Source organism: Mycobacterium sp. PDNC021 (assembly GCF_048282635.1).
Lineage (GTDB): Bacteria > Actinomycetota > Actinomycetes > Mycobacteriales > Mycobacteriaceae > Mycobacterium > Mycobacterium llatzerense.
The window spans coordinates 4,167,171-4,395,508 of the sequence record NZ_CP182502.1 but is presented as its reverse complement, the minus strand read 5'-3'; the positions used below and the strand labels follow the sequence as shown (position 1 = coordinate 4,395,508).

Genomic DNA, 228,338 nt, shown 5'->3' with positions numbered 1-228,338 from the left:
GGCCACTCGATGGCACAGCTGTTCCACAACATCGCGGCATGGCTGATGCAGCGGGAGAACGTGCCGCTGTCGCCGGACCCCGGTCCGCCGCTGGTCCTGCAGGCCACCTGACGGGCCGGGTGCCCGTCGCCGGCCCGGTACTGTGTCATGGCCATGTCTTCGCCTACCTTGCGCCCCGCTGATCCCGCCGGAGCCGCGCTGGGCTCGTTGGCCGACCACGTTGGCGCAGCGCTGCCGGCCGGTGCCCAGGCCGGGGAGCTGCGGGTCACCGGCGTCACGCTGAGCAGCCGGGACGTCGTCGCCGGTGATCTGTTCGCGGCGCTGCCGGGTTCGGCCGCACACGGCGCACGGTTCGCCGCCGACGCCGTCGCTGCCGGGGCTGCCGCGGTGCTGACCGACCCGGACGGCCTGGGGCTGCTCGGTACCAATGTTCCTGCGGTCGGTGTGCCCGTTCTCGTCCACGCCGACCCGCGGGCGGTGTTGGGTGAGATCGCCGCCGAAATCTACGGCCGGCCATCCGAGCGGCTGCGTGTCATCGGCATCACCGGGACCTCCGGCAAGACCACGACCACCTATCTGGTGGAGGCGGGGTTGCGCGCCGCGGGGCGGGTGGCCGGACTGATCGGCACCGTCGGTATCCGGATCGACGGCCGCGACCTGCCGAGTTCCCTGACCACCCCCGAGGCGCCGGCGCTGCAGGCGCTGCTGGCCGCGATGGTCGAACGCGGCGTGGACACCGTCGTCATGGAGGTGTCCAGCCACGCGTTGTCGCTGGGCCGGGTGGACGCCCTGCGCTTCGCCGCCGGCGGTTTCACCAACCTGTCGCGGGACCACCTGGACTTCCACCCGACCATGGACGACTACCTGGACGCCAAAGCCCGGCTGTTCCAACCGGATTCGCCCAACCATGCGGCAGTGTCGGTCGTCTGCGTGGACGACGACTGGGGCCGTCGGATGGCCGCCCGCGCCGCCGACCCGGTGACCGTCAGCACCACCGGTGACGCCAACTGGACCGTCGCCGCTATCGAAGCGGACCGCGAGGGCCAGCGGTTCACCGCCGTCGGGCCCGACGGCGCCCGGCACGAGCTGCGGATCGGCCTGCCCGGCGGCTACAACGTCGCCAACGCGCTACTGGCCGTGGCGCTGCTCGACGCCGTCGGCGTCACCCCGGAGCAGGCTGCACCGGGACTGGCCACCGCCAGCGTGCCCGGCCGCCTGCAGCCCATCGACCGCGGACAGGACTTCCTGGCCCTCGTCGACTACGCGCACAAGCCGGGCGCTCTGGAGGCGGTGCTGCAGACGCTGCGCCCGCAGACCCAGGGCCGGTTGGCGGTGGTGTTCGGGGCCGGCGGCAACCGGGACGCCGGGAAGCGCGAACCGATGGGACGCATCGCCGCCGCACTGGCGGATCTGGTGGTGATCACCGATGACAATCCGCGCGACGAAGACCCCGACCTCATCCGGGCGACCATCGCGGCGGGCGCCGCGGACGGATCGGCCGAGGTGGTGGTGATCGGTGACCGGCGGGCGGCCATCGACCATGTCGTCAGCTGGGCCCGTGCGGGGGACACGGTCCTGATCGCGGGCAAGGGACACGAGTCGGGCCAGACCCGAGCCGGTCAGACCCGGCCGTTCGATGATCGTGATGAGTTGGCTGCCTCTCTGGATGCTGTAGCCGGGAAAACTGGAGAGTCACCCGCATGATCGACCTGACCCTGGCGGAGATCGCCGACATCGTCGGCGGCGAGCTGTCCGACGTCACACCTGAGGCTGCCGCCGCGACGCACGTGACCGGGACCGTCGAGTTCGATTCGCGGGCCGTCACGGCGGGCGGTTTGTTCCTGGCGCTGCCGGGTGCCCGGTCGGATGGGCATGACTTCGCCGCGGGCGCGGTGGCGGCGGGCGCCGTCGCGGTGCTGGCGGCCCGGCCGGTCGGGGTGCCGGCCATCGTGGTGAAGCCGGTTGCCGGACAGGTCGATTCGTCCTCGGGTGCGCTGGAGTACGACACCGACGGCTCGGGTGCCGCGGTGCTGGCGGCATTGGGCAAACTTGCCCGCGCGGTCGCCGACCGGTTGGCCGCCGGGGGACTGCGGATCATCGGCGTCACCGGCTCGTCGGGCAAGACGTCGACCAAGGATCTGCTGGCCGCGGTGCTGGCGCCGCTGGGTGAAGTGATCGCGCCGCCGGGATCGTTCAACAACGAGCTCGGCCATCCGTGGACGGTGCTGCGGGCCACCCCGGAGACCGACTTCCTGGTGCTGGAGATGTCGGCGCGGCACCCCGGCAACATCGCCGCCCTCGCCGCGATCGCACCGCCGTCGATCGGCGTGGTGCTCAACGTCGGCACCGCGCACCTCGGTGAGTTCGGCTCGCGCGACGTCATCGCGGCGACAAAATCGGAACTGCCACAAGCTGTCCCGGCGACCGGTGTCGTCATCCTCAACGCCGACGACCCAGCGGTGGCCGCCATGGCGGAGCGCACCGAAGCCCGCGTGGTGCGGGTATCCCGGTCTCCCGGAGCCGATGTCTGGGCCGGTGACGTGACGCTCGACGAGCTGGCCCGCCCGCGCTTCACCCTGCATTGTCGAAGTCAGCAGGACGAGCAGCACGTGGAGGTCGCTCTCGCCGTGCACGGCGATCATCAGGTGTCCAACGCGCTCAGTGCCGCCGCGGTCGCGCTGGAATGCGGCGCGAGCCTGCAGCAGGTGGCCGACGCGCTCGCCGGTGCCGGCCCCGTCTCCAAGCACCGTATGCAGGTCAGTGCCCGCGCCGACGGTGTGGTCGTGGTGAACGACGCCTACAACGCCAACCCCGACTCGATGCGGGCGGGCCTCAAGGCGCTGGCCTGGATGGCCAAGTCGGCGCGTGCCGAGTCCGGCGCGCAGGTGCGTAGCTGGGCGGTGCTCGGCGAGATGGCCGAACTGGGTGACGACGCCATTGCCGAGCATGACAGCATCGGTCGACTGGCCGTGCGTTTAGATGTGTCACGACTGGTTGTCGTCGGAACCGGGAGGGCTATGGGCGCCATGCAACACGGCGCGGTGATGGAAGGTTCGTGGGGCAGCGAGGTATCGCCGGTCCCCGATGCCGCTGCCGCACTCGATTTGCTGCGTGCCGAGCTGGAGCCCGGCGATGTCGTGCTGGTCAAGGCCTCGAACTCGGCGGGGCTCGGCGCGCTGGCTGAGGAACTCGCGCGGGAGGGGCAAGCGTGATTCAGATCCTGTTCGCCGTCGGCATCGCGCTCGCGGTGTCGATCGTGCTGACGCCGGTGCTGATCCGGCTGTTCACCCGCCGGGGTTTCGGCCACGAGATCCGCGAAGACGGTCCGGCCAGCCACCAGAAGAAGCGCGGCACGCCGTCGATGGGTGGCGTCGCGATCGTGACCGGCATCTGGTGCGGCTATCTCGGCACCCACGTCGTCGGGCTGTTGGTCGACGGCGAAGGGCCGTCGGCCTCGGGCCTGCTGGTGCTCGGGCTGGCCACCTCACTGGGTGCCGTCGGCTTCCTCGACGATCTGATCAAGCTTCGTCGGGCCCGCAACCTGGGTTTGAACAAGACCGCCAAGACGGTCGGTCAGCTGGTGTCGGCCGTCCTGTTCGGTGTGCTGGTGCTGCAGTTCCGCAACGCCAACGGTCTGACGCCGGCGAGTGCCGGCCTGTCCTATGTGCGCGAGATCGCGACCGTCACCCTCGGGCCGCTGCTGTTCGTGTTGTTCATCGTGGTGCTGGTCAGTGCCTGGTCCAACGCGGTCAACTTCACCGACGGCCTGGACGGCCTGGCGGCTGGTGCCATGGCGATGGTCAGCGCGGCGTACGTGCTGATCACGTTCTGGCAGTACCGCAACGCGTGCGCCACCAGCCCGGGGCCGGGCTGCTACAACGTCCGCGATCCGCTGGACCTGGCGCTGGTCGCGGCCGCGACGGCGGGCGCCTGCATCGGATTCCTCTGGTGGAACGCCGCGCCGGCCAAGATCTTCATGGGCGACACCGGCTCGCTGGCGCTCGGCGGCATCATCGCCGGTCTGTCGGTGACCAGCCGGACCGAGACGCTGGCCATCGTGCTCGGCGCCCTGTTCGTCGCCGAGGTCACCTCGGTGGTGGTCCAGATCCTGGCGTTCCGGACCACCGGTCGGCGGGTGTTCCGAATGGCGCCGTTCCATCATCACTTCGAGCTGGCCGGCTGGGCCGAGACCACGGTGATCATCAGGTTCTGGCTGCTCACCGCGATCGCCTGCGGGCTCGGCGTGGCGCTGTTCTACAGCGAGTGGCTGTCCGCGGGCGGCCGCTAGACCCGCGGCTCCCAGCCAACATCCAGTATGTGCGCGGTGGCACCGGAACCCGCTGTTAGGGTTCGCGCCATGAATGTCGAGAAATACCTGGTCGGGCCCGTTGTCGTGCTGTCGGGTGCGGTGTTGATCGCCGGCTGCGGCGGTTCGGACGGCAAGTCCGGCACCAGCCAGGCCGCGGCGAAGTACGACATCTCGAAGGTCGGTGGCGTCAAGAGCAGCCTGCCGGCGGGCTATGACCCCATGGATCTGGAGCAGGACACCGTCACCCAGGAGAAGCTGGACGCTCCCGGTGTCGGCGCGCTCACCACCACGCCGCCGTCGGTCGTCACACCCGCCGAGTGCGCGTCGCTGCTCAAGCCGCTCGCGCCGGCCGGCGTCGGTGCCAAGGCCGAGGGATTCGTCGGCAGCAACCAGGAGGGCCACACCATCATCGTGGTGGCGGCGGAGGCGGCCAAGAACGCCGGCGAACTCGGCCACGCCGGCTGCGATCACATCACCGTCGACACGACCGACAGTGTCACCGCGACGGTCGACCGCGTCCCCGGCCCCGACATCGCGGGGGCGAAGACCATGGGCGTGCAGGCGCACATCACCGCCAACGGGAAGTCCATCGAGGAAGCCACCTACACCGCGGTCATGGGCGACAAGACCGTGGCCGTCGTCCAGGCCGACGTCGACCCGCAGGTGGCGAAGGACCTGCTCGTCAAAGTGGTCGCCGCGCTCAAGAGCTGACCACGCGCGCGGCGCCGCGAGCGTGCCCACAGCCCACGGATCCGGCCAGGATGACGCACTGGCCGCACATTCGTGACCTTGTGATGTGTGAGGTTCCTGGCAAATCACCCCATTCCGGCGACACGCGCCGGATGTGCCGCCCCCGACGGCGGTGACAGGGGAGGATTTTGGGATGCAAGGGACAGTTGTGGTTTTTGTGACCAATGTGAATGACGAGGTCGGGTAGTCACATGCCGGACATCCTTGCAAAGCTTCGCCGGAGCAAAGCCGGCCCGGAAGATCCGAAGGCTCCGGACGAGACGAACGAGGGCGCGTCGTCTGACTCCGGCAAAGACGCGGGCAAAACCGCGGCCGCCAAGCCCGCCAAGCCCGCCGAGCCCCAGCGGCAGGGTCCCCGGGCTCGGTTCGGGGCCTGGTTGAGCCGACCGATGACGTCGTTCCACCTGGTCATCGCGTGCGCGGCACTGCTGATCACGCTGGGGCTGACCATGGTGCTCTCGGCGTCGGGCGTGCACTCGTACGACGAGGACGGCTCGCCCTGGACGATCTTCGCCAAGCAGGTGCTGTGGACGATCATCGGCCTCGTCGCGTTCTATATCGCGCTCCGGCTGCCCATCGCGTTCATGCGCCGGATGGCGCTGCCGGCGTTCATCGTCAGCCTCGTGCTGATCGCCCTGGTGCTGATCCCGGGCGTCGGCCACCTGTCCAACGGTGCCCGCGGCTGGTTCGTCGTCGCCGGCTTCTCCATGCAGCCGTCCGAGCTGACCAAGATCGCCTTCGCGATCTGGGGTTCCCACCTGCTCGCGACCCGCCGCATGGAGCACGCCGGGCTCAAGGAGCTGCTGTTCCCGCTGCTGCCCGCGGCGGTGCTGGCACTCGCGCTGATCGTCGCCGAGCCCGACCTGGGCCAGACGGTGTCGGTGAGCATCGTCCTGCTCGGCCTGCTCTGGTATGCCGGTCTGTCACTGAAGCTGTTCCTCACCTCGCTGGTCGCCGCGGTCGGCGCGGCCGCGGTGCTAGCCGTCTCGGCCGGCTACCGCTCCGACCGCGTGCGGGCCTGGCTGGACCCCGACTCCGACCTGCAGGGCATCGGTTACCAGTCGCGGCAGGCCAAGTACGCGCTGGCAAACGGCGGCATGTTCGGCGACGGGCTGGGGCAGGGCACCGCCAAGTTCAACTACCTGCCCAACGCGCACAACGACTTCATCTTCGCGATCATCGGCGAGGAGCTGGGTTTCATCGGTGCGGCGGGCCTGCTCGCGCTGTTCGGCCTCTTCGCCTACACCGGTATGCGGATCGCCCGCCGGTCGGTCGACCCGTTCCTGCGGCTGCTGACCGCCACCACGACGCTGTGGGTGGTCGGTCAGGTGTTCATCAACGTCGGCTATGTGCTCGGCCTGCTGCCGGTCACCGGCATCCAGCTGCCGCTCATCTCCGCAGGTGGAACAGCAACGGCCACAACACTTCTGCTGATAGGCCTGATCGCGAATGCGGCGCGCCACGAACCCGAGGCGGTGGCCGCCCTGCGGGCCGGCCGCGACGATCGGATGAACCGGATCCTGCGACTGCCGCCGCCGGTGCCATACTCGCCGACCACCTTGGACTCGGCCCGGGACCGGATGCGTGGCCGCGGCGACAAGCCCGCCCGCAAGCCGGCCGCCCGGCAGTCCCAACCCACCAAGCCGGCCAGGCCCACGAAGTCGGCACGCCCCACCCGGCAGGCCGTCAGGCAGGAACCGCCGGCCCGGCAGCGCCGCGCCGACGCACCGAGGCGGGCACGACGCACCGAAGAACCCGACCGGCGATCGGGCCACAGCCGCCGAAACCCCGTACCGGCCGACGGCGCCGGACGGCGGACAAGGCAAAATGATGACCCGAAGGGTCACGGGCGACGTGATCCGCGCCGGTCGGACCCGAGAGTCCGCACATTGGAAGGTCAGCGGTACGGGTGAGTCAGGAGTTGGTGTGAGTTCGGGTCGAGGCGAGCGCAGCGACGGGGGAACTCACGGCATCTCGGTGGTTCTGGCCGGCGGCGGCACCGCAGGTCACATCGAACCCGCGATGGCGGTCGCCGACGCACTGGTGGCGCTGCGGCCTGACGTCCGGATCACGGCTCTCGGCACGGCCCGCGGGCTGGAAACCCGGCTGGTGCCCGAACGCGGCTACGACCTGCAGCTGATCACCCCGGTTCCGTTGCCGCGCAAGCCTTCTGCCGACCTGGCCCGGCTGCCGCTGCGGATTCGTGCCGCTGTCCGTGAGACACGTGAGGTCCTCGACTCGGTCCAGGCTGACGTCGTCGTGGGCTTCGGCGGCTATGTCTCGCTGCCCGCCTACCTGGCCGCCCGCGGTGGCGGGCTGCGCCGGCGTCGCCGCATTCCGGTCGTGGTGCACGAGGCCAACGCCAGCGCGGGCTGGGCCAACCGGGTCGGCGCCCGCTCCGCGCGCCGGGTGCTGGCCGCCGTGCCGGATTCCGGTCTCAAGGGCAGCGAGGTCGTCGGCATCCCGGTGCGGGAATCGATCACCTCGCTCGATCGGGCGGCGCTGCGTGCGCAGGCCCGGGAATTCTTCGGTTTCGCCGACGACGCCCGCGTGCTCCTGGTGTTCGGCGGTTCCCAGGGTGCGCAATCGCTGAACCGTGCCGTCTCCGGCGCGGCCGAAAACCTCGCCGCGCAAGGCGTTTCGGTCCTGCACGCCTACGGGCGCAAGAACACCCTCGAGCTGCCGGAGCCGGTACCGGGGGCCGCGCCGTATGTCGGCGTGCCGTACCTCGATCGCATGGATTTGGCTTATGCGGCAGCGGATCTGGCCATCTGCCGGTCCGGGGCCATGACCGTGGCCGAGGTCAGCGCGGTCGGTCTGCCCGCGGTCTATGTCCCGCTGCCGATCGGCAACGGCGAACAACGACTCAACGCACTCCCGGTGGTCGATGCCGGCGGCGGCCTATTGGTCGAGGACGCCGAGCTGACCCCGGACTTCGTCACCGAACGGATCGGAACTTTGATGGGCGACACCGCCGCACTGGATCAGATGACGACGGCGGCTTCGCTGGCCGGCCACCGCGACGCGGCGCGGCGGGTGGCGCAGATCGCGCTGGACGTGGCAGCGGGTATCCGGTGACGGCGCGCGAGCTGCCGCCCGAGCTGGCTCGGGTGCACATGGTCGGTATCGGCGGTGCCGGCATGTCCGGTATCGCCAGGATCCTGCTGGACCGCGGTGGCCTGGTGTCCGGCTCGGACGCCAAGGAATCTCGGGGTGTGGCGGCGCTGCGGGCGCGCGGCGCCGAAATCCGGATCGGGCACGACGCGTCGTCGCTGGACATGCTGCCCGGCGGCCCGACCGTCGTGGTCAGCACGCACGCCGCGATCCCCAAGGACAACCCGGAGCTGGTGGAGGCCCAGCGGCGCGGCATCCCGGTGATCATGCGTCCGGTCGTGCTCGCCAAGCTGATGAACGGCTACCGCTCGGTGCTGGTGACCGGCACCCACGGCAAGACCACGACCACCTCGATGGTCATTGTGGCGTTGCAGCACAGTGGTTTTGACCCGTCGTTCGCCGTTGGCGGCGACCTGGGTGAGGCCGGTACCAACGCGCACCACGGCAGCGGTGACTGCTTCGTCGCCGAGGCCGACGAGAGCGACGGCTCGCTGCTCGAATACACCCCCGACGTGGCGGTGGTGACCAACATCGAGGCCGATCACCTGGATCACTTCGGCAGCGTCGAGGCCTACACCGCGGTGTTCGACGACTTCGTGGCTCGGCTGCGTCCCGGCGGTGCGCTCGTGGTGTGCGCCGACGATCCGGGTGCCGAAGCCCTGGCCCAGCGGTCGGCGGAACGTGGTGTCCGGGTGCTGCGGTACGGCATGGGCAATGGGCAGCGCACGGATCTGGAAGCGACGCTGCTGACCTGGCAGCAGCAGGGCACCGGTGGGGTAGCGGCCGTTCAGCTGGCGGGCGAGCCACACCGGCGCGGCATGCGGCTGTCGGTGCCGGGCAAGCACATGGCGCTCAACGCCCTGGCCGCGCTGCTGGCGGCACGGGAAGCCGGCGCCGATCCGGAGGCCGTGCTCGACGGCCTGACCGGTTTCGAAGGCGTGCGGCGGCGCTTCGAGTCGGTCGGAACCGCTTACGGCGTCCGGGTTTTCGACGACTACGCGCACCATCCCACCGAGGTCCGGGCGACGCTCGATGCGTTGCGGGCAGTGGCAGGCACATCGCGGTCCATCGTGGTCTTCCAGCCCCACTTGTATTCGCGGACAAAGACTTTCGCGAAGGAATTCGGCCAGGCGCTGGATCGTGCCGACGAGGTGTTCGTCCTCGACGTGTACGCCGCGCGGGAAGCCCCGATGGCCGGCGTCAGCGGCGCGAGCATCGTCGAACACGTCTCCGCCCCGGTGCATTACGTGCCGGACTTCTCCGCGGTCGCCGAGCAGGTGGCGGCCAAGGCCGGGCCCGGTGATGTCATCGTCACCATGGGCGCCGGCGACGTCACCCTGCTGGGTCGCGAGATCCTGACCGCACTGGAGGCCAAGGCCGACCGCGCAGCTCCGGGACGGCCCACGCCGTGACGGTGGAGGACGGCTCGGGGGAGCCGGTTCCGGAACCTGTTGCGGCGCAGGACGACCTGGTGCAAGAAAATGCGGCGGAGGACGTCGCAGCTGAGGCCGCCGAGCCGGACACCGCGGTTGACGAGCCCGCGGCCGAGGACGCCGACGCCGCGTCGGTCGATCCGGCGTCACCCGACTATGAGGGTCCCCGCCGCCGCGCCCGGCGCGAGCGGGAGGAACGCCGGATCGCGCTGGACCGGGCCAGGGCACTGGAACAGGCGCGCCAGGAGGCCCGGCGCCGGGCAGCCGGCCTCTCGGAGCAGCCCAAGGCGCCCACCCGGGGCGTCATCCGCGGGCTGAAGCTGCTGCTGTGGTCGGCGGTGACGGCCGTCGTCGCGGTCACGTTGGGCCTGGTGCTGTACTTCACGCCGATCATGGCGGTCCGCCACACGGTGGTCACCGGCGTGGCGACGCTGACCGAGGATGAGGTGACGCTGGCGGCCGCGGTCAAACCGGACACGCCTCTGCTGCAGGTCAACACCGACGCGGTGGCCGAACGTGTGGCCACCATCCGGCGGGTGGCCAGTGCCCGGGTCCAGCGGGAGTACCCGTCCACCCTGCGAATCACGGTGGTGGAGCGGGTTCCGGTGGCGGCCAAGGAGTATCCGGACGGTCCGCACCTGTTCGACCGGGACGGCGTGGATTTCGCGACCGAGCCGCCGCCGCAGGGGCTGCCGTTCCTGGACGCCGACAACCCCGGACCGAAGGATCCCGCGACCCTCGCCGCCCTCGAGGTGCTGTTGTCACTGCGTCCCGAGGTGTTCGGCCAGGTCGCCCGCGTCGGGGCGCCGTCGGTCGCCGGCGTCACCCTGACCCTGAACGACGGTCGCGAGGTCATCTGGGGGACCACCGACCGCACCGAGGAGAAGGCCCTCAAGCTCGGGGCGCTGCTGACTCAGCCGGGACACACCTATGACGTGTCCAGTCCTGACCTGCCGACTGTGAAGTAGCTCATCCGTTTTGAGTCGTTTCGCTCGACTGGGGCCATTTCCCGTCGCTTCGCTTGCCCTGGGCACGAGAAAAAACGCGTGAACTCTCGGCGCGCCTGCGCGGCAGCGGCGCGGCGGCACCCTACCGTTCTGTTTGCGCGGAACAACTTGACATAACTCTAACCCTATGGTTGAGGTTTAGGGTTTTAATTCGAGAAGTTTTGCTCCGGACAAACCGAGCCAGGGAGGAAGACGACACATGACACCCCCGCATAACTACCTCGCCGTCATCAAGGTGATTGGTGTCGGCGGCGGCGGCGTCAACGCCGTCAACCGCATGATCGAACAGGGCCTTCGCGGCGTCGAGTTCATTGCGATCAACACCGACGCACAGGCGCTGCTGCTCAGTGAGGCGGACGTCAAGCTCGACGTCGGTCGCGACTCGACGCGTGGCCTGGGTGCCGGTGCCGACCCCGAGGTGGGGCGCAAGGCTGCCGAGGACGCCAAGGACGAGATCGAGGAGCTGCTGCGCGGCGCCGACATGGTGTTCGTCACCGCTGGTGAGGGCGGTGGCACCGGCACCGGTGGCGCTCCCGTCGTCGCCGGCATCGCCCGCAAGCTCGGCGCGCTGACCGTCGGTGTGGTGACCCGTCCGTTCTCCTTCGAGGGCAAGCGCCGCTCGAACCAGGCCGAAACGGGTATCCAGGCGCTGCGCGAGAGCTGCGACACCCTGATCGTCATCCCGAACGACCGCCTGCTGCAGATGGGCGACGCCGCCGTCTCGCTGATGGATGCGTTCCGCAGCGCCGACGAGGTGCTGCTCAACGGTGTTCAGGGCATCACCGACCTGATCACCACGCCCGGTCTGATCAACGTCGACTTCGCCGACGTCAAGGGCGTCATGAGCAGCGCCGGTACCGCGTTGATGGGCATCGGCTCGGCCCGCGGCGACGGTCGTGCCCTCAAGGCCGCCGAGATCGCCATCAACTCGCCGCTGCTGGAAGCCTCGATGGACGGCGCCCAGGGCGTGCTGATGTCGGTGGCCGGTGGCAGCGACCTGGGCCTGTTCGAGATCAACGAGGCCGCGTCGCTGGTGCAGGACGCCGCACACCCCGAGGCCAACATCATCTTCGGAACCGTCATCGACGATTCGCTGGGCGACGAGGTCCGGGTCACGGTCATCGCGGCCGGTTTCGACACCGCCGGTCAGAGCCGCAAGCCGGTCACCTCGGCGGTGCCCGGTGCCGCGGCCGCCGCGTCGGCCGCCGGTGGCGCCCATCGGGCCCAGACGTTCTCGGCCGCCAGCGCGGGCAAGCTCGGTGCCTTCGGGACCGATCCGGGCAGCGTGCCGGCAGCGACCAACGGTGTGACGGTGAGTGTTGGTGGTCGCGGCGACGACGATGATGACGTCGATGTGCCGCCCTTCATGAAGCACTGATTGTGACTGCGCGACGCGGATACTTGGAATCGTGACGTTCCGTATCCGCAGAGTGACTACGACGCGTGCGGGCGGGGTCTCCAAGGCCCCGTTCGACACGTTCAACCTGGGTGACCACGTCGGCGATGATCCAAAGGCCGTGTCGGCCAACAGGACTCGGCTGGCCGATGCCATCGGGCACGGCCCGCTGGTGTGGATGAACCAGGTGCACGGTGACCATGTCGAAGTTGTCGAGGGCCCTGGAACTGGAGCCGGGGGAGCCTACGACAACACCGACGCTCTGGTCACCGCGACACCACGGCTGCCGCTCGCGGTGATCACGGCCGATTGCGTGCCGGTGCTGTTGGGTGATGCGCGCGCGGGTGTGGTGGCCGCCGTGCACGCCGGACGCGTCGGTGCGGCGGGTGGCGTGGTGCTGCGGGCAGTCGAGACCATGCAGAAGCTCGGCGCGCAGCTCGAGGACATCACTGTCCTGCTCGGCCCTGCGGTCAGCGGACGCAACTACGAGGTGCCCTACGAGATGGCCGACGACGTGGAGGCCGTGCTGCCCGGCAGCATCACCACCACCACCCGCGGCACCGTGGGTCTCGATCTGCGGGCCGGCATCGCCAAGCAGCTGGCGGGGTTGGGTATCAAGGCCATCGACATCGACCCGCGCTGCACGGTCGACGATCCGAATCTGTTCAGTCACCGACGTGGCGCGCCGACCGGGCGGCTGGCGTCGGTGGTGTGGATGGAATGAGCAGCGTGCCGCGCGAGGCCGAACTGGCCGCGTCGCTGGCCCGGATTCAGGCGCGGATCGACGCTGCGGCGGCGGCTGCCGGCCGGGATCGGGCCGACATCGAATTTCTTCCGGTGACCAAATTCTTTCCGGCGACTGATGTTGTCGCGCTGTTCGGATTGGGATGCCGGGCATTCGGCGAATCGCGGGAGCAGGAAGCCGCGAGCAAAGTCGCTGAGGTGTCGAACGCTCTATCGAACAGGAAATTGATCACAGCGTCCGGGGAATTGTTGGATGCGTCATCGAACATAGAGTCGAATTCGCCAATTCGGTGGCACATGATCGGCCGAATTCAACGCAACAAAGCACGGGCTGTCGCCGGCTGGGCGTCGGCGGCTCATTCGGTGGACACCGCGCCTTTGGTCGCGGCACTGTCCCGTGGCGCGGTCGAGGCGCTGGACCAAGGCCGCAGGTCCGAGCCGTTGCAGGTCTACATCCAGGTCAGCCTCGACGGCGATCCGGCCCGCGGCGGCGTGCGGGTGGACCGGCCCGACCTGGTCGACGAATTGTGTGCCGCCGCGCACGCCGCCCCGGGCCTGGGTTTGGCGGGCCTGATGGCGATCCCGCCGCTGGCCAGTGCGGCCGACGAGGAGTTTGCGCGGCTGGAGGCTGAATTGCTCAGAGTCCAAACGCAATACCCGCAGCGGTTGGGGTTGTCCGCGGGCATGTCGAACGACCTGGAAATCGCGGTGCGACACGGGTCAACGTGTGTGCGTGTCGGTACCGCGCTAATGGGACCGCGTCCTCTAACGTCACCATGAGTAGTCACTCCAGTCACACTTACATCACAGTCACCAGACACCACATTCTTAGCTAGGGGCATCCGATGAGCACACTGCACAAGGTAAAGGCCTACTTCGGTATGGCGCCGATGGACGACTATGACGACGAGTACTACGACGACGAAGACCGTCCCGCGCGCGCCTACGCGCCCCCGCGTCGCCCGCGCGAGGAGCGCTTCGAGGACGACGACTACGGCCGCGGCGAGCCGCGCGGCTACGACGACCGCATGGGCCGCGAATACGAAAGCGCCCCAATGGGTTACCGCGGTGGCTACGAAGAGATGCCGGCTCGCGGGCCGCGTGAGTTCGAGCGCCCGCGCTTCAACACCCTGCGTGGCGCCACTCGTGGCGCCGTCGCCATGGAGCCCCGCCGCATGGCCGAGCTGTTCGAGGCCGGCAGCGCCCTGGCCAAGATCACCACGCTGCGGCCGAAGGACTACAGCGAGGCCCGCACCATCGGCGAGCGTTTCCGCGACGGTACCCCGGTGATCATGGACCTGGTGTCGATGGACAACGCCGACGCCAAGCGCCTGGTCGACTTCGCCGCCGGCCTGGCCTTCGCGCTGCGCGGGTCGTTCGACAAGGTCGCCACCAAGGTGTTCCTGCTGTCGCCGGCCGACGTCGACGTCAGCGCCGAAGAGCGTCGCCGGATCGCCGAGGCGGGCTTCTACAGCTACCAGTAGTCCCTACGCAGCTCTACGCAAGACCCCTTCGGCCCCCGGCCGGAGGGGTCTGCGTTAGGTAGGCTCGTGCTCAAGCGCCGACACCGGTCGGCGCTTTTCCCGCGCTAGTGAGGTCTGTTGCATTGACCCTGTTCTTCGACATTCTGGGTTTTGCGCTGTTCGTCTTCTGGCTCCTGTTGATCGCCCGTGTGGTGGTGGAGTTCATTCGCGGATTCAGCCGGGACTGGCAGCCGAGAGGGCTGACGGTGGTGATCCTCGAAGCGATCATGACGATGACCGATCCTCCGGTGAAGCTGTTGCGGCGCTTGATCCCTCCGCTGACCATCGGGCCGGTCCGGGTCGATCTATCCATCGTGGTGCTGCTCATGGTGGTGTTCATCGGTATGCGGCTGTCTTTCGATCAGGTCGGTGCCTGAGCGCGACGTTCCCCTGACCTGCGAAAGCGCATTAATTACATTTATGTAATTAATGCGCTTTCTCTGTTTAGGTCTATTGGCGCCGAGCGTCGGGTGGCGCCCGCGAATTCCAATGAAACATTGAAATTCGTTCTTAATTCCGGCCCTCGCCTGCAACCGACGGGTCTGCTGTGACAGGATGGACGCCAGTTACTCCACGATCGCTCTACACTTTGATCGCTCTACACTTTGACACCGATTGACGGTCCAGACTGCAAGGGGGCAGAAGATGCCGCTAACTCCGGCTGACGTCCACAACGTCGCATTCAGCAAGCCGCCGATTGGCAAGCGCGGTTATAACGAGGACGAGGTCGATGCATTCCTCGATCTCGTCGAAACCGAGCTGACCCGGCTGATCGAAGAGAACAGCGATCTGCGGCAGCGGGTCGCCGAGCTCGACGCCGAGCTCCAGTCCGCCCGGACCGGACAGCCGGTCGCGGCACCTGTGTTCACCAAGCCCGAGCCCAAGCCGGAGCCCGAGCCCGTCGCAGCGCCCGTCCCGGTCGCCGCGCCCGTGGCCGCGCCGGTCGGCGAGGACCACCACGTCCGCGCGGCCAAGGTGCTGAGCCTGGCCCAGGACACCGCCGACCGCCTCACCGGTTCGGCCAAGGCCGAGGCCGACAAGACCCTCGCCGACGCCCGCGCCCAGGCCGATGCTCTGGTCAGCGATGCCAAGCACACCGCCGAGACCACGGTCGCCGACGCCAAGGCCCGCGCCGAGGCCATGCTGGCCGACGCGCAGACCCGTTCGGACACCCAGCTGCGTCAGGCCCAGGACAAGGCCGACGCCCTGCAGGCCGACGCCGAGCGCAAGCACACCGAGATCATGGGCAACATCAACCAGCAGCGCACGGTGCTGGAAGGCCGCCTCGAGCAGCTGCGCACGTTCGAGCGCGAGTACCGCACCCGCCTCAAGACCTACCTCGAGTCCCAGCTCGAAGAGCTCGGCCAGCGCGGTTCTGCCGCACCGGCTGACTCGGCGGCCGGCGGCGAGGGTGCTGGCTTCGGCCAGTTCAACCGGGGCAACAGCTGACGGCTGACCGATGCTGATCATTGCCCTGGTCCTTGCCCTCATCGGCCTGACAGCGCTGGTGACCGCAATCGTCACCAGCAATGAGCTGATCGCCTGGGTGTGCATCGGCGCCAGCGTCATCGGAGTGTTGCTGCTCATCGTCGACGCGCTGCGGGAACGCTCGCGCGGCGGTGAGGCGGCGGCCGAATCCGATGCTGCCGGTGACGATGCCGCCGCTGATACCGCTGTGGTGGCCACCGAGGACTACCCCGAGGATGAGCCCGAGGCCGAACCGGAAACGGTTGTCGCCGAAGCGGTTTCGGAAGACGACGTCGACGCGGCTGAAGCTGGCGAAGCAGAGGCCGAAGAGTCTGACGAGGCCGACGGCGATGAGCCCGAGGCCGAAGCCGAAGAGGCCGTCGACGAGGCCCCGGAAGAGTCCGTGGAACCCGAGGCTGCCGAAGAGTCCGAGGACGCCGCGGCTGAAGACGCCGACGAAACCGACGAGTCTGAAGCCGAAGCTACCGAAGACGCCACAGCGGACGAGGACGAAGCCAAGAAGGCCTGAGCCCTGGCGCTCCCAGTCTCAACCGATGTCACCGTCACGACGGGATTCCCACTGCTGGTTGTGGTGGCCGTCGTGGCGGTGCATTTTTCTTTCATCGCCTTCATGGTGTTCGGCGGTTTCCTGACCTGGCACTGGCCGTGGGTCATCTGGTTGCACGTACCCGCGGTGCTGTGGGGCATCGGCAGCACCGCCTGGGGCGTCGACTGTCCACTGACCGACGTTGAACGGTGGGCCCGCCCGCCCGCCGGCATGGCGCAGTTGCCGCCAGACGGATTCATCGCCCACTACATCACCGGCGTGCTCTATCCGGCCTCGGCGACGAATGTGGTGCGCGTGCTCGCCGTCGTCGTGGTGCTCGTCGCCTGGGTGGGCTGGTTTCGGCGTCGAGGGGTCGACAGAACTCAGTAGTGCTGGTCACCGCGATTTGCCTGCATCAACGCAGAGTCAACGGGTCGGGCGGCCCCGCTCGCCCGGAGCGACGAGCTCGGCCAGAGATACGTGACTGCAATCTCGAGCCGTCGACACCACCGTGATTGAGCTCAGGCATCTATTCGGGCCGCCAGACGTCCCTGAGTGCAGTAACCAGCGGCAGACCGTCAGGACATTGCACTCATGTACTTTCCACGGGGCGTTGAGTGTGAACCGAGGGTTCAAAAGGTCAAGTCAGTAGGTGCGTGGGTTCGCAGTCGATGCGCGCACTCGCGCCCCACATTTCACGCTTGTTGCGTCGATGCGACGGCCGTGAATCCAACGGGTCACCCGAACCTGTGTGCTTGAAGTGAGTCCGTATTGACTTTGCTGACATCGGAGGGCAACAGCTGCGGCATCGGCGGCCCGTACACATATCTCAACTGTTCATCAGCTGGGAGGCACTGTGAGTGTGTTAAAACGCAACCGCGACATCGACGACTGGGATGCAGAGGACGTTGCTGCGTGGGATGCCGGCAATAAGGACATCGCCAAGCGGAACCTGATCTGGTCGATCTTCGCCGAGCATGTCGGCTTCTCGGTGTGGTCCATCTGGTCGGTGATGGTGCTGTTCATGCCGCAGGCTGTTTACGGCATCGACGCGCTGGGCAAGTTCGTCCTGGGCGCCGTCCCGATCGCGGTGGGCGCATTCATGCGCATCCCCTACACCATCGGACCGGCGAAGTTCGGTGGCCGCAACTTCACCATCTTCAGCGCGTTGATGCTGGCCGTCCCGTGCGCGCTGACCATGTATTTCATGATGCATCCGGGCACGTCGTACACGACGTTCCTGATCGTCGCGGCGGTCGCCGGTTTCGGTGGCGGTAACTTCGCGTCGTCGATGACCAACATCAACGCCTTCTACCCGCAGCGGCTGAAGGGCTGGGCGCTCGGCCTGAACGCCGGCGGCGGCAACATCGGTGTCCCGGCCCTCCAGATCATCGGCCTGGTTGTCATCGCCACACTCGGCAATCGTCGTCCGGAGGTCGTCTGCGCCATCTACCTGGTACTGCTGGCCGCCGCGGCCCTCGGTGCTGCGCTGTTCATGGACAACATCCAGGGGCAGAAGTCGAACCTCTCGGCGATGGTCGAGGCCATGAAGTTCCGGAACTCGTGGGTGATGTGTTTCCTCTACATCGGCACGTTCGGCTCGTTCATCGGGTTCAGTTTCGCGTTCACGCAGATTCTGAACATCAACTTCACCGCGCAGGACGTCGCGCCGCTGCTGGAGAAGTACCACGTCGCATCGGTCGCCAAGCTGCCCAAGGAAGCGGCCAAGGAGCTGGCCAAGGCCAACTTCGACGCGTCCATCCACACCGCGTGGATCGCCTTCCTTGGCCCGCTCCTCGGCTCCATCTCGCGTCCGTTCGGCGGCAAGCTGGCCGACAAGATCGGCGGTGGCAAGATCACGCTGTACACGTTCGCTGCGATGACGGTCGTCACCGGCGCCCTGGTTGTGGGTGGCATGTGGGACGACGCCACCAAGGGCCCGGCGACCGGTAGCCAGATGGTTGTCTACATCGTCGCGTTCATGGTGCTGTTCATCCTGACCGGCATCGGCAACGGCTCGACCTACAAGATGATCCCGTCGATCTTCGAGGCCAAGGCGCAGAGCAAGGATGAGTTGGGTGCCGCGGAGAAGACGCTGTGGTCGCGCAGCATGTCCGGTGCCCTGATCGGCTTCGCCGGCGCGGTCGGCGCGTTCGGTGGTGTGCTCGTCAACATCGTGCTCCGGACGTCCTACGCCGGACCGTCGCACTCGGCGACCACCGCGTTCTGGGTGTTCCTCGCCTTCTACGTGGTGTGCGGCGTCGTCACCTGGTTCGTGTTCCTGCGGCAGCCGCACCTGCGTGCGGCGACGGGGGAGCACGTCGGCCGGGATTTCGTGCCGGCAACGTAGCCGGAAGTACGGCCGGAATGCCCCGCGGGAGTTTCCCGCGGGGCATTTCTGTGTTTGGGACCTAGCCGTGTTTGTGACCCACCTAACTGGTCCAACCAGTTGACCAGTTGGCGCGTAGCCCTGATCATCGATGCATGGACATCGCACCCGTCTCCCGCGCGGCGGTCAGTGACACGGTGTTCGCGCACCTCGTCGACGAGATCCTGTGCGGCCGCGTCGCGGTCGATGAGGCATTGCCGTCCGAGCGCGAGCTGGCCCTGGCCTTCGCGGTGAACCGGCACGCCATCAGGGAAGCGCTCAAACGGCTGCAGCAGGCCCGGTTGGTACGGATCAGCCACGGCGGCAAGACACGGGTCCAGGATTGGCGCCTGGCGGCCGGTCTGGACGTGCTCAGCACCCTCGCCGCCACCGGCGCGGTGCCGGCCGTGCAGATCGCCCGCGACATCATGGTGATGCGCCGGTCCGTGGCCGCCGACGCGGCCCGGCTGTGCGCCCGGAATGCCACCGACGACCAGCTGGCGACGATCGCCGGCGCGGCCGTGGCATATCCGGCCGAACGCACCGACGAGTCTTTCGCCGCGGACCTGACGTTCTGGACCGCGATCATCGACGGCAGCGGCAACCTGGCCTACCGGCTGGCGCTGAACACGCTGGTCGCGGCATTCGCCGACATCGGCTTCGGTTCGATAGCCGACCTCGGAATGGCGGCCGAACTGGCCGACCGCGACGCCCACCTCACGCTGGCCGAGCACCTCGTTGCGCGCGATGCCGACGCCGCCCACCGTGTGGCCGACGACCTGCTGGGCCGGGTCGTCGACACCCTTTCCACTCAGCAGTAGGAGTCGTTCCCCATGTTCGATCTGATCCTGCATGCCGTGCCGGTGTTCGTGATCTGCCTGGTGCTGGAGGCGCTGTCCTTCCGATTCCTGCCGGACGACGACGAAGTCGGTTACGAATTCCGCGACTCCCGAACCAGTCTCACCATGGGGATCGGCAACGTCATCATCAACGTCGGCTGGAAGTTGGTGGTGCTGGCGGCCTACAGCGCGGCGTACCTGGTGGCGCCGGTGCATCTACCGGCCGACAATCCGCTGACCTGGATCGCGCTGTTCGTCGCCGACGACTTCCTCTACTACTGGTATCACCGCACCCACCACACGATCCGGGTGTTCTGGGCCAGCCACGTCGTGCACCACTCCAGCGAGCACTACAACCTGTCGACCGCATTGCGGCAGACGTGGACGCCATTCACCGCGTTGCCGTTCTGGTTGCCGTTGGCATTCCTCGGGTTCTCGCCGTGGATGATCCTGCTGCAGCAGTCGGTGAGCCTGCTGTACCAATTCTTCATCCACACCGAGCGCGTCGGAAAGCTCTGGCGGCCAATCGAGTTCGTGATGAACACACCGTCGCACCACCGGGTGCACCACGGCTCCAACGACCAGTACCTGGACACGAACTACGGCGGCATCCTGATCATCTGGGACCGGCTGTTCGGCAGTTTCGAACCCGAGGGCGAGCGCGTGGTCTACGGTTTGACCAAGAACATCAAGACGTTCAACCCGGTGCGGGTTGCCACGCACGAGTACACCGCCATCTGGCAGGATGTGCGCGCGGCAAAGACCTGGAAGCACCGCTTCGGACACGCGTTGCGCGGACCGGGCTGGTCGCCCGACAGCGCGTAACCCAGGTCACAGATTTCCGGCACATTTCCATCATGATTCCGGCATGAAACATGTTGCGCACCACGGCCTGACGGGCATGTGAGCTTGGGTTGACGCGCAGTACATGGTCGCGCAACGGTTGCGGAATTGACGGCCCGTAGAACTGAAGCATGACCACCGCAGGACCGCACAGCACGCGCACCGCGTGCTCCTACTGCGGTGTCGGTTGCGGAATTTCGGTCGAGACCCGCACCGACGCGGGCACCGGGCTGCCCGTCATCGCGCGCGTATCCGGGGACCGGCTGCACCCCACCAACTTCGGTCGGCTGTGCACCAAGGGCGCCACCCACGCGGAAATGATGGGTGCCGACGACGGCCGGCTCACCACGGCACTGGTCCGGCACGGCCGGGGCGCCGAAGCGGTCAGCGTCGCGGTCGACGATGCCACCGCCGAAGCCGGCCGCCGACTGCGGGCCATCATCGACGAACACGGCCCCGACGCTGTGGCGCTCTATGTTTCGGGCCAGCTGACCATCGAGGCCCAGTACCTCGCCAACAAGCTGGCCAAGGGCTTCATCCGCACCGTTCACATCGAATCGAATTCCCGGCTGTGCATGGCCAGCGCGGGCACCGGCTTCAAGCAGTCGCTGGGCGCCGACGGCCCGCCCGGGTCCTACACCGATTTCGATTCCGCCGACCTGTTTTTCGTCAGCGGCGCGAATATGGCCGACTGCCATCCGATCCTGTTCCTGCGCATGGCCGACCGGATGGCCAAGGGCGCCAAGCTGATCGTCGTCGACCCGCGCCGCAACGCGACCGCCGAGAAGGCCGATCTGTTCCTGCAGATCAAACCGGGCACCGACCTGGCGCTGCTCAACGGCCTGCTGCACCTGCTGGTCGAAAGCGGTGCGATAGACAGCGAATTCATCGCCGCGCACACCGAGGGCTGGGAGACCATGCCCGCGTTCCTGGCCGACTATCCGCCGGCGAAGGTCGCCGCGATCACCGGAATTCCCGAAGCCGACATCCGCCGCGCCGCCGAGATGATCGCGGAGGCAGGGGAGTGGATGTCGTGCTGGACCATGGGGCTGAACCAGAGCACCCACGGCACCTGGAACACCAACGCCATCTGCAACCTGCACCTGGCCACCGGCGCCATCTGCCGGACGGGCAGTGGCCCGATGTCGCTGACCGGCCAGCCCAACGCCATGGGCGGCCGCGAAATGGGTTACATGGGACCGGGTCTCCCTGGGCAACGGGCCGTGACGTCGGCCGAGGACCGAGCCTTCGTCGAAGAACAGTGGGAACTGGAACCGGGCACCATCCGCACCGACGTCGGCCCCGGCACCATCGAGATGTTCCGCCGGCTGGGCACCGGCGATATCAAGGCCGTGTGGATCATCTGCACCAATCCTGTTGCCACCGTGGCCAATCGGCAGACCGTCATCGACGGCCTGCAGGCCGCCGAACTGGTGATCACCCAGGACACCTACCAGGACACCGCGACCAACGCCTACGCCGACATCGTGCTGCCCGCCACCCTGTGGGCCGAAGCGGACGGCGTCATGGTCAACTCCGAACGCAACCTGACCCTGTTGCAGCAGAGCATCCCCGCGGCCGGCGATGCGCGGCCCGACTGGGAACTGATCTGCAATGTGGCCCGGCACATGGGCTTTGGTGATGAGTTCGACTTCAAGTCCAGCGAGCACGTGTTCGCCGAGACCCGCCAGTTCGCCAATCGCCGTACCGGCTACGACCTGGGCGGCGTGACCTACGAGCGGCTGCGGGAGACGCCGTTGCAGTGGCCCTGCCCGCCCGAGGGCGGGCCCGGTGGCGGCAGTGACCGGAACCCGATCCGCTATCTCAACGACGGGATCAGTCAGGACCTGTTCGTCGACGCCGACGGAAACCGGCCGCGGCTGGCGTTCCCGACGCCGTCGCGGCGCGCGGTGTTCCACGCCAGGCCGCACCTGGACGCGGCGGAATTGCCCGACGACGATTTCCCGGTGGTACTCAATACCGGTCGGCTGCAACACCAATGGCACACCATGACCAAGACGGGGAAGGTCGCCAAGCTCAACAAGCTCAACGGGTCGCCGTTCGTGGAGATTCATCCGATCGACGCGGCAGACCTCGGTATCACCGAGGGTGGGTCCGTCGAGATCTCGTCGCGGCGCGGCACCGCGGTCCTGCCCGCGGTGCTGACCGACCGGGTACGTCCGGGCAACTGCTTTGCGCCGTTCCACTGGAACGATGCGCAGGGTGAGCGACTGACCATCAATGCGGTGACCAACGACGCGGTGGATCCGGATTCGTTGCAGCCTGAATTCAAGGTGTGCGCCGTGCGGTTGGCGCCGGTCGCGATCGAGCCCTCGGCGGGGACACCGGCCGCGCCTGTCGCGGCACCCACGGTGGCCGGCACCCATCCGCTGGCCGCGGCACTGGGCCTGGGCGGCCCGCCCGCGCTCGATGAGGCCGAAAAGGTCTACCTGGCCGGCTTTTTCACCGGTATCCAGCAGGCTACCGGGGTGCCCGTGTTGCCGGAGTCGGCTCCGGTCAGCGGCATCGTCCGGCTGTGGGTCAACGGGGCGCTGGCCGGCGCGCACAGTTCGACGGCGCCTGCCGCGGTGATCGACGCGGCGCCCGCGTCGGCACCGCTGGAGTCCCCGAAGCCGGGTCCGTTGGTGCTGTGGGCATCGCAGACCGGTACCGCCGAAGAATTCGCCGCGGGACTTGCCGCGAGGATCGTCGGAGCACGGTTGCAGGTACTGGACGACACCGCGCTGGACGAGATCGCCCAAGCGGGCGAAGTGCTGGTTGTGACAAGCACTTTCGGTGACGGCGGACCACCTGACAACGGCGCGGACTTCTGGGCTCGCTTGAGCGCTGCCGATGCGCCCGACCTGAGCGGGGTGCGGTACTCCGTGCTCGGCATCGGTGACCGCGCGTACGAGAACTTTTGCGGCTACGCCAAATCCCTGGACGGCCGGTTCGCCGAACTCGGAGCCACCGCGCTGCTGGACCGCGCGGACTGCGAGGCCTACGACGACGAACCACTCGCCCAATGGGCTGCTGCCGCAGCCGACTTGGTCGTCGTCGCTGCTGCTGAAACGCCCGTCACCACACCCGCGGCGCCGGCCACACCCGCCAAGCCGGCACCCACGCCCGCCAAGCCCTTCACCCGCAACAACCCGCTGCCGGTCTCGTTGTGCCGCAACACTCTGCTGACCACCGGCGGCGCGAAGGAAGTACGCCAGATCGGCTTCGACCTGTCCGGCCACGACGTGAGCTACGGCGTCGGCGATGCGCTCGGCGTGGTGGTGGCCAATTCCCCAGAGGCCGTATCGACGTGGCTGGCGGCCACCGGGCTCTCCGGCGACGAGGTCATCGAAATGGATGGCGGCGAAGCCCCGTTGCGTGCTGCGCTCACCACGGCGTACGACATCTGCAAGGTGTCGCCGACCCTGCTCAACTTCCTGGCCGAACGCAGCAGCGCCAAGATTCTCCGGGCGCCCCGCGAAGAGCGCGACCGCTGGCTCGACGGCCGCACCGGCCTCGACCTCGTCGAGGAGTTCCAGATTCGGGCGACACCCGAGGAATGGCGAGACGCCCTGGTGCGCCTGGCGCCGCGCTCGTACTCGATCTCGTCGAGCCCCCTGGTGACCCCCGACGAGGTGCAACTGACGGTGTCAGTCGTGCGGTATGAAGGTGCCCGCGGCGGTATCCGGCACGGCGTCGCGTCCACCTATCTGGCCGACCGGGCCGAGACGGTGCCGGTGTTCTTGCAGTCGGCGCCGCATTTCCGGCCGCCCGAGGATGCGCTGACCCCGATGATCATGGTCGGCCCCGGCACGGGTGTCGCACCGTTCCGCGGCTTCCTGCACGAACGTCGGGCACTGGGCCACACCGGGCGGAACTGGCTGTTCTTCGGTGACCAGCACCGGGCCGAAAACTATTACTACCAAGAGGAATTGGAGGCCTTCGCCGCCGACGGCCTGCTGACCCGGCTGGACACCGCGTTCTCCCGAGACCAGGCGCGGCGGGTGTACGTGCAGCACCGGATGCGTGAGCACGGCGAGATTCTGTGGCGCTGGTTCGAAGACGGGGCGCACTTCTATGTGTGCGGCGACGCTGCCCGGATGGCCAAGGACGTCGACGTGGCGCTCACCAACATCTTCAAGACGCACGGCGGCATGTCCGAATCGGCGGCGCATGACTACAAGCGCGAGCTGATCGCCGACAAGCGCTACGTTCGCGACGTCTACTGAGCCGTACCGCTGCACGTCCGGCAATTTCAGGGTTGACTGGAGCTTGCCGGGAAGGAGCGCTGCCGATGGTCTTGGGTTCTGACGCTGCATCCGGCCCCGCCGCGTCCGCGGTCCCGCCGCGCGGCTCGGGCCGCCACATCAGGTTGACGTCTCACAGCGGCGCCGCCGATGCCCTGCCGATCCGCTGGGGCGCGGCGACCGCCGCCGAGCGCGGCCCGGTGCTCGGGACCACGACCACGCGAGCGCACCGCAATGTGATCGGCACGCACAGCGGCTCCTACAGCGTCTACCGGGCATTGGCGGTCGCGGCCGGGGCGCTCTCGCCCGCGCACCGCGCGGACCTGACCAACACCGCACCCACCGACGTGATCGGCCCGTACCCGCAGTGGGCCGAACCCGGGGCGATCGTGAGTTTGGACCCGTGGGGTGCCATGGTCGCGGATGCGTTCAGTGCCGAATTGGCGGCCGGCCACGACATCCGGCCGACCATCGCCATCACCAAAGCCCATGTGATCCTGCCGGAGGTCGCCGAGGCAATCGTCAAAGGCCGGCTCCGCCCCGACGGTCGCGTGCTGCTGGACAACGGCGCCGCCCTGGTGACCAAGGCGGCCATCGAGCCGGTCTGGTTCCTTCCCGGGGTCGCGGCGCGATTCGGTTGCAGCGAAACGGAACTGCGCCGCGTGCTGTTCGAGGAGACCGGCGGCATGTACCCCGAACTCGTCACGCGCGGTGATCTCGAGGTCTTTCTGCCACCGATCGGCGGGCAGACCGTCTACATCTTCGGCCAGCCCCGCGATCTTGCCGACCCCGACGTGGAGTTGACCGCACGGGTGCACGACGAATGCAACGGATCCGATGTGTTCGGCTCCGACATCTGTACCTGCCGGCCGTATCTCACCCATGCCATCGAGGAGTGCATCCAGGGTGCGCAGCGCGGCGGGGTCGGGCTGGTGGCCTACTCCCGCAAGGAGGGCCGCGCGCTGGGCGAGGTCACCAAATTCCTCGTGTACAACGCGCGTAAGCGTCAGGTTGGTGGCGACACCGCCGACCAGTACTTCGCTCGCACGGAATGCGTTGCCGGAGTGCAGGATATGCGGTTCCAGGAACTCATGCCCGACGTGTTGCACTGGCTGGGTGTCCGCAAGATTCACCGTCTGGTGTCGATGAGCAACATGAAGTACGACGCCATCACCGGCTCGGGTATCGAGGTCGTCGAACGCGTGAACATCCCCGACGATCTGATCCCCGCCGACGCCCGCGTCGAGATCGACGCCAAGACAGCCGCCGGTTACTTCACCCCCGGGCCGGTGCCCGACGCCGACGAACTCAAGGTCGCCAAGGGTCGCGGACTCACGCCATGACAACCAGCGCCGGCCCCGACACGGATGCCGACAGTGCCGTCGCGGTCGGCATCCTGCGCCGTACCGACGCGATCCGCGAACGTGCCGAATTCCTGCTGCGCCGGGCACGTGCGGGGGAGTCCCGCTGGTTCGTGGTCGACGACGACTTGATGCCGCAGGCCGCTGACCTCGTCGCCGCCGTCACTCGGACGCGCTACCCGGACCTGGCGATCCCGTATCACAGCCGGTGGCGCCATTTCGAGGCCGGCGGCGTCGACCGCAACGCCGACCTGCGTGCCCGGCTGGCCGCGCTGGACACGCGCTCGCAGGCACGCGCGATGATCGACCTGGCAGTGGTCAGTGTGCTGCTCGATGCCGGTGCCGGGCCGGACTGGGGCTACGTGGAACCCGTTACCGGACAACGCTTTACCCGGTCTGAGGGTCTGGGCGTGGCCAGCTGGCACGCCTTTGTCGACGGAGTGTTCTCCAGCGATCCGACGCAGCCGTGGCAGGTCGACGCCGCAGGACTACGCGGCGTCGACGACGCCATCCTCGGCCGGGCATTTCAGGTGCGGCCGGACAATCCGGTGGTGGGGCTCACCGGTCGGGTGCAACTGCTGCGCCGCCTCGGTGCCGCCCTGGCCGCCCAACCCGAGGTCTTCGGGCCCCACGGGCGTCCCGGCGGCTTGTTCGACGTGCTGACCGGCCCGACCGTCGCGGCCCACGACATCCTGGCGCAGCTGCTGGACACGTTGTCCGGGGTCTGGTTGGCCGACAACGATATTGGTGGTATCCCGCTCGGCGACTGCTGGCCCCACCCGGCGGTGCCGGGGGTGGGGTTGTCGCACGGGTGGATGCCGTTCCACAAGCTGTCGCAGTGGCTGACCTATTCGTTGCTGGAGCCGTTCGAGTGGTCCGGTGTTGCGGTCACCGGCTTGGACGCCCTGACCGGCCTGCCCGAGTATCGCAACGGTGGTCTGCTGCTCGATACCGGGGTCCTGCGCTTGCGCGATCCGTCGGCCGCGGCCCGAACCTGTTCGGTGGCCGACGAATTGGTGGTCGAATGGCGAGCCTTGACCGTCGCGCTGCTCGACGCGCTCGCGCCGCTGGTGCGTACCCGGCTCGGGCTCGACGCTGCGGCCCTGCCGCTGGCGTGTGTACTCGAGGGCGGCACCTGGGCCGCCGGGCGCACCCTGGCGCAGCAGTTGCGGGCCGGCAGCCCGCCGCTGTCCATCAGCAGTGACGGCACGGTTTTCTAGGAGGCGCCATGGGTAACCTGCATCTGGTGGACCATCCGCTGGTTCAGCACAAGCTCACGCTGATGCGGCAGAAGGACGTATCCACCAAGGGTTTTCGTCAGCTGCTCAACGAGATTTCCATGCTGATGACCTACGAGGTGCTGCGCGACATCCCCGTGCACGAGATCGAGATCGACACTCCGCTGGAATCCACCACCGGCATGGTCATCGACGGCAAGAAGCTCGTCTTCGCGTCCGTCCTGCGCGCGGGCAGCGGCATTCTGGACGGCATGCTCAGCGTTGTTCCCGGTGCGCGCATCGGCCACATCGGTCTGTACCGCGACCCGAAAACCCATGTCGCCGTGGAGTATTACTTCAAGATGCCCAGCGAGTTGCACGAGCGCGACGTGGTGGTGTGCGATCCGCTGCTCGCCACCGGCAACTCGGCGGTGGCTGCGATCGACCGCCTCAAGGAGTACCGGCCGCGCTCCATCAAGTTCGTCTGTCTGCTGACCTGTCCGGAAGGAGTCGCCGCGATGCAGGCGGCCCACCCCGAGGTACCGATCTACGCCGCGGCGCTGGACCGCCAGCTCGACGAGCACGGCTACATCGTGCCCGGCCTGGGTGACGCCGGCGACCGCATCTTCGGAACCAAGTAGTCGTGCACGAGCTGAACAGAAGGGCCGCATTCGGAATCTTCCTCGGAGCATCGGCCCTGCCACTTGCTGGGGCAGGCGTCGCCGCCGCCTCACCAGAACCCAGTCCGGAGGACCTCATCCACCTCCGGCGGACCTTCGCGCTGGCGGAACAAGCGCGCCAAGCCGGTGGCGCGCCGTACGGCGCCCTGGTCGCCGATGCCGCGGGCAACGTGGTGGCCGAGCACGGCAACACCTCGTCGGTCGACGGCGGCGACCCGACCGATCACGCCGAGATGGTCACCGTCCGCAGCGCCTGGCGGGCACTCGGCGAAGGAGATGAACAGGCCGGCATGAAGTCGGCGACGCTGTACGCCAGCACTGAACCGTGCACGATGTGCGCCGGCGGCGCCTTCTGGAGCGGCATCGGCCGGGTTGTGTACGGCATGTCCAATCGCCGGCTGTTCCAATTCACCGGAGACGACCCGGCGCACGCGGCCTACGCGCTGCCGTGCCGCGACATCCTGTTGCACGGATACCGCCCGGTCACCGTCATCGGACCGCTACTGGAAGACGAAGCGGCGCAAGCGCATCAGGGCTACTGGCACTGACGTCCGCTCACGACGACAGCGCGTCGAACAGCGCGGACATCTGCGCGGGCGAGACCGACATGCCACCGCACTGACCGCGCAGGGTCGTCAGGGGCCGCGCGATGTTCTTCAGGTCGAAGAACTCGCCGGGGTGCGCGGTGAAGTATGCACGGACGGCGCCTTCCGCGTCGCCCGACGAGCCCGCGTTGGTCAGGGCGTCGTTGGCACCCGGGTGCGCATCGAGGTAGGCGCCGGCCTGGGCCAGGACTGTCCCCGCGGTGCTGGCCAGTCCGCTCGCGGAACACGGTGCAGCCGTGGCGTTCGGGATGGCGATCGTGAGCGAGGCGAACCCGGCGAGCGCGAGCATGGCAGTCAGTTTCATACCGGTGATCCTGCTGGAAACCTGCCAATCTCGTGCGCATTGGGTGGAATTGGTGCCCGTGTCGGTGACAGGACTGGTCAGCGCAGCACGACCGTCGGCCCGTTCGCATCCAGCGGCGTACAGCTGTCCTGGCCGACGGTCGTCGAGCACTGTGCCGCGGAGAGCACGGGCCGGTATCCCGGCGGCGTCCCGCCGTCGCGGGTGATCTGCGTGAAGGTCTGGACGGCGTCGGTCGGCACCCGACGCAATGCCGGATCACCCAATGCGTCAACCGAATACAGCCCGAAGCGGGGCCGGTAGCTGCCCCACTCGTAGTTGTCGACCAGGGACCAGTAGTTGTAGCCGATGATCGGGATGCCGTCAGCCTTGGCTCGCTGCAGCCAGAAGACGGTGTCGCTGAGGTACTGCGACCGCGTCACGCCGTCGGTCCGCGGTTTGGCGTTGTCGGTCACCATCCCGTTCTCGACGACGTAGATGGGCAAGCCGGGATACCGCTGGGCGTAGTGGCGTGCCACGTAGTAGATGTCCTCGGCCTGCAGTTTGGTGTTCCACCGGGCGGCCATGCTCTGCGCCGAAGCCGGATTGTCCTGCGCCGTACCCGTGTAGTAGTCGAACCCGAGGTAGTCGAGGCTGTCCCTGACCCGGTCGAAGAACGAGCCCTCGATTCCCTCGACGCCGAATCCGGCGAACTGCGCCAACACTTCTGGTGGAATGTAGGCCTCGTTCGTGGTGACCTTGGCCTTGGGATCGGCGTCATGCGCGGCGCGATACACCGCGCGGTGGGCGTCGGCGACCCGGTCGAGGAACGTGCCGAACTGGTCGGGCTTGATGGCACCGGTACGCATTTCCATTGCGCCGAAGGCCAGTGGCTCGTTGACGCTCACCCACAGCACGCCCTGTCCGGCGTAGCGTTTGGTGATCGCCTTGGCGAAGTCTTCGAACGCGGCGACATTGTCGAGGAACCCGCCGCGGTCGCCGATCCAGCCGGGGTAGACCCAGTGCATCAGCGTGATCATCGGCGTCATGCCGTTGGCGAGCAGGGTCGCGACCACGTCGTCGTAGTAGGCCAGCTCCTTGTCGTCCCACTTGCCGGGCTGCGGCATCACTCGCGCCCATTCGAGACCGAAGCGAAAAGTGTTGACGCCCATGGCATGCGCGTTGGCGATGTCTTCCTTGTAACGGTGCCGGAAGTCATCGGCCTGTTTGTAGGGCTCCACCGGACTCGCCTCCAGCAGGCCGGCTTCGGGTGATACAGGCTTGCCTGCCGTCCGGTCGACATATCGGCGCCAATTGCTGTCGGGGGCGTCGCCTTCCACCTGGTATCCCGCCGTCGCGGTACCCCAGTAGAAGTTGCGGCTCCAGGACGAGCTGGTGTCCGTCCGCTCCTGCTTCGCGCCGCACGCGGAGAGTCCGAAGGCGAGGGCCACGGCTGCTGCCAGGAAAACCCGGTTCCATTTCATACCCAAAACCATACAGTGCACTGTTTTGGTCAGGCGAGGATGCGGTGCCACACGGCGCGCACGTGCGCGCCCATGTCGATCGACCGATCGGACATCCATTGGATCTGAATTCCGTCGGCCGCGGCGATCAGCGCGGTGGCGGCGAACTCGGCGTCGACGTGTGCGGGGAGCGCACCGGCCGCCTGTTGGCGGCCGACATAGTCGGCGATGGTCGCGCGCATTCTCTCGTATCGCCGGCGCAGGTATTCCGCGGCCGGATGCGACGGATCGACCGCGGCGGCAGCTGCCAGCGACAGATAGACGGTGCCCGATCCCGGCTTTGCGGCCTTGTCCACCATCGCCTGCGCCATGACCTCGCCCGGATCGATGTCGACTTCCGAATTGCGGTACCACTCTTCGAATTTCGCATCGGCGTCGCGATGCAACTCGGTCAGCAGGACGTCGCGCGTGGGGAAGTAGTGCATCAGGCCCGCGAGGCTGATTCCGGCCTCATTGGCGATCACCCGCATCGACGCGCCGGCCTCGCCGTCGCGTTCCAGGACCGCGAGCGCGACGTCCTTGATCTGCGCGCGCTTGGCCTCACCTTTGGCGTACCGCCCCACAGTTGGCATGACGTGAGGCTAGCGACAACCCGGGCCGGGAGTCGTCGATAACTACAGCTGCGACTTTCTAGCTCCGGCCGGCTCTGATCATGTCGGTCCGGGGCACCACCTTGACCCGCTCTCGGCCCTGCTGCGCGCCGAGGGCCATCTCATGGGCGTCGAGGCGTTCCCATTCCTCCCATGTGGTGTAGTCGATGCCGCTGCCGGACAGGTGCTCCAGGATGGCGTCAGGGCCGGCTATCTCGGGTGCGCGAAGTCCGGGTAGGTCGGCCAGCAGGCTGGTGATCGTCTCGGACGCATCCGATTTGGTGTGCCCGATGAGACCGATCGGCCCGCGCTTGATCCAGCCGGTGACGTAGGTGCCTTCGATCAGCTCGCCGTCGAGGTCCAGTACCCGGCCGGCGTCGTGCGGGACCACGCCGGCGTGGTGGTCGAACGGCAGATCCGCCAGGTGCGAGGACAGGTAACCGATGGCGCGGTAGACGGCCTGTACCGGCCAATCGGTGAATTCGCCGGTGCCCCGGGCGGTTCCGTTCCCGATCAGTTCGGTGCGTTCGGTCCGCAGTCCTTCGACCCGTTCCGCGCCGAGCACCGCGACCGGTGATTGGCACAGATGGAGGTGGATGCGGTGCGGGGCACCGGTGGGCTCGACGTCGAGGTACCGCATCATGGTGTTGACGACGAGCTTGGTGGATTTGCTGGAGTTGATGGCCTGCTGGCTCGCCTCGTCGATCTCGAACCCGTCCGGGTGCACGATCACGTCGACGCTGGGGGAGTGGGACAACTCGCGGAATTCCATCGGCGAGAACTTGATCTGCGCGGGGCCCCGCCGGGCGAACACATGCACGTCGGTGGCCTGATTCAGCGAAAGACCTTGGTAGACATTGCCGGCGATCTCGGTGCTCAGTTGCTCATCAGCAGGCTTGGCCAGCATCCTGGCGACGTCGAGGGCCACATTGCCCGCACCCAGGACCGCAACACTCTTGGCCTCCAGCGGCCAGGTTCGTGGCACGTCGGGGTGGCCGTCATACCAGGACACGAAGTCGGCGGCACCGTAGCTGCCGGGCAGATCGATGCCGGGGATGTCCAGCGGGCGGTCGGCGCGCGCACCGGTCGAGAAGATGACGGCGTCGTAGTAGCGCCGCAGATCGGACAGTTTCAGGTCGGTGCCGTAGTGCACGTTGCCGATGAAGCGGATCTCATCGCGGGACAGCACGCGGCGTAGCGCCTTGATGATCTCCTTGATCCGCGGGTGATCGGGTGCCACCCCGTACCGGACCAGCCCGTAGGGGGCCGGCAGTCGATCGAACAGATCAACTCTGGCCTGCGGGTATTCCTCGGTCAGGATGTCGGACGCATAGATTCCGGCCGGCCCTGCCCCGATCACCGCCACACGGATGTCGCGCATTCAACACCTCCACTAGATTAGGTAAGGCAAGCCTAAATTGGTACGCAGGTACCGCAAGGCCTACGTCCGAGATGGAGATGCTGATCACAGCGCCAGTTCGACAGGCTCCCGTATTCACGCAGTGCGCCCCGTTTTACTCACGTTGACCTGCGTCGCAAGAAACTGCCAAGGCTCCTACCGAAGCCTTGCGGGTGTCCGGCCACGACGGCCGTCAACGAGCGGCACCCACCGTGAAGCACCATTTCGAGAAGAGGCAGTCCACGAAGATGATGAAGCTGGCGCTGATCGCGACGACGGCGGTCGCGGCAACGATTGGCCTGGCCGCAACCGCGCACGCCGATGACACCTACGCCTTTCGGTCCCCATCGGGGAACGTCGGCTGCAAGATGGGCGCGGGCGGTGCCATGTGCGAGATCAAGGACTACACCTGGTTCATCCCGCGCCCGGCGGAGTACACCATGGGCGGGAAAGGCAACAGATTCCTGCTCGGCCAGGGCGGTGCACCCATCGGGGGTGACTGGCACTCGGATCACGAATTTCCCGACGGCGCACCGACTCTCGCCTACGGACAAACGCGGACGGTGGGCTCCATCACCTGCGACAGCGAGCTCTCGGGCATGACGTGCACCGACTCCAGCACCGGACACTTCTTCCGGGTGTCACGCGATTCCTACGAGTTGGGCTGACCGCAATGAAGCAAATGAAAACGAAGAAGGTCGCCACACGAATTGCAGCGGCCATCACGACCGCTGTCGCCCTGGCCGCCTGCTCGACAAGCGGCGCGCCCTCGGCATCGGCCGACCCGGAGCCGACGCTCGGTGGTGCCTGGAACCCGAGTGTGCGGGGTTACGGAACGGTGCAGCCGACGCGAGTGTTCAACGGTGGCGACCCGACGGGCGACATCTGGGACATCACCTGGTCCTCCTGGGGTGGACAGCAGGCCATCGGGAGGGGCCTTTCCTACGCGATACCGCCGGGCGCCGTCAGCGTTGCGCAGTCGATCAAGGAACCGGCGACGATCGTGGCCTACAACCTCGGCACCTGCAACGGCCAGCTGATGTACCAAGCGGCGAAGTGGTATTTCCCCGGCAACGGAGAGACGTTCAACCCGGCCGGGCACTACAACATCTGCACGGGCGATTACGTCAACGGCATCTGACAAGAGCGCTGTATGGCCCTGAGCGGCAACAGGTTCCGCTACTTCGCTCAACCATCTCAAGCGATTCAAGCTGATCAGATGGATTGCGGTATCAGGGCGGTGACGATTGTGTCGAAGGCATGAAGAGTTTTCTTGCCGGCGACGCATTCGCGGATCGGACCGTCGTCCTCATCGGCGGCGGGTCCGGAATCGGTTTCGCGGTCGCCAAATTGGTGGTGTCCGGTGGGGGTGCGGTGGTACTGGGCGGGCGCCGCGCCGGTGCGCTCGAAAAGGCCGCCGCCGAGCTGGGCCCGTCGGCGACATGGCAGGTTGTCGATACCGCGGACGAGCGCGCCGTCGAGGCCGTGTTCGCCCGGCTCGACTCGGTCGATGCCGTCTTCACCACGGCGGCCACCTACATCACCGGATCAATGCGCGAACTCTCGATCAGCGACGCGGCGTCGCCGTTCGACTCGAAGTTCTGGGGTCAGTACCGCGTGGTCAAGGCCGCGTTGCCGGTACTGACCGCTGATGCGTCAGTCGTACTGATGGCCGGGGCGGCCAGCGTCCGGCCGGCCGGTGCCGCGCCCGCGTACGTCGCTGCCAATGCCGCGATCGAGGGTCTGGCACGCGGGTTGGCTGTTGAACTCGCGCCGGTACGGGTGAACGCGATCTCGCCCGGCACCGTCGACGGCAACCTTTGGAATCAACGGCCCCAAGCCGTCCGGCAGGCGGCATTCGACCACTTTGTCGAAGCCTCGACCCGCGGGAGACTGGTGCGGGAGGACGAAATCGCGGCCGCCGTCATTCATCTGTTCCTCAACGGCGCGACCACGGGTTCCACGCTCTATCCCGACGGCGGGTACAGCTTGCGTTGACGCGCGTTGATCCGAATGTCCGCGGAGAACTGTTAGCAAACAATGACTTTCGTCGCGGGCCTGCTCACGTGATGCGAATCACCGGGGTTGGGTGGTTTATCGGACGCAGATTGGGTAGACAAGCTAAGAGGCGGCGGTGGGAATCGTCGCTGCGAGTTTCTACCGAGTTGGGGCGGATCCAGATGAACCGAAATGATCGATGGTTGGGTGCTGCTGCTGCCGCGGTGTTCGTTACGGCGGCGGGCGTCGCCGCCGCCGGGCACGCCGCAGCGGAGGCGTGCCCAGATGTGCAGTTGGTGTTCGCTCGAGGCACCTTTGAGCCCGCAGGCGTCGGCGGCGTCGGGCAGGCGTTCGCGGACTCGCTCCGCGCCAAGACACCGGGACGGTCGGTGGACGTCTACGCCGTCAATTACCCTGCGTCCCTTGATTTCGCGACCGCGGCCGACGGCGTGATCGACGCGCGGAACAAGGTGATGGCCACAGTGAACTCCTGCCCGAACACCAAGGTGGTGCTCGGCGGCTACTCGCAGGGGGCGGCAGTGGCCGCGTACATCACCGAGGACCATGTGCCGCAGGGCTTCGCTCTGCCGCCAGGGCTGACGGGCCCGATGCCGACGTCGGCGGCCGATCACGTGGCCGCGGTCGTACTGTTCGGAAAACCGTCCAGCGGATTCCTGCAGATGATCTTCACTGGAGCGCCACCGATCACCGTCGGCCCGCGCTACGTCGGCAAGACCGATGATGTGTGCATCGCCGAGGACCCGGTGTGCTCGCCGACCGGCAACGATCAGGGTGCGCACGGCGCGTACCCGGCGCGCGGGCTGACCGACCAGGCCGCCGACTATGTGGTCAATCGGCTGGGCGGTACAGCCGCGCGGACCTGAACCGTCCGAACAAAAAACCCCGGCCATCGGCCGGGGTTTTTTCTGTGTCCGAGGGGGGACTTGAACCCCCACGCCCGTTAATAGGGCACTAGCACCTCAAGCTAGCGCGTCTGCCATTCCGCCACTCGGACATGCCCAGCTGACTGGCTGGGCAGCTTAGGCTAACGGATCAGGACGCCGAGTCCCAAACCGGCTTGTGATCAGGGGTGGCGCAAGCACCGGAGTCCCGTCGGTGCTACGAATGGGACTGTGACTGCGCCCGAAGACGAAGTCGTCGACCTCGTCAGCTCCCTCATCCGGTTCGACACATCCAACACCGGGGAGTTGGAGACCACCAAGGGCGAGGAGGACTGCGCCCGCTGGGTCGCCGAGAAACTGCGCGAGGTGGGCTACACCACCGAGTACGTCGAAGCAGGCGCCCCTGGCCGCGGGAACGTCTTCTGCAGGCTCAAAGGCGCCGACCCCAGCCGGGGCGCCCTGCTGATCCACGGCCATCTCGACGTCGTGCCGGCCGAGCCCGCCGACTGGAGTGTCCACCCGTTCTCCGGCGCGGTGAAGGACGGCTACGTGTGGGGCCGCGGCGCGGTCGACATGAAGGACATGTGCGGCATGATGATCGCCGTCGCGCGACATCTGAAGCGCAGCAACATCGTCCCGCCGCGAGACCTGGTGTTCGCCTTCGTTTCTGACGAGGAGCACGGCGGCACCTACGGCTGCCAGTGGCTCGTCGACAACCGGCCCGACCTGTTCGACGGCATCACCGAGGCCATCGGCGAGGTCGGTGGTTTCTCGCTGACGGTTCCCACCAAGGACGGCGGCGAACGTCGCCTGTACCTCATCGAGACCGCCGAGAAGGGCCTGTCCTGGATGCGGCTGACGGCGCGCGGCCGGGCCGGGCACGGCTCGATGGTGCACGACGACAACGCCGTCACCGAGATCGCCGAAGCGGTCGCCAAATTGGGCCGGCACCAGTTCCCCCTGGTGCTCAGCGAGTCGGTCGAGCAGTTCCTCACCGCGGTCTCGGAAGAGACCGGCTATGACCTCGACCCGAACTCGCCGGACCTGGAAGGCTCCATCGCCAAGCTGGGCGGCATCGCGCGCATCGTCGGCGCCACCCTGCGCGACACCGCGAACCCCACCATGCTCAAGGCCGGCTACAAGGCCAACGTCATCCCGGCCACGGCCGAGGCCATGGTCGACTGCCGCATCCTGCCGGGCCGCAAGGAGGCCTTCGAACGCGAGCTCGACGCGCTGCTCGGCCCCGACATCACCCGCACCTGGGAGCGTGACCTGCCCAGCGTGGAAACCACCTTCGACGGCGACCTGGTCGACGCGATGAACGCCGCGATCCTGGCCGTCGACCCCGACGCCCGCACGGTGCCCTACATGATGTCGGGCGGCACCGACGCGAAAGCGTTTGTCCGCCTGGGCATCCGGTGTTTCGGGTTCGCGCCGCTGCGGCTGCCGCCCGAGCTCGACTTCGCCGCTCTGTTCCACGGGGTCGACGAGCGCGTGCCAGTGGACGCACTACAGTTCGGGGCGAAGGTCCTCGAGCACTTCCTCACCCACTGCTGAATGAAACGGATAATGCCATGAGCACCCCAGCACCCGGACCCTATGACGCCCTGCCGCAGCTGCCGACTTTCACCCTGACCTCGACGTCGCTGTCCGACGGTGGCGCGCTGGCCAATGATCAGGTCAGCGGCATCTTCGGCGCCGGGGGAGAGGACGTCTCGCCGCAGCTGAGCTGGTCGGGCTTCCCGACCGAGACCCGCAGCTTCGCCGTCACCGTCTACGACCCCGATGCCCCGACCGCGTCGGGCTTCTGGCACTGGGCCGTGGCCAACCTGCCCGCCGACGTCACCGAGCTGGCCGCCGACGCCGGCAACGGCGACGCGCTGCCCGGCGGCGCCATCACCCTGGCGAACGACGCCAGCCTCAAGCGCTACCTGGGCGCCGCCCCGCCGGCCGGTCACGGGCCGCACCGGTACTACATCGCGGTGCACGCTCTGCCTGTGGAGAAGCTGGACATTCCCGAGGACGCCACCCCGGCGTTCCTGGGGTTCAACTTGTTCATGCAGGCCATCGCCCGGGCCGTCATTCACGGGACGTACGAGCAGAAGTAGCCGGTTCCTGTGGGGTCGCGGTGGCCAACCGCCCGACCTACTATCGGACCGAGGCCGGCGGCAGCGACGCTCGCCGCGCCCGGAGCGAGGGGACCATCCGCTTTGTCCACATCTACGCCGGTGAGCAAGCGTTCGACACCGACGGATCAGGACCGGCTCGACTACATCGACCAGGCCACGTTCCTGTCGTACCGGGCCAATGGCCGGGTCCAGGTCGGCATGGCGTTGTGGTTCTACGAGGGTCCGGTGGATCTCGACGGGCTGCGCCGGTTCAACGAGAACTTCGGCAAGGGGCTGGTGGCTCGGTACATCGAGCGCTCGCCGGTGCCGTTCGGCCGGCATCGTTGGGTGGCCGCCACGGGCGCCCCACGCCCGATTGACATCGCCGAAACAGCTTGTCCGCGTTCAGAACTGAGTGACTGGCTGGAGGAGCGTTCGCGGATACCGATCGATCCGGAGCATGGCCCGGGTTGGCATCTGGGGGTCCAGCCCTTCACTGATGGCTCGACGGCGGTCGCCATGGTGCTGTCGCACTGTCTGATCGACGGCACCGGATCGGTTGTCGCGTTCATGGACGCGGTCCTGGGCAACGAGCGCGATCTCGGTTATGGGCAGCCCCGGTCCCGTACCCGTTGGCAGGCGATCCGTGCCGATCTGCGCCAGACGCTGCGGGACCTGCCCGAGGTCCGGCGCACGATTGCCGTTGCGGCCAAGCTGGCCTACCAGCGGCGCGGCGAGATGACGGCCGCACCGTCGACCGCAGATGCGAAGGGCGGTGACGAAATCGTGCACGTGCCCTTCGCCTCCGCCAACGTCGACATCGGCCACCTCGATGCTCGTGCCGCCGAACTCGGCGGCAACAGCTATTCCCTGGTCTCGGCGTTCGCCACGCGCCTCGGGGTCCGGATGGGCAGGCAGCGGGCGCGGGACGGCGCCATCTCGTTGATGGTCGCGATCAACGACCGGACGTCCTTCGACGACACCCGGGCCAACGCGATGACCTTCACCACCTTCACCGTCGATCCCGACTCGGCCACGACGGACCTCACCGAGCTCCGGGGGGCGATCCGGACCGCGCTGCGCAATGCCAGGGAACAGCCGGACGAATCCTTCCAGCTGTTGCCGTTGACGCCGTTCATCCCGCGGCGCGCGGTCCGGCATACCGCGGCCATGGTGCTCGGCGAGCTGCCGGTCACCTGCTCCAACGTCGGCGATGTGCCGGACCTGGTCGGCCTCATCGACGGGACGCACCAGGCCGATTTCGTGAACTGCTGGGGTGTCGAGCAGAACGTGAAGAAGGCGGACATCGAGCAGCCCGGCGGGCTGCTGGTGGTGACGGCCCTGCGCCACAACGGCAAGGTCACCTTGGGCGTGGTGGGTTACCAGGTCGGTGCGGAGAACACCAAGGCCGTCTTGCGCGACCACGTGCAGCAGACCTTGGACGAACTCGGCGTCACGCCGCTGGTGGTCTACTAGCTGTCAGGCCCCCGAGCCCACCGCGTCCGCCAGCGACGCGAAGCCGCCGGCCTTCAGTCGCGCGGCCACGCCATCGTGAATGTGCTTGGCCCACAAGCCGCCGCCGTAGATGAAGCCGGTGTAGCCCTGCACCAATGAGGCGCCGGCGGTGATGCGTTCCCAGGCGTCGTCGGCGGTCTCGATGCCGCCGACGCTGATCAGCACCAGCTGGCCGCCGACGCGCTTGTGCAGGTGCCGCAGCACCTCCAGCGACCGCGCGGCCACCGGCGGGCCGGACACGCCACCTGCGCCCAACTCGGCAACGCCGGGGGTCAGCAGCCCTTCGCGGGAAATGGTGGTGTTGGTCGCGACGATGCCCGCCAGCCCCAATTCGACGGCCAGGTCGGCGATCTCGTCGACGTCGTCGTCGGACAGGTCGGGTGCGATCTTCACCAGCACGGGCTTGGTGGTCTCGGCGCGCACGGCGGCCAGGATCGGCCGCAGCGACGCCACGGCCTGCAGGTCACGCAGCCCGGGCGTGTTCGGCGAGCTGACGTTGACCACCACGAAGTCGGCCAGCGGCCCGCACAGGCGGGCGCTCTCGGCGTAGTCGTCAACGGCATGCTCGGGCGGGGTGACCTTGGTCTTGCCGATGTTCACCCCGATCGGCACGGTGGACTGGCTGCGGGTCAGCCGGATGGCGAGCTCGCCGGCCCCGTGGTTGTTGAAGCCCATCCGGTTCAGCAGCGCGCGGTCCTCCGCGAGCCGGAACAGCCGCGGCGCCGGGTTGCCGGGCTGCGCCTGTGCGGTGACGGTGCCGACCTCGGCGTAGCCGAAACCCAGTGGGCCCCAGGCGTTGATGCCGCTGCCGTTCTTGTCGAAGCCGGCCGCCAGGCCCACCGGGCCCGGGAAGGTCACGCCGAACACCGTGGTCTCCAACACCGGATCCGACGGCGTGAGCCAGCGGCCCAGCAGCCGGCGGCTGACGGCGAGCCCGGTCGCCACGCGCAGCAGCGCGAACACCCAGGTATGAATCCGTTCCGGGGGCACCCGGAAGAACACCCAGCGCAGGGCGCGATACATCAACAGCTCCTCACATTGCCGGCTGATCGGGCGGCGCCAACCTATCGGGCGCATGTCCCGTCGCTTCGCTCGCCCTGATCTTGCGGCGGCGCAGCAGCACCCGGCGCGAACCGTCGGTGTACAGGCGCACCCGGGTCAACTCCCACCCACGGTATTCGGCCTCGATCGACAGCCGGATGGACGCTGACAGTCTGGTCACTTCCGGGGGCAGCCGGAGCGGAATCCATTCGTAGTCGTCGGACAGGTCCTCCGCCCACGCTGCCGGCATCCGCCCCCGGTGCATTTAGCGCCCGCCCGCCTGTGGCCCCGCGGCGGCGTTCGCGATCACCTGCACCCCGGCGCCCGATCCCGACACCACGAACAAGGTGCCGGTGCGTTCGTCGAAGGCGAGGACGTCGGGCTGCTGCACGGTGCGATATCGGACTTTCTCCACGGGGATGCCAGTCGAAAGATCGTAACCAACCACGCCGTTTGTCGCGGTCTGTGAAACCCAGGCGAGTTTCGACGTGCCGACCAGGCCGAACGGCGCGCCCCGGACCGGCGCCTGCTGGCGCAGCATCAGCGGCGTCGTGCCGAACACCAGCAGGCCGTCGCCGCGGGTGTCGGCCACCAGCACCCGCCCGGCGGGGTCGGCGGCGAGCGTGGTGGCACCCTCGCCGGCGCGCAGCGCCTGCGCGACGTCGGTGCCGTCCGCGTTCACCTCGGTCACCGAGGTCTGGCCGCGGTCCAGGACGACGACGGTATTGCCTTGCGCGGCAAGACCGTCCACGCGGACGAAGGCCTTCATCCGGGACTTCACCGCAGTGCCGTCGACGATCAGCACCGCCCCGTCCGCGGTGCCCAGCGCCAGTTTCCCGTCGGCCCGCCGGGCGATCGAGGTGAAGTCGGTGCCCGACTGGCCGTCGACCGCGATCGGCTGCACGGTGCGCTTGCCGATGTCGAAGCGCAGGTAGCCGCCGCGGGTGGACAGGAACGCCGTGCCGGCGCCGTCGCCCGTCACGCCCGTCGCGGCCGTCGGCAGCACCACCGGCGGGGTACCGGGGACAGTCGCCACCGGGCGTCCCGTGCCGTCGGTGCCCAGCACCACCAGCGACGACGTCGCCGCGTCGAAGGCCGCGCCGGTGCCGGGACCGGGGAGCGCGTGGACCACGCCGTCAGGCACGCCGCTGACCGCGGGGGACACCGCGGCGCGCGCGGGCGTGATGGTGGGCGGCGGGGTATCGGCCGGATGCGACGAGCAGGCCGCCAGCGCGCCGATGGTCAGAGCGGCCGCGACGAACCTCGTTGCAGAGCCCCAATATTCACGTCGCCGACAATTACTGGGACGGTGATCCATTGGCACGGCCTGTCTTTCGGTCGGCGGACGGCGGGGACGGGGCAAATTTCCAGTCTAGGCAAATATATTGGCGTCAATTATCTGCGTCCGGCGGGTACGTCACGTACCGGAGGGGTATGGTCGCAGCCATGAGCATTGCCACCGACGGCGATCTTGCCAACGGTAATTTTGCTATCGAAGACCTTTCGACTGGTCTGCGGGCCAGCGGGTTTGGCCAAGTCGGCGATGGCCGGAGTTTTTCGTTTCGCCTTGATGACAAGCGCACGCTGATCATCGAGATCTACCGGCCGCGTTTGTCGGGTCCGGTGCCCCAGGAAGAGGACATCGTCGCGGTGTCCTCGCGAAGCCTGGCTCACGTCGACGTGCACGACGAGCGCAGCCTGGCCGCCGCCGTCCGGGACGCCGTCGCCGACGCACAACCGGTGCAGCGCAACCACTAAAGCCCGCGTCCGCCGCTCACGGTACGGTCGTCGGCGTGACTGACGTGGCAGCTATGAGCTGGTGGCAGACGATCGTGCTGGCCGTTCTCCAGGGGCTGACCGAGTTTCTGCCGGTGTCGTCGTCGGGCCATCTGGCCATCGCCTCCCGGGTGTTCTTCTCCGGTGATGCGGGGGCGTCGTTCACCGCCGTCACCCAGCTGGGGACCGAGGCCGCGGTGCTGATCTATTTCGCCAAGGACATCTGGCGCATCCTCACCGCCTGGTTCAGCGGCCTGACCGACGCCGCCCGCCGCACCGCCGACTACTGGCTGGGCTGGTGGGTGATCATCGGCACCATCCCGATCTGCGTCCTGGGCCTGCTGTTCAAAGACCAGATCCGTTCTGGCGCCCGCAATCTGTGGGTCATCGCCACCGCCATGATCGTGTTCTCCGTGGTGATCGCGCTCGCCGAGTACGTCGGTAAGCAGACCCGCGACGTCGAGCAGCTGACCTGGAAGGACAGCGTCATCGTCGGCCTCGCGCAGTGCCTGGCACTGGTGCCCGGCGTGTCCCGGTCCGGCGCGACGATCAGCGCCGGCCTGTTCCTCGGCATGAACCGTGAGCTCGCGGCGCGCTTCGGCTTCCTGCTCGCCATCCCGGCGGTGCTGGCCTCCGGACTGTTCTCGCTGCCCGACGCCTTCAAGCCCGTCACCGAGGGCATGAGCGCCACCGGCGCCCAGCTGGCCGTGGCCATCGCGATCGCGTTCGTGGTCGGCTACGCCGCGGTGTCCTGGTTCCTGAAATTCCTGGTGCGGCACAGCATGTACTGGTTCGTCGGCTACCGCATCGTCCTGGGTGTGACGGTGCTGGCGCTGCTCGGCACCGGAGTGGTGGCCGCGCAGTGACATTCCAGCCCAACCGCCCGGCGACCCGGAAGGGAACCAGATGACCGTCATCCTCCTGCGGCACGGGCGGTCCACGTCCAACACCGCCCACACGCTGGCCGGCCGGTCCGAGGGTGTGGACCTCGACGACAAGGGGCGCGCACAGGCCCAGGGTGTCGTCGACAGAATCGGCGAGCTGCCGGTCAAGGCGATCGTCCGGTCGCCGCTGCTGCGCTGCCAGAACACCGTCGCCCCGCTGGCCGCCGCGCTCGGCGTGGAACCGCGCGTCGATGACCGGCTGACCGAGGTCGACTACGGCAGCTGGACCGGCAGCAAGATCGCTGATCTGGTCAAGGAGCCGCTGTGGCCCGTCATCCAGCAGCAGCCCAGCGCTGCGGTGTTCCCGGACGGAGAAGGGCTGGCGCAGGTGCAGTCGCGCGCCGTCGCGGCGGTCCGTGAGATCGATCGGGCGCTGGCCGAAGAGCACGACGGCGACACCCTGTGGATCGCCTGTACCCACGGCGACGTCATCAAGGCGGTACTGGCCGATGCCCTCGGCGTGCACCTCGACGGCTTCCAGCGGATCGTCGCCGACCCCGCTTCGATGAGCGTCATTCGCTACACGCCGCACCGGCCGTTCGTCCTGCACGTCAACCACACTGGTGCGGATCTCAGCTCGTCGCTGCGGCCCAAACCCGACCAGCCGGGCAAGCCCGACGATGCCGCGCCGACACACGACGCGACCGTCGGCGGCTCGACCGATTAAACCGGTGAACCGGTATTTTGAAAGGTGCCATGGCCCGCGCAATCCACGTCTTCCGCTCTCCCGACCGCTTCGTGGCCGGGACCGTTGGGCAGCCTGGTAACCGGACGTTCTACCTGCAAGCCGTGCACGATCAGCGGGTCGTCTCGGTCATGCTCGAGAAGCAACAAGTCGCTGTCCTGGCCGAACGTATCTCCGCGCTGCTGGTCGAGATCAACCGCCGGTTCGGCACCCCGATCCCGCCCGACACCGGCGAGGTGACCGACCTGAACCCACTCGTCATGCCGGTGGACGCCGAGTTCCGGGTGGGCACCATGGGCCTCGGCTGGGATTCCGAAGCGCAGACCGTGGTGGTGGAGCTGCTGGCGGTCACCGACTCGGAATTCGATGCCTCGGTGGTGCTCGACGACGCCGAGGACGGTCCGGACGCCGTGCGGGTGTTCCTGAGTCCGCAGTCGGCCCGAGACTTCGCGAACCGCTCGAATCGGGTGATCTCCGCCGGCCGGCCGCCGTGCCCGCTGTGCGAAGAGCCGCTCGATCCCGAAGGGCATATCTGCGTGCGCACCAACGGGTATCGACGCGGCGTGCTGGGTGCCGGCGATGAACCCGAAGAATGATCTACGTCAGGTCCTGCAGCAGGGCCAGCTGACCGCACTCGGGCGCATCAGGTCCGCCAGCAACGCCACGTTCCTGTGTGAGGCGGAGCTGGACGGCGTAGAGCTGCACTGCGTGTACAAGCCGATCTCGGGGGAGGCCCCACTGTGGGATTTCCCCGACGGCACACTGGCCGGCCGGGAGCTGGCGGCCTACCTGGTTTCCGCTGCCCTGGGCTGGAACCTGGTGCCGCACACCATCATTCGTGACGGTCCGGCAGGGCCGGGCATGGTGCAGCGCTGGGTCGACCAACCCGGTGACGCGCTCAGCGAGACCGAACCCGCGCCCGGCCCGGACCTCGTCGACCTGGTTCCGGCCGGCCATGTGCCGGCCGGGTACCTGCCGATCCTGCGTGCCTACGACCACAAAGGCGACGAGGTGGTGCTGGTGCACGCCGACGACGCCCGGTTGCACCGGCTGGCGGTGTTCGACGTGCTGATCAACAACGCCGACCGCAAGGGCGGTCACGTGCTGGCCGGCGCCGACGGTCACGTATACGGCGTCGACCACGGCGTCAGCCTGCACGCCGAGGACAAGCTCCGGACAGTGCTGTGGGGCTGGGCCGGAAAACCGATCGACGACGAGGTGCTCGCTGCCGTCGCCGCGTTGCGGGACGCCTTGCACGACGGCCTCGCCGCTGAGCTGGGCCCGCACCTGACCCGCCACGAGATCGCCGCGTTGCAAGCGAGAGTTGTTGAGCTGCTTGGTAATCCGATCATGCCCACACCCGATCGGCATCGCCCGATCCCATGGCCGGCCTTTTGATCGCAGTTTGCACACAGGTAGCGATTTGCGTAGCGATTTCGGCAGCCCTACCGCTCGGTAGTGCTCTAGGCTCGTCGCCATGACCGACCACGACCGGGCCGCAGCCCGCCGCGAAATCACCGATGCCCTGCAGAAGGCCCTCGACCGTCGGCACGAGGTGCTCGACGTCATCGTCGAAGCCGATAACAAGGCCGCTGCCGTTGATGCCATCGCCAAACTGCTGGAAACCTCGCATGTTGGCGGCGAGCAGGTCATGGCGATGTCTTTTGATCTGTTGACCAAAGACGCCCGCAAGCGGATTGCCGACGAACTCGAAGACCTGAACTCGCAGCTGTCGTTCGCAGTGAAGGACCGCCCGGCCAGCTTCGGGGACGATCTGATCCTGCGCCAGTTCTCGGCGGCCCAGGACCGCGACATCTTCGCGACGCGGACCACCGACGTCGGTGCGGCCGGCGACGGTTCGGGCCGCGCGGCCGGCGATCTGGACGAGGAGATCAAGGCCGCCGTCTCCCGAGTCTCCGCCGAGGAAGCCGTGTGGCTCGTCGCCGAAGACAACGGTGACAAGGTCGCCATGGTGTTCGGTGAGCTGCTCAACGGAGAGGTGAACGTCCGCATCTGGGTGCACCCCGTGTACCGCCACCGTGGCTACGGCACTGCGGCACTGCGCCGCTCACGGTCGGAGATGGCGTCGTACTTCCCGGCCGTGCCCATGGTGGTCCGTGCGCCAGGCGCGACCCCGAAGTAGGCGCGCAACAACGCATTACGCGAAACGTATTACGAGAAAAGGGCTCCGGGAATCTCCCGGAGCCCTTTTCTCGCCTGTCGTCAGGTCAGCCGGAGTACGGCTTGGCCTTCACCGGCGGGGAAGCGACAGTGACAGGCTCGACGCTGCTCGGCGTCGTCGGGGTGGCGGTGGCACCGAAGTTCATGTCGCCGACGGTCGGCTGGGCGTACTCACCCGAACTCGAGCCATGGCCCGACGAGGCGACGGGAGCGTTGTCCGGCGCGGGAGCGTTGGCCACGCCGAGTACGCCCATCGTCACTGCTGCGGCGACCCCGACGAATCCGAACGTCTTTGCCACGTTCATGGCGTCCTCCTTAATGGCTAGCGCGTAAATAGTTGTCCAGATGTTATGAGGCGTATTTCGGCAGGGCCTGCCAGCAGCCTGCAACATGCCTGTGAATAGGCGATTTCAGCTGTGACGTCGGCCTCGGTGATACTCATGGGCATGGAGGACAGTGGCAGGGCGCGCTCCGATGTCGCGCTGGCCGCCGAGGTCGCGCAGGAGGCAGGTGAGTTCCTGCTGTCGGTGCGCGACCGACTCGGCTCCCACGATCCGTACACCCTCGGCGCGGCCGGCGACCGGCACGCCAACACTCTGATCCTCGATCGGCTGCGCACGGCCCGCCCCGACGACGCCATCCTGTCGGAGGAGGCCGCCGACGACCTGATCCGGCTGCGCTCGGACCGGGTGTGGATCGTCGATCCGGTCGACGGCACCCGCGAATTCGGCCGGGGCCGGCCGGACTGGGCCGTTCACATCGCGCTGTGGCAGCGCGATGGCAGCCCGCACGGGTCCATCACCGACGCGGCCGTCGCGCTGCCCGCACACGGTGAGGTGCACCGCACCGACACCGTGATCGGCCCGCCGCCGCGTCGTCCCGGCCCCATCCGCGTCGCCACCAGTACCTACCGGCCCCCGGCGGTGGTGTGGTGGCTGCGCGATGTGCTCGACATGGAGCTCGTCGGCATCGGCTCGGCCGGTGCCAAAGCGATGGCAGTGGTGCGCGGCGACGTCGACGCCTACGTGCACGCCGGCGGGCAATGGGAATGGGACTCGGCCGCTCCGGCCGGCGTGGTGCAGGCGGCGGGGCTGTTCGCGTCGCGCCTGGACGGCTCGCCGCTGCGATACAACCGGCCCGATCCGTACCTGCCGGACTTCGTCATGTGCCGCCCCGAGTTCGCCGACCTGCTGCTGGACGCGGTGCGCCAAGTGTCTGGTGGACCGAGTTGACGCGGTCGATGCGTTGCGGCCCGTCGGGTATGAGGGCAAGAACACGATCGGAGAGGACCGAGACCAGGCTCATGACGGCGGCGTGACTGTCGAAGGCGCCGGGGGAGACGTTCGGGCATTCGAGCCACCACGTGGCACGACCGGCGATCGAACGAAGTTGGTCGTCGGCGAAGAGCGCCAACGGAATTCCGGACTCGGCAGCCCATCCGACGAGTTCACCGGCCCACCGGCCGTGGCGTCGGAACGACATCGCGATGAGCAGGTCGTGCTCGTCGAAGTCCGCGACGTCTTCGGCGACGGACTGACCCGAACTGGGGGCCAGCCAGGTATCAGGCCGCATCTGCGCGAGGTTCAGCCTGAGCACCGTTGCCGCGGCCAGGCTGCTCCGATAGCCGCAGACGGCGATGCGACGTGCGGCAGCGATCTTCTCCGCAACGGCCTCGACCACTGCCTCATCCAGCTGGGCGTGCATGGCGTGCAGGTTCGCGATGTCCTGCGAGATGATCGCGCTGACGTCGGGCGTGCCCTCGGCCGTTACGGGCACGCCCGATCGCCGCAGCGCGCGCAGGTGTTCTCGCATGGCGTCGAAGCTGCTGAACTCCAGGGTGCGCACCAGCCGGGAGAACGTCGCCTTCGACACGTCGGCCATGGTGGCGAGTTCGCTTGCGTGATAGGTACAGGCATCGCCGGCGTGCTCGAGCAGCACGTCGGCGGCGCGGCGTTCCTGCGGGCTCATCGACGCGTAACGGCTAGTGATTCTCGCCTCCAGCGAGTCCGGCGGGTCCTGGCGCATCAGCTGCCTCGGTAGGTGGTGTACGCGAACGGGCTCAGCAGGAGTGCGACGTGCGTGTGTCCCTCGCCGATCGTGACGTGCAATTCGACGCTGGGGTAGAACGACTCCCGACCGGTACCGGCGAACCACGCGCCGGTCGCGAAATGCAGCCGGTAGTCGCCGGGATCGAGCACGACGGCAAAACGAATCCGGCCGTCGCTGTCGGTGTGTGCGGCCGCTACCTGCGCGTTGCTTCGGCTCACGACGACGGCGAGATCCGCGGCAGGTTCTCCCCGAGCCGCGTCGAGCACATGGGTGGACAGTGACGTCATGGCGTCACCCGTTCCGACAGTCGCAGGAGCGCGATCTCACGAAGTTGGCCGACGGCGATGACGGCTTCCTCATCGCGGCTCAGTGACAGCCGGTGTCGCAGGGCGGCGTAGATGTCGGCTGGGCTGCGGCCCTTCGCACGGATCAAGAAGATGCGCCCGAACTTCGCCTCATAGTCCGCGTTGGCTTTGGTCAGCGTCGCCGCAAGCCCGTCCGGTATGGCCGGCTGTTCGCCGCGGGACAGGTCGGACTCGACCGACGTTCCGCAGGCCCGTTCTCCGATGCGGGGGTGCTGGGCCAGCGCCTGATCCAGGCTTTCGGCGTTCCAGTCGGCAGCGGCGCGTGCGGCGGTCGTTTCGAGTTCGCCGACACTGGCAAATGGTCGCGCCGCGACAACCGCGCTTAGCCAGGGCGGGATATCGGCGCAGGGGCGCAGCACCTCTACGGCTTCCTCAGGCGACGCAGAGTTGAACGTCTGAAGATCCATGGCCTGAATCTAGCGTTGCAGCAGAGCTTCTTCCTGATGAAATTGTTACAACCTACTAACGCCCAGGTCGGCGCCGCGGCGGACTTACCGAATCTGATGCTTCGTCACACGGTTGAAACGAATTGGTGATGCCACTACAAAATCTGAAACGTACGTTGCAGGGGTTGAGCCATTTATCGCGTGTCAGGGGGAAATAGTGGCTGTGGGTGACATCGTCCTCGGATCGAATCAGTACGGCAAGGCGGAGAACCGCCTCGTCCGTATCGTGCGGGATACCCCCGTCCATCGCATCATCGATCTGAACGTCACTTCCCAGTTGCGGGGCGACTTCACCGCCTGCCATTACGAAGGCGACAACTCGCACGTGGTCGCGACCGACACGCAGAAGAACACGGTGTACGCCTACGCCAAAGAAGTGGGCGTGAAGTCACCCGAGGATTTCCTGATTGCGTTGGGCAGGCACTTCGTCGGTGATTTCGAATGGGTGACCGGAGGCCGCTGGGAGGCGCAGGAGTACGCGTGGGAACGGATCGTCGTCGACGGCAAGGCGCACGACCACTCGTTTGTCCGAGCCGGCAAGTTTGTCCGAACGACCGTCGTCCAGATGGCCGGAGACACGACGTGGGTGGTGTCGGGCATCAAGGACTGCGTCGTGCTCAAGTCCACCGGCTCGGAGTTCCACGGCTTCCCCCGGGACAAATACACCACGCTCGTCGAGACCGACGACCGCATCATGGCCACATCCATCACCGCATGGTGGCGCTACCTGAGCACTGACCTCGACTTCAACGCCTTGCACGACGCCATCACCGACGTCGTGCTCACCACCTTCGCCAGTGTCCATTCGCTCGCATTGCAGCAGACGCTGTTCGAGATCGGTAAGGCGATCCTCGAAACGTTCGATGTGGTCGCGGAAGTCAAGTTGTCGTGTCCCAACAAACACCACTTCGTGGTCGACCTCAGCCCGTTCGGGCTGGAGAACCCGAACGAGGTCTTCTACGCCGCCGACCGGCCGTATGGCTTGATCCAAGCCACCATCACCCGCGAGGGCGCGGACGAGGCGCCGCAGGCGTGGACCACGATTCCGGACTTCTGCTGAGCGACACTGCACGCCGCGCGACCGCAGGAGGGGAGCCCAATGGACCTGAACACCGTCAACCGATACCGATTCGCGCGATCGCAAGCCGATCTGCACCTTGCGGATGGCGAATCCTTCGTCGCCGGCGGGACGTGGCTGTTCTCTGAACCGCAGGTCGAACTCACCGGCGTCGTCGACCTCATGACAATGGGCTGGCACCCCATCGAGCCCACCGACGGCGGACTGCGCATCGCGGCGACGTGCACCATCGCTGAACTCGTGAGCTACCCCCGCCGACCAGACTGGCCCGCTCAGCACCTCTTCCGCGAGTGCGCCAACGCCTTGCTCGCATCGTTCAAGATCTGGAACGTCGCCACCGTCGGCGGCAATATCTGCCGGTCGTTCGCGGCCGCGTCGATGGTGTCGCTCGCCGTTGCCCTCGACGGGGTGGCCGAGATCTGGACTCCCGACGGCCAGACCCGATGGGAACCGGTCGCCGATCTGGTCACGGGGAACGGCACCAATTCGCTGGGCCGCGGCGAGGTGATGCGTGCGTTGCATCTGCCCGAAAGGGCATTGCGTGCCACCGCCGCACTTCGCACCATCGCGCTGGCCGAGCACGGGCGCTCCGGTGCCGTCGTCAGCGGCCGCCGCGACGACGACGGATCGGCAGTCTTCACCGTCACGGCCGCGACGCTCGCGCCCACGGTCTTTCGCTATCCGGAGATGCCAGGCGCTGAAGCTCTCCGATCCGACGTTCTGGCTGCATCCGGCTACTACACAGACCCACTCGGATCTGCGGACTGGCGCCAGAGCGTCAGCGGCGTGCTGGCCACGGAGGTTCGCGCAGAAATTCGTTCTCACCTGGAGGTGCGCAATGCCGACTGAGACCGCCACGCCTGAGATCGCCCGCAAGAAGGTGCATCCGGTCGACGAGGTGCTGCCGATTCCCAAGCTCGCGGTGTACGGGATGCAGCACGTGCTGGCGTTCTATGCCGGCGCGGTGCTGGTTCCCATCATCGTCGCCGGAGCCCTGAAGCTCTCGCCCGAGCAGACGATCCACCTCATCAATGCCGACCTGTTCACCTGCGGCATCGCCACGATCATCCAGTCCGTCGGGTTCTGGAAAGTGGGCGTCAAACTCCCGCTGATCCAGGGAGTGACCTTCGCGGCCGTTAGCCCGATGATCGCGATCGGCACAGCCGGCGGCTTGTCGGGGGTTCCCGGCCTGCTGTCGGTGTACGGGTCGGTGATCGTCGCCGGACTCTTCACCTTTTTCATGGCGCCGTACTTCTCGAAGCTGCTGCGATTCTTCCCGCCGGTCGTCACCGGATCGGTCATCACGATCATCGGAATCGCGCTCTTGCCCGTCGCGGCCAATGACATCGTCGGCGGCACGACGACCGAGGCGATGAAGAAGGATGTGGCGCTCAAGGACCTCGCGTATGCCGCGGGCACCCTGCTGATCATCGTCGTCATGCAGCGCCTCTTCCGCGGGTTCCTCGCCACGATCGCCGTGCTGGCCGGGCTGGTCATCGGCACTGCGGTCGCCGCGTCGCTCGGGGATGTCGATTTCAGTGCGGTAGGTACGTCCCACTGGCTCGGCGTGACCACGCCGTTCTACTTCGGCTGGCCCACATTCAGCGCCACCGCGATCATCTCGATGATCGTCGTCATGATCATCACCGCGGTGGAAACCACAGGTGACGTGTTCGCGACGGCCGAGATCGTGGGCAAGCGGGTCGGTGCCGGCGACATCGCCAGAGCATTGCGCGCCGACGGTTTGGCGACCACGATCGGCGGCGTCCTCAACTCGTTCCCCTACACGTGCTTCGCGGAGAACGTCGGGCTCGTTCGCTTGACGCAGGTCAAGAGCCGCTGGGTGGTCGCGGCCGCCGGTGTCATCATGATCGTGCTGGGCTATCTCCCCAAGGCCGCGGCTGTCGTGGCCGCGATCCCGCACTCAGTGCTCGGCGGGGCGTCGCTGGCGCTGTTCGCCACGGTGGCCGTGGTGGGCATCCAGACCCTGTCGAAGGTTGACTTCAACGACCATCGCAACGCGGTAATAGTCGGCGCCGCACTCGGTCTGGGCATGCTCGTCACCGCCCAGCCGCTGTTGAAATTCAGCTTTCCCACGTGGGCCCAGATCATCTGTGGCTCAGGGATCACGCTGGGCGCCCTCGCCGCGATCGTCCTGAATATCGTTTTCTTCCACATCGGGCCGAACCGCGGCCCGATGGTTGCCGGCACGCCCCGGACCGGCGAGGTCGGACTCGATGCCGTCAACAAGATGACGGAGGACGAGTTCGTCAAGACCTTCTCCTGTCTGTACCAAGGCCTCGCTTGGCCGGTCGAACGCGCCTTCGCGCAACGTCCGTTCGCCGACACCCTCGCCCTGCGGGCCGCCGTCCAGACCGCTCTGCTCGCGGCCAGTCCCGACGAGCAGATGCAGTTGATGCAGGCGTATCCGGGACTGGCCGAGACCCAGGAACACAACGTGTCGAAAGTCGATCTGGCCTACCTGGGACTCGATGGCCTCACTGAGGAGGAGGCTGAGGAATTCAGCGAGTTGTCGGCTGCCTACGAAGCCAAATTCGGCTTCCCCCTCATCATCTGCTTGCGCGATCTGGAAAGTCGCGAACACATTCTGACTCTCGGCTGGCGGCGGCTCGAGAACTCCCCGCAGGTCGAGCACATGGCGGCGCTCAGTGAGATTTCGCGCATCGCGGCGTGGCGATTCGACGATCTGGTTGCCGACGCGAATCCCATTGCCTCCGCCCGACGCCTGCGGATCGCGCGATGACCATAGGCCAGTTGCGACGCGCAATGGCGTGCGTATGAGATTTGATGTCAACGGCAAGGACGTCGAGGCCGACGCTCGGCCGGGGCAGTGCTTGCGCACCCTGCTCCGGGAAACCGGGCACCTCGACGTCAAGAGGGGATGCGACGCCGGCGACTGCGGGGCGTGTGCGGTCATCCTCGACGGCGTACCGGTGCATTCCTGTATCTACCCCGCCGCCCGGGTGGGCGGCCGCTCGGTCACGACAGTTGCCGGGCTCGGTGACGGGGCTGAACTCCATCCGATGCAGCGTGCGTTCTGCGACAACTTCGCCTTTCAATGCGGCTTCTGTACCGCCGGAATGATCGTCACCGCCGCCACCCTCAAGCCGGACGACCTCGGTGATCTCGACCGTCGGATGAAGGGCAACCTGTGTCGTTGCACCGGCTACCGTCCGATTCGCGAGGCGATCCATGCGGCCATCACGGGCAGCGGAGACGGCGTGGCCGTTGCGGGTCCGACAATCGGACAGTCATTGCGGCCACCCGCCGGCCGACGAATCGTCACCGGGTGTGAGCCCTTCACATTCGACATCGATGTGCCCGGTCTGCTGCATCTCGCGGTGCTGCGGTCACCCCATGCGCACGCCCGAATTCTGGCGATCGATACCGCGGCCGCCGAGCAGGTGCCCGGGGTCGAACTGATCCTCACGCACCTTGACGTCGCAACGCCGCGCTTTTCCACTGCGCGCCACGAGATCCGGACCGACGACCCCGATGACACACTCGTGTTCGACCCGGTCGTCCGTTTCATCGGACAACGGGTCGCGGCCGTGGTCGCCGACACGCTCGCGGCCGCGCAAGACGCGGCAAGTCGCATCGTGATCGAGTACGAGTTGCTGCCCGCGGTGTTCGATCCGGAGGCTGCGAGGACGGCGGGCGCGCCGCTGCTGCATCCGGACCGGACGCTCGAAGACGGTGTCGCCGACGCGTCGCGCAACGTGATCGCGGCGATGCATGAAGGCTTCGGCGGCGACGTCGATGAGGCCCTGGCGGACGCCGATGTCACCGTCGGCGGTACCTGGCGGACCGCGCGGGTGACGCACGCGCAGCTGGAAACCCACGGCACCATCGGCTGGTTGGACGACGACGGCCGGCTCACCCTGCGCACCAGCTCACAGGTTCCGTTCCTGGTTCGCAAGGAACTCTGCCTCCTGCTCGACCTGCCCGAGGACCGGATTCGCGTGTACACCGCGCGGGTCGGTGGCGGTTTCGGCGGCAAGCAGGAGATGTTCACCGAAGACCTCGTCGCGGTCGCCGTGTTGCGCACCGGGCGGCCGGTCGCGTACGAGATGTCGCGGACCGACGAGCTCACCGCAACTGCATATCGCCATCCCATGCGGGTCGACGTCACGCTCGGCGCCCGCTCCGATGGCACGTTGACCGCGATGAAGATCGCCGTGCTCAGCGACGGCGGCGCCTACGGAAACCATTCGCCGGGCGTCATGTTCCACGCTTGCGCGGAGTCGGTGTCCGTCTATCGATGCCCCGTCAAGCGCGTTGATGCCGAGGCCGTCTACACCAACAATCCGCCGTCGGGCGCGTTCCGCGGGTATGGGCTCGGCCAGGTGATCTTCGCGATCGAGAGCGCGCTCGATGAGCTGGCACTGCAGCTGGGCATCGACCCGTTCACCATTCGTCGCACGAACATGGTGCGCGACGGCGACGACCTGTTGATCGCCCATCCCGAACCCGAACCGGACCTGATCTACGGCAGTTACGGGCTCGACCAATGCCTCGACCTCGTCGAACAATCCCTGTCTCGCGCCGACGGCGATGAGGTTCCGCCGGGGCCGCAGTGGCGCACAGGGGAGGGCATCGCGTTGTCGGCGATCGCCACGCTGGCGCCGCGCGGCCACTACTCCGCGGTCAAGGTTCAGCTCACCCCGAGCGGGGGCTACGAGGTGGGGATCGGGACCGTGGAATTCGGCAACGGAACCACGACGGTCCACACTCAGATCGCCGCCACCGCACTGGCCACCACGCCGGACCGGATCACGCTGTGCAACGGCGATACCGACGCCGCCGACTACGACACGGGAGCCTTCGCCTCAGCGGGGACCACGGTCGCTGGTAAGGCGTTGTACGCCGCGGCGTCGAACATGCACGAACTGATCCTGGACACGGTCTTCCGGCTGACCGGCGAAGTCGGCGCGCTGGGTGAACACGGGGTGCAGACTTCGACCGGGTTGGTGCGTTTCGGCGACGTCATCGCGTCCGCGCCGGCGCAGTATCGGGTGGGCGACGGCATCGAGACGACCGGCGCCGAAACGGGTGAACTGCGTTCGATCGCGTTCAACGTGCAGGGATTCCGGGTCGCGGTCAATACTGAGACCGGGACGGTCAAGATTCTGCAGTCGGTGCACGCCGCCGACGCGGGCGTCGTCGTCAATCCGGCCCAGTGCCGGGGGCAGGTTGAAGGCGGCGTCGCCCAGGGCATCGGATCGGCGCTCTACGAAGAGATCATGATCGACGAATCCGGCCGGGTGTCGACGCCCACATTCCGCACGTATCGGGTGCCCCAGATGGCCGACATTCCGGCGACGACAGTGCTGTTCGCCGAGACCGCCGACGACCTCGGGCCCTACGGCGCGAAATCGATGAGCGAATCCCCGTACAACCCCGTGGCGCCCGCTCTGTCCAACGCGATTCGTCGCGCCCTCGGCGTGCGTCCCTACGAACTCCCCATGTCGAGGGATCGAGTCTGGCGGCTGGCGCAGGAAGGAACACCGCAATGAACGCATCCACGGGTACCGATCCGAAGTGGCTCGGCGTCGCAATCGACCTGGCGACAGCCAATATCGAAGCCGGCGGCGGGCCGTTCGGTGCAGTGGTCGTCGGTGCCGGTGAGTTGGTCTCCACCGGGCAGAACCGGGTTACGCAGAACCTTGATCCGACCGCGCACGCCGAGGTCATGGCGATCCGGGCCGCCTGCGAGCGGGTCGGGAACTTCAGTCTTGCGGGGCACACGCTCTACTCGTCGTGCGAACCCTGCCCGCTGTGCCTGTCCGCGGCTTTGTGGGCCAGGGTCGATCGGATCGTGTTCGCGGCGGACCGCCATGACGCGGCCGTCGGCGGATTCGACGACCGGGCCTTCTACGAATTGTTCGACAAGCCTCGGGAGCACTGGGAAGTCCCCGTCCAGCAGCACCGCCTGGATCGGTCATTCCTGCCGTTCGCGACGTGGATCGGCAACATCAACCGGATTCAGTACTGACCGTGGACGTCATCGACGATTTGTTGGCCCGAACCCGACTCGGTGAGTCGGTGGCGCTGTGCGCGGTGGTCGCTGCCAGTGGATCGACGCCTCGCGGGCCCGGTACGTCGATGCTCGTGACCGGCGACGGCTGCGTCGTCGGCTCCATCAGCGGCGGTTGCGTAGAGAGCGAGGTGTACGAGCTGGCGCTGGAGGTGCTGTCCTCGGGCGAGCCGCGGCTCGTCAGCTACGGCGCCGGTGATGAGTCGGTGTTCTCTGTCGGTCTGCTGTGCGGCGGCACAATCGATGTCTTCGTCGAGCGCTTCGGCCCGTCGAACGTCGCGGAACTCGAGTTCGCGGTAAAAGTCGCCGACCGGGGTCAGACCGCTGTCCTGGCCACGCTCGTCAGCGCCGGCGAGCCGGCCCCGTCGGGTAGTGGGCCCGGTGGCCACCTGGTGATCGCCGACCGGTCGGTGAAGGGCAGCCTTGGCGACGGCTCGCTGGACGACGCTGTGGTGCGCGCCGCGGACTCGTTGACCACCAGCCGTACGCTCACCGGCCCAGACGGCGCCCTCGTCTTCGCTCGCGTACTGGCACCCCGACCTCGGATGATCGTCTTCGGCGCGACCGACTTCGTCGCCGCTGTCGCGCACGCGGCAGCATTCGTCGGCTACCGCGTGACGGTATGCGATGCGCGACCGGTATTCGCGACGAAAGACCGGTTCCCCATGGCCGACGAGGTCGTCGTGGACTGGCCCGATCGGTATCTCAGGCAGCAGGCCGCTACCGGGCTGGTCGATGCGCGCACCGCGATCTGCGTTCTGACGCACGACGACCGCTTCGACGTGCCGCTACTCGAGGTGGCTCTGGCGTTGCCCGAGATCGGTTTCGTCGGCGCGATGGGCTCGCGCAGAACCCATGACGAACGGGTGGCCCGGCTGCGCGAGCGGGGGATCGACGACAGGCAACTGGCCCGGCTGTCCTCTCCGATCGGACTGGATCTGGGCGGTCGAACTCCCGAGGAGATCGCGATCGCGATCATGGCGGAAATCATCAGCCTGCGTGAAGGTGGAACAGGTCTTCCTCTGCGTGACCGCGACGGCGATGTTCATCAGCGGGCCGGTATGTCGGTGTCTGTTCCCGTCGCCAGATCCTCGCAGGGAACATGAAGCACGCCAACGCTGTTCAGGTATTCCTGCGCGCCGTGGTCTCCGCGGGCGCCGGCACTGACCCGGTTCCAGTGGCGGCGGCCGATCACGACGGGATGCCCGGGCGTGCCGGAGTAGGTCGCCCTGGCGAGCCGGTCCCGATTCGCCAGGGCACACAAACGCGAGACGACGCCCGGGCCGACATCGGCCAGATCGATGAGATGAATCAGCGCGGCCTCACCGTCGATCGCCGCCAGTCCCGCACGCAGCGATGCCGCGATGCCTTCCTCCCACCCCGCCACCTCGATGGTCGCCGCCGTGTCGGGCACAAGCGCCGCGGCGCGCTCATATTCGGCGCCGAGAGCGACGGCAACAGAGGCGCAGCCACCCGAGAACAACACTTCGACGGCGTGCTCAATTGCCCCAGGCACCAAGGCTTTCGGCATGCCGAATCGACGGCCCGCGCCCGCGGCCAGCAACAGCCCGGCAACCCGGGGATGATCAGGCGGCCTCACCGTGCGGACGATACCGGCCCCGGCGTAACCAATCGCTCCGAAGGAACCACCGATGAGGAGTACTCACATGGAGCTCGTCCCGCGACTGCTCGACGTGATCGAGTCCGACATCCTTCCGCTGACCGTGCAGGGCGTCGCTGCGGGTAACAAGGTCTTCGGGGCCGCGCTGCTGCGTAAAACGGATCTGTCGTTGGTGCTGGCGGGGACCAACGCGGAAACGCGCAACCCCCTTTTCCACGGCGAGGTCAACACACTCAACCAGTTCTACGAGATCGCGGACCGCCCGGCGACGCGTGACCTGCTGTTCCTCAGCACCCACGAGCCCTGCACGCTGTGCATGTCGGCGATCACCTGGGCCGGTTTCGACAACTACTACTACCTGTTCAGCCACGAGGATTCGCGCGACAGCTTCGCGATTCCGCATGATCTGCGAATCCTGAAAGAGCTGTTCGGTCTGGATCCGGGCGGCTATCGACGAACCAATGCGTTCTGGGCCGCTCACGGGATCAGCGATCTTGCCGATGCCGAGCCGGAACCGCGCCGCGGCGACCTGCACGATCGCATCGCGCGGATTGCGCGGCGGTATCAAGAACTCTCGGAGCAGTATCAGGCGTCGAAACCGGGCAGCGACATTCCGCTGGCCTGATCGAACTAGTGGATGATCGAATCGTTGGGCGGAAATGGCGACGGTTAGAGTCGATGTCATGCGATCGTGGCTGGCGCCCAGCGTCCCGAACCTGCCGGGCCGCGGCCCTGAACTCCGGCTCTATGACACCGCCGACCGTCAGGTCCGGCCGGTCTCTGCTGGCCCGAAGGCCACCATGTACGTCTGTGGGATCACCCCGTACGACGCCACGCACCTCGGTCACGCCGCCACCTATCTGACCTTCGACCTGGTGCACCGGTACTGGCTCGACGCCGGTCACGACGTGCAGTACGTGCAGAACGTCACCGACGTCGACGACCCGCTGTTCGAGCGGGCCGAGCGCGACGGCATCGACTGGCGTGCCCTCGGCGACCGCGAGACCGAGCTGTTCCGGCAGGACATGACGGCGCTGCGGGTGCTGCCGCCACATGACTACGTCGGCGCCATCGAGTCGATCTCCGAGGTCGTCGAGCTCGTCGAGAAGCTGCTGGCCTCCGGCGCGGCGTACGTTGTCGACGACCCCAACGAGCCTGGGTACCCCGACATTTATTACCGGGCCGACGCCACCACGCAGTTCGGCTATGAGTCCGGCTATGACCGCGACACCATGCTGGCGCTGTTCGGCGAACGCGGCGGCGACCCCGACCGCACCGGCAAGGCCAGTCAGCTGGACGCCCTGCTGTGGCGGGTGCAGCGACCGGGCGAGCCGAGTTGGCCGTCGCCCTTCGGCGCGGGCCGGCCGGGCTGGCACATCGAGTGCGCCGCGATCGCGCTGAACCGCGTCGGCCCCGGCCTGGACATCCAGGGCGGCGGCAGCGACCTGACCTTCCCGCACCACGAGTTCTCCGCCGCACACGCCGAATCGGTAACGGGGGAGCGGCGTTTCGCCCGGCACTACGTGCACGGCGGGATGATCGGCTGGGACGGCCACAAGATGAGCAAGAGCCGCGGCAACCTGGTGCTGGTGTCGCGACTGCGGGCCGACGGTGTCGACCCGGGTGCCATCCGGCTGGGTCTGATGGCCGGGCACTACCGCGACGACCGCTTCTGGAGCCCCGAGGTGCTCAGCACCGCCCAGGAGCGGCTGCAGCGCTGGCGGGCGGCCACCGCGTTGCCCGCCGGGCCCGATGCCACCGATCTGCTCGCCCGGGTGCGCCGGTACCTCGCCGACGATCTGGATACCCCGAAAGTCCTTGCCGCCCTTGACGGGTGGTCGACGGACGCGCTCGAGTACGGCGGGCACGACCCGGCCTCGCCGCGGTTGGTGGCCGACGCCGTCGACGCGCTGCTCGGGGTGACCCTCTAGTCACTTCCCTGTGCGGGTACGTTTTGCCACCATGGGTTCTGTGTACGGAAAAGTCGTCTTCATCACCGGTGGTGCTGCGGGGGTCGGGGCCGAGGTGGCCCGCCGGTTGCACCGGAAGGGCGCCAAGCTGGTACTTACCGACGTCGACGCGGCAGCGCTGGACGCCACCGCCGCCACGCTCGGTGACGATGTCCTGACCGTGGTCGCCGACGTGCGCGACCTGTCGTCCATGCAGGCGGCGGCCGACGCGGCCGTCGAGCGGTTCGGCGGTATCGACGTGGTGATGGCGAACGCCGGCATCGCCACCTACGGCTCGGTGCTGCAGGTCGACCCCGAGGCCTTCAAGCGGCTGCTCGACATCAACGTGCTCGGGGTGTTCCACACCGTGCGCGCCACGCTGCCGTCGGTCATCGAGCGTCGCGGCTACGTGCTGATCGTGTCGTCGCTGGCGGCGTACACCGCGGCCCCGGGTCTGGCGCCGTACAACGCCTCCAAGGCGGCCGTCGAGCACTTCGCCAACGCGCTGCGTCTCGAGGTCGGCTACCGCGGCGTCGACGTCGGATCGGCGCACATGTCCTGGATCGACACCGCCATGGTTCGCGATTCCAAGTCCGACCTGTCGACGTTCGCCGAGATGTTGACGAAGCTGCCGTGGCCCATCAGCAAGACGACGTCGGTCGACAAGTGCGGCGAGGCCTTCGTCGCCGGTATCGAGGGACGCAAGACCCGGGTGAACTGCCCCGGCTGGGTCGGCGGGCTGCGCTGGCTGCGGCCGCTGCTGGCGACGCGCATCGGTGAGGTGCCGGTGGCCAAGTTCGTGCCCGATCTGCTGCCCCGGATGGACGCCGAGGTCGCCGCCCTGGGCCGCTCGTCCAGCGCTCACGCCGAGCAACTCGACAAGGGATGACCGTGCGGGTCGGCGTCGTATACCTCTGCCTGGCCGCCATGTTGCTGTCGGCCACCGGCTGCTCCGGCCGCGAGTCGCCGGGACCCTCGGCGCCGCAGCCCCCGACGCCCGAGCAGGTGCGGGCCATCGCGAAATCCGCTTACACGTACGGGTTTCCGATGGTCGACACCTATCGGGTGCAGTACTCGTACTTCGCCGACAAGGCCGGGCCGGAGTACAAGGGTGCCTGGAACCAGATCCACAACACCGCGCGGGTCTACACGCCGGAGGACAAGGCGATCCAGACGCCCAACTCGGACACCCCGTACTCCTTCCTGGGTGCCGATCTGCGCGCCGAGCCGCTGGTGCTGAGCGTCCCGGCGGTCGACGCGGGCCGCTACTACTCGCTGCAGTTCATCGACGGCTACACCTACAACATCGCCTACGTGGGCAGCCGCGCCACCGGCAACGGCGCCGGCAATTATCTGCTCGCCGGACCGAACTGGCATGGTGCGACGCCGCCGGGCATCGAGCGGGTGATCCGCAGCTCCACCGAGCTGGCGTTCGTGCTGTACCGCACCCAGCTGTTCGGGCCGGCCGACATCGAGAACGTCAAGAAGATTCAGGCCGGCTACCAGGTGACGCCGCTGTCGGGCTTCCTGAAGCAGCCGCCGCCACCGCCCGCACCGCCCATCGACTTCGTCGCGCCGCTGTCGGCGCAAGATGAGCGCACGTCACCGAAATTCTTCGAAATCCTCAACTTCGCAATGAAGTTCGCGCCGGCGCAGCCCGCCGAGGAGGTCATGCGGCAGCGCTTCGCCACCATCGGCATCGGACCCGACGGCACCTTCCGCGCCGACAAGCTGACGCCCGAGAACCGCAAGGCCGTCGAGGCCGGGATGGCCGACGCCTGGGCCGCGTTCGAGACGTTCAAAAAGGACAAGCTCGACACCGGTGAGGTGACGTCGGCCCAATTGTTCGGTACTGCAAGCGATCTCAAGGGCAACTACCTGTACCGGATGGCCGCGGCGGTGCTCGGCATCTACGGCAACACCGCGGCCGAGGCCATCTATCCGATGTTCTCGAACGACAGCACCGGCGCGCCGCTGACCGGTGCCAACAACTACACGCTGCGGTTCGCCCCCGGGCAGCTGCCGCCGGTCAACGCCTTCTGGTCGGCGACGGTCTACGAGATGCCACAGAGTCTGCTGGTGTCCAACCCCATCAACCGGTACCTGATCAACTCGGCCATGCTGCCCACCCTGATCAAGGACCCCGACGGCGCCATCACACTGAACCTGCAGAACAAGTCACCGGGACCCGCACGCGAAGCCAACTGGCTGCCCACCCCGGCCGGGCCGTTCTCGGTCGCGATGCGGCTGTACTGGCCCAAACCCGAAGCGCTCGACGGTACCTGGAAGGCCCCCAAGCCAATTCGGGCTTAGAACCTCGCCGAGTGGCCATCTATTGCACGCATTTGCCCGATTTGCGTGTTATGAATGGCCGCTCGGCGGGCTAACGACCTCTGCGCTTGAGGTACCGCTCGAACTCCGCGGCCAACGCGTCGCCGTCGATCTTGCCGAGCGCCTCGTTCATGTCGACCTCGGCGTCGCCGCGTTCCTCGAGCGACTGCACGTATTCGGCGATCTCCTCGTCGTCGGCCGTCATCTCGGTGACCGACAGCTCCCACTCCTCGGCCTGCGCCGGCAGGTCGCCGAGTGGCACCTCGACGTCGAGGGCGTCCTCGACGCGACGCAGCAGCGCGACGGTGGCCTTGGGGCACGGGGGCGCTGACACGTAGTGCGGCACCGCCGCCCAGAACGTGACGGCCGGGATGCCGGCCTGCACGCACGCGTCCTGGAAAACCCCGGCGATGCCGGTCGGTCCCTCGTAGCGGGTCTCCTCGAGCCCGAAGAACTTGGCCGAATCGGCTGAGTACGCCGCACCGGACACCGGCACCGGGCGGGTGTGCGGGGTGTCGGCGAGCAGCGCACCCAGGATGACGACGGTGTGCACGTTGAGCTTGTCCAGGATCGCCAGCAGCTCGGCGCAGAAGGTGCGCCACCGCATGTTCGGCTCGACGCCGTGCATCAGCACCACGTCTCGATCCGAACCCGGCGGGCGGCAGTGCGAGATGCTCATCGACGGCCACACCAGCTCGCGCGTGACGCCGTCCACCTGGCGGATCACTGGACGATTCACCTGGTAGTCGTAGTAGCTCTCATCGTCGATCTCGACGAGGGTCCGGGCCTCCCACATGGCATCGAGGTGCTCGAGGGCGTCACTGGCGGCGTCCCCCGCGTCATTCCACCCCTCGAACGCCGCGACGACGACGGCATCGTGCAGTTCGGGCAGGTCAAGTCCCTGGAGGAGGGGCCGGTCGGCGGGGCTCACAACGCCAGCGTAAGCCCTTATCGGCGCCTGCGAGCGCTACCCCGGGGCGGGTCGGGCCGGCAAACCGGTTTGGTAGTCCGGCCTAGCATGTTGATGTGACTGCACTGGACAAACAACTGTCCAACGTGGGCGTCCGAACGTCTGTCAGCTGACGACGTAGACTCTTTGGCGTCGAGAGGCGTTGCAACGGAATCCGGTCGGCCCGGTATCCGCCACGCTCGGCAGAGTTAAGGACGCCTTCCGCAATGGAAGGAACGCATGTGACTGCCGCCCCGGTGAAGACTTTCGTGCCGAACATCCGCCCCGACTGCACCGACGAACTCACGGCTGCGCTGGGGCAGCGGATCATGGTCATCGACGGCGCCATGGGCACGGCGATCCAGCGGGACCGGCCCGACGAGGCCGGCTACCGCGGCGAGCGCTTCAAGGACTGGCCGAGTGACCTCATCGGCAACAACGACCTGCTCACCTTGACGCAGCCGCAGATCATCGAAGGCATCCACCGCGAGTACCTCGAAGCCGGCGCGGACATCCTGGAGACCAATACGTTCAACGCGAACGCGGTCTCGCTCGCCGACTACGGCATGGAGGCGTTCGCCTACGAGCTGAACTACGCCGGCGCTGCCCTCGCTCGTGAAGCTGCCGACGAATTCAGTACCCCGGAGAAGCCGCGCTACGTCGCCGGCGCGCTGGGCCCGACGACGCGCACCGCGTCGATCTCGCCCGACGTCAACGATCCGGGTGCGCGCAACGTCTCGTACGACCAGCTGGTCACCGCCTACCTGGAGGCTGCCAACGGCCTGGTCGACGGCGGCTCCGACATTCTCATCATCGAGACGATCTTCGACTCGCTGAACGCCAAGGCCGCGGTGTTCGCCGTCGAGACGCTCTTCGAGCAGCGCGGTCGCCGCTGGCCGTTGATCATCTCGGGCACCATCACCGACGCATCCGGACGAACTTTGTCCGGTCAGGTCACCGAGGCGTTCTGGAATGCGATCCGGCACGCCAGGCCCCTCGCCGTCGGCCTCAACTGCGCCCTGGGCGCGCCCGAGATGAGGCCGTACATCGCCGAGGTGGCGCGGATCGCGGACACGTTCGTCTCCTGCTACCCGAATGCGGGTCTGCCCAACGCCTTTGGCGAGTACGACGAGTCGCCGGAGCGTCAGGCAGGCTACATCGAGGAGTTCGCCGAGGCAGGCCTGGTCAACCTGGTGGGCGGTTGCTGCGGCACGGCGCCGCCGCACATCGCCGAGATCGCCAGGGTCGTGGAGGGCAAGGCGCCCCGCGAGCTGCCGGAGATTCCCGTGGCCACGCGGCTGTCGGGCCTGGAGCCGCTCAACATCACCGAAGACTCGCTGTTCGTGAACATCGGTGAGCGCACCAACATCACCGGCTCCGCGCGGTTCCGCAACCTCATCAAGGCCGAGGACTACGACACCGCCCTGTCGGTCGCCTTGCAGCAGGTCGAGGTCGGTGCGCAGGTCATCGACATCAATATGGACGAGGGCATGATCGACGGCATCGCCGCGATGGACCGGTTCACCAAGCTGATCGCGGCCGAACCGGACATCAGCCGTGTTCCCGTGATGATCGACTCCTCCAAGTGGGAGGTCATCGAGGCGGGCCTGAAGAACGTGCAGGGCAAGCCGATCGTCAACTCGATCTCCATGAAGGAGGGCGAGGAGAAATTCATCCGCGAGGCCCGGCTGTGCCGCAAGTACGGCGCCGCTGTCGTCGTGATGGCCTTCGACGAGCAGGGCCAGGCCGACAATCTGGAGCGCCGCAAGGAGATCTGCGGGCGCGCGTACCGGATCCTGACCGAAGAGGTCGGCTTCCCGGCCGAGGACATCATCTTCGACCCGAACTGCTTCGCGTTGGCGACGGGTATCGAGGAGCACGCGACCTACGGCATCGACTTCATCGAGGCGTGCGCCTGGATCAAGGAGAACCTGCCCGGCGTGCACATCTCCGGCGGCATCTCGAACGTGTCGTTCTCGTTCCGCGGCAACAACCCCGTCCGCGAAGCCATTCACGCGGTGTTCCTGTTTCACGCCATCAAGGCCGGCTTGGACATGGGCATCGTCAACGCCGGTGCGCTGGTGCCGTATGACTCGATCGACCCCGAGCTGCGGGACCGCATCGAGGACGTCGTCCTCAACCGTCGCGAGGACGCCGCCGAGCGGCTGCTGGAGATCGCCGAACGGTTCAACAAGTCGGAGAAGACCGAGGACCCCAAGGCGGCGGAGTGGCGCAGCCTGCCGGTCCGCGAGCGGATCACGCACGCGCTGGTCAAGGGCATCGACGCGGACGTCGACGCCGACACCGAGGAACTGCGCGCCGAAATCTCCGCCGCGGGAGGTCGCCCGATCGAGGTGATCGAGGGCCCGCTCATGGACGGCATGAACGTCGTCGGCGATCTGTTCGGCGCGGGCAAGATGTTCCTGCCGCAGGTCGTGAAGTCGGCCCGCGTGATGAAGAAGGCCGTCGCCTACCTGCTGCCGTACATCGAGGCGGAGAAGCAGCCGGGTGACGCCGAGACGACCAACGGCACCATCGTGATGGCGACCGTGAAGGGCGACGTCCACGACATCGGCAAGAACATCGTCGGGGTCGTCCTGCAGTGCAACAACTACACCGTGGTCGACCTCGGTGTGATGGTGCCTGCCCAGAAGATCCTGGACGCCGCCAAGGAGCACAAGGCCGACATCATCGGGCTGTCCGGCCTGATCACCCCGTCCCTCGACGAGATGGTCAACTTCGCCGTCGAGATGGAACGCGAAGGTCTGGAGATCCCGCTGCTGATCGGTGGCGCCACCACGTCGCGTGCCCATACGGCCGTGAAGATTTCACCGCGCCGCAGCGGCCCGGTGGTCTGGGTCAAGGACGCGTCCCGCTCGGTGCCGGTGGCAGCCGCACTGCTCGACGACAAGCAGCGTCCCGCTCTGATGGAGGCCACCGAGAAGGACTACGCGGCCCTGCGCGAACGGCACGCCCAGAAGCACGAGCGGCCGATGCTCACGCTGGAGAAAGCCCGCGCCAACCGGACGCCGATCGAGTGGGACGGCTACACGCCGCCGGTGCCCGCCCAGGGCGTCGGCGTTCGGGAGTTTCTCGACTACGACCTGGCCGAACTGCGCGAGTACATCGACTGGCAGCCGTTCTTCAACGCCTGGGAGATGAAGGGCAAGTTCCCCGACATCCTCAACAACCCGGCGTCGGGCGAGGCCGCGCGCAAGTTGTACGACGATGCCCAGGAGATGCTCGACACCCTGATCAAGGAGAAGTGGCTGCGCGCCAACGGCGTGATCGGTTTCTTCCCGGCGAACGCGGTCGGCGACGACATCCAGGTCTACACCGACGAGTCGCGGTCCGAGGTGCTCACCACGCTGCACAACCTGCGTCAGCAGGGCGAGCACCGTGCCGGCATCCCGAACAAGTCGTTGGGTGACTTCGTCGCCCCCCGGGAAACCGGGCACCGGGACTACGTCGGTGCCTTCGCGGTCACCGCCGGGCTCGGCAGCCAGGACAAGATCATGGAGTTCAAGGCCGCCATCGACGACTACAGCGCCATCCTGCTGGAGTCCATCGCCGACCGGTTGGCCGAGGCATTCGCCGAACGGATGCACCAGCGGGTCCGCGAGGAGTTCTGGGGATACCAGCCCGACGAGCAACTGGACAACGAGGCGCTCATCGGGGAGAAGTACGTCGGCATCCGGCCGGCGCCCGGCTATCCGGCCTGCCCCGAGCACACGGAGAAGGCGACGCTCTGGGAGCTGATGGACGTCCAGGAACGGACCGGCATCGAGCTGACCGAGTCGATGGCGATGTGGCCCGGCGCGGCCGTCAGCGGGTGGTACTTCTCGCACCCGCAGTCGCAGTACTTCGTGGTCGGCAGGCTGGCCCAGGACCAGGTCGCCGACTACGCACGACGTAAAGGTTGGACGCTGAAAGAAGCCGAGCGCTGGCTGGCACCCAACCTCGGCTACAACCCGGAGGACTGATACCCATCTCCCGCCCCAGCTTCGCCCGCCTAACGCTCAAAGCTGTGCTCTTCGATATGGACGGCACGCTCGTCGACTCCGAAAAGCTGTGGGACGTCGCGATGCACGCCTTCTACGCCCAAAAGGGCGGGGTGCTGACCGACGCGGTGCGGGAGACGACGGTCGGTGGCTCGGCGGAGAACGTCATGCGCATCGTGTACGACGACCTCGGCCTGGACCCGACCCCGGAATCCATGGCCGAGTCCGCGGACTGGCTGCATGACTACACCGGTGAGCTGTTCGAGCAGGGGCTGCCCTGGCGGCCCGGTGCGCAGGAGTTGTTGGAAACGTTGGCGGCCAGTGAGATTCCGCTGGCGCTCGTGACCAACACCCGGCGCACGCTGACCGAGCAGGCGCTGAAAACCATTGGTAGTCACTACTTTACGGTCACCGTCTGCGGTGACGAGGTGCCCGACGGTAAGCCGCATCCGGCTCCGTACCAGCGCGCTGCCGAACTGCTGGGGGTCGCGCCGCGGGACTGCCTGGCGATCGAGGATTCGGTGACCGGTGCGCAGTCGGCGGATGCCGCGGGCTGCGTCGTGCTGGTGGTGCCCAACGACGTCGCAGTGCCCGACGGGCCACGCCGCCGGCACATCGAAACGCTGGCCGGGCTCGGGGTCGCCGACCTTCGTGACATCTATACCGAAATGTGTTCGTAGCCGCTAGTTCTGGTCCGGTAGTGGGGTCTGCTGTGCGATCGTTGACGCACACCACGCAGCGCTGCGAAAGGACGTCCGATGTCCCATGGTCCGATCGGTGACGACACATCGGCGATCTTCGATGACGAGGAGTTCGACTCCGGCCGCAGTGCCGTGCGCATCGCGTCGGTAGCGGCGCTGGGCGGTTTGCTCTTCGGCTACGACAGTGCCGTCATCAACGGTGCGGTGAAGTCGATTCAGCAGTACTTCGACATCGGCGACCAGGCCTTGGGCATTGCGGTCGCCTCGGCGCTGCTCGGTGCGGCAGTGGGCGCCATGACGGCCGGGCGGCTGGCGGACCGCGTCGGTCGACTTACCGTGATGAAGCTGGCCGCGCTGCTGTTCTTTGTCAGCGCAATCGGAGCCGGTGTGGCGACCAGCATCGAGATACTGGTCGCGTTCCGCATTGTCGGTGGCCTTGGCGTGGGCATCGCGTCGGTGATCGCGCCGGCCTACATCGCCGAAACATCGCCGACGAGCATCCGTGGTCGGCTGGGGTCCCTGCAGCAACTGGCCATCGTCAGCGGCATCTTCCTGTCGCTGGCGGTCGACGCGCTGCTGGCGCACTTGGCCGGCGGCGCGAGCAGCGTGCTCTGGCTGGGTCTCGAGGCTTGGCGCTGGATGTTCATCCTGATGGCCATCCCCGCCGTGGTGTACGGCCTGCTGGCCTTCACGATTCCCGAATCGCCGCGTTATCTCGTTGCCACACATCGGATTCCGGAAGCCCGCAAGGTGCTCACCATGTTGCTGGGGGAGAAGAATCTGGAGATCACCATCGATCGCATCCAGCAGACGCTCGAGTCCGAGTCGAAGCCCAGCTGGCGCGACATGTGCAAGCCCGGCGGCGGACCCTTGAGTCTTTACGGCATCGTCTGGGTCGGTCTGGCGCTGTCGGTGTTCCAGCAGTTCGTGGGCATCAACGTGATCTTCTACTACTCGAACGTGCTGTGGGAGGCCGTAGGTTTCGACGAGAGCTCGTCGTTCGTCATCACCGTCATCACGTCGGTGGTGAACATCTTGACGACGGTCGTCGCGATCATGCTGATCGACAAGGTCGGTCGCAAACCACTGCTGCTCATCGGCTCGGCCGGGATGACGCTGACGCTGGCCACCATGGCGGTCATCTTCGGCACCGCCCCGCAGGTGAACGGGGTGCCGCAGTTGGGTGGCGTCGAAGGGCCCGTCGCCCTGATCGCCGCCAACCTGTTCGTGGTGGCGTTCGGTATGTCGTGGGGGCCGGTGGTGTGGGTGCTGCTGGGGGAGATGTTCCCCAACCGCATCCGTGCCGCGGCGCTGGGTCTGGCAGCGGCCGGCCAGTGGGTCGCCAACTGGGCGATCACTGTCAGCTTCCCTGAACTGCGCAGCACGCTCGGCGTCGCCTACGGCTTCTACGCGCTGTGTGCTCTGCTGTCGCTGGTCTTCGTCGCCAAGTGGGTTCGCGAGACCAAAGGCGTTGCGCTGGAAGATATGCACGCCGAGTTGCTGGCAAAGTGAAGTCGCCGCGTGGCTTGCGCGCTGAAATGACTGACTGAGCCCGGTCTCGAGTCCGGTGAATATCCGTCAGATGGCTGATGCCATCAGTATTGACGTAAGAGACAATTATCGGCGGTGAGCGTTGGTGCTGCCGTGGTCCTGACGCTCCTTCACGGAAGGAGTGCGCAATGGTCAACGCCCGGTCGCGCTGTGCCGCTCGTCTCAACGTCGCTGGTGCGGTTGGCAGCGCCGGCGTCGTGGTGCTCAGTTTTGTCGGCGTGTCTCCTCCGGGGCATGGGGCCGCGGTGGACGTCAGCGCCGTGCGGCTTGCGGCGGCGAGTGCGCCGCTGTCGGCGCAATGGGCCGCGCTGGACCAATTCATCACCACGGCTGCGCAATTGGGAGCCCGTGTGGCAGTGGTACCGGCCAGTGGGCCGTCCGTCGGCGGACAGCCTGGCAAACCGATGCCGCTCGCCGCGACGTCCACCGCGCCGATCGGACCCGCACCGCTTGCGGCCGCGCCGACGCCGTTGGCGGGGATCCCGATCATCTCCGATATCGGCTCGGCGATCTCGTCGGCCTTCTGGTCGTTCGTCGGGCCGCTCGTCAACAACGCCGTCGTGGGTCCGTTCGTCCTGTTCGGCGCGATCTTCTTCGGCATCTTCGTGGTGGCGCCGATCATGTACGTCGTCCAGACGGTGCAGCAGTTCTTCGCGCCCTTGCTCGGCCTGCTGCCTGTCGCGGCGGGTCCGGCCGCCGCGAAAACCGATGCGCCCACTGCGGCCGTGCCAGGCCCCACCGCAATTGCGGCAGACGCGGCGCCCGCCGGTCCCGACGTGGTGAACGCCCCCATCAAGGCGCCCCGGGGGTTCACGCCGAAGAACCAGAAACCGGCGGCCTCGACGTTCACCGTCGCCGCAGCCGTTGACGGGGCAGCCGTCGATGGCGCGGGCGTTGACGGGGCGGGCGTCGGCGGGACGGACATCGGCAAGGCGAAGGGGCGTCCGGCCCCGAATCAGCTGAACGCTCCCGACGTCCAGGTTGGTGGCGGCGGCAAGACCGGCACTGGCAAGTCCGACCCTGGAAAGTCTGCCCCTGGAAAGTCGTTGTCGCACAGCAAGAAGTCTTCGCATGATGGCTCGTCGGGCAACAGCGGCCGGCCGGGCAAGGGAAACAAGGGCGGCTCCTAGCCACTGGTCGCCGTTGCCACGCATGCGACATCGGCGACTCGCCTCACCTCACGTCGCGTCACCAGCGGGTGATTCGCCTCGGCTCGTGCGGCACTGCCCTCGCGGCGTGGGGTGGCGTGGCGTGGGGTGCCGATTAGCGTCCGGGACTGTCACTTTCACCGTCGCCATCCCCTTCCTGCTCGTCTGGATACAAGGTCGGGTGGTGATATTCGTTGGTCCTTGGCTGGCCGACGTCGAGTAGTGGTGGTGGGGTCCAGTGGGTGCGGCCGTCGGGGCCCGTGGTGGTGGTCCAGCCGCCGGTGTCGGCGGCGCGGTTGTCGGGGCCGCAGGCCAGGGTGAGGTTGGTGATGTCGGTGGCTCCGCCGTGTTTCCACGGGGTCAGGTGGTGGGCTTGGCTGCGGGATGCGGGGGCGGTGCAGTTGGGGCGGGTGCATCCCAGGTGGGCGGCGAACAACGCGAGGCGTTGTCCGGGCGTGGCGGTGCGGCGGGCCCGGGCCAGATACAGCGGAATACTGCTGTGCTGGTCGAACACCGTCAGATAGTGGTGCGCACCTTGACCGGCCATGCGGATCAGGTCCCGGATCGGCAGCTTCGTCCCGGTATGGGTGATGGCGACTCCGGCACCCCGTTGCAGGTCGGCCACCGTCGCGGTCGCCACCACGGTGACGGGTAGGCCGTTGTGTTCGCCGAGCATGCCGGTCGTCAGGATCATGCGGCCGACCATTTTGTAGGCATCGTGCCGGCGCTGCGCAGCGGTCCTGGTGTCGCTGGCGATCTGTTCCTGGGTGGGTGTGCCCGACAGGCAGGGCTGCGGGTCGGCGGGGTTGCACATGCCGGGTGCGGCCCATTTTTCGTTGATCGCGTCCCAGTAGGCGCGGGTTTCGGCGTCGATGGTGCCGTTCACCTCGCTGGTGCCGTCGGCGCGTTGCTTGCCCTGGTTGATGCCGCGCTTCGGGTCGGGTTCGTCATCGTCGGGTTCTGGCCCGTCCGGATCGAGTGCGTCCATCAGCTTTTTTGCCGCAACGCGTAGTTCTTCGGGGGTTTGGTGCCGTGCCCCGGTCACCAACGATTGTTCGCACTGGGTGGTGGTGGTCAAGTCGACCCACATCGGCAGGTTGGCCAGCAGGTTGGCGATGACCTCGATGTGCTCGGGGTTGAGGTCACCGGCAGTCTGGGCCGCGGCGACGTCCTCCCACCGTGGTGGCAAAGCCTCCCCGGTCAGTCCGGTGCGGGGGCCCAGGTGTTCGCCGTGGCGGACCCGGGAGCTTGTCAAGATTTTTGTGTATGAGTGGCGGTCATTTAGTAGATGTAGGGCTCTAGTCGGTCTGGGTAGTTAAGGACGAGGGCGGCCAGTGCGTGTTTCCAGCCGACGACGATGGCGCCTTCGACGAGGCGGTCTGTCCGTTTGTTGTCGCGAGGTGCCAGTCGCTCGCGCTGACGGACGCGTTCTCGGGCCCGTTTGTCCTCGATGTTGCAGATCGCCAGCCACAAAAGCTTCACTGCCGCTTGATCGTTGGGGAAATGCCCACGGTTCTTGATGATCTTGCGGAGTTGGTAGTTCAGCGATTCGATCGCGTTGGTGGTGTAGATGATTTTGCGGACCGCGGGTGGGAACGCCAGAAACGGGGTGAACCGTTCCCAGGCCGATTCCCAGGCCCGAACTGCGGTGGGATACTTCTGCCCCCACGCTGAGCCGGCGAACTCGTGCAAAGCGGTTTCAGCAGCATCGATGGTGGGTGCGGTGTAAATGCCACGCAGTGCGGCGGCCACTGGTTTGCGATCGCCGTAGGCGACAAAACGCATCGAGGCCCGGATCAGATGCACGGTGCACGTTTGAACAATGGTCTGCGGCCACGTCGCGGCGATCGCGTCACCGAAACCGGTCAACCCGTCCACACAGGCGATGAGCACATCCTTGACGCCACGATTGGCCAGTTCAGCGCATACACCGGCCCAAAACTTCGCCCCCTCGGTGGGCTGAACCCAAATCCCCAGGACATGGCGGATACCGTCGATATCGATGCCAACGGCGATGTGAGCAGCTTTATTGCGGACCTGGTTGCCGTCGCGGATTTTGATCACCAAGGCGTCCAGATAGACGATCGGATACATCGGGTCTAGCGGTCGGTGTTGCCATTCGAGGACCTCCTCGAGCACCGAATCGGTGATCTTGCTGATCGTTTCCCGCGAGATCTCGGTCCCGATCGTGGTGGCTAGGTGATGTTCGATATCGCGGATGGTCATGCCGCCGGCGTAGAGACTGATGATCATCGAATCCAGTCCGCCCACGCGCCGCGACCCTTTGGGGACCAGCATCGGGATGAAGCTGCCGTCGCGATCACGCGGGATCGCCAGCGTCACATCACCAACCTCACTGGCCACTGTCTTGGCGCTAAAACCGTTGCGGGAGTTGGGTAACACCCGACCGACGGGATCTCCCTTGTCATAGCCCAGATGGCTGGACAGCTCGGTCTGCAGGCCTCGCTCGAGGACCGCTTTGACCATCTCCTGCAGAAAGCCACCCTCGCCGGTCAACTGCAGCTCACCGGCGTCGATCTTGGCCAGTACCTCATCGAAACCGCCCGCGGCCTTCAACTCCTCGAACGCCTGCCGGCCCGAAACCAACCGGTCCGCATCATCATCGTCTTCGCCGTCAGCGGCCTGACTGTCCTGCCGAACAACCATGGACATCATCGTGCTCCATCTGGCTCATGCAGCTCCTACACAAACCATCTGACAGGTCCGGACCCGGCGGCGGGCATCGTTGCTGGAGATATGCAGCCGGATCCGCAGCACGTCGGCCCAGTTTTTCCCGCCAATGTTGTTCGGGGTGGTTTGGGCTCGCAGACCGGCCAGCAGGGCATGGTCGGCGACCGGGAACCGGCGCATCAACTTCTCGCGGCGGGAGAGCAGTTCGAGTTGGTCGGCGACTGACAGGCTGCTGTAGTCGAAGGTGTTGAGCTCGGTGATCACATCCTCGGCCGCGTCGTAGGCGGCGAAGATGGTGGCCCGATCACTTCCCATGTGTCGAACATTAGTTCGATGCGCCGACAAGTCGCTGTGACGAATGTGGCCTCAGTTGCCTATCGTGACCAGCGCAAACAAAGTGACCAAAGTTTTTTCGAGACTGGGTGTGCAGCCACTGGAGCGCCCCAGGTAGCCACATGCACAGCCGACGTCCGCAGCGTGAAACAATTGCAGCCCGTGAAGACCTTCGATGCGCTATTCGCCGAGCTCAGTGAGCGAGCGCAGACCCGGCCGGCCGGCAGCGGCACCGTCGCAGCGTTGGACGCCGGGGTGCATCACCTGGGCAAGAAGATCATCGAAGAGGCCGGCGAAGTGTGGATCGCCGCCGAATACGAGAGCGACGACGAGCTGGCCGGCGAGATCAGCCAGCTCCTGTACTGGACGCAGGTGCTGATGATCAAGCGCGGCCTTACCCTCGACGACGTGTACGGCAAGCTGTGAACACCGCGACGAATGAGACCAACGGCATGCTCCGCGTCGCCGTCCCGAACAAGGGCGCGCTCAGCGAGTCGGCCGCCCACATCCTGTCCGAGGCCGGATACCGCCGCCGCACCGATCCCAAGGACCTGACGGTCGTCGACCCGGTCAACAAGGTCGAGTTCTTCTTCCTGCGGCCCAAGGACATTGCGATCTATGTGGGGTCCGGGCAGCTGGACTTCGGCATCACCGGCCGCGACCTGGCCGCTGAGTCGATGGCGCCCGTCAGTGAGCGGCTGGCGCTGGGCTTCGGCTCGTCGACGTTCCGGTACGCCGCGCCTGCCGGGCGGGACTGGTCGGTGGCCGACCTCGCCGGCAAGCGCGTCGCCAGTGCCTACCCGAACCTGGTGCGGAAAGACCTGGCCGACAAGGGGATTGAGGCCACGGTGATCCGCCTCGACGGCGCCGTGGAGATCTCGATCCAGCTCGGCGTGGCCGACGCGATCGCCGACGTCGTCGGCTCCGGTCGGACCTTGGCGCTGCACAATCTGGTGGCCTTCGGCGAATCGCTGTGCGATTCGGAGGGCGTGCTGATCGAGCGTGCCGATGCGGCGCCCGATCAAGCCCGCGACCAGCTCGCGGCTCGGATCCAGGGTGTGGTCTTCGGGCAGCAGTACCTGATGCTCGACTACGACTGCCCCCGCACCGTTTTGGAGCAGGCGACGGCAATCACGCCGGGTCTCGAATCACCGACCATCGCGCCGTTGGCGGATGCCGACTGGGTGGCCGTGCGCGCCCTGGTGCCGCGCCGGGAGGTCAACGCGATCATGGACGAGCTGACGGCCATTGGTGCCAAGGCAATCCTCGCTTCCGATATTCGGTTCTGTCGCTTCTGACCCGTGCCGGTGTTAGCGTCCCCGTAGGTTCGACAACCTGCACTTCCGACTGGAGGGTCACGTGACGCAAGCGCTGGTTCTGTTGTTCGCCTTACTCATCGGTGTGGTTGCGGGCCTGCGGGCCCTCACTCCGCCTGCGGTGGTGGCCTGGGGCGCCAAGCTCGGCTGGTTACCGCTGGCAGGTACCTGGGCCGAATGGGTCGGCCACCCGATCACCGTGACGGTGCTGACCATCCTGCTGGTGGTCGAGTTGATCACCGATCAGCTGCCCAAGACTCCGGCGCGGACAGTGCCGGCGCAGTTCGGGGCCCGGTTGCTCACCGGTGCGTTCGCCGGCGCGGTTATCGGTGCCGGTTGGCACCACACGTTCATCGGCATGGGCGGCGGAATGATCGGCGCGGTGATCGGTACCTTGGCGGGCTTCCACGCTCGTCGAATCCTGGTGGCGCGCAACGGCGGAAAGGACCTGCCGGTGGCGCTCGCCGAGGACGTGCTCGCGGTCGGAGGCGGTTTCGCGGTAGCCGCCTTCGCTCTGAGCGCGATCGGTCCCTATGTCGTCTGAGGCCACCGCGTTCGACGCCATCATCGTCGGCGCGGGACAGGCCGGACCGCCGCTGGCCGGCAGGCTGGTCGACGCCGGCCGGACCGTTGCCGTCGTGGAGCGCAAGCTCGTCGGCGGCACCTGCGTGAACTACGGCTGTATCCCGACCAAGACATTGGTCGCCAGTGCCTACGCCGCACACCTGGCCCGCCGCGGTGCCGAATACGGCATCGGCACCGGCGAAGTCACCGTCGATATGGCAAAAGTCAAGGGCCGCAAGGACGGCATCGTCACCGCGGACCGCGACGGCGTCGAAAGCTGGCTCGAAGGCATGGACGGCTGCACGCTGCTGCGCGGACACGCCCGGTTCATCGACCCCCACACGCTCCAGGTCGGTGACCAACGGATCACGGGCAAGCAGATCTTCCTCAACACCGGTGGCCGCGCGACGGCCCCGGACATCCCCGGTCTGGCCGGCGTCGACTACCTCACCAACGTCGGCATCCTCGAACTCGACACCGTGCCAGAGCATCTGGTGATCATCGGCGGCAGCTACATCGGCCTCGAGTTCGCGCAGATGTTCCGCCGGTTCGGCGCCGAGGTCACCGTCGTCGAACGCGGGCCACGGCTGGCTTCCCGCGAAGACGACGATGTCTGCGTCGCCATCAAGGACATCCTGGAGCGCGAGGGCATCACCATCCATTTGGGCGCCGGCGATATTCGCGTTGCCAAAGACGGTGACGGGGTGTCGGTCAGCACCGGCAGCGCTGTCGTATCGGGCTCACACCTGCTGGTCGCTGTCGGCCGGGTGCCCAACACCGACGATCTGGGGCTCGAAAAGGCCGGGGTGGCAACCGACTCCAGGGGATACATCACCGTCGACGACCAGCTGCGCACCACCGTCGACCACATCTGGGCCATGGGTGACTGCAACGGGAAGGGCGCATTCACCCACACGTCGTACAACGACTTCGAGATCGTCGCGGCCAACCTGCTGGACAACGAACCGCGCCGGGTCAGTGACCGCATCCCCACCTACGCGCTGTACATCGACCCGCCGCTGGGGCGGGCCGGCATGACCGAGGCCCAGGTTCGGGCGTCTGGGCGAAAAGCGTTGGTGGGTAAGCGTCCGATGACCCGCGTCGGCCGGGCGGTCGAAAAAGGGGAGACCCAGGGTTTCATGAAGGTCGTGGTCGACGCCGAGACCAACCAGATTCTCGGCGCGGCCATCCTCGGCGTCGGCGGCGACGAGGTGGTGCACTGCATCCTCGATCTGATGTCCGCCAAGGCGCCGTACACCACCATGACGCACACCGTGCACATCCACCCGACCGTTGCCGAGTTGGTGCCCACGATGCTCGAAGGGCTCAGGCCCCTGCAGTAACGGGCTCCGTATCAGCCTGTGCGACAGCGCGTCCGGCGACCAGTTGGCGGGTGACCTCGGCGACCCGCCGGCCAAGGTGCTCGCAGGTCGCGACGTCAGAGGGGTGCACCTCGTCGGGATTCGCATCGACGTCGGTCGCCGCGGCGGCTCCCAGCCAGAAGCCCAATCGGTTCAGTTCGCCCTCGCTCGCGCTGGAATGATTCCAGCCCGGACCCAGACCCAGATTGACCCAGTGCATGTGATGCTGGGCGGCGAAAACCGACAGCGAGACAAGCGCATTGAGCTTGTCGCCGCTCTTGGAGCCCGAATTGGTGAAGCCCGCCGCCACCTTGTCGCGCCAGGTGCCTTGCTGGCACCGGCGGCCCGTCTGCTCGGCGAACGTCTGAAACGCCGCCGACACGTTGCCCATGTAGGTGGCGGTGCCGAAGATGATCGCGTCGGCCGCGTCGAGGGTTTGCCATTCGTCTTCGCTGACATCACCCAACCGGATCGGGGTGACGGCCGCGCCCGCGGACCGAGCTCCGGCGGCCACTGCCTCGGCGAGGAACGCGGTGTGGCCGAACCCCGACTGGTAGGCGACGACTACCGACGGGGCGTCGTGAAAGGTGTTGTCCGACATCAATTTCTCCTAGACGGGTGGAATGGTGGGTGGGGCGTCGAGTGGGCTGTGGCCGGCGATCTCGGCGTATCGCTCCAGCCAGCCGGGTAGAGGAGTGCCGTCGAGCAGCGCCTGCAGGCGGTCGAGGAAAGCCTGTGTGCCGGGCCGGAATCCGTTGGCGTTGGGCACTCCCAGGCCGCGATGGGTCATCCGGAGTAGGGTGCCGGTGCCGTCAGCGGTGAGTTCGTAGCGGACCACGCCGGGTTCGACGATCTGCTGGTGCCATTCGTGCTCGAACACGTGCGGCGGATCCCAGACCAGGATGCGCCCGGTCATGCGCTTCAGGTCTGGTGGCACCGGTGGACCGGAGGCGACCGTTTCGATCGATCCGCCCTCGCGGCCGTCGATGGCGGTCTTGCCCATCCAGATGTCGCGATGCGCGGGCTCGGTGATTGCCGCCCATACCCGTTCGACGGGGTGCCGCAGTCGACGCTCGAATGTCAGCGTTGCGCGGTCGCCGTCGATCGTGACGACGCCCTCGAGTTCATCGGTTGCCATGTTCCTCCTCGAATGTCGAATCCAGATGACGCTCAAGGGCGTCCAGATGGTTGGTCCAGTAGCGGCGGTAGCGGTCGATCCACTGGTCCATCTCGACCAGGCCGTCGGCGCGCAGCGCGTAGATGCGTCGTTGGGCATCGGGCCGGACCTCGACCAGCCCCACCTCGCGCAACACTCGGAGGTGACGGGAGACCGTGGGCTGGGTCAGGCCCGGGAGGGTGGCGACCAGTTCACCGGCCGTGCACTCGCCCTCGGCGAGTACGTCGAGCAGAGCACGCCGGTTCGGTTCGGCGACCGCTTCGAAGACGTCCATGAAGCCAGTATGCCTAGGTGTCTATATAGATGCAAGTAAATATAAATGGGCCGGCGGGATTTCTGCCTGCGTCTCGCTATCTACGGTCCGATGCGGATGGGGCCGTGGCTCCACAGCCCACTGCGGGTAGCGGTGCCGAGGTCGAGATGCGCTTCGGGTGCATCAGCGATGGGTGTGAATCGGCGCAGCGATCCCCAGTCTCGGCCCCAGTCGCGCGAGAGGTACGTGGGCATCACGTGGGCGCGCAACAGCAGGTCTGTGATTCCCAATGGGCCGCCGTTTTCGCCGGATTGCCAGGTGTCGGGCATTTCGATCTTGGCAGGGTAGTCCGGGGAGATGCGGTAGGTGGGGACCTGTGTGACGCCGTTGGCGTGCAGCATGGGCTGCTGGCAGGGAAACACCAAGCCTACGGCCCAGTCCAGCAAGATCGGCTGCGTCGAGCCCAAATACTCTTGGAGCGAACGCAATTCGGGCGCGCGGGGCGGGGTGACGGCCACCCAGTCGCCGACGTCCAGTGAGTCGTCTTCGGCAATCACTCGGACGTATTGGGCGTCGGAGGGAATCTGGGTTCGGGGGAAACGTAGGTTGCGCCACGCTGGTTGTGGGCCGATGTCGTAGGGCGTGAGTCGGCCTTGGGCGGTGGGTGTGCCGTCGGGGCCGGGGGTGCCGTATTCCAGCGCGACAGTTTGGGCTGCAGTGTGGCCGGACAGGACGCTGTTGCCGGTGATGGTGCCGGCGGCGGTGATGACCACCAGCGGGTGGGCGACATCGACGGCGGGGAGTCGATACCACGCGGAGGCGAGCCTGCTGACGCGTTGAGCACCGTCGGTGAAACTGCCGGCGATCGGCACTCGGGCGGGGTCCAGACCGTAGGGCAAAACGACGCTGGAGCCGTTCGCTCCGGGTGCGTCCAGGGCGGTGGGAGCATCCCAGTCGTAGTCGGTTCCTGATTTGGGGTGGGCCTGCCAAATCGACTCTGCGAGTGTGTGTTCGGGTACACCATTCGGATCGAAGCCGATCGGATCGGCTCCGCCCAACGGGCCCAAAGGCCCGTAGCGCCCGGCTTCAGGCGTGAGGAATCCGGCGTTGGCGTCAGGTTCGACGAGGACGTCGTCGGCCAGGCCGCAGCCGCCGGCGAGCTCGCGCACGTTGGCCCAGCCATTGGAGTAGCTCGGGTATTCCTTGATCGCTCCGGTCAGCATCGACCCGACGCACACCAGCACCATGGCCCCGGCCGCAATCGGTACCGGTGCGCCGGTCAGCAGCTGGGTGATGGGGGATTCGTGGCGGGCGGGCGGGGTCAGGTGGAGCCACCCCGCGTAGCCGGCGGCCAGCAGGCACAGCGCAAACAGGACAGCGCTGACGGTGACGGGTCCCCAGTGGGGGCTGCTGTCGTTGAACGGCACGCCGTAGCTGGAGACGTACCAAAACCCGTTGGTGGAGGCGAAACACAGAGCCAGGACGAAGAGCACGACCGACAGGAACGCCATCCGGTTGCGCGGGGAACGCAGCACCGTCGGGCCGAGCAGCACGGTGGCCACCGCCGCCATCGCGGCACCGACGGCGGCGAACAGGCCGAAGTGGTGAATCCATTTCGTCGGGGCGAAAGTCAGCAGGAACAAGGTCGCGAAGATGACACCGATCAGCCGCCACACGGGGCCGGTGGCAACCCCGGGAATTCGTTTGCGGCGCAACAGCAACAGCATCGAGGGAAAGACGCACGCCATGGTCATCAAGATTCCGAAGCGGCGCGACAGGGCGGCGTCGGTGGTCGGCAAGATGAGGTAGAAATACCGGAGGTTCTCGGTGTACCAGGGCTGGGCGGGTCCGATGGCGGTCCGCACCGCGGTTGCCTCGCCCACCGCAGCCAGGGTCTGGTCCGCGAAAACGACTGTCAGCACGACGAAACCGGCTGCGGCCAGCGGCAACAACACCGGCGCGAACCCGACCGTTCGTGCGCGGCCGACGATGATGCGCACGATGGGACGTCCGCCGGCCAGCAAGACTGCGGCCGCGATGATCCCGGTGGGCTGGATGCCCAAGGTGAAAGCAGCCACCACGATCGCCAGTCCGACCGGCGTGAGGCGGCGGGTGATGATCGCCCGTTCCACCAGAACGTAGGTGATCAGGGCGCCGGTGGCGATCTGTCCTTCGGGACGCAATCCGTTGTTGAAGGGCATCCACGCCGCGATGAACACCAAGGCCGCGGCCCACGCGGCCGCAGGGCTTGTGGCCACGGCGGGACCGAGTCGGGGGAGCACCTCTCGGGACAGCAGCAGCCAGCACACCAGCGCACAGATCAAGTCCGGCAGACGTAGCCACAAGCTGGCGTGACTGATGTGCGTCATTGCGGCGATCAGGTCGTAGTACCAGCCGAACGGGTCCTCGGGGCTGCCGAACCAGCGGAAGTAGTTGGCCATGTACCCGGCGTGGCTGGCCGTGTTGGACATGCCGAATTGGTAGCCGTCGTCGGAGGATCCCGCGCCGGCGACGTACCAGAACACGGACACCGCGATCACCGTGGCGTCCACGGCGGTGAAGGCTCGCCACCGGGTGGGTATGAGACGCCGGGTGCGACGTCCATCGAGGCGATCGAGGCGCCACAACGCCAGTAGCGCAACGATTGTGCCCGTAACGCCGGCCGCCATCGCCGCCGCCTTCAACGGCGAGGGAGAGCTGGTGAATCGGGTGTCGATCGTTGCCGAGGAGGTGAGCCCGGGTGGGGCGGGGCCGGTCAGGTCGGTGAACACTCCAACGATCTGGGGCCGCAGGTTCGGATCAGCGAAGCCGCTGCGTAGTTGTGTGCCGGTGTCGGGGTCGGTCAGGCCGCTGATCGAGGCGAAGGTGCCTGCCGTCGACGACGAGAGCTGCAGTTGCTGACATTGCGGGGCGCTCAAGCGACTGCGCGGCACACTGAGAATGACGATGTTACGCGCGACCACATCGACGCGCTGTGCGGTAGCGGTGACGAAGAGCCCATTGAGCATCGCTTGCTTACCTGCCGCGGGCGCCGTCCCCAGAACCAGTCCGCCTGAGGCTGGCATATCGCGAATCAGACTGCACGGCACCGATGCTGTCAGCGACATCGGCGTCAACGAGACCAGCGGCGCGGTGACATTGCCCAGCTGCCCAGCTTGCGGCCAGTTCAGCGTCGCGGTGGTTTGGACAACCGGCAACACCGGGATCAGAACGCTCGCAACGACTCCCACCAGGCCGGCGAGGATCGCGACCCATCTGGTGGTACGCACCGGCCGACCGGCACCGGCCGTTGACGTATCAGCCTGGGCGTCGGTCGCTGAATCGGCTTCATCGCGAACCAAGCTCACCGAGCGCCCCCCGCCCTCGTGTTCAACCGCACCTCACCATCAGTATCCGAAGCAACTGTTACAGTCAAGCGTGCCGCGTCCGTTCGACCATGCGAAACGCGAAGAGCTATTGGCCTGCGCCGGTGCCATTTTGGCGCGCACCGGTGTGGTCGATACCTCCATGCGCGAGCTCGCCGCCGAGATGGGAACGAGCGCCCGCATGCTGGTGTACTACTTCGGCACCAAGGAAAAGCTCATGCTCGAGGTCTTGCACCGTCAGCAGCGCGCGGCGATACCGGAAACCGACGAGCTCGACTTGCCGGATTCCATCACTGCACATCGGCAATGGTGTTTCGAGGACTGGTACGAGTGCACGCGCGGAGAACGCCGCGACAGCCTCCGGGTCGTGCTGCAAATCTTCGGCGCGGCATGCGGGCTCGACAGCCCATACCGCGAATACACCTGGGACACCTTGTCTTTGCTGACCCGCAACTCCAAAGCGCGCCTCCTCTCGCTCGGAATGCCCGATCACGTCGCAGAAACCCGCTCACGCATCGCGCTGGCCACCTTCCAGGGCTTGATCATCGAGTTCTTCACCGCCCCCGACCCCGCCTTCGTCGACGACACCTTCGCCAGATTCGTCGACGAATTCCTGCTTGCACCGTTCAGCACTGATCCACGGAAGTCGGAGTGATCCGGTTGCGGGCCACCCGTCAAAGGTGTTGTGCACCAGTTCATTCAGCTAGAAGGTGAACCGGTAGGAAGTGTGCGTGCGGATGGCTTTTCCGGCGCTCTCGGCGGCAGGCTGAACGTGGGCTCGGTGTTACGGTGTCGTGGTGCGCCACGCAATCTTCATGCCGCCGTTCGGTGAGTTGGCCGACCCTCAAGCCATCGTCGACATCGCGATCGCGGCCGAAGATGTGCGTGCGCTGCCCGACTCGGCGCAGCAGGTGCGCATCCCGTTGTGGTTCGGCACCGCACGTCACAGCGGCAAGCCCATCGAACGTGCCGCCCGCCATGACGGCATATTTCCGCTCACCGGCGACGCATCGACGGTTGCCCAGATCGCCAACACCATTGACGAATTGCGCGGCAGCCGTGAAGGTTTCGATATCGCCGTCAAGACTCGCCCGGGCACCGATGCGGCTGAGTTCGCCCGCGCCGGCGCGACCTGGGCAATGCACGCCTTTTGGCCTGGCGACGCCGCCGATCAGGTACTGCGAGTGATAACGGCCGGCCGCCCGAGCGGACGAGTTGCTACGTCTTCGTCATCCGAGGTGCTCGTGATGATCGGCGGCTGAAACCGTCGGCCGGGCAGCGCAATGACACCGGCCGCAGCCGCGGCGTAGCACAGCGCGGCGACAATCGCGCAGGCCGTGGTGATGCCGCTGAGAAACGAATGTTGCACGGCTGTAAGGAGTTCGGGGTTCGGACTCGCGATACCGAACGCGGTCGGCACAGAGTCGCCGGCTTCACCGGCTTTCCCGGTGGCCGCGAATGCGCTGCCCGCGAGGCGAGCGCTGAAGACCGAGGAGAACAGCGAACCGACGATGGCTACGCCGAGCGTCGACCCGAGTTCGCGCGTGGCGTCGTTGACCGCTGAGCCGACACCAGCCCGGGCCGCTGGCAGTACCAGCATGATGGATTCGGTTGCGGGAGTGGAGATCAGCCCAATGCCCAGGCCCATGAGCAGCATCTGAGCAACGATCGTGGTCCAGTAGGGCGTGTCGGTGTCGATGCTGCCGGCGATCCACCCCATCGCGCTGCCAAAGGAGGTCAGTCCGCTGACCACCACGGCGCGGGTGCCGATGCGTGGTGCGAGCAGGCCGCCGAGGATGGAGCCGGCCGCGATGGATCCTGCGACGGGCAAGATGCGAGTACCGGTCGAAAGCGGGCTGAATCCGCGGAGCACCTGGAAGTACTGGGTGATGAGGAAGATGAAGCCAGAGAGCGAGAAGAACGCCACGGCAACAGATGCGCTGGCCGCGCTGAATCTCCGGTCGGTGAACAGCCTGACGTCGAGCATCGGGTGCTCAGCCGCTTGCTCGATGGTTACGAATGCCAGGGCCAGGGCTGCGGCGGCCACGAAGCCGAACAGCGTCGCGGAGCTGTGCCAGCCTCGGGTGGGGGCTTCGATGATGGTGTAGACGAGGACGCCGAGGAGCGCGGTCGAGGTGATCAGTCCGCGGATGTCGAGTGAGGGCACGCCCGGGTCGCGTGATTCCGGCACCAGGATGACTGCGAGAGCTGCTGCCAGCAGCGCCAACGGGATGAGTGCCCAGAAGACGCTGCTCCATGAAAAGTGTTCGAGCAGAAGGCCTCCGGTCACGGGTCCAGCGGCGACGCCGACGCCGACGATCGCACCCCAACCGCCGAGAGCGGCGGCGCGTTGCCGGCGATCGGAGAAGGCGTTGGTGATGATCGACAGGGTGGTGGGGAAGATCAGCGCAGCAAATATTCCCATGCCGAATCTCGCCGCGATCAGTGCTCCGGTGGTGGTGGCGAGCGCGCCGATTCCGCTGGTGGCAGCGAAGCCGAGCAGCCCGACCAGCAGGGCAGGTCTGCGCCCGTAGCGGTCCGACAGGCTGCCTGCTGCCAAGACGAGGGCCGCGAAGGTCAGGGTGTAGCCGTCGACAACCCATTGCAGGCCACGGGTATCGGCGTGGAGTTGGGTCGCGATGCTGGGGAGTGCGACATTGACGATCGTCACGTCGAGGTTGATGGCAAGCGCGGCGACATAGACGGCGGCCAGAATGCCCGCCTTGCGGCGCGGATCCTTCTGGCGGACAGGCGGGTCCGCGACCATCACGACCTCGGCGACGTGTGCCAATCGCGGATCGCTGCCGCGAATTGCTCGGGTGCGTCGGAGGGGACGTAGTGGCCGGCGCCTTCGACGACCACGGTCCGAGGGTCGGCGAAGGTCTGCTGCCATCGCCGCAGTTCCTTGTCGCCGAACGCGAAGTCGGCATCACCCCAGATGATCAATGTCGGCAGTGCCGCGATGTCTGGAAGACCGGCTGCAACCTCCGCGAGAAACTTTCTGCTTGAGGTGATTTCGCGGGGAAAGACCGCGGAACCTTCCCGTCGTGCAGGGTTGTCGAGGGCGTGCTTGTAGTGGGCCATCTGCGCTGCGGTCGGCTTGGTCAACCGGTGCCCGACGGGAATCATGAGGTTGACGAAGAGGTTGAGCTGCCGAATCACCAGGCGTCCAAGTGGGCTGCCCATCACCAGCGACATGACCTGAATCATTGGGTCGCTGACCGGCCAGGCCCAGGTGTTGGTCAGCACCAACCGATTGAAGACTTCGGGGCGCTTCTGTACCGCCGCCAAGCCGATTGGGCCGCCCCAGTCGTGGGCCACCAGTGTGACCTCGCTCAGCTCGAGTGCGTCCACGAATCTACTGACCACCAGGGCGTGTTCAGCGGGCAGATATCGGTAGCCCGGTGCCGAATGCGACAGCCCGAATCCTGGGTAGTCCACTGCGACACAACGAAATTCGTTCCGCAGGGATGAGATGACCTGGCTGTAGTCGAACGACCAGGTCGGGTTGCCGTGCAGAAACAGCAGCGTGGGGCCCGAACCTTCATCGATGTGGTGGATGTGGTGTCCGTCGATGTCGATGAATCGGCTCTCGAACGGATACAACTCGTCGTCGACCCAAACCGGCCTGTCCGCGACTGTCATAGCCACCCTCCGTTCGATGGTTGATATAATCAGTTGCACTTTAAATTAGCAAGTAGGTGATGATGAGTCGAGACTACGGCCAGTACTGCGGACTCGCCCGGGCACTGGATGTGGTGGGTGACCGGTGGAATTTGCTGATCGTCCGCCAGCTCTTGATCGGCCCGGCGCGCTTCGGCGAGCTGCGAGAGGGGCTGGTAGGGATCGCGACGAATCTGCTGACCGACCGGCTTCGGGACCTCGAAGCCGCGGGTGTCGTTGCGCGGCGCCTGTCCGACGAGGCCAACGCAATCACATACACCCTCACTGACTGGGGTGCACAGCTGCGCGAGCCGATCAATGCCCTGATCCGCTGGTCGACGCCGCTGATGATCCGCGGTCCCGAAGGGGATGTCTTCCGCGCTGACGGGCTCCTCGTGGCTCTTCCCGCCCTGTTTGTGGGCCGGGTGCCGGGTGATCAGACGACCGCAGTGGGAATCGTCGTCGACGGTGTCACCATCCAGCTGTGCGCCACGAAGTCCGGCATCGACGTGGGCTGGCCCGACGGGTGCAAGCTCGAGGCCGTGCTGACGGCCGAGGCTCAGATCATTCTCGGGCTCGCGGCGGGCTTGTTGTCGCTTGACGACATCGCCCCGCTCGTCGACATCAGTGGTGACCTTGCGGCATTGCGAGTTTTCTTCGACGCGCCCGTGTCCTCTATCGACGTCGCGAAGTGACCCTCGTTCGTCAGCGCCGCTGCACCAACAGCGTCTGCGCTGACGTCCCGATGAAGCCCTGTTCGTCGAACAGCTCGGCTGTCGTCGACCCGAGGCCGTCCGGCCCGATCGAGCCGCGGGCGCGCAGGCAGAACTCCGAGCCGATGGGGGCGCGGTGCAGGTGCACCGTGGTGTCGGTGTTCATGAACATGGACTCGTCCGGATCCAGTGTCGCGCCAACGCCATTGGCGGAATCGACGACCATCGCGAGTCGCTGCAGGTCGGTCAGTTCCTCGTCGTCGACCAACGAAATCAGGGGCTGCATCCAGACCACCGAGGCGTTGGCATCGTCGGGTTGCGGCACCCAGGTGACGGTCTCCAGATAGCCGGGCCGGCCCTGCCAGGAATGCCGGTGTCCGGTATCGGGCACGCGCGGCATCGGTGGGTACCGATCGATGACGGCGTCGCGGGTGTCACTGGTGGCCAACAGCCATGCCGACATCCGCGCCACCGCGCGTTCGGAACCGTCTCGTTGGGTGGCCGTCATCTCCGCGGTCATCATGCAGATGCGCGAACCGGGCCGCGACACCCACGCCCGAACCGCAACGGGCGCAACGGGAATCGCGCCCAGAATGTCGAGGGTCAGCCGGCCCACCTGCATCCCGTTGCCGGCGGCGAGCTCTTCGATGGCTTTGGTCAACAGTGCCAGCGGCGGCGAACCGTGTTGAATGCTCGAATCCCAGTTACTGCCGGTGCCCTCGGTCGATTCGAAGCGTTGCAAATCACCGTCGGCGTCGAGCCGACGGTAGTAGCAGTCGATCATGCGGCCCCGAAATCCTCTGGCCAGCCCGGATAGGGCGGGGGAGTGCCGCCGAATGCGGGGCACAGGTCTTGGTGCGTACACCAGGAACATAGCTTGGACGGGTTGGGCCGGAAGTCACCGGTCTGACCCGACTTCTGGATGGCATGCCAGATGGCCATCAGTGTCTTCTCGAACCTCTCCAGCTCAGCCAGATCGGGGCTGTAGTCCAGCACCTGGCTGTCCGCCAGATACAGCAGCCGCAGCCGCGCCGGCACCACGCCCCGGATGCGGAGCAGGGCGACCGCGTAGAACTTCATCTGGAACATGGCCTTGAATTCGGCCAGTGCCCGCGCTTCCGGCGGAGCCTTGCCGGTCTTGTAGTCGACGACCCGCAGCTCGCCGGTCGGCGCCACGTCGATCCGGTCGACGAATCCGCGCAGCAGCGTGCCGTCGGACAACTCGACCTCGACGCGTTGTTCGCAGCTCTGCGGGTCGAACCGCGTCGGGTCCTCCAGTCGGTAATACCCGGCGAGCAGGGCCCGTGCTTCCTTGAGCAACGTCTCCCGCAACTCGGGCGCGATCTCCTCGGCCAGCTCGGGCTTCTCCGCCACCACGGCATCCCAGGCCGGTATGACCAGGGACAGCGCGGTCTCCGGTACGCGGTCGGTGGCGGGCAGCGCGTACAGCTGCTCCAGCGCGGCGTGCACCACCGAACCCCGCAACTGGGCGGTCGACGACGGCTCCGGCAGCCGGTCGATGGCCCGGAACCGGTAGAGCAGGGGGCACTGTTTGAAGTCGCCGGCCCGCGACGGCGACAGCGCCGGCCGTCGGACAGGGGCGGCGGCGGTCATGCGCGATCCGCCTTCGGCTCCTCGCTGGCGGTACTCATGTCAGCAGCTTAGGTGGGGGCGACGACAAAGTTGCCGAACCCCGGCCGTCTGCCGGGACGGGTCGGCTGGCAGGCTGGCCCGGTGAGAATCACCGGGCCCTTCACCGTCGGCGACCGCGTCCAACTGACCGACGCCAAAGGCCGGCACTACACGATGGTGCTGGCCACGGGTGGGGAGTTCCACACCCATCGCGGCATCGTCGCCCACGATTCGGTGATCGACCAGCCCGAGGGCAGCGTAGTGAAATCCACCAACGGCGACCCCTTCCTGGTGCTGCGTCCGCTGCTGATCGACTACGTCCTCTCGATGCCGCGCGGCGCGCAGGTGATCTACCCGAAGGACGCCGCGCAGATCGTGCACGAGGGCGACATCTTCCCGGGCGCAAGGGTTTTGGAAGCCGGCGCCGGCTCCGGCGCGCTGACGTGTTCGCTGCTGCGGGCCGTCGGCCCGGGCGGTTCCGTGACCTCCTACGAGGTCCGCGACGACCACGCTGTACATGCGGTACGCAACGTCGAGACCTTCTTCGGCGAGCGGCCCGAGAACTGGAACCTGGTCATCGCCGACCTCAACGACTACGACGGCGGCGAAGTCGACCGGGTGGTGCTCGACATGCTCGCGCCGTGGGACGTGCTGGAGACGGTCTCGAAGGCGCTGGTCCCGGGTGGTGTGCTGATCGTCTACGTCGCGACCGTCACGCAGTTGTCGAAGACGGTCGAGGCACTGCGCGAGCAGCAGTGCTGGACCGAGCCGCGGTCGTGGGAGTCGCTGCAGCGCGGCTGGGACGTCGTCGGCCTCGCGGTGCGTCCGCAGCATTCGATGCGTGGCCACACCGCGTTCCTGATCAGTGCCCGCCGGCTGGCGCCGGGCGCCGTGACGCCGCAGCCGCTGCGCCGCAAGCGCAACATCTAGTCCTCGCTGCTGACCAGACCCCGCCGCACGGACAACAACTCGATCTCCGGGCGGGCCGCCACCTGGCGTTCGGCGGCGTCGAGCACGTCGACGACGTGATGGCGGTCAGCCGCGACGACCGACACCCCGATAGCCGCCCGCCGGTGCAGATCCTGATTGCCGCTCTCGGCCGCGGACACGAAGAACTTGCGCTGCAGTTCGGCGATGATCGGCCGGACCACCGAGCGCTTCTCTTTCAGCGAGTGCACATCGCCCAGCAGCAGGTCGAACTCCAACCACCCGACCCACATCGACAGCTCAGCGACCCGGGGTCGTCGAGGCGCCCGGTCCGCCCGGCTGGCCCAATTTCAGCAGCAGATTCGCGGTTTGCCGATTCAGCTGCCAGGCATCGCGGATGGGACTGAATTCCATGGGGAACGTGAATTTGTTGTCCGGTGCGGCGACGGAGGTGATCGTGATGGTGGCGATGATGTCGCCTGGCTGGCCGGCTGACCACAGCAGCTCGGTGGCGGTCACGTTCATCGGATTGAAGCCGTTGTCGCGTAGCGCTTTGGTGAAGTTGTCCAGCCCGGCCTGATCCTCGGCGGTGCCGTATTGGATCAGCCCGATCTTTTGTGCCGAGGGAACCGCGGGGTCCGCGATCTTGTACAGCACCCCGGTGAGCGCATCGGGCGGTGGCAGCGGCGCGGCCGCCGGCGTCTTGGCGTCGGTGGTCAGCAACGAACGGGGCATCGGGTCGGCCGGCGGCTCGACGTGTTCACTGCATCCGGCCAACCCGATCGCCGCCACGATGACGGCGATCAGGGTCCCTCGGGTTGGCTTCACCGGATGTTCCTGGCGCCTACTTCACCGACGACAGCAGGGCCATGGCAGACCCCTTGGACAGTTGCCAGCCGGTCGGGCTGGGGCCGGCGACGAAGGTCAGCGGCTGGGCTGCGGTGGCACCGGTGGCGGCGGTGGCTGTGACGTTGGCCGTCGCGGTGCCGTCGCCGAGGTCATCGATGTCGGCAACAGCGAAGCTCATGGGGAACACGCCCTGCTTCACGGCGTTGCTGTACGCCCGGTCGGCGGTGATGGCCTCGAGTCGGCCGACGCCGCCCTGGATGTAGCTGCCCTTGGACCCGGCGAAGCTCCCGGCGGCCGTCAGCCCACTGAGCGTGGACACCAGCGACGCCTGCAGGCCCGGCGCGGGGGCCTGGGGCAGCGGCACCTGGCGGACGACCGGCGCGACGGCCGGTGACGTGCCAGCGGTCAGGCCGGCCGGCTGAGACGCCACAGTCGTACCGACGGCTGCTGCACCTACGAGGGCGGCGGCTGCGATGCCGGTGACGAGGGATTTGACGATCACTGCGGTCCTTTCGATGAGCCCGACTTGCGTATGAGGTTAACAGCGCGGTCAGAGCAACACCCGTGTGTCGCGATTCCTTGAACGCCCATGAATGACGGATGGCCGGTAGCGTTGAGGTATCCGCCGCACCAACTTCCGGTGCGGGAAAGGAGCGCAAGATGTCTGAAATGGATCGCCCGGACGCCTTCGGCAACCCGGGCATACCTCGTCAGAACCCCATGTCCAGCACCGATGCCGCCGAGTTGGCGCGGCTTCGCAGCGAAACGGCGGCACTGCGCGAGCAGCTCACGAACGCGGCCGCGGCACACCGCGGACCGCGCGATGTGCAGCAGCTCGAAGCCCGCATCGATTCGCTGACGACTCGCAACGGCAAGCTGATGGACACCCTCAAAGAGGCGCGACAGCAGTTGCTGGCGCTCCGCGAGGAGGTCGATCGACTGGGGCAGCCGCCCAGCGGCTACGGCGTCTTGCTGCTCGCTCACGACGACGACACCGTCGATGTCTTCACCTCCGGGCGCAAGATGCGGCTGTCGGTGTCGCCGAACATCGAGGTGTCCGAACTCAAGCAGGGCCAGACCGTCCGCCTCAACGAGGCGCTGACGGTGGTCGAGGCCGGCTCGTTCGAGGCCGTCGGTGAGATCAGCACATTGCGCGAAATCCTGAACGACGGGAAACGCGCCCTGGTGGTCGGCCATGCCGACGAAGAGCGCATCGTCTGGCTCGCCGAGCCGTTGGTCGCGCTGGAGTTCCTCGACCCCGAGGTTGCCGAGGTGCTCGAGGGCGTCGACGACCTGGCCGACGAGCGGGCGCGCAAGCTGCGGCCGGGTGACTCGCTGCTGGTCGACAGCAAGGCCGGGTACGCCTTCGAGCGGATTCCCAAGGCCGAGGTCGAGGACCTGGTTCTCGAAGAGGTGCCCGACGTGAGCTACGAGGACATCGGCGGCCTGACGCGACAGATCGAGCTGATCCGCGACGCGGTGGAGCTGCCGTTCCTGCACAAGGATCTGTACAAGGAGTACTCGCTGCGGCCGCCGAAGGGCGTCCTGCTCTACGGCCCTCCTGGTTGCGGCAAGACGCTGATCGCCAAGGCCGTCGCCAACTCGCTGGCCAAGAAGATGGCCGAAATCCGCGGCGACGACGCCCGCGAGGCCAAGAGCTACTTCCTGAACATCAAGGGCCCCGAGTTGCTCAACAAGTTCGTCGGCGAGACCGAGCGGCACATCCGGCTGATCTTCCAGCGCGCCCGTGAGAAGGCGTCCGAAGGCACCCCGGTGATCGTGTTCTTCGACGAGATGGACTCGATCTTCCGCACCCGTGGCACGGGCGTCAGCTCCGACGTGGAGACGACGGTTGTGCCGCAGCTGCTTTCGGAGATCGACGGTGTCGAGGGCCTGGAGAACGTCATCGTCATCGGCGCCTCCAACCGCGAGGACATGATCGACCCGGCCATCCTGCGGCCCGGCCGCCTGGACGTGAAGATCAAGATCGAGCGGCCGGACGCCGAAGCGGCACAGGACATCTTCAGCAAGTACCTCACTGAGAACCTGCCGGTGCACGCCGACGACCTGGGCGAGTTCAACGGCGATCGGGCGCACACCATCAAGGCGATGATCGAGAAGATCGTGGACCGGATGTACGCCGAGATCGACGACAACCGCTTCCTGGAAGTGACCTACGCCAACGGCGACAAGGAGGTCATGTACTTCAAGGACTTCAACTCGGGCGCCATGATCCAGAACGTCGTGGACCGGGCCAAGAAGTACGCCATCAAGTCGGTGTTGGAAACAGGTTCGCGCGGCCTGCGGGTGCAGCATCTGCTGGACTCGATCGTCGACGAGTTCGCCGAGAACGAAGACCTGCCCAACACCACCAATCCCGATGACTGGGCGCGGATCTCGGGCAAGAAGGGCGAGCGGATCGTCTACATCCGCACGCTGGTCACCGGCAAGAGCTCGTCTGCGAGCCGTGCCATCGATACCGAGAGCAACCTGGGTCAGTACCTGTAGTCGCGACGAGTGTGAGGGCTGTGCACGCAAGACTTCGGAATTGCCTGCACAGCCCTCACACTCGTTTGCGGTCGGCGAGATACCGGTCGCGGGCATCCAGTCGGCGACGCAGGCTGTCGACCTGAGGGTCGACGAACTCGGCCCGGTATGAGGCGTCGGTCGTCGTACGCGCCGTGATGTACATGAACGTCAGCGCGCCCAGGAACAACGTCGTCTGGATCAGCGACTCCGGTATCGGCAGTGTCATGCCGAAGATGGTGCCGTCGAGAGAGCCGTTGTTGCGGGTCCATTCGGCGAGCAGTTTCGGGTCGATCAGGATCAGCCCGAGCACCAGGAAGATGAACGCGGTCACCAGGGCGACGATCAGCAACTGCAGCACCTGAGACATCGCCAGGACGAACACCACGTTGACCCGCTCGATGCGGGACAAGGGAACTCGCTGGCTGACGGCGGCCATGTCAGCGAATGGGGTGTCCGCCAGGACCTCGAGCTGGGCCTCCGGTGTGTCGGGCGTCGCGGCGGTCAGGATCGGGCGGACGCGGTCCACCGTCGACGCGATGACGAACGCCACCGCGATGAGCGCCAGGAAGCCCAGCGCGCCCCACAACCGGGCCCGGCTGACGATCGCGGCCATCAGCCAGACGTAGGTGTTGAAGAACACCAGCACGGTGAGCAGCATGACCGGCAGCGCCCGCACGAAGAGGGTGCCCATCAGCGAAAGACTGTGCGCTGTCACGTCGAGCGCCCAGCCGAGGATCGATCCGATACCGGTCGCGGTGCAGGCCAGGATGACGACGATGATCAGCCCGACATAGACCAGATTGCCGCCGACCCGCGGGCCGGGGCCGCCGAACACCGCGCCGGCCAGGCACACCGCCACCGAGACCGCGGCGGCTGCGGCCCGGTTGCGCCACGACGCGATGCGCGACACCCGCCACCCCACCAACATCGCGACCGGTGCCACCAACAGCACCAGCGCCAGGATGAACCAGTCGGTTCGCGTGGGCTGCCCGTCGATGTTGATGGTGTGTTGGCCGGTGACCGCCACCACGATGATCGAGTTGATCATGAACACCGCGAACCCGGCCAATGCCGGCGCGGAGCGTTGCCACAGCCGTCGCACCAGGACACCCGGACGCAGCACTGCCGGCAGACCCCGGCGCAGAAACCAGGTCTCGGCGGCGACCCGGTCGGCTCGCGATGGCTTGTCCCGTCGCTTCGCTTGCCCAGATGTGGTCATGGGGCCAATCGTTGCGTATCGAGGCCGTCTAGTCTTGGCGCCATGCAACGGATCATCGGAACAGAGGTCGAATACGGCATTTCCTCGCCGTCTGATCCGACCGCGAACCCGATCCTCACGTCCACGCAGGCGGTGCTCGCGTACGCGGCGGCCAGCGGCATCCAGCGGGCCAAGCGCACCCGGTGGGACTACGAGGTCGAGTCTCCACTGCGCGACGCCCGCGGCTTCGACCTGAGCCGCACCACCGGGCCGGCACCGATCGTCGACGCCGACGAGATCGGCGCCGCCAACATGATCCTCACCAACGGCGCCCGGTTGTACGTCGACCACGCCCACCCGGAGTACTCCGCCCCCGAGGTCACCGATCCGATGGACGCGGTCATCTGGGACAAGGCCGGCGAGCGGGTGATGGAGGCCGCTGCTCGGTATGTGGCCAGCGTGCCCGGCGCGGCCAGGCTGCAGCTGTACAAGAACAACGTCGACGGCAAGGGCGCGTCGTACGGCACGCACGAGAACTACCTGATGAGCCGGCAGACGCCGTTCAACTCGGTGATCGCCGGACTGACGCCGTTCTTCGTGTCCCGCCAGGTTGTCACCGGCTCGGGCCGGGTCGGTATCGGGCAGTCCGGGGACGAGCCGGGCTTCCAGCTGACGCAGCGCGCCGACTACATCGAGGTCGAGGTCGGGCTCGAGACCACGCTCAAGCGCGGCATCATCAACACCCGCGACGAGCCGCACGCCGACGCCGACAAGTACCGCCGGCTGCACGTCATCATCGGTGACGCCAACCTGGCCGAGACGTCGACGTATCTCAAGGTTGGCACCACGTCACTGGTCCTCGATCTGATCGAGTTCGGGCAGGCCGAGGGCATCGAGCTGTCCGATCTGGCGTTGGCCCGGCCGGTGCACGCGGTGCACGTCATCAGCCGGGACCCGTCGTTGCGCGCGACCGTGGCCCTGGCCGACGGCCGTGAGCTGACGGCCCTTGCGCTGCAACGCATCTACCTGGAGCGGGTGGCCAAGCTGCAGGAGCGCCGCGACCCCGACCCGCGCGCCGACCACGTCCTCGAGACCTGGGCGCACATCCTGGATCTGCTGGAGCGCGATCCGATGGAATGCGCGGAGCTGCTGGACTGGCCGGCCAAGCTGCGCCTGCTGGAGGGTTTCCGGCAGCGCGAGAACCTGAGCTGGAACGCGCCGCGCCTGCACCTGGTGGACCTGCAGTACTCCGACGTGCGGTTGGACAAGGGTCTGTACAACCGGCTGGTGGCGCGCGGCTCGATGAAGCGGCTGGTCACCGAGCAGCAGGTGCTCGACGCGGTGGAGAACCCGCCCACCGACACCCGCGCCTACTTCCGTGGCGAGTGCCTGCGCCGGTTCGGTGCCGACATCGCCGCGGCCAGTTGGGACTCGGTGATCTTCGACCTCGGCGGCGAGTCGCTGGTGCGGATCCCGACGCTGGAACCGCTGCGGGGAAGCAAGGCCCACGTCGGTGCGTTGCTCGATTCGGTGGACAGTGCGGTCGAGTTGGTGGAACAGCTGACCACGTAACTGCTTGTGTTCCCGGGGAACCCGGGTGCGGACCGGTAGGGTGAAGTTAGATATCGAGCAATCAGGAGGCGTCGATGGCTCAGGAACAGACCAAGCGTGGCGGTGGCGGCGGCGAGGACGACGACCTCTCCGGCCCGTCTGGCGCAGGTCAGGAACGTCGCGAGAAGCTCGCTGAGGAAACTGACGACCTGCTCGATGAGATCGATGACGTGCTGGAAGAGAACGCTGAGGACTTCGTGCGCGCGTACGTCCAAAAGGGCGGCCAGTGACCCCAGCGTTCGGGCCTTTCTCTGATCGACTGGATGTCACCTCACCCCACCTGAACCTGTCCTCGTTTTCGGACTTTCTCAGCCGGCAGGCACCGCACCTGCTGCCGGTGGGTGACGTTCCATCCGGTGGCGCTGATCTTCCCCACGGCACGACGATCGTCGCGATCAAGTTCCCCGGCGGTGTGTTGATCGCGGGGGACCGGCGGGCCACTCAGGGCAACATGATCGCCAGCCGCGACGTGCAGAAGGTGCACATCGCCGACGACTACACCGCGACCGGCATCGCCGGCACCGCGGCCATCGCGGTGGAGTTCGCACGGCTGTACGCGGTCGAGTTGGAGCACTACGAAAAGCTCGAAGGCGTGCCGCTGACGTTCCGCGGCAAGGTCAACCGGCTGGCCATCATGGTGCGAGGCAACCTCGCCGCTGCGATGCAGGGTTTCGTCGCGCTGCCGCTGCTGGTCGGCTACGACCTGGACGACTCCGATCCGGGCAATGCCGGTCGCATCGTCTCGTTCGATGCCGCCGGCGGCTGGAACATCGAAGACGAGGGCTACCAGTCGGTGGGCTCGGGCTCGTTGTTCGCCAAGTCGTCGATCAAGAAACTGTATTCGCATGTGACCGATGCCGATTCGGCGCTGAAGGTCGCCATCGAGTCGCTGTACGACGCTGCCGATGACGATTCGGCGACCGGCGGACCCGATCTGACGCGCGGTATCTACCCGACAGCGGTGTTGATCGGTGCCGACGGCGCCGAAGAGGTCACCGAGGAGCGGATCGCCGCGCTGGCCCGGGAAGTCATCGCGAACCGGACGCGCGCGAGAGGTAATGGCTGATGAGCTTTCCGTATTTCATCTCGCCCGAACAGGCGATGCGGGAACGTTCCGAGCTTGCGCGCAAGGGCATTTCGCGGGGGCGTAGCGTCGTCGTGCTGGCGTACGACGGTGGCGTGCTGTTCGTCGCCGAGAACCCGTCGCGGTCGTTGCAGAAGGTCAGCGAACTGTACGACCGGGTCGGCTTCGCCGCGGTCGGCCGGTTCAACGAGTTCGACAACCTGCGCCGCGGCGGCATCCAGTTCGCCGATACGCGGGGTTACGCCTACGACCGGCGCGACGTCACCGGCCGCCAGCTGGCCAACGTCTACGCGCAGACCCTCGGCACGATCTTCACCGAGCAGGCCAAGCCCTACGAGGTCGAGCTGTGTGTGGCCGAGGTCGCGCACCACGGTGAGACGAAAGCTCCTGAGCTGTACCGGATAACCTATGACGGGTCCATCGCGGACGAGCCGCATTTCGTCGTGATGGGTGGTACGACCGAGCCGATCATCGCCGCGCTCAACGACTCCTACGAGGAGAACGCGAGCCTGGCCGACGCGGCGAAGATCGCCATCGATGCGCTGCACGCCGGTGCCGGCGACCGGGTGTTGGGTGCAGCCACGCTCGAGGTGGCCATTCTCGACGCCAAGAGGCCGCGTCGCGCGTTCCGCCGGATCACCGGTGCCGCGCTGGATGCGGTCCTGCCAAAGGTCGAGGCGGAAGCTGAGTCCAAGGATGAGGCCAAAGCCGAGCCTGAAGGCGACGCCGCCGAGTAATTAGGACGGGACCCCCGCCAGTCCGCGCAGCAGTACCGCGATGCCGAATTCGAAGGCGTCGTCGGCGCGTTCGGGTTTGGAGCTGCCGGTGGCGAGTGCCGCGGCGAACTCCGGACCGACGTCAGCGCCGGCCTGCCAGGGTTCGTCAGGTGCGGCGACGTCGAGTGCCGAGCCCAGGACGAACGAATCGATCAGCGTGATGGCGCGCAGGGTGTCCGCGGGGTCGAATCCGGCGCGGCCGAACGCGACGGCCAGGACGTTGTACATGGTGAGGGCGTGGTCGCTGTTCACCGCGTGCGAGGTCAGCAGGGGGATGAGCCGCGGATAGCGGGCGTAGCTCTGGCGGTAGGACCGCATGATGTCGGCGACGACGTCGGTCCATGGGCGGTGCGGGTCGTCGGCGGGCAGTGCGACCTCGGACATCGCCCGTTCGCGCAGCAGCTCGACGATCTGTTCGCGGCCTGCGACGTGGTTGTAGAGCGATGACGGACTGACCTTCAGCGCCCGGGCCAGTTCGGGGACGGTGAACCCGCCGGTCTTGTTGACCAAATCCATTGCTGCACCGGTGATGCGATCCGTGGATAGCAGCGGTTTGGAGGGGCGGCCCATGGAATCTTTCTACTACCTCTTTACAAGCACGGGTACCTGGGGCCACAATTAAACGAATCAAATTCGTTTTAGGAGTCCAGCTGATGATCACCCTGACCGCCACCGCGCCCGAATCGCTGTCCCGCAGCACGGAGTCGACGCGACCGCCGGTGCGCGTCGGTCTGGTGCAGCACCGGTGGCGCCCCGACGCCGACGAGCTCGCCAAGGTGCTGCGCGACGGCATCGACCGGGCGGCCGGTGAGGGTGCCGCGTTGGTCTGTCTGCCGGAGATCACGCTGCTGCGGTACCCCGCCGACACCCCGGCCGGCCCGAACCCGGGTGACACCGCCGAAGACCTCCTCGAAGGGCCGACGTTCGCACTGGCCGCCGAGGCGGCCCGGGCCAACGGCATCTTCGTGCACGCATCGCTGTATGAAAAGGCGCCGGCCGCAGACGGTTTGGGCTTCAACACGGCCATCCTGGTGGCCCCGTCGGGCGAGTTGGCCGGCCGGACCCGCAAGATGCACATCCCGATCTCGGCGGGCTACTACGAGGACACCTACTTCCGCGCCGGCCTCGCCGAGGGCAACCCGTACCCGGTCTACGAGCCGGCGGGGCTCGGCGCCAAGCTGGGCATGCCGACCTGCTGGGACGAATGGTTCCCCGAGGTGGCCCGCAACTACTCGCTGGGCGGCGCCGAGATCGTCGTCTACCCGACGGCCATCGGCTCCGAGCCGGTCTTTCCCGCCTTCGACACCCAGCCGCTGTGGCAACAGGTCATCGTCGCCAACGGCATCAACAGCGGCCTGTTCATGGTGGTGCCCAACCGAATTGGTGACGAGGGCGCCGTGACCTTCTACGGTTCGTCGTTCATCTCCGACCCCTACGGCCGGGTGCTGGTGCAGGCGCCGCGCGACGAGGAGGCCGTGCTGGTGGCCGATCTGGACCTCGATCAGCGTCGCGACTGGCTGGAGCTGTTCCCGTTCCTGCTGACCCGGCGGCCGGAGAGCTACAGCACGCTGACCGCGCCTGTCGACGTGCAGCGTCCGTACGGTGCCGGTCACGAGGCCACCGCGGTGGTGAAATGACGAACTATGTGATGCCGGCGGAGAGTGCGCCGCAGGACCGGGTGTGGATGGCGTTCCCTTCGGAAGGTTATTCGTTGGGGGACAACGAAACCGAACATCACGAAGCCCGCTCGACGTGGGCGGCCGTGGCACACGCGGTGCTGGAGTTCGAACCGGTGACCGTGGTGGTGGACCCCGCCGAAATGGTGGCGGCGCGCCGCTACCTGTCCGCCGCGGTCGAGATCGTCGAGGCGCCGCTGAACGACGCCTGGATGCGCGACATCGGCCCGACGTTCGTGCATGCCGACGACGGTTCGGTGGCCGCGGTCGACTGGGTGTTCAACGGCTGGGGTGCCCAGGACTGGGCGCACTGGGATCGGGACGCGAAAATCGGTGCCGCGGTTGCCGGTTGGGCCGGCGTCCCGGTGGTGAGTTCGGAGCTGGTCAACGAAGGCGGCGGTATCCAGGTCGACGGGCAGGGCACGGTGCTGGTCACCGAGACCGTCCAGCTGGACCCCGGCCGCAATCCCGGCGCCACCAAGGCAGACATCGAGGCCGAGCTGGCCCGCACCATCGGCGCCACCCATGCCGTGTGGTTGCCGCGCGGCCTGACGCGCGACTCGGAGCGGTTCGGCACCCGCGGACACGTCGACATCGTCGCCGCCATCACCTCGCCGGGGCGCCTGTTGCTGCACGCGCAGCACTCGGACGCGCATCCTGATCACTTGGTGTGCAAGGAGATTCGCGAAGCGCTTGCCGATACCCGCGACGCCGCGGGCTGCCCCTGGGAGATCGTCGAACTTCCCGCCCCGGATCTGCTGACCGATGCCGAGGGCTACGTCGACTACAGCTACATCAACCACCTGGTGGTCAACGGCGGCGTCATCGCGTGCGCATTCGGCGACCCGCGCGACGCCGACGCCGCGGCGATCCTGGCTGAGCAGTACCCCGGCCGCCGGGTGGTCAGTGTCGATGCCCGGCCGCTGTTCGAGCGGGGCGGCGGCATCCACTGCATCACGCAGCACCAGCCGTCGGCGCGCTGATCTCAGCCATTTGGCTGATGCCCGGCTGCCCGAGTGGTGCTTTATTGAAGTCATCGCCCCAGGGACGCCGCTGACTGTTCCGGCAGTCGGCGGCGGCTCCTCGGCCGCGACCTGCGTCAAATGTTCGACAAATGACTTCAGAAGGCGGCTTCATCATGAAATACCTGGTGCAATGGCATATCTCGGATCCGTCGCGGATGCGGGCGACGGCTGAACGCTTCCTGCAGACGGGGGCGAAACCGCCCGCGGGGGCTGACCTACTCGGGCGGTGGTTCGGCCTCAACGGCAGCGGCTGTTCGTTGGTCGAGGCCGCTGACCCCAAGCCGGTCTTCGAGCTCATCTCCGAATGGCAGGAGTATCTCGAGATCGAAGCCACCCCGGTCCTGGAAGACGACGAGTTCGGCGCGATAGTCGCCAAGCTCTACGGGTAGCGGCGATCCGCTGGACCGGGTTTGAGCAGGGCCCCGCTGGGTAGCATCCACGGCATGGCCATCAAACTCGAGAACGTCGGCATCGCCGTGCGCGATCTTGACGCGACGATCGCATTTTTCACCGACCTCGGCCTCACGGTCGTCGGCCGCGCCACCGTCAGCGGCGAATGGACCGACACCGCCGTCGGCCTCGATGGCAATCACGCCAACATCGCGATGCTCGAGACGCCGGACGGCCATGGCCGTATCGAGCTCTTCGAGTACATCCATCCCGAGGCCATCGAGTCGGAGCCCATTCGCCCCAACGTCATTGGGATGCATCGCGTTGCGTTCTCGGTCGATGACATCGACGCGGCCCTCGAGATCGCCGCACGGCACGGATGCCACCCACTGCGTGGGGTGGCGACCTACGAGGACATCTACAAGCTCACCTACGTCCGTGGCCCCAGCGGCATCATCGTGATGCTCGCCGAGGAGCTCAAGAAGAGCTGACCGCCATCAACCGGCTGACGGCCGCGCTCACCCGGTCGCGGTTGCCCGCGCCGTTGCGCACCACCCACGACGTCAGGTGCTCGAGCAGTTCCCGGATCTCCAACAGCGCCTGAATGCGCCCGCTCTCATCGGTTTTGCCGGTCAGCACCTCGGACCACAGGGCGTCGAGATCGAGGATGTCGCGCACCGTCGCGTAGGCCATGGCCACATCGGATGTGCTCACCGACAGGCGTTCCTGCATACGGTAGATGGTGCCCGGGCCGACGCGGTTGATCAGCTCACCGGCCACCGAGGTCGCGACGATCTCGCGGCGCAGCGGGTGGTTCGCGATCTCTGTCTGTGCCTGCGCGGCAATGGTGGCCGGGAAGTACTGCTCCAGGCGGCCGACGAACATCTCGTGATCCGGGACGTCGGACGCCAACAGCTCCTGCGACACCAGATTCTTGGATTGCGCCAGCAGCACGGCGATTTCGGGCCGGGTGAGCCCGAGTCCGACGAGGCGGCGGCGATCCAGTTCCTGCTTCGACGGCAGCCCTTCGACGTCGGGATCGACGCCGGCCTCGGCTTTCAGGTTGCTGATGAGCCTGACGTGCCGGTCCAGCAGTGAGCCGGCCTCGGCGGCAGCCATGCTGATCGCCAGGATCTGGTCGGCGTTGTCGGCCAGCACCCGCGCGGCCACGTCGTCGGTGGCACCGGCGAGCAGCGTATTGCGTTCTGCGGTGGCGATGTTGCCGGAGTCCAGCGCGATCTTGAGGTTGACCTCGAGGTCCGAGGTGGCGACGCCGGCGGCGTTGTCGATGAAGTCGGCATTGACCCGGCCGCCGTTCAGCGCGAACGCGATACGCGCCTGCTGGGTCAGGCCGAGGTTGCCGCCCTCACCGATCACCTTGCAGCGCAACTGCGATGCGGTGACCCGCACCCGGTCGTTGGCCTTGTCCTGGGCGTCGGCATCGGTCTCGTCGTCCGCGCGGACGTAGGTGCCGACGCCACCGTTCCACAGCAGGTCGACCGGCGCGCGCAGGACCGCGTTGATCAGTTCGTCGGGTGTGCATTCGGCGGCCTTGATGCCGAGGCTCGCCCTGGCCTGCTCCGACAGCGGAATCGACTTGGCGGTACGGGGCCACACCCCACCACCGGCCGAGATCAGCGCCGGATCGTAGTCCTGCCAGCTGGATCGGGGGAGGCCGAACAAGCGCTCGCGCTCGACGAACGAGGTCTCGGGGTCGGGGTTTGGGTCGAGGAAGATGTGCCGGTGATCGAACGCGGCCACCAGCTTGATGTTGCGGGACAACAGCATTCCGTTGCCGAATACATCACCCGACATGTCGCCGATGCCGGCGACGGTGAACGGGTCGACGTCGATGTCGTGACCGGCTTCGGCGAAGTGCCGGCGCACCGACAGCCAGGCGCCCCGGGCGGTGATGCCCATGGCCTTGTGGTCGTATCCGGCTGATCCGCCCGAGGCGAAGGCGTCGCCCAGCCAGAAGCCGTATTCAGCGGCAACGGAATTGGCCAGATCGGAGAAAGTCGCGGTGCCCTTGTCGGCGGCCACGACGAGGTAGGCGTCGTCGCCGTCGGGGCACATGGTGCGGTCCGGGTGACGGACCGTGCCGTCGACGATGTTGTCCGTGACATCGAGCAGGCCACGGATGAAGGTGCGGTAGCCCTCGGCGGGATCGACAGTGGCAGAACGCAAGACGAAGGCGCCCTTGGCGCCGGTCGGCACGATCGGGGCGTTCTTCACGGCCTGCGTCTTCATCAAGCCGAGCACCTCGGTGCGGAAATCCTCGGCGCGATTCGACCAGCGCAGCCCGCCGCGGGCGATGGCGCCACTGCGTAGGTGCACGCCCTCGACGGTGTCGGAGTGCACGAAGATTTCGCGATAGGGGACAACGGGTCCGGTGATGGACAGCCGCGACGAGTCGATCTTGAACGACACGTAATCCTTGGGGGCACCGTCGGGGCCCATCTGGAACCAGTTGGTGCGCAACGTCGCCGCGACGAACGCGTGCAGAGCCCGCTGGATCCGGTCGTCATCCAGTGAGGTCGCGGCATCCACCAGGCGTGCCACCTCGCGATCAGCCTGCTCGACATCTGCGGTGGTGTCCGGGTTGAACCGGGCGTCGAACAGTGCCAGCAGCGCGTTGACGAAATCCGGTGCTGCAACGAGGGATTCGATGATGTAGTCCTCGGAGAATCCCAGCCCCGTCTGCCGGACGAACCGGCACGCCGCACGGATCAGCACCGCGCGGCGCCAGTCGATGCCGGCCGCAGCGATGAGCATCGCGTACCGGTCGACGTTCCAGCGCCCCGCGATGGACGCCTCGAAGGCGTCCGCGATGAGGGCGAGGGTCGAATCAGGCAGCGACAGATCACCGAACTCGTAGTAGTGCGCGGCATCTTCGGCGTGGTGGTAGGAGGCGACGCGCAGGCCGAACCGTTCGAACGTCGCGCAGACGTCGGCCAGCAGCGGCGGGTGCCCGGGCCACTGGATTTGGGCGTGGTTGATGAGCCCGTCGGCGTCGAAAGACACCCGGGCAGAGGAATTCTGCATGGGAGGACTACTCCGGTCTATTTACTTGGAGGAGGGAGAGACGGAAAGTTATTGCAGCGCGATGTACTTGGTCTCGAGGTATTCCTCGATGCCCTCACTGCCGGCCTCGCGGCCGATGCCAGATTCCTTGATGCCGCCGAACGGCGCGGCGACGTCGGAGATGACGCCGCGGTTGACGCCCACCATGCCGGCCTCGACCGCGTCGGCGACCCGCAGGGCACGATCCAGGCCCTGGGTGTAGACGTAGGCGGCCAGGCCGTACTCGGTGTCGTTGGCGGCGTCGATGCCGGCCTGCTCGCCGTCGAATCCGATGATCGCGGCGACCGGTCCGAAGATCTCCTCGCGCAGCAGGCGGGCGTCGGCGGACACATCGGCGAGCACGGTCGGCGGGTAGAAGAAGCCTTCGCCTTCAACAGGTTTGCCGCCCGTGGCCACCGTCGCGCCCTTGCTGACAGCGTCCTGCACCAGTTCGTCGACCGTCGCCCGCTGCTTGGCGGTGATCAGCGGACCGACCTGGCTGCCGGCCTGGTCGCCCGGGCCGGTGGCGAGCGCCGCCATGCGGGCGGCGAGCTTTTCGGTGAACTCGGCGCGCACCGCGTTGTCGACGTGGATGCGGTTGGCGGCGGTGCAGGCCTCACCCATGTTGCGCATCTTGGCGGCCATGGCGCCGTCGACCGCGGCGTCGAGATCGGCGTCGTCGAACACCACGAACGGGGCGTTGCCGCCGAGTTCCATCGAGGTGCGCAGCACCCGATCGGCGGACTGCGCCAACAGCTTTCGGCCGACACCGGTCGAACCGGTGAAGGTCAGCTTGCGCAGGCGCGGGTCCGTCAGCAGCGGGCCCGTCAGGCCGGCGGCATCGGTGGTCGGCAGGATCGACAGGACACCGGCGGGCAGACCGGCGTCGGCGAACACCTGGCCCAGCAGCAGCATGGTCAGCGGGGTCTCGGCCGCGGGCTTGACGATCATGGTGCAACCGGCTGCCAGTGCGGGCCCGATCTTGCGGGTGCCCATGGCCAGCGGGAAGTTCCACGGTGTGATCGCCAGGGTGGGGCCGACGGGCTGCTTGGTCACGAGGATGCGGCCGTTGCCGGTGGGGGACTGGGTGTAGCGGCCGTTGATCCGGACCGCCTCTTCGGCGAACCAGCGCAGGAACTCGCCACCGTAGTTCACCTCACCCTGGCTCTCCGCCAAGGGCTTTCCCATCTCGAGGGTCATGGTCAGCGCGAAGTCGTCGCGGCGCTCCATGACCAGTTCCCAAGCGCGCCGCAGGATTTCGGCACGTTCACGGGCCGGGGTCGCGGCCCACGACGCTTGCGCGGCAACCGCTTCGTCGAGGGCGCGGGCGCCGTCGGCGGGCGAGGCGTCGGCGACCTCGATGAGGACGGCGTCCGTGGCCGGGTCGTGCACGGTGAAGCGTGCGCCCGTGGACGCGGGCACCTGCAGGCCGCCGAGCCACAGCTCGGTGGGCATGGACTCGAGAAGCGCGGTGCGGTCGATCATCGGGCCGCCGCCATTTCGCGCACGATGCTGCCCAGTTCGGCGATGCCCTCGTCGAGCAGTTCGTCGCTGATCACCAGCGGCGGGAGCAGGCGGATGATGTTGCCGTACGAGCCGCAGCTCAGGATGATGACGCCGCGCTTGAACGCCTCTGCCGCAATGGCTTTCGTGAGCACCGGATCCGGATCATTGGTTCCCGGTTTGACGATCTCGATGGCCAGCATGCCGCCGCGGCCACGGACGTCGCCGATGACTCCGGTGTCCTTGAGGGCCTCCAGCTTCGGCAGTACCGAGGCTTCGATGGCGCGGGCCCGGGCGGGCAGGTCCATCTCGGCCATGGCATCGAGCGTGGCGAGTGCCGCGGCGCAGGCGACGGGGTTGCCGCCGTAGGTGCCGCCCAGGCCGCCGGGGTGAACGGCGTCGAGCAGGTCGGCGCGGCCGGTGATCGCGGCCAGCGGCATGCCGCCGGCGATGCCCTTGGCCATGGTGATGATGTCGGGGACGATGCCGTCGTGCTCGGAGGCGAACCATGCTCCGGTGCGGGCGAAGCCCGTCTGCACCTCGTCGGCGATGAACACGACGCCGTTGGCTTTGCACCAATCGACAAGGGTGGCAAGGAATCCCGGTGCGGGCACGATGAAGCCACCCTCGCCCTGCACGGGCTCGATGATCACGGCGGCCAGCGAGGCGGCGCCGATCTGGGTCTCGATGCGGCTGATGGCGGCCTTGGCGGCGGCTTCGCCGGTCAGCCCGTCGCGGTACGGGTAGGACGCAGGCATCCGGTAGATCTCGGGTGCGAACGGACCGAACTGCGTCTTGTAGGGCATGGCCTTGGCGGTCAGCGCCATCGTCATGTTGGTGCGGCCGTGGTAGGCGTGGTCGAAGGCGACGACGGCCTGCCGACCGGTGGCGAGCCGTGCCACCTTGACGGCGTTCTCCACGGCTTCGGAGCCCGAGTTGAAGAACGCGGTGCGCTTCTCGTGATCGCCGGGGGTCATGGCGTTGAGCCGCTCGGCGAGTTCCACGTAGCCCTCGTACGGGGTGATCATGAAACAGGTGTGGGTGAAGCGGGCGGCCTGCTGGGCCACCGCTGCCGCGACACCGGGATGCGATGCGCCGACGCTGGTGACGGCGATGCCCGAGCCCAGGTCGATTAACGAGTTTCCGTCGATATCGACGATGACGCCGCCGTCGGCATCCGCGGCGTACACCGGTGCCGACGAGCTGACGCCGGCCGCGACGGCGGCCTGTCGCCGCGTCGACATCTCGGCCGATCGCGGACCGGGCAGAGCGGTCACGATATTGCGCTTCTGCGCCAGGCGATAGGTGATGTCGGTCATCGGTTGCTCCTGGTGATCGAACGGCTTGTGTACTGCCGATTCTGTTCCGTTCGAGCGCGAATGACTATGTCCATGATGTCGATTTGGAGATCGACTCACGCGCCATTTTGGCGTGTGTGCGGCGGCGCCGCCGAAACCACACTGTGAACACCGCCAACAACACAACCAGGGGTGAACCGTGACCGAACCAACTCGCCGCACCACAGCCCGCGGCAGCCGTGCCGCGAAGGCCACAACATCGGCGAAGGCGCCGGTCACAACCCCGATGAAGGCTCCCGCCAAGTCGCCCGTCAAGACCCCGGCCAAGGCGCCGGCGAAGCGGGCGGCCACCCGGTCCGCCAAGCCGGCTCCTGTCGTGCCGACACCGGCGCCCGAGGTCAGCGTCGGGACGGACGCCGCGTTCGCGTCGTCGCCGTCGATCGCCGCGCAGCCGCACCGCTCGCGGCACCTGCGGAACATGTCGGAGGTCCGGCACTTCTTCCGCACCAACGACGTGCCCATCTACTTCGTCGGCGCCACCCCGTTCAACCTGCTGGGCCTGGACCGGTGGGTGCGCCGATTCTCGTTCGTCACCTACTACGACGGCTGGGACGGTTCCCACCCGCATGTGTTCACCCCCCAGCACAAGCCGTACCGCGAGTTCGAGAGCGGCGAGGCGATCAACAACTGGCTGCTGCGCAATCCCGAGGTACGGGCCCACATGCAGCGTGGCCTGGCGCCGGGGGTACGGCCCAAGGTGGCCATGGTGTTCTTCGACGCCGAGACCGAGGCCATCTGTGCCGAACTCGGCTACGACCTGATCCTGCCGCCGGCCGCCCTGCGCGAGCATCTGGACTCCAAGCTCGTCACCACCCGGCTGGGCAACGAGGCCGGCGCGCCGAGCGTCCCCAACGTGCTGACCAACGTCGACGACTACGAGCAGCTCACCGCGGCGGCCGAAAAGGCCGCACTGGGCAATGAACTCGTCGTCCAGACACCCTACGGTGACTCCGGCAAGACGACGTTCTTCATCTCGTCGGAAGCCGACTGGCGCAAGCACGCCCAGCACATCGTGGGCGAGGACATCAAGGTGATGCGCCGCATCAACAACCGGCCTGTCGCCGTCGAGGCGGTGCTGACGCGGTGCGGCACCGTCGTCGGCCCGTTCATGAGCGAGCTCACCGGCTACGCCGAGCTGACCCCGTACCGCGGCGGTTGGTGTGGCAACGAGATGTACTCCGACGTGTTGACGCCCGAACGTCGCGCCACGGCAACCCAATTGGTGCGCCGGCTCGGCGACCGCCTGGCCGCCGAGGGCTACCGCGGCTACTTCGAGGTCGACGTCCTGGTCGACACCGATGACGGCGAGGTGTATCTGGGTGAGCTCAATCCGCGGATCAGCGGCGCGACGTCGATCACCAACGTGACGGCCGGCGCCTACGCCGACGTGCCGCTGTTCCTGTTCCACCTGTTGGAGTACATGGACGTCGAATTCGACCTCGACGTCGACGAGATCAACGAGCGCTGGGAGCAATTGGCGTCGGCCGACGTCTGGAGCCAGATGGTGATCAAAGAGACCAGCGATACGGTCGAGCAGCTGGTCGGTACGCCGGCGACCGGGCACTACGCGCTTGATGCCAACGGCGCGTTGGTGTTCCGCCGGGCTGCCCTGGACTGGCATCAGTTGCAGGACGAGTCCGAGGCCTTCTTCCTGCGGATCTACCCGGCCGGCGACTACCGGTGGAAGGGTGCCGACCTGGGCGTGCTGGTGACCAAGGGCAGGTTGCAGTGGGATGCCGCGCAGGGCGGCACCGCGCTGACGATCCGGGCTCGCCACCTGATCGACTCGATCCGGGCGCTGTACCGCGGGGTTCCGTTGGCGCAGTCCGCGTCGCCGGCTGTCGTGGGCGGGAGCGTGAAGTCACTATGATGAGGCCATCGCGCCGGCTCACTCGGCGTCGTCCGACAGGAGCGGCCGTGCTTGGTGCAGACCCGGGCCGCACGCCGTCCGCGATTTCACTGGCGAACTGGCAGTCCGCCCCGCACCTGCACTGGTCGTTTCAGCACGTCGCTGAATTACTGCCCACCGCAACCATTTCCCGTGGTGCGGGACCGGTCGCAACGCTGCCGCCGGCTCATTCCGATGTCGCTGCTGTTGCGGTCACGCTGCCCGACGGCACGCCATCGACGGTCGGGCAGGTCATGGCGTCGACCGCCACCGACGGCTGGATCGTCACCCGTCGCGGCCGCGTGCTGGCCGAGCAGTACTACGGCGGCATGCAGCCCGACACGGCGCACCTGCTGATGTCGGTGAGCAAGACGCTGATCGCCGCGGTGGCCGGTGCGCTGGTCGGTTCCGGAGCGCTCAACGTCGACGCCCTCGCGTCCGATTACGTTCCGGCGCTGGCCAACTCCGGCTACTACGGGGCGACGGTCCGGCACCTGCTGGACATGCGCTCGGGCATCGCATTCTCCGAGGACTACCTGGACCCGGCCGCTGAGGTGCGGGTGCTGGAACAGGCGATCGGCTGGTCACCGCGGACGTATCCGGACGTCCCGGCCACCATGTACGACTTCCTGCTCACGCTGCGGCAGAAGGTGCCGCACGGCGGTCCGTTCGACTACCGTTCCTGCGAAACCGATGTGCTGGGCTGGGTGTGCGAGGCCGCATCCGGTGCCCGGATGCCGGAGCTCATGTCGCAGTTGGTGTGGAGCCGCCTCGGCGCCGCTCACGACGCGAACATCGGCATCGATTCCATGGGCAGTGGCATGTTCGACGGCGGCATCAGCGCCAGCCTGACCGACCTGGTCCGCTTCGGCTCGCTTTATCTGGGCGACGGGGTGTCGCTGCTGGGCGAGCAGGTGCTACCCGCCGCCTGGGTCGCCGATACCCTTGTGGGAGGGCCGGATTCGCGCGAGGCGTTCGCCTACAGTCCGGGCGACAACCGGATGCCCGGCGGCATGTACCGCAACCAGGTCTGGTTCCCGTATCCCGGCAACGACGTGCTGCTGTGCCTGGGTATCCACGGTCAGATGATCTACGTCAATCGCCCGGCCGGGGTGGTGGCCGCCAAGCTGTCGAGCTGGCCGCTGCCGCAGCACGCGCACATGCTGTTCTCCACGCTACGTGCGTTCGATGCGGTGTCCGCCGAGCTGCTGTGACGCGGGTATGACGCCGAGCTACGACCGCGGTCTGCGGAAGTAGCTCGGCGCGGTGCCTTCCCAGCGCTTGAAAGCGTGGGTGAAGTTGGCTGTTTCGGCGTATCCCAGGCGTCGGGAAATCTCCTCCACCGACAGATCCTGCTGGAGCAGCTCGACGGCCAGGTGCCAGCGGACCTCGTCGAGCAACGCGCGATAGGACGTGCCTTCTGCGGCGAGCCGACGGCGCAAGGTGCGTGGATCGACGTGCAATTCGTCGGCGACGGTCTGCATCGCCGGCAGTTCGCCGGGGTTGTGCAGCAGCCGGCTGCGGACCTGACCTGCGACCCCGACGCGAGACAGCCTGCGTTCGAGCAATTCCCGACATTGCTGCTCGATCTTGCGTGCCGTATTCGCATCGGCGAGCGGCGACGGCATGTCCAGCACCTCATGGCGGACGGCGAGTCGGTTCGTGGACTGACCGGAACGTACGTCGGACACGGGAAGCTGCCACAGCTCGGCGAGCTTTGCGGCGCGATCGGCGTCGAGCGTCGTCTCCGCCCGCGTGGGGGTCAGTGCCAGATGGGCACCCTGCGTCGCGGCGACGAATCCGGCCAGGTCCCGTTCGACGATGAATGACCGCACGTCTGTGGGCAATTCGCTGTCATCGCCCACGAGGTAGCCGTACTCGTCGTCGGTCTCGACCGAGAATCGCAGGTGGGTGGGGGACAGCGCCAGGTAGGGCAGGATCAGCTCCACGCCCTTCCGCAGGGTGGGGCTGGCCAGGATCAGGAAGCCGAGCAAACCGGCCCGCCCCAGTGTGGAGTGCAGTCCCACCTCGATGCCGACACCGGGCCTATCACCAAGTCCCGCAATGAGATTGCGGATGACGTCGAATTCCTGGTGGGCCCAGATTTCGGCGTTCTCATCGTCCAGATCGGTCTCGGACAACCCGCTGCCCGCCAGGCACCCAGCCGCGGTCATGCCATGAGCAATAGCGCCCTGCACCATGATGCGGACGCCTTCGGTGCCCCGCGGCACCGCCCAGACCGGGGTCATTCCCACTGTCCGAAAATACCAAATCGTCGTCCCGTTGGAACATTCAATCGCGAAGGCCGCCTCCGTAGCGTTCTTCTCCAGACGCAACCGACGTTGGTTGCCGGAAAAGACGGAGTGTCGAATGTCGCCAGTCGAAGTGGTTGATCGGGCGGACAGCCAAGCCGGTGCGCGTCAGGCGTTGCCGGATCCGGGCGAGCAGGTGCCCAAGTTGGCCTGGCCTACAGTGGCGCTGTTTCTCGCGGGAGCAGTCGCCTTCGTGGCGTCGACCGTCGGCTACATTTCCGGCGCGGTCCCGACGTGGGTTCCGATCGTGGTCAACGCGGTGGTGACGTTCACGATGTTCACCGTCGTTCACGACGCGGTGCACTACGCCATCAGTTCTACGCGCTGGGTCAACGGGCTGATCGGACGGTTGGCGGTGCCGTTCGTCCAGCCGTTGATCTCTTTTCCGTCGTTCGGCTTCATTCACATTGAGCACCACCGGCATTCGAACGATGACGAGAACGATCCGGATACCTTCGCCTCCCATGGGCCGGCGTGGCAGCTGCCGTTCCGGTGGGCGGTGCTCGACATTTGGTACGGCAACTACCTGATCGGCAAGATCCGTAGCCGCCCCAAGGCCGAGATCGCCGAAACCCTGGCGTGCGTGACCATTTCGGTGACCGGGCTGATCGTCGCGATCATGTCGGGCCACTTCTGGACGCTGGCCGTCGTCTTCATCATCCCGCAGCGGATCGCGGTGGTGGTCTTGGCGTGGTGGTTCGACTGGATGCCGCACCACGGTCTGGAGGACACCCAGCGCAGTGACCGCTACCGGGCGACCCGAACCCGCGTCGGCATGGAGTGGCTCTACACCCCGCTGATGCTGTCGCAGAACTACCACCTGGTGCACCATCTGCATCCGTCGGTGCCGTTCTACCGGTACACCAAGACCTGGCGCCGCAACGAGGAGGCGTACCTGGACCGGGGCGCCGCGATTTCCACGGTGTTCGGGCAGGAGCTCAACTCCGACGAGTTCCGGCAGTGGAAGCAACTGAACGGCAACCTCGGACGAGCGTTGCCGGTGCGGATGCCGGATCGCTCCAGCGCTCCGCACGCGGTGTTCCACCGGATTCCGGTGGCCGCGGTCGACCCGATCACCGCCGACAGCACTCTGGTGACCTTCGCCGTTCCCGAGGCGCTGCAGGATCAGTTCCGCTTCGAGCCGGGACAGCACGTCTCGGTACGTACCGACCTGGGTGGTGAAGGGGTGCGTCGTAGCTACTCGATCTGCGCGCCGGCCACCCGGGCACAGCTGCGGATCGCGGTGAAACACATTCCGGGAGGAACGTTCTCGGGCTTTGTCGCCAATCAGCTCAAGGCCGGCGACGTCCTCGAAGTGATGACCCCGGCCGGCAGCTTCAGTTCGGCGCTGCATCCGTTGCACCGCAAGCATTACGTGGGCGTGGTCGCCGGTAGCGGCATCACGCCGGTGCTGTCGATCCTGGCGACCGTCATGGAGCTCGAAACCGAGAGCCGGTTCACCCTCATCTACGGCAACCGCACCAACGAGTCGACGATGTTCCGAGCCGAACTCGACCGCCTCGAATCCCGTTATGCCGACCGTCTCGAAATCCGCCACGTGCTGTCGAGCGAGCCGCTGCACATCCCCGAGCTGTCCGGTCGCATCGATGCGGAACGCCTGACCCGCTGGCTCACCACGGACCTGCACCCCGAGACCGTGGACGAGTGGTTCCTGTGTGGCCCTGCCGCGATGTCCACCGGTGCGCGCGAGACGCTTATCGAGCGTGGCGTGGACCCCGAGCAGATCCATCTGGAGTTGTTCACCGGCTTCGATCGTGCCGACGCGCCGGCTCGTGACTACCAGGCGGCAACCGTCACCTTCCGGCTGTCCGGCAAGCAACAGACCGTCGACGTCGACGGCGGCGACACGATCCTGGAAGGCGCACTGCAGACCGGAAGTAGCGCGCCATACTCATGCATGGGCGGCGCGTGCGGTACCTGCCGGGCCAAATTGCTCAGTGGCACAGTCGAAATGGATCAGAACTTCGCCCTCGGGCGCAATGACCTCGACGCCGGCTACATCCTCACCTGCCAGTCGCACCCGACCAGCCCGACGGTGTCGGTCGACTACGACGCCTGACGTCCCTGAGTTCAATCACGGCGGCCATCCCCGGTGGTTATTGAAGTCAGGGACGTGTAGCCGACGAAAAAGGTACCTGGCTTCAATCACGATGGCCGACAAGGCTTTGTGATTGAAGCCAGGTACTTGTTTGGCTGGTTCGCTCTGGCCGAGCGTTGACCCTGCGCTCACGTACACGCTTACCCGACGTTTCGTGCCCAGGATGCAGGGTCAACGGGCAGAAGCCAATTGGCAGTCGCAACGAGACACGCCCCGCCATGCCGAAGCACGACGGGGCGCGTCGAACTCGCCTCAGGGCAGCGGGGGAGTGTCCATCGTCAGGGTTTCGCCGCGGAAGTACGCCGGCTGGGTGGCGCGCATGGCGAGCATCAGCACGGCTCCGAAGATCAGGATGCCGAAGCCCAGATAGAACACCAGGCCGATGCCGCCGATCTCCGCACCGCTGCCGCTGGCCGTCGGATCCATGCTGACCAGAACCGATTTGACGAAAACAGACAACAGCATGACGCCACCGAGTAGCGGGAACACCAGCTTGTAGATGACGTTGTGCGCGTTGAGGAACAGTTCCTTGCGGAAGAACCAGACGCACGCGAATGCCGTGATGCCGTAATACCAGCAGATCATGATGCCAAGGGCGGCAATGGTATCCAGCAACGTGCGCTCGGACAGCAGCGTCACGACGGTGTAGAAGGCAGCGGTGACCACGCCGGCGACGACGGTGCTGTACACCGGCGACAGCGTCCGCGGGCTGACGCTGGCGAACCGCTTGGGGAAGGCGCCGTAGGTGCCCATCGCCAGCATGGTGCGGGCGGCAGGCAGCACGGTGGTCTGCAGGCTGGCGATCGACGAGGCGAATACCGCCAGCAGGAGCAGTGGTCCGCCCCACTCACCCAGCACCGGGTAGGCCAGCGCGCCGAAGACGTTCGCCGCGTTGTCCTTGTTGCCCAGGCCCAGGCCGGTGTCGCCGATACCGGCGTACATCATCACGGCGACTGCCACCAGGAGGTACGTCAGCAGAATCGACAGGACGCAGAGCAATCCGGCGCGACCGGGCACCTTGGTGGGGTCCTTGCATTCCTCACCCAGGGTCAGGCAGGTATCCCAGCCCCAGAACGCGAAGATGGAGCCGATCAGGCCGATCACGAAGGCGCTCATCGTGAGTCCGGTGAACGGGTCGAACCAATCGATGTCGAAGCTCAGGTGTCCTTCGGTCCCACTCGACCGCACAATCGCGACGATCGAGAACGTGACCAGCACGATCATCTGGAAGCCGACCAGCACATACTGCACCTTCTCGCTGGTGGTGATGCCGCGGCAGGAGATGTAGGTGGCGATGGCCAGCAGCGCGACGGTGGACCCGATGTTGATCCAGACGTTATCGGCTGACAGTGTGGCGAGCTTTTCGTTGTGGAGCACCTTGCCCAGGAACTCGTAGCCGAACTGGACGCCGATCGAGGCGAGGTTGGACAGCACGATGATGGTTGCGATCACCATGCCCCAGCCACACATCCAGCCGACATACGGGCCAAAAGCCTTGGTGGACCAGGTGAACGAGGCGCCGCAGTCAGGTGCCCGCGAGTTCAGCTCGCGGTAGGCATAGGCGGTGAGGAACATCGGGATGAAACCGGCGATGAGGATGGCCGGCATCTTCAGGCCGACCGCCGCGACGATCAGTCCGATGCTGGCTGTGAGGGTATAGCCGGGCGCCACGGTGGAGATACCGAGAATGGCTCCGGTGATGGTGCCGATCCTGCCTTCAGCGAGGCCCTTGGCGACCAGACCTTCCTCCCGCTCGACGCGGGCCAGGTCGGTGTCGGCCAGTCTTTCAGTCATTATCAGCCCCTTCATCTTTCGGTACCACGATCATCGGGACCTGCAGGACGCGCAGCATTTTTGCCGCGGTGGATCCCAGGAAGAGCCGGCGGGGCTGCGCGAGCCGACTGGACCCGACCATGATGACGTCGCCGTCGTGCCAGCCGAGTTTGTTGACAGCGTCCTCGACGCCCGCGCCGGTGGCCACGCGAGAGCTGACCGGAATGCCTTCCGGCAGGAAGGCTTTCGCTTGGTCGAGGGCGTTCTGTGCGTGCTGCTGTGCCAGTTCCAGATCGTCGGCGTCGTCGACGGCGACCAGCGACACCAGACGCAGCGGTGTCTCGGTGTCCCGGCAGAGTCGCAGGGCGGCATCCAAGAGCAGCTTGGCTCCCGGGCGGGTGCCGACGGCACAGGTGACTTCGCGAATCCGATCGTTGCGCTTCAGGCGGGCGCCGCGGGGTGCGATGACCACCGGAATCGGCGACGCGTGGACCAGATCGTTGACCACCGAGCCCAGGGACAGCGATCCGGCGATCCCGCCGCCGGCGCCGCCGACCACCAGGGCCTCGGCGCCCACGGCCTCCGCCGCCGCGATCAGGCCCGCGGTGCTGGATTCGTCGAAGCTCAGATGAGTGGTCACCGTGAGGTCGTTCTGGACTCCGGCCGCGGCTGCGGCGAGCCAGCTTTCGGCTTCGCGCTGCAGGATGCCCCCGGGCGTGGTGGCCAGTGGCGAACGGTCGCTGGGCAGCACCATGCACAGATCGAGCTGTGCGCCGAGGGTGCGGGCGATCTGCTCGCCGACGGCGACGGCGTCGTCACCGCCCGGCGTGGCGAGATACGCGACGGCGATTCGTGGATTGCTCACAGACCTAACCTTCTTCGCAGTCGGAGGACATGTGGCAGGCCTTGGGCGGCGTCGGTGCCACATCGATCGAGGGGTTGCGGTCGAAGAAGCCGACCGGCTTGAGCCAGAAGTTGACGGTGTCCACCGGCATGATCGGCCAGTCCTCCGGCCGCGTGATGTGGTGGATGCCGAACACGTACCACAGCACGACGTCGGTGTTCTCGATCGAGCGGTTCGCCTCGGTCCACATCGGCAGGCCGGTGTCTTCCTTGCTCTGCGTGACGAATTCGCCTGCGGGCCAACGCTCATCGGGAGAGTTGGGAGTCACCCATACGGTGTGCTCGATGGCCCGGCAACGCGCCAGGATCGGTGAGTTCGGATCGAACATGGCCGGGAACGCGCCGCCGGGCACGAGCTTGTAGGCCGGCGCGGTGCCGATGCCGTTGCGGACGTTGTCGTTGACGACCTTCCACGCCCGCTGGGTCTGGAAGTTCATGTCCTGCTTGCCCTCGGCCTCGGTGCGCAGCGGGGTGTTGCGCTGCCGCAGCGACAGCCCGTACGGGTTGTCCGGCCCCATCGGTTCGATCTCGGTCTCGCTGGCGTACACCGTATTCTCGGTGCCGTCGACGTCGAGGTCGAGTCGGGCGACCAGGAAGTGCTGGTGGTAGGGCGCGTAGGTGCGGTTGTCGACCAGCGTGCCGTGCGGGTGGGCCTGGCCCTCCGGGAAGTTGCTCACCACCATGATTCCCGTTGCGCGGACCTCACATTCGATGTTGCCGTCCTGGTAGAAGCGCCAGTAGGTGAGGTACTCGTAGTTGGCGACGGTGACGTGGAACGACACCGTGAGCCGGCGCATGCGGCGCACTTCGGCACCGCCGTGGTGGTCGACGTGCTTCCACAGCACGGCGTTGTCTTCTTCGTGGATACAGATGGCGTTCTTGATCGTGTACGGCTCGCCCTTGCTGTTGTGCAGCACGGCGTCCAGGTAGCGGATCTCGCCGAGACAGTCACAACCCAGCTCCAGCGAGGTGGTCATGAAGCCGATGCCCCACTCGCCGATGTCGAAAGCCGTTCGGCGGTAATGGTCGACGCAGTGATCGCGGTAGGGAACCATCATCTCGGCGAACGACATCCGGTTGGCCACCGACCGCACGTCACCGTTGTCGTTGTAGCTCACCGCGTGCAGCGTCATGCCCTCGCGGTAGTTGAATCCGACGCGCAGCGACCAGTTCTGCCACTTCAGCAGATTGCCCTCCAGGGTGAACGAAACACCCTCGGGCTGAGTGATGTTCAGGGGCTGCAACGGTTCCCGGGTGCTCGCCTTGCGGATGCGCTCGGGAATGTGCTGCGGCACATACTCACCCATCATCTCCGGCCGATCGACGGTGAAGGTGTCCTCGATCTCCAGCAGTTCCATGGTGTTCATGTCGATGACACAGTGGAATCCATTGACCGGGCCGGCGTAGGGGTTGGCGCCGTCGGCGGCACGCACCCAGGTGTCGGTCCAGCCCAGGCGGCGGTCCTTGTACTTGTCCGGCATCACCACCTCGCCGTAGGTCCAGGTGTCCATGAACACCAGTTCCATGTCCGTGATGCCGCGCTTGGCCAGGGCCGCAATGACTTCCGGGTGCTTGCGCAGCACCTCGTCGGCCTCTTCCCACTCGTCGACGGTGAAGTTGGGCTGCACGCCGGGGATGTGGTCCCACGACAGCACCGACCCGGCGGTCAACGACACCACGCTCTTGTAGGTGTGGTTGTTCGAGGTGTCGAGCACCGTCGCCAGCGCGCGACGGTCCGGGGCTGCGCCGGTGGCGTCGAATGCGGCCACCTCAGCCTTGGCGGGTTCGATCATCTCGATGGAGGTGTACCGCCAGCCGTCCCCGACGCCGTGCGCGGCCGCGAGAATTTCGGCGACCTTGGCGAATTCGGCTGCGGTCAGCGGGTCGAGGGGGTGGAAGGTGTCGGGCATCGGTGCGGCTCCTGTCGGCAGGGTGGGGTTCGAGTCGGCGGGCGAACGAAAGAGGTGGACGGATCAGTCGTGGGCACTCATGACGTGCTTGATCCGGGTGTAGTCCTCGACACCGTAGATCGACAGGTCCTTGCCGTAGCCGGACTGCTTGAAACCGCCGTGCGGCATCTCGGCGGTCAGCATGATGTGGCAGTTGATCCACACACACCCGAAATCGAGTGCGCGGGTGAACTTCTCGGCGGTGGCGTGATCCTTGGTCCACACGCTGGACGCCAACGCGAAACGCACGCCGTTGGCGAGTTCGATGGCCTCTTCGTCGGTCGAGAACGGCTGGACGGTGAGGACGGGGGCGAAGGTTTCTTCCTGGACGATCGCGTCGTCCTGGTGGACGCCGCTGATGATCGTCGGCTCGATGTAGAAACCCTTGTCGCCCCACTGCTTTCCGCCGGTGACGACGGTGGCGTGCGGCGGCAGGCTCTCGAGCTTCTTGATCACGGTGTTGAAGTGGTTGATGTTGTTCATGGGCCCGTAGAACGCGTCAGGGTCGTCGGGCAGGCCGGGACGCAGGTTCTGCGCGGCCGCCGCGAGCGCGGCGACGAACTCGTCGTGGATGGACTCGTGCACGATCACGCGGGTCGCCGCGGTGCAGTCCTGACCGGCGTTGAAACAGCCGCCCTCGGCGATGCCGGCCGCAGCCTTGGCGATGTCGACGTCGGGGAAGACCACCACCGGTGCCTTGCCGCCCAGTTCCAGGTGGCTGCGCTTGAGCTGCTTGGCCGCCGACTCCGCGACGGCAATGCCCGCCCGCACCGAGCCGGTGATCGAAACCAGGCCGGGCACAGGGTGTTCGACCAGTGCCGCGCCGGTCTCACCGGTGCCCAGGATGACGTTCAATACGCCGTCGGGCAGGATGCCCTGGCTCAGCCGCGCCAGCACCAGGGTGCTCTCCGGGGTGGTGTCGCTGGGCTTGAGGACGACGGTGTTGCCCGTCGCCAGCGCGGGGCCGATCTTCCAGATGGCCATCAGGAAGGGGAAGTTCCAGGGCGCCACCTGGCCGACGACACCGATCGGTTCGCGGCGGACGTACGAGGTGTAGCCCTCCAGGTACTCGCCGGCGGACAGGCCGTGCACCATGCGGGCGGCGCCTGCGAAGAAACGGAGCTGGTTCGCGCCGGCGATGGCTTCTTCGGCGCGCACGATGGCCTTGGGCTGGCCGGTGTTGCGGCACTGGGCCTCGACGATCTCGTCGGCGTGCGCCTCGATGGCGTCGGCGAGCTTGAGCAGTGCGGCCTGGCGGTCGCCGGGGGTGCTGCGTCCCCAGGTCTGGAAGGCGCGTTCGGCGGCTGTGACCGCTGCATCTACGTCGGCACGGTTGGAGACCGGCGAACGTCCCACCACGGATTCGTCGACCGGGCTGATCAGGTCGATTGTTTCCGACGATGACGACGCCACAAATTGCCCGTCAATGTAGTTCTGCAGTGTTTCGATCGACATCGCGCCGTCCTCGTGTGAAGTTGGTCAGACAACTGGCTGCCCAAGTGTGCGCCAGGACACACCCCTCAGCATCGGACAATCAGGGGATTTTCGGCGGAGTTTTTCGACATTCTGTACATTCATGCCGGTGACGGTTCCGGTGCGATGGGTGCTGGACCAAGCTGATCTGCGGATCCGGCTGCGCGGGGGCGCCGGCGGTGTCGGCAGCGAGATCAGCTTGGTGCTGACCACCGAATTGGCTGACCCGGCCAAGTGGCTGTCCGGTGGCGAGCTGGTGCTGACCACCGGCATCGGTCTGCCGCCCGCCTCTGCCGACCGGCGGCGCTATCTCCAACTCCTGCACGAAAGTGGCGTTGCCGGCGTCGGATTCGGTATCGGGCTGACCTTCAACGAGGTGCCCGACGAGCTGGTGTCCGCCGCCGAGGAGCTGGGTCTGCCGCTGCTGGAGATTCCGTTGCGGACACCTTTCGCGGCCGTCGTACAGCGGGTCAGTTCGCGGATCGCGGCGCTGCAGTACGACGCGGTGCTGCGGGCGTCGCGGGCACAGCCGCGGATCACGCGAGCGGTCGTGAGCGGCGGCCCGCAAGAGGTCGCCGCCGAACTGGGCCGCGCGCTGCGGGCCAGTGTCGTGGTGCTGGACCCGGCCGGCACGGTGATCGCGTCCCACCCGCGCAATCTCAACGTCACCACTGTCAACCTGGTGCGCGATGCCATCGAGCCCGGTGCCGCGTCGGCCGTCGCGGTGCTCGCCGAAGGCGTCACCGTCGCCCAGCAATCCATCCGTGTCGGTGGCCGCTCACACGGCGTGCTCGGCGTGGTCAGCGAAACGGCGTTGAGCCCGGTCGACCAGGTGCTGTTGGGCCACGCAAACTCCTTGCTCGCACTGGATTTCGAGAAACCGGTGCGACTGAAGGAGGCGCAGCAGCGACTCAATGAGCAGGCGCTGGGCCTGATCCTCACCGGTGAATTCAACCTGGAGCCGGCCTGGGCGCAACTGGCTCAGGCCGCCGACCACCGGGGCCGGATCAGGGTGCTGGCCGTCCAGGCCGATGCCGACTCCAGCGCCGAGGCCGACACCGCGAACCTGCTGAAGAAGGTGAGTGCGGCGATCCTGGATCGCCTGGACCAGGCAGGTCAGTCGGCATTCGTGCATTGCGCCGACAAGTGGCTGGCGGTGCTGTTGCCGGGAGCGGAGGCGGACGAGATTGCCGCGGCACTGCTGGCGGGCATCAATCCAGCGCTGCGCCGGACCATCCGGATGGGGCTCAGCGGGATTCAGCCGCTGGCCAAACTGGCCGAGGCCGTCGACAACGCCCGGCTGGCGGCATCCGTCGCGGAATGTGGTCGGCCTCCGCTCGAATTCTCCGCGCTGGCCGGCAGTGCGTTGCTGGCTTTCGGGGAGAGCCGGGAGGTGTTGGTTGCGCTCGGGGCGGCCGTGCTGACCCCCGTCCTCGACCACGACGCCGAGTTCGGCACGGGGTTGCTCACGTCGCTGCGCGCATACCTGGAAGCCAACGGGCACTGGGAATCCGCGGCCGCGGCGGTCGGGGTGCACCGGCACACGATGCGCAAGCGCATCGAAACCGCCGAGGCGCTGCTCGGTTGCGATCTGGCGGTCGCCCGGGTCCGCGCCGAGCTGCTGCTCGCGATCTTGGCGCGGACGCCGGGCGACTGATCAACCCACCGGCGCGGGGGAGTGCTGCTCGGTTGACGCCACCGTCCTGTGCTGGGGCCGCAGCGGCCACCAGAACCACCGGCCCAGCAGCGCCGCGATGGACGGCGTCATCAACGACCGAACGATCAATGTGTCGAACAACAATCCGAGTCCGATGGTGGTGCCGGCCTGACCGATCGAGCTCAGATCGCTGGCTGCCATGGACATCATGGTGAAGGCGAACACCAAGCCGGCTGTCGTCACGACACTCCCGGTCTCACCCATCGAGCGGATGATGCCGGTTTTCAGTCCCGCGCCGATTTCCTCCTGGAACCGGGACACCAGCAGCAGGTTGTAGTCGGAGCCGACCGCCAGCAGGATGATCAGCCCGAAAACGGGAGCGATCCAGTTCAATTCGAGACCCAACAGGTCCTGCCATACCAGTACCGACAGCCCGAACGCGGCGCCCAGTGACAGCAGCACGGTGCCGACGATCACCAGCGACGCGACCAGTGCCCGGGTGATCAGCAGCATGACGACGAAGATCAGGGTCAGCGCGGCGGTCCCGACGATCAACAGGTCGTACTGCGAGCCCGACTGGATGTCGCGATAGATCGCGGCGGTACCGGCGAGGTAGAACTTGGCGTCGGTGAGCGACGATCCCTTCACCGATTGATGTGCCGCGTCGAGCGTGGGCAGGACCGCATCGATGCCGTCCGGGGTCGCCGGGTCGGCGGCATGGGTGATGATGAAGCGTGCGGCCGTGCCGTCCGGCGAGAGGAAGAGCTTCAGTCCCCGCTGAAAGTCCGGATTGTCGAACGCTTCTGGCGGCAGGTAGAAGTAGTCGCCGCTGCGCGACGCATCGAATGCCTGGCCCATGGCACTGGCGGTGTCGGTCATCGCGGACATCTGGCTGATCAGGCCGGAGAAGCTGCTGTGCAGCGTGAGCAGGGTGCCGCGCATGGACTCCACCGTCGTGATCATCGGCGGGAATTGCGCCTTCATCGTGGGCAGCAGCGCCACGGTGCTGTCCATGTCGTTGCCCAGTGTGGCCATGTCCGAACTGAACGTGTCCACGTTGTCGATCGCGTCGAAGACCGATCTGGTTGCCGCGCAGACCGGGATGTCGGTGCAGTGCTGCTCCCAGTAGAAGTAATTGCGCAGCGGCCGCGCGAAATCATCGAAATCCGCCAGATGGTCACGGAGTTCGTTCAGCGTCGTGTGCATCTGGTGCACGTCTGTCGCCAGGTGCGCGGTGGTGCCACTCATCTGCTCCACCAGCGCCTGCAGTCGCTTCATCGGTCCGATCAGACCACCGAGATCGTCACTCATCTTCAGGATGTCGCCCATGCGGTCCTTCATGATCTGCAGGTTCTGCTGGATCGGAATCGATTGGGCACTGACCTGGAAGGGAATGGACGTGTGCTCGGTCGGGCCGCCGAATGGCCGGGTGATGCTCTGCACCATGGCAATTCCCGGCAGCTTGAAGATGTCCTTGGCCAGCTTGTCCAGGATGATCATGTCGGCGCTGTTGCGCATGTCGTGATCGGTCTCGACCATCAGGATGTCGGGATTCATTGTGGCAGCGCTGAAATGGCGTTCGGCGGCCTGGTATCCGACATTCGACGGCAGGTCACCGGGGATGTAGAAGCGATCGTTGAAGCTCAGTTTCATGGTCGGCATGAACATGATTCCGACGAGGGCGACCAGGAGAGACGCCACGAAGATCGGCGCCGGCCACCGCACCGTGGCGGTGCCGATACGCCGCCAGCCCTTCGTCTTGGCCTTCCGCTTCGGTTCGAGCAGGCCGCGGCGGGTGGCGACCGCCAGCACGGCCGGCGCGGCGGTCATCGCGCCCGCGACGACGACGAGCAGCCCGAGCGCGGACGGAATGCCCAATGCCTTGAAGTACGACAGCCGCGCCAGGTGCAGGCACAGCGTGGCTCCGGCGATGGTCAGTCCCGAGCCCAGGATGATGTGGGCCGTGCCGCGAAACATGGTGTAGTAGGCCGCTTCCGGGTCCTGCCCGGCCTGGCGTGCCTCGTGGTAGCGACCCACCAGGAATATGGCGTAGTCGGTTCCCGCTGCGATGGCCAGCGAAGACAGCATGGCCACCACGAACGTCGAGAAGTCCAGCAGGTTGTGGTTTCCGAGCAGCGCGATCAGGCCCCTGGCGGTGCCCATCTCGAAGCCGACCATGACCAGCACGAGCACCACGGTGGCGGCGGAGCGATAGGCCAGGGCCAGCATGATGATGATGACGACGCCCGTCACCCCCATCATCACGAGCATGCTCTTGTCGGCAGCTTCGTTCATGTCGGTGGTCAGCGGCGCCGGCCCGGTGACGTAGACCCTCAGGCCCGGGGGAGGCGCCTGGTGGTCGACGATTTCCCGGACGCGATCGACCGACGCGTTACCCAGGGTGCTGCCCTGGTCGCCGGCGAGGTTGAGTTGGACGTAGGCGGCCTTGCCGTCGCGGCTCTGCACACCTGCCGCGGTGAGCGGGTCGCCCCACACGTCCTGGACGTGCTGGACGTGCTGGGGGTCCGCCTGCAGCGCCTGCACCAGGCCGTCGTAATAACGGTGGGCGTCGGCGCCGAGTTTCTCGGCGCCCTCCAGGACGATCATCGCGATGCTGTCAGAATCCGATTCGTGGTACGTCGCGCCGATCTTCTTGGCGGCGATCAACGCCGGTGCATCCTGCGGCGACATCGTCACCGCATGGTCTCGGGCGACCGATTCGATCTGCGGCACAAGCACATTCAGGCCGACCGTGAGCAGCAGCCAGCCGATGATGATCGGCCAGGCGAACCTGCGGATGAACCGCATGTACGCCGGCGGGGTGCTGTTGTTGTGGCCGCTCATGCGTTCTTCACCAGACATGAGGTTTGGGCGTGGCGTCCGGTCGAGGACTGCTCCTGGTGGGTCTCGCCGTCGACGGTGATGCGGCACCCGAGTCGGTTGCCGTCACCTTGCGCCACCACGCTCGCGATCGTGGCCGGCGCCGTCGTGCTGATCGTGACGGTCCACGGCAGGCTCGTGAAGCTCGCCTGCACCGGCTGGGCGTTCTGATCGAGGAAGTTGACGCTGCCCGCGGTGTCGCTGGGGCCGAAAACCTCATAGACCACCTGCTTGACGTGCGTGGGCTCGAGTGGTTCGGCGCCACTGCCGGTCGTGGTGAAGACCGGCTCGGAGCCGAAGGCGCCACGCAGTTGGGTGACCGCCACCGCGCCGAGCGCGACGGCCACCACGGCCACGGTGGGCACCCAGATTCTCGCCAGGACGGTTGGCATCGTTGTTTCCCTTCACCGGTGTGCTGGTTATCGCGTGAATGGGGCAGCGTGTAGACCGCATCACGATCAGCACACCCATACCCCATGGGGTATACCCAACGCGGCCAACGTACCATACCCCCTAGGGTATTAAAATGGTGCCGTGATGCGCGGCACAACTCCATTGGCTGATACCCCTAGGGGTATGCTATAAACGAAGGGAACGGCCCGGGGCGGCGCGCCCGATCGGATCGAATGACCAAGGAGTGCAACGTGGCCAGTGAACAAGACGGCGAACCGACAGCGGTGACCATGTGGCTGGACCCGGTCTGCCCGTTCACCTGGAACACGGCCCGCTGGTTGCAGGCCGCGGCTGAGGCCGGCGTGGCTGCGATCGATTGGCGGCTACTGAATCTCGCTGTGCTCAACGAGGGGCGGGAACTGCCTGCCCCGCAGCAGGCCCGGATGGCCGACTCGCGTCGGGTCGGCCGGCTGATGGCCGCCATCCGCCGGGACGTGGGCGTCGAAGCGTTGGTGACCGCCTACTTCACTTTCGGCGAGGCCTATTTCGATCACTCGGCGCCGGTCGACCAGGCGCTGGCAGCCAAGGTCCTGGCCGCCGTCGGGGCTGCGGAGATCACGCCGGCCGTGCTCGACGATGACTCGCTGGACGAGCTCATCGCCCAGTCGCATCAGGCCGCACAGGACGCCTACGGCGCCACCGGGGGCAGCCCGCTGCTGACCATCAACAGTCACACCTTCTTCGGGCCGGTCTTCACCGAGTTGCCGGCGCTCGAATCTGTGGCATCCGATTTCGCGGCGGTGGTCACCCTGACCGCCATGCCGCAGTTCACCCAGATCGAGCGTCCGCGCGTCCACTGAAAGGCTCGAAGATGTGTCACCCCAAGCGTTGTTCGGTGTGCGGCAAGACCACCTGGTCGGGCTGCGGGATGCACGTGGATGCGGTCAAGGCCGCGGTGCCCCCCGACCAGTGGTGCGAAGGGCACCCCAAATCCGATCGACCATCCCGCATGAAGTTCTGGAGGTAGCAGCATGAAAAACAGCAAGTTGGTCATCCTCGGCGCCGGTATCGGTGGCCTGTCCGTCGTCAAGGAACTCGCCGAATCCGGTGTGGCCCTTGATGATCTCGACGTCACCATCGTCGACGAAGATTTCTCGCACTTCCTCGGTTTCACCCTGCCGTGGGTGCTGCGCGGTTGGCGCGAGGAAGGCACCGTGCCCATCGAACCCACGGTTTCCGCCCTGCGCGGCGTCAACACCGTCACCGGAACCGTTGCCGACGTGGATCATTCGGCCCGCATGGTCAAGTTGGCCGACGGCACCGACATCGCCTTCGATGCATTGATCATCGCCACCGGTGCCCGCAATGTCATCGACAAGGTTCCGGGTCTGCGGGACGCCGTCGACGCCGGATCGGCCGTGCACTACTACAGCGCTGACGCCGCGGCTGCCGCGCACACCGCGCTGGAGCAATTCTCCGGTGGCAGGCTCGTCTTCCTGGTCACGTCGTTGCCGTACCGCTGTCCCGTCGCGCCCTACGAGGGTGCGCTGCTGGCCGCAGACCTGTTGCGTGACAACGGCCATCGTGAGTCGACCGACATCACGGTGTACACCCCGGAAAAGCAGCCCATGCCGTCGGCGGGGCCGTACGCCGGGCTGGAACTGGTGGAGATGTTGGGCGCCAACAACATTGCTTTCCATGGCGAGCATGCGGTCGAACGCATCGACGCCGAGCAGAAGGTGATCCACTTCGCCGACGGCGCCAGTGCCGAGTTCGACCTGCTGGTGTTCGTCCCGCCGCACGAGCCGGCCGTGACGCTCGACGGCGTGGGCTGGATCGCCGTCGACACCGATATGGCCACCGGGTACCCGGGCATCTTCGCCATCGGTGACACCGCCGCGGTGAACGCGGAGTCCGGTCGGACGGTGCCCAAGGCGGCGATCTTCGCCAAGAACGGGGCAAAGGCCGCTGCCCGCAATGCCCTGCACTACCTCGGCCGGGTCGACGACGGCGCCGCGCTATCGGGCGAGGGCTACTGCTACATCGACGTCGGTGGGCACGTCTCGGCGCAGGGCAAGGGCAACTTCTTTGCGATGCCGCATCCGGCGATCCATCTGACCGAGCCGTCCGAATTGCTGCACCACGACAAGCAGGCCGAAGAAGACGAATGGCGGGCGCTGTGGGAGCGCGCCGCCGTGCCGGCCGGCCGCTGATACCCTGTGGGGTATCAGCGGATTGGGCCGGAAAACTAACGAAAGGTAGGTGCGACATGGTCGGTGATGAAGAGGCCATGGCCGCCGTCCTGGCCCGGTTGCGTCGGGCGCAGGGGCAGTTGGCCGGGGTCATCTCGATGATCGAGCAGGGCCGCGAGTGCAAGGACATCGTCACGCAACTGGCGGCGGTGTCGAAGGCGCTGGACCGCGCCGGGTTCAAGATCGTCGCCACCGGCCTGCGCGAATGCCTGGCCGGGAACGCCGAGGATGGTCGTGCGCCGATGACCGAGGCCGAGCTGGAGAAGCTGTTCCTGTCGTTGGCCTAGCTGCGCTGTCCAGCGGATCAGGCGCTCGGTCGCTTGATGATGGTGAGCAACTGATCGATCTGCGTGAACTTGGTGAAAGTGTCTGCGGCACACCCATTGGGGTCTTCCTGCTAGCTGCAATACGGAATGGGTGCCTGCCGTAGCGACTTTTGCCTGCTCAGAGCCGACGATTGAGTCAGTCCGAAAACGGACGAGCACTCTGACAGAAGGCGCCGATCATGAAGAACCCGATCAAGTTCATCGCTCCCGGACTGGCCGCGGCCGGCATTGCCGGCGCGCTCCTGCTGGCGCCGATCGCCAGTGCCGACACCAACCCGCTGGTGCCCAACGGGACCGATCCGCATTCGTCGTACGTGCTGGGCGAGCACTTCTCCAACCACGACGAGGCCAACCAGACCGCGGGCAGCTTGGACACCCCGTTCTGATCGTGCCGAGTTGGCCTGGCTCCGTCCGCCACCCACCGTGGGTGGCGGACGGAGCCATTTCTGGCTGTCTGGCGTGGATGGCTTGCGGGCCACGGTGGTGGCAAATCGTGGGGGCTCGGATATGAAACTTGGTCCGTGGGGCGTGTCTGCCCTATCTCGGGGGGCTACCCGGCCTGTTGCTCACCCATACCCAACGCCAACCCGTAAGCTCGATTATGTGCAGCGACGGATCATGGGAATCGAGACCGAGTTTGGCGTGACCTGCACGTTTCATGGTCACCGCCGGCTCAGCCCGGACGAGGTAGCGCGGTATCTGTTCCGGCGAGTGGTGTCCTGGGGCCGCAGTTCCAACGTCTTTCTCCGGAACGGCGCGCGCCTGTACCTGGATGTGGGTAGCCACCCCGAGTACGCGACGGCCGAATGCGACAACCTGGCGCAGCTGGTCACCCACGACCGCGCCGGTGAGCGCGTGCTGGAAGACCTGCTGGTCGACGCCGAGCAGCGGCTGGCCGACGAGGGCATCGGCGGCGACATCTACCTGTTCAAGAACAACACCGATTCGGCCGGCAACTCCTACGGTTGCCACGAGAACTACCTGATCGTGCGGGCCGGCGAGTTCTCCCGGATCTCCGACGTACTGCTGCCGTTCCTGGTCACGCGCCAGCTGATCTGCGGCGCCGGCAAGGTGCTGCAGACCCCGAAGGCCGCGACCTTCTGTCTGAGTCAGCGGGCCGAGCACATCTGGGAGGGCGTCTCCAGCGCCACGACGCGCTCGCGGCCGATCATCAACACCCGCGACGAGCCGCACGCCGACGCCGAGAAGTACCGCCGGCTGCACGTCATCGTCGGCGACTCCAACATGTGCGAGGCCACCACCATGCTCAAGGTGGGCAGCGCCTCGTTGGTGCTGGAAATGATCGAGGCAGGCGTCCCGTTCCGGGACTTCTCACTGGACAACCCGATTCGGGCCATCCGCGAGGTCAGCCACGACCTGACCGGGCGCCGCGCCGTGCGGCTGGCGGGCGGACGGCAGGCCTCGGCGCTGGACATTCAGCGCGAATACCACTCGCGCGCCATCGATTACCTGCAGACCCGCGAGCCCAACGTGCAGCTCGAGCAGGTCGTCGACCTGTGGGGCCGGCAGCTCGACGCTGTCGAGAGCCAGGACTTCGCCAAGGTCGACACCGAGATCGACTGGGTGATCAAGCGGAAGCTGTTCCAGCGCTACCAGGATCGCTACAGCATGGAACTGTCCGATCCCAAGATCGCCCAGCTGGATCTGGCGTATCACGACATCAAGCGTGGTCGCGGCGTGTTCGACCTGTTGCAGCGCAAGGGATTGGCCGCCCGGATCACCACCGACGAGGAGATCGACGCGGCGGTCAACACGCCGCCGCAGACCACCCGGGCCAAGCTGCGCGGCGAATTCATCACGGCGGCACAGGAAGCCGGGCGCGACTTCACCGTCGACTGGGTGCACCTCAAGCTCAACGACCAGGCACAGCGCACCGTGCTGTGCAAAGACCCATTCCGGTCGGTCGACGAGCGGGTGAACCGGCTGATCGCCAGCATGTGACGGTCGCGTCCGTCGCGGCGGGCGCGCCGATAACAGGGCAGCCCACAGCAACCACTTAGTCTGTTGGACGTGGCGACGTCCAAGGTAGAGCGGTTGATGAACCTCGTCATTGCGCTCCTGTCCACCCGTAGTTACCTGTCCGCGGAGCAGATCCGGGCCAACGTCACCGGCTACCAGGACCCGCCGACCGACGAAGCGTTCTCCCGCATGTTCGAACGGGACAAGAACGAGCTGCGCGATCTCGGCATCCCGCTGGAGACCGGGCGCGCCTCGATGATGGATGTCAACGACGGCTACCGCATCAATCGCACCGCGTACGAGTTGCCGCCTGTCGAGCTGACCGGCGACGAAGCGGCCGTCGTCGCCATTGCCACGCAGCTCTGGGAGTCGCAGGAGATGGTGACGGCCACGCAGAGCGCGCTGCTCAAGTTGCGGGCCGCGGGGGTGGACGTCGACGCATCCGACGCCGGCGTCGCGATCACCACCGGGGCTGCCCCGGGGCTGCGCGGCTCGGAGGAGGCGCTGGGAATTCTGTTGTCCGCCATCGACTCCGGACGCGCCGTGCAGTTCGCGCATCGCCCGAACCGGAGCGCGCCGTACATCGACCGCACTCTGGAGCCGTGGGGCGTGGTCACCTATCGCGGCCGGTGGTACGTCGTCGGGCACGATCGGGACCGCAACGCCGCGCGCACCTTCCGGGTATCGCGCATCGGCGATGGCGTGCGTGCGGTGGGACCCGACCGCGCCGTCACCCGGCCGGACGGGGTCAACCTGCGCGACATCGTGCACCGGGCGGTCGCCGAATGGCCGGCCGGTGAGCTGGCCCGGATCTGGGTAGCCGACGGCCGGGGGACTGCCCTGCGCCGGCAGGCCGTCAGCACCACACCCCGCGCGCGCAATGGGCGCAGCGGCGACGAGGTCGTCGTCGACATCGGCATGGTCGACCGGCTGGCCCGCGAGGTCGCCGGTTACGGCGCCGACGCCGTGGTGCTGGAGCCGGAATCATTGCGGGACAATGTGATCGGCCGGCTGCGGGCGCAGGCGGGGGAGGGCGCATGAGTAACGTGTCGAACCGCTTGGTGCGGCTCTTGAACATGGTTCCGTATTTCCAGGCGAACCCGCAGATCAGCCACGACGAGGCGGCCGCCGAGCTGGGCGTGACCCGCAAGCAACTGCTGGCCGATCTCAACCAGCTGTGGATGTGCGGCCTGCCCGGCGGGCTCCCCGGCGACCTGATCGACCTGGACTTCGAGGGCGACACCATCGAGGTGATCTTCTCGGCCGGGATGGACCGGGCGCTGCGTCTCACCTCACCGGAGGCCACCGGTGTGCTCATGGCGCTGCGGGCGCTCGTCGACGTGCCCGGCGTCGTCGACCCCGACGTGGCGCGCAGCGTGATCGCCAAGATCGAGGCCGCCGCCGGCACTGCCGGAGCGATCGCGGCGTCGGTACCGGCCCCCGATATCACCGGCGACGCCGAGAACAAGGCCACCGCGGTGGTGCGGGCCGCGGTCCGGGACAAACGGGCGTTGTCCCTCGAGTACCACTCCGCTTCGCATGACACCGTCTCGCAGCGCACCGTCGACCCGATCCGGGTGGCCCTCATCGGCGACCACAGCTACCTGGAGGCATGGTGCCGCACCGCAGAGGGCGTGCGGCTGTTCCGCTTCGACCGCATCGTCGACGCCACCGCCCTGGACGAACCGGCCGCACCGCCGGCGCCCGCCGTGCAGGCCGGGCCCGACACGTCACTGTTCTCCGCCGACACAGCGGACCCGACGCTTCCGGTGGCGACCCTGCTGATCGACGTGTCCGCGTCGTGGATGTTCGACTACTACCCGCTGGCAGTGCAGCGGGAGATTCCCGACGGCAGCTGGGAAGCCACCATGACCTACGCGTCGGACGAGTGGATGGCCCGTTTCGTCCTCGGTTTCGGTTCGGCGGTCCGGGTCCTGGACCCGCCCGCGCTCGCCGACCGCGTGCGCGAGTCCGCGGTGGCGGCGCTGGCGGCGTATGAACCCGGCCCTGGCGAGTAGACTCGGCCTCAACTTCTGGAGGTGACCCAAATTGGGCGGTTTGCAACCGTGGCACTGGTTGATCGTCATCGCGGTGTTCGTGCTGCTCTTCGGCGCGAAGAAGCTGCCGGACGCCGCGCGTTCGCTTGGTAAGTCGATGCGCATCTTCAAGTCCGAGTTGAAGGAAATGCAGTCGGACAGCACGCCGGAGCAGTCTGCGGCTCCGCGTCCCATCACTGCTGAACGTGTCGAGAACCCGGCGCCTGCACCGCAGGCGGCGCCGGATGCCGCGGACAAGCACCCGGCCTGACCTTTTGCCGTGATCCCGCCACAGGCCAGCGCCCGCGGCGGTCGGCTCCTCTCATACTCACGTGCCAGCATCTGGAATCTTCAGCAAGCTTGACCCGCGCCGTCGACGGTCGCGGGTCAATCCCGACGGCACCATGTCGCTCGTCGATCACCTCGAAGAGCTGCGGACGCGGTTGCTGATCGCGGTCATCGCGGTCCTGTTGACGACCATCGTCGGCTTCCTCTGGTACAGCCACGGCGTCTTCGGATTCCCCAGCCTCGGTGACTGGCTGCGCGGCCCGTACTGCTCGCTGCCCGCGTCGTCGCGCGCGTCGATCGCCCCGGACGGGGAGTGCCGGCTGCTGGCCACCGCGCCGTTCGATCAGTTCATGCTGCGGCTCAAGGTCGGCATGGCGGCGGGCATCATCCTGGCCTGCCCCGTCTGGCTGTACCAGATCTGGGCGTTCATCACCCCTGGCCTGTACAAGAAGGAACGGCGCTTCGCGTCGCTGTTCGTGGGCGTCGGTGCGGTGCTGTTCGTGTCTGGCTCGGTCCTGGCGTACGTGGTGCTGTCGACCGCGTTGTCGTTTCTGCTGACCGTCGGCAGCGATGTGCAGATCACCGCACTGTCCGGTGACCAGTACTTCGGCTTCCTGATCAACCTGCTGGTCGTGTTCGGCATCAGCTTCGAGTTCCCGCTGCTGATCATCATGCTGAACATGGTCGGGGTGCTCACCTACGAGAAGCTCAAGGCCTGGCGCCGCGGGCTGATCTTCGGCCTGTTCGTCTTCGCCGCGTTCGTGACACCCGGCTCGGATCCGTTCTCCATGCTGGCGCTGTCGCTGGCGTTGACATTGCTGCTGGAAATGTCGATCCAGGTGGCCCGGTGGCACGACCGGCGCAAGGCCCGGCGCGAGGCCGAGGCTGTTCCCGACGACGAGGCCGCCCCGATCGGGTCGGTCGAACCCATCGATGCGCCTTCTGCCGTGCCTACTCCGACCCGGCTGACCATCGATGACGACGCCACCTGAGTCGCAGGCGGCGGTGCCGCCAGAATCCGCACCGGCGCCTGACGCCGAGCCGGGTCCTCAGCTGCGCGACTTCGCCGCGGGCCTGTCGTTCACCCTGGACCCCTTTCAGACCAACGCCTGCATCGCGCTCGAGAATGGTCGCGGTGTCCTGGTCTGTGCCCCGACCGGTGCCGGCAAGACCGTCGTCGGCGAGTTCGCGGTGCACCTGGCGCTGGCCGCCGGGCGGAAGTGCTTCTACACCACGCCGATCAAGGCGCTGAGCAACCAGAAGCACAACGACCTGGTGGCCCGCTACGGGCCCGAACGCATCGGCCTGCTTACCGGTGATCAGGCAATCAACGGTGACGCCGACATCGTGGTGATGACCACCGAAGTGCTGCGCAACATGCTCTACGCCGATTCGCATGCACTGCACGGCCTGGCCTATGTGGTGATGGACGAGGTGCACTTCCTGGCCGACCGCATGCGCGGCGCGGTGTGGGAGGAAGTGATCCTGCATCTGCCCGACGAGGTTCGGCTGGTCAGCCTGTCGGCGACGGTGAGTAACGCCGAGGAGTTCGGCGGCTGGATTCAGACTGTTCGCGGTGACACGACTGTCGTCGTCGACGAACATCGCCCGGTGCCGCTGTGGCAGCACATGCTGGTGGGCAAGCGGCTCTTCGACCTGTTCGACCTGTCCAAGGGCGTCGACGGAGGCAAAGGTGGCGGCAAGGGTAAGGCCCGCGTCGATCCGGAGTTGTTGCGGCACATCGCGCATCGCCGCGAGGCGGACCGGCTCATGGACTGGCAGCCGCGGGGACGAAGCGGTGACGGGCGCGGACGTTCCGGCGGCCGGCCCGCGATGTACCGGCCACCGAGCCGGCCCGACGTCATCGGCACGCTGGACCAGGCCGGGCTGCTGCCGGCCATCACGTTCGTGTTCTCGCGCGCCGGGTGCGACGCCGCGGTCAAGCAGTGCCTGCGTTCCGCGGTGCGCCTGACCAACAAGGCCGAACGCGACCGGATCGCCGAGGTCATCGACCGGCGCTGTGCCGATCTGGCTGAGTCCGATCTGGTGGTGCTCGACTATCACGAATGGCGCGAAGGCCTGCTGCGCGGCCTGGCCGCCCACCACGCCGGACTGTTGCCGGTGTTCCGGCACACCGTCGAGGAGCTGTTCACCGCAGGTCTGGTCAAAGCCGTCTTCGCCACGGAGACACTGGCTTTGGGCATCAATATGCCGGCCCGCACCGTCGTGCTGGAACGGCTGGTCAAGTACAACGGCGAGCAGCACGCCCCGTTGACGCCGGGGGAGTACACCCAGCTGACCGGACGCGCCGGGCGCCGCGGCATCGACGTCGAGGGCCACGCCGTCGTGTTGTGGCATGCCACCGACGAGATGGCCGATCCGGCCCAGGTCGCCGGTCTGGCGTCGACCCGAACGTTCCCGCTGCGCAGTTCCTTTGCGCCGTCCTACAACATGACCATCAACCTGGTTCAGCACATGACGCCGGCGGCGGCGCACCGACTGCTCGAGCAGTCCTTCGCGCAGTACCAGGCGGACCGGTCGGTGACCGGGCTGGTGCGCGGCATCAAGCGCGGTGAGCGGATGCTCGCCGAGATTGCAGCCGAGCAACGTGAGAGTGCGGATTCAGCGCAGGGTGGCGATTGGAACGCCGTGCTGGAGTACGCCCGGCTGCGGGCGACCATCACCGAACGTGAGCGGGCACAGTCCCGGGCCGGCCGCCTGACGCGGCGCAAGGGCATCGCCGATGCGTTGGCCGCGCTGAAGCGTGGTGACGTCATCGCCATCGGCCTGGGCCGCCGCAGTGGCCTGGCCGTGGTGCTGGAGGAGGCTTTCGACGCCGACGACCCGCGGCCGCTGGTGTTGACCGAACATCGATGGGCGGGAAGGATTTCCGCTGCCGACTATGCGGGAACGTCGCAGCGTCTGGGTAGCATGTCCCTGCCCAAGCGGGTGGAACATCGGCAACCGAAGGTGCGCCGTGACCTGGCCTCGGCGCTGCTGCGGGCGGCCGACGCCTTGGACGTGCCATCGGTGCGCCGCAGTCGCGGTTCTGCTGACGAGACACCGGACATCGACCCGGAGCTCGCCGGTCTGCGGGAGCAGATGCGCCGTCACCCCGCGCATCAGCTGCCCGACCGCGAGGCGAAAGTGCGTGCGGCCGAACGCTATCTGCGCATCGAACGCGACAACGACCAGACCCGGCAGAAGGTCGCCGCGGCCACCAACTCGCTGGCTCGCACCTTCGACCGGATCGTGTCGCTGCTCAGCGAGCGTGGCTTCATCGAAGGCGCCGACGGCGAACCGGCGGTGACCGACGACGGCCGGCTGCTGGCCCGGATCTACAGCGAGAGCGACCTGCTGGTCGCCGAGTGTCTGCGCGGCGGCGTGTGGGACGGTCTGAATCCGGCGGAACTGGCCGCGGTGCTGTCGTCGGTGCTTTTCGAGTCACGTGGTGACGGCCCCACGGTGCCGCCGGGCGCCGAGCAGGCCACCGACGAGGTGCGCCGCGCGCTGGCCAAGACCCGTCGGCTGTGGACCGACATCCGCGGCGATGAGCGCCGGCACCGGCTGCCGTTCAGCCGTGAACCTGACGGCGGTTTCGTGGCCGCCATGTACAGCTGGGCGACGTACGGCGATCTGACCGCGGCGCTGCTGATGTCCGACAATGGCAACGGAAATGCTCTGCCCGCAGGCGATTTCGTGCGGTGGTGCCGTCAGGTGCTGGATCTGCTGGACCAGGTGCGGCTGGCGGCGCCGTCGCCGCAGTTGCGGGTGACGGCAAAGCGGGCCATCGGGGCGGTGCGCCGCGGCGTGGTGGCGATAGACACCATGTGATGCGCCGCGATCGGCCGCTGCGCGGCGTCAGGCCGGGCCCAGATCCAGCCAGTCGTCGACCATGAACCGGTCGCCGCGCGCCACGATGGTGGCGCCGCCGTGGCCTGCATAGTGCGCGGGGACGACGGCCGCCCGCCGCCGCGATGCCTCGGTGAACACCCGCTTGCGGGTGACGGTGGCCTCGGCCGCGTTGACGTCGTAGGCGCACGGATCATCGGGCCGGGGAATCTGGATCGGGCAGTGTGTCAGGTCGCCGACGAACACGGCCGGCTTGCCGGCATCCAGCCACAGCACCGACGAGCCGGGCGTGTGGCCGGGCGCGGGGCGCAGCCACACCGAATCGCTCAGTTGGTGGTCACCGGAGAACAGCTCCGTCTGGTCGGCCACGGGGATGACGCTGTCCTCGAACACCGTTCGCATCTCGTCGGTGGTGTCGGGGTTGTCGGGCGCGAAGAACCGGTGATCCGCTTCGGGCATCAGATAGCGGGCGTTCGGGAACGTCGGCGCCCAGGCGCCGTCGACCAGTTGGGTGTTCCAGCCGACATGGTCGGTGTGCAGGTGTGTGTTGAGGACGACGTCGACGCCGCCCGGGTCGATTCCGGCCGCCCGCATGTTGTCGAGGAACGGCGTGTTCAGGTGATCGAGCGGCGGCATGTGCGGCCGGTGCCGGTCGTTGCCCGCGCCGGTGTCGATGACGATGGTCAGCCCGTCGACCTGAAGCACCCAGCTTTGAATGGCGATGCGGAACAGGTCGGTCTCGGGGTTCCAGAACCGTGGGACCAGCAGGTCGGCCTCGGCGTGCCAGGCCTCCGGCGGCGTCGACGGCCACAGCGACGTGGGGATCTGCACCTGGGTTTCCGCGACGCGGGTCAAGGTGGCATTGCCGAGCCGGATTTGGTCCGTCATACCGCGAGAGTAAGGCCGAGCGTTCGTCAGCTGACGGCCAGACACGCGCGCCACGGAAGACTGTGCAGGTCATCCACAAACGGTTGCACCGGTAGTGTGGTTGACCAGCACCCCGGAGTCAGTGACATCCGGGTAGGGGAGAGCACCGAGGAGAAACGATGAGCGGTCCAGAGGGAACTGACCCGTCGCAGCAGTGGCAAGGTCAGCAGCCCGCTTGGGGTCAGCCGGCGCCCAGCGCCGAGCAGCCGACCACTGCCGCCCCGGCGTGGGGGCAGCAGCCGGCCTACAACCCCGAGCAGTACCAGCAGCAGTACCCGGCGGGTCAGCCTGGTGCCGCGCAGCCTGGAGCGCAGCAGGTGCCGGGCTATCCGCAGCAGCAATACCCGGGTTACCCGCAGCAGGGCTACCCGCAGGCCGGTGCTTACGGGCAGCCGCAGTACGGACAACCGCAGTACGGACAACCGCAGTACGGGCAGCCGGGACAGTACGGCCAGCCGCAGTTCGGTGAGGGCGCCGCGGGTCAGCAGTTCGACCAGCAGTTCGGTGCGCCGGCGGGCAAGAAGTCCAACAAGGCACTGCTGCTCATCGGTGGCGTCGTGGCCGCCGTCATCGTCGCGGTCGTCGGCGTGCTCGGATTCCTGTGGCCCGGCTTCTTCGTCACCACCAAGCTCGACATCAACGCCGCGCAGTCCGGCGTGCAGAAGATCCTGACCGACGAGTCCACCGGTTACGGCGCCAAGAACGTCAAGGACGTCAAGTGCAACAACGGCACCGACCCTGAGGTCAAGTCCGGCCAGACCTTCGACTGCGACGTGAGCATCGACGGCACCAAGCGCACCGTCAAGGTCACCTTCAAGGACGACAAGGGCACCTACGAGGTCGGCCGCCCGAAGTAATCTCCTCTGCTGAGCAGACGTGAAAACCCCCATTTTCGAGTCGAAATGGGGGTTTTCACGTCTGCTCGCGGGTAGTCCGGCGAGCTACAGCTTGTCCAGGGCCTTCTGGAGCCGCGCGATCGAGTTGGTGACGCCGTACGCGCCGGCCAGCTCGGCCACCCGCTGCGGGTCGCGGGCGACCAGCGGCAGGGCATCCGAATCGGTCGACATGGACACCGGCGCATCGGTCGCGACCCGGACGACGGGCAGTGCGGCGGCGATGTAGTCGGTCGCGGCGAGCAGTTTCTTACGTTGTGCCGCAGCCATTTTGGAGCCTGAGTCCTGGGCGGCGGCCTCGATCGCCGTGAGTGAGCCATAGGTCTGCAGCAGGGTGGACGCCGTCTTCTCGCCGATGCCGGCTACCCCTGGCAGTCCGTCGGACGCGTCGCCGCGCAGCAGGGCCAGCTCGGCGTACGCGGCGCCGGCGCGATCCAGCGGGACGCCGTAGGTCTCGGCGACCTCCGCGGGCCCGTAGAGCACTGCCTTGGCCAGGCCGCGGCCGATATAGAACACCCTGATTCCTGGCGCGTGATCGCTGGCGAGCTGCAGCAGGTCGCGGTCGCCGCTGACCACGATCGCCGGGTCGGTCTGTTCCCGGGTGGCCAGCGTGCCGAGCACGTCGTCGGCCTCGAAGCCGGGTGCGCCCGCGGTGGCGATGCCGAACGCGTCGAGCAAGTCCATGATCATGGCGACCTGCGGCGTGAGGTCGTCGGGCACTTCTTCGACGTCGGGGTCGTCGCCCGGCGTCTCCTCGACCACCCGGTGCGCCTTGTAGGACGGGATCAGGTCGACCCGCCACTGCGGCCGCCAATCCAGGTCCAGGCACACCACGAGGCGGCCGGGGCGGTGCTGGGTGACCAGGGCCGCGATGTTGTCGAGGAAACCGCGGACCGCGTTGACGGGGCGGCCGTCGGGCGCCGTGATCGAGGACGGCACCCCGAAGAACGAGCGGAACCACATGCTGGCGCCGTCGAGGAGCAGGATCGGCTGGGTTCCGGGGATGTCGATCGGCATCGCACTAGCCTATTGCCATGAGTTCAGGCCGATTCAACACCGACGTCTATGCCGCGCGTCTGCGCTCGGCCGCCGCTGCTGCCCACGCCGCCGGCCTGGCCGGTTTGGTCATCACCCCGGGGTACGACCTCCGGTATCTGGTGGGCTCGCGGGCGCAGACCTTCGAGCGGCTGACGGCGCTCGTGGTGCCGGCGGACGGCTCGACACCGACGGTCGTGGTGCCGCGGCTGGAACTGGCCTCGCTGAAGGAGTCGGCGATCCTGGAACTGGGCCTGGCGGTTCAGGATTGGGTCGACGGCGATGACCCCTACGCGCTGGTGGCGACCGCGCTGCCGGGCAGTGCGGTCGCGGTCACCGACGCCATGCCCGCGCTGCACCTGCTACCGCTGGCGTCGGTCCTCGGTGCGGTGCCGGTGCTGGCCACCGACGTGCTGCGGCAGTTACGAATGATCAAGGACGCCAGCGAGATCGACGCTCTGGCGAAGGCCGGCGCGGCCATCGACCGGGTGCACGCGCGGGTGCCCGAATTCCTGGTGCCGGGACGCACCGAGGCCGACGTGTCCGCGGACATCGCGGAAGCGATTGTCGCCGAGGGTCATTCGGAGGTGGCGTTCATCATCGTCGGCTCGGGGCCGAACGGGGCGGACCCGCACCACGAATGCTCCGACCGTGAACTACAGGTCGGCGACATCGTCGTCGTCGATATCGGCGGTCCGGTCGAGCCCGGCTACAACTCGGACTGCACCAGGACCTACAGCATCGGCGAACCCGATCCCGTGGTGGCGCAACAGTATTCGGTGCTGCAACGCGCGCAGGCCGCGGCGGTGGCCGCGGTCAGGCCGGGGATGACCGCCGAGCAGATCGACGCGGCGGCCCGCGACGTGCTTGCCGCAGAAGGGCTTGCCGAGGTGTTCGTCCACCGCACGGGCCACGGCATCGGCCTGTCGGTCCACGAAGAGCCCTACATCGTGGCGGGCAATGGGTTGACGCTGGAGCCGGGCATGGCGTTCAGCGTCGAGCCCGGGGTCTATTTCGCGGGGCAGTGGGGCGCGCGGATCGAGGACATCATCGTCGTCACGGACGACGGCTGCGTGTCCATGAACAACCAGCCGCACGAGTTGGTCGTGGTGCCGGTCGACTAGCTCGGCTGGCTCGCCAGTCCATCGAACGTGGACTTGTCGTGGCTGCAGAAGACGGTCACCTCGTCCGAATGCTCGGAGATGAGGTCGGACAGGCGATGCATGTTGCGCAGCTGGGCCGTGGGACTACTCGGATGCCCGAGCAGCAGGTGCAACGCGCGACTGGCCGCCCCCGTCATACCGGGGGTCAGGGCGCTGGCCCGGGTGTAGGCATCGCCGGCGTGGAGCAGCCAGCCCGCGCCGGTGTCGATCGCCACGCCGGCGTGGCCACGGCTGTGGCCGACGAGCGGGACCACGAGGACCTGCGGTGGCAGCCCCGGCAGTTCGCGAACCGCCTCGAAACCGAACCACGGGTCACCGCCTCCGAGTTCGTTCACCTGCCATCGCACACCGTGTGCCCACAGCTGATCGCTGCGGTAGCGGATGCGATCGATTGCGGTGGGTCGCATGCCGGCGCGGTACTCGGGCCCGTGTACATGCACGGTCGCCCAAGGGAAGTCGGCGAGTCCGCCGGTGTGGTCGTAGTCGAGATGCGTCACCACGATGTCGCGTACATCGGTCGGGTCGTATCCGAGTTCCTGGATCTGCCGGATGGCGGTCTCGGACTCCCGAAGCACCGGCCCGATCGCGTGCCGTGTCCATCCCAGCAATTCGGGTCGGCGTACGCAATCGAGCCCAAATCCGGTGTCCACCAACAGCAAACTGCCGCTGGATAGCTCTACGAGCAGGCAATGGTCGATGGTTCCCAGCGCCATCGTTCCGCAGTTGAGGTGATGAATCTTCATCGCACGGTCACCGTTCTTCGAGGAGTTTCACCAACCGCTTCGTCGCCACCAACCGGAAGGACGCGCCGAGCAGCCCGCGCCCTTCGTCCTGGGCGCGCAGCACACCGGCCGGCCCGGGTTCGTCGCCGTCGAACATGATCGGATGTGGCATCGCGCCAGCCTATAGAGATCGGTCGGCGGACGACCAGCCCGACGAGGTCTCAGTGGTGCGGGTGTTGTCAAGATCGGCTAAGAAAGACAAGATCAACGCCATGGCTGAAATTCGCCGTGGCCGCACGGGACGTGCCGCCAAGCTGGCAACCCTTCCTGCCGGGATCGCAGGCCGCGCCGTCCTGGGCGTCGGCAAGCGCATGGCAGGCAAGTCCAAAGAGGACGTCAACGCCGAATTGGTCGAGAAGGCTGCCGAGCAGCTGTTCCAGGTGCTGGGGGAGCTCAAGGGCGCCGCCATGAAGCTCGGACAGGCGCTTTCGGTCATGGAGGCCGCCATCCCGCCGGCATTTGCCGAGCCGTACCGCGAAGCGCTGACCAAGCTGCAGAGCGACGCCCCGCCGCTGCCGGCGGACAAGGTGCACCGCGTGCTCGACGCCCAGCTGGGCACCAAGTGGCGCGAGCGCTTCCAGTCCTTCGAGGACAAGCCCGTCGCCTCCGCGAGCATCGGGCAGGTGCACAGCGCCGTGTGGGGCGACGGCCGCCGGGTCGCGGTCAAGGTGCAGTACCCCGGCGCCGACCAGGCGGTGCGCGCCGACCTCAAGACATTGCGCATGCTGACCACCTTGTTCAAGCAGGTCGTCCCCGGTGCGGACGTCAAGGGCATCATCGACGAACTGATCGAGCGCACCGAAGACGAGCTGGACTACCGGCTGGAGGCCACCAACCAGCGCGCATTCGCGACAGCGTTCGCCGGCGATCCGCAGTTCTTCGTGCCGCCCGTCGTTGCATCGGCGCCGAAGGTGGTCATCACCGAATGGATGGATGGTCGCAAGCTCTCCGAGATCATCACGGACGGCAGCGACGACGAGCGCAACAATTGCGCGCACATGCTGCTGGAGTTCACCATCAGCGCCCCCTACCGCTGCGGGTTGCTGCATGTCGACACCCACCCCGGCAATTTCATGCTGCTCGACGACGGGCGTTTCGGCGTCATGGATTTCGGCGCCGTCGCGGTCCACGAGGGTGGGCTTCCGGCGGCGACCGGCCCGATCCTGCGGCTCGCTCGCGACGAGAAATGGGAAGAGCTGACGGACTACCTGCGGGCCGAAGGCTTCGTGCCCGCGGGAGCCACCGTGTCTCACGACGAGATCAACTCCTACCTGCGCCCGTACATCGAGCCGTTGCGGCACAAGAGCTTCCATTTCAGCCGCAAGTGGCTGCAGGGGATCGTCGCCACCGCCGCCGATATCCGCAGCGAGCAGTTCGCCGCCACGTTCAAGACCAGCCGTCAGCTGGACCTGCCGCCCAACTACCTGATGATGTTCCGGGTGCTCGGTGGTCTGCTCGGGATCGCCGCACAGCTCGACGCGACGATCAACTACGCCGAGATCGTCGACAAGTGGGTGCCCGGATTCCACGAGGACTGACGAGTTTGACGCAGTAGCTCCGGAGTTGTCGCAGCGGGTGGAACATCTTGCTGGGCAACATGTTTGGCCTCATTGGTCACTTTCGGCACAGGTGTCCCAAACCGCGGAAATTTGTCGGTGCCTCGAACTATTGTTCGACTATGGGATACAGCGACCCCACGGTGATCGAAGAGGCGTACGCCGCGTACGAAGCTGCCACGGCCCGGCTCGCGTCCCTGGACTACACCGGTCTGGACGTGCGGACGTTGTTGGCGTTGCAGTCGCGCCGCGAAACGTTGAAGTGTGCCGCCGAGGCGGTCGATCATCAGATCCTGGCCGCGGCGCAGACGCAGGCCACGGCCAAGGAGATCGGGGCCAAAGACTGGCCTGAGGTGCTGCACGTCCGGCACCGCATCGGCCGGGGGGAAGCCTGCCGCCGGGTCCGGGACTGCGGCAACTTGGGTCCGCGGTCGGCGATCACCGGGGAACCGTTGGGCCCGGTGTGGGAACTGGTCGCCGCCGCCCTGGCCGAAGGCGCGATCAATGGTGAGGGACCTGTCAGATGGTTTGTGTAGGAGCTGCATGAGCCAGATGGAGCACGATGATGTCCATGGTTGTTCGGCAGGACAGTCAGGCCGCTGACGGCGAAGACGATGATGATGCGGACCGGTTGGTTTCGGGCCGGCAGGCGTTCGAGGAGTTGAAGGCCGCGGGCGGTTTCGATGAGGTACTGGCCAAGATCGACGCCGGTGAGCTGCAGTTGACCGGCGAGGGTGGCTTTCTGCAGGAGATGGTCAAAGCGGTCCTCGAGCGAGGCCTGCAGACCGAGCTGTCCAGCCATCTGGGCTATGACAAGGGAGATCCCGTCGGTCGGGTGTTACCCAACTCCCGCAACGGTTTTAGCGCCAAGACAGTGGCCAGTGAGGTTGGTGATGTGACGCTGGCGATCCCGCGTGATCGCGACGGCAGCTTCATCCCGATGCTGGTCCCCAAAGGGTCGCGGCGCGTGGGCGGACTGGATTCGATGATCATCAGTCTCTACGCCGGCGGCATGACCATCCGCGATATCGAACATCACCTAGCCACCACGATCGGGACCGAGATCTCGCGGGAAACGATCAGCAAGATCACCGATTCGGTGCTCGAGGAGGTCCTCGAATGGCAACACCGACCGCTAGACCCGATGTATCCGATCGTCTATCTGGACGCCTTGGTGATCAAAATCCGCGACGGCAACCAGGTCCGCAATAAAGCTGCTCACATCGCCGTTGGCATCGATATCGACGGTATCCGCCATGTCCTGGGGATTTGGGTTCAGCCCACCGAGGGGGCGAAGTTTTGGGCCGGTGTATGCGCTGAACTGGCCAATCGTGGCGTCAAGGATGTGCTCATCGCCTGTGTGGACGGGTTGACCGGTTTCGGTGACGCGATCGCCGCGACGTGGCCGCAGACCATTGTTCAAACGTGCACCGTGCATCTGATCCGGGCCTCGATGCGTTTTGTCGCCTACGGCGATCGCAAACCAGTGGCCGCCGCACTGCGTGGCATTTACACCGCACCCACCATCGATGCTGCTGAAACCGCTTTGCACGAGTTCGCCGGCTCAGCGTGGGGGCAGAAGTATCCCACCGCAGTTCGGGCCTGGGAATCGGCCTGGGAACGGTTCACCCCGTTTCTGGCGTTCCCACCCGCGGTCCGCAAAATCATCTACACCACCAACGCGATCGAATCGCTGAACTACCAACTCCGCAAGATCATCAAGAACCGTGGGCATTTCCCCAACGATCAAGCGGCAGTGAAGCTTTTGTGGCTGGCGATCTGCAACATCGAGGACAAACGGGCCCGAGAACGCGTCCGTCAGCGCGAGCGACTGGCACCTCGCGACAACAAACGGACAGACCGCCTCGTCGAAGGCGCCATCGTCGTCGGCTGGAAACACGCACTGGCCGCCCTCGTCCTTAACTACCCAGACCGACTAGAGCCCTACATCTACTAAATGACCGCCACTCATACACAAAAATCTTGACAAGCTCATGGTGAGCACGTCGCGGTGATCACCTGGTTCTTTGAGAAGGTGCCGCTGTGGGTGGATCCGGCCACCCTGTGGCAATGCCAGGCCGATCTGGTGGCCGCGGCCCGGGTCAAGACGCCCGAGGACCTACGCAAAGCCGCTGCTGATCTGTTGTATCGGCTGGATCAGGACGGGCCTGAACCCGACGATGACGAACCCGACCCCAAACGCAGTTTCACCATGGGTAAGCAGCGGCCCGACGGCCGCACCGACGTCACCGCCCAACTCGATCCGGAAGGCCGGGCCTACTGGGAAGCGCTGTTCGAGAAATACGCCGCCCCCGGCATGTGCAACCCGGCCGACCCGGAGCCCTGCCTGTCGGGTACCCCCACCCAAGAACAGATCGATGCGGACACCCGCACCCTGGCGCAACGCCAATACGACGCCTTCAAGATGGTCGGCCGGATGATGCTCGCCTCCGGAACATCCGGCGCGCACAACGGGTTCCCGGTCACCGTGGTCGCCACCACCACCGTGACCGACTTGGAGAAGCGCGCCGGGGTCGCGCACACCCACACCGGCACGAAACTGCCGGTTGAAGATTTGGTGCGGATGGCCGGCCAAGGCTCGGACAACTATCTCGTCGTGTTCGACGACCACACCGAACAACCGCTGTACCTGGGCCGAGCACGTCGCACCGCCACCGTCGCCCAACGCCTCGCCCTGTTCGCCGCCCACCGGGGCTGCACTCGGCCCAACTGCACCGCCCCCGCCTCCCGCAGCCAGGCTCATCACCTCACGCCGTGGAAGCACGGCGGAGCCACCGACATCACCAACCTCACCCTGGCCTGCGGCCGCGACAACCGCCTCGCCGACACCGGCGGCTGGACCACCACCATGGGCCCCCACGGCCGCACCCACTGGACCCCACCACCACTACTGGACGTCGGCCAACCACGAACGAATCAGTACCACCATCCGACGTTGTATCCGACCGAGGATGAGGATAGCGATAGTGAAAGCGGCAGTCCCACAAGCTGACCCGGCGCCAACGGCGCCCGGTGGCGCGGCAAGTCGGCGCGCTGCGGATGCCACGCGTCCAGCCGACTGTGTCGCCATGCCCGCGTACCGTTGGCCGATGCCCGATTTTCTGGCCATGACACGCGACGGCTACGACCGCAGTGCCGCGAAGTACGTCGCGCGCTTCCAGCACCACCTCGATGACAGACCGGTGGACCGCGCCATGATCGGCGCGTTCGCCGAACTGATACCGCGAGGCCCCGTGCTCGACGTCGGGTGCGGCACCGGGGTGGCAACCGCCGCACTCGCCGCCGCCGGCTTGGACGTGACCGGAATCGATCTGTCTCCCAACATGATCGCGCAGGCGCGGCAGCACAACCCGGGCCTGCCGTTTCGGGTCGGGTCGATGCTCGACCTCGATGCGGACGACGGCAGCGTCGTCGGGCTCTGCGCCTGGTACTCGATCATCCATGTGCCCGACACGCATCTGCCGCGCGTCTTCGCCGAATTCCACCGGGTGCTGGCGCCCGGCGGCGTGGTGCTGCTGGCATTTCAGGTCGGCGACGAACCGCGGGTGCTGACGGACTTCGACGGTGAGCCGGTGAACTTGACGTTCATCCGTCGTCAATCGACAGTCGTCGCGGATCTCTTGTCGAACAGCGGGTTCCGCGTCTATGCCGAACTGGTCCGGCAACCGGACGACGGACTCGAATCCACCGCGCAGGCGTATCTCATTGCGCGTCGAGCAGTTTGACCAGCCGCTTCGTCGCGACCAGCCGGAATGACGCGTCCAGCAGCTCGCGGACCTCGTTCCAGTCGACTTTCGCCGCGGTGAAATCCAGCCCGAGCCAACCAGACGGTCCCATGTAGGCGGGGTAGTAGAAGCGCGAATCCTGTTCCAGCGCTGCGCGGTCGGACTCGTCGACCTTGATCAACAGGGAGTATGGGTAGGCGACCATCTCGCCGGTTGCCTTCGAATTGCCGCCGTACATCGCGAACATCTTGGGTGCACAGAACACCGGCCGACCCCAGGACACCTTCTCGAAGGCTTCGGGGAAGCTCAGCGCCACCGCTCGCAGCTCCGCCAGGCCGGGGTCGTCATCGTCGAACATGATCGGATGCGGCACATTGCCACGGTAACCCTTGATCTGCCCGCGCAGTGGCATGAGGACGACCAACCTTCAAATTGACTGTGCATCAGGTTGGCGATTCCTGTGCGATCGGTAATTGTCGCGCGTTATACATTCCGGATGACAGCTGGAAGTTTTGTTGGTCGGGTCGGGGGACTGGCGGTCGCACTGGGGATCGGTACCGCGCTCGCGGGGTGGGGTGACTGCCCCGCCTGGGCCGACACCGCCGCAGGGGCAGGCACGACATCCCAGTCAAGCCAGTCGGCAGGTGCATCGTCGGACACGCCGGCGAAGAAGCAACGGAAGCCGGCCAAGTCGAAGTCGAAGCCCACCAACAAGGACCAGGCCGCCAAGCCGGACAAGAAGGTTCAGCAGCCCACTGCCGCCGACAAGCCGACCGCCGCCGACAAGCCCGAAGCGGCCGAGCGGGCTAAGCCCACGGTACGGGTGCGCCCACCGCGCGTCGTCGTTCCCATCAAGCCAGCCGAGCACGTGACGGCCGCCGAGCCGGCCAAGACTGCCGCGGCGCCGACAGTCACCGCTGCCGTCGCGTCGCGGGCCACGAGCGAACAGCCCGCCGTCAAGGTGGCCGCGGTATCCACCGCTCCCATCGCCAAACTCACCAAGGCCCTGCGGTCGCTACAGGCGCCGGTGTCACCGCTCAGTGCGACGTCGGTGCTGGTGGCCCTGGCCGCGGTACGCGACGAGCTGGAACGCAAGACCGTCAAACCCGCCAGTGCCGTTGCACCGCAGTCGGTTTCGACGCTCGCCGACACCACGCCCAACGTCCTGGTGATCGGCGTCGACGGCACCAACCTCAGCCGCGTGCTGGCCGACCCGGCCAACGCCAACTTCTTCCAGCTGATGCAGGGCGGCACCACGGCGCCGGCCAGCATCGTCGGGCACACCACCATCAGCAATCCGTCCTGGACCGCCATCCTGACCGGCGCCTGGGGTGAGAAGACCGGCGTCATCAACAACATCTTCAATCCGGCGGTCTACAAGAAGTGGCCCACGGTGTTCAACCAACTCGAGACGTTCAACCCCGGTATCCAGACCACCGCGATCGCGAACTGGGACGTCATCTCGGCCATCGCTGTGTCGGGTTCGGTCGGTGCCGACCACGTCGTCAACATCTCCCACATCGCGGGCGACGCCAACTGGTCACTCACCGACGACGCCGTCGGCGATGCGACCGAGGCGGCGATCGGTGCCGCCGACCCGAACAAGCCGAACTTCGTGTTCAGCTACTTCGTCGGGGTCGACGAGAACGGGCACAACTACGGCGGAGCCTCCGCGGCCTACGCCGACGCGGTGCGAAATGTCGACCGCAACATCGGCGAGATCATGCAGTCGGTCAACGACTGGGAAGCGGCCACCGGGGAGCAGTGGACCGTCATCGTCGTCACCGACCACGGCCACCAGGACAGCAAGGGCCTCGGCCACGGCTTCCAATCACCCAATGAGACATCGACTTTCGTCATCGCCAACAACCCGGACCTGTTCACCGCCGGCGGCGTCAACCTGAAGTACCAGATCGTCGACGTCACGCCGACAGTCGTGACACTGTTCGGCGGCAACCCCGCCCCCAAGTCCGACGGTGTCTCGATCACCAACCTGGGCGGCAGCACCGTGAAGCCGATCGATGACGATGCGGCGCTGCGTGCCACGGTGCTGGATGTGATCGGCAAGTACGGGTACCCGAACATCGGTACCGATCTGACGCTCGGCGTGCGGACCGTCGCCGCGTCGGTGCCCTACTTCCTCAACCAGGCATTCGATCAGGTGACGGCGCAATTGGAGTCGATCGCGGCGCAGCACATCTTCGTCATCAGCCCGCTGGCGCAGGTGATGACCGTGCCCGTGCAGCTGGTCGGCAGCTTGGGATACGCGGCGACGAACGTCGTCGCGCAGATCGTCGCCAGGCTCACCGGGGTCACCGGGGCCAGCCTCGTGCCGATCTTCATGCCGCCATTGCCGCCGCTGGTCGGTACCGAGGATCCGCAGCCGCTGAGTCCGGTGGCCGCCTGCACCGTCCTCGTGGCGTGCGGGACGTCGTCGGGGATCATCGCGGCCTGACGTCATACCCCTTCGCTAGCCTTACCGGGTGAGCTCACCCGATCCCGACGTGCGCCGGCAATGGCAGGAACTGGCCGAAGAGGTTCGCGGTCACCAGTTCCGCTACTACGTCAAGGACGCGCCGATCGTCTCCGACGGTGAGTTCGACAAGCTGCTGGGGCAGTTGCAGCAGCTCGAGGACACGTACCCCGAACTGCGGACGCCGGATTCGCCGACGCAGCTGGTCGGCGGCGCCGGATTCGCCACCGAGTTCGGCGAGGCACAGCATCTGGAGCGGATGCTGTCGCTGGACAACGCGTTCAACACCGACGAGCTGACGGCATGGGCGGCGCGGCTCACCAACGAACTGGGCAGCGACCTCGAATATCTCTGCGAGCTCAAGGTCGACGGGGTCGCGCTGGCCCTGGTGTACCGCGACGGCAAGCTGGTTCGCGGCGCCACCCGCGGCGACGGCCGCGCCGGTGAGGACGTGACGCTCAACGCCCGCACCATCACCGACGTCCCCGAGCAGCTGACCGGCACCGACGAATTCCCGGTGCCCGCCGTGCTGGAGGTGCGTGGCGAGGTGTACTTCCGGGTCGAGGATTTTGCGGCGCTCAACGCCAGCCTCGTCGAGGAAGGCAAGGCGCCGTTCGCCAATCCGCGCAACAGCGCCGCCGGGTCGTTGCGGCAGAAGAATCCGGCCGTCACCGCACGCCGCCGGCTGCACATGATCTGCCACGGGCTGGGCTACACCGAAGGTTTCGAGCCGGCGTCGCTGCACGACGCGTATCGCGCGCTGCAGGCCTGGGGTCTGCCGGTGTCCGACCACACCACCCGGGTTACGGGCATCGCCGCGGTGGCCGATCGCGTCGCCTACTGGGGCGAGCACCGCCATGACGTCGACCACGAAATCGACGGTCTGGTGGTCAAATTGGACGACCGGACGCTGCAGCGGCGCCTCGGCGCCACCAGCCGGGCGCCGCGCTGGGCCATCGCCTACAAGTACCCACCCGAGGAAGTCACCACCAAGCTGCTCGACATCCGGGTCAGCGTCGGACGCACCGGTCGGGTCACGCCGTTCGCCTACATGGAGCCCGTCACCGTCGCGGGGTCGACGGTCGGCCTGGCGACGCTGCACAACGCCACCGAGGTGAAGCGCAAGGGCGTGCTCATCGGCGACACCGTCGTGATCCGCAAGGCCGGCGACGTCATCCCCGAGGTGCTCGGCCCCGTCGTCGATCTGCGTGACGGCACCGAACGTGAATTCGTCATGCCTGCAACGTGTCCCGAGTGCGGTAGCACCCTGGCGCCGTCGAAGGAGGGCGACGCCGACATCCGCTGCCCCAACACGCGGTCCTGCCCGGCGCAGCTGCGCGAGCGGGTGTTCCACGTCGCCGGCCGCGGTGCCTTCGACATCGAGGGCCTCGGCTACGAGGCGGCCACCGCGCTGCTGGCCGCCGACGTGATCACCGATGAAGGCGACGTCTTCGACCTCACCGCGGAACAGCTGTTGCGCACCAGCCTGTTCACCACTCAGAAGAACGAGCTGTCCGCCAACGGCGCCCGGCTCCTGGCCAACCTCGGCAACGCCAAGCAGCAGCCGCTGTGGCGGGTGCTGGTGGCGCTGTCCATCCGGCACGTCGGCCCGACGGCGGCGCGGGCATTGGCCGCGGAATTCGGTGATCTGCAAGCGATTACCGAAGCGTCGGAGGAGCAGCTGGCGGCGGTCGAGGGCGTCGGCCCGACCATCGCCGCCGCGGTGATCGACTGGTTCACCGTCGACTGGCACCGCGCCATCGTCGACAAGTGGCGGGCAGCGGGCGTGCGGATGGCCGACGAGCGCGACGCCGGTATCGAGCGGAACCTCGAGGGTCTGTCGATCGTGGTGACCGGTTCGTTGAGCGGTTTCTCCCGCGACGAGGCCAAGGAGGCGATCCTGGTCCGCGGCGGCAAGGCGGCCGGCTCGGTGTCGAAGAAGACCGCCTATGTGGTGGCCGGTGACGCACCAGGTTCCAAGTACGACAAGGCCGTTGAGCTCGGGGTGCCCATCCTCGACGAGGACGGCTTCCGGCGCCTGTTGGAGGTCGGTCCGGAAACTGAGGCATCCCCCGAGGGGGAAGCCTCGGGGGACGCGTAGCGGGCTCGTACTTGGCCCTACTGATCGGTGGGGTTGAGGTGGCGGAAGGTAAGTCCCGCGATGGTGGCGCCGGCGATCTGCGCGATCAGATAGATCCACAGCGTGGGCCAGGCGAACAGGCCCATCGCCGCGGCCCCGAGGACGACGGCCGGGTTGAAGGCCGCGCCCGAGATACTCCCGACGGCGGCCGCGCCGGCGACCACGGTGAAGCCGATCGCCAACCCGTAGAAGCCGTTGTTCGGGTGGCTGCGGCTCGTCGCGACGTTGAGCACGACGTAGCACAGGGCGAAGGTGAAGATCAGCTCCACCAGGAACGCGGCGACGATGGCGTGGCCCGACAGTGTCAGGGCGGCGGTCTTGGCGGCTTGGGCGGGATCGACGACGGCCCACACGGTGAGTGCGGCAACGAGGCCCGCGCCGAGCTGCGCAATCCAGTAGCCGACGGCGTCGCGCAGCTCGATTCGGCGGCGTAGCAGAACGGCCAGCGTGACGGCCGGATTGTAATGGCCGCCGGAGATGTGCCCGCCGGCGTAGATCATCACCATCAGTGCGGCGCCGATGGCCAGGGGCGCCAACGGACTTCCGCTGTACACCGCCGCGCCGACGGTGAACACCAGCATGAAGGTGCCGATCGCCTCGGTGATGTATTTCGCTGTGGGGCTGGGGGATTCGTCTGTTCGCGGCTGACGCACCGGGACGGGTAGGTGGTCGGAGGCGGGGCTGTCGGAGACGGGGATGTCGAGCGTTGGTGCGGCGAGGGTTGTCATGGCATCAAGCGTCGCGCCGGGCCGGCCCGATGTCATTCCTGCGGGCGTCCGTCGTCCCTACCGGCTAGCTGGAAGATCAGCGGTACCCGCGGCGCATGTCGTCGACGATCAGCGGATGCTCCAACGTCGACGGCGGCAGGTGCTGCGGCGCGGTGTCGGGTGCGAAGACGGTGGCGGCGTCGAGCACCTGCTGATTCAGAAACCGAAGCGGCGGAGCGTCTTTCGGCAGCACCGGTATCGGTGGCACCGGGCCGCGGCGGGCCAGGGTGAAGCCCCAGTCGCCGAACGTCGGCACCTCCACGTGGTACGGCCGCACGGCCAGCCCCGCGGAGGCGATGGTGGATACCGTGCGCCAGAACGCGATCGGCGTGGAGTAGGGGCTGCCGGACTGCACCACCAGCAATCCCTGCGGTGCCAGCGCCCGGGCGATCAGGCTGTAGAACTCCGTGGAGTACAGCCGGCCGAGCACCGGGTTGTCGGGGTCGGGTAGGTCGACGATGACCGCGTCGAAGCCGCCCGGCGGCACCACATCCGGATGTGGGACCCGCAGCCAGGTCATGGCGTCGTCGAGAATCAGCTGGAGCCGCGGATCGTCGAGTGCGCCGGCGTTGGCGTCGCGCAGCTTGGTCCGCGCCACCGCCACCACCGCCGGATCCAGCTCGACCTGAACGATCCGGTCGATACCTTTCTGGCGCAACAATTCCCGCGCCGCCAGGCCGTCACCACCGCCGATCACCAGCACCGAGCGCGCGCCCGCACCCAGCGCCGGGTACACCAGTGACTCGGTGTACCGATACTCGTCGCGCGTCGAGAACTGTAGTCCGCCATCGAGATACAGCCGGGTGTCGTCGCCTCGGCGGGTCACCACGATCTCCTGATAGGCCGAATGCTGATAGGCCACAATCGGGTCGGCGTAAAGCCGCTGCCGGGACGTGGTCTCGATGCCGTCGGCGGACGCCATCAGAGTGGCCAGCACCCCGAACGCGAGCACGAGGGCGCCCAGTGCACCGATGAATTCCCGCCGGGTCAGGATGCGGCGCAGCAGGAACACCGAAACCACCGCTGCGGCAGCCAGGTTGATCATCCCCGTGGCAGCCGCGCCGCGAATCATGCCCAGGTACGGCAGGACCAGGAACGGCCACGCCAGGCCGCCCAGCAGCGCACCCAGATAGTCGGCGGCATTGAGGTTGGCCAGCACCCGCCCGGCGTCGGTGGCCCCGGCCACCCGTCCCCGTTGCAGCAGCGTCATCAGCAGCGGCACTTCCGCGCCGACCAGTCCGCCGATCAGCGCCGTCGCGACACCCAGCACCCAGTCGGAGTCACCGAGGTAGGCGAACGTCACGTACAGCACCGTCGCAGACAGGCCGCCCACGACACCCAGCGCCGTCTCCACCGCGATGAAGCTGATGGCCGCACGTCCCAGCAGTGCTTTGGCCAGCAGCCCGCCGACGCCAAGGGCCGCCACGTAGCCCGCGACGATCAGCGACGTCGACACCACGCCGCCACCGTTGAGGCTCGTCGAAAGGGTCAGCAGCGCAAGCTCATAGACGATGCCGCACGCGGCGCACGCCGCCACTGCCGCCAAAAGCAGTGCGCGCCAACGGGTTCCGATGACCGGCTCGGGGGCCGTCGGGGCCGCCCCGATGGCCTCTGTCACCATCAGGTGAGGGCGGCGGCGTTGATACCGCCGACGGCGAGCAGGACCACGGCCACCGCGACCGCGGCGGGGTGGAAGTCCTCGGCGTGGATGTCATTGCGGAAGTGGCCGGGCGCCAACAACTCCACGGCTACCAGGGCCAGACCCTGCAGGGCGACGCCGATCAGCCCGTAGATCAACGTGTCGATCAGGCCCTGCCCGAGACGGTCGGAGCTCGAATGGATGGCGGTGATGATGATGGCTGCCAGTGAGACGTCCATGGCGGCGGTGACGGCCACCGCATTGGGCCGCCGCTCGACGAAGACCTGGCGGCGCAGATTGCCGGGCGTCAGCACGTCGACCATGACGAAGCCGGCGGCCAGCACCAGCACGCCGACCACGAAGTACAGCACTGAGCTGACCACGTTCTGGATGAGTGCGTCGGTATGGACGGTGCCGAAGTCGATGGCGGCCAGGTTCATCGGAGTCTCCTCGGAATTGGTTTGGTCATTTGACGCCGCCCGGCCCGCCCGAGCTGCCGCCGGAACTGTGCGACGGCGATCCCGGGCTGAAACCTGGACCCAGAAAGACGTAGCTGCCGTGGTTGTAGCCGGAGTTGAGGCTCTCCATCCGGATGGAGCAGGACTGTCCCGAGCCCGCACCGACGATCACGATGGAGTCGTTGTAGCGCAGGTAGTAGTTGCCGCGATCTGTCCCTCGCGCCTGCGGCGGGTGCGCCCGGGCAAGGTCGTCGGCGACGGCGCTCGGCGACCCGTTGCACCGGTAGGTGTTGTAGCCGACGTTCTGATAGTGGTCTTTGACGTAGGAGTTGATGGTGCGCGCGGTGCTGATCCCGATCGCCAGACAGATCACCGACGCGACGGCGAGCACCCCGGCGAGGATCAGCATCTTGCCCCGGGTCATGGCAGCTATGAACCCGCGGGCGGAGCGGGGTACACCGTGAGCTCACCGGGCGACATGATCTTGCCGGTCGACACCTCCCACGGAGAATTCGGCGACCACTGCTCAAAACTGAGCAGGGCGGCACGGCCGGCGCTGGCGTAGTCGACGTAGTTCATCTGGCCTTGTGCGGGCAGGCCGGTGGTGCCCTCGGAGGTGTAGTGCGCGTCGCCGGTCTCGACCTCGTCGTACTGCATGCCCTCGATGGTCAGCGGGCCGATGGGCTGCAGAGCCAGGTCGGGTCGCTTGGTCCAGAACGCGAGTTCCAGCCGTCCCTCGTCCTCTTCGACGCTGAACCAGATCGGTTCTCCCTGACCGCCTTCCAGCAGATGCTCCCACCAGATGAACGGGCCTTCGCGATAGGTCACCGAGCCGCGCACCACGTAGTCGACGCCGCCGTAGCTGACGATCGCGCCGGGCCCCAACTGTTTCGGCCCGAACACCGGCATCTCGCCGGACTTCAGCGGGTCCTGGCGGGCGCCGGAGGTGCCCGGCTTCTTCGCCCGGGTGAAAGCGAGCACCACGACGATGATCGCCGCGATCAGTAGCAGCACGCCGATGACGATCAGAAATGTGCTCACGCAGGCCTCCAGCGAGATGTGGCGAGAACGCTAGCAGTTGACGCCGCGACGCAACGGCGTTCGCGCACCACCAGATTGGCTGGGAATTCGCTGGTAACGCCTAGCGCACGATGGTCGCGACGATGCCCGCGAGGTATCCGAGCCGCGCGACCTCCGATGGACGGAAGGCCGGGCCGCCCGGGCGGCCGAGCATGATCGCGGTGTACGGGTCACCCAGCGGCGCCGCGGCCAGAGTGGTGTCGATGTCCCGCCAGAACTGCGGCACCCAGTCGCCGGTGGCGTCGAGGGCGGCGGCGTGTTCCAGCGGCAACCACGGTGCCGAGTCGGCGAGCGTCTCGGGCGCACCCGGGCTGCCGGCGATGCGGCGAGGTTCGGCGCCGCCGGTCACCACGACGCACCAGCCGACCCGGAGCACGCGCGGTGCCTCGTCGGCCAGCACCCGGAGGCGGGCGGCCTTGCCCTTGGCGGCGGCCACGTGGTCGATCAGTTCCAGTTCGCGATGGGCCTCGAGCAGCCCGGTGTGGGGCCGGATGCTGTCCACGTACACGCCCTTGAGGGCCTCTGCCGCGGTGATCAGGGTGTCGGGCATGGACCCGAGCGGCAGCTCGACCACCAGGTCGTCGACGGCGTAGCCCGGGCCGCGTTCGACGACGTCGAGCGACAGGATGTCGGCGCCCACCGTGCCGAGAGCCACCGCCAGCGAGCCGAGGCTACCGGGGCGGTCTTCGAGCTGGACCCGCATCAGATAGGAGGACACGCCACAACTGTGGCACAGCGTCGTGGCGACGGCAGGACGTGCGGGTGCGGTGCGTGTCACGGCTCGGGACGATTTGCCGCACTCCTCAACGCGGCTCGTGCCTCGCCGCTTGATCGTCGTCCGGCCCCCACTAGGGTGTTCAGACGTGTCGAAGATTTCCCGGGACGATGTCGCCCATCTGGCGAATCTGGCCCGGCTCGCCCTGACTGACGGTGAGCTGGACAGTTTCGCAGGCCAGCTCGATGCCATCCTGGCGCACGTCGGCAAGATTCAGGCCGTCGACGTCACGGGTATCGAGGCGACCGGCAATCCCCTCAAAGAGGTCAACATCACCCGGCCCGACGTCGAGGCAGCGAGCCTCTCGCAGGACCAGGCGCTGGCGGAGGCCCCGCGGGCCGAAGATGGCCGGTTCGCCGTGCCGCGCATTTTGGGAGAAGCAGAGTGAGCGACCTGATCCGATTTGACGCGGCCACGCTCGGTGAGAAGATCGCCGCCGGCGACGTGTCGGCCACCGAGGTCACCCGGGCTCACCTGGCCCAGATCGCCGCCACCGACGAGACCTACCACGCCTTCCTGCACGTGGGTGCCGAGGAAGCGCTGGCCGCGGCCGCCGCGGTCGACAAGCAGGTGGCTGCGGGCGAGCCGCTGGCGTCGCCACTCGCCGGAGTTCCGTTGGCGCTCAAGGACGTTTTCACCACCACCGACGCGCCGACCACGGCCGGCTCGAAGATTCTGGAGGGCTGGCGGTCGCCGTACGACGCGACCGTCACCGCCAGACTGCGCGCGGCCGGTATCCCGATCCTGGGCAAGACCAACATGGACGAATTCGCCATGGGGTCGTCCACCGAGAATTCTGCCTATGGCCCGACCCGCAACCCCTGGGACGTCAACCGCGTGCCGGGCGGTTCCGGCGGCGGTAGTGCCGCGGCGCTGGCGGCTTTCCAGGCGCCGCTGGCGATCGGCACCGACACCGGTGGCTCGATCCGTCAGCCGGCCGCGCTGACGTCGACCGTCGGCGTCAAGCCCACGTACGGCACGGTCTCGCGGTACGGCCTGATCGCCTGTGCATCGTCGCTGGACCAGGGCGGACCGTGTGCCCGCACGGTGCTCGACACCGCGCTGCTGCACCAGGTGATCGCGGGCCACGACCCGCGCGATTCCACCTCGGTCGACGCTCCCGTGCCCGATGTGGTCGGGGCAGCCAGGGCCGGTGCCGCCGGTGACCTGAAGGGTGTCCGGATCGGTGTGGTCAAGCAGCTGCACACGGGCGAGGGCTACCAGCCCGGCGTGCTGTCGTCGTTCAACACCGCGGTGGATCAGCTGACCGACCTCGGCGCCGAGATCACCGAGGTCGACTGCCCGCACTTCGACTACTCGCTGGCGGCCTACTACCTGATCCTGCCGTCCGAGGTGTCCTCGAACCTCGCGCGCTTCGACGCGATGCGCTACGGCCTGCGGGTCGGCGACGACGGTACCCACAGCGCCGAAGAGGTGATGGCGCTGACCCGCGCCGCCGGCTTCGGTCCGGAAGTCAAGCGCCGCATCATGATCGGCACCTACGCCCTGTCCTCGGGCTACTACGACGCCTACTACAACCAGGCTCAGCGGGTGCGCACCCTGATTGCCCGTGATCTGGACCAGGCGTACGAGAAGGTCGACGTATTGGTCACCCCGACCACCCCGACCACCGCGTTCGGGCTGGGGGAGAAGGTCGACGATCCGCTGGCGATGTACCTGTTCGACCTGTGCACGTTGCCGCTGAACCTGGCCGGGCACTGCGGCATGTCGGTGCCGTCGGGCCTGTCGCCGGACGACAACCTGCCGGTGGGTCTGCAGATCATGGCGCCGGCCCTGGCCGACGACCGGCTGTACCGCGTCGGTGCGGCCTACGAGGCCGCCCGCGGCGCACTGCCGACCGCCGTATAGCCACGAGCGTGCACGCAGCTCGCCGGATCTGCGGATCCGGCGAGCTGACTGCACATTCGACGCGAACCAAAACCCGCGAGCGGGCAGTATGGGGGCATGCGGATAGGCGTGCTGACCGGTGGTGGTGACTGTCCTGGCTTGAACGCGGTGATCCGGGCGGTGGTCCGTACCTGTGATGTCCGGTACGGCTCGACGGTCGTCGGGTTCCGGGACGGCTGGCGTGGACTGCTCGAGAATCGTCGCGAGCAGCTCAAGAATGACGATCGCAACGACCGGCTGCTGGCCAAGGGCGGCACCATCCTGGGCACCGCGCGCGTCAACCCCGACAAGTTGCGGGCCGGCTTGGATCAGATCAAGCAGACGCTCGAGGACAACGGCATCGATGTGCTGATCCCGATCGGCGGCGAGGGCACCTTGACGGCCGCGCACTGGCTGGCCGAGGAGAACGTCCCCGTCGTGGGTGTGCCCAAGACCATCGACAACGACATCGATTGCACCGACGTCACTTTCGGCCACGACACCGCGTTGATGATCGCCACCGAGGCCATCGACCGGCTGCACAGCACGGCCGAGTCGCATCAGCGGGTGATGCTGGTCGAGGTGATGGGCCGGCACGCGGGCTGGATCGCGCTGGGCGCGGGAATGGCGTCCGGTGCCCACATGACGCTGATCCCCGAGCAGCCGTTCGATATCGAAGAGGTGTGCCGGCTGGTGAAACAGCGCTTCGTGCGCGGTGATTCGCACTTCATCTGCGTGGTCGCCGAAGGGGCGCGGCCCGCGGAGGGCTCAATGCTGTTGCGCGACGGCGGAATTGACGAGTTCGGGCACGTGAAGTTCACGGGTGTCGCGCAGCAGCTGGCCATCGAGATCGAGAAGCGGATCCGGAAGGAAGTACGGACCACCGTGCTGGGCCACGTGCAGCGCGGCGGTACCCCGACGGCCCACGATCGGGTGCTGGCCACCCGGTTCGGCGTCAACGCCGCCGACGCCGCGCACTCGGGTGAGTACGGGATGATGGTGTCGTTGCGGGGCCAGGAGATCGGCCGGGTGCCGCTCGCGGATGCGGTGCGTCAGCTCAAGCTGGTGCCGCAGACCCGGTACGACGACGCCGCCGAATTCTTCGGCTAGCGGTAGGCCGCCGGTAGCGGCATGCCGAGTGCGGACTCCACCGCGCGGAGCCGGGCCGGGTAGTCGGTGATGATGCCGTCGGCGCCGGCGGCGATCTGCGCGCGCATGGTGTCGGCGTCGTTGATCGTCCACGGAATCACCTTGAGGCCGAGGGCATGTGCGCGGTCGATGAATGCCCGGTCGGCGACCAGTGCGAACCCCGGGTCCTTCGGTGTCAGCCCGTAGGGGACCGAGTAGCCGGGGGACAGGATGTTCGCCCCGACCGACGCCGCCCCGGCGATCGGGTCACCGACCACCGCCGGATTCACGTCTGCCGTCCACGCCGAGTTCGGCACCCAGGTTGTCTCATCCCACAGCGCCACCAGCGGGATGCCGGCTTCCTGCTGGCGGACCAGAGGCAGCGTGCGCCAGTCGAAACTCTGGATCTCGACCTTGTCGACCTTGCCCGCGGCCCGGGCGGTGCCGAGGATGACGTCGACGAATTGTTGTGGTGCCGCGGATGTTTCGGGCTTGTCGGCTTCGATCTTGGTCTCGATGTTGTACCGCACGCCGGCGTGATGAGCGTCGGCGAGCGCGAAGACCTCGTCGAGCGTGGCGATCTTGTTTCCGGTCACCACTTCGGCGGCCGGGAATCCGCTGAGCAGTTTGCCGCAGTTCAGGGTGCGGAGCTGGGCTCGGGTGAGGTCGTGCACGAGCTTGCCGACGTACGGGTATTGCGGGTCATCGGGGACGGCGGGGCCGGTGTCGGTGCATTTGTCGGGCTGGATGGTCGGGTCGTGCCACACCATGGGCGCACCGTCCGCGGAAAGGACGATGTCGAGCTCCAACGTGGTGACACCGAGCTCGATGGCCTTGGTGAACGCGCGCAGCGATTCCTCTGTGGTCTCGCCCCGTCCGCCGCGGTGTGCCTGCAGGTCGAAAGTGTCGGGAGCGGCCGTGGCGATGGGCACCGCAGTCAGGGCGAAGGTGGTCAGCAGGGCGCCGATGCGTGCGAGCATCCGCGGAGGTTAACCGGGCCGAGGAAATGGCCGGTGAACGAGGGTCACACCGCGGCGAGCTTGTGCACCTGCGCGTTGAACAACGAGACCAGCGGCTGGTCGCAGGTCTGCGGCTGGTCGGTGGTCGTCATGAGGCAGATGGCGGTGACCGACACTCCGCGATACTGCCCGAGCACCTTGACGCTCAAGAACGGTGTCACCAGGCCGATGCGGTCGGAAACGGTCTCGCGGACGGTCACCGCCCAGGCGGGCAGGCGTCGGTTGTGGTCGGCGTGGCAGCGTTCTGCTTGGGTCCGTCGAGCGTGGCCGTCGGCCAATCGGGAAAGTCGTGCCGCCCGACCGCCATCGAAGTCTCGAGGTTGGTGATACCAGGGTCCAGGACCCGACGGATTGCGACGACACCACCGGTGATCACGATGGCCGCCGCCACTATCGCGCCGACCACGAGCGCGGCGAACTTCCGATTCGTCGGCGGTGGGGGCAGCGGTTGACCGGTGCTCATGAGGCCGACACTACGATCAAGGGCATGGCTGACGCAGACCTTCTCGACTACGACGACGTCCTCGCGACGTACGAGCCCGTCATGGGCATGGAAGTCCATGTCGAACTGTCCACCGAGACCAAGATGTTCTGTGGCTGTGCGAACCGGTTCGGTGCCGAGCCGAACACGCTGGTGTGCCCGGTGTGCCTGGGCCTGCCCGGGGCGCTGCCGGTGGTCAACGAGTCCGCGGTCGAGTCCGCGATCCGGATCGGGTTGGCACTGAACTGTGACATCACACCATGGGGCCGGTTCGCCCGGAAGAACTACTTCTACCCGGATCAGCCGAAGAACTACCAGATCAGCCAATACGACGAGCCCATCGCCGTGAACGGCTACCTCGACGTTCCGCTGGAGGACGGCAGCATCTGGCGCGTCGATATCGAGCGCGCCCATATGGAGGAGGACACCGGCAAGCTGACCCACCTGGGCAGCGACACCGGCCGGATCTCCGGCGCCACCACCTCGCTGGCCGACTTCAACCGGGCCGGTGTGCCGCTGGTGGAGATCGTCAGCAAGCCCATCGAGGGCGCCGGTGAACGTGCTCCGGAGATCGCCCGTGCCTACGTGACGGCGCTGCGGGATCTGTTGCGCGGCTTGGGCGTTTCCGACGTGCGCATGGACCAGGGTTCGATGCGCTGTGACTCCAACGTCTCGCTCAAGCTCAAGGGTGCCGCGGAGTTCGGCACCCGCACCGAGACCAAGAACGTCAACTCGCTCAAGAGCGTCGAGGTGGCGGTCCGCTACGAGATGCGCCGGCAGGCTGCTGTGCTGCAGGCCGGCGGCACCATCACGCAGGAGACCCGGCACTTCCACGAGGACGGCCACACCACGTCCGGCCGGAGCAAGGAAACCGCCGAGGACTACCGCTACTTCCCGGAGCCGGACCTGGAGCCGATCGCCCCGTCGGATGAGTTGGTGGAGCGGCTGCGCGGCACCATCCCCGAGCTTCCGTGGTTGGTGCGCAAGCGGATTCAGGACGACTGGGGCATTTCCGACGAGGTGATGCGTGACCTCGTCAACGCCGGCGCGATCGAACTGGTGGCGGCGACCGTCGAGCACGGCGCGTCCAGCGAGGCGGCTCGTGCCTGGTGGGGCAACTTCCTGACGCAGAAGGCCAACGAGAGTGAACTGACCCTCGACGAGCTGGCCATCACCCCGGCCCAGGTCGCCGCGGTGGTCAAGCTGGTCGACGACGGCAAGCTGTCCAACAAGCTGGCCCGGCAGGTCGTCGAGGGCGTACTGGCCGGTGAGGGCGAGCCCGAGCAGGTCATGAACGACCGCGGACTTGTTGTGGTGCGCGACGATTCGCTCATCCAGGCCGCGATCGACGAGGCACTGGCCGCCCAGCCCGACATCGCCGACAAGATCCGCGGCGGCAAGGTCCAGGCCGCCGGCGCGATCGTCGGCGCGGTGATGAAGGCGACCAAGGGTCAGGCTGACGCGGCGCGCGTGCGCGAACTCGTCATCGCGGCCTGCAGTTAGTGCAGCACCTGCCGCTGCGGCGCGGGCGCCGTCGTCGGACGCAGTGACGACACGCCCGCGACGCAGTAGCCCGCGATCACGAAACACACCGCGGCGCAGGGCAGATTGCCGGTCGGCGTACCGGCATCGGTGACGCCGTCGATGGCACCGGCGAAGTCCGGCAGTGCGGCCAGCCAGAGCACCGTGAAGGTGAGCAGGTACAGCACCCCGAACACCCGGACGTACTGACTGGGGTGCTGTGTCCCGACGCGGCGCGTGATCCGCCAGTCCTGCACCAGGATCGGGATCGCCACGAAGGTGAACACCGCGACCTCGACGCCGAGCACCGCGTACTGCATTGCGCTGTGCCGCGCGGAGAGCAACGTCGGCAGGCTGAGCAGCCCCATGATGACCGGTGCCAGCACGCTGATGACCGGTATGCGCCAGGCCAGTGACAGCCGGGCCGGCGGTGCGCCCGCCTCCACGCGGCGCCCGATCAGCACGTGCACCAGGAACGCGATCGCCGCGGGCCCGACCACCGCCAGGCTGACCCAACTGCTCACCGGCACGCAGCCGAGCGTCGGGTGGTTCAGCGGGTTCGCGGTGTTCCAGACCCACCAGCGCAGCTGCGGCCCGAGATGGTCGAAGATGCCGTAGACGCAGCCGTGCACGAATCCGACGCAGATGGCGCCGACGAGCGCGCCGCGTCGTTCGAACACGCCGGTGGCGCGGACGATGTCATAGGCCAGCGTGATGGTCGCCGGGTACAGCGCCACGATGTACAGCGGCAGCCGTCCGTCGACGAAGTCGACGCTGAACACGTTGTGCACCAACATGACCCCGAGCCGGGTGCCGGCGAACAGGTCCGGTGGGTGTCGGGGTAGTTCGGTCACCAGGGCGTAGGCCACCGATGCGAGCCAGATGGCGATCCCGGTGGGGTCGCGGCGGACCCGCCGCAGCGCGTAGGCCAGCGCCAGCCCCGCACCGATCAGCATCAGCAGCTCGACGACGGGCATGCTCCAGTGGGTGAGGGTCAGGGGGTTCCGCAGCTTGACCCAGGAATCGTCGTCGCAGGAGAAGCCCAGGTAGCCGGCCAGCCGAGCGAAGTCGGCCGGGCACGCGCGCATCATCGAGCGACCCTCATGTCGGGCGTCAATTACGTCTTGTCGTCGGTGCTACGGGGGAATCCGCCCTGCGGGAACAGCGGGAACACGACGTCGTCGAATTTCTCCACGTCGCCGGCCGTCTTGTTCACCGTGGCGCCCCAGATGTTGCCGTCGGGGGAGAGCTTCAGCGCGAAGACGTGTCCGTGGGTGTCTGTGCGGAGAGCCTCGGGGTCACCGGTGACCGCGCCGGTTTCCTTGGCCAGCCGGACCGCCACCGTCTTCTTGGTGTTGACCAGATTGACCATGACGGTGTTGTCGACCGCCACGCAGCCGGCGACACCGGGACGATCGGGCCAGCTCCACACCGTGGACACCTTGGAGTCCTTGGTGATCCGCTGCAGCCGGTCGCCGGTGGGGGTGCGGTCGGTGACGTACAACGAGCCGCTGGCCCCGTCGATGCACAGCCCGCCGCCGGAGCCCATGCCCGACAGCGCGGTGGTCGGCGGCGCCTGTCCCACGGTTGTCGGCTGCTCGATGCGCAACAGCTTGCCCGCCAGCGAAGCCGGATCGGCCGCGGCGGCGGGGTTGCCGGCGTCTCCGGTGAGCACCACGAGGGTGGTCGGACTGCTGAAGATCAGCGCCCCGGTGTTGCCCGTGGGGCCCTTGGGGATCCCGGTCAGGATCGGCTTGGGGATGTCGCCGTCGGCGATCCGGACCACCCGGTTGTCGGTGGGCGTGGTGATGTACGCGTACATCAGCCGGTCCTGTTGGTAGCTCGGCGAAAGCACGATGTCCATGAGGCCGCCGTCGCCGGATGCGTCGACCGGGATCACCATCTTGACCTTGGGTTCCGCGTTCGTGGCGATGTTCTTGACCGCGCCGGTGACGCGTTCGGCGACGATTGCCGACTTGCTGTCGCCGCCCATGATCAGGCCGCTGGTGCTCTCCAGGCAGCCCTGCATCACCGCCGGTGCCGGGCACGCCTTCGGGAACGGGTTCGGCGGCAACGGCGGCGGAGGCGGCGGGGTCGAGCTCGGCGCCCCACCGAGCTCGGGCTCGATGGTGAACGGCTCAGATGCGGCCGAATCGAAACGGGCACAGCCCTGCAGTGCCAGCAAAGCGATGGCGCACAACGCCAGAACCCGTCGAGCGGGTGCAGCACCAACACGCTCAGGCCGGCGTTCGGGCCTCGTCAGCGCAGTCCGCGTCGACCGCCGCAATGTCATGCCCGCCAGGTTACGGACTGTTCGACGGTGCTCGCCACGTCGGGGCCGCGCGCCGGGCCGGGCAAATCCGGTGAACAACCGGGTCAAACCACCGTTTAAATCCACGGTCAGCAGCGCAATTGCACTTACCCTGGCAACTATGACCAGTACTTCCCATGAGTCGCGTGCATGGCAACGGCCCGACGAGTCGGCCGCCAAGCCCGCGTCGGCACGCCTGGTCGATCCCGAAGACGACCTGCCCATCACGACCTACCGCGGCGATAGCGGCGAGACCGCGGCAACCACGGCCATTCCGCGGTTCGACACCGCATCGCCCGACGATGTCACGGAGGTGACATCCGCATCGTCCTCGTCGCCGTCCTCGATGGCGTTCGATCTCATGCACGAACCCGAGCCGCTGCCGTACGTGCAACCCCGGGAACGGGGCTCGCAGCAGCCCGCCGAGCCTGCCGAGATCGAACCCGATCCCGAGACCGATGCCCGGGTGCGGGTGGCCAAGCGCCGCGGCACCCAGGACCTTGGGCTCCTGGTCTTGCGCGTCGGTCTGGGTGCCTGGCTGGTGGTCCACGGGCTGCAGAAGGCGTTCGGCTGGTGGGGCGGTCAGGGGCTGAACGGGTACGAACACGCGCTGGCCGCCGCCGGCTTCCAGCACGCCGGGATACTGACCTATCTCGCCACCGGGGCGCAGATCGGGGCCGGTGTCCTGCTGGTGCTGGGGCTGTTCACTCCGGTCGCCGCCGCGGTCGCCCTGGGTTACCTCGTCAACGCCCTGGCAGTGGAGGTGGCCGCACAACCCGTGCACGGCTACTTCCCGTACTTCCTGCCCGAAGGGCACGAGTACCTGGTGACCATGATCGTGCTGGCCGCGGCGCTGACCCTGACCGGGCCGGGCCTCTACGGCTTCGACGCCGGACGCGGCTGGGCCCGCCGCCCCTTCATCGGGTCGTTCCTGTGCCTGCTGATCGGTGTCGGCGTGGGCGTCGGCGTGTGGATGCTGCTGAACGGATCAAACCCGCTGCGCTGAGCGGGGCCGGCTCACTCGTTGTACGGGTTGGGCACGACGCCGCCGCTGGCCGCGGTCAGCACCGGCAGTGACGCGAACGTCACACCCGGCAGCCGCAAGTCGGTGCCGTCGGTCAATTCGGCCTTGGCCCACTTGGAGCCGTCGAAGCGCAGGCCCTTGATGTCCTGCCACGCCACCGTCCGGCTGCCGAGCAGCGACCGCGCGGTGACGCCCTTCTTGTCGGCCACCGTGCGGTAGCGAACCACCATCGCCGACAACAGGATCGGGATGACGAGCAGCGCCGCGCACCAGGCCGGCCCGGCGAACACGAGGGCCAGCAGTCCGACGGCAAAGAACCCCACCGCCAGATGGGCGACCCCCGGGATCTTGATCACGACGGGTCGGGCTGCGGTCGAAGAGGTTCGGCGGCTCACGCCATCTATCTTCCCAGGCGGTGGGTCAGCGGGTTGCCGGGTGTATCCGGCTATGGAACTGATTTGACCTGCGCGCGCCGTGGGGACTACCGTCCTTGCTTATGCAGAACTCGGGATTGCTTGTAGTAACTGGGCGCGTTGGTGCGTGACCAGGCTGACTAAGCCGACTACAAGCATCGACGCGCAACCCTCGTACAGCCACCCACGCTGACGGGGGTTTTTTGTTTGCCCGAGAACGCCAAAACCGCAACACGATCAAGAGGACAAGAGTGAGCGCACCCACCACGCGACCGCCAGAGTCGACGCAACAGCCCGACGGCGCCGGCGGCGCGGTCAACGGTCATTCGAAAATCGTTGCCCCGCAGCAGATGACCGGTGCTCAGGCCGTCGTCCGGTCGCTCGAGGAACTCGACGTCGACACCATCTTCGGCATCCCCGGCGGTGCCGTGCTGCCGGTCTACGACCCGCTGTTCGACTCGAAGAAGGTCCGCCACGTGCTGGTCCGGCACGAGCAGGGCGCAGGCCACGCCGCGTCGGGCTACGCGCATGCGACCGGCAAGGTCGGCGTGATGATGGCCACCTCGGGCCCGGGCGCCACCAACCTGGTCACGCCGCTGGCCGACGCCCAGATGGACTCCATCCCGGTCGTCGCCATCACCGGTCAGGTCGGCCGCGGGCTGATCGGCACCGACGCGTTCCAGGAAGCCGACATCTCCGGCATCACCATGCCGATCACGAAGCACAACTTCCTGGTCCGCAACGGTGACGACATCGCCAAGGTGATCGCCGAGGCGTTCCACATCGCTTCCTCCGGCCGGCCCGGTGCCGTCCTCGTCGACATCCCGAAGGACGTGCTGCAGGCGCAGTGCACGTTCAGTTGGCCGCCGGTCATCGACCTGCCCGGCTACAAGCCGAACACCAAGCCGCACAGCCGCCAGGTGCGCGAGGCCGCCAAGCTGATCGCCGCCTCGCACAAGCCCGTGCTGTACGTCGGCGGCGGCGTCATCCGCGGCGAGGCGTCCGCGGAGCTGCTGGAGCTCGCCGAACTGACCGGCATCCCTGTCGTCACCACCCTGATGGCACGTGGCGCGTTCCCGGACAGCCACCCTCAGCACATGGGCATGCCGGGCATGCACGGCACGGTGTCGGCCGTGGCGGCGCTGCAGAAGAGCGACCTGCTGATCGCTCTCGGCACCCGCTTCGACGACCGGGTCACCGGTCAGCTGTCGTCGTTCGCGCCCGAGGCCAAGGTGATCCACGCGGACATCGACCCGGCCGAGATCGGCAAGAACCGGAACGCCGACGTGCCGATCGTCGGTGACATCAAGAACGTCATCGTCGACCTGCTCGCGGCGCTGCGCCGCGACGGCGTGTCCGCCGACACGCTGGACCTGGCCGACTGGTGGACCTACCTGAGCGGCATCAAGGAGACCTTCCCGCTGAGCTACGGCCCGCAGAGCGACGGCAGCCTCTCGCCGGAGTACGTCATCGAGAAGCTGGGCCAGATCGCCGGGCCGGACGCGCTGTACGTGGCGGGCGTCGGTCAGCACCAGATGTGGGCTGCGCAGTTCATCAAGTACGAGAACCCGAAGACCTGGCTGAACTCGGGCGGTCTGGGCACCATGGGCTTCTCCATCCCGGCCGCGATGGGCGCCAAGTTCGCCCGCCCGGAGGCCGAGGTGTGGGCCATCGACGGTGACGGCTGCTTCCAGATGACCAACCAGGAGCTGGCCACCTGCGCCCTCGAAGGGGCGCCGATCAAGGTTGCGCTGATCAACAACGGCAACCTCGGCATGGTGCGGCAGTGGCAGACGCTGTTCTACGAAGAGCGCTACAGCCAGACCAACCTGTCCACGCACTCGCACCGCATCCCGGACTTCGTGATGCTGGCCGAGGCGCTCGGTTGCGTCGGCCTGCGCTGCGAGCGCGCCGAAGACGTCGAGGACGTCATCCGGCAGGCCCGCGAGATCAACGACCGCCCCGTCGTCATCGACTTCATCGTCGGTGCCGACGCCCAGGTGTGGCCGATGGTCGCCGCCGGCACCAGCAATGACGAGATCATGGCGGCGCGCGATATCCGTCCGCTGTTCGACAACGAGGATCAGGTCTAGTGGCTACTACTCACACTCTCTCGGTTCTCGTCGAGGACACTCCCGGTGTGCTCGCCCGCGTGGCAGCGCTGTTCTCGCGGCGTGGCTTCAACATCCAGTCGCTGGCGGTCGGCGCCACCGAGCAGAAGAACATGTCCCGCATGACCATCGTGGTCTGCGTCGAAGAGCAGCTGCCGCTGGAGCAGATCACCAAGCAGCTCAACAAGCTGATCAACGTCATCAAGATCGTCGAGCAGGAGCCGGACAACTCCGTCTCCCGCGAGCTGGCGCTGATCAAGGTGCGGGCCGACGCCACCACCCGTGGTCAGGTGATCGAGGCGGTCAACCTGTTCCGGGCGAAGGTCGTCGACGTGTCGACCGAGTCGCTGACCGTCGAGGCCACCGGCACCCAGGAGAAGCTCGAAGCACTGCTGCGAGTGCTGGAGCCGTATGGTATTCGCGAGCTGGTGCAGTCCGGTGTGGTTTCGTTGGCGCGCGGTCCGCGCGGCATCGGCGCGGCCAAGTAATCGCTGACCCCCGAGCAAGACTTCGAATAACAGAGCTTCAACAACAGATACAAGGGTAAGGAAGAGCAAGTGGCAGTTGAGATGTTCTACGACGACGATGCGGACCTGTCGATCATCCAGGGTCGCAAGGTCGCCGTCATCGGCTACGGCAGCCAGGGGCACGCGCATTCGCTTTCGCTGCGCGACTCGGGTGTGCAGGTCAAGGTCGGCCTGAAGGAAGGCTCGAAGTCCCGCGAGAAGGTCACCGAGCAGGGCCTCGAGGTCGACACCCCGGCCAACGTCGCCGCCTGGGCCGACGTCATCATGCTGCTGGCGCCGGACACCGCGCAGGCCGAGATCTTCACCAATGACATCGAGCCCAACCTCAAGGACGGCGACGCGCTGTTCTTCGGCCACGGCCTCAACATCCACTTCGGCCTGATCAAGCCCCCGGCCAACGTCACCATCGGCATGGTCGCCCCCAAGGGCCCCGGCCACCTGGTGCGCCGCCAGTTCGTCGACGGCAAGGGCGTGCCCGCGCTGATCGCCGTCCACCAGGACCCCAAGGGTGAGGGCCAGGCGCTCGCGCTGTCCTACGCCAAGGGCATCGGTGGCACCCGCGCCGGCGTCATCAAGACCGACTTCAAGGAAGAGACCGAGACCGACCTGTTCGGTGAGCAGGCCGTGCTCTGTGGTGGTACCGAGGAACTGGTCAAGGCCGGTTTCGAGGTCATGGTCGAGGCCGGCTACGCCCCGGAGATGGCCTACTTCGAGGTGCTGCACGAGCTCAAGCTGATCGTCGACCTGATGTACGAGGGTGGCATCGCCCGCATGAACTACTCGGTGTCCGACACCGCTGAGTTCGGTGGCTACCTGTCCGGCCCGCGCGTCATCGACGCCGACACCAAGGAGCGCATGCGCGCCATCCTGAAGGACATCCAGGACGGCACCTTCGTCAAGCGCCTGGTCGCCAACGTCGAGGGCGGCAACAAGGAGCTCGAGGGTCTGCGCCAGGCCAACGCCGAGCACCCGATCGAGGTCACCGGCAAGAAGCTGCGCGACCTGATGAGCTGGGTCGACCGGCCGATCACCGAGACTGCCTAGTCTCCAGCCGCCGACTGGCCAGTTGTCGCACGCGATTCACGAAAAAGCGTGCAATAACTGGCCTTTCGGCATTTCAGGGCGTTTCAGTAGAGGGTGTACCCGATGCCGGCCAGCGCGCGGGTGACGTTGCGGCCGTCTGCGCTGCCCGGGAGCTTGTAGGTTCGGTCGATGTCGAGGCCCTCGCCTGCGACGCCATAGAAGGCTGTCGACACCGGGTCGTCGGCTTCGGGCGGCTCGATGCGGCCATCCGGGTAGATGGCCTGCGCGCGCATGGCCCACATGCTCTGCTCGGCCGCGATCACGTGATAGCCGCACAACGGCGGGCGCACCTGATAGAGCTCCAGGTCACCGACTGCGAACCACCGCTCATTGGGTACCGAACCGACCAGGCGGGCTGTGCCTATGAACGTCACCCCATCACGCTAAGTCGGGCCGGCGGGGTGTCCCGACGCCAATTTCCGGTGCGGGCACCTGGTTAACGCAGCTGTCTCCCTGGACAACTCGCGTCCGGAGCCATCAACTTTCCTTGACGGTCAAGGAAAGTTGACGTCGTCAAATCGCAAGTGCCGCAAGAGAGCCGACACGCCGGGGCGTCGCACATGCGCGACACGCCGGGTGCGAGCGGCGAGCGACTGAGTTAGCCGCTCAGCCGGTCAGCGACCGAGACCACCCGCCGCGCCAGGTGGTCCAATGCCGCATAGGTGTTGTCGTCGAACTGGCGGATGTTGTCGTGGTTGGCCAGCAGGCTCACGCCGTACGGGTTGCCGTCGGCGAACTTCAGCGGGTCGGTGTAGCCGGGCGGGACGATGATGCCGCCCCAGTGCATCAGGGTGATGTACAGCGACAGCAGTGTGGTCTCCTGCCCGCCGTGCGCGGTGTTGGTCGAGGTGAATCCGGCGTACACCTTGTCCGCCAGGGCGCCCTGGGACCACAGGCCGCCGAGCGAGTCCAGGAACGCCCGTAGCTGCGACGCGACGGAACCGAAGCGGGTCGGAGAGCCGAAGATCACGGCATCGGCCCAGACGATGTCGTCGCCCGTGGCGGTCGGAAGGTCTTTGGTCGCTTCGTAATTCGCGGTCCACGCCGGGTTGTGGGCGAACGTCGCGGAGTCCGCGGTCTCGGCGACGGGCCGCAGCCGCACCTCGGCGCCCAACGATTCGGCGGTGCTCGCGACCCGCTGCGCCATGGAAGTGCCGTGCCCGGTCGCGGAGTAGAAGATCACAGAAAGCTTGGCCATGAGCCAAGCCAACACTATGGCGCGAGCGACGGCAGCGTCTTCACTCCGAATTCACGATGCAGCACGGTGCGTGCCGCATACAGACCGGCCATGCCGTGGAGGCCGGTGCCCGGCGGGGTGGCCGACGAACACAGGTATGCCTTGGGGATCGGCGTGGCCCACGGGTTGACCCGCAGCGTCGGCCCGATCATCGCGGCCCTGAGCGTCGCCCCGCCGACGATGATGTCGCCGCCGACGTAATTGGCGTTGTGCCGCGACATCTCGGCGGCCGGCACCGCGCGGGCCGCGAGCACCAGATCGCGGAAACCCGGTGCGGCGTCCTCGAACAACCCGATGACCGTCTCGGTCTGGTCGACGGTGGAGCCCGCGGGCACGTGGCAGTAGGTCCACAGCGGCCGTCGGCCCCGGGCGTCGATGCGGGACGGGTCGGCGAGGTGCGGCAGCGAGGCCAGCGTCATCGGGTGCTCGGCATGGCGGTCCTGCCAGATCTCCCGTTCGGCATGCGCCATCTGGGCCCGGGTGCCGCCGAGATGGACGGTCGGTGACGACGCCATCCGCGGGTCGCGCCAGGGGATCTCACCCGACAGTACGAAGTCGATCTTGCAGACGCCGGGACCGAACTTGTAGCGGCGCAGTGCTTTTGCATAGCGGTCCGGAACGGCAGACCCGTAGATGTCGAGCAGGGCGGTCGGTGCGGTGTCGTAGATGACCACTCCGTCGGGCGGATTCGTCACGGGGGAGCCGATGATCAACTCGCCGCCGTGCGCGCGCAGATCGGCGATCAACGCGTCGGTGATCGTCTGCGTGCCGCCGACCGGAACCGGCCAGCCCGCCGTGTGCGCGACGGTGCTGAGCATGACGCCCGCGCCGCTGTTGACGGGCGACGGCATGGGGTGGATGGCGTGCGCGCCGACGCCGGTGAACAGGGCCTGGGCGTCGTCACCGCGCAGCAGGCTCCACGCCGGGCTGCCCTGGGTCAGCACCCGCAGTCCGGCACGCACGGTGCTCGGCAGGTCGGGCGGCAGGGAACGCTTGTCGCCGAGGAAGAAGGCCAGGACGCCGTCGACGTGCTCGACCAGCGGGCCCAGCAGCCGCCGCCAGGACGAGCCGTGATCCAACTCCGCACAGGTGCGGTCCAGGGAGCGGTACGCGATGGCAGCGCGGCCCGGGGCCTTTCCCGTCGCTTCGCTCGCCCCGGCAGGCAGGGGATTGGCGTACGAGATCTCCGGAGTGGCCATCCGCACACCGCGGGCGGCCAGGTCGAACTCCGCGAAGAAGGGCGACGCCACACCCAGCGGATGCACCGCCGAACAGACGTCGTGCAAAACGCCTGGGTATTCGGGGTCGGGGACGGTGCGGGCGCCGCCGCCGGGGGTCGGCTGGCCCTCGATGACCCGGACGGACAGCCCGGCGCGGGCGCAGATGACGGCCGCGGCCAGTCCGTTGGGTCCACTACCGACGACGGTGACGTCCACCACTTGATGGTAGTGACGGGCCGGGACAACCCAGCTCAAGGCAACCGCGATTGGAAGCGCGGCCATGCCGCCCACTAGTCTGTGCGCGTGAGCCTTCCTGTCGTACTCATCGCTGACAAACTCGCCGAATCGACCGTCGCCGCCCTCGGCGACCAGGTAGAGGTCCGTTGGGTCGACGGACCCGACCGCGAAAAGCTGCTGGCCGCCGTGCCGGACGCCGACGCCCTGCTGGTGCGCTCGGCCACCACGGTGGACGCCGAGGTGCTGGCCGCGGCGCCCAAGCTCAAGATCGTCGCCCGCGCGGGCGTCGGCCTGGACAACGTCGACGTCGACGCCGCCACCGCCCGCGGTGTGCTGGTCGTCAACGCCCCGACCTCGAACATCCACAGTGCCGCCGAGCACGCCCTGGCGCTGCTGCTGTCGGCCGCCCGCCAGATTCCGGCCGCCGACGCCACGCTGCGCGAGCACACCTGGAAGCGGTCGAAGTTCTCGGGCACCGAAATCTTCGGCAAGACCGTCGGCGTCGTGGGCATGGGCCGCATCGGCCAGCTCGTGGCGCAGCGCCTCGCCGCGTTCGGCGCGCACATCGTCGCCTACGACCCCTACGTCTCGCAGGCCCGTGCCGCGCAGCTGGGCATCGAGCTGCTGACCCTCGATGAGCTTTTGGGGCGCGCCGATTTCATCTCGGTGCACCTGCCCAAGACCAAGGAAACCGCCGGCCTGATCAACAAGGACGCGCTGGCCAAGACCAAGCCGGGCGTCATCATCGTCAACGCGGCCCGCGGTGGCCTCATCGACGAGCAGGCCCTGGCCGACGCGATCACCAGCGGCCACGTCCGCGGCGCCGGCCTCGACGTCTTCGCCACCGAGCCCTGCACCGACAGCCCGCTGTTCGAGCTGCCGCAGGTCGTCGTCACCCCGCACCTGGGCGCCTCCACTGAAGAGGCGCAGGACCGCGCCGGCACCGACGTCGCCGCGAGCGTGAAGCTGGCGCTGGCCGGCGAGTTCGTGCCGGACGCCGTCAACGTCGGCGGCGGTGTCGTCGGCGAAGAGGTCGCGCCGTGGCTCGACCTGGTGCGCAAGCTGGGCCTGCTGGTCGGTGCCCTGTCTCCGGCGCTGCCGTCCTCGCTGGATGTGCAGGTCCTGGGCGAGCTGGCGTCCGAAGACGTTGAGATTCTGAAGCTTTCGGCGATGCGCGGCCTGTTCTCGGCCGTCATCGAGGACCAGGTGACGTTCGTCAACGCGCCGGCGCTGGCCGCCGAGCGTGGTGTCGAGGCCACCCTGGGAACCGAGTCGGAGAGCCCCAACCACCGCAGCGTCGTCGACGTCCGCGCCGTGGCCGCCGATGGTTCGGTCTTCAACGTGTCGGGCACCCTGAGCGGTCCGCAGTTGGTCGAGAAGATCGTCCAGATCAACGGCCGCAACCTGGACCTGCGTGCCGAGGGCGTCAACCTGATCCTCAACTACGGCGACCAGCCGGGCGCCCTGGGCAAGATCGGCACCCTGCTCGGTGGAGCCGACGTCAACATCCTCGCCGCTCAGATGTCGCAGGACTCTGACGGTTCGGGGGCGACGGTCATGCTGCGGCTCGACCGTGAGGTGCCGGCCGACGTGCTCAGCGCGATCGGCGACGCCGTCGGCGCGACCACGCTGGAACTGGTGGATCTGTCGTGAAGCTCGCCGTCATCGCCGGTGACGGCATCGGCCCCGAGGTCATCGGTGAGGCACTGAAGGTCCTCGACGTCGTGCGGCCGGGTGTCGAGCGCACCGAGTACAACGTGGGTGCCAAGCGCTACCACGAGACCGGGGAGACCCTGCCCGAGGGCATGGTCGACGAGCTCAAGACGCACGACGCAATCCTGTTGGGCGCCATCGGCGATCCGTCGGTGCCCAGCGGTGTGCTCGAGCGTGGCCTGCTGCTGACCATGCGGTTCGCGCTGGACCACCACGTGAACCTGCGGCCGTCGCGGCTGTTCGCGGGCGTCGACAGCCCGCTGGCCGGCAACCCGGCCATCGACTTCGTCGTGGTGCGCGAGGGCACCGAGGGGCCGTACACCGGCACGGGTGGTGCCATCCGCGTCGGCACCCCGCACGAGGTGGCCACCGAGGTGTCCACCAACACGCGGTTCGGTGTCGAGCGCGTAGTGCGATACGCCTTCGAGAAGGCCCGCGCGCGGCGTAAGCACCTGACGCTGGTGCACAAGAACAACGTCCTGGCCTATGCCGGTTCGCTGTGGACGCGCACGGTCGACGAGATCGGTGCCGAGTACCCGGACGTCCAAACAGCCTACATGCACGTGGATGCGGCGACCATCTACATGGTGACCGACCCTGGCCGCTTCGATGTGATCGTCACCGACAACCTGTTCGGCGACATCATCACCGACCTGGCCGCGGCCGTCTCCGGCGGTATCGGTCTGGCGGCATCGGGCAACATCGACGCGACGGGCACCAACCCGTCGATGTTCGAACCGGTGCACGGCAGCGCGCCCGACATCGCCGGTAAGGGTCTGGCCGACCCGACCGCGGCCGTCATGAGCGTGGCGCTGCTGCTGACTCACCTCGGTGAGGCCGAGGCTGCGGCCCGCGTGGACAAGGCTGTGGCCGAGCATCTTTCGACGCGCGGCGACGCCAAACTGTCGACGTCGGAGACCGGCGAGCGGATTCGCAGCTTCCTCTGACGCTGTGAACAGCATCGCCACCCTCACCAGGCAGTGCTGGCTGTTCGCCATCGGCTCGACGTTCTTCGCCCTCGCCACGGTTCCCGGGTTTCCCTCGGTGGCCGGGGCGGGTGCGACGAACCTGCTGTGCTTCATCGGGTCATGGTTCTTCACCACGGCGGCGCTCATGCAGTATGTGCTGGCGCCCCCGGGAATCCAATGGTGGTCGGCGGCAATCCAATTCATGGGCACCGTGCTGTTCAACGTCAGCACCGGTGCATCGGTGTGGGCGCACGCCGTGCTCGCCGAGCGCCGCTACGTGTGGGCTCCCGACGCCGCCGGGTCGCTGGCCTTCCTGCTCAGTGGCCTGCTGGCAGTCATGGTCGTCGGTCTGTGGTCACCGAAATCCGTTGACTGGCAGGCGTCTTGGATCAACATGATGGGCTGTGTCGCGTTCGAGGTGTCGGCGCTGGCGGCGTTCGTCCGCACGACCGGCGTGACGGTCGACGAGTGGCTGGCGAACTTCGGCACCTTCGTCGGCGCATTGTGCTTCCTGGTCGCCGCCCTGATGGTGCGGCCCCGCCGGTCAGCGGCTTGATTGTCTGGTGGCCGCCAGGCTGCCGAGTAACTTCAACCGGTCCGCTGTCGGTGAATTCGGTTCCGCCGTCATGACATAGAGGGTCAGTCCCGGGTCGGCGGTCAGTTCCAGCCCGTCGAAGGTCAGCTCGAGTTGGCCGACGTCAGGATGCTTGAGCGCTTTCGGGCCTGACTGATGTGCCCGGATGAAGTGTGCGCCCCATCTGACCCGGAATTCATCACTGCGCGTGCTCAATTCACCGACCAGCTGGGTGAGCCTGTCGTCATACGGATCACGGGCCGCGGCGTGCACTACGAAGACGTGTTTTCCCGTCGATGGACGGTGTTCCTCTGGAAGGCTGGTTCATTCCGGCCGACTCCGACCGGCTGGTCATCCACAACCACTTTCTGCCGGGAAACCGCTACGGCTATCTCGGGCACCTGCCCGAATTCGGCGGTCTCGGTGGCTTCGAGGTGAACTTCCTGCCCGAGTACAAGGCGCTGCATGACGCCGGCTACAACGTGCTCGCCTACGACATGCGCAATCACGGTCTCAGCGGCCAGGGCAACGGTGGCATCGCAGGCATCGGCCTGACCGAATATCGAGATGTCATCGGGTCCTTGCGATACGCCGCTGTCCGGCCGGACACCAAAACGATGAAGAAGGCTCTGCTGTCGGTTTGTCTGGGTGCTGATTCGACCGCGGTGGCGTGGTCCAAGCATCCCGAAGAGTTCGCTGAAATCCAGGCGATGGTGATGCTGCAGCCGGTTTCGGGTCGCTACATCATCGAGGAGTTTGTCAAAGCCGTCGGGATGGCCGACGGTTACGAGAAGTTCGATCAGGCTGTTCACGAACGAACCGGGTTCCACATCGCTGAGCAGTCACCGCTCGAACACGTCAAGGCCGTGACTGTGCCGACGCTCGTCGCGCAAGTGCACGACGACACCATGACTCGTCCGCAAGACGTGCAGGATATCTACGATGCGATCCCGGTCGCCGACAAGGACTTGCACTGGATCGAGGGCACCGACCGGCGCTTCGACGGCTACAACTATTTCGGCGTCCACCCTGAGGTGGCCATCGACTGGCTCGACAAGCACATTGATTGACGTCTTCGTCGCTGATCTGCTGGGATCCATTGGGGCCCAACGCACTGCATGGCTACGGAGTGCCGAGCGAATACCCCGCGTTGGCATCCGGCACCGATCCATGATTGGCTGGAATGTGTGGGGGTATCGCTGAGCCGACGTGATTTCATCGTCGGGTTGGCCGCGACCGGTGTGCTGGCTGGGTGCCGGCCCGATAAGCCGGTCGAGCCAACCAGATTTGAAGAACTGGAAGACCGCTATCAGGCGCTAATCGGCGTCTATGCAGTGGATTTGGAGTCATCGGCGACGGTCGAGCACCGTGCCGACGAGCGGTTCTCGATCTGCTCGACCTTCAAAGCCTATGCGGCGGCGCGTATCTTGCAGATGGCCAAGGCCGGTCAGGCGAATCTCGATGCCATGGTGCCTATCACCGCCGCGGACATTGTGGTCAACTCCCCGGTGCTGAGCCCGGCCGTGGGGACCCGGATGGAGCTGGGGGAGATTTGCGCCGCGGCCCTGACCCAGAGCGACAACGCGGCGGGCAACATCATGCTGCGGACCATCGGTGGGCCGTCCGCCGTCACCGCTTTCGCCCGCTCGATCGGCGATTCGCAGACGCGGCTGGACCGCTGGGAACCGGACCTCAACGACGCGGCGCCCGGCGACCTGCGCGACACCACCACGCCGAGGGCCCTGTGCGGTGGATATCGCGCCATTCTCGTCGGCGACGCGTTGTCCGGTGCGGGTCAATTCCAGCTGAAACGGTGGATGACCGAGACGACAACGTCGACCCGACGTTTTCGCGCAGGTCTGCCCGAGGGCTGGACCAGCGCGGACAAGACCGGCAGCGGTGACTACGGGTCGACCAACGACGCCGGCTTGCTGATCGGACCCAAACGCGAGCGGGTCATGCTCACGGTGCTGATCCGCACGCGCACCCTGCGGCGGGACGCCGGGCCGTTCAACGAAGCGGTGGCAGAGAGCGTGCGATCAGTGCTGTCACGCCTCGGCCACAGTTAGTGTTGGATCGTGGGGATCCGGAAGTTGGCGTTGGCCATGGTTACGTGCGGGTGTGTGGTCGCGGGGTGTTCGACGACCACGACGGGCACCGCGCGGTTCGGCGGTTCACTGAGCGACCCTGAACCCGACGTCAGCCAACTCAGGACCGGTAACTACCAGATCAAGCCGAGTACCCCGTTCTTCAGTGCCGGACCAAATCCGCTCACGCAGTCGATCATCGAATCGACCCGCCTGGCCGAATATGTCGTCGGGCCTTGGGAAATCGATTCGTCGGTGACCAAGCAGGGAGCGCTCGGAACAGGCACCATGACATCGGAATTCGGTGTCGACGTCATTCTCGGCGTGTCCAAAGACAATGTCATGCAGGGCATTGCCAGAGCGCACAAGCTGGTCGCCGGATTCGGGTCATCGCGGTCAGCCGGGTCCCGGGATACGGATCTGGAAATCCAGAACGCGGTCCTGATGTTCCCCGATGAGGCACAAGCTGCGGCGGCCGCGGGTGAATTCACCGCGCAGTTCGGACCCGTCGTCGTCGATCGGATCCCGACATATCCCGTCCAGATCTCGGTCGGCGCCAGTTCGGTGCCGGCGATTGGCGTCGACTACGGCACCGGGGTCAGTGCCGTCGCCGCCTACAGCGCGTACGGGCGGTTTGTGCTGTACCAGTTCGTGAATGCCAGGGCCACCAAATCCACCAGGGCGCCGCTGCGCGCTGAGTTGCTGACATCCGACCTGCTCGGTCGGCAGCAAGCGCTGATCAAGAGCTTTGTGCCGACAGAGCCGGCGAAACTCGCTGATCTACCCAAGGATCCGAGCGACGACCAATTGCTGTCGAAGACGATCAGCACTCCTGATCGGCAGCAAGGGGTGCTGATCGGGACCTGGCGGCCGCGGGCGTGGTTGCACTTCGAATCCGATCCGGTGAGCATGACCACCCAGTTCGAGCGTGCCGGCGTCCAATGGGTGACCCAGCGGTGGGGCCGGGTGTATCAGGCCCCCAACCCCGACTCGGCTGCACAGCTACTGGACTTCACCACCGCCGCGCTGATGAAGAATTCGGACGTGCAGCTGGCCGGCGCCGTGCCGGGGTTCCCCGGCGCGCGGTGTTTCGAGCACCTGCAGGACTATGCGCGCCCAGACGCAACAGTGACGTGGCGCATCCTGGGGTGGCATTACAGCTGTATCGCGCGCACCGACAGATTCGTGTTCCAGGTGTTCGCCGATGATGAAACCGCTGTGGACCAACAGATTTCGGCGCAGTACCGGGTGTTGTCCGGAAAGTAGCCGGCCGCTCCGATGAGTTTCGCCGGATCCGGTGGTCTACCTCACTGACAGCCACCATCGACTCGTCAGGAGCTAGAAATGGGCCAGATTCACCTCGCGTTGTTCGCCACCCTCGACCTCGTCGGGCAGGCGCCTGGCGGTCCCGGAGAAGACTCGGACGGTGGTTTTCGGTTCGAAGGTTGGCAGGCACCGCTGATCGACGACGTGTCAGGGGAGCAGGTCGGCGCGGCATACGAAGGCACCGACGCGCTGCTGCTCGGCCGGCGGACGTACGACATCTTCGCGGGCTACTGGCCGCACCAGGACGACGAATTCGCTGAGATGTTCAATCGCATCCCCAAGTACGTCGCGTCCCGTGGCAAGCCCGATCTGTCGTGGTCCGGCTCGAAGCAGATCGGCTCGGATTTGGTAGCCGAAGTGCGTGAGATCCGGGAGCGCCATGACCACGTCAAGGTGGTCGGGAGTTTGAATTTCGTACAGACCCTGTTGAGCGAAAAACTGTTTGATCGCATGGACCTTTGGGTGCATCCTATTGTGCTGGGGGCCGGCAAGAAGGTGTTCGACGGTGGCACGGTGCCGTCGAACCTGACGCTGCTCAAGCCGCCAGTGTCCAGCCCGGCGGGAATCGTCTACCTGCAGTACGGGTTGGCAGAGGGTGTGCCGGCAATAGGGGACATGAGCGCACCGGATCGGGGGGACGTTTGACTGGTACGGACTGGACCCGCGGCGTGCTCGGCGGCGCGGTACTTGGGGGAATCGGCTGGGGCCTGTTGGCCGTCGACGCGGTGAGCGTGTCGAGCGATGACGCGTACCTGGGCGGCGGTGGTGGAATGAAATTACCTGTTGCGGTTGTTATTTCATTGCTATGCCTGGTGGTTGCCGTGGTGCTGCCCCCTACGCGGGTGTCGCGCACAGCGTCCGTCGCGCTGGTCGTGGCACCCGTAAGCGGTTGGTTCGTGGTCGGACTGCTGTATCTGCAGGCCGTCGCGATAGTGGCGATAGGGCGGTGAGCGGCGGCTCGCCGACGTCTGGAGGGGTACGCATGTCCTTCGAGCATGAGAGCTTGCTCGACCCACTCACCGAGCGGAAGGTTGATCCGCGGTATCTGCTCGGTGGTTACGTTTTCGGGCTGTTCGCGACGTCGCTCGAACCCCTGATGTTCTACTGGCTCTTCGCGCCGGCGGGCGCGCTGCTCGTCGCCGCGGTGGCCGTCCTGGTTGCCACCGTGCAGCCACGATTTGACGACGCGGCTTGCGGCGCATTCTTCGCGGCGCTGTTCGGTGCGGTGGCGATACTCGTATTGTCGTTTGTCGTCGCTCAGCGCTGATCGAGGCCCACGGTTCGTGCGGCCGGGTCTCGGCTACCGCCAGTCGTCGATGGCGAACACTCCTGGTCGGCTGTAGCCGTCGGAGTTCGGCCGATGCATAGCGACACCCTGGATGTCGGTGCGAAAGCCACGGGCCAGCATGCCGCTGTAGGCCTCATGCCGGGCGGTGTTGACGCCGGCGGCGATTCGGGTCAATCCGTTTGCGGCGGCGAGTGATTCGACGGCGTCGAGCAGCTGGGAGAACGCGATCTCTGCGCCGGGTCCAGGACGCGCCGCACCGAACTTGAGGTAGCAGGTGCCGCTGCCGGCTTCGGTGGCTGCGCCGTGATGGCATACCGCGACAGCGGTGAGCGAGGAGTCGTCCCAGAGTAGGACTGTTTCACCGAGTTCCTGATCGGCGACCGCGCGGATTTCGGTGGTGAGGTCGAGCCCGTTGAACAGTTCGTTGGTCAGCTCTCGGCACTCGGCCAGAGCTGAATCTTGTTCAGCAGCGGTGAGCTCGGAGAATCGGGTGGCGGTCGGCGCGGTCTGATCTGCGTTGACGGGCTTGGACATCACCGCGGTGAGGAACCGCGGCCAGAAGCCGAATCGCTGGTAGAGCCCAACGTGTTTCGGACTCTCTGCGAAGGTGAACAGTCCGGTGTGCGTGGTCTGCCAGCGGTCGAAGCAGTCGATGACGGGTTCCAGCAGCAGTCGTCCGATACCGCGATCCCACAGGTCCGGGCGGATGGTCAGCGGGCCGAAAAAGCCGACGCTGCCCCAATGTGTCGCGAAGTTGGACCCGACGACCTCGCCGGAGTACTCGGCTGCGAAGGCCCCCGACGGTTCGGTGCGCCAGCGGGTACGCACGTAATCGGCGTCGCCCATGAAGGTTTCGGGCTCGGGGAGGCCGACGAATGTGCCGAACGCGATGCGTGCGATGTGGTCGGCTGCGTCGAGATCGCCCTCGCGCAGCGGCCGGATGTCGATCGTCATTGCTTTCCTTCCGGTCGCCTGGCGGTGGTTACCCTCAGCGTGGCGGCATCTGCTGGTCCAGTGCCGCGCCCTCCTGGGCATCGGTAGCAGCGTATGTGCTCGCGGCAGTGTCGAGGCGGCCGGCCAAGCTGTTCGAGGTGGCTTGCATCTGCTGAACCGCGAAGTCGCGCGATGATTGCGCCGAGCCCAGCGCGGCCGAGGTGAGACTGCACACCATCCCGTGGGTGAGGACCACGTTTGCCGTTGCGCCCTCGGTGGCGGCGCCCGCGGTGCCGAGATGTTCGGCTGCCCCTCGGTGCTTGCCGGCCAGCTCGGTCAAATCTGTTGGCGTGACTTTCAATTCACCACTCATGACTGCTCCCTACTTGTTGGCGGCCTGCGCAGCCGATGCGATCTGGTCGTATGAAGCTCCGGCGCGGCGAATCAGTGTGGCGTTGTGTGCGGCGTCAATACCGAGCTGGGTGAATTCTTCCGTGCAGGGCGGCAACGTCAGCGCGACACCGGCGGTCTGGATCGAAAGGGACAGGGCCAGGCCGGCTCCGGGCGGAGGGACGAAAGTCGCGGCGATTGCGGCCGGGATGAAGGCGGTGAGGATGGTTTGGTTGTGGTCCAGTGTGGTCCGGGTCGACCCGACTTGCTCGGCTTCATTCTTGAGGACGTCGTGCACCGTGCGGTCGACCTCGGCCAATGACGCCGCTCGCTGCTGATGCTCCGTATTGCGGTCCCCGTAGGCTTCAGAACCGCTGCCCTGCCAGCTGTCCGGCGGCCGGCAGGATCCCAATTCGTCTTTCACCGCATTGAAGGCGTCGGATCCGTGCGCGAACTGTTCGCCGTTGTTCGGCCCGCCGAAGCCGCACAGGTTGTTCATGACGTTCATCGCCGTGAGGGCAGCCTCGATGATCGGGGTCTCCAGTGCCGCCGCCGCTCTCGTAGCCCCGAGTGCGCGTGCGGTGGCCTGGCCGATGGGCTGCATGAATCCGATGAAGTCTGCGGCGATACCACCCGCCGACCACGCCGGGCTTTCGCCCATTCCGGTGACGTGCTGGTAGCCGCTGTACCAGTAATTCGCAGAGTTGTAGAGGTCGAGCATGTCACCCATCAGCTTGTTCCCTTCGATGACGCGGCATCGCCGCGATACCGGGTAAATCGTTCGAGCGCTTGCCCGTTGGTGAGTTCGCCCCGAGATTCGGGATGCTGCCAGTAGTACCGCACCAGTTCATACAGCGGACGGCCGTCGGGCCCGGCGTACATTGCCGAGGATTCGATCGATGCGACCTGACCGTCGGTCGACTTGAAAGCCAGTGGGGTGAAGCGCGCGCCGTCTTGTTGATCGGTCACCGCCGCGACCTCAGTCCAGCGTCCGCTGCCTGTCTTCAGGCCGTCGAGGAACTGATACCCGTCAGCGGACAGACGGATCCAGCCCATCCCTGTCTTGCGCAGGGTGTACCAGAAGCGAATCAAGACGAATGTGCACACCCCGAAGGTGAGCTTGTACAGGCGCCCAATGACCTCGACGGGATTGTCACCGTCCGATATGTGAAGCGGCGAAATACCTTGCTGCACCATGTCGTAGATTCCGAGGAGCCCCATCGCCGCACACGTTGGAATCCCCAGGAGAAACGTCAACCGGCTGATCTGCTCTATCCGTTGGTCGGGGCGCAACACGGTGCCGGTTGCGTTGTAGCTGCATTCCGGGGTCGCCGTGGCCATGGCGAACGGGGCTCTGAGCGCGTTGAACCACCATGCCGCGAAACTCAGTGCGACGACCGCGGTCACATAGCGACCCGCCCATATGCTGACGGCGGCCCAGATCAGGCAGGTGACACCGGCGGCACCGAGGACGGACTTTTGGACCCGCCGCTTCGGGGGTGTCCGGCTGCCGGCGTCAGACATGGTCGGGGTCACTGTCGGCGAAGCGGGTGGCCAGTTCTGCGGCGGCGGCGTCGGCCTGGGCGGGCGTGGTGAACGGCAGCATGTTCTCGGCGAAGTCCCGCGCCTGCAGAAAATCCATCCCGGTGTCCATGAGGACCTTGACCATCGCGATGTGCACGACCGCGGAGGCACGCTTCACCGCGACCCCGGCTACAGCCTGAATCTGCTGGGCGAGTTGTGATTCGGGCAGCGCCGTGACCCGGTTGTCGAGGTCGACGCGCGCGATGACACCGGTGAGATACGCGGTGACGGTAATGGTGTTGGCCGGGTTGCTGGCGGACGCCACGGGTGTGACCGTGTCATCGTCGACGTCCGGGGGAGCGGCGGCAAGGGCGTCGAGATCGGTGTCCTCGTTCTCGGGTTGGGGGCCGGGACCATAGTCGAGTGTGTCGAGATCGGTGTCGGGGTCATCCGGTTCGTCGTCCGCGGCATAGCCGAGTGCGTCGAGGTCGCTGTGGTCGTCGCCCCATTCGTCGGGTTCGAGATGCGCAGGCATACGTTGCTGGTCTACTTTCGCCGAATTGGTGCCAAATCCAGCCTATAGCGAACGGTGTCCACGTCCTGACACTTTTTCCCGGCACTCAGGCAGCGCCAGATTCGCCGGATCTATACCGAGAGTGCGGGATACCGAGGCCCCGTCGGCGTGTCGTCTCGTCAGGCCCCACGCTCGGCGTAGGAATCAGTACCGGGAACTGGCTTGTTGCGCAACGGATCTGCAGCGACCGGGACAAGTGGCACGGCCAGCATCGGGAACAGCGCGCACACCGCGAACGCGGCCGGAAAACCGAAGACACCGATCAGGGCCCCGAACGCCGGCGGCACGATACCGGTGGTCAACAACTGCGAGGTGTTCTGCACACCCAGTGCGCGTCCACTCCAGAACGGCCCGGCGATTTCGGCAATCGCGGTGAAGGACAACCCGTTATCGGTCACCGTAACCACCGACGCCACCACCATCACGAAAACCGCCACCGGCCAGTGCAAGTAGTCGGTCAGCGCCAGCAGGCCCATCGAGACACCGGCAAAGACGGCGATGATCCGCACCGGTCCCAGCCGTGAGCCGGCCACGTCCGACCATCGGCCGGCGGCGATTCGCCCTGCGGCCCCGCATAGTTGAGCGACGGTCACCATCACGCCCGCCGCGCCGGCTGACCAGCCGTGCGCCGTCATCAACCACACCAGCGAGAAGGTCCAGACCAGAGACTGGGGAACCACCAGCAGGACCGACACCGCGTGGATGCGGGCCAGTGCCGACGATCCGCGGTACGGGTTGGCCAGATCGGTTGCGGGGGCGGAGGATCGGGGCGGCCGCGGCGGATCGATGACGCCCACGGCCGTCACCACGGCTGCGACCAGACACGCGATCGCCGGGAACAACAGCGCGGCGGACACGCCTGATGACTCGGCCAGTCGCGGAATCACCAAGGCGCCCAACCCAACTCCCAGCGGTTGCGCGGTCTGGCGGATGCCCATCACCAGGCCGCGCTGCTCCGGTGGGAACCAGCCGACGACCAATCGACCGCTGGCGGAATTGGAGCTGGCGGCCGCCATGCCACCCAGCAACAGGAGCGCGCCGACCGCCACCAACGAGTCGGCCCAGGCCGCCGCGAACGCGGCCAACGAGGTCAACAGCGCGCCGACCGTGAGCACGAACCGCTCGCCGACCCGGTCGACGACCCAGCCCCACGCGATCAAAGTCAGCACCATGCCGAAGCTCGGCATGGCAGACACCAGTCCGGCGCGTGACAGGTCCAGCCCGCGTTCGCCGTGCAGCGTCGGGATCAGGAACGCGGCGCCGTTGATGAAGACGTTGGCGCACATCGTCGAGCCGAGCGCGATCACCAGCATCGACCAGCGGCGGGCGGCTGAGACGTTGGTGACCATGGCTTCATGGTGCCATCGCAGTTCTCAAAATATGAATCAATATCTCAAAATATGAGACCGACTAGGGTCTGGACATGGCTCTGCGGGCGAACCTTTCACGATTGATGGCGGTCATGGCGGTCATGGCGGCCGCAGTGGTACTCATCGCGGCACCGATGCCCACCGCATCGGCGGCCCCGCCACGTTGGTCAGGTTTGGACGCCCGAGCATTCGCGGATCCGGTGCCGCCCCCGGGTGCGCTCATCCAGAGCGTGCCGCTCGATCCCGAGCTGTCGGTCGCCGGTGCGGCGCGCGCCTACCGAATCCTGTATTCGACCACCGACCAACACAATTCGTCGGCAGTCAGTACCGGAGTGGTGTTCGTCCCGAAAGGCCAAGCGCCGCAGGGTGGGTGGCCCGTCATCGCCTGGGCGCATGGCACCGTCGGCCTAGGAGACGACTGCACGCCCTCGGCGCAGCCCCGCAGTGCGCGCGACAACGAGTACCTGTCCCATTGGCTGGACCAGGGATACGTCGTGGTCGGTTCCGATTACACGGGTCTCGGCACCCCGGGCCTGATGAGCTACCTCAACAGTGTCGCCACGGCGCACGCCATCATCGACTCGGTGATCGCCGCGCATCACCTGGACCTGCCGCTGTCCCCGAAGTGGGCACTGGTCGGCCAGTCGCAGGGCGGTGCGGCGGCGGTGGCGAGTGCGCGGTGGGCCACCGAATTCAGTAAGGGGACGGGCCTGGACTACCGCGGCGTCGTGGCCACGGGCACGCCGGCGAATATCGATGACGTCGTCATCACGGCCGGTCCCGACATGGTGCTGCCGCCCGGGCTGGGGCCCGTCGCGTCGGCCTACACCGCCTACATTCTCGCCGGATTCCGGGAGGTCCGTCCGGACGTCAACAGCGTGCTCAACCCGGCCGGTCTGGCCGCTGCCGACAAGGCCGAAACGCTGTGCACCGCACGGCTGAGCGCGGCCGTGACCGGTATGACACCACCGCAGTTCTTCTCCGCGCCGCTGGGCTCGCTACCCGGCATGCGCGGGGCGCTGGCCGACTTCATGGGCACGCCGGTCGCCGGCTACGACCGGCCGATCTTCCTGGGGGTGGGCCTCAAGGACCGTGACGTGCCGCCGTCATCGACGCTGAAGTTCGCTGATCAGCTCAAGGCCAACGGCCAGGACGTGACGCTCAAGATCTACCCGGAGGACGATCACTCCAGCACGGTGCTGACCTCGATGGCGGACTCCACGCCGTTCCTTCAAGCCCAGTTCGCGGGCTGACCAGCGGGCCTCATTAGGCTGGGCGGATGCGCCTAGGTCGAATTGCCAGTCCAGACGGCGTCGCTTTTGTGGTGATCGAGGGCGACCCGAACTCCGATGCGGTCTGCAAAGAAATTGCTGAGCAGTACCTGTCCCGCAACCCCACCTTCACCGGGCGGTCGTGGCCGTTGGCCGACGTCCGGCTGCTGGCGCCGATCCTGGCCAGCAAGGTGGTCTGCATGGGCAAGAACTACGCGGCACACGCCCGCGAGATGGGCAGCGAGCCGCCCGAGGATCCGGTGATCTTCCTCAAGCCCAACACCGCGATCATCGGGCCGAACATCCCGATCCAGCTGCCCGCCGACGCCAACCCGGTGCACCACGAGGGTGAGCTGGCGGTCGTCATCGAGCGCCCCTGCAAGGACGTCCCGGCCGCCAAGGCCAAGGACTTCATCCTCGGCTACACCATCGCCAACGACGTGTCGGCGCGCGACCAGCAGCAGAAGGACGGCCAGTGGATGCGGGCCAAGGGGCACGACACGTTCTGCCCGATCGGCCCGTGGATCGAGACGGCCGTCGACCCGGCGGATCTGGACATCCGGACCGAGGTGAACGGGCAGAAGCGTCAGGACAGCAACACCGCGCTGCTGCTGCATGACGTCGGCGCCATCATCGAATGGGTCTCGGCCGTCATGACGCTGTTGCCCGGCGACATCATCCTCACCGGAACGCCCGAGGGTGTCGGCCCGATCGAGGACGGCGATACCGTCAGCATCACCGTCGACGGCATCGGCACGCTCTCCAATCCTGTTGTACGTAAAGGGAAATAACGTGACTACACCTGTCAGGGTCCGCTTCTGCCCGTCGCCGACCGGCACCCCGCACGTCGGCCTGGTCCGTACCGCGCTCTTCAACTGGGCGTACGCGCGACACACCGGCGGCGACTTCGTGTTCCGGATCGAGGACACCGACGCCGCGCGTGACAGCGAGGAGAGCTACAACGCGATCCTCGACGCGCTGCGCTGGCTCGGGCTGAACTGGGATGAGGGTCCCGAGGTCGGCGGACCGTACGAGCCGTACCGGCAGTCGCAGCGCAGCGACCTCTACCGGGATGTGATCGCGAAACTGCTTGCCGCGGGTGAGGTTTACCAGGCCTACTCGACGCCCGAGGAGGTCGAGGCCCGGCACCTCGCGGCCGGCCGCAACCCCAAGCTGGGCTACGACAACTACGACCGGGACCTGACCGCCGAGCAGAAGGCCGCTTTCGAAGCGGACGGCCGAAAGCCGGTGCTACGCCTCAAGATGCCCGACGAGGACATCACCTGGACCGACCTGGTGCGTGGTGAGACGACTTTCGCCGCCGGTGTGGTCCCGGACTTCGCGGTCACCCGCGCGAGCGGAGATCCGTTGTACACCTTGGTCAATCCGGTCGACGACGCGCTGATGAAGATCACCCATGTGCTGCGCGGCGAGGATCTGCTGCCGTCGACGCCGCGGCAGATCGCGCTGTACCAGGCGCTGATCCGGATCGGCGTCGCTGATGCGGTGCCCCAATTCGCTCATCTGCCAAGCGTTCTCGGTGACGGAAACAAGAAGCTGTCCAAGCGCGACCCGCAGTCCAACCTGTTCCTGCACCGCGATCGTGGCTTCATTCCCGAGGGCCTGCTGAACTACTTGGCGCTGCTGGGCTGGGGCATCGCCGACGACAACGACATCTTCAGCCTCGACGAGATGGTGGCCGCCTTCGACGTGGCCAACGTCAACTCGAACCCGGCGCGATTCGACCAGAAGAAGGCCGACGCCATCAACGCCGAGCACATCCGCCGGCTGGACCCGGAGGACTTCAGCGCGCGGCTCAAGGCGTACCTCGACGCGCATGGTCACGACACCACGTTGGACGACAAGGGTTTCGCAGCGGCGGCCGAGTTGATCCAGACCCGCATCGTCGTGCTCGGCGACGCATGGGACCTCGTGAAGTTCTTCAACGACGACGCCTACTCGATCGATGAGAAGTCTGCGGCCAAGGAACTCAAGCCCGAGGCTGCGGAGGTCCTGGACGCCACGCTGGGCGCCTTGGACGCCGTCGCCGAATGGAACACCGCCAACATCGAAGCCGCGCTCAAGACCGCGCTGCTCGACGGCCTGGAACTCAAGCCGCGCAAGGCGTTCGGCCCCATCCGCGTGGCGGTCACCGGCGCGGCCATCAGCCCACCACTGTTCGAGTCGATGGAACTGCTGGGCCGTGACCGCAGTCTGGCGCGGCTGCAGGCGGCCCGGAACGGGCTGTGAGCGGGCGATTTAATTCAGCGCCAACTATTTGGTAGTCTGCTCGTCGGCCCGGAAAGCAAAAGCGGCGAACATCCGCTCGGCGATTCGGTCCGAAGATGCCTGTGACCTGCGGTGATAGGCATCAAATGGGGTATGGTGTAATTGGCAACACTAGGGATTCTGATTCCCTCATTCTAGGTTCGAGTCCTGGTACCCCAGCTGCCGGAGCGATTAGGTCAGCAAGCTCACTTAAGCTAAGCTGACGCTCCGGAAGTTCTAGCCCCCGTCGTCTAGCGGCCTAGGACGCCGCCCTCTCACGGCGGTAGCGTGGGTTCGAATCCCATCGGGGGTACGTACGAACGCCGGACCTGACAACAGGTCCGGCGTTTTGTCTTGTCCGGGGTATTACCTACCGCCGGTCAGGAATCCGATGTCCCGCCGTCCGCGGCCGACCGACGGCTCCGGGTCCGCGCCGAGGGTGCGGGACAGCAGTTCGTGATAAACGTCACGGAAGTCGACGGTCGTCTTCAGATCGCCGTCGGTCAGGTCCGTCAGGCTCGGCTCGTCGCCGTAGAACCCGCCCGTGACGGGAGTGCCCGCGATGAACACCGGCCCCGAGGTGCCGTGGTCGGTGCCCTGTGACGCATTGGCGGCGACCCGCCGCCCGAATTCTGAGTACATCAACACCACGACGTTGCGGCCGTAGGGCGTGCCCTGGAGCTTGTGGAAGAAGGGCGTCAGGGCGTCGTCGAGAGTCTTGAGCAACGCCTGCTGAGGGGCGCGTTCGTCGGCATGCGTATCGAAACCCAGCAGCTGCGTCATGTACACCTGCGTGGGCACGCCGGCCCGGATGCAGCGGGCCACCAGTTCGAGGTCGTTGGCCAACTGGTTGTCGGCCTGGCCGATGGTCTGCAGGCGGCCGTTGATCACCGGTGCGAAGCGGGTGTTGGTGGAGTGGTTGGACCGATAGGACTCGCACACCTGGCTCATGGCGGTGGTGTCGTTCGGGTCGTCGGTGCTCAGCGCGGCCAAGGTCCGCGCGACGTCGGGCGGGATGGCCGGGACGAAGTCGGAAAGCGAAGCTGCGACATGCTTTTGGCCGACGGCCAGCGGCGGCAGGACGGTGCCGATGTTGACGGCCCGGATCGGATCGTCACCGGTGGTGTCCAGCCAGCGGCCGATCCAGCCGCTGGTGACCGCGTCGACGGGATTGGCGGTCTGCCAGATGTCCATGGAGCGGAAATGGCTGCGGTCCGGCTTCGGATAGCCGACACCGCGCACGATCGCGAGCTTGTTGGACTGCCACAGTTTCGACATCCCGGTGAGCGCGGGGTTGAGCCCGAACGCGGGGTCGAGCCGGAGCACTTCCTCCGGCTTGTAGGCGAGCTCGGGGCGGGCATCGTGATAGGCGTTGTCCGCGTATGGGATAACTGTGTTGAGGCCGTCATTGCCGCCGTAAAGCGTGACGATCACCAGGATGCCCTGGTTGGCCTGCAGCGGGCGGTCTTGGGCTTCGTGGAGCAGATCGGGCAGGGTCACCGCGGCGACTCCGCCGAGCAGACCGGCCGCGCCGACCCCGGCGCTGGCGATCAAGAACTTGCGGCGATTGAACTCGGGCATCGGATCTCTTTAGGACGTCACGTATTCGGGGGTGATGACGGCCGCTGCCACCAGCCGGTGTGGATCGGAGACCAATGGTTTGAGGGCGGCCGCCGAGCGATCCGACCAGGCGCCGATGCCGAACAGGTACCCCACGCCGTCGATCCGTTCACTGGATGCCATCTTCTCGACCGCGCTGATGTCGCTGAGGGCCAGGAGCCGGTTCGCGGCCCAGACCCGTGCTGCCGCACTGTTCGTCGACAACCAGAGCTGTCCGCGCGGCCAGCCGCCGACGTCCGGCGGATAGAAGGGGCGCTGACCCATCACCCGGAGCACCTGGTCGAGGTCGGCGAGGACGTGGTCGTCGTCGAGCGGGACCGCCAGCGACCGCACGATGCCCATCAACCATTCGACCGGAGTGCTGACGACAGTGCCCGCGGCCTTGGTGAATTCGGGATCGAGCACCACGGCCTTGGTGAGTGCCTTGAGATCTCGGTTCGGGCCGTAGGCGGCGACCAGGCGGGTCTCGGTGTCGGGGGAGGCCGGCTGGTCCGAAGCCAGTAGGCGCCACAGGGTTCCGGCGACGAAAGCGGCGGAGGCGGGCTGACGCAGCACGATGTTGCAGAAGTCGGTATCGGTGAGGTCGCCGGTGACACCGAGCACGGTCTTGACCGACTCGTCGTGATGTTCGGCGTAGACGGCGGTGCTGCCGTCGGGCCGCAGGTGCCGTCCGGTGAGGGCCTTGGCGCCCTCTTTCACGTCGATCTCGGTGTAGCCGTTGGCATGTCCCATGGTGAAGAGCTCCATGAACTCCCGGGACAGGTTCTCGTTGGGGGCCGCCGCGGTGTTGACGTCACCGTCCAGCCAGTGCAGTATCGCACCGTCCGTCAGCATGGCCCACGCGAGGCTGCCGAAGTCGCCGAGTTTGAGGGTCCGCAGTTTCTCGTTCTGCTCACCCATCAGCTGCGCGGCGTTGACCTTCTCCGCGGAGGTGGCAAAGTGGTTGTGCCACAACAGCGTCAGCTTCTCGTGGATGGGCTGCTGCACCGCGGCCATGCGGCGCAGCCACCAGCCGGACAGCACCTGCATGCGCGCCACGAGCTCCTGGCCGAAGGCGGCGATCTCGGTGGCCGACGCGCCTGACGGCGGGTACTGCGGGATGGGCGATTTCGGCATCGGGGTCGCCACGGCGCCCGGGTCGGCGTTCGGATCGAGGCTCAGCACCCAGTCGAGGTAGGCCGACCAGTCCTGTTTGACCACAGCGTCGACCTGGGCTCCGGTGGTTCCGAAGCCTGTGCGGCGCAGCATCCGTGCGGTTGCCAGCCACTGTGGTGGCTGCGACACGATGAAACCTACTTTCCAACAGCGGTACGTCCCAGCCCTGCCGGGTCCACTAAGGAACTTAGGTGATCAGGACCGTCGTCGTCGCCGTATGCAGCGGATTCAAAGGTTTGCTGGTCTGCGTCAGAGCCGACGGGTGAGCGCTTCGGCCGCGGCCAGCAGATCGCTGGCCCAGCGCACGCCCGGGCGGCGGCCCATCCGGTCGATCGGCCCGGACACCGACACCGCCGCGATCACCGCACCGCGGTTGTCCCGTACGGGTGCCGAGACGCTGGCCACGCCGGGTTCGCGTTCGGCGGCGCTCTGTGCCCAGCCGCGCCGGCGGACTTCAGCCAGCACCCGATCGGTGAACTTCGCGGTCGGCAGCACCGCCTGCTGGGTTGCGGGATCGCTGTATGCCAGCAGCACTTTGGCGCCGGAGCCGGCGGTCATGGGTAGCCGACTGCCGACGGGCACGGTGTCGCGCAGGCCGGACGGCGGCTCGAGGGCCATGACGCACACCCGGGCCAGGCCTTCCCGGCGATAGAGCTGCACACTCTCGCCGGTGATCTCGCGCAGCCGGGGGAGCACCGCGCCCGCCGCGCTGAGCAGCGGGTCGTTGACCTGCCCCGCCAGCTCGGTCAGTGCCGGGCCGAGCCGCCACCGTCCTTCGTTGTCACGGGCCAGAAGTCGGTGGACCTCGAGGCCCGCGGCCAGCCGGTGGGCCGTCGCCCGGGGCAGCCCGGTGCGGGCGCACAGTTCGGCCAGTCCACACGGTGACTCAGCCACTGAATGCAGCACACCCACCGCTTTGTCGAGGACGCCGATGCCGCTATCCTGTCTCACAGGGAGATACTAGCGTCCCGCATTGTGAGACGGTAGGTCAGCCTCCCCGGGTATCGCGGAAGGAACTGCACAGTCATGACGAACAAGCCACGCACCATGGCGGAGAAGGTCTGGACGGACCATGTGGTGGTCGAGGGTAAAGGTGTAGGCGCCGCCCGCGAGCCCGATCTCATCTATATAGATCTGCATCTGGTGCATGAGGTCACCAGCCCGCAGGCGTTCGACGGTCTGCGCCTCGCCGGCCGGCCCGTGCATCGTCCGGATCTCACGATCGCGACCGAGGACCACAACGTCCCGACCATCGACATCGACAAGCCGATCGCGGATCCCGTGTCACGCACCCAGGTTGAGACGCTGCGGCGCAACTGCGCGGAATTCGGCATCCGCCTGCACTCGATGGGTGACGCGCAGCAGGGCATCGTGCACATCATCGGCCCGCAGCTGGGTCTGACCCAGCCGGGCATGACCGTGGTGTGTGGTGACAGCCACACTTCGACGCACGGCGCCTTCGGTGCCATCGCGATGGGCATCGGCACGTCCGAGGTCGAGCATGTGCTGGCCACGCAGACACTGGCGCTCAAGCCGTTCAAGACCATGGCGGTCAACGTCGACGGCGAGCTGCCGCCGGGTGTCAGCGCCAAGGACATCATTCTCGCGGTGATCGCCAAGATCGGCACCGGTGGTGGTCAGGGCCATGTCATCGAATACCGCGGCAGCGCCATCGAATCGCTGTCGATGGAAGGCCGGATGACGATCTGCAATATGAGCATCGAAGCCGGCGCCCGCGCCGGCATGGTGGCTCCCGACGAGACGACGTTCGAGTTCCTCAAGGGCCGTCCGCACGCGCCGACGGGTGCGGATTGGGACGCGGCTGTGGCGGCGTGGACAGCGTTACGTACTGACGAGGGTGCCGAATTCGACACCGAGGTGCACCTCGACGCGGCCGCCTTGAGCCCGTTCGTCACATGGGGCACCAACCCCGGACAGGGCGTGCCGCTGTCGGCGAATGTTCCCGACCCAGAACAAATGTTCGATGAGGGCGAGCGGCAGGCCGCGGAAAAAGCGTTGGCCTACATGGACCTTCAGGTCAACATGCCGATGCGGGACATCGCCGTGGACACCGTGTTCGTCGGTTCCTGCACCAACGGCCGGATCGAAGATCTGCGCGTGGTGGCCGACGTACTGCGTGGCCGCAAGGTCGCCGACGGGGTGCGGATGCTGGTGGTGCCCGGGTCGATGGCAGTGCGTGCGCAGGCCGAAACCGAGGGTTTGGGAGAGGTTTTCACCGCCGCTGGTGCCGAATGGCGGCAGGCTGGCTGCTCGATGTGTCTGGGCATGAACCCCGATCAGCTGGCTCCGGGTGAGCGCAGCGCGTCGACTTCCAACCGGAATTTCGAAGGCCGCCAAGGCAAGGGCGGCCGCACCCACCTGGTGTCACCCGCCGTCGCCGCCGCCACCGCGGTGCGCGGAACCCTGTCCTCACCCGCCGATCTGAGCTAGGAGCGCACTGTAATGGAGGCTTTCCACACCCACACCGGAATCGGCGTTCCGCTGCGCCGGTCGAATGTCGACACCGACCAGATCATCCCCGCGGTGTACCTGAAGCGGGTCACCCGAACGGGTTTCGAGGACGGACTGTTCGCGGGGTGGCGTACCGATCCGTCGTTCATCCTCAACCTGCCGCCGTTCGACCGAGGCTCAGTTCTGGTCGCCGGCCCCGACTTCGGCACCGGCTCGTCGCGCGAACATGCGGTGTGGGCGTTGATGGATTACGGATTCCGGGTCGTCATCTCGTCGCGCTTCGCAGATATTTTTCGCGGCAATTCCGGCAAGGCCGGATTGCTCGCCGCGGAGGTCGCGCAGGACGATGTCGAACTGCTCTGGAAGCTCATCGAGCAGAATCCGGGGCTGGAAATCACTGTGAATCTTCAAGATCGGAATTTGACCGCGGGAACGGTCGTGCTGCCCTTCAAGATTGACGATTACACCGCGTGGCGGCTGCTCGAAGGTCTCGACGATATAGGCCTTACGCTGCGGAAACTCTCGGAGATTGAAGCATTCGAGGCGAGTCGGCCGAGCTACAAACCCCGGACTCTGCCGGCCTGACCGAGTCGCTCCGCGGGTCCTGTCCGAGGGCCTGCGGAGCCATTTCGGCACTCGGGCGCAGCTCGAATCCCTGCCCCCGCAACCAGGTTCAAAAAACCCGCCAACACCTCCCAAGTGGGCCAACCAGATTGCCGAATTCCGCCACAGCTACGCCCGAAATTGGGCGTGGCTCTTGGAAATCGGCGGGTACTGGGTTTACCGTGTCCAGTAGTCGGTCCAGCCAGGGCCACTGAATCGGAGGTTTTGGATGAACAAAGCAGAACTCATCGATGCCCTGACAGAAAAGTTGGGCACCGATCGTCGTCAGGCCACCGCGGCCGTCGAGCACATCGTGGACACTATCGTGCGCGCCGTGCACAAGGGTGAGAGCGTCACCATCACCGGCTTCGGCGTCTTCGAGCAGCGTCGCCGCGCCGCACGCGTCGCGCGCAACCCGCGCACCGGCGAAACCGTCAAGGTGAAGCCGACGTCGGTTCCGGCATTCCGCCCGGGCGCGCAGTTCAAGGCCGTTGTCGCTGGCGCACAGCGTCTTTCGGCTGACGGCCCCGCCGTGAAGCGCGGTGCCACCGCCGCTCCGGCCAAGCGTGGCGCCGCCAAGAAGGCTGCCCCCGCGAAGAAGGCCGCTCCGGCCAAGAAGGCTGCCGCCACCAAGGCTCCGGCCAAGAAGGCTGCTCCCGCCAAGAAGGCTGCGGCTCCGGTCAAGAAGGCTGCTCCCGCCAAGAAGGCGGCACCGGTCAAGAAGGCTGCTCCCGCCAAGAAGGCCGCGGCTCCGGCTAAGAAGGCCGCTCCCGCCAAGAAGGCCGCGGCTCCGGCTAAGAAGGCCGCTCCCGCCAAGAAGGCCGCACCGGCCAAGAAGGCCGCACCGGCTAAGAAGGCTGCTCCCGCCAAGAAGGGCCGCCGCTAAGCCCTATCCGATAGGTCCGACTCGGACACGCCGTGGATCAACTGATCCACGGCGTGTCTGTGTGTGGACTGGACGGACGGAACGGGCCGCCGCTAGCGCTTGGTCGGCAGCGGACTGCCGATGTGGTCCGCGGCGACCAGCGCGTCGCCGTGCAGCGTCAACACCCACATGCTGCCCTTGCGATTACGCGATTTGTCGGGCCGGATTCCGCTGCGCTCGCACCACCACGAAATCAGGTCCGGGATCACCTTGCCCTGTGTGCAGATGACGGGCACCGTCTCGCCATCGCTTTTCGCGGCGATCTTCAGCACCCGCTTGCGCGCCGCGTCGGCGTCGGCCGCGTATGCCTCTTCGGTGAGAGTCGGCTCGTCCCGCACCCGGACACCGAGCTCCTGCGCCAGCGGTTCGACGGTCTGGTGGCACCGGGTCCGTGACGCCGCAAAGACGTCGCTGGCACCGAAAGCGAGCAGTTGGCCGACAAGCGATTCCGCTTGTCCCCGGCCTTTCTTGTCGAGCGGCCGGAGTCGATCGTCGCCCTTGTACCGGGCCTTGCGCCCCGCGGTGGCGTGCCGGACGATCAGCACGGTGCGGGTATCGGCCGGGCGACGGGTAAACCGTCGCAGCACCTTTCGATCATGGGGGTACTGCAGCCGGAGCATGGAGTCGGCCACTGGCAGCCAGTCGAGCTTGTCCACCTCCGAGTTGGGGCTGAACCCGCCGCCGGTGCTGCGGGCCGCCCAGTAGCGGACCTGCTTGGTGCCGAGCTCCAGGGGATAGCTGACGGAGGCCAGCCGCCGGCCCAGCACCGACTCGTACCCGGTCTCTTCCAGGATTTCGCGCACGGCGGTAACTGGTTCAGTTTCACCGGGATCCACCTTGCCCTTGGGCAGCGACCAGTCGTCGTAACGCGGTCGGTGGACGACCGCGATCAACGGCTCTCCGGACTCGCCGGGGCGCCACAACACCGCCCCGGCGGCCAACACCGGCGTCGCCGGGGTGTCGTGCGCCGTCTTGTTCGGCACCTGTGCTCCTGGATGTGGTTGTCGGGGTCAGGTTTTCGCGCTACGTGAGGTGCCGACCGAAAACTACGGTGTGCGGTGCCGCTCCATGATCGACACCTGGTGATCCCGAACCTTCTCGCCTTCCCGGGGCAACGCCGTCCAGTGCCCGTCCGGGCCCAGCTCCCAGCAACGGGTGGCCGGGTCCATGCTCGAGTCGAACATCCCGCCCAGTTCCTCGGTCAGTCTCGGGTCCTTCACCTGTGCCATCACCTCGACGCGACGGTCGAGATTACGATGCATCATGTCGGCGCTGCCGATCCAGAATTCATTGATGGCGTTGAAGTGAATAATCCGTGAATGTTCAAGGAAGCGGCCGAGAATCGAGCGCACCACGATGTTCTCGGAGAATCCCGCGACACCCGGGCGCAACGCGCAGATACCGCGAACCACCACCTCGACGCGGACCCCGGCCTGCGACGCCCGGTACAGCGCGTCGATGACCTGCTCGTCGACCAACGCGTTCATCTTCAACCGGATGCGGCCGTCGCCGCCTGCCTGCTTGGCCTCGATCTCGCGCTCGATGCGCTCGATGATGCCGCGCCGCACACTGTGCGGGGCCACCAGCAAGTTGCGGTAGGACACCTTGCGCGAGTACCCGGTGAGCGAGTTGAAGAGGTCGGTCAGGTCGGCGCCGATGTCGGGCGACGCGGTCAGCAGGCCCACATCTTCGTACAGGCGTGCGGTTTTCGGGTTGTAGTTGCCGGTACCGATGTGGCAGTACCGACGGATGGTCGACCCTTCGCGCCGCACCACCAGGCACGTCTTGCAGTGGGTCTTGAGCCCGATCAGTCCGTACACCACGTGCACGCCCGCCTGCTCCAGCTTGCGGGCCCACTTGATGTTGGCCTGCTCGTCGAAGCGGGCCTTGATCTCGACCAGCGCCACCACCTGCTTGCCGGCTTCGGCGGCGTCGATCAGCGCGTTGACGATCGGCGAGTCACCCGAGGTCCGGTACAGGGTCTGCTTGATGGCCAACACATTCGGATCGGCGGCGGCCTGCTCGATGAAACGCTGCACCGTGGTGGAGAAGGAGTCGTACGGATGGTGCACCAGGACGTCGCCGTCCCGCAGCGTCGAGAAGATGCTCTTCGGGGTTTCCCGTTCGCCGAACGCCGGGGGAGTGGCCGGCACGAACGGCCGGTCCTTCAGGTCGGGCCGGTCCACGCCGTAGATCTGCCACAGTGACGAAAGGTCCAGCAGCCCAGGCACTTCGATGACATCGCCGGGGTGCACGTCCAACTCACGAAGGAGTAGGTCGAGCATGTTCTCGGTCATGTCGGTCGCGACCTCGAGCCGCACCGGCGAGCCGAACCGGCGGCGCGCCAGCTCACGTTCCAGCGCCTGCAACAGATCCTCGTCGCGGTCCTCTTCGACTTCGAAGTCCGCATTGCGGGTGATCCGGAACGCGTGATGCTCGACGATCTCCAGCCCGGGGAACAGCACCGGCAGGAACGCCGAGATCAGTGCCTCCATCGGCAGGAACCGCACCCGGGGTTTGGCGCCCTCAGCCGTGTCACCCGACTCATGCAGCTCCACGAACCTGTCGACGTTGTCCGGCACCTTGATTCGGGCGAAGTGCTGCGTGCCGTCGTCGGGATTGCGCACCGTGATGGCCAGGTTGATGCTCAGGCCGCTGACGAACGGGAACGGGTGCGCCGGGTCGACGGCCAGCGGCGTCAACACCGGGAACACCTGCTCGTGGAAATAGGTGGACAGCTTGGACTGCTCGTGCTCGTCGAGCTCGCTCCAGTTGACGATGGTGATGCCCTGCTCGGCCAGCGCGGGCCGCACCACATCACCGAACACGGCGGCCTGCCGGCTGGAAATCTGCTGGGTGCGTTCACCGATCCGGCGCAGCTGTTCGCGCGGCGACAGGCCGTCCGCCGACCGCACCGACAGGCCGGTCTCGTCGCGGCGCTTCAGCCCGGCCACCCGAACCATGTAGAACTCGTCGAGATTCGATGCGAAGATCGCCAGGAATTTGGCCTGCTCCAACAGCGGCAGTGACGTGTCGGCGGCCAGTGCCAACACCCTGGCATTGAAGTCCAGCCAGCTCAGCTCCCGGTTGAGGTACCGGTCATCGGGGAGCGCGCTGTCCGTCGGATCCGCGGTGGCCGCAGGCAGCGGTTCCGGGTCGGAATCGACAGATGTCCGCTCGCTGCGTGCTGGTCGGGTGTCGGCTTCGGTCACCCTGACGATCTTTCCCTATCGGCAGGGCGCAAGCCACATGGTTGGTGAAGCCAGGTGGTCGCAAGGCGAGTCGCGGCTCACCGCCCTGCACCGACGATCCGGGTCGTGACCGGGCCGACGCCGAGCCGCCGCGCGGCCGCCAGATCCTCAGGGGTGTCGATGTCGCAGCGCAGTCCCGGCCACTCGCCCGACAGCTCCACCGCGCCTGAATCGGCATGGCGCCGTGCGGAATCGACACCGAACTCGGGGCCGAGCGGCGCGGCGAAGGCGAAGAGCGCCGCGGTACCGGTGCGGTGCCGGTCGGCGATGAAACTGCGGGCATGCTGACGCGCACCGGCGATGGCCTCGGCCAGTTCCGCGGTGCGGAGCGCGGGCAGGTCGCCTTGCAACACCGCGATGTTCGTCACCCGGTTCCGCAGGGCCTGCTCCGTGGCGGCGAGTGCGTGATTCAACGGATCGGGGTGTCCGGCCGGAGTGGGGTCCAGCAGGACGTCGGCACCGAGCTCGCGCACCGCGGCGGCGGCGTCCGCGTCCGGGGTGACGACAGTCACGGAGCCGACGGCCGGCACTGCCAGGGCGGCGGTGATGGTGTCGAGGAGCATCGCCAACACCACCTGCTCGCGTAGGTCGCCGGCGAAAACCGGGGCCAGTCGGGTCTTGGCCGCGGCCAGCCGTTTCACCGCGATGATCAACCCGACACCGGCGGCATCGCCGACCGTCTCCACACTCGGGTCGCTGCTCATGACTGCCATACTGCCAAAGCCTGGGCGGGACTAGTCTTGACGCCGTGGTGGAGGCAGCGGTGATGGGTGCCGGCGCGTGGGGGACGGCACTGGCGAAAGTCCTGGCGGACGCGGGCAGCAACGTGACGTTGTGGGCGCGCAGTGCGGAGGTGGCGCGCGAGATCAACGAGACCCACCGGAACTCGAAATATCTCGGTGACCGGGCGCTTCCGGCGGCCATCAAGGCAACCGCGGACCCCGCCGAGGCGCTGACCGGCGCCTGCACCGTGTTGTTGGCGGTGCCGTCCCAGACGCTGCGCACCAACCTGACCGACTGGACCGGACATCTCGGTGCCGACGCCACGTTGGTCAGCGTGGCCAAGGGCATCGAACTCGACAGCCTGTTGCGCATGAGCCAGGTCATCGTCCAGGTGACGGGTGCCGATCCGAGCCGGGTTGCCGTGCTCAGCGGGCCCAACCTGGCCAGCGAAGTGGTCGACGAGCAGCCGGCCGCCACCCTGATCGCGTGCACCGATTCGGGACGTGCGGTCGCGCTGCAGCGCGCATTCGCTACCGGCTACTTCCGGCCGTACACCAACGCCGACGTGATCGGCGCCGAAGTCGGTGGGGCGTGCAAGAACGTCATCGCCTTGGCCTGCGGGATGGCGGCGGGTGCCGGGTTCGGCGAGAACACCGCCGCCGCGATCATCACCCGCGGCCTGGCAGAGATCATGCGATTGGGAATCGCGCTCGGCGCCAAGGGCGTAACGCTGGCCGGGCTGGCCGGCGTCGGCGATCTGGTTGCCACCTGCACCTCGCCGCAGTCCCGCAATCGCAGTTTCGGCGAGCGCCTGGCGCGCGGCGGCACCATGGAATCGGCGATGGCCGCGGCCAGCGGCAAGGTCGCCGAGGGCGTCACGTCCTGCCAATCGGTGCTGGCGCTGGCCGAGAGCTACGACGTCGAGATGCCGCTGACCGACGCGGTGAACCGGGTGTGCCACAAGGGTTTATCGGTGGACCAGGCGTTCGCGCTGTTGCTCGGCCGCAGCACCAAGCCGGAGTGAGCCATGGACGGCCAGCTCGGCGATTCCACTCGTAGCGTCAAAGCGACTGCATCGCAACGGGTTCCAGGGCAGCCGGTGGCGCCGCCCCCGGTCCCGGTGGCTGCCTATCACCTGTCCGACGACGAATCGGACGGTCTGGACTTCTACGGCCGCAACTCCAATCCGGCCTGGCGCCAACTGGAATCGGCGCTGGCGGAACTGGAAGGTGCCATCTCGGCGCTGACGTTCTCGTCGGGTATGGCCGCAATTTCCTCGGCGCTGCGGGTGCTGGCGACCCCGGGCACCACCCTGGTGGTCCCGGCCGACGGCTACTACCAGGTACGCCGGTACGCGGCCGAGCATCTCGCGGCCCGCGGTGTCACCGTCATCGAGGCGAGCGCCGCGGAAATCTGCGGTGCGGCCGAGCATCTCTCCCATGCCGACGTGGTGGTCGCCGAATCGCCGGTCAACCCGACGCTGGACGTCGTCGACCTGCACCGGTTGTCCACGATCTGCCGGTCCCGCGGCGCGACCCTGGTGGTGGACAACACCGCTGCCACCCCGCTCGGCCAGCAGCCGCTGTCGCTCGGCGCCGACCTGGTGGTGGCCAGCGCGACCAAGGGGCTGTCCGGGCACAGCGATCTGCTGGCCGGCTACGTCGCGGGGTGTCACCGGGAACTGATGGCCGCCATCGAGCGCGAGCGGGTGCTGGCCGGCGCGATCCTCGGGCACTTCGAGGCCTGGCTGGCGCTGCGCAGCCTGGGCACCGCCGGTCTGCGGTTCGAACGGCAGTGCGGCAACGCCCTCGCGCTCGCCATGACGCTCGACGCCCATCCGGCCGTGCGGGCCGTGCGCTATCCCGGGCTGCCGGCCGACCGCGCGCATCCCGTGGCGCGGGACCAGATGCGGCGTTTCGGTGGCCTCGTCGCGATCGAACTGGCGGACGCCGCCGCCGTGCACGACCTGGTCAACCGCAGTCAGCTGTTGGTCGCGGCGACCAGTTTCGGTGGCATCCACACCTCGGTCGACCGACGTGCACGCTGGGGCGATGCGGTGTCGCCGGGCTTCGCGCGGATTTCACTCGGCATCGAGGACGTCGACGATCTACTGGCCGACATCACGGGTGCGCTCGGGTAGCCGAGTGCACGCGCGGTGGTGACCCCCGCGGCACACCGGAGTGTCGATCGACATTGGTGAGGGCTAGCCTCTCTAGGTTGTGACTGCCCCTCAATCCTCAGCAGCCGCCGGTCGTACCCGGGTCGCCGTCGTTTACGGCGGACGCAGCTCCGAGCACGCCATCTCCTGTGTTTCGGCCGGGAGCATCCTGCGCAACCTGGACCCGACCCGCTACGAGGTCGTCGCCGTCGGTATCACCCCGGAGGGTTCCTGGGTGCTCGGTGACGGCCGTCCAGAGACCCTGGCCATCACCGACGGGCAACTGCCCGGCGTCACCGCCGCATCCGGCACCGCGCTGACGCTGGCCGCCGACCCGAACCGCCGCGGTGAACTGCTGTCGTTGCAGGACGATGTCGCACAGGTGCTGACAGCCGTCGACGTCGTCTTCCCGGTGCTGCACGGCCCGTACGGCGAGGACGGCACCATCCAGGGCCTGCTGGAACTCGCCGGCGTGCCGTATGTCGGTGCGGGTGTGCTGGCCAGCGCGGCCGGGATGGACAAGGAATTCACCAAGAAGCTGCTGGCCGCCGACGGGCTGCCGATCGGCGATCAGGTGGTGCTGCGGCCGCGCGACGTGACGCTGAGCCTCGATGACCGCGAGCGCCTGGGCCTGCCGGTGTTCGTCAAGCCGGCCCGCGGTGGCTCGTCCATCGGCGTGAGCCGGGTCGCTTCGTGGGACGAGCTGGATCAGGCCATCGCCTATGCGCGCCAACATGATCCGAAGGTGATCGTCGAAGCCGCGATGCCCGGCCGCGAAGTGGAATGCGGTGTGCTGGAGTACCCGGACGGCCGCATCGCGGCCAGCGAGCTGGGCGAGATTCGCGTCGGTGGCGGGTTCTACGACTTCGCCACCAAGTATCTCGAGGACGCGGCCGAGCTCGACGTACCGGCCAAGGTCGATGACGAAATCGCCGACGAGATCAGGCAATTGGCCATCCGCGCGTTCAAGGCGCTGGACTGCCAGGGCCTGGCCCGCGTCGACTTCTTCCTGACCGAGAACGGGCCGGTGATCAATGAGATCAACACCATGCCCGGCTTCACGACCATCTCGATGTACCCGCAGATGTGGGCTGCCAGCGGAGTCGACTACGCCACCCTGCTGAGCGTCATGGTGGACACCGCGCTAGGGCGGGGGACCGGCCTGCGCTAGCGGGCCGGCGCCGGGTCCAGCGGACGGGCCGGCATCACCTTTTCGATGAGCTCGGAGACCGTCTGGATCGGTGTCGGGCCGGAACCCTGCGGCAGCGTCAGAGCCACGTAGGTGGTCCCTTTGCCGTCGCCGACTGCACCGTGATCGACGGCGTACCAGGTGCTGGCGCTCGGGCCGCTGGCCTCGAACCACGACACCGCGTTGACCATCTGCAGCGGGGCTCCGACGACGAAACCGTCGGGTCGCTCGACGCCGCAGCGCAGCACCACCGCGTCGATACCGGTCGGTCCCAGCCAAGCAGCGGCACCCGCAGGGGCGGGGTCGGCGAGCGTCGCCCGACGGAAGTCGCCCATGGTGTCGGGCAGTGCGGCGAGCAGCGCGCGGCACTGCTCACTGTCGGCCTGTGGCGCCGGGGCGCTCGCGAGCGGGATCGCGACCGGTTTGTCCTCGGGCGCTTGGCGCAGCGCCGCATATGCGAGCAGGCCGACGATCGCCGCGACCGCCACCACGATGGCCGCGATGATCGCGCCGCGGGGTGGGCCATCTGGATCACCCGCCAGATCGCGATGGTCACCGGGTTCGGTCATGACGGCAACTCTAGAGCGCCGCTCGCCCCGGGAGGCCGAGAGCGGTCACCCTGCATAGACTCCACCACCATGACCAGCGCTGAATCCGGGGAGACCCTGGCGGGGCTCGGCGAGTTCGCGGTGATCGGGCGGTTGACCGCCCGCCGCCGGCAGCCCGCCGAGGTCGTCGTCGGCCCGGGTGACGATGCCGCACTCCTGACGGCCGCCGATGGCCGGGTCGTGGTGTCGACCGACATGCTGGTCGAGGGGCGTCATTTCCGATTGGACTGGTCCACGCCGCATGACGTGGGGCGCAAGGCAATTGCGCAGAACGCCGCGGACATCGAGGCGATGGGGGCGCGGGCGTATGCGTTCGTCGTCGGCTTCGGCGCGCCGTCCGACACTGCGGCCGCGGATGCACAGCGACTGTCCGACGGAATGTGGTCGGAGGCAACGAAATTCGGAGCCGGAATTGTCGGCGGCGATCTGGTGGCCGCGCCGCAGTGGGTGATCTCGGTGACCGTACTGGGCGACCTCGGTGGCCGTCCACCCGTGCTGTTGTCCGGTGCGCAGCCGGGGGACACCGTCGCGGTGGTTGGTGACCTGGGCTGGTCCGGTGCTGGATATTCCTTGTGGCGCGGCGGTATCCACGAGTTCGACGAGCTGCGGAGGCGGCACCTGGTGCCGCGGGTCCACTACGGGCAGGGGGCGGCTGCCGCGGCAGCCGGTGCGACGGCCATGACCGACGTGTCCGACGGATTGGTGGCCGACCTCGGCCACATTGCGGAGGCCTCCGGCGTGGCTGTCGACCTGTCGATGGTGGCGCTCGAGGCCGACGTGGCCACGCTGACACCGGCGGCCGCGATGGTCGGCGGCGACGCCCGCGACTGGGTGCTCGGCGGCGGCGAGGACCACGTGCTGGTCGGCACCTTCGGTGGCGCGCTGCCGGCCGGCTGGCGGCCCATCGGGACCGTGCTGTCCGGAGCGCCGCGCGTCACCGTCGACGGCGCGTCGTGGCATGGAGCCGGCGGCTGGGAATCGTTCGGTCAGTAAGGTACTGGCGTGACTGCCCGACCCCTGCAAGACCTGATCGACCCCGGCTGGGCCCTGGCCCTGGAACCGGTCGCCTCCGAGATCACTGCGATGGGCGAATTCCTGCGCGCCGAGAACGCGGCCGGCCACGGCTATCTGCCGGCCGGGGAGAATGTGTTGCGCGCCTTCACCTTCCCCTTCGACGAGGTGCGGGTGCTGATCGTCGGCCAGGATCCGTATCCGACCCCGGGGCATGCCGTCGGCCTGAGTTTCTCGGTGGCGCCCGACGTGCGACCGTTGCCGCGCAGCCTCTCCAACATCTTCACCGAGTACACCGCAGACCTGGGGTACGAGCAGCCGGGCTGCGGCGATCTGAGCCCGTGGTCGAAGCAGGGCGTCATGATGCTGAACAGGGTGCTGACGGTCCGGCCGGGTAATCCCGCCTCGCATCGCGGGAAGGGCTGGGAGGCCGTCACCGAATGCGCCATCAAGGCGCTCATCGCACGGCCACAGCCCTTGGTGGCGGTGCTGTGGGGCCGAGACGCACAGACCCTCAAGCCCATGCTCACCGGCGAGCGGTGCGCGAGCATCGAATCGGTGCATCCGTCACCACTGTCGGCGTCCCGCGGATTCTTCGGGTCCCGGCCGTTCAGCCGGGCCAACGAGCTGCTGACCCGCCTCGGTGCGGACCCCATCGACTGGCGCCTGCCTTAATCCCGCGAGGGGCCGTGTCTGTACGGCGACACGCCCGTTTTGGTGTGCCTTTTGCGGCCGCTCGCCGCTGGTGAGCGGCCGCAGCCACGACCTTGAAGACACACGAAAGCGCTGCGCGGGTTCCGCGCAGCGCTTTCGAGTAAGACTTCAGTTGTAGGCGGAATCAATCCACCCGAGAGCCGGAACTAACGGCTGACTTTGCCGGCCTTGATGCAGGAGGTGCAGGCGTTGATCCGCTTGCGGTTGCCACCCGGACGGTCGACCGCACGCACGGTCTGAATGTTCGGATCCCAGCGGCGGTTGGTCCGACGGTGGGAGTGCGAGACGGACATACCGAAGCCCGGTCCCTTTCCGCAGATGTCGCACACGGCGGCCATGAAGAACTCCTCGAAAATCAGTACTTGGGGTCTGAGTCCGACGGCCACAGCCATGTGCGGCGCGAACAGACAACCTGACCAGGATACCGGGCGGCCCGACGATCACCAAAATGGGTCTGGTGGCTGGTGTTCCATGGGAGTTGGTCAGGAGATTTGTCGGGGCCACTGGCTAGGCTGGCGGGGCACCGAGGGGTTACCGGGCGGGCGACTGGAGAATCGGGGAGAACCCGGGCGAACGCGATGGAGGTCACATGTCAGCAGGCGTGGGTCGCATCCCCCGTCCGCTGGATGGGATCGCCTTACGTGACTGGGCTCACACCGCGGTCCTGCATCTGATCGCCCATACCGACGAGATCAATCGGCTGAACGTCTATCCCGTCGCCGACTCCGACACCGGCACCAACATGCTGTTCACCATGCGTGCTGCCGCGGCACAGGCCGACGAGGCCGTGAAGGCGGCGGGCAACGACGTGGTGGCGGTGTCGGCCGCGTTGTCGGCGGGGGCGTTGCACGGCGCCCGGGGCAACTCGGGCGTCATCCTGTCGCAGATCCTGCGGGGTGTGGCCGACGTCGTGGCCGAGGCCGCGTCGCAACGCGGTGAGGACAGAGAGTGCGGTGAGATCACCGCGCCGGAGTTCACCGCGGCCCTGCACCACGCCCAGGTGCTCGCGGTCGCGTCCGTCGGGCAGACCGTGCCGGGAACCATCGTGTCGGTGCTGCAGGCAGCAGCGCTGGAAGCCGAGAATCAGAACGGGTTGACCGACCTCGCGATCATGGCGGCCGCCGTCTCGGACGCCGCCGCGGTGGCGCTCGAGCGCACCCCCGATCAGCTCGACGTGCTCGCAGCGGCGGGCGTCGTAGACGCCGGCGGCCGCGGCCTGCTGGTCCTGCTCGACGCACTGACCGCGACGCTGTCCGGCGGTTCGGCCGCCCGGCCCCTGTACCAGCCCGGCACCGGGTACCCCCGGGCCGACCATGACCACGACCATGGCCACAACAACCACGAAATTGGCGGTACGCCACCACAATTCGAGGTGATGTACCTGCTCGGTGATTGCCACCCCGACAACGTCGAGGTGTTGCGTGCCCGGCTGCTGCGGCTCGGTGAATCGGTGGCGATCGCCGCGGCGATCGCCGGCGGTCAATACAGCGTGCACGTACACGCCGACGATGCCGGAGCCGCGATCGAGGCTGCCCTCGATCTCGGCACGGTCAGCAGGATTCAGGTCACCGCGCTGATCGGGGCTGCCGGCGCACGGCCGTCCGGCGGCTGGAGCCGGGACCGCGCCGTGCTGGCGATCGTCGACGGTGACGGTGCGGGGGAGTTGTTCGGCAGCGAAGGCGCGCACGTGCTGCGGCCTGACGACGGACCGATCAGCGCGCAGCAGTTCCTGGCCGGGCTCGTCGGCACCGGTGCCGCGCAGATCATGGTGCTGCCCAACGGTTTTCTGGCCGCGGAGGAATTGGTGGCCGGCTGCGCCACGGCAATCAGCTGGGGCATGGACGTGGTGCCGGTACCGGCCGGATCCATGGTGCAGGGATTGGCGGCGCTGGCCGTGCACGATGCCACCCGCCAGGCCGTCGACGACGGCTACACCATGGCCCGCGCCGCGGCGGGCGCCCGGCACGGATCGGTGCGGATCGCCACCGAGGCGGCATTGACCTGGGCCGGTAGGTGCCGTCCGGGCGACGGTTTGGGCATTGCCGGTGACGAGGTGCTGATCGTCGGCCACGATCTGGTCAGTGCCGCCAGCGGGTTGATCGACCTGCTGCTGTCGTCGGGCGGGGAACTGGTGACGGTGTTGACCGGCGCGGGCGTCGATGCCGAGGTGGGTGTCGCGCTGGCCGAACATGTGCGCCAGGAGCATCTGGCGGCCGAGTTGGTGACCTATCACACCGGCCACCGTGGGGACGCACTACTGATCGGGGTGGAGTAGCGGTGGTCGCGCTGACCGACTCACTGGTGCACGTACTGGGCGCGAAATCCGCTGCACCACTGGAGGAATTCTTCGGCATCCGCACCGTCAACGATCTGCTGCGGCACTATCCCCGCAAGTACAGCCAGGGTATGACGGTGCTGGGGGAAGACACCGAGCTGCCGGAAGAAGGCGACCACGTGACGTTCGTGGACGTCATCACCAAGGCGGAGACGCGGTGGACCAATCGGACGCCCAAACGCGAATACCTGGTGGTCACCCTCGGCAACCGCAATCCGAAGGTCACCGCAACATTCTTCAACGCCAAGTTCCTCAAGAAGTCCCTCGTCGAGGGGACTCGCGTGATGCTGTCAGGCGTTGTCGGATTCTACGGTCGCACAATGCAATTGACGCATCCCGCGCACCTGGTCCTCGATTCCGGTGCGGGCCGCACGTTCGGGTCCCCGGCGCTGAAAAAGATCGCCGACGCCTCCGAGAAGATGCACGGCGAATTGCAGATGTCGGCGTTCGAGCGGGAGTTCTTCCCGATCTACTCGGCGTGCGCCAAGGTGCAGAGCTGGGACATCTACGCGTGCATCCTGCAGGTGCTCGCCGTGCTGGACCCGGTATCCGACCCGCTGCCGAAATCGATTCTGGCGCAGCGTGGTCTGATCTCCGAGGATCAGGCGCTGCGTGACATCCACCTCGGTGAGCGTGAAGCGGATCGCGAACAGGCCAGGGAGCGCCTGACTTTCGATGAGGCGGCGGGGCTGCAATGGGCGCTGGCCGCCCGTCGGCACGGCGCGCAGTCGCAATCCGGTCCGCCGGCGCCGCCGATCGACGACGGTCTGGCGGCCGCGCTGCGTGACCGGTTGCCGTTCGAATTGACTGCGGGACAACGTGATGTGCTCGAGGTGCTGTCGGCTGAGCTGTCCGAGCCTCGGCCGATGAACCGGATGCTGCAGGGTGAGGTCGGCTCGGGCAAGACCATCGTCTCGGTGCTGGCCATGCTGCAGATGGTCGACGCCGGCTACCAGTGCGCGCTGCTCGCACCGACGGAAGTGCTCGCCGTGCAACATGCGCGGTCCGTTCGCGACGTGCTGGGGCCGCTGGCCATGGCGGGCCAGCTCGGTGCGCCCGACGATGCGACCGCGGTTGCGTTGTTGACCGGATCCATGACCGCGCAACAGAAACGGCAGGTGCGCGAGGAGGTGTCGAGCGGGCGGGCCGGCATCGTCATCGGCACCCATGCCCTGCTGCAGGACGCCGTGGAATTCGACCGGCTCGGCATGGTGGTGGTCGACGAACAGCATCGGTTCGGGGTGGAGCAGCGAGACCGGTTGCGCGCCAAGGCCCCTGACGGACTGACGCCGCATCTGCTGGTGATGACGGCCACGCCGATCCCGCGCACCGTCGCGCTGACCGTGTACGGCGATCTGGAGACCTCGACCATGCGGGAGCTGCCGCGCGGCCGGCAGCCCATCGACACCAAGACCATCTTCGTCAGCCAGAAACCGGCCTGGCTCGACCGCGCCTGGGCCCGTATCCGCGAAGAGGTCCAGGCCGGACGGCAGGCCTATGTGGTGGCCTCCCGGATCGACGAGAACGACAAGCAGACCGAGAACAAAGAGGCCGGACCGCCGCCGGTGACGGTCGTCGAGCTGTACGACAAGCTGCGCACCGGGCCGCTGAAGGACCAGCGGCTGGGGCTCATGCACGGCCGGCTGCCGGGCGATGAGAAGGACGCCATCATGTCGGCCTTCCGGGCCGGCCAGATCGATGTGCTGGTGTGCACCACCGTCATCGAGGTCGGCGTCGACGTGCCCAATTCGACGGTCATGGTGGTGATGGATGCGGACCGCTTCGGGATCAGCCAGCTGCACCAGCTGCGGGGCCGCATCGGCCGTGGCTCGCACGCCAGCCTCTGTCTGCTCGCAACCAAGCTGCCGGAAGGGTCGAAGGCCGGTGCCCGGCTGCAGGCCGTGGCCGGCACCCTCGACGGTTTCGAACTGGCCGATCTGGATCTGCAGGAGCGCCGCGAGGGAGATGTGCTGGGGCTCAACCAGTCTGGGCGGGCTGGGTATCTGCGGTTCCTGTCGCTGGCCGACCATCAGGAAGTCATCGAGTCGGCCCGCGCGTTCTGTCAGGCGGCCTACGCGCAGAATCCGGACGATCCGGGGATGTCCGCGCTGGCCGCCCAGTTCGTCGACACCGATCGCGTCGAGTACCTGGACAAGGCGTGAAGCGCCTGCTGTGGCTCGTCGCAGCTGTAGTGCTGGCGGTGGTGGTCGCCATCCAGGTCGGGACGGCCGATGAACCCGCAGCGGTCGCCGATGGCGCGGACGGTGCTGTCGTACCGACGGTCGCGCCCGGTACCGACATCCTCGCCGGGGTCGCCGTCATTCCGCGACGGGTGCGTGACCCCAACTACCGGCGCGCGGCGTACGGCGAATCCTGGACAGACGACAACTCCGCGCCCGACGGCCACAACGGCTGCGACACCCGCAACGACATCCTGAACCGAGACCTGACCGACAAGACCATCGTGTCGCTCAAACGCTGCCCGCAGGCGGTGAAGACCGGGGTGCTGCGCGACCCGTACTCGGGCGACACCATCGCGTTCACCCGCGGCAACCAGACCGGTGCGGTGGTGCAGATCGACCACATCGTGCCATTGGCGCTGGCCTGGGACCTCGGGGCGAAGGATTGGAATGACGAGCTTCGGCTCCGGTTCGCCAACGATCCGGCGAATCTGCTTGCGGTGTCCGGGAAGGCCAACCAGGACAAGGGGGACAAGCAGCCCTCGGACTGGATGCCGCCGAACCATGGTTTCTGGTGCCAGTACGCCGTGCAGTACATCGCGGTGCTGCGCGGTTATGGGCTTCCCGTCGACGAGCCGTCGGTGCCGGTACTCCGCGATGCGGCGGCCACCTGTCCGAGGGGCTAGGAGCCGGACGGGCGAGCTTCGCGACGCAGTCGACGCCGACCTTGATCCTCAGTACAGAACCGAATCTCGGCTGTTTTGTTGCCAGTATCGAGAATTTCGCATAAAAACGGGCTCTTGGTAGTTTGCTGGCGTGCCGCTGATCGGTGACACCGCTAATTTCGAACGGGGCGTGCGCAAATTGCGCAAATATTGGTTGCCGAGCTATCGCAACTCGGCAACCAATATCTGTTCATTCCATTCGGCGACCACAGCGAAATAACCGATAGTGGGGCGACTGAATTAGATGCCGGAATGCCGTCGATTCAGTGAACTGTCGATATTTCGCCGCAGCCTGATGCCAAATACGCTCCTGCCTGTCGTGGGGGCCGTTCAGCGGCGTCCGAAAATGCCGCCGATGGTCTTCAAGGTGCCGTGGAGGTCGGCGGCGAGCGTCTTGGTGGTGCCGTTGAGCGCGCCGGCGGCCGTCTTGGTGGTGTTGTGCAGTCCGCCGGCGACGGTCTTGGTGGTGCCGTCGAGGTCGGCGGCGACGGTCTTGGTGGTGCCGTTGAGTGCACCGGCCACGGTCTTGGTGGTGTTGTGGAGGCCGCCGGCCACCGTTTTCACCGTGCCGTCGAGCGCGCCCGCGATGCCGCCCACCGGGCTGCTCGAGGTGGGCGCGTTGGCGTGGCTCGTGACCCCGGAAGTGGACGTGTCGGCCTGCGCGGTACCCGCTCCGAATGTGAATAGCAATGCACCCAGTCCAATTGTTGCCGCACCCAATAGCAAGCGCTGGGAGAGGCGACCAATTGTCGGCATCGTTAATTGTGAACTGCTTCCGAATGGATGAACCATTTCTCGAACCCCCTGCTCGATGATGTCTGGTTGCGTCGGAATAAAAGGACGCAATACCAAATTAACGCACCGGAGGTAATAGTGGGATAGTTAACACGAATCAATTGCTGCGAGTTGGTCGACAATCGGCACACGTGACCCACTGGACACATCTGTGGCAAGGGGGGTCGCCGCCTACCCGAAATCGTTCGCGCCAAACACAAATGGCCGTCCTCCCTGACGGGAGAACGGCCATTTGGGCCTGTATCAGTTGAACCGCAGCCGGCCTCAGATGCCCGTGTAGGTGGCGGGGTCCGGGCGGTAGCGGGTGCCGTCGTCGAGGCCGCCGAGGGCGTCCATGTGCTCAGCGGCCAACTCGAAGCCGAACACGTCGAGGTTCTCGGCGATGCGCTCGGGCGAGGACGAGCGGGGGATGACCGAGTTGCCGAGCTGCAGGCTCCACCGGATCAGCACCTGCGCCGGGGTCTTGCCATACTCGGCGGCGATCGACGCCACGGTCGGGTTGCTCAGCAGGGCGCCGATACCGAGCGGGCTGTAGGCCTGCGTGACGATACCGCGCTCGGCGTGCACCGCCCGCAGCGCCGACTGGTTGAGCAGCGGGTGCAGCTCGACCTGGTTGACCACGGGGCTGACATAGCTCAGGTCGATGATGGTCGACAGGTCTTCGTCGGAGAAGTTGCAGACGCCGATCGACTTGGCGGTGCCGTCGTTGTGCACCTTGATCAGGGCACCCCAGCTGTCCACGTACTTGCTGATGTCGCCGGCCGGCCAGTGGATCATGTAGAGGTCCACGTACTCCATGCCGAGTTTGTCCAGGCTCACCTTGAGGGCGTCCTGGCCGCCCTGGAAGCCCTGGTCGGCATTGGCCAGCTTGGTGGTGACGAAGATCTCGGCGCGCGGGATGCCCGAGGCGGCGATGGCCCGGCCGACTGCTTCCTCGTTGCCATAGACGGCTGCGGTGTCGATCAGCCGGATGCCCATCTCGAGCGCGGCCGAGACGGCCCGCTCGGTGTCGGCGTCCGACAGTTCCCCGACACCGAGGCCGAGCGCCGGAATCGTGTTGTCGTCGTGGAGCGCCAGATTGGGAATCTCTGCGGAGGCCATGTCACCTACCCTGTGAAGTTGAACGTTCGTGGATCGGGGCCCAGGCGGGTGCCGTTGTCGAGGGTCGCGATGGACGCGATGTCCGCTTCGCTCAGCTCGAAATCAAACACGTGGAAATTGCTCGCAATCCGGTCTGGGTTCACCGATTTCGGGATGACGATATTACCCAGCTGGATATGCCACCTAATCAGCACCTGCGCTGGCGTTTTTCCGTGTCGCTCCGCGATCGCGGTGATGATCGGGTCCTGCAGCATGGAACCCTGTCCCAGCGGACTCCACGCCTCGGTGGCGATGCCGTACCTGGCATGGGTCTCGCGCAGCTCAGCCTGCGGCAGGCGCGGATGGAGCTCGATCTGATTCACCGCGGGCACGATCCCGGTGGCGTCGATGAGCAATTTGAGATGCTCGGGCTCGAAGTTGCTGACCCCGATAGCGCGGATGCGGCCCTGATCGCGCAGGTGGGCGAACGCCTTGAAGGTGTCGACGAACAAGTTCTGCGCAGGTGTCGGCCAATGGATCAGATACAGATCCAGATAGTCGAGCCCCAGCTGCGCGATGCTCGCGTCGAACGCGGCGAGGGTCTTCTCATAGCCCTGTTCGGAGTTCCACAACTTTGTGACGACGTAGACGTCTTCACGCGGGATGCCGGAGGCGGCCACAGCCCGCCCGACACCGGCTTCGTTGCCGTAAGCCGCGGCAGTGTCGATATGGCGATATCCGGCGTGCAATGCTGCAGTGACGGCACGTTCGGTGTCCTCGGCCGGTGTCTGCCACACCCCGAGCCCGACCACGGGGATGGACGTACCGTCGTTGAGCGTCAGTGTTGGATTCGGAGCACCTGAAGGATCAGCCATGACCATGAGCATGCCAGGCGATGCTGTCCAGTCCGCGGCGACGAGTGACACCGAGCTGGCCGTCCGACCGGAGCATCCGGTCGCGGGACGGCCCAGCCGGCTGCGCTTGACGGTCCTGACCAAGATCGGCGGCGTTGCCCTCCGAGTGCTGCCCAAGATTCCCGACCGGGTGAAGCGGGTGCTGCTCGGCGGACGCCGAGTGACCATCGATGGCAACACCCTGGACACCACCCTTCAGCTGATGCTGACGGCGCAGAACGCCAGTGGCGCCGGCGGCCTGATCGTCAGCAGTGACATCGAGGTCGCGCGGGCTCAACTGAACGCGCTGTCGCAGTACCTCGACCCGGCAATCGCCGTGGCGACGACAGACTTCACCGTCCCCGGTCCGGCCGAACCGCTGCGTGCCCGGCACTATCAGCCGGACGTCACAGGCCCCACCCCGATGCTGGTCTTCTTCCACGGCGGCGGATTCGTCGTCGGCGGTATCGAGTCGCACGACGGGTTGTGCCGATTGATCTGCCGCGACGCCGGAGTGCAGGTGGTGTCCGTCGAATACCGCCTGGCTCCCGAACACCCGGCTCCGGCTGCTGCCGACGACTGCTATGCCACCTACCTCTGGTGTGTGGACAACGCCGGCCGCCTGGGCGCGGACCCGACGAAGATCGCGGTCGGCGGCGACAGCGCCGGCGGCAACCTGGCGGCTGTCGTGTCGCAGCGTGCCCGCGACAACCTCGCGCCACTGCCGGCCCTGCAGCTGCTGCTCTATCCCGTGACCAACTTCGCCGGGGACACCCGGTCGAAGGTGCTGTTCGCCGAGGGCTACTTCCTGAGCAAGATCGACATGGACTGGTTCCGGGCGAACTACCTGGCCGAATCGGCACTCGACCCGTCGGACCCGCGGGTGTCGCCACTGTTGGCCGACGATCTGTCGGGGCTGCCGCCTGCGCTCGTGCTCACCGGTGGTTTCGATCCGCTGCGCGACGAGGGGGAGGCCTACGCCGTCGCACTGGCCGCCGCCGGGGTCCCGGTCGATCACCGCCGATATGGGTCTCTGGTTCACGCCTTCGCGAATTTCTTCCCGCTCGGCGGCGACAGCGCCACGGCCACGGCGGACTTCGTATCGGCATTTCGGGCCCACCTCACGCGCTGAGGCACGGGTCCGGCCGATTGCGCCGTCGGCGTCGGTACCCTTGACGCCGTGCCGTCGAAATCGTCGAAGTCATCGAAGAACGCCAGCTATGACCTGAAGGCCGCGGACCGCAAGCGCGACTGGGTGGTCAAGGGCGGGCTGACCGCGCTTGTCATCGTTTTCGCGGTGGTGCTGGTGGCGTACATCGTCATGAACGGCAAGCCGAAGGCCGACCCGCACAAGGTGCAGGCGGTGCAGATCGCGGCGAGCAACGTCGTCACCAATCCCGGCACCAAGGATCCGAAGGTCACCCTGACGATCTACGAGGACTTTCTCTGCCCGGTCTGCGGCGTCTTCGAAAAGACCTACGGCCCGACCATCGCCAAGCTGATCGACAACGGCGACATCGCCGTCGACTACAACATCGTCTCGATCATCGGCCGTGGCGACCCGAAGTCGTACTCGACGCGCGCCGGCGCCATCGCGTACTGCGTCGCCGACGAGGACAAGGCCGCGTTCCGGCGCTTCCACGAGGCGCTGTACAAGAATCAGCCCGAGGAAACCGCGGCCAGCTTCCCGGACAACGCCAAGCTGCTCGAGTACGCGCGCCAGTCCGGCGTTGCCGTCGGTCCGAACGACCCGCTCAGCAAGTGCGTCGAGAACGGCGTCTACACCGAGATGGTCAACAACATGGCCCGCAACTCGGAGATCCAGGGCACCCCGACCATCAAGATCAACGGCACCGAGACCAGCCTGGTCCCGAACGGCGATCCGAACAGCCTGATCGAGAAGATCAAGGCCATCGCGCCCGATCTGCCGAACCTGCCCGCGGCCCCGGCGGCCCCCGCCGCTCCCGCTCCGGGCGCCCCGGCACCGCAGCCCGCCCCGGCACCGCACCAGTGACCGACGTCGAGACATCCGAGCGGCCGGCAGGGGTGGCGGTCAGCCGCCCCGCCGCTGTCTGGATTCTGCTCGCCGGCGTCATCGGCGAGGTCGCCGCGTTCGTGTTGGCCGTCGAGAAGATCCGGCAGCTGCAGAACCCGTCGTACGTCCCGTCGTGCAGCATCAACCCGGTGCTGTCGTGCGGGTCGGTGATGCTGACCAAACAGGCCTCACTGTTCGGATTTCCGAACCCGCTCGTGGGCATCGCCGCATTCAGTGTGGTGATCGTGACGGGTGTGCTGGCAGTGGCCGGAGTTCGGCTGCCGCGGTGGTACTGGGCCGGCCTGGCCGGTGGCACGCTGCTGGGCGCGGTGTTCGTGCACTGGCTGATCTACGAGAGCCTGTACGAGATCGGCGCGCTGTGCCCGTACTGCATGGTGGTCTGGGTCATCACCATGGCGCTGCTGATCGTGGTGTCGTCAATTGCCTTGCGGCCCTTGGCCGGCGGCAGCAAAGTGGTGTACGCCCTGTACCAGTGGCGATGGCCGTTGTACGCCGTCTGGATCACCGCGATCGCACTGCTGATCCTTGATCGATTCTGGAGCTATTGGTCCACGCTGATCTAGCGCGACATCTAGCCGCACCCGCTAGGGTCACTGGGTGATTTCCAAACTCCTGGTGGCCAATCGCGGCGAGATCGCGATCCGGGCCTTTCGAGCGGCCAACGAACTCGGTATCGCAACCGTGGCGGTGTACCCGTTCGAGGATCGCAATTCGCTGCATCGGCTCAAGGCTGACGAGTCGTATCAGATCGGCGAGAAGGGCCATCCGGTCCGGGCGTACCTGAACATCGACGACATCGTCGCCACTGCCGTGGCGTGCGGCGCCGACGCGATCTACCCCGGCTATGGCTTCCTGTCGGAGAACCCCGAACTGGCGGCGGCGTGTGCCGCCGCGGGCATCACATTCGTCGGACCCAGCTCCGACATTCTCGAACTGACCGGCAACAAGGCGCGGGCCATCGAGTCGGCCCGCGCCGCGGGGCTGCCCGTGCTGGCCTCGTCGGAACCGTCGTCGTCGGTGCAGGCTCTGCTGGCGGCAGCTGAGCACATGCACTTCCCGTTGTTCGTCAAGGCCGTCGCCGGTGGTGGCGGTCGGGGTATGCGCCGCGTCGCCGACCCGGCCGACCTGCGTGAGGCCATCGAAGCCGCGTCCCGCGAAGCAGATTCGGCCTTCGGTGACCCGACGGTGTTCCTGGAGCAGGCCGTCGTCAACCCGCGGCACATCGAGGTGCAGATCCTCGCCGACACCCACGGCAACGTCATGCACCTGTTCGAGCGCGACTGCAGCGTCCAGCGCCGGCACCAGAAGGTCATCGAGCTGGCCCCCGCGCCGAATCTGGATCCCGCACTGCGCGAGCGGATGTGCGCCGACGCCGTGGCCTTCGCCCGGCAGATCGGCTACACGTGTGCCGGCACCGTCGAGTTCCTCGTCGACGAGCGCGGCCAGCATGTGTTCATCGAGATGAACCCGCGCATCCAGGTGGAGCACACGGTGACCGAGGAGATCACCGCTGTCGATCTGGTCGCCTCACAGTTGTGTATCGCCTCCGGTTGGTCGCTCGAGCAGCTGGGACTGAGTCAGGAGACCATGCAGGCGCGCGGCGCGGCGCTGCAGTGCCGCATCACCACCGAGGACCCGGCCAACGGTTTCCGTCCGGACACCGGCCGGATCACCGCGTACCGCACCCCGGGTGGCGCCGGCATCCGGCTCGACGGCGGCACCAACCTGGGTGCCGAGGTGTCGGCGCACTTCGACTCCATGCTGGTCAAATTGACTTGTCGTGGAAGGGATTTGACGACTGCGGTGGCTCGCGCCAAGCGGGCCCTGGCCGAGTTCCGGATCCGTGGCGTCTCGACGAACATCCCGTTCCTGCAGGCGGTGCTGGACGACCCCGACTTCGTCGCCGGCAAGGTGACCACGTCGTTCATTGACGAGCGTCCGCAGCTGCTGACCGCGCGCAGCAGTGCCGACCGCGGCACCAAGATTCTCAACTACCTGGCCGACGTGACGGTCAATCAGCCGCACGGGCCGCGTCCGTCGGCGGTGTACCCCCGCGACAAGCTGCCCGCCGTCGACCTCAAGGCGGCGCCGCCGGCCGGGTCGAAGCAGCGGCTGGTCGAGCTGGGACCGGAAGGCTTCGCACGCTGGCTGCGCGACACCCCGGCCGTCGGGGTCACCGACACCACCTTCCGCGATGCACACCAGTCGCTGCTGGCCACCCGCGTGCGGTCCACCGGCCTGCTGGAGATCGCCCCGTACATCGCCCGGTCGACCCCTCAGCTGCTCTCGGTCGAGTGCTGGGGTGGCGCCACTTACGATGTGGGCCTTCGCTTTTTGAAGGAAGACCCGTGGGAGCGCCTGGCCGCACTGCGCGAGGCGCTGCCCAACATCTGTCTGCAGATGCTGCTGCGCGGCCGCAACACCGTCGGCTACACGCCGTACCCGGAACTGGTGACGACGGCGTTCGTCGAAGAAGCCACGGCGACCGGTATCGACATCTTCCGCATCTTCGACGCGCTGAACAATGTGTCCTCGATGCGCCCCGCCATCGAGGCGGTGCGTGAAACCGGTTCTGCGGTAGCCGAAGTCGCGATGTCCTACACCGGCGACCTGACCAACCCGGGCGAGAAGATCTACACGCTGGACTACTGGCTCAAGCTCGCCGACGAGATCGTCGACGCCGGCGCGCACGTGCTGGCCATCAAGGACATGGCCGGCTTGCTCCGGCCGCCGGCGGCGGCAAAGCTGGTGTCGGCGTTGAAGTCTCGCTTCGATCTGCCGGTGCACGTGCACACCCACGACACCCCGGGTGGGCAGTTGGCGACCTACATGGCCGCCTGGTACGCCGGCGCGGACGCGGTCGACGGCGCCTCGGCGCCGATGGCCGGCACCACCAGCCAGCCCGCGCTCTCGTCCATCGTCGCAGCGGCGGCACACACCCAGTACGACACCGGGCTGTCGCTGGAGGCGGTCTGCGACCTGGAGCCGTACTGGGAGGCGCTGCGCCGCGTGTACGCACCTTTCGAGTCCGGCCTGCCGTCGCCGACCGGCCGCGTCTACACCCACGAAATCCCGGGTGGTCAGCTCAGCAACCTGCGCACCCAGGCGATCGCGCTGGGCCTGGGCGACCGGTTCGAGGAGATCGAGGACGCCTACGCCGGCGCCGACCGCATCCTGGGGCGCCTGGTGAAGGTGACGCCGTCCAGCAAGGTGGTCGGTGACCTGGCCCTGTCGCTGGTCGGCGCCCACGTCACCGCCGACGACTTCGCGGCCGACCCGGCCCGCTACGACATCCCGGACAGCGTCATCGGATTCTTCCGCGGCGAGCTGGGTGACCCGCCCGGCGGCTGGCCGGAGCCGTTGCGCACCAAGGCATTGGAGGGCCGCGGCCCGGCCCGGCCGGAGCAGCAGTTGACCGAGGAGGACGAGGCCCAGCTGGCGCAGCCCGGTGTGGTGCGCCAGGGTGCGCTGAACCGGCTGCTGTTCCCCGGCCCGACGAAGGAGTTCCTGGCTCACCGCGAGGAATACGGAGACACGTCGCGGCTCAGCGCGAACCAGTTCTTCTACGGCCTGCGCCGTGGGGAAGAGCACCGCGTGCATCTGGAGAAAGGCGTCGAGCTGCTCATCGGACTCGAAGCGATCTCCGAGCCCGACGAGCGCGGTATGCGTACCGTGCTGTGCCTGATCAACGGGCAGCTGCGCCCGGTGCTGGTGCGCGACCGCGCCATCGCCGCGGACGTGCCGGCCGCCGAGAAGGCTGATCGGAACAACCCGGACCATGTTGCCGCCCCGTTCGCGGGCGTCGTCACCGTCGGCGTCGCGGTCGGTGACGAGGTCGACGCGGGCCAGACCATCGCGACCATCGAGGCCATGAAGATGGAGGCGGCCATCACCGCACCCAAGGCCGGTACCGTCGCGCGGATCGCCGTCACACCCACCGCGGGTGTGGAAGGTGGCGATCTGCTCGTGGTGATCAGCTGACCCGGATCATCGGCGGCCGCCACGGCGGCCGCCGGATCTCGGTGCCCGCCAAAGGGACTCGGCCGACCACCGATCGAGTGCGCGAATCGCTGTTCAACGTGCTGGAAGCGCGGCTGGACTTCGACGGGGCGCGGGTGCTCGACCTGTACGCCGGATCGGGTGCGCTCGGGCTGGAGGCGCTGTCCCGGGGTGCGGCGTCGGCCCTGTTCGTCGAGGCCGATCGGCGCGCCGCTGCGGTGATCTCCCGGAACATCGCCGAGCTCGGGGTCGGCGGTGCCACGGTGCGGTGCGGCACGGCGTCCAGCGTGGCGGGGACGTCGGCGCCCCGGCCGGTGGACCTGGTGTTCGCGGACCCGCCCTACGACGTGCCGGCTACTGACGTGGAAGCCGTTGTCGGGCAGCTCGTTTCGGGCGGCTGGTTGGCCGACGGCGCGATCGCGGTGATCGAGCGTCCGACGTCCGGCCCGGGACTGGTGTGGCCCGACGGCTGGACCGTGCTGCGGGAGCGGCGGTACGGCGACACTCGGCTGGAAATGGCGGAGTGGACTCCGATGATCGGACTCCGCTGACCTGTCGGGTCTGAACCGGCCGCGCCTTGTACCGTCTTTGGCTATGAGTGGTGCGGTCTGCCCGGGATCCTTCGATCCGATAACTCTTGGTCATCTCGACGTCTTCGAGCGGGCGGCGGCCCAGTTCGACGAGGTGGTGGTGGCGGTCCTGGTGAACCCCAACAAGAAGGGGATGTTCACCGCGGAGGAGCGCATCGCGATGATCACCGAGGCGACGTCGCACCTGCCGAACCTACGGGTCGAGGCCGGGTCCGGTCTCGTCGTCGACTTCGCCCGGTCCCGTGGGCTGACGGCCATCGTCAAGGGCCTGCGCACCGGCACCGACTTCGAGTACGAGCTGCAGATGGCGCAGATGAACCGGCACGTCGCCGGCGTCGACACCTTCTTCGTGGCGACCAAGCCGCAGTTCTCATTCGTGTCGTCGTCGTTGGCCAAGGAGGTGGCGGCCCTCGGTGGCGACGTCACCGACCTGCTCCCGGCAGTGGTGAACAAGAGGCTGCAGGCAAAGCTCGCCGGATAGTTCTGCGCGACACACCGGCCGCCAAAGCGGAGTCACACGAGTAACAACAGGCACACTGGTAACAACAACTACGCCTGGAGGGTGTTGCCGTGTACCGAGTATTTGAGGCGCTGGACGAGCTCGGCGCGATCGTGGAAGAGGCACGCGGAGTGCCGATGACCGCAGGCTGCATGGTGCCGCGGGGCGATGTCCTGGAACTTCTCGACGACATCAAGGACGCGATTCCAGGCGAACTTGACGACGCCCAGGACGTTTTGGACGCCCGCGACGGGATGCTGCGCGAGGCCAAGCAGCACGCTGACTCGATGGTGTCGTCGGCGACGGCAGAGGCGGATTCGCTGGTCAACCACGCCCGTTCCGAGGCGGACCGGCTGCTGGCCGATGCCAAGGCGCAGGCCGATCGCATGGTCGCCGAGGCGCGTGCGCACAGCGAGCGCATGGTCGGTGAGGCCCGCGAAGAAGCCAACCGGATCGCCAGCACCGCAAAGCGTGAGTACGAGGCCAGCACCAACCGGGCCAAGGCCGAGGTCGACCGGCTCCTGGAAAGCGGCAACATCTCGTACGAGAAGGCTGTGCAGGAGGGCATCAAGGAGCAGCAGCGCCTGGTGTCGGAGACCGAGGTGGTCCAGACCGCCCACGCCGAGGCCACCCGCATGGTCGATTCCGCCCACGCCGAGGCCGACCGCCTGCGGGGCGAATGCGACATCTACGTCGACAGCAAGCTCGCCGAGTTCGAGGAGCACCTCCAGGGCACCCTGCGTTCGGTCAGCCGGGGCCGGCACCAGCTGCGTACCGCGGCCGGCACCCACGACTACGCCCAGCGCTGAATCGGCTTGTCGGAAGGGCGTCCGGTCGGTGACCGGCGCCGACGTAGGATTGACGAATGTCTCGTCCCGGTCCGCTGATCATTGACATTGCGCGATTGGGCCGTCGGCCCGGGTCGATGATCACGCATGTCGAAACTGTGCCCAGCCCCGCGCGCATCGGCCTGGATCTGATGGCGATCGCGCCCGGCGCGCCGATCGACCTCGACCTGCTACTGCAGTCGGTGTCCGAAGGTGTGCTGGTGACGGGGTCGGTGTCCGCGCCGACCACCGGCGAGTGCTCGCGGTGCCTCAACCCGTTGACCGGGGATGTCACTGTCGACCTCACCGAGCTGTTCGCCTATCCCGACAGCACGACCGAGGCCACTACCGAGGAAGACGAGGTCGGCCGCGTCATCGACGACACCGTCGACATCGAGCAGTCGATCATCGACGAGGTCGGGTTGACGTTGCCGTTCGCGCCGCTGTGCACCCCGGACTGTCCGGGCCTGTGCCCGGACTGCGGGGTGCGTCTGCTCGATGCCGAGCCTGATCATCATCACGACAAGATCGACCCGCGCTGGGCGAAGTTGTCGGCGATGCTGTCGGACAGCCCGGGGGCCGACGGCGTTGTGCCGGAGGAAGATACGTGACGGTAGATCGTGCGCCGCTCCTGGCAGCGCTGGGCGTGCCATTGCCCGACGATCTGCTGACTGTGGCGTTGACCCATCGCAGCTACGCGTACGAAGCCGGTGGCCTGCCGACCAACGAACGGCTGGAGTTCCTGGGCGATGCCGTGCTCGGCTTGGTGATCACCGCCGAGATCTTCCGCCGCTACCCGGACCGCAGCGAAGGCGAGTTGGCCAAGCTCAAATCGGCGGTCGTCAACACTCAGGCGTTGGCGGAGATCGCGCGCAATTTGCCGCCCGACGGACTGGGCAGCTACCTGCTGCTGGGCCGCGGCGAGATGGCCAGCGGCGGCGCGCAGAAGGCCAACCTGCTGGCCGACGGGCTCGAATCACTGCTCGGCGCAACGTATGTCGAGCACGGCCACGAGGTGGCCCAAACCGTGGTGATGGGACTGTTCAGCGCGGCCCTCGATACCGCGGCGAGCCTGGGCGCGGGTCTGGACTGGAAAACCAGTCTGCAGGAACTGTCCGCGGCCCGCCGAATCGGTGTCCCGTCGTATCTGGTGACGTCCACCGGCCCGGAACACGACAAAGAGTTCACCGCGCGCGCGGTGGTCAACGGCGTCGACTACGGCGAAGGTGTTGGGCGCACCAAGAAGGAAGCCGAACAGCATGCCGCTGCGGCGGCGTACCAGGCGCTGGAGGCCAGTCCCGCAGTCGACCCTGACGCTGACGCCGTCAGCAATGCCTGAGCTCCCTGAAGTCGAGGTCGTCCGCCGCGGCCTCGAATCGCATGTGGTGGCAAAGGGTTTCACCACCGTACGGGTGCTGCATCCGCGCGCGGTGCGTCGGCACGACAACGGTCCCGCGGACCTGGCCGGCCGATTGGCCGGTCGCCGGATCACCGGCACGGGTCGCCGCGGAAAGTACCTGTGGCTGACCCTCGACGGTGACGAGGCATTGGTGGTGCACCTGGGCATGAGCGGCCAGATGCTGATCGGGCCACCCGCTCGGCCGTCGCACCTGCGCATCGCGGCAGTGCTCGATGACGGCACCGAACTGAGTTTCGTCGACCAACGGACTTTCGGCGGTTGGCAGGTCTGCGACCTGGTCGAGGTGGACGGCAGCGTCGTGCCTGTGCCGGTTGCGCATATCGCCCGCGATCCGCTGGATCCCGAGTTCGATCCGGAGTCCGTGGTGAAGATCTTGCGGCGCAAGGATTCTGAGATCAAGCGCCAGCTGCTGGATCAAACGGTGGTGTCCGGCGTCGGCAACATCTACGCCGACGAATCGTTGTGGCGGGCGCAGGTCAACGGCTTCCGGCTGGCTTCGGCGTTGCCCAGGCGTCAGCTCGGGGAACTCCTTGCGCACGCGGCAGACGTGATGAATTCCGCTCTGGCGCAAGGCGGTACGTCATTCGACTCGCTGTACGTCAATGTCAACGGCGAGTCCGGGTACTTCGACCGCTCACTGGACGCCTACGGTCAGGAGGGGGAGCCGTGCCGCCGGTGCGGCACGGCGATCCGGCGGGAGAAGTTCATGAACCGCTCGTCGTACTACTGCCCGAAATGCCAACCGCGGCCACGCATTCCGCGTCGGGTCTGACCACCGGAGGCTACTTCAGCCCGGGTATGCCCTTGAACTTCGGCGAATCGGTCATGCAGAACCTCCACTCGCCGCCTTCTTTGCGGAGCGGAACGTTCGTGACCCCGGAGGCCGAGTTGACGCTCACCGTCGCCCGATCTCCGTTGACGTTGATATCGGTGATCTCGGCGCGTTTGGTCGAACCGGGGCCGGCGTCGGTGCTGCTGCCCTTGCCGAACTTGCCCGCGATCGAGGGCACCTTGTCGTACAGCTTCACGTCGTTGGCGCAGGAGTGCGCTTTGAAATCGTCGAAGGTCTCGATCTGCGCCGTCATCAGGTCGCGAATCTGCTCCTCGTCCGACGCCGGCCCGGCGATCGACACCCCGCCACTGCTGGACGCCGAGTCCGAGCCCGAGCGCGACGTCACCAGGGCGAAGACGACCCCGATCACGAGGACGACGGCGAATATCCCCGCACCGATGAGCGCGAACTTGCGGGTGTTGTTGGGCGGAGTCGGCGGCGGGAACCCGGGCTGACCCGGGAAACCGGGCCCCATCGGGTAACCCGGTGCCTGCCCGTAGGCGGGCTGCCCGTAGACCGGCTGCCCATAGACCGGCTGCCCGTACTCAGGCTGGCCGTACGTGGGTTGGCCGTAAGCCGGCTGCCCGTACGTGGGCTGACCGTAAGCCGGCTGCCCGTAAGGGGGTTGGCCGTAGGCGGGCTGACCGTACGCAGGCTGGCCATATCCCTCGGGCGGCTGCTGCTGCGGCTGCCAGGGCTGAGCGCCCGGATCTGAGCCGGACGGGGGATAGGTCATGTCTGCGCGCTCCCTGTGAACTGTGCTTGGTGTCCAACGTAACACCAGCTCGACTGCCCGAAATGCCAACCGCGGGCGGGCAAGTCACAGGTCGATCACTTCATGCCGGGCAGGTTCTGTAGCTGCTTCAGTTGCGGTGAGTCGGTGAAGCAGATCTTCCACTCGCCGCTTTCTTTACGGAAGTACAGCGTGCCGGAACGCTCCAGGCCGGTGCTCGACGTCGCGGTGACTTCTGCGGTGGCAGTATCGCCGGTCACATTGACACTGTCGACGCTGGCTTTGCCCTTGGCTCCCGTCGGATTGGTGCCCGTGCTGTCGGCGATGCCGGGGAACTTGCTGAAGAACTTCTGGTCGTTGGCGCAGGCCCGTTCTTTGATCGACGACGGTCCCGAGCTCATCAGGCTGCGAATCTGGTCCTCGTCGGAGTTGCCGCCCAGGGCGCTGAGCCCACCGCCGGAGTTCGAGACCAGCACCACGGCCACCACGATGCCGACGACGATGATGGCCGCCAGGCCACCGATCAGCGCCCATTTCGGGCCGTTGGATTTGGGTTGCGGCGCGCCGGGGAAGCCGGGTCCCGTCGGATATCCCGGCGGCTGGCCGTACCCGGGCTGCCCGTAGGCCGGTTGGCCGTACGTGGGTTGTCCGTAGGCGGGCTGCCCGTACGTGGGTTGTCCGTAGGCGGGCTGGGGTTGGCCGTATCCCGGTTGGCCGTAGCCGCTCGGCGGGTACCCGGGTGCGGGCTGCTGCGGCTGCTGCCACGGCTGACCGCCTGGCTGCGGCCCGAGCGGGGGATAGGTCATGTCTGGTCGCTCCCTGTGAACTGTGCTTGCAATCCAAGTTAACACCGTTGGGCCGCCTACCACCGGAAACGCCGGTCAGCCTCGGGCGTTACTTCATCCCGGGGAGCTGCTGCAGCTTCTTCATCTCCGGCGAGTCGGTGAGGCAGTACTTCCACTCATCGCCTTCCTTGCGGAAGTAGATGGTGGTGGTTGCCTCTTTGCCGCTTTCCGCGTGCGTGGTGACGTTCACTGTGGCGCGGTCACCCGTCACATCGACGCTGTTGACAGTGACCTTCACCTTGGGGCCGACTGGGGCTTTCTTGCCATCGCCGCCGCCGGGAAACTTGCTGAAGAATTTGTTGTCGGCCTCGCAGCGGTGGTCCTTCAACGACGTCGGGTCGCTCATCAGGCTGCGAATCTGGTCCTCGTCGGAGTTGCCGCCCAACGCGCTCAGCCCGCCACCGGAATCCGAGGTCCACAGCACCACGCCGAGCACGATGCCGATGACCGCGAGCAATGCCAGCCCGCCGATCAGCAGCTTCTTGTTGTTGTTCGGCGTGGGTGCGCCGGGATAGCCGGGTCCCGGGGGAAACCCCGGTGCCTGCCCGTAGCCGGGTCCCATCGGGTAGCCAGGAAGCTGCCCGTAACCGGGTGCCTGTCCGTAACCAGGTGCCGGGCCATGGCCGGCTGGTTGCCCATAGCCCGGTGCCTGTCCGTACCCGGGCGGCGGCAATCCGGGTTGCTGCGGCGGCTGCCACGGCTGGGCCCCCGGCCCAGGGTTGGACGGTGGGTAGGTCATGGTCTGGTCGCTCCTTGTGAAGTGGTGCGTGACGTCGAAGTTGGCGCCATACGTCGGCCAGCGCAGGAGGGTCGGCCGACCTCAGGCGGGCGTGGCGGTGGCAAGCAGTGTCGTCGGCTCAGCGGGTGCCGGGCAGATTCTTGAACACCGGGTTGTCGGTGGAGCAGAACTTCCACTCGCCGCCTTCTTTACGCAGCCAGATCGCAACCTGCGACGACGACGGGGGTTTCACCGTGGCCCGGTCGCCGGTGACGGTGATGTCGAGACCGTTGAGGCTCTCCGGGTCGCCTGCGACCTTCGGCACCGGCATGGTGCCGAATGCGTTGCCGCCCGCCTGCCCGAAGAACTTGCGGTCGTTGGCGCACGAGATCGATGCGATGTCGCCCCCACCGAAAGTGGCCAGAAACTGGCGAATCTCATCCTCGTCGGAACCGTCGCCACTCGACGCTCCAGGCTTTTCGGCCCCGTCGGTCGAACCCGTGCCACCCGCTCCGCCTTTGCGCTTACTGCCGGGCTCACTGCGCGCGGAGGTCGACTTGTCGTCATCCGAGGAAGTTCCCAACGCGTAGAGTCCCACGACGCCGAGGACCAGTACCAGCACCACCGCGCCGACGATGAGAAGCCACTTGCCCGGGCCGCCGGAGCTCGGCGGTGTGGCACCCGGATATCCGTAAGGCATCGGCTGACCGGGTACCGGACCGTATCCAGGCGGGCCGTATCCGGGATAGCCAGGAGCAACCGGTTGGCCGGCGCCATACGGACCCGGTTGTGGGTACCCCGACGGGCCTGGGTATGGACCTTGAGGTGGGTACGTCATCTGAGCTCTCCCCCCGAGAGTCGTACGCGAATCTCCGATTTTACCTGTGGCCCAGCGGGGTTCCCTCAGGAGATTGCGCGTCGGCGCGGTACAAATGAGCCATGACGGAACTGTGGGTCGAACGGACCGGGGTGCGCCGCTACACCGGACACAGCTCGCGGGGAGCAGAGGTCCTCGTGGGATCCGAGGATGTCGACGGCGTCTTCACTCCCGGTGAACTGCTCAAGATCGCGTTGGCGGCGTGCAGCGGGATGAGCAGCGATGCGCCGTTGCGGACCCGACTCGGCGACGACTACCAGACCACCATCCGGGTGTCGGGACCGCCGGACCGGGAGAACGAGGTCTACCCGCTGCTGCAGGAGTCCATGGAACTCGATCTCTCCAGCCTGTCCGAGGACGAGATCAAGCGACTCAAGATCGTCGTCGAGCGCGCCATCGACAAGGTCTGCACGGTGGGCCGCACGCTCAAGGCGGGGACCGAGGTCACCTTCGAGTTCGCCGACAAGTGACCGAGGCAGTCCGGCTGTCGGCCTGGGTGCACGGCCGGGTGCAGGGCGTCGGGTTCCGGTGGTGGACCCGGGCCCGGGCGCTGGAGCTGGGACTCACCGGCTACGCCAGTAACAAGCCGGACGGCCGCGTGCACGTCGTGGCGCAGGGTTCGCGCGCCGACTGCGAACAGCTGTTGGCCTTCCTGCGCGGCGGCACCACCCCGGGCACGGTGACGACCGTCGTCGACGATTGGGCCGCGGTCGGTGACCCGATCGATGGTTTTTCCGAGAGATAGAAGCCCAGGGGTTCCCTGCATTTAACCGGCTCGACGGTAGGGTTTCACCCCATGCATCTGAAGAGTCTGACGCTGAAGGGCTTCAAGTCCTTCGCGTCGCCGACGACTCTTCGCTTCGAACCCGGCATCACCTGTGTGGTGGGGCCGAACGGTTCGGGCAAGTCGAACGTCGTCGACGCCCTGACCTGGGTGATGGGCGAGCAGGGGGCCAAAACCCTGCGCGGCGGCAAGATGGAAGACGTCATCTTTGCCGGCACCTCGACGCGGGCCCCGCTGGGCCGGGCCGAAGTGACCCTGACCATCGACAACTCGGACAACGCGCTGCCGATCGAATACGCCGAGGTGTCGATCACTCGCCGCGTGTTCCGCGACGGCGCCAGTGAGTACGAGATCAACGGCAGCAGTTGCCGGCTCATGGACGTGCAGGAACTGCTGTCGGACTCCGGCATCGGCCGCGAAATGCACGTCATCGTCGGCCAGGGCAAGCTTTCGGAGATTCTGGAGTCGCGTCCCGAGGATCGTCGCGCCTTCATCGAGGAAGCCGCCGGCGTGCTCAAGCACCGCCGCCGCAAGGAAAAGGCGGTCCGCAAGCTCGACGCCATGCAGGCCAACCTGGCCCGCCTAACCGACCTGACCACCGAACTGCGTCGTCAGCTCAAACCGTTGGGCCGGCAGGCCGAGATGGCCCGCCGTGCGCAGACCATCCAGGCCGATCTGCGTGACGCCCGGCTGCGGCTGGCCGCCGACGACCTGGTGACCCGGCAGGCCGAGTTCGACGACACCAACCAGACCGAGACCGCGCTGCGTCGCGAGCACGGCGAGGTGACCGAGCGTCTGGAAGCGGCCGCCGCGGAACTGGCCGGACACGAAGCCGCGGTGTCGGGTTTGTCCGGTCGGGCCGAGGCTGCCCAGCAGACCTGGTTCCGGTTGTCCGCGCTGGCCGAACGGGTCAGCGCCACCGTGCGTATCGCCACCGAGCGGACCAATCTGCTGGACTCGGATCTGGAGGTGTCGACCGGGCCGGACCCGGACGCGCTGGACGCCGAGGCCGAAGCCGTCGCCGAGCACGAAGAACAACTGCTCGCCGAACTTGCCGAATCGCGGACCCGGCTGGAGGCCGCGCGTGGCGCGCTGGCCGAATGCGAACGCGCCGCGGCCGACGCGGAGCGGGCCCAGATGGCCGCGGCCCGGGCCGAGGCGGACCGTCGTGAAGGACTGGCCCGGCTTTCCGGTCAGGTCGACAACATGCGCACCCGGATCGAATCGATCGACGAGGGCGCGGTCAGGCTGACCGGCAGCATCGAGGAGGCCGCCGCCCGCGCGCAACAGACGTGGGCCGAGTTCGAAACCGTGCAGGGGCAGGTCGGTGAGCTGGACGCCGGGGAAGTCGGTCTGGACGAGCATCACCACCGCACCACGACCGCGCTGCGTCAGGCCGACGAACGGGTCGACGAACTGCAGACCGCCGAGCGGGCTGCAGAACGGCAAGTGGCCTCGCTGCGGGCCCGGATAGAGGCGCTGTCTGTCACGCTGGATCTCAAAGACGGCTCGGCGTGGCTGCAGGAAAACCATGATGGCGCAGGGCTTTTCGGTTCGATTGCGGAACTGCTGCGGGTGCGGTCGGGGCATGAGACGGCGATCGCCGCGGTGCTGGGCGCCGCCGCCGACGCGTTGGCGGCCGAGAGTTTCGACGCGGCCCGGTCCGCGGTCGACGCGCTGAAGAAGGGCGACGGCGGCCGGGCGGCCATCGTGCTGGGCGACTGGCCCGGCGAAACCGCTTCGCCGCGTGGAGAATTGCCGTCCGGCGCGCAGTGGGCGCTGGATTTGGTCGAGGTACCGAAGCGGCTGATGGGCGCGATGACCGCCATGCTGGCCCGGGTCGTTGTGGTCGGTGAGTTGCAGGCCGCACTGGACCTGGTGGCGGCTCGTCCGGAGTTGCAGGCGGTCACCGCAGACGGCGACCTCGTGGGTGCCGGCTGGATCAGCGGCGGATCCGATCGCAAACCCAGCGCGCTGGAGATCACCGCGGAGATCGACAAGGCCCAGTCCGCGCTGATCGACGCGGAGCGCCAGACCGTCGAATACGCTGCCGCGCTGTCGGGCGCCCTCGCGGAACAGTCGTCGCGGCGGGATTTGGTCGAACATGCGCTGGCAGCGTTGCACGAATCCGACGCCGCCATCTCGGCGATCTACGAACAGCTGGGTCGGCTCGGTCATGTGGCCCGGACCGCTGACGCTGAATGGCAGCAGCTGACGCGGCAGCGCGACGAGCTGGAGGCCGGGCGCAGCCGCACGCTGGCCGAGCTGGCCGAGCTGGAAGACCGCTTCCACAATGCCCAGCAGGAGCCGATGTTCGACGTCGAGCACGTCGACCGGTCCGAGACGACGGCGGCCGCCGAAGAGGCGCGAGCAGTCGAGGTCGAGGCCCGCCTGACGGTGCGTACCGCCGAGGAACGGGCGAACGCCGTTCGCGGACGGGCGGATTCGTTGCGCCGGGCCGCGGCCGCTGAGCGGGAGGCCCGAGTGCGGGCGGCTCGAGCCCGCGAAGCTCGGGAGAATGCGGCGAAGGTCGCGGCCGCGGTCGCCGAATCCGGCCGGCTGGTGGCCGAAAAGCTGGCTGCCACAGTGACTCTCGCGGCGCGCAAGCGCGACGAACTGGCGACCGAGCGGGCTCAGCGCTCGGAAGGACTGACGCGGGTCCGGGCAGAAGTGTCCGAACTCAGCGCCCGGGCCGGTGCCCTGACTGAGTCGCTGCATCGCGACGAGGTCGCGAAAGCGCAAGCGGCCCTTCGCATCGAGCAACTCGAGCAACAGGCGCTGGAGCAGTTCGGTATGGCGGTGGCCGATCTGGTCGCCGAGTACGGACCGGACGTGCCGCTGCCGCCGACCGAACTCGAGATGGCCGAGTACGAGCAGGCCAAGGAACGCGGCGAGCAGGTCACCGCGCCCGCCCCGATGGCGTTCGACCGGCCCACCCAGGAGCGGCGCGCGAAGAAGGCCGAGAAGGAACTTGCCGAGCTGGGCCGGGTGAATCCCTTGGCGCTGGAGGAGTTCGCGGCGCTCGAGGAGCGCTACAACTTCCTGTCCACCCAGCTGGAGGACGTCAAGGGTGCCCGCAAGGACCTGATGGACGTCATCGCCGACGTCGACGAGCGCATCCTGCGGGTGTTCACGGAGGCCTACGCCGATGTGGAGGCGGAGTTCACCCAGGTGTTCTCCACGCTCTTCCCCGGCGGCGAGGGCCGGCTACTGCTGACCAACCCCGGTGACATGCTCACCACGGGCATCGAGGTCGAGGCCCGGCCGCCGGGCAAGAAGGTCAAGCGGTTGTCACTGCTGTCCGGTGGCGAGAAGTCGCTGACCGCGGTGGCGATGCTGGTGGCGATCTTCCGCGCTCGTCCGTCGCCCTTCTATGTCATGGACGAGGTCGAGGCCGCGCTGGACGACGTGAACCTGCGCCGGCTGATCAGCCTGTTCGAACAGCTGCGGGAGAAGTCGCAGCTGATCGTCATCACGCACCAGAAGCCGACCATGGAGGTCGCCGACGCGCTGTACGGCGTAACCATGCAGGGCGATGGCATCACGCAGGTGATCTCGCAGCGCATGCGCGGCCAGGAGCTGGTCTCGAGCACCTGACACAATGTTCGCGTGTCGGAAGGTCTCTGGATCGCGATAGCGGTCGTCGCAGTTCTCGTTGTCACCGCCCTCGTCGTCGGATTCGTCCGCTACCGGCGCAGCCGCATCTCGCTGTCCGCGCCGGAGGAGACACCCAAGCTGGATCGCTCCGGCGGCTACACGGCGTCGTCGGGCATCACGTTCAGCAGTTCAGACACCGCGGAGAAGCTACCGACCGTCGGCGACGACGCTGAGATCCCGCGTGACTCGCGCAAACGCACCATCGCCGATGTCCAGCTGCCCGAGCCCGAAGTCGTGGCCGAGCCGGAACCCGACGTCGTGGTGGCACCTGAGCCGACCGCGGCGCCGGAACCTGAGGTAGCGCCAGAGCCGGCACCCGAGGCAGCGCCCGGGCCGGAGCCGGCACCCGAGGCCGCCCCACGCGACGAGATCGCCCCCACCGCAGGCCGGTTGGAGCGGCTGCGCGGCCGCCTGGCCAAGTCGCAGACCACGCTGGGCCGCAGCATGCTGGGCCTGCTGGGCGGCGGTGACCTGGATGAGGACGCCTGGGAGTCCATCGAAGACACCCTGCTGATCGCCGATCTGGGTCCGGTCACCACCGCGTCGGTCGTCACCGCGCTGCGCAGCCGGATGGCCGAGGCCAACGTGCGCACCGAGGCCGATGTCCGAGCGGTACTGCGTGAGGTGTTGATCAACGAATTGCGGACCGACCTGGACCGGTCGATCAAGGCGCTGCCGCACGCCGACAAGCCGTCGGTGCTGCTGGTGGTCGGGGTCAACGGAGCGGGCAAGACCACGACCGTCGGCAAGCTGGCCCGCGTGCTGGTCGCCGACGGCCGCCGCGTCGTGCTGGGCGCGGCCGACACCTTCCGCGCCGCGGCCGCGGATCAGTTGCAGAGCTGGGGCTCCCGCGTCGGTGCCGACACCGTGCGCGGACCCGAGGGCGCGGACCCGGCCTCCGTGGCGTTCGACGCCGTCGACAAGGGCATCGCAGCGGGGGCTGACGTCGTCGTGGTCGACACGGCGGGCCGGCTGCACACCAAGACCGGCTTGATGGACGAGCTGGGCAAGGTCAAGCGCGTCGTCGAGAAGCGCGCCAAGGTCGACGAGGTGCTGCTGGTGCTCGACGCCACCATCGGCCAGAACAGCTTGCCGCAGGCCCGCGTCTTCGCCGAGGTGGTCGACATCACCGGCGTGGTGCTCACCAAGCTCGATGGCACCGCCAAGGGTGGCATCGTGTTCCGGGTGCAACAGGAGCTCGGAGTACCGGTCAAACTCGTCGGGCTCGGCGAGGGGCCGGACGACCTGGCGCCCTTCGAACCGGCCGCCTTCGTCGACGCCCTCCTGGGGTAACCGACCTCCCGCGAGTGGACGCAAATGTCCCCGACACCTCGGCGTGTCGGGGACATTTTCATCTGCTCACACGGT

217 protein-coding genes, 3 tRNA genes and 2 pseudogenes (1 of these 222 only partly in view) are annotated in these 228,338 nt (G+C 67.1%); 140 read left to right on the top strand and 82 right to left on the bottom strand.

Annotated features, from left to right (window positions below):
- The 25 genes and pseudogenes from ACNO8X_RS20990 to ACNO8X_RS20870 all read left to right on the top strand — a co-directional run.
- Positions 1–111, top strand: partial view of a peptidoglycan D,D-transpeptidase FtsI family protein gene (locus ACNO8X_RS20990; RefSeq protein WP_418002553.1) — the final stretch only. It extends 1,836 nt beyond the left edge of the window; only the last 111 of its 1,947 coding nucleotides appear in the window; its start codon lies beyond the left edge, outside the window; it ends in the stop codon at positions 109–111.
- Positions 112–147: 36 nt separating this feature from the next.
- Complete coding sequence (locus tag ACNO8X_RS20985) at positions 148–1,704, top strand: UDP-N-acetylmuramoyl-L-alanyl-D-glutamate--2,6-diaminopimelate ligase (protein WP_418002552.1); 1,557 nt, start codon at positions 148–150, stop codon at positions 1,702–1,704.
- Positions 1,701–3,212 (top strand): UDP-N-acetylmuramoyl-tripeptide--D-alanyl-D-alanine ligase, encoded by a 1,512-nt coding sequence (locus ACNO8X_RS20980; RefSeq protein WP_418002551.1) that lies wholly within the window; start codon positions 1,701–1,703, stop codon positions 3,210–3,212. Before ACNO8X_RS20985 ends, ACNO8X_RS20980 begins: the two co-directional genes overlap by 4 nt.
- Positions 3,209–4,288, top strand: coding sequence for a phospho-N-acetylmuramoyl-pentapeptide-transferase (mraY, locus tag ACNO8X_RS20975; protein ID WP_043403184.1), 1,080 nt, complete (start codon positions 3,209–3,211; stop codon positions 4,286–4,288). The genes ACNO8X_RS20980 and mraY overlap by 4 nt, the downstream gene beginning before the upstream one ends.
- A gap of 69 nt (positions 4,289–4,357) precedes the next feature.
- On the top strand, positions 4,358–5,020 hold the full coding sequence (locus ACNO8X_RS20970; RefSeq protein ID WP_418002550.1) for a DUF5642 family protein: 663 nt from the start codon (positions 4,358–4,360) through the stop codon (positions 5,018–5,020).
- A 230-nt stretch (positions 5,021–5,250) separates the two neighbouring features.
- Positions 5,251–6,972, top strand: coding sequence for a putative lipid II flippase FtsW (gene ftsW, locus ACNO8X_RS20965; RefSeq protein ID WP_418002549.1), 1,722 nt, complete (start codon positions 5,251–5,253; stop codon positions 6,970–6,972).
- Positions 6,973–6,985: 13 nt separating this feature from the next.
- The gene (gene murG, locus ACNO8X_RS20960) at positions 6,986–8,137 is read left to right on the top strand and encodes an undecaprenyldiphospho-muramoylpentapeptide beta-N-acetylglucosaminyltransferase (protein WP_418002548.1); all 1,152 of its coding nucleotides are present in this window, start codon (positions 6,986–6,988) and stop codon (positions 8,135–8,137) included.
- Positions 8,138–8,175: 38 nt separating this feature from the next.
- Positions 8,176–9,585, top strand: a complete 1,410-nt coding sequence (murC, locus tag ACNO8X_RS20955; RefSeq protein ID WP_276555723.1) for a UDP-N-acetylmuramate--L-alanine ligase — start codon at positions 8,176–8,178, stop codon at positions 9,583–9,585.
- Positions 9,582–10,574 carry a cell division protein FtsQ/DivIB gene (locus ACNO8X_RS20950; RefSeq protein WP_418002547.1) on the top strand — a complete coding sequence of 331 codons (993 nt, stop codon included), beginning with the start codon at positions 9,582–9,584 and terminating at the stop codon, positions 10,572–10,574. Before murC ends, ACNO8X_RS20950 begins: the two co-directional genes overlap by 4 nt.
- Before the next feature lie 238 nt (positions 10,575–10,812).
- Positions 10,813–11,991 carry a cell division protein FtsZ gene (gene ftsZ / locus ACNO8X_RS20945; RefSeq protein ID WP_043403167.1) on the top strand — a complete coding sequence of 393 codons (1,179 nt, stop codon included), beginning with the start codon at positions 10,813–10,815 and terminating at the stop codon, positions 11,989–11,991.
- A 31-nt stretch (positions 11,992–12,022) separates the two neighbouring features.
- Complete coding sequence (gene pgeF, locus ACNO8X_RS20940) at positions 12,023–12,733, top strand: peptidoglycan editing factor PgeF (RefSeq protein ID WP_418002546.1); 711 nt, start codon at positions 12,023–12,025, stop codon at positions 12,731–12,733.
- Positions 12,730–13,533 carry a YggS family pyridoxal phosphate enzyme gene (locus ACNO8X_RS20935; protein WP_418002545.1) on the top strand — a complete coding sequence of 268 codons (804 nt, stop codon included), beginning with the start codon at positions 12,730–12,732 and terminating at the stop codon, positions 13,531–13,533. The genes pgeF and ACNO8X_RS20935 overlap by 4 nt, the downstream gene beginning before the upstream one ends.
- 65 nt (positions 13,534–13,598) lie before the next feature.
- The gene (locus tag ACNO8X_RS20930) at positions 13,599–14,237 is read left to right on the top strand and encodes a cell division protein SepF (RefSeq protein WP_418002544.1); all 639 of its coding nucleotides are present in this window, start codon (positions 13,599–13,601) and stop codon (positions 14,235–14,237) included.
- 122 nt (positions 14,238–14,359) lie between these two features.
- Entirely contained in the window at positions 14,360–14,653 is a 294-nt protein-coding gene (locus ACNO8X_RS20925) for a YggT family protein (protein ID WP_043403156.1), read from the top strand.
- A 268-nt stretch (positions 14,654–14,921) separates the two neighbouring features.
- Complete coding sequence (locus ACNO8X_RS20920) at positions 14,922–15,725, top strand: DivIVA domain-containing protein (protein WP_133763079.1); 804 nt, start codon at positions 14,922–14,924, stop codon at positions 15,723–15,725.
- Positions 15,726–15,735: 10 nt separating this feature from the next.
- A pseudogene (locus tag ACNO8X_RS20915) lies at positions 15,736–16,110 on the top strand (hypothetical protein); the annotation flags it as partial.
- Between the two features lie 234 nt (positions 16,111–16,344).
- Positions 16,345–16,680: a DUF2784 domain-containing protein gene (locus tag ACNO8X_RS20910; protein ID WP_418002543.1), complete on the top strand. Its 336-nt coding sequence runs from the start codon at positions 16,345–16,347 to the stop codon at positions 16,678–16,680.
- A 466-nt stretch (positions 16,681–17,146) separates the two neighbouring features.
- Entirely contained in the window at positions 17,147–18,640 is a 1,494-nt protein-coding gene (locus ACNO8X_RS20905; protein WP_418002542.1) for a nitrate/nitrite transporter, read from the top strand.
- A gap of 134 nt (positions 18,641–18,774) precedes the next feature.
- Positions 18,775–19,479, top strand: coding sequence for a FadR/GntR family transcriptional regulator (locus ACNO8X_RS20900; protein ID WP_418002541.1), 705 nt, complete (start codon positions 18,775–18,777; stop codon positions 19,477–19,479).
- Positions 19,480–19,491: 12 nt separating this feature from the next.
- Complete coding sequence (locus ACNO8X_RS20895; RefSeq protein WP_418002540.1) at positions 19,492–20,322, top strand: sterol desaturase family protein; 831 nt, start codon at positions 19,492–19,494, stop codon at positions 20,320–20,322.
- A gap of 149 nt (positions 20,323–20,471) precedes the next feature.
- Entirely contained in the window at positions 20,472–24,569 is a 4,098-nt protein-coding gene (locus ACNO8X_RS20890; protein ID WP_418002539.1) for a molybdopterin-dependent oxidoreductase, read from the top strand.
- A gap of 65 nt (positions 24,570–24,634) precedes the next feature.
- Positions 24,635–25,930, top strand: a complete 1,296-nt coding sequence (locus ACNO8X_RS20885) for a GTP cyclohydrolase II (protein WP_418002538.1) — start codon at positions 24,635–24,637, stop codon at positions 25,928–25,930.
- On the top strand, positions 25,927–27,168 hold the full coding sequence (locus tag ACNO8X_RS20880) for a URC4/urg3 family protein (protein ID WP_418002537.1): 1,242 nt from the start codon (positions 25,927–25,929) through the stop codon (positions 27,166–27,168). The genes ACNO8X_RS20885 and ACNO8X_RS20880 overlap by 4 nt, the downstream gene beginning before the upstream one ends.
- An 8-nt stretch (positions 27,169–27,176) precedes the next feature.
- Positions 27,177–27,806, top strand: a complete 630-nt coding sequence (gene upp / locus ACNO8X_RS20875; protein ID WP_418002536.1) for a uracil phosphoribosyltransferase — start codon at positions 27,177–27,179, stop codon at positions 27,804–27,806.
- 2 nt (positions 27,807–27,808) lie between these two features.
- A complete protein-coding gene (locus tag ACNO8X_RS20870) occupies positions 27,809–28,393 on the top strand; it encodes a nucleoside deaminase (protein WP_418002535.1) in 585 nt (194 codons plus the stop codon).
- Positions 28,394–28,400: 7 nt separating this feature from the next.
- Here ACNO8X_RS20870 and ACNO8X_RS20865 read toward each other — a convergent pair whose 3' ends face one another.
- From ACNO8X_RS20865 to ACNO8X_RS20850, 4 genes are all read right to left on the bottom strand, one after another.
- The gene (locus ACNO8X_RS20865) at positions 28,401–28,754 is read right to left on the bottom strand and encodes a hemophore-related protein (RefSeq protein WP_418002534.1); all 354 of its coding nucleotides are present in this window, start codon (positions 28,752–28,754) and stop codon (positions 28,401–28,403) included.
- A gap of 77 nt (positions 28,755–28,831) precedes the next feature.
- Entirely contained in the window at positions 28,832–30,226 is a 1,395-nt protein-coding gene (locus tag ACNO8X_RS20860; RefSeq protein WP_418002533.1) for a family 1 glycosylhydrolase, read from the bottom strand.
- 17 nt (positions 30,227–30,243) lie between these two features.
- Entirely contained in the window at positions 30,244–30,825 is a 582-nt protein-coding gene (locus ACNO8X_RS20855; protein ID WP_043988387.1) for a TetR/AcrR family transcriptional regulator, read from the bottom strand.
- Positions 30,826–30,883: 58 nt separating this feature from the next.
- Positions 30,884–32,224, bottom strand: a complete 1,341-nt coding sequence (locus ACNO8X_RS20850; protein ID WP_418002532.1) for an FAD-dependent oxidoreductase — start codon at positions 32,222–32,224, stop codon at positions 30,884–30,886.
- A gap of 230 nt (positions 32,225–32,454) precedes the next feature.
- On the opposite strand from ACNO8X_RS20850, the gene ACNO8X_RS20845 reads away from it, so the two are divergent.
- The 4 genes from ACNO8X_RS20845 (at position 32,455) to ACNO8X_RS20830 (ending at position 35,124) form a co-directional block, all read left to right on the top strand.
- On the top strand, positions 32,455–32,910 hold the full coding sequence (locus ACNO8X_RS20845; protein ID WP_418002531.1) for a DUF6636 domain-containing protein: 456 nt from the start codon (positions 32,455–32,457) through the stop codon (positions 32,908–32,910).
- 14 nt (positions 32,911–32,924) lie between these two features.
- A complete protein-coding gene (locus ACNO8X_RS20840) occupies positions 32,925–33,383 on the top strand; it encodes a hypothetical protein (RefSeq protein WP_418002530.1) in 459 nt (152 codons plus the stop codon).
- A gap of 119 nt (positions 33,384–33,502) precedes the next feature.
- Positions 33,503–34,240, top strand: a complete 738-nt coding sequence (locus tag ACNO8X_RS20835; RefSeq protein WP_418002529.1) for an SDR family oxidoreductase — start codon at positions 33,503–33,505, stop codon at positions 34,238–34,240.
- 182 nt (positions 34,241–34,422) lie between these two features.
- Positions 34,423–35,124: a cutinase family protein gene (locus tag ACNO8X_RS20830; RefSeq protein WP_418002528.1), complete on the top strand. Its 702-nt coding sequence runs from the start codon at positions 34,423–34,425 to the stop codon at positions 35,122–35,124.
- A 45-nt stretch (positions 35,125–35,169) separates the two neighbouring features.
- On the opposite strand, the gene ACNO8X_RS20825 is transcribed toward ACNO8X_RS20830, so the two are convergent.
- A tRNA-Leu gene (locus tag ACNO8X_RS20825) sits at positions 35,170–35,255 on the bottom strand.
- 118 nt (positions 35,256–35,373) lie between these two features.
- Here ACNO8X_RS20825 and ACNO8X_RS20820 point away from each other — a divergent pair.
- The 3 genes from ACNO8X_RS20820 (at position 35,374) to ACNO8X_RS20810 (ending at position 38,726) form a co-directional block, all read left to right on the top strand.
- Positions 35,374–36,699 carry a M20/M25/M40 family metallo-hydrolase gene (locus ACNO8X_RS20820; protein ID WP_418002527.1) on the top strand — a complete coding sequence of 442 codons (1,326 nt, stop codon included), beginning with the start codon at positions 35,374–35,376 and terminating at the stop codon, positions 36,697–36,699.
- Between the two features lie 17 nt (positions 36,700–36,716).
- On the top strand, positions 36,717–37,250 hold the full coding sequence (locus ACNO8X_RS20815) for a YbhB/YbcL family Raf kinase inhibitor-like protein (RefSeq protein ID WP_418002526.1): 534 nt from the start codon (positions 36,717–36,719) through the stop codon (positions 37,248–37,250).
- A gap of 120 nt (positions 37,251–37,370) precedes the next feature.
- Entirely contained in the window at positions 37,371–38,726 is a 1,356-nt protein-coding gene (locus tag ACNO8X_RS20810) for a hypothetical protein (RefSeq protein ID WP_418002525.1), read from the top strand.
- A gap of 3 nt (positions 38,727–38,729) precedes the next feature.
- Here ACNO8X_RS20810 and ACNO8X_RS20805 read toward each other — a convergent pair whose 3' ends face one another.
- From ACNO8X_RS20805 to ACNO8X_RS20795, 3 genes are read right to left on the bottom strand one after another with little or no spacing between them, the layout of a single operon-like run.
- Positions 38,730–39,788 (bottom strand): quinone-dependent dihydroorotate dehydrogenase, encoded by a 1,059-nt coding sequence (locus tag ACNO8X_RS20805; protein ID WP_418002524.1) that lies wholly within the window; start codon positions 39,786–39,788, stop codon positions 38,730–38,732.
- Positions 39,789–39,798: 10 nt separating this feature from the next.
- A complete protein-coding gene (locus ACNO8X_RS20800) occupies positions 39,799–40,071 on the bottom strand; it encodes a DUF5703 family protein (RefSeq protein ID WP_418002523.1) in 273 nt (90 codons plus the stop codon).
- Positions 40,072–41,124, bottom strand: coding sequence for a YncE family protein (locus ACNO8X_RS20795; RefSeq protein ID WP_418005983.1), 1,053 nt, complete (start codon positions 41,122–41,124; stop codon positions 40,072–40,074).
- A 128-nt stretch (positions 41,125–41,252) separates the two neighbouring features.
- Between ACNO8X_RS20795 and ACNO8X_RS20790 the strand changes: the two genes are divergently transcribed.
- The 6 genes from ACNO8X_RS20790 (at position 41,253) to ACNO8X_RS20765 (ending at position 45,354) form a co-directional block, all read left to right on the top strand.
- A complete protein-coding gene (locus ACNO8X_RS20790) occupies positions 41,253–41,564 on the top strand; it encodes a hypothetical protein (protein WP_418002522.1) in 312 nt (103 codons plus the stop codon).
- A gap of 53 nt (positions 41,565–41,617) precedes the next feature.
- Entirely contained in the window at positions 41,618–42,448 is an 831-nt protein-coding gene (locus ACNO8X_RS20785; RefSeq protein ID WP_418005982.1) for an undecaprenyl-diphosphate phosphatase, read from the top strand.
- Positions 42,449–42,488: 40 nt separating this feature from the next.
- Positions 42,489–43,193 (top strand): histidine phosphatase family protein, encoded by a 705-nt coding sequence (locus ACNO8X_RS20780; protein ID WP_418002521.1) that lies wholly within the window; start codon positions 42,489–42,491, stop codon positions 43,191–43,193.
- Between the two features lie 29 nt (positions 43,194–43,222).
- Positions 43,223–43,807 (top strand): DUF3090 domain-containing protein, encoded by a 585-nt coding sequence (locus ACNO8X_RS20775; protein ID WP_043396133.1) that lies wholly within the window; start codon positions 43,223–43,225, stop codon positions 43,805–43,807.
- Complete coding sequence (locus ACNO8X_RS20770; protein WP_418002520.1) at positions 43,791–44,609, top strand: SCO1664 family protein; 819 nt, start codon at positions 43,791–43,793, stop codon at positions 44,607–44,609. The genes ACNO8X_RS20775 and ACNO8X_RS20770 overlap by 17 nt, the downstream gene beginning before the upstream one ends.
- Positions 44,610–44,688: 79 nt before the next feature.
- On the top strand, positions 44,689–45,354 hold the full coding sequence (locus ACNO8X_RS20765; RefSeq protein ID WP_260941308.1) for a GNAT family N-acetyltransferase: 666 nt from the start codon (positions 44,689–44,691) through the stop codon (positions 45,352–45,354).
- An 85-nt stretch (positions 45,355–45,439) separates the two neighbouring features.
- Here ACNO8X_RS20765 and ACNO8X_RS20760 read toward each other — a convergent pair whose 3' ends face one another.
- Positions 45,440–45,697 carry a hypothetical protein gene (locus ACNO8X_RS20760; protein ID WP_418002519.1) on the bottom strand — a complete coding sequence of 86 codons (258 nt, stop codon included), beginning with the start codon at positions 45,695–45,697 and terminating at the stop codon, positions 45,440–45,442.
- A 135-nt stretch (positions 45,698–45,832) separates the two neighbouring features.
- Here ACNO8X_RS20760 and ACNO8X_RS20755 point away from each other — a divergent pair, with 135 nt between their 5' ends.
- Positions 45,833–46,624: a 3'(2'),5'-bisphosphate nucleotidase CysQ gene (locus tag ACNO8X_RS20755; RefSeq protein ID WP_418002518.1), complete on the top strand. Its 792-nt coding sequence runs from the start codon at positions 45,833–45,835 to the stop codon at positions 46,622–46,624.
- Here ACNO8X_RS20755 and ACNO8X_RS20750 read toward each other — a convergent pair.
- From ACNO8X_RS20750 to uraD (ACNO8X_RS20740), 3 genes are read right to left on the bottom strand one after another with little or no spacing between them, the layout of a single operon-like run.
- Positions 46,554–47,417 carry a MurR/RpiR family transcriptional regulator gene (locus tag ACNO8X_RS20750; RefSeq protein ID WP_418002517.1) on the bottom strand — a complete coding sequence of 288 codons (864 nt, stop codon included), beginning with the start codon at positions 47,415–47,417 and terminating at the stop codon, positions 46,554–46,556. The two genes, ACNO8X_RS20755 and ACNO8X_RS20750, sit on opposite strands and share 71 nt — an antisense overlap.
- Complete coding sequence (gene uraH / locus ACNO8X_RS20745) at positions 47,417–47,728, bottom strand: hydroxyisourate hydrolase (RefSeq protein WP_418002516.1); 312 nt, start codon at positions 47,726–47,728, stop codon at positions 47,417–47,419. The genes ACNO8X_RS20750 and uraH overlap by 1 nt, the downstream gene beginning before the upstream one ends.
- Positions 47,725–48,213, bottom strand: coding sequence for a 2-oxo-4-hydroxy-4-carboxy-5-ureidoimidazoline decarboxylase (gene uraD, locus ACNO8X_RS20740; RefSeq protein WP_418002515.1), 489 nt, complete (start codon positions 48,211–48,213; stop codon positions 47,725–47,727). The genes uraH and uraD (ACNO8X_RS20740) overlap by 4 nt, the downstream gene beginning before the upstream one ends.
- 202 nt (positions 48,214–48,415) lie before the next feature.
- Here uraD (ACNO8X_RS20740) and pucL point away from each other — a divergent pair, with 202 nt between their 5' ends.
- Genes pucL through ACNO8X_RS20710 form a run of 6 tightly spaced genes read left to right on the top strand, consistent with a single transcriptional unit; the run spans position 48,416 to position 56,494 of the window.
- Positions 48,416–49,312: a factor-independent urate hydroxylase gene (pucL, locus tag ACNO8X_RS20735; protein WP_418005981.1), complete on the top strand. Its 897-nt coding sequence runs from the start codon at positions 48,416–48,418 to the stop codon at positions 49,310–49,312.
- Between the two features lie 39 nt (positions 49,313–49,351).
- Entirely contained in the window at positions 49,352–50,179 is an 828-nt protein-coding gene (locus ACNO8X_RS20730) for an FAD binding domain-containing protein (protein WP_418002514.1), read from the top strand.
- Entirely contained in the window at positions 50,169–52,094 is a 1,926-nt protein-coding gene (gene uraD / locus ACNO8X_RS20725) for a 2-oxo-4-hydroxy-4-carboxy-5-ureidoimidazoline decarboxylase (RefSeq protein ID WP_418002513.1), read from the top strand. The genes ACNO8X_RS20730 and uraD (ACNO8X_RS20725) overlap by 11 nt, the downstream gene beginning before the upstream one ends.
- A 34-nt stretch (positions 52,095–52,128) precedes the next feature.
- Positions 52,129–54,867 (top strand): molybdopterin-dependent oxidoreductase, encoded by a 2,739-nt coding sequence (locus tag ACNO8X_RS20720; RefSeq protein WP_418002512.1) that lies wholly within the window; start codon positions 52,129–52,131, stop codon positions 54,865–54,867.
- The gene (locus tag ACNO8X_RS20715; protein WP_418002511.1) at positions 54,864–55,346 is read left to right on the top strand and encodes a nucleoside deaminase; all 483 of its coding nucleotides are present in this window, start codon (positions 54,864–54,866) and stop codon (positions 55,344–55,346) included. The genes ACNO8X_RS20720 and ACNO8X_RS20715 overlap by 4 nt, the downstream gene beginning before the upstream one ends.
- Positions 55,313–56,494 carry an XdhC family protein gene (locus tag ACNO8X_RS20710; RefSeq protein WP_418002510.1) on the top strand — a complete coding sequence of 394 codons (1,182 nt, stop codon included), beginning with the start codon at positions 55,313–55,315 and terminating at the stop codon, positions 56,492–56,494. The genes ACNO8X_RS20715 and ACNO8X_RS20710 overlap by 34 nt, the downstream gene beginning before the upstream one ends.
- Here ACNO8X_RS20710 and ACNO8X_RS20705 read toward each other — a convergent pair.
- Positions 56,437–56,988, bottom strand: coding sequence for a nucleotidyltransferase family protein (locus ACNO8X_RS20705; protein WP_418002509.1), 552 nt, complete (start codon positions 56,986–56,988; stop codon positions 56,437–56,439). The genes ACNO8X_RS20710 and ACNO8X_RS20705 overlap by 58 nt on opposite strands.
- A 94-nt stretch (positions 56,989–57,082) precedes the next feature.
- Between ACNO8X_RS20705 and ACNO8X_RS20700 the strand changes: the two genes are divergently transcribed.
- Genes ACNO8X_RS20700 through ACNO8X_RS20685 form a run of 4 tightly spaced genes read left to right on the top strand, consistent with a single transcriptional unit; the run spans position 57,083 to position 61,271 of the window.
- Complete coding sequence (locus ACNO8X_RS20700; RefSeq protein ID WP_418002508.1) at positions 57,083–57,634, top strand: nucleoside deaminase; 552 nt, start codon at positions 57,083–57,085, stop codon at positions 57,632–57,634.
- A gap of 58 nt (positions 57,635–57,692) precedes the next feature.
- Entirely contained in the window at positions 57,693–58,940 is a 1,248-nt protein-coding gene (gene mshC, locus ACNO8X_RS20695) for a cysteine--1-D-myo-inosityl 2-amino-2-deoxy-alpha-D-glucopyranoside ligase (protein ID WP_418002507.1), read from the top strand.
- 31 nt (positions 58,941–58,971) lie between these two features.
- The gene (locus ACNO8X_RS20690) at positions 58,972–59,847 is read left to right on the top strand and encodes an SDR family oxidoreductase (RefSeq protein ID WP_418002506.1); all 876 of its coding nucleotides are present in this window, start codon (positions 58,972–58,974) and stop codon (positions 59,845–59,847) included.
- Positions 59,844–61,271, top strand: a complete 1,428-nt coding sequence (locus tag ACNO8X_RS20685) for a DUF1254 domain-containing protein (protein ID WP_418002505.1) — start codon at positions 59,844–59,846, stop codon at positions 61,269–61,271. Before ACNO8X_RS20690 ends, ACNO8X_RS20685 begins: the two co-directional genes overlap by 4 nt.
- A gap of 70 nt (positions 61,272–61,341) precedes the next feature.
- Here the strand turns inward: ACNO8X_RS20685 and ACNO8X_RS20680 are convergent, their stop codons facing one another.
- Positions 61,342–62,220 (bottom strand): PAC2 family protein, encoded by an 879-nt coding sequence (locus ACNO8X_RS20680; protein WP_043396118.1) that lies wholly within the window; start codon positions 62,218–62,220, stop codon positions 61,342–61,344.
- A gap of 245 nt (positions 62,221–62,465) precedes the next feature.
- Here ACNO8X_RS20680 and metH point away from each other — a divergent pair, with 245 nt between their 5' ends.
- The 4 genes from metH (at position 62,466) to ACNO8X_RS20660 (ending at position 69,621) form a co-directional block, all read left to right on the top strand.
- Positions 62,466–66,221: a methionine synthase gene (metH, locus tag ACNO8X_RS20675; RefSeq protein ID WP_418002504.1), complete on the top strand. Its 3,756-nt coding sequence runs from the start codon at positions 62,466–62,468 to the stop codon at positions 66,219–66,221.
- A gap of 44 nt (positions 66,222–66,265) precedes the next feature.
- The gene (locus tag ACNO8X_RS20670; RefSeq protein WP_418002503.1) at positions 66,266–66,919 is read left to right on the top strand and encodes an HAD family hydrolase; all 654 of its coding nucleotides are present in this window, start codon (positions 66,266–66,268) and stop codon (positions 66,917–66,919) included.
- 78 nt (positions 66,920–66,997) lie between these two features.
- A complete protein-coding gene (locus tag ACNO8X_RS20665) occupies positions 66,998–68,452 on the top strand; it encodes a sugar porter family MFS transporter (RefSeq protein ID WP_418002502.1) in 1,455 nt (484 codons plus the stop codon).
- Between the two features lie 167 nt (positions 68,453–68,619).
- The gene (locus ACNO8X_RS20660; protein ID WP_418002501.1) at positions 68,620–69,621 is read left to right on the top strand and encodes a hypothetical protein; all 1,002 of its coding nucleotides are present in this window, start codon (positions 68,620–68,622) and stop codon (positions 69,619–69,621) included.
- Between the two features lie 133 nt (positions 69,622–69,754).
- Here the strand turns inward: ACNO8X_RS20660 and ACNO8X_RS20655 are convergent, their stop codons facing one another.
- From ACNO8X_RS20655 to ACNO8X_RS20645, 3 genes are read right to left on the bottom strand one after another with little or no spacing between them, the layout of a single operon-like run.
- Complete coding sequence (locus tag ACNO8X_RS20655) at positions 69,755–70,894, bottom strand: DUF222 domain-containing protein (protein ID WP_418002500.1); 1,140 nt, start codon at positions 70,892–70,894, stop codon at positions 69,755–69,757.
- Positions 70,895–70,920: 26 nt separating this feature from the next.
- On the bottom strand, positions 70,921–72,306 hold the full coding sequence (locus ACNO8X_RS20650; RefSeq protein WP_418002018.1) for an IS256 family transposase: 1,386 nt from the start codon (positions 72,304–72,306) through the stop codon (positions 70,921–70,923).
- 24 nt (positions 72,307–72,330) lie between these two features.
- Entirely contained in the window at positions 72,331–72,645 is a 315-nt protein-coding gene (locus ACNO8X_RS20645) for a DUF222 domain-containing protein (RefSeq protein ID WP_418002499.1), read from the bottom strand.
- Positions 72,646–72,807: 162 nt separating this feature from the next.
- Here ACNO8X_RS20645 and ACNO8X_RS20640 point away from each other — a divergent pair, with 162 nt between their 5' ends.
- The 4 genes from ACNO8X_RS20640 to ACNO8X_RS20625 all read left to right on the top strand — a co-directional run bounded on the left by ACNO8X_RS20640 (position 72,808) and on the right by ACNO8X_RS20625 (position 75,886).
- Complete coding sequence (locus ACNO8X_RS20640; protein WP_043401046.1) at positions 72,808–73,089, top strand: phosphoribosyl-ATP diphosphatase; 282 nt, start codon at positions 72,808–72,810, stop codon at positions 73,087–73,089.
- A gap of 26 nt (positions 73,090–73,115) precedes the next feature.
- Positions 73,116–73,961 carry an ATP phosphoribosyltransferase gene (hisG, locus tag ACNO8X_RS20635; protein WP_418005980.1) on the top strand — a complete coding sequence of 282 codons (846 nt, stop codon included), beginning with the start codon at positions 73,116–73,118 and terminating at the stop codon, positions 73,959–73,961.
- Between the two features lie 61 nt (positions 73,962–74,022).
- Entirely contained in the window at positions 74,023–74,523 is a 501-nt protein-coding gene (locus ACNO8X_RS20630) for a DUF4126 family protein (protein ID WP_043401051.1), read from the top strand.
- Positions 74,513–75,886 (top strand): FAD-containing oxidoreductase, encoded by a 1,374-nt coding sequence (locus ACNO8X_RS20625; RefSeq protein ID WP_418002498.1) that lies wholly within the window; start codon positions 74,513–74,515, stop codon positions 75,884–75,886. Before ACNO8X_RS20630 ends, ACNO8X_RS20625 begins: the two co-directional genes overlap by 11 nt.
- Here the strand turns inward: ACNO8X_RS20625 and ACNO8X_RS20620 are convergent.
- The 4 genes from ACNO8X_RS20620 to ACNO8X_RS20605 all read right to left on the bottom strand — a co-directional run bounded on the left by ACNO8X_RS20620 (position 75,870) and on the right by ACNO8X_RS20605 (position 80,681).
- Positions 75,870–76,505: a flavodoxin family protein gene (locus ACNO8X_RS20620; RefSeq protein ID WP_418002497.1), complete on the bottom strand. Its 636-nt coding sequence runs from the start codon at positions 76,503–76,505 to the stop codon at positions 75,870–75,872. The two genes, ACNO8X_RS20625 and ACNO8X_RS20620, sit on opposite strands and share 17 nt — an antisense overlap.
- Before the next feature lie 9 nt (positions 76,506–76,514).
- A complete protein-coding gene (locus ACNO8X_RS20615; RefSeq protein WP_418002496.1) occupies positions 76,515–77,042 on the bottom strand; it encodes an SRPBCC family protein in 528 nt (175 codons plus the stop codon).
- A complete protein-coding gene (locus ACNO8X_RS20610; RefSeq protein ID WP_043400991.1) occupies positions 77,029–77,355 on the bottom strand; it encodes an ArsR/SmtB family transcription factor in 327 nt (108 codons plus the stop codon). The genes ACNO8X_RS20615 and ACNO8X_RS20610 overlap by 14 nt, the downstream gene beginning before the upstream one ends.
- Positions 77,356–77,435: 80 nt before the next feature.
- Positions 77,436–80,681 (bottom strand): arabinosyltransferase domain-containing protein, encoded by a 3,246-nt coding sequence (locus ACNO8X_RS20605; protein ID WP_418002495.1) that lies wholly within the window; start codon positions 80,679–80,681, stop codon positions 77,436–77,438.
- Positions 80,682–80,751: 70 nt separating this feature from the next.
- Here ACNO8X_RS20605 and ACNO8X_RS20600 point away from each other — a divergent pair, with 70 nt between their 5' ends.
- Together ACNO8X_RS20600 and ACNO8X_RS20595 are read left to right on the top strand one after the other, a co-directional pair.
- Positions 80,752–81,354: a TetR/AcrR family transcriptional regulator gene (locus ACNO8X_RS20600; RefSeq protein ID WP_418002494.1), complete on the top strand. Its 603-nt coding sequence runs from the start codon at positions 80,752–80,754 to the stop codon at positions 81,352–81,354.
- Positions 81,355–81,496: 142 nt separating this feature from the next.
- Complete coding sequence (locus ACNO8X_RS20595) at positions 81,497–81,961, top strand: hypothetical protein (RefSeq protein ID WP_418002493.1); 465 nt, start codon at positions 81,497–81,499, stop codon at positions 81,959–81,961.
- Here the strand turns inward: ACNO8X_RS20595 and ACNO8X_RS20590 are convergent.
- Positions 81,871–83,490: an MFS transporter gene (locus ACNO8X_RS20590; protein ID WP_418002492.1), complete on the bottom strand. Its 1,620-nt coding sequence runs from the start codon at positions 83,488–83,490 to the stop codon at positions 81,871–81,873. The genes ACNO8X_RS20595 and ACNO8X_RS20590 overlap by 91 nt on opposite strands.
- Complete coding sequence (locus tag ACNO8X_RS20585) at positions 83,466–84,344, bottom strand: alpha/beta fold hydrolase (protein WP_418002491.1); 879 nt, start codon at positions 84,342–84,344, stop codon at positions 83,466–83,468. The genes ACNO8X_RS20590 and ACNO8X_RS20585 overlap by 25 nt, the downstream gene beginning before the upstream one ends.
- Positions 84,345–84,406: 62 nt before the next feature.
- Here ACNO8X_RS20585 and ACNO8X_RS20580 point away from each other — a divergent pair, with 62 nt between their 5' ends.
- Entirely contained in the window at positions 84,407–85,057 is a 651-nt protein-coding gene (locus tag ACNO8X_RS20580) for a winged helix-turn-helix transcriptional regulator (RefSeq protein WP_418002490.1), read from the top strand.
- Between the two features lie 10 nt (positions 85,058–85,067).
- Here ACNO8X_RS20580 and ACNO8X_RS20575 read toward each other — a convergent pair whose 3' ends face one another.
- The gene (locus tag ACNO8X_RS20575; RefSeq protein WP_418002489.1) at positions 85,068–85,859 is read right to left on the bottom strand and encodes a thioesterase family protein; all 792 of its coding nucleotides are present in this window, start codon (positions 85,857–85,859) and stop codon (positions 85,068–85,070) included.
- On the bottom strand, positions 85,856–86,689 hold the full coding sequence (locus tag ACNO8X_RS20570) for a PD-(D/E)XK nuclease family protein (protein WP_418002488.1): 834 nt from the start codon (positions 86,687–86,689) through the stop codon (positions 85,856–85,858). The genes ACNO8X_RS20575 and ACNO8X_RS20570 overlap by 4 nt, the downstream gene beginning before the upstream one ends.
- A gap of 120 nt (positions 86,690–86,809) precedes the next feature.
- Between ACNO8X_RS20570 and ACNO8X_RS20565 the strand changes: the two genes are divergently transcribed.
- Entirely contained in the window at positions 86,810–87,637 is an 828-nt protein-coding gene (locus tag ACNO8X_RS20565) for a tRNA (adenine-N1)-methyltransferase (RefSeq protein ID WP_043986630.1), read from the top strand.
- Here the strand turns inward: ACNO8X_RS20565 and ACNO8X_RS20560 are convergent.
- Genes ACNO8X_RS20560 through ACNO8X_RS20550 form a run of 3 tightly spaced genes read right to left on the bottom strand, consistent with a single transcriptional unit; the run spans position 87,634 to position 88,985 of the window.
- Entirely contained in the window at positions 87,634–87,927 is a 294-nt protein-coding gene (locus ACNO8X_RS20560) for a DUF503 domain-containing protein (protein ID WP_260972218.1), read from the bottom strand. The two genes, ACNO8X_RS20565 and ACNO8X_RS20560, sit on opposite strands and share 4 nt — an antisense overlap.
- 7 nt (positions 87,928–87,934) lie before the next feature.
- A complete protein-coding gene (locus ACNO8X_RS20555) occupies positions 87,935–88,462 on the bottom strand; it encodes a hypothetical protein (protein WP_418002487.1) in 528 nt (175 codons plus the stop codon).
- Positions 88,463–88,478: 16 nt separating this feature from the next.
- Positions 88,479–88,985: a hypothetical protein gene (locus ACNO8X_RS20550; RefSeq protein WP_418002486.1), complete on the bottom strand. Its 507-nt coding sequence runs from the start codon at positions 88,983–88,985 to the stop codon at positions 88,479–88,481.
- 167 nt (positions 88,986–89,152) lie between these two features.
- Here ACNO8X_RS20550 and arc point away from each other — a divergent pair, with 167 nt between their 5' ends.
- Positions 89,153–90,991 carry a proteasome ATPase gene (gene arc, locus ACNO8X_RS20545; RefSeq protein WP_418005979.1) on the top strand — a complete coding sequence of 613 codons (1,839 nt, stop codon included), beginning with the start codon at positions 89,153–89,155 and terminating at the stop codon, positions 90,989–90,991.
- Positions 90,992–91,046: 55 nt separating this feature from the next.
- Here arc and ACNO8X_RS20540 read toward each other — a convergent pair whose 3' ends face one another.
- Positions 91,047–92,231 carry a hypothetical protein gene (locus tag ACNO8X_RS20540; protein WP_418002485.1) on the bottom strand — a complete coding sequence of 395 codons (1,185 nt, stop codon included), beginning with the start codon at positions 92,229–92,231 and terminating at the stop codon, positions 91,047–91,049.
- A 42-nt stretch (positions 92,232–92,273) separates the two neighbouring features.
- Here ACNO8X_RS20540 and dop point away from each other — a divergent pair, with 42 nt between their 5' ends.
- From dop to prcA, 4 genes are all read left to right on the top strand, one after another.
- A complete protein-coding gene (dop, locus tag ACNO8X_RS20535) occupies positions 92,274–93,782 on the top strand; it encodes a depupylase/deamidase Dop (protein WP_133762626.1) in 1,509 nt (502 codons plus the stop codon).
- Positions 93,783–93,856: 74 nt separating this feature from the next.
- Positions 93,857–94,051, top strand: a complete 195-nt coding sequence (locus tag ACNO8X_RS20530) for a ubiquitin-like protein Pup (protein ID WP_043393146.1) — start codon at positions 93,857–93,859, stop codon at positions 94,049–94,051.
- Positions 94,048–94,887 (top strand): proteasome subunit beta, encoded by an 840-nt coding sequence (gene prcB, locus ACNO8X_RS20525; protein ID WP_418002484.1) that lies wholly within the window; start codon positions 94,048–94,050, stop codon positions 94,885–94,887. The genes ACNO8X_RS20530 and prcB overlap by 4 nt, the downstream gene beginning before the upstream one ends.
- Positions 94,887–95,642, top strand: a complete 756-nt coding sequence (gene prcA / locus ACNO8X_RS20520; RefSeq protein ID WP_043393148.1) for a proteasome subunit alpha — start codon at positions 94,887–94,889, stop codon at positions 95,640–95,642. Before prcB ends, prcA begins: the two co-directional genes overlap by 1 nt.
- On the opposite strand, the gene ACNO8X_RS20515 is transcribed toward prcA, so the two are convergent.
- Positions 95,643–96,251 (bottom strand): TetR/AcrR family transcriptional regulator C-terminal domain-containing protein, encoded by a 609-nt coding sequence (locus ACNO8X_RS20515; protein ID WP_418002483.1) that lies wholly within the window; start codon positions 96,249–96,251, stop codon positions 95,643–95,645. It abuts the gene before it with no gap.
- Positions 96,252–96,334: 83 nt separating this feature from the next.
- Here ACNO8X_RS20515 and ACNO8X_RS20510 point away from each other — a divergent pair, with 83 nt between their 5' ends.
- The 4 genes from ACNO8X_RS20510 to ACNO8X_RS20495 all read left to right on the top strand — a co-directional run bounded on the left by ACNO8X_RS20510 (position 96,335) and on the right by ACNO8X_RS20495 (position 99,263).
- Positions 96,335–97,318: a nitrilase-related carbon-nitrogen hydrolase gene (locus ACNO8X_RS20510; protein ID WP_418002482.1), complete on the top strand. Its 984-nt coding sequence runs from the start codon at positions 96,335–96,337 to the stop codon at positions 97,316–97,318.
- The gene (locus ACNO8X_RS20505) at positions 97,315–98,340 is read left to right on the top strand and encodes an agmatine deiminase family protein (RefSeq protein WP_418002481.1); all 1,026 of its coding nucleotides are present in this window, start codon (positions 97,315–97,317) and stop codon (positions 98,338–98,340) included. Before ACNO8X_RS20510 ends, ACNO8X_RS20505 begins: the two co-directional genes overlap by 4 nt.
- Before the next feature lie 131 nt (positions 98,341–98,471).
- Positions 98,472–98,771, top strand: a complete 300-nt coding sequence (locus tag ACNO8X_RS20500; RefSeq protein WP_418002480.1) for a DUF3303 domain-containing protein — start codon at positions 98,472–98,474, stop codon at positions 98,769–98,771.
- A 54-nt stretch (positions 98,772–98,825) separates the two neighbouring features.
- Positions 98,826–99,263 carry a VOC family protein gene (locus tag ACNO8X_RS20495; protein WP_418002479.1) on the top strand — a complete coding sequence of 146 codons (438 nt, stop codon included), beginning with the start codon at positions 98,826–98,828 and terminating at the stop codon, positions 99,261–99,263.
- Here ACNO8X_RS20495 and ACNO8X_RS20490 read toward each other — a convergent pair.
- The 3 genes from ACNO8X_RS20490 to gabT are packed head-to-tail and all read right to left on the bottom strand — an operon-like array spanning position 99,250 to position 104,657.
- The gene (locus ACNO8X_RS20490; protein WP_418002478.1) at positions 99,250–101,817 is read right to left on the bottom strand and encodes an NAD-glutamate dehydrogenase domain-containing protein; all 2,568 of its coding nucleotides are present in this window, start codon (positions 101,815–101,817) and stop codon (positions 99,250–99,252) included. The two genes, ACNO8X_RS20495 and ACNO8X_RS20490, sit on opposite strands and share 14 nt — an antisense overlap.
- A gap of 48 nt (positions 101,818–101,865) precedes the next feature.
- On the bottom strand, positions 101,866–103,320 hold the full coding sequence (locus ACNO8X_RS20485; protein ID WP_418002477.1) for an NAD-dependent succinate-semialdehyde dehydrogenase: 1,455 nt from the start codon (positions 103,318–103,320) through the stop codon (positions 101,866–101,868).
- The gene (gabT, locus tag ACNO8X_RS20480; protein WP_418002476.1) at positions 103,317–104,657 is read right to left on the bottom strand and encodes a 4-aminobutyrate--2-oxoglutarate transaminase; all 1,341 of its coding nucleotides are present in this window, start codon (positions 104,655–104,657) and stop codon (positions 103,317–103,319) included. The genes ACNO8X_RS20485 and gabT overlap by 4 nt, the downstream gene beginning before the upstream one ends.
- A gap of 178 nt (positions 104,658–104,835) precedes the next feature.
- Between gabT and ACNO8X_RS20475 the strand changes: the two genes are divergently transcribed.
- Positions 104,836–106,566, top strand: a complete 1,731-nt coding sequence (locus ACNO8X_RS20475; protein ID WP_418002475.1) for a biotin carboxylase — start codon at positions 104,836–104,838, stop codon at positions 106,564–106,566.
- A gap of 47 nt (positions 106,567–106,613) precedes the next feature.
- Positions 106,614–107,798: a serine hydrolase domain-containing protein gene (locus ACNO8X_RS20470; RefSeq protein ID WP_418002474.1), complete on the top strand. Its 1,185-nt coding sequence runs from the start codon at positions 106,614–106,616 to the stop codon at positions 107,796–107,798.
- An 18-nt stretch (positions 107,799–107,816) separates the two neighbouring features.
- Here ACNO8X_RS20470 and ACNO8X_RS20465 read toward each other — a convergent pair whose 3' ends face one another.
- Positions 107,817–108,833, bottom strand: a complete 1,017-nt coding sequence (locus tag ACNO8X_RS20465) for an AraC family transcriptional regulator ligand-binding domain-containing protein (protein WP_418005978.1) — start codon at positions 108,831–108,833, stop codon at positions 107,817–107,819.
- A 121-nt stretch (positions 108,834–108,954) separates the two neighbouring features.
- Between ACNO8X_RS20465 and ACNO8X_RS20460 the strand changes: the two genes are divergently transcribed.
- Positions 108,955–110,976, top strand: coding sequence for a fatty acid desaturase (locus ACNO8X_RS20460; protein WP_418002473.1), 2,022 nt, complete (start codon positions 108,955–108,957; stop codon positions 110,974–110,976).
- Between the two features lie 291 nt (positions 110,977–111,267).
- On the opposite strand, the gene ACNO8X_RS20455 is transcribed toward ACNO8X_RS20460, so the two are convergent.
- The 4 genes from ACNO8X_RS20455 to ACNO8X_RS20440 all read right to left on the bottom strand — a co-directional run bounded on the left by ACNO8X_RS20455 (position 111,268) and on the right by ACNO8X_RS20440 (position 117,095).
- Positions 111,268–112,809, bottom strand: coding sequence for an APC family permease (locus ACNO8X_RS20455; RefSeq protein ID WP_418002472.1), 1,542 nt, complete (start codon positions 112,807–112,809; stop codon positions 111,268–111,270).
- Positions 112,802–113,716, bottom strand: a complete 915-nt coding sequence (locus tag ACNO8X_RS20450; protein WP_418002471.1) for a universal stress protein — start codon at positions 113,714–113,716, stop codon at positions 112,802–112,804. The genes ACNO8X_RS20455 and ACNO8X_RS20450 overlap by 8 nt, the downstream gene beginning before the upstream one ends.
- Positions 113,658–115,601, bottom strand: coding sequence for a primary-amine oxidase (locus tag ACNO8X_RS20445; protein ID WP_418002470.1), 1,944 nt, complete (start codon positions 115,599–115,601; stop codon positions 113,658–113,660). The genes ACNO8X_RS20450 and ACNO8X_RS20445 overlap by 59 nt, the downstream gene beginning before the upstream one ends.
- 63 nt (positions 115,602–115,664) lie before the next feature.
- Positions 115,665–117,095, bottom strand: a complete 1,431-nt coding sequence (locus ACNO8X_RS20440) for a gamma-aminobutyraldehyde dehydrogenase (RefSeq protein ID WP_418002469.1) — start codon at positions 117,093–117,095, stop codon at positions 115,665–115,667.
- A gap of 139 nt (positions 117,096–117,234) precedes the next feature.
- Between ACNO8X_RS20440 and ACNO8X_RS20435 the strand changes: the two genes are divergently transcribed.
- Positions 117,235–118,770: a PucR family transcriptional regulator gene (locus ACNO8X_RS20435; protein WP_418005977.1), complete on the top strand. Its 1,536-nt coding sequence runs from the start codon at positions 117,235–117,237 to the stop codon at positions 118,768–118,770.
- On the opposite strand, the gene ACNO8X_RS20430 is transcribed toward ACNO8X_RS20435, so the two are convergent.
- Both ACNO8X_RS20430 and ACNO8X_RS20425 read right to left on the bottom strand, forming a co-directional pair.
- Complete coding sequence (locus ACNO8X_RS20430) at positions 118,771–121,614, bottom strand: RND family transporter (protein ID WP_418002468.1); 2,844 nt, start codon at positions 121,612–121,614, stop codon at positions 118,771–118,773.
- On the bottom strand, positions 121,611–122,042 hold the full coding sequence (locus ACNO8X_RS20425) for an MmpS family transport accessory protein (RefSeq protein WP_418002467.1): 432 nt from the start codon (positions 122,040–122,042) through the stop codon (positions 121,611–121,613). Before ACNO8X_RS20425 ends, ACNO8X_RS20430 begins: the two co-directional genes overlap by 4 nt.
- Positions 122,043–122,333: 291 nt before the next feature.
- On the opposite strand from ACNO8X_RS20425, the gene ACNO8X_RS20420 reads away from it, so the two are divergent.
- The 10 genes from ACNO8X_RS20420 to ACNO8X_RS20375 all read left to right on the top strand — a co-directional run bounded on the left by ACNO8X_RS20420 (position 122,334) and on the right by ACNO8X_RS20375 (position 132,759).
- The gene (locus ACNO8X_RS20420) at positions 122,334–122,903 is read left to right on the top strand and encodes a hypothetical protein (RefSeq protein ID WP_418005976.1); all 570 of its coding nucleotides are present in this window, start codon (positions 122,334–122,336) and stop codon (positions 122,901–122,903) included.
- Positions 122,904–123,074: 171 nt separating this feature from the next.
- Positions 123,075–124,256 carry an NAD(P)/FAD-dependent oxidoreductase gene (locus ACNO8X_RS20415; RefSeq protein WP_418002466.1) on the top strand — a complete coding sequence of 394 codons (1,182 nt, stop codon included), beginning with the start codon at positions 123,075–123,077 and terminating at the stop codon, positions 124,254–124,256.
- 56 nt (positions 124,257–124,312) lie between these two features.
- Positions 124,313–124,582, top strand: a complete 270-nt coding sequence (locus ACNO8X_RS20410; RefSeq protein WP_043393193.1) for a metal-sensitive transcriptional regulator — start codon at positions 124,313–124,315, stop codon at positions 124,580–124,582.
- Between the two features lie 218 nt (positions 124,583–124,800).
- A complete protein-coding gene (locus ACNO8X_RS20405) occupies positions 124,801–125,007 on the top strand; it encodes a hypothetical protein (RefSeq protein ID WP_133762603.1) in 207 nt (68 codons plus the stop codon).
- A gap of 217 nt (positions 125,008–125,224) precedes the next feature.
- A complete protein-coding gene (pafA, locus tag ACNO8X_RS20400; RefSeq protein WP_110789119.1) occupies positions 125,225–126,583 on the top strand; it encodes a Pup--protein ligase in 1,359 nt (452 codons plus the stop codon).
- 69 nt (positions 126,584–126,652) lie between these two features.
- Positions 126,653–127,642 carry a helix-turn-helix transcriptional regulator gene (locus ACNO8X_RS20395; RefSeq protein WP_418002465.1) on the top strand — a complete coding sequence of 330 codons (990 nt, stop codon included), beginning with the start codon at positions 126,653–126,655 and terminating at the stop codon, positions 127,640–127,642.
- Positions 127,639–128,619, top strand: coding sequence for a helix-turn-helix transcriptional regulator (locus ACNO8X_RS20390; RefSeq protein WP_418002464.1), 981 nt, complete (start codon positions 127,639–127,641; stop codon positions 128,617–128,619). The genes ACNO8X_RS20395 and ACNO8X_RS20390 overlap by 4 nt, the downstream gene beginning before the upstream one ends.
- A 31-nt stretch (positions 128,620–128,650) precedes the next feature.
- Entirely contained in the window at positions 128,651–128,908 is a 258-nt protein-coding gene (gene tatA, locus ACNO8X_RS20385) for a Sec-independent protein translocase subunit TatA (protein WP_418002463.1), read from the top strand.
- A 61-nt stretch (positions 128,909–128,969) separates the two neighbouring features.
- Positions 128,970–129,917 (top strand): twin-arginine translocase subunit TatC, encoded by a 948-nt coding sequence (tatC, locus tag ACNO8X_RS20380; RefSeq protein ID WP_418002462.1) that lies wholly within the window; start codon positions 128,970–128,972, stop codon positions 129,915–129,917.
- Complete coding sequence (locus ACNO8X_RS20375; RefSeq protein WP_418002461.1) at positions 129,901–132,759, top strand: DEAD/DEAH box helicase; 2,859 nt, start codon at positions 129,901–129,903, stop codon at positions 132,757–132,759. Before tatC ends, ACNO8X_RS20375 begins: the two co-directional genes overlap by 17 nt.
- A 27-nt stretch (positions 132,760–132,786) precedes the next feature.
- On the opposite strand, the gene ACNO8X_RS20370 is transcribed toward ACNO8X_RS20375, so the two are convergent.
- Complete coding sequence (locus tag ACNO8X_RS20370; protein ID WP_418002460.1) at positions 132,787–133,665, bottom strand: MBL fold metallo-hydrolase; 879 nt, start codon at positions 133,663–133,665, stop codon at positions 132,787–132,789.
- Positions 133,666–133,823: 158 nt separating this feature from the next.
- Here ACNO8X_RS20370 and ACNO8X_RS20365 point away from each other — a divergent pair, with 158 nt between their 5' ends.
- Complete coding sequence (locus ACNO8X_RS20365; protein WP_418002459.1) at positions 133,824–134,561, top strand: DUF4333 domain-containing protein; 738 nt, start codon at positions 133,824–133,826, stop codon at positions 134,559–134,561.
- An 84-nt stretch (positions 134,562–134,645) separates the two neighbouring features.
- Here ACNO8X_RS20365 and ACNO8X_RS20360 read toward each other — a convergent pair whose 3' ends face one another.
- Complete coding sequence (locus ACNO8X_RS20360; protein ID WP_418002458.1) at positions 134,646–135,614, bottom strand: 5'-3' exonuclease; 969 nt, start codon at positions 135,612–135,614, stop codon at positions 134,646–134,648.
- 17 nt (positions 135,615–135,631) lie between these two features.
- Between ACNO8X_RS20360 and ACNO8X_RS20355 the strand changes: the two genes are divergently transcribed.
- The gene (locus tag ACNO8X_RS20355; RefSeq protein ID WP_418002457.1) at positions 135,632–136,756 is read left to right on the top strand and encodes a M24 family metallopeptidase; all 1,125 of its coding nucleotides are present in this window, start codon (positions 135,632–135,634) and stop codon (positions 136,754–136,756) included.
- Here the strand turns inward: ACNO8X_RS20355 and ACNO8X_RS20350 are convergent.
- Together ACNO8X_RS20350 and ACNO8X_RS20345 are read right to left on the bottom strand one after the other, a co-directional pair.
- Positions 136,753–137,538 carry an MBL fold metallo-hydrolase gene (locus ACNO8X_RS20350; protein ID WP_418002456.1) on the bottom strand — a complete coding sequence of 262 codons (786 nt, stop codon included), beginning with the start codon at positions 137,536–137,538 and terminating at the stop codon, positions 136,753–136,755. The two genes, ACNO8X_RS20355 and ACNO8X_RS20350, sit on opposite strands and share 4 nt — an antisense overlap.
- Positions 137,539–137,545: 7 nt before the next feature.
- Positions 137,546–137,689, bottom strand: coding sequence for a hypothetical protein (locus ACNO8X_RS20345; protein WP_418002455.1), 144 nt, complete (start codon positions 137,687–137,689; stop codon positions 137,546–137,548).
- A 100-nt stretch (positions 137,690–137,789) separates the two neighbouring features.
- On the opposite strand from ACNO8X_RS20345, the gene ACNO8X_RS20340 reads away from it, so the two are divergent.
- The 5 genes from ACNO8X_RS20340 (at position 137,790) to ACNO8X_RS20320 (ending at position 142,879) form a co-directional block, all read left to right on the top strand.
- The gene (locus tag ACNO8X_RS20340) at positions 137,790–139,115 is read left to right on the top strand and encodes an ABC1 kinase family protein (RefSeq protein ID WP_418002454.1); all 1,326 of its coding nucleotides are present in this window, start codon (positions 137,790–137,792) and stop codon (positions 139,113–139,115) included.
- Between the two features lie 140 nt (positions 139,116–139,255).
- The gene (locus ACNO8X_RS20335; RefSeq protein WP_418002453.1) at positions 139,256–139,669 is read left to right on the top strand and encodes a DUF222 domain-containing protein; all 414 of its coding nucleotides are present in this window, start codon (positions 139,256–139,258) and stop codon (positions 139,667–139,669) included.
- A 35-nt stretch (positions 139,670–139,704) separates the two neighbouring features.
- The gene (locus tag ACNO8X_RS20330) at positions 139,705–141,090 is read left to right on the top strand and encodes an IS256 family transposase (RefSeq protein ID WP_418002018.1); all 1,386 of its coding nucleotides are present in this window, start codon (positions 139,705–139,707) and stop codon (positions 141,088–141,090) included.
- Positions 141,091–141,144: 54 nt separating this feature from the next.
- Entirely contained in the window at positions 141,145–142,146 is a 1,002-nt protein-coding gene (locus tag ACNO8X_RS20325) for a DUF222 domain-containing protein (RefSeq protein WP_418002452.1), read from the top strand.
- 97 nt (positions 142,147–142,243) lie between these two features.
- Positions 142,244–142,879 carry a class I SAM-dependent methyltransferase gene (locus tag ACNO8X_RS20320; protein ID WP_418002451.1) on the top strand — a complete coding sequence of 212 codons (636 nt, stop codon included), beginning with the start codon at positions 142,244–142,246 and terminating at the stop codon, positions 142,877–142,879.
- Here ACNO8X_RS20320 and ACNO8X_RS20315 read toward each other — a convergent pair.
- Entirely contained in the window at positions 142,857–143,252 is a 396-nt protein-coding gene (locus tag ACNO8X_RS20315) for an MmcQ/YjbR family DNA-binding protein (protein WP_418005975.1), read from the bottom strand. The genes ACNO8X_RS20320 and ACNO8X_RS20315 overlap by 23 nt on opposite strands.
- A gap of 123 nt (positions 143,253–143,375) precedes the next feature.
- On the opposite strand from ACNO8X_RS20315, the gene ACNO8X_RS20310 reads away from it, so the two are divergent.
- Positions 143,376–145,334 (top strand): alkaline phosphatase family protein, encoded by a 1,959-nt coding sequence (locus ACNO8X_RS20310; protein ID WP_418002450.1) that lies wholly within the window; start codon positions 143,376–143,378, stop codon positions 145,332–145,334.
- A 28-nt stretch (positions 145,335–145,362) separates the two neighbouring features.
- Positions 145,363–147,453, top strand: coding sequence for an NAD-dependent DNA ligase LigA (gene ligA, locus ACNO8X_RS20305; RefSeq protein ID WP_418002449.1), 2,091 nt, complete (start codon positions 145,363–145,365; stop codon positions 147,451–147,453).
- 17 nt (positions 147,454–147,470) lie between these two features.
- Here the strand turns inward: ligA and ACNO8X_RS20300 are convergent, their stop codons facing one another.
- From ACNO8X_RS20300 to ACNO8X_RS20275, 6 genes are all read right to left on the bottom strand, one after another.
- Positions 147,471–148,220 carry an MIP/aquaporin family protein gene (locus ACNO8X_RS20300; protein WP_418002448.1) on the bottom strand — a complete coding sequence of 250 codons (750 nt, stop codon included), beginning with the start codon at positions 148,218–148,220 and terminating at the stop codon, positions 147,471–147,473.
- Positions 148,221–148,296: 76 nt separating this feature from the next.
- A complete protein-coding gene (locus ACNO8X_RS20295) occupies positions 148,297–149,880 on the bottom strand; it encodes a polyamine aminopropyltransferase (protein WP_418002447.1) in 1,584 nt (527 codons plus the stop codon).
- Entirely contained in the window at positions 149,880–150,338 is a 459-nt protein-coding gene (locus ACNO8X_RS20290; protein ID WP_418002446.1) for a DUF350 domain-containing protein, read from the bottom strand. Before ACNO8X_RS20290 ends, ACNO8X_RS20295 begins: the two co-directional genes overlap by 1 nt.
- Before the next feature lie 25 nt (positions 150,339–150,363).
- Entirely contained in the window at positions 150,364–150,780 is a 417-nt protein-coding gene (locus ACNO8X_RS20285; protein WP_418002445.1) for a DUF4247 domain-containing protein, read from the bottom strand.
- 5 nt (positions 150,781–150,785) lie between these two features.
- Positions 150,786–151,397, bottom strand: coding sequence for a DUF4178 domain-containing protein (locus tag ACNO8X_RS20280; protein ID WP_418002444.1), 612 nt, complete (start codon positions 151,395–151,397; stop codon positions 150,786–150,788).
- A 100-nt stretch (positions 151,398–151,497) separates the two neighbouring features.
- Positions 151,498–152,154 (bottom strand): amino acid-binding protein, encoded by a 657-nt coding sequence (locus ACNO8X_RS20275; protein ID WP_418002443.1) that lies wholly within the window; start codon positions 152,152–152,154, stop codon positions 151,498–151,500.
- 145 nt (positions 152,155–152,299) lie between these two features.
- Here ACNO8X_RS20275 and gatC point away from each other — a divergent pair, with 145 nt between their 5' ends.
- From gatC to ACNO8X_RS20260, 3 genes are all read left to right on the top strand, one after another.
- Positions 152,300–152,599, top strand: coding sequence for an Asp-tRNA(Asn)/Glu-tRNA(Gln) amidotransferase subunit GatC (gatC, locus tag ACNO8X_RS20270; RefSeq protein ID WP_043393243.1), 300 nt, complete (start codon positions 152,300–152,302; stop codon positions 152,597–152,599).
- Positions 152,596–154,080 carry an Asp-tRNA(Asn)/Glu-tRNA(Gln) amidotransferase subunit GatA gene (gene gatA / locus ACNO8X_RS20265; RefSeq protein ID WP_418002442.1) on the top strand — a complete coding sequence of 495 codons (1,485 nt, stop codon included), beginning with the start codon at positions 152,596–152,598 and terminating at the stop codon, positions 154,078–154,080. The genes gatC and gatA overlap by 4 nt, the downstream gene beginning before the upstream one ends.
- Before the next feature lie 96 nt (positions 154,081–154,176).
- The gene (locus tag ACNO8X_RS20260) at positions 154,177–155,208 is read left to right on the top strand and encodes an ATP-dependent 6-phosphofructokinase (protein WP_418002441.1); all 1,032 of its coding nucleotides are present in this window, start codon (positions 154,177–154,179) and stop codon (positions 155,206–155,208) included.
- On the opposite strand, the gene ACNO8X_RS20255 is transcribed toward ACNO8X_RS20260, so the two are convergent.
- Genes ACNO8X_RS20255 through ACNO8X_RS20245 form a run of 3 tightly spaced genes read right to left on the bottom strand, consistent with a single transcriptional unit; the run spans position 155,205 to position 156,708 of the window.
- Entirely contained in the window at positions 155,205–156,206 is a 1,002-nt protein-coding gene (locus tag ACNO8X_RS20255) for a glycerophosphodiester phosphodiesterase family protein (protein WP_418002440.1), read from the bottom strand. The two genes, ACNO8X_RS20260 and ACNO8X_RS20255, sit on opposite strands and share 4 nt — an antisense overlap.
- Before the next feature lie 44 nt (positions 156,207–156,250).
- Positions 156,251–156,445, bottom strand: coding sequence for a hypothetical protein (locus ACNO8X_RS20250; RefSeq protein ID WP_418002439.1), 195 nt, complete (start codon positions 156,443–156,445; stop codon positions 156,251–156,253).
- Entirely contained in the window at positions 156,442–156,708 is a 267-nt protein-coding gene (locus ACNO8X_RS20245) for a hypothetical protein (protein WP_418002438.1), read from the bottom strand. The genes ACNO8X_RS20250 and ACNO8X_RS20245 overlap by 4 nt, the downstream gene beginning before the upstream one ends.
- A gap of 24 nt (positions 156,709–156,732) precedes the next feature.
- Between ACNO8X_RS20245 and gatB the strand changes: the two genes are divergently transcribed.
- Complete coding sequence (gatB, locus tag ACNO8X_RS20240) at positions 156,733–158,229, top strand: Asp-tRNA(Asn)/Glu-tRNA(Gln) amidotransferase subunit GatB (protein ID WP_418002437.1); 1,497 nt, start codon at positions 156,733–156,735, stop codon at positions 158,227–158,229.
- Here the strand turns inward: gatB and ACNO8X_RS20235 are convergent.
- Entirely contained in the window at positions 158,226–159,338 is a 1,113-nt protein-coding gene (locus ACNO8X_RS20235; RefSeq protein WP_418002436.1) for a hypothetical protein, read from the bottom strand. The two genes, gatB and ACNO8X_RS20235, sit on opposite strands and share 4 nt — an antisense overlap.
- Positions 159,339–159,364: 26 nt before the next feature.
- Positions 159,365–160,540 carry a PQQ-dependent sugar dehydrogenase gene (locus ACNO8X_RS20230; RefSeq protein WP_418002435.1) on the bottom strand — a complete coding sequence of 392 codons (1,176 nt, stop codon included), beginning with the start codon at positions 160,538–160,540 and terminating at the stop codon, positions 159,365–159,367.
- Positions 160,541–160,679: 139 nt separating this feature from the next.
- On the opposite strand from ACNO8X_RS20230, the gene ACNO8X_RS20225 reads away from it, so the two are divergent.
- Positions 160,680–161,564: a DoxX family protein gene (locus tag ACNO8X_RS20225; protein WP_071286023.1), complete on the top strand. Its 885-nt coding sequence runs from the start codon at positions 160,680–160,682 to the stop codon at positions 161,562–161,564.
- 11 nt (positions 161,565–161,575) lie between these two features.
- Here the strand turns inward: ACNO8X_RS20225 and ACNO8X_RS20220 are convergent, their stop codons facing one another.
- On the bottom strand, positions 161,576–161,986 hold the full coding sequence (locus ACNO8X_RS20220) for a PH domain-containing protein (RefSeq protein ID WP_418005974.1): 411 nt from the start codon (positions 161,984–161,986) through the stop codon (positions 161,576–161,578).
- 260 nt (positions 161,987–162,246) lie between these two features.
- Between ACNO8X_RS20220 and ACNO8X_RS20215 the strand changes: the two genes are divergently transcribed.
- The 3 genes from ACNO8X_RS20215 to ilvC all read left to right on the top strand — a co-directional run bounded on the left by ACNO8X_RS20215 (position 162,247) and on the right by ilvC (position 165,677).
- Positions 162,247–164,088 (top strand): acetolactate synthase large subunit, encoded by a 1,842-nt coding sequence (locus ACNO8X_RS20215; RefSeq protein ID WP_418002434.1) that lies wholly within the window; start codon positions 162,247–162,249, stop codon positions 164,086–164,088.
- Positions 164,088–164,594 carry an acetolactate synthase small subunit gene (ilvN, locus tag ACNO8X_RS20210; RefSeq protein ID WP_260973125.1) on the top strand — a complete coding sequence of 169 codons (507 nt, stop codon included), beginning with the start codon at positions 164,088–164,090 and terminating at the stop codon, positions 164,592–164,594. Before ACNO8X_RS20215 ends, ilvN begins: the two co-directional genes overlap by 1 nt.
- 81 nt (positions 164,595–164,675) lie before the next feature.
- Complete coding sequence (ilvC, locus tag ACNO8X_RS20205; RefSeq protein ID WP_192830257.1) at positions 164,676–165,677, top strand: ketol-acid reductoisomerase; 1,002 nt, start codon at positions 164,676–164,678, stop codon at positions 165,675–165,677.
- Positions 165,678–165,760: 83 nt separating this feature from the next.
- Here the strand turns inward: ilvC and ACNO8X_RS20200 are convergent, their stop codons facing one another.
- From ACNO8X_RS20200 to ACNO8X_RS20190, 3 genes are all read right to left on the bottom strand, one after another.
- A complete protein-coding gene (locus ACNO8X_RS20200) occupies positions 165,761–166,090 on the bottom strand; it encodes a hypothetical protein (protein WP_418002433.1) in 330 nt (109 codons plus the stop codon).
- 224 nt (positions 166,091–166,314) lie between these two features.
- Entirely contained in the window at positions 166,315–166,914 is a 600-nt protein-coding gene (gene wrbA / locus ACNO8X_RS20195) for an NAD(P)H:quinone oxidoreductase (protein ID WP_418002432.1), read from the bottom strand.
- Between the two features lie 14 nt (positions 166,915–166,928).
- Positions 166,929–168,389, bottom strand: coding sequence for a phytoene desaturase family protein (locus ACNO8X_RS20190; protein ID WP_418002431.1), 1,461 nt, complete (start codon positions 168,387–168,389; stop codon positions 166,929–166,931).
- Between the two features lie 87 nt (positions 168,390–168,476).
- Here ACNO8X_RS20190 and serA point away from each other — a divergent pair, with 87 nt between their 5' ends.
- The 3 genes from serA to ACNO8X_RS20175 are packed head-to-tail and all read left to right on the top strand — an operon-like array spanning position 168,477 to position 171,647.
- On the top strand, positions 168,477–170,063 hold the full coding sequence (gene serA / locus ACNO8X_RS20185; RefSeq protein ID WP_133762571.1) for a phosphoglycerate dehydrogenase: 1,587 nt from the start codon (positions 168,477–168,479) through the stop codon (positions 170,061–170,063).
- The gene (locus ACNO8X_RS20180) at positions 170,060–171,070 is read left to right on the top strand and encodes a 3-isopropylmalate dehydrogenase (protein ID WP_418002430.1); all 1,011 of its coding nucleotides are present in this window, start codon (positions 170,060–170,062) and stop codon (positions 171,068–171,070) included. Before serA ends, ACNO8X_RS20180 begins: the two co-directional genes overlap by 4 nt.
- Positions 171,071–171,074: 4 nt before the next feature.
- Complete coding sequence (locus tag ACNO8X_RS20175) at positions 171,075–171,647, top strand: hypothetical protein (protein WP_418002429.1); 573 nt, start codon at positions 171,075–171,077, stop codon at positions 171,645–171,647.
- Here ACNO8X_RS20175 and ACNO8X_RS20170 read toward each other — a convergent pair.
- Positions 171,636–171,938: a hypothetical protein gene (locus tag ACNO8X_RS20170; RefSeq protein WP_418002428.1), complete on the bottom strand. Its 303-nt coding sequence runs from the start codon at positions 171,936–171,938 to the stop codon at positions 171,636–171,638. The genes ACNO8X_RS20175 and ACNO8X_RS20170 overlap by 12 nt on opposite strands.
- Here ACNO8X_RS20170 and ACNO8X_RS20165 point away from each other — a divergent pair.
- The 6 genes and pseudogenes from ACNO8X_RS20165 to ACNO8X_RS20140 all read left to right on the top strand — a co-directional run bounded on the left by ACNO8X_RS20165 (position 171,822) and on the right by ACNO8X_RS20140 (position 176,345).
- Positions 171,822–172,735 (top strand): annotated as a pseudogene (locus ACNO8X_RS20165) (alpha/beta hydrolase family protein). The gene ACNO8X_RS20170 and the pseudogene ACNO8X_RS20165 overlap by 117 nt on opposite strands.
- Before the next feature lie 117 nt (positions 172,736–172,852).
- A complete protein-coding gene (gene bla, locus ACNO8X_RS20160; RefSeq protein WP_418002427.1) occupies positions 172,853–173,734 on the top strand; it encodes a class A beta-lactamase in 882 nt (293 codons plus the stop codon).
- A gap of 9 nt (positions 173,735–173,743) precedes the next feature.
- Entirely contained in the window at positions 173,744–175,018 is a 1,275-nt protein-coding gene (locus tag ACNO8X_RS20155) for a hypothetical protein (RefSeq protein WP_418002426.1), read from the top strand.
- Positions 175,019–175,096: 78 nt separating this feature from the next.
- Positions 175,097–175,723 (top strand): dihydrofolate reductase family protein, encoded by a 627-nt coding sequence (locus ACNO8X_RS20150; RefSeq protein ID WP_418002425.1) that lies wholly within the window; start codon positions 175,097–175,099, stop codon positions 175,721–175,723.
- Positions 175,720–176,028 (top strand): hypothetical protein, encoded by a 309-nt coding sequence (locus ACNO8X_RS20145; protein WP_133762564.1) that lies wholly within the window; start codon positions 175,720–175,722, stop codon positions 176,026–176,028. Before ACNO8X_RS20150 ends, ACNO8X_RS20145 begins: the two co-directional genes overlap by 4 nt.
- A 32-nt stretch (positions 176,029–176,060) precedes the next feature.
- Complete coding sequence (locus tag ACNO8X_RS20140; RefSeq protein ID WP_133762563.1) at positions 176,061–176,345, top strand: hypothetical protein; 285 nt, start codon at positions 176,061–176,063, stop codon at positions 176,343–176,345.
- A 33-nt stretch (positions 176,346–176,378) separates the two neighbouring features.
- Here ACNO8X_RS20140 and ACNO8X_RS20135 read toward each other — a convergent pair whose 3' ends face one another.
- The 6 genes from ACNO8X_RS20135 to ACNO8X_RS20110 all read right to left on the bottom strand — a co-directional run bounded on the left by ACNO8X_RS20135 (position 176,379) and on the right by ACNO8X_RS20110 (position 181,136).
- Entirely contained in the window at positions 176,379–177,320 is a 942-nt protein-coding gene (locus tag ACNO8X_RS20135; RefSeq protein ID WP_418002424.1) for a GNAT family N-acetyltransferase, read from the bottom strand.
- 34 nt (positions 177,321–177,354) lie between these two features.
- On the bottom strand, positions 177,355–177,672 hold the full coding sequence (locus ACNO8X_RS20130; RefSeq protein WP_418002423.1) for an ESX-1 secretion-associated protein: 318 nt from the start codon (positions 177,670–177,672) through the stop codon (positions 177,355–177,357).
- A 9-nt stretch (positions 177,673–177,681) separates the two neighbouring features.
- Positions 177,682–178,419, bottom strand: coding sequence for an EspA/EspE family type VII secretion system effector (locus ACNO8X_RS20125; protein ID WP_418002422.1), 738 nt, complete (start codon positions 178,417–178,419; stop codon positions 177,682–177,684).
- A complete protein-coding gene (locus tag ACNO8X_RS20120; protein ID WP_418002421.1) occupies positions 178,419–179,213 on the bottom strand; it encodes a hypothetical protein in 795 nt (264 codons plus the stop codon). The genes ACNO8X_RS20125 and ACNO8X_RS20120 overlap by 1 nt, the downstream gene beginning before the upstream one ends.
- Complete coding sequence (locus ACNO8X_RS20115; RefSeq protein ID WP_418002420.1) at positions 179,206–179,748, bottom strand: hypothetical protein; 543 nt, start codon at positions 179,746–179,748, stop codon at positions 179,206–179,208. Before ACNO8X_RS20115 ends, ACNO8X_RS20120 begins: the two co-directional genes overlap by 8 nt.
- 158 nt (positions 179,749–179,906) lie before the next feature.
- Positions 179,907–181,136, bottom strand: coding sequence for an MFS transporter (locus ACNO8X_RS20110; RefSeq protein ID WP_418002419.1), 1,230 nt, complete (start codon positions 181,134–181,136; stop codon positions 179,907–179,909).
- 122 nt (positions 181,137–181,258) lie between these two features.
- On the opposite strand from ACNO8X_RS20110, the gene ACNO8X_RS20105 reads away from it, so the two are divergent.
- The 5 genes from ACNO8X_RS20105 (at position 181,259) to ACNO8X_RS20085 (ending at position 185,009) form a co-directional block, all read left to right on the top strand.
- Complete coding sequence (locus ACNO8X_RS20105) at positions 181,259–182,410, top strand: alpha/beta hydrolase family protein (RefSeq protein WP_418005973.1); 1,152 nt, start codon at positions 181,259–181,261, stop codon at positions 182,408–182,410.
- A gap of 26 nt (positions 182,411–182,436) precedes the next feature.
- A complete protein-coding gene (locus ACNO8X_RS20100) occupies positions 182,437–183,219 on the top strand; it encodes a fumarylacetoacetate hydrolase family protein (RefSeq protein ID WP_043393311.1) in 783 nt (260 codons plus the stop codon).
- 1 nt (position 183,220) lies between these two features.
- Positions 183,221–184,678, top strand: coding sequence for a glutamate--tRNA ligase (gene gltX, locus ACNO8X_RS20095; RefSeq protein ID WP_418002418.1), 1,458 nt, complete (start codon positions 183,221–183,223; stop codon positions 184,676–184,678).
- Between the two features lie 126 nt (positions 184,679–184,804).
- Positions 184,805–184,876 (top strand) — tRNA-Gln (locus tag ACNO8X_RS20090).
- Between the two features lie 60 nt (positions 184,877–184,936).
- A tRNA-Glu gene (locus tag ACNO8X_RS20085) sits at positions 184,937–185,009 on the top strand.
- Between the two features lie 53 nt (positions 185,010–185,062).
- Here the strand turns inward: ACNO8X_RS20085 and ACNO8X_RS20080 are convergent.
- From ACNO8X_RS20080 to ACNO8X_RS20070, 3 genes are all read right to left on the bottom strand, one after another.
- Positions 185,063–186,277: a DUF1501 domain-containing protein gene (locus tag ACNO8X_RS20080; RefSeq protein ID WP_418002417.1), complete on the bottom strand. Its 1,215-nt coding sequence runs from the start codon at positions 186,275–186,277 to the stop codon at positions 185,063–185,065.
- 9 nt (positions 186,278–186,286) lie between these two features.
- Positions 186,287–187,600 carry a DUF1800 domain-containing protein gene (locus ACNO8X_RS20075; RefSeq protein ID WP_418002416.1) on the bottom strand — a complete coding sequence of 438 codons (1,314 nt, stop codon included), beginning with the start codon at positions 187,598–187,600 and terminating at the stop codon, positions 186,287–186,289.
- Between the two features lie 120 nt (positions 187,601–187,720).
- A complete protein-coding gene (locus ACNO8X_RS20070; protein WP_138229914.1) occupies positions 187,721–188,422 on the bottom strand; it encodes an IclR family transcriptional regulator in 702 nt (233 codons plus the stop codon).
- A gap of 75 nt (positions 188,423–188,497) precedes the next feature.
- Here ACNO8X_RS20070 and leuC point away from each other — a divergent pair, with 75 nt between their 5' ends.
- From leuC to ACNO8X_RS20055, 3 genes are all read left to right on the top strand, one after another.
- Positions 188,498–189,922, top strand: a complete 1,425-nt coding sequence (gene leuC, locus ACNO8X_RS20065; RefSeq protein ID WP_418002415.1) for a 3-isopropylmalate dehydratase large subunit — start codon at positions 188,498–188,500, stop codon at positions 189,920–189,922.
- A 12-nt stretch (positions 189,923–189,934) separates the two neighbouring features.
- Complete coding sequence (leuD, locus tag ACNO8X_RS20060) at positions 189,935–190,528, top strand: 3-isopropylmalate dehydratase small subunit (RefSeq protein WP_043393330.1); 594 nt, start codon at positions 189,935–189,937, stop codon at positions 190,526–190,528.
- Positions 190,529–190,775: 247 nt separating this feature from the next.
- Entirely contained in the window at positions 190,776–191,432 is a 657-nt protein-coding gene (locus ACNO8X_RS20055) for an HU family DNA-binding protein (protein WP_418002414.1), read from the top strand.
- A gap of 92 nt (positions 191,433–191,524) precedes the next feature.
- Here the strand turns inward: ACNO8X_RS20055 and ACNO8X_RS20050 are convergent, their stop codons facing one another.
- From ACNO8X_RS20050 to cofC, 3 genes are all read right to left on the bottom strand, one after another.
- Entirely contained in the window at positions 191,525–192,454 is a 930-nt protein-coding gene (locus tag ACNO8X_RS20050) for an NUDIX hydrolase (RefSeq protein ID WP_418002413.1), read from the bottom strand.
- 63 nt (positions 192,455–192,517) lie between these two features.
- Positions 192,518–194,692: an RNA degradosome polyphosphate kinase gene (locus ACNO8X_RS20045; protein WP_418005972.1), complete on the bottom strand. Its 2,175-nt coding sequence runs from the start codon at positions 194,690–194,692 to the stop codon at positions 192,518–192,520.
- Positions 194,693–194,760: 68 nt separating this feature from the next.
- Entirely contained in the window at positions 194,761–195,435 is a 675-nt protein-coding gene (gene cofC / locus ACNO8X_RS20040) for a 2-phospho-L-lactate guanylyltransferase (RefSeq protein WP_418002412.1), read from the bottom strand.
- Positions 195,436–195,488: 53 nt separating this feature from the next.
- Between cofC and ACNO8X_RS20035 the strand changes: the two genes are divergently transcribed.
- The 3 genes from ACNO8X_RS20035 to ACNO8X_RS20025 all read left to right on the top strand — a co-directional run bounded on the left by ACNO8X_RS20035 (position 195,489) and on the right by ACNO8X_RS20025 (position 198,774).
- Positions 195,489–196,469 carry an NAD(P)H-dependent glycerol-3-phosphate dehydrogenase gene (locus ACNO8X_RS20035; RefSeq protein ID WP_418005971.1) on the top strand — a complete coding sequence of 327 codons (981 nt, stop codon included), beginning with the start codon at positions 195,489–195,491 and terminating at the stop codon, positions 196,467–196,469.
- A 3-nt stretch (positions 196,470–196,472) separates the two neighbouring features.
- Complete coding sequence (locus tag ACNO8X_RS20030) at positions 196,473–197,585, top strand: cystathionine gamma-lyase (RefSeq protein WP_418002411.1); 1,113 nt, start codon at positions 196,473–196,475, stop codon at positions 197,583–197,585.
- Between the two features lie 79 nt (positions 197,586–197,664).
- A complete protein-coding gene (locus ACNO8X_RS20025) occupies positions 197,665–198,774 on the top strand; it encodes a D-alanine--D-alanine ligase family protein (RefSeq protein WP_418002410.1) in 1,110 nt (369 codons plus the stop codon).
- Here ACNO8X_RS20025 and ACNO8X_RS20020 read toward each other — a convergent pair.
- Complete coding sequence (locus tag ACNO8X_RS20020; protein WP_418002409.1) at positions 198,771–199,361, bottom strand: DUF3515 domain-containing protein; 591 nt, start codon at positions 199,359–199,361, stop codon at positions 198,771–198,773. The genes ACNO8X_RS20025 and ACNO8X_RS20020 overlap by 4 nt on opposite strands.
- A gap of 69 nt (positions 199,362–199,430) precedes the next feature.
- Here ACNO8X_RS20020 and ACNO8X_RS20015 point away from each other — a divergent pair, with 69 nt between their 5' ends.
- On the top strand, positions 199,431–200,393 hold the full coding sequence (locus tag ACNO8X_RS20015; protein WP_418002408.1) for a thiamine-phosphate kinase: 963 nt from the start codon (positions 199,431–199,433) through the stop codon (positions 200,391–200,393).
- A gap of 9 nt (positions 200,394–200,402) precedes the next feature.
- Positions 200,403–201,086 (top strand): uracil-DNA glycosylase, encoded by a 684-nt coding sequence (locus ACNO8X_RS20010; RefSeq protein WP_418002407.1) that lies wholly within the window; start codon positions 200,403–200,405, stop codon positions 201,084–201,086.
- Between the two features lie 185 nt (positions 201,087–201,271).
- On the opposite strand, the gene rpmB is transcribed toward ACNO8X_RS20010, so the two are convergent.
- Positions 201,272–201,463 carry a 50S ribosomal protein L28 gene (gene rpmB / locus ACNO8X_RS20005; protein ID WP_043393352.1) on the bottom strand — a complete coding sequence of 64 codons (192 nt, stop codon included), beginning with the start codon at positions 201,461–201,463 and terminating at the stop codon, positions 201,272–201,274.
- A 251-nt stretch (positions 201,464–201,714) separates the two neighbouring features.
- Here rpmB and ACNO8X_RS20000 point away from each other — a divergent pair, with 251 nt between their 5' ends.
- From ACNO8X_RS20000 to ACNO8X_RS19990, 3 genes are read left to right on the top strand one after another with little or no spacing between them, the layout of a single operon-like run.
- The gene (locus ACNO8X_RS20000; protein ID WP_418002406.1) at positions 201,715–203,400 is read left to right on the top strand and encodes a DAK2 domain-containing protein; all 1,686 of its coding nucleotides are present in this window, start codon (positions 201,715–201,717) and stop codon (positions 203,398–203,400) included.
- 2 nt (positions 203,401–203,402) lie between these two features.
- Positions 203,403–205,622 (top strand): ATP-dependent DNA helicase RecG, encoded by a 2,220-nt coding sequence (gene recG / locus ACNO8X_RS19995; protein ID WP_418002405.1) that lies wholly within the window; start codon positions 203,403–203,405, stop codon positions 205,620–205,622.
- On the top strand, positions 205,619–206,326 hold the full coding sequence (locus ACNO8X_RS19990) for an HNH endonuclease family protein (RefSeq protein WP_418002404.1): 708 nt from the start codon (positions 205,619–205,621) through the stop codon (positions 206,324–206,326). Before recG ends, ACNO8X_RS19990 begins: the two co-directional genes overlap by 4 nt.
- A 369-nt stretch (positions 206,327–206,695) precedes the next feature.
- Here ACNO8X_RS19990 and ACNO8X_RS19985 read toward each other — a convergent pair whose 3' ends face one another.
- The 3 genes from ACNO8X_RS19985 to ACNO8X_RS19975 all read right to left on the bottom strand — a co-directional run bounded on the left by ACNO8X_RS19985 (position 206,696) and on the right by ACNO8X_RS19975 (position 209,121).
- The gene (locus ACNO8X_RS19985) at positions 206,696–207,055 is read right to left on the bottom strand and encodes a hypothetical protein (RefSeq protein ID WP_043393362.1); all 360 of its coding nucleotides are present in this window, start codon (positions 207,053–207,055) and stop codon (positions 206,696–206,698) included.
- Between the two features lie 369 nt (positions 207,056–207,424).
- Positions 207,425–208,261 (bottom strand): aldo/keto reductase, encoded by an 837-nt coding sequence (locus tag ACNO8X_RS19980; RefSeq protein ID WP_418002403.1) that lies wholly within the window; start codon positions 208,259–208,261, stop codon positions 207,425–207,427.
- 5 nt (positions 208,262–208,266) lie between these two features.
- On the bottom strand, positions 208,267–209,121 hold the full coding sequence (locus ACNO8X_RS19975; RefSeq protein WP_418005970.1) for an aldo/keto reductase: 855 nt from the start codon (positions 209,119–209,121) through the stop codon (positions 208,267–208,269).
- Here ACNO8X_RS19975 and ACNO8X_RS19970 point away from each other — a divergent pair.
- From ACNO8X_RS19970 to mutM, 10 genes are all read left to right on the top strand, one after another.
- Entirely contained in the window at positions 209,114–210,265 is a 1,152-nt protein-coding gene (locus ACNO8X_RS19970) for an alpha/beta hydrolase (RefSeq protein WP_418002402.1), read from the top strand. The two genes, ACNO8X_RS19975 and ACNO8X_RS19970, sit on opposite strands and share 8 nt — an antisense overlap.
- Before the next feature lie 48 nt (positions 210,266–210,313).
- The gene (locus ACNO8X_RS19965) at positions 210,314–211,147 is read left to right on the top strand and encodes a DsbA family protein (protein ID WP_043393368.1); all 834 of its coding nucleotides are present in this window, start codon (positions 210,314–210,316) and stop codon (positions 211,145–211,147) included.
- Positions 211,144–211,752 carry a vitamin K epoxide reductase family protein gene (locus ACNO8X_RS19960; RefSeq protein ID WP_418002401.1) on the top strand — a complete coding sequence of 203 codons (609 nt, stop codon included), beginning with the start codon at positions 211,144–211,146 and terminating at the stop codon, positions 211,750–211,752. The genes ACNO8X_RS19965 and ACNO8X_RS19960 overlap by 4 nt, the downstream gene beginning before the upstream one ends.
- A 34-nt stretch (positions 211,753–211,786) precedes the next feature.
- A complete protein-coding gene (locus ACNO8X_RS19955; RefSeq protein ID WP_418002400.1) occupies positions 211,787–215,170 on the top strand; it encodes a pyruvate carboxylase in 3,384 nt (1,127 codons plus the stop codon).
- A complete protein-coding gene (gene rsmD, locus ACNO8X_RS19950; protein ID WP_418005969.1) occupies positions 215,167–215,739 on the top strand; it encodes a 16S rRNA (guanine(966)-N(2))-methyltransferase RsmD in 573 nt (190 codons plus the stop codon). The genes ACNO8X_RS19955 and rsmD overlap by 4 nt, the downstream gene beginning before the upstream one ends.
- A gap of 43 nt (positions 215,740–215,782) precedes the next feature.
- Positions 215,783–216,259, top strand: coding sequence for a pantetheine-phosphate adenylyltransferase (gene coaD / locus ACNO8X_RS19945; protein ID WP_133762532.1), 477 nt, complete (start codon positions 215,783–215,785; stop codon positions 216,257–216,259).
- Positions 216,260–216,348: 89 nt separating this feature from the next.
- Positions 216,349–217,086 (top strand): cell division protein SepIVA, encoded by a 738-nt coding sequence (gene sepIVA, locus ACNO8X_RS19940; protein WP_418002399.1) that lies wholly within the window; start codon positions 216,349–216,351, stop codon positions 217,084–217,086.
- A 56-nt stretch (positions 217,087–217,142) separates the two neighbouring features.
- Entirely contained in the window at positions 217,143–217,715 is a 573-nt protein-coding gene (locus tag ACNO8X_RS19935; RefSeq protein WP_418002398.1) for a YceD family protein, read from the top strand.
- The gene (gene rnc / locus ACNO8X_RS19930; RefSeq protein WP_418002397.1) at positions 217,712–218,443 is read left to right on the top strand and encodes a ribonuclease III; all 732 of its coding nucleotides are present in this window, start codon (positions 217,712–217,714) and stop codon (positions 218,441–218,443) included. The genes ACNO8X_RS19935 and rnc overlap by 4 nt, the downstream gene beginning before the upstream one ends.
- Entirely contained in the window at positions 218,436–219,296 is an 861-nt protein-coding gene (mutM, locus tag ACNO8X_RS19925; RefSeq protein WP_418002396.1) for a bifunctional DNA-formamidopyrimidine glycosylase/DNA-(apurinic or apyrimidinic site) lyase, read from the top strand. The genes rnc and mutM overlap by 8 nt, the downstream gene beginning before the upstream one ends.
- Before the next feature lie 10 nt (positions 219,297–219,306).
- On the opposite strand, the gene ACNO8X_RS19920 is transcribed toward mutM, so the two are convergent.
- From ACNO8X_RS19920 to ACNO8X_RS19905, 4 genes are all read right to left on the bottom strand, one after another.
- Positions 219,307–220,092, bottom strand: coding sequence for a hypothetical protein (locus ACNO8X_RS19920; RefSeq protein ID WP_418002395.1), 786 nt, complete (start codon positions 220,090–220,092; stop codon positions 219,307–219,309).
- A 95-nt stretch (positions 220,093–220,187) separates the two neighbouring features.
- Entirely contained in the window at positions 220,188–220,895 is a 708-nt protein-coding gene (locus tag ACNO8X_RS19915) for a hypothetical protein (protein WP_418002394.1), read from the bottom strand.
- An 88-nt stretch (positions 220,896–220,983) separates the two neighbouring features.
- On the bottom strand, positions 220,984–221,673 hold the full coding sequence (locus ACNO8X_RS19910; RefSeq protein ID WP_418002393.1) for a hypothetical protein: 690 nt from the start codon (positions 221,671–221,673) through the stop codon (positions 220,984–220,986).
- A gap of 118 nt (positions 221,674–221,791) precedes the next feature.
- The gene (locus ACNO8X_RS19905; RefSeq protein ID WP_418002392.1) at positions 221,792–222,352 is read right to left on the bottom strand and encodes a hypothetical protein; all 561 of its coding nucleotides are present in this window, start codon (positions 222,350–222,352) and stop codon (positions 221,792–221,794) included.
- A gap of 239 nt (positions 222,353–222,591) precedes the next feature.
- On the opposite strand from ACNO8X_RS19905, the gene ACNO8X_RS19900 reads away from it, so the two are divergent.
- From ACNO8X_RS19900 to ftsY, 4 genes are read left to right on the top strand one after another with little or no spacing between them, the layout of a single operon-like run.
- Complete coding sequence (locus ACNO8X_RS19900) at positions 222,592–222,999, top strand: OsmC family protein (RefSeq protein WP_043986787.1); 408 nt, start codon at positions 222,592–222,594, stop codon at positions 222,997–222,999.
- Positions 222,996–223,274 (top strand): acylphosphatase, encoded by a 279-nt coding sequence (locus ACNO8X_RS19895; protein WP_418002391.1) that lies wholly within the window; start codon positions 222,996–222,998, stop codon positions 223,272–223,274. Before ACNO8X_RS19900 ends, ACNO8X_RS19895 begins: the two co-directional genes overlap by 4 nt.
- A gap of 51 nt (positions 223,275–223,325) precedes the next feature.
- Positions 223,326–226,910 carry a chromosome segregation protein SMC gene (gene smc, locus ACNO8X_RS19890; RefSeq protein WP_418002390.1) on the top strand — a complete coding sequence of 1,195 codons (3,585 nt, stop codon included), beginning with the start codon at positions 223,326–223,328 and terminating at the stop codon, positions 226,908–226,910.
- 12 nt (positions 226,911–226,922) lie between these two features.
- Positions 226,923–228,263 carry a signal recognition particle-docking protein FtsY gene (ftsY, locus tag ACNO8X_RS19885; RefSeq protein WP_418002389.1) on the top strand — a complete coding sequence of 447 codons (1,341 nt, stop codon included), beginning with the start codon at positions 226,923–226,925 and terminating at the stop codon, positions 228,261–228,263.
- The last annotated feature ends 75 nt before the right edge of the window (positions 228,264–228,338 follow it).

Excerpts from the sequence above, each read along its gene's own strand:
- ACNO8X_RS20985 (WP_418002552.1), top strand. The coding sequence starts at position 148 with ATGGCCATGTCTTCGCCTACCTTGCGCCCCGCTGATCCCGCCGGAGCC.
- ACNO8X_RS20980 (WP_418002551.1), top strand. The coding sequence starts at position 1,701 with ATGATCGACCTGACCCTGGCGGAGATCGCCGACATCGTCGGCGGCGAG.
- ACNO8X_RS20970 (WP_418002550.1), top strand. The coding sequence starts at position 4,358 with ATGAATGTCGAGAAATACCTGGTCGGGCCCGTTGTCGTGCTGTCGGGT.
- ftsW (WP_418002549.1), top strand. The coding sequence starts at position 5,251 with ATGCCGGACATCCTTGCAAAGCTTCGCCGGAGCAAAGCCGGCCCGGAA.
- murC (WP_276555723.1), top strand. The coding sequence starts at position 8,176 with ATGGTCGGTATCGGCGGTGCCGGCATGTCCGGTATCGCCAGGATCCTG.
- ftsZ (WP_043403167.1), top strand. The coding sequence starts at position 10,813 with ATGACACCCCCGCATAACTACCTCGCCGTCATCAAGGTGATTGGTGTC.
- ACNO8X_RS20935 (WP_418002545.1), top strand. The coding sequence starts at position 12,730 with ATGAGCAGCGTGCCGCGCGAGGCCGAACTGGCCGCGTCGCTGGCCCGG.
- ACNO8X_RS20930 (WP_418002544.1), top strand. The coding sequence starts at position 13,599 with ATGAGCACACTGCACAAGGTAAAGGCCTACTTCGGTATGGCGCCGATG.
- ACNO8X_RS20920 (WP_133763079.1), top strand. The coding sequence starts at position 14,922 with ATGCCGCTAACTCCGGCTGACGTCCACAACGTCGCATTCAGCAAGCCG.
- ACNO8X_RS20900 (WP_418002541.1), top strand. The coding sequence starts at position 18,775 with ATGGACATCGCACCCGTCTCCCGCGCGGCGGTCAGTGACACGGTGTTC.
- ACNO8X_RS20895 (WP_418002540.1), top strand. The coding sequence starts at position 19,492 with ATGTTCGATCTGATCCTGCATGCCGTGCCGGTGTTCGTGATCTGCCTG.
- ACNO8X_RS20890 (WP_418002539.1), top strand. The coding sequence starts at position 20,472 with ATGACCACCGCAGGACCGCACAGCACGCGCACCGCGTGCTCCTACTGC.
- ACNO8X_RS20885 (WP_418002538.1), top strand. The coding sequence starts at position 24,635 with ATGGTCTTGGGTTCTGACGCTGCATCCGGCCCCGCCGCGTCCGCGGTC.
- ACNO8X_RS20880 (WP_418002537.1), top strand. The coding sequence starts at position 25,927 with ATGACAACCAGCGCCGGCCCCGACACGGATGCCGACAGTGCCGTCGCG.
- upp (WP_418002536.1), top strand. The coding sequence starts at position 27,177 with ATGGGTAACCTGCATCTGGTGGACCATCCGCTGGTTCAGCACAAGCTC.
- ACNO8X_RS20865 (WP_418002534.1), bottom strand. The coding sequence starts at position 28,754 with ATGAAACTGACTGCCATGCTCGCGCTCGCCGGGTTCGCCTCGCTCACG.
- ACNO8X_RS20860 (WP_418002533.1), bottom strand. The coding sequence starts at position 30,226 with ATGGTTTTGGGTATGAAATGGAACCGGGTTTTCCTGGCAGCAGCCGTG.
- ACNO8X_RS20855 (WP_043988387.1), bottom strand. The coding sequence starts at position 30,825 with ATGCCAACTGTGGGGCGGTACGCCAAAGGTGAGGCCAAGCGCGCGCAG.
- ACNO8X_RS20850 (WP_418002532.1), bottom strand. The coding sequence starts at position 32,224 with ATGCGCGACATCCGTGTGGCGGTGATCGGGGCAGGGCCGGCCGGAATC.
- ACNO8X_RS20840 (WP_418002530.1), top strand. The coding sequence starts at position 32,925 with ATGAAAACGAAGAAGGTCGCCACACGAATTGCAGCGGCCATCACGACC.
- ACNO8X_RS20835 (WP_418002529.1), top strand. The coding sequence starts at position 33,503 with ATGAAGAGTTTTCTTGCCGGCGACGCATTCGCGGATCGGACCGTCGTC.
- ACNO8X_RS20830 (WP_418002528.1), top strand. The coding sequence starts at position 34,423 with ATGAACCGAAATGATCGATGGTTGGGTGCTGCTGCTGCCGCGGTGTTC.
- ACNO8X_RS20815 (WP_418002526.1), top strand. The coding sequence starts at position 36,717 with ATGAGCACCCCAGCACCCGGACCCTATGACGCCCTGCCGCAGCTGCCG.
- ACNO8X_RS20805 (WP_418002524.1), bottom strand. The coding sequence starts at position 39,788 with ATGTATCGCGCCCTGCGCTGGGTGTTCTTCCGGGTGCCCCCGGAACGG.
- ACNO8X_RS20800 (WP_418002523.1), bottom strand. The coding sequence starts at position 40,071 with ATGCACCGGGGGCGGATGCCGGCAGCGTGGGCGGAGGACCTGTCCGAC.
- ACNO8X_RS20795 (WP_418005983.1), bottom strand. The coding sequence starts at position 41,124 with ATGGATCACCGTCCCAGTAATTGTCGGCGACGTGAATATTGGGGCTCT.
- ACNO8X_RS20790 (WP_418002522.1), top strand. The coding sequence starts at position 41,253 with ATGAGCATTGCCACCGACGGCGATCTTGCCAACGGTAATTTTGCTATC.
- ACNO8X_RS20785 (WP_418005982.1), top strand. The coding sequence starts at position 41,618 with ATGAGCTGGTGGCAGACGATCGTGCTGGCCGTTCTCCAGGGGCTGACC.
- ACNO8X_RS20780 (WP_418002521.1), top strand. The coding sequence starts at position 42,489 with ATGACCGTCATCCTCCTGCGGCACGGGCGGTCCACGTCCAACACCGCC.
- ACNO8X_RS20775 (WP_043396133.1), top strand. The coding sequence starts at position 43,223 with ATGGCCCGCGCAATCCACGTCTTCCGCTCTCCCGACCGCTTCGTGGCC.
- ACNO8X_RS20770 (WP_418002520.1), top strand. The coding sequence starts at position 43,791 with ATGAACCCGAAGAATGATCTACGTCAGGTCCTGCAGCAGGGCCAGCTG.
- ACNO8X_RS20765 (WP_260941308.1), top strand. The coding sequence starts at position 44,689 with ATGACCGACCACGACCGGGCCGCAGCCCGCCGCGAAATCACCGATGCC.
- ACNO8X_RS20760 (WP_418002519.1), bottom strand. The coding sequence starts at position 45,697 with ATGAACGTGGCAAAGACGTTCGGATTCGTCGGGGTCGCCGCAGCAGTG.
- ACNO8X_RS20755 (WP_418002518.1), top strand. The coding sequence starts at position 45,833 with ATGGGCATGGAGGACAGTGGCAGGGCGCGCTCCGATGTCGCGCTGGCC.
- ACNO8X_RS20750 (WP_418002517.1), bottom strand. The coding sequence starts at position 47,417 with ATGCGCCAGGACCCGCCGGACTCGCTGGAGGCGAGAATCACTAGCCGT.
- uraH (WP_418002516.1), bottom strand. The coding sequence starts at position 47,728 with ATGACGTCACTGTCCACCCATGTGCTCGACGCGGCTCGGGGAGAACCT.
- uraD (WP_418002515.1), bottom strand. The coding sequence starts at position 48,213 with ATGGATCTTCAGACGTTCAACTCTGCGTCGCCTGAGGAAGCCGTAGAG.
- ACNO8X_RS20730 (WP_418002514.1), top strand. The coding sequence starts at position 49,352 with ATGGACCTGAACACCGTCAACCGATACCGATTCGCGCGATCGCAAGCC.
- uraD (WP_418002513.1), top strand. The coding sequence starts at position 50,169 with ATGCCGACTGAGACCGCCACGCCTGAGATCGCCCGCAAGAAGGTGCAT.
- ACNO8X_RS20720 (WP_418002512.1), top strand. The coding sequence starts at position 52,129 with ATGAGATTTGATGTCAACGGCAAGGACGTCGAGGCCGACGCTCGGCCG.
- ACNO8X_RS20715 (WP_418002511.1), top strand. The coding sequence starts at position 54,864 with ATGAACGCATCCACGGGTACCGATCCGAAGTGGCTCGGCGTCGCAATC.
- mshC (WP_418002507.1), top strand. The coding sequence starts at position 57,693 with ATGCGATCGTGGCTGGCGCCCAGCGTCCCGAACCTGCCGGGCCGCGGC.
- ACNO8X_RS20690 (WP_418002506.1), top strand. The coding sequence starts at position 58,972 with ATGGGTTCTGTGTACGGAAAAGTCGTCTTCATCACCGGTGGTGCTGCG.
- ACNO8X_RS20685 (WP_418002505.1), top strand. The coding sequence starts at position 59,844 with ATGACCGTGCGGGTCGGCGTCGTATACCTCTGCCTGGCCGCCATGTTG.
- metH (WP_418002504.1), top strand. The coding sequence starts at position 62,466 with ATGGAAGGAACGCATGTGACTGCCGCCCCGGTGAAGACTTTCGTGCCG.
- ACNO8X_RS20665 (WP_418002502.1), top strand. The coding sequence starts at position 66,998 with ATGTCCCATGGTCCGATCGGTGACGACACATCGGCGATCTTCGATGAC.
- ACNO8X_RS20660 (WP_418002501.1), top strand. The coding sequence starts at position 68,620 with ATGGTCAACGCCCGGTCGCGCTGTGCCGCTCGTCTCAACGTCGCTGGT.
- ACNO8X_RS20650 (WP_418002018.1), bottom strand. The coding sequence starts at position 72,306 with ATGGTTGTTCGGCAGGACAGTCAGGCCGCTGACGGCGAAGACGATGAT.
- ACNO8X_RS20645 (WP_418002499.1), bottom strand. The coding sequence starts at position 72,645 with ATGGGAAGTGATCGGGCCACCATCTTCGCCGCCTACGACGCGGCCGAG.
- hisG (WP_418005980.1), top strand. The coding sequence starts at position 73,116 with ATGCTCCGCGTCGCCGTCCCGAACAAGGGCGCGCTCAGCGAGTCGGCC.
- ACNO8X_RS20625 (WP_418002498.1), top strand. The coding sequence starts at position 74,513 with ATGTCGTCTGAGGCCACCGCGTTCGACGCCATCATCGTCGGCGCGGGA.
- ACNO8X_RS20620 (WP_418002497.1), bottom strand. The coding sequence starts at position 76,505 with ATGTCGGACAACACCTTTCACGACGCCCCGTCGGTAGTCGTCGCCTAC.
- ACNO8X_RS20615 (WP_418002496.1), bottom strand. The coding sequence starts at position 77,042 with ATGGCAACCGATGAACTCGAGGGCGTCGTCACGATCGACGGCGACCGC.
- ACNO8X_RS20610 (WP_043400991.1), bottom strand. The coding sequence starts at position 77,355 with ATGGACGTCTTCGAAGCGGTCGCCGAACCGAACCGGCGTGCTCTGCTC.
- ACNO8X_RS20585 (WP_418002491.1), bottom strand. The coding sequence starts at position 84,344 with ATGACAGTCGCGGACAGGCCGGTTTGGGTCGACGACGAGTTGTATCCG.
- ACNO8X_RS20580 (WP_418002490.1), top strand. The coding sequence starts at position 84,407 with ATGAGTCGAGACTACGGCCAGTACTGCGGACTCGCCCGGGCACTGGAT.
- ACNO8X_RS20575 (WP_418002489.1), bottom strand. The coding sequence starts at position 85,859 with ATGATCGACTGCTACTACCGTCGGCTCGACGCCGACGGTGATTTGCAA.
- ACNO8X_RS20570 (WP_418002488.1), bottom strand. The coding sequence starts at position 86,689 with ATGACCGCCGCCGCCCCTGTCCGACGGCCGGCGCTGTCGCCGTCGCGG.
- ACNO8X_RS20560 (WP_260972218.1), bottom strand. The coding sequence starts at position 87,927 with ATGTGGGTCGGGTGGTTGGAGTTCGACCTGCTGCTGGGCGATGTGCAC.
- arc (WP_418005979.1), top strand. The coding sequence starts at position 89,153 with ATGGATCGCCCGGACGCCTTCGGCAACCCGGGCATACCTCGTCAGAAC.
- ACNO8X_RS20540 (WP_418002485.1), bottom strand. The coding sequence starts at position 92,231 with ATGACCACATCTGGGCAAGCGAAGCGACGGGACAAGCCATCGCGAGCC.
- dop (WP_133762626.1), top strand. The coding sequence starts at position 92,274 with ATGCAACGGATCATCGGAACAGAGGTCGAATACGGCATTTCCTCGCCG.
- ACNO8X_RS20530 (WP_043393146.1), top strand. The coding sequence starts at position 93,857 with ATGGCTCAGGAACAGACCAAGCGTGGCGGTGGCGGCGGCGAGGACGAC.
- prcA (WP_043393148.1), top strand. The coding sequence starts at position 94,887 with ATGAGCTTTCCGTATTTCATCTCGCCCGAACAGGCGATGCGGGAACGT.
- ACNO8X_RS20515 (WP_418002483.1), bottom strand. The coding sequence starts at position 96,251 with ATGGGCCGCCCCTCCAAACCGCTGCTATCCACGGATCGCATCACCGGT.
- ACNO8X_RS20510 (WP_418002482.1), top strand. The coding sequence starts at position 96,335 with ATGATCACCCTGACCGCCACCGCGCCCGAATCGCTGTCCCGCAGCACG.
- ACNO8X_RS20505 (WP_418002481.1), top strand. The coding sequence starts at position 97,315 with ATGACGAACTATGTGATGCCGGCGGAGAGTGCGCCGCAGGACCGGGTG.
- ACNO8X_RS20500 (WP_418002480.1), top strand. The coding sequence starts at position 98,472 with ATGACTTCAGAAGGCGGCTTCATCATGAAATACCTGGTGCAATGGCAT.
- ACNO8X_RS20495 (WP_418002479.1), top strand. The coding sequence starts at position 98,826 with ATGGCCATCAAACTCGAGAACGTCGGCATCGCCGTGCGCGATCTTGAC.
- ACNO8X_RS20490 (WP_418002478.1), bottom strand. The coding sequence starts at position 101,817 with ATGCAGAATTCCTCTGCCCGGGTGTCTTTCGACGCCGACGGGCTCATC.
- ACNO8X_RS20485 (WP_418002477.1), bottom strand. The coding sequence starts at position 103,320 with ATGATCGACCGCACCGCGCTTCTCGAGTCCATGCCCACCGAGCTGTGG.
- gabT (WP_418002476.1), bottom strand. The coding sequence starts at position 104,657 with ATGACCGACATCACCTATCGCCTGGCGCAGAAGCGCAATATCGTGACC.
- ACNO8X_RS20465 (WP_418005978.1), bottom strand. The coding sequence starts at position 108,833 with ATGACCCCGGTCTGGGCGGTGCCGCGGGGCACCGAAGGCGTCCGCATC.
- ACNO8X_RS20460 (WP_418002473.1), top strand. The coding sequence starts at position 108,955 with ATGTCGCCAGTCGAAGTGGTTGATCGGGCGGACAGCCAAGCCGGTGCG.
- ACNO8X_RS20455 (WP_418002472.1), bottom strand. The coding sequence starts at position 112,809 with ATGACTGAAAGACTGGCCGACACCGACCTGGCCCGCGTCGAGCGGGAG.
- ACNO8X_RS20450 (WP_418002471.1), bottom strand. The coding sequence starts at position 113,716 with ATGTGGCACCGACGCCGCCCAAGGCCTGCCACATGTCCTCCGACTGCG.
- ACNO8X_RS20445 (WP_418002470.1), bottom strand. The coding sequence starts at position 115,601 with ATGCCCGACACCTTCCACCCCCTCGACCCGCTGACCGCAGCCGAATTC.
- ACNO8X_RS20440 (WP_418002469.1), bottom strand. The coding sequence starts at position 117,095 with ATGTCGATCGAAACACTGCAGAACTACATTGACGGGCAATTTGTGGCG.
- ACNO8X_RS20430 (WP_418002468.1), bottom strand. The coding sequence starts at position 121,614 with ATGAGCGGCCACAACAACAGCACCCCGCCGGCGTACATGCGGTTCATC.
- ACNO8X_RS20425 (WP_418002467.1), bottom strand. The coding sequence starts at position 122,042 with ATGCCAACCGTCCTGGCGAGAATCTGGGTGCCCACCGTGGCCGTGGTG.
- ACNO8X_RS20420 (WP_418005976.1), top strand. The coding sequence starts at position 122,334 with ATGTGGCTGGACCCGGTCTGCCCGTTCACCTGGAACACGGCCCGCTGG.
- ACNO8X_RS20415 (WP_418002466.1), top strand. The coding sequence starts at position 123,075 with ATGAAAAACAGCAAGTTGGTCATCCTCGGCGCCGGTATCGGTGGCCTG.
- ACNO8X_RS20410 (WP_043393193.1), top strand. The coding sequence starts at position 124,313 with ATGGTCGGTGATGAAGAGGCCATGGCCGCCGTCCTGGCCCGGTTGCGT.
- ACNO8X_RS20405 (WP_133762603.1), top strand. The coding sequence starts at position 124,801 with ATGAAGAACCCGATCAAGTTCATCGCTCCCGGACTGGCCGCGGCCGGC.
- ACNO8X_RS20390 (WP_418002464.1), top strand. The coding sequence starts at position 127,639 with ATGAGTAACGTGTCGAACCGCTTGGTGCGGCTCTTGAACATGGTTCCG.
- ACNO8X_RS20375 (WP_418002461.1), top strand. The coding sequence starts at position 129,901 with ATGACGACGCCACCTGAGTCGCAGGCGGCGGTGCCGCCAGAATCCGCA.
- ACNO8X_RS20370 (WP_418002460.1), bottom strand. The coding sequence starts at position 133,665 with ATGACGGACCAAATCCGGCTCGGCAATGCCACCTTGACCCGCGTCGCG.
- ACNO8X_RS20365 (WP_418002459.1), top strand. The coding sequence starts at position 133,824 with ATGAGCGGTCCAGAGGGAACTGACCCGTCGCAGCAGTGGCAAGGTCAG.
- ACNO8X_RS20360 (WP_418002458.1), bottom strand. The coding sequence starts at position 135,614 with ATGCCGATCGACATCCCCGGAACCCAGCCGATCCTGCTCCTCGACGGC.
- ACNO8X_RS20355 (WP_418002457.1), top strand. The coding sequence starts at position 135,632 with ATGAGTTCAGGCCGATTCAACACCGACGTCTATGCCGCGCGTCTGCGC.
- ACNO8X_RS20350 (WP_418002456.1), bottom strand. The coding sequence starts at position 137,538 with ATGAAGATTCATCACCTCAACTGCGGAACGATGGCGCTGGGAACCATC.
- ACNO8X_RS20345 (WP_418002455.1), bottom strand. The coding sequence starts at position 137,689 with ATGCCACATCCGATCATGTTCGACGGCGACGAACCCGGGCCGGCCGGT.
- ACNO8X_RS20340 (WP_418002454.1), top strand. The coding sequence starts at position 137,790 with ATGGCTGAAATTCGCCGTGGCCGCACGGGACGTGCCGCCAAGCTGGCA.
- ACNO8X_RS20335 (WP_418002453.1), top strand. The coding sequence starts at position 139,256 with ATGGGATACAGCGACCCCACGGTGATCGAAGAGGCGTACGCCGCGTAC.
- ACNO8X_RS20330 (WP_418002018.1), top strand. The coding sequence starts at position 139,705 with ATGGTTGTTCGGCAGGACAGTCAGGCCGCTGACGGCGAAGACGATGAT.
- ACNO8X_RS20320 (WP_418002451.1), top strand. The coding sequence starts at position 142,244 with ATGCCCGATTTTCTGGCCATGACACGCGACGGCTACGACCGCAGTGCC.
- ACNO8X_RS20310 (WP_418002450.1), top strand. The coding sequence starts at position 143,376 with ATGACAGCTGGAAGTTTTGTTGGTCGGGTCGGGGGACTGGCGGTCGCA.
- ACNO8X_RS20300 (WP_418002448.1), bottom strand. The coding sequence starts at position 148,220 with ATGACAACCCTCGCCGCACCAACGCTCGACATCCCCGTCTCCGACAGC.
- ACNO8X_RS20295 (WP_418002447.1), bottom strand. The coding sequence starts at position 149,880 with ATGGTGACAGAGGCCATCGGGGCGGCCCCGACGGCCCCCGAGCCGGTC.
- ACNO8X_RS20290 (WP_418002446.1), bottom strand. The coding sequence starts at position 150,338 with ATGAACCTGGCCGCCATCGACTTCGGCACCGTCCATACCGACGCACTC.
- ACNO8X_RS20285 (WP_418002445.1), bottom strand. The coding sequence starts at position 150,780 with ATGACCCGGGGCAAGATGCTGATCCTCGCCGGGGTGCTCGCCGTCGCG.
- ACNO8X_RS20260 (WP_418002441.1), top strand. The coding sequence starts at position 154,177 with ATGCGGATAGGCGTGCTGACCGGTGGTGGTGACTGTCCTGGCTTGAAC.
- ACNO8X_RS20255 (WP_418002440.1), bottom strand. The coding sequence starts at position 156,206 with ATGCTCGCACGCATCGGCGCCCTGCTGACCACCTTCGCCCTGACTGCG.
- ACNO8X_RS20245 (WP_418002438.1), bottom strand. The coding sequence starts at position 156,708 with ATGAGCACCGGTCAACCGCTGCCCCCACCGCCGACGAATCGGAAGTTC.
- gatB (WP_418002437.1), top strand. The coding sequence starts at position 156,733 with ATGGCTGACGCAGACCTTCTCGACTACGACGACGTCCTCGCGACGTAC.
- ACNO8X_RS20235 (WP_418002436.1), bottom strand. The coding sequence starts at position 159,338 with ATGATGCGCGCGTGCCCGGCCGACTTCGCTCGGCTGGCCGGCTACCTG.
- ACNO8X_RS20230 (WP_418002435.1), bottom strand. The coding sequence starts at position 160,540 with ATGACATTGCGGCGGTCGACGCGGACTGCGCTGACGAGGCCCGAACGC.
- ACNO8X_RS20225 (WP_071286023.1), top strand. The coding sequence starts at position 160,680 with ATGACCAGTACTTCCCATGAGTCGCGTGCATGGCAACGGCCCGACGAG.
- ilvC (WP_192830257.1), top strand. The coding sequence starts at position 164,676 with ATGTTCTACGACGACGATGCGGACCTGTCGATCATCCAGGGTCGCAAG.
- wrbA (WP_418002432.1), bottom strand. The coding sequence starts at position 166,914 with ATGGCCAAGCTTTCTGTGATCTTCTACTCCGCGACCGGGCACGGCACT.
- ACNO8X_RS20150 (WP_418002425.1), top strand. The coding sequence starts at position 175,097 with ATGGGCCAGATTCACCTCGCGTTGTTCGCCACCCTCGACCTCGTCGGG.
- ACNO8X_RS20140 (WP_133762563.1), top strand. The coding sequence starts at position 176,061 with ATGTCCTTCGAGCATGAGAGCTTGCTCGACCCACTCACCGAGCGGAAG.
- ACNO8X_RS20135 (WP_418002424.1), bottom strand. The coding sequence starts at position 177,320 with ATGACGATCGACATCCGGCCGCTGCGCGAGGGCGATCTCGACGCAGCC.
- ACNO8X_RS20130 (WP_418002423.1), bottom strand. The coding sequence starts at position 177,672 with ATGAGTGGTGAATTGAAAGTCACGCCAACAGATTTGACCGAGCTGGCC.
- ACNO8X_RS20125 (WP_418002422.1), bottom strand. The coding sequence starts at position 178,419 with ATGGGTGACATGCTCGACCTCTACAACTCTGCGAATTACTGGTACAGC.
- ACNO8X_RS20120 (WP_418002421.1), bottom strand. The coding sequence starts at position 179,213 with ATGTCTGACGCCGGCAGCCGGACACCCCCGAAGCGGCGGGTCCAAAAG.
- ACNO8X_RS20115 (WP_418002420.1), bottom strand. The coding sequence starts at position 179,748 with ATGCCTGCGCATCTCGAACCCGACGAATGGGGCGACGACCACAGCGAC.
- ACNO8X_RS20110 (WP_418002419.1), bottom strand. The coding sequence starts at position 181,136 with ATGGTCACCAACGTCTCAGCCGCCCGCCGCTGGTCGATGCTGGTGATC.
- ACNO8X_RS20105 (WP_418005973.1), top strand. The coding sequence starts at position 181,259 with ATGGCGGCCGCAGTGGTACTCATCGCGGCACCGATGCCCACCGCATCG.
- ACNO8X_RS20100 (WP_043393311.1), top strand. The coding sequence starts at position 182,437 with ATGCGCCTAGGTCGAATTGCCAGTCCAGACGGCGTCGCTTTTGTGGTG.
- ACNO8X_RS20080 (WP_418002417.1), bottom strand. The coding sequence starts at position 186,277 with ATGCCCGAGTTCAATCGCCGCAAGTTCTTGATCGCCAGCGCCGGGGTC.
- leuC (WP_418002415.1), top strand. The coding sequence starts at position 188,498 with ATGACGAACAAGCCACGCACCATGGCGGAGAAGGTCTGGACGGACCAT.
- leuD (WP_043393330.1), top strand. The coding sequence starts at position 189,935 with ATGGAGGCTTTCCACACCCACACCGGAATCGGCGTTCCGCTGCGCCGG.
- ACNO8X_RS20055 (WP_418002414.1), top strand. The coding sequence starts at position 190,776 with ATGAACAAAGCAGAACTCATCGATGCCCTGACAGAAAAGTTGGGCACC.
- cofC (WP_418002412.1), bottom strand. The coding sequence starts at position 195,435 with ATGGCAGTCATGAGCAGCGACCCGAGTGTGGAGACGGTCGGCGATGCC.
- ACNO8X_RS20035 (WP_418005971.1), top strand. The coding sequence starts at position 195,489 with ATGGGTGCCGGCGCGTGGGGGACGGCACTGGCGAAAGTCCTGGCGGAC.
- ACNO8X_RS20030 (WP_418002411.1), top strand. The coding sequence starts at position 196,473 with ATGGACGGCCAGCTCGGCGATTCCACTCGTAGCGTCAAAGCGACTGCA.
- ACNO8X_RS20020 (WP_418002409.1), bottom strand. The coding sequence starts at position 199,361 with ATGACCGAACCCGGTGACCATCGCGATCTGGCGGGTGATCCAGATGGC.
- ACNO8X_RS20015 (WP_418002408.1), top strand. The coding sequence starts at position 199,431 with ATGACCAGCGCTGAATCCGGGGAGACCCTGGCGGGGCTCGGCGAGTTC.
- rpmB (WP_043393352.1), bottom strand. The coding sequence starts at position 201,463 with ATGGCCGCCGTGTGCGACATCTGCGGAAAGGGACCGGGCTTCGGTATG.
- ACNO8X_RS20000 (WP_418002406.1), top strand. The coding sequence starts at position 201,715 with ATGTCAGCAGGCGTGGGTCGCATCCCCCGTCCGCTGGATGGGATCGCC.
- ACNO8X_RS19980 (WP_418002403.1), bottom strand. The coding sequence starts at position 208,261 with ATGGCCTCCGCAGAGATTCCCAATCTGGCGCTCCACGACGACAACACG.
- ACNO8X_RS19970 (WP_418002402.1), top strand. The coding sequence starts at position 209,114 with ATGACCATGAGCATGCCAGGCGATGCTGTCCAGTCCGCGGCGACGAGT.
- ACNO8X_RS19975 (WP_418005970.1), bottom strand. The coding sequence starts at position 209,121 with ATGGTCATGGCTGATCCTTCAGGTGCTCCGAATCCAACACTGACGCTC.
- coaD (WP_133762532.1), top strand. The coding sequence starts at position 215,783 with ATGAGTGGTGCGGTCTGCCCGGGATCCTTCGATCCGATAACTCTTGGT.
- ACNO8X_RS19935 (WP_418002398.1), top strand. The coding sequence starts at position 217,143 with ATGTCTCGTCCCGGTCCGCTGATCATTGACATTGCGCGATTGGGCCGT.
- mutM (WP_418002396.1), top strand. The coding sequence starts at position 218,436 with ATGCCTGAGCTCCCTGAAGTCGAGGTCGTCCGCCGCGGCCTCGAATCG.
- ACNO8X_RS19920 (WP_418002395.1), bottom strand. The coding sequence starts at position 220,092 with ATGACCTATCCCCCGTCCGGCTCAGATCCGGGCGCTCAGCCCTGGCAG.
- ACNO8X_RS19915 (WP_418002394.1), bottom strand. The coding sequence starts at position 220,895 with ATGACCTATCCCCCGCTCGGGCCGCAGCCAGGCGGTCAGCCGTGGCAG.
- ACNO8X_RS19910 (WP_418002393.1), bottom strand. The coding sequence starts at position 221,673 with ATGACCTACCCACCGTCCAACCCTGGGCCGGGGGCCCAGCCGTGGCAG.
- ACNO8X_RS19905 (WP_418002392.1), bottom strand. The coding sequence starts at position 222,352 with ATGCCTTACGGATATCCGGGTGCCACACCGCCGAGCTCCGGCGGCCCG.
- ACNO8X_RS19900 (WP_043986787.1), top strand. The coding sequence starts at position 222,592 with ATGACGGAACTGTGGGTCGAACGGACCGGGGTGCGCCGCTACACCGGA.
- smc (WP_418002390.1), top strand. The coding sequence starts at position 223,326 with ATGCATCTGAAGAGTCTGACGCTGAAGGGCTTCAAGTCCTTCGCGTCG.